Source organism: Pseudomonas sp. GW458-11-26-14-LB4 (genome assembly GCF_059423925.1).
On the sequence record NZ_JBWKYU010000001.1, the window covers coordinates 1 to 230,686 of the forward strand.

Below are 230,686 nucleotides of genomic sequence, written 5' to 3' on the forward strand. Positions count from 1 at the left end.
AGATTTCTTCAACAACTTCAACCACTTGCGCTTCCGATCTCTCGTTAGCGGGAGGCGAATTCTACAGCGTTACACGCTGCTGTCAACACCTCTTTTTCTCCGCTTTCGACCGAGAAGATCGAACCGTTGAAAGCGCCAGACAAACCGGCATTTCCAACTCCTCCCAGGCTTCGATGAACTGAAGCGACCCGCCTTCGAAACCTACTTAACTCATTGAATCTCAAGGAGTTTTCCGTTTCGTCTGCGCCGGAAGTGGGGCGAATTATAGACCTCTGGAATTCGCCGTCAACCCCTTATTTCAACTTTACTCAGATTTCAGCGTAATCCGTGCAAAAGCCTTCTTGCCGGCCTGGCAAACGTGAGTCGCGCCCAGTACGTATATAAAGGAGCGATCAACCACCTCACCATCTACACGTACACCACCGGAAGCCAGCAGATCACGTGCAGCTGCCGAGTTCTTCACCAGACCTGCCTTATTAAGGACAGCGGCAATCGGCATATCCTCGGCAGCAGTCAGCTCGACCTCTGGCAGATCATCCGGCAACTCACCGTCCTTCATACGGTTACCCGCGCCACGGTGAGCATTGGCCGCAGCCTCTTCACCATGGAAGCGCGCGACAATCTCTTCGGCCAGCTTGATCTTGATATCGCGAGGATTAGCGCCCGCCTCTACATCAGCACGGAACGCATTGATCTCATCCATCGAACGGAAGCTGAGCAACTCGAAGTAGCGCCACATCAACGCATCGGGAATCGAAACCAGTTTGCTATACATGACACCTGGCGCTTCCTGAATACCGACGTAGTTGCCCAACGACTTGGACATTTTCTTCACGCCATCCAGACCTTCAAGCAGCGGCATCGTCAGGATGCACTGCGCCTCCTGACCATAACCACGCTGCAGCTCACGCCCCATCAGCAGGTTGAACTTCTGATCGGTACCACCCAGCTCCACATCAGCGCGCAAAGCAACCGAGTCATAACCCTGCACCAGCGGATAGAGGAACTCGTGAATGGCGATCGGCTGATTGGTGGTGTAGCGCTTGTCGAAGTCGTCACGCTCGAGCATACGGGCAACGGTGTATTGCGAAGTCAGACGAATAAAGTCCGCAGGCCCCATCTGATCCATCCAGGTGGAGTTGAACGCGACTTCGGTTTTCGCCGGATCAAGAATCTTGAACACCTGAGTCTTGTAGGTCTCGGCGTTTTCCAGAACCTGCTCACGGGTCAACGGAGGACGTGTGGCGCTCTTGCCGCTCGGATCACCGATCATTCCGGTGAAATCACCAATAAGGAAGATCACCTGATGCCCCAGTTCCTGGAACTGGCGCAGCTTATTAATAAGCACAGTGTGACCAAGGTGCAGATCCGGCGCAGTTGGATCGAAGCCGGCCTTGATTCGCAGCGGCTGGCCACGTTTGAGCTTTTCGATCAGCTCGGACTCGACCAACAGTTCTTCCGCACCACGTTTAATCAGCGCTAGCTGCTCTTCAACCGACTTCATAACAGACCCGCAAGGCTCAGATTCAAAGGGAACCAACCATACAAGATCGCGCACCAAATACAAGTTTTGCCCGGCGCACGGACGCCAATCCACAGACAGGGCGTCCGCAGACTTGCTTCAGGGATGATTTGGTTATATTTTATACAGTTATTTCATCTTCATCATGTCATTCATCTTTTCCAATTCATCTTTTTCAAAGTCAAATTACTTATGACCACTGAACCGTCTAAAGCGCCACCGCTTTACCCGAAGACCCACCTGCTCGCCGCGAGTGGGATCGCCGCCCTTCTCAGCCTGGCGCTCCTGGTGTTTCCATCCAGTGATGTTGAAGCCAAAAAGACAACGCTGAGCCTTGAACTGGAAAGTCCTGCTGAACAACTGACACAAGATCAAGACGCTGCCGAGGCGGCTCAAGCCACAAACGAATCCGTAGCCTCTCCTTTCGCGCAGATCGAAAACAGCGCCGAAGAGACGCAGGAAACCGCTCAGGCCGCACCAGCGCCGACACCGGTAGCTGAAGAAAAGAAGGCCCCAAATCACAGGGAAGTGATCGTCTCCAAGGGCGATACGCTTTCTACACTGTTCGAGAAAGTCGGTCTCCCGGCCGCGGCTGTGCATGAAGTGCTGGCCAGCGACAAACAAGCCAAGCAGTTCAGCCAGCTCAAACATGGCCAGAAACTCGAATTCGAATTGAACCCACAAGGCCAGCTGACCAACCTGCACAGCAAGGTCAGCGACGTTGAAACCATCACCCTGACCAAGAACGACAAGGGTTATGTGTTCAACCGCGTTACCGCCAAACCGACTGTTCGCACCGCCTACGTGCACGGTGTGATCAACAGCTCGCTGTCGCAGTCCGCCGCCCGCGCAGGCCTGTCCCACAGCCTGACCATGGATATGGCCAGCGTGTTTGGCTACGACGTCGACTTCGCTCAGGATATCCGTCAGGGCGACGAGTTCGATGTCATCTATGAACAGAAAGTGGTCAATGGCAAAGCCGTTGGCAACGGTCCGATCCTGTCCGCCCGTTTCACCAACCGCGGCAAGACTTACACTGCCGTGCGTTACACCAACAAGCAGGGCAACAGCAGCTACTACACCGCCGATGGCAACAGCATGCGCAAGGCGTTCATCCGTACACCGGTGGACTTCGCCCGCATCAGCTCGAAATTCTCCATGGGGCGCAAACACCCGATCCTCAACAAGATCCGCGCCCACAAAGGCGTCGACTATGCCGCTCCACGCGGTACGCCGATCAAGGCTGCCGGCGACGGCAAAGTGCTGCTGGCCGGCCGTCGCGGCGGTTACGGCAACACCGTGATCATCCAGCACGGCAACACTTACCGTACGCTGTATGGCCACATGCAGGGCTTCGCCAAGGGCGTGAAGACCGGCGGCACCGTCAAACAGGGCCAGGTGATCGGTTACATCGGCACCACCGGCCTGTCCACCGGCCCGCACCTGCACTATGAGTTCCAGGTCAACGGTGTCCACGTCGATCCACTGGGCCAGAAGCTGCCGATGGCCGACCCGATCGCCAAATCCGAACGCGCCCGCTTCCTGGCACAGAGCCAGCCGTTGATGGCTCGCATGGACCAGGAAAAAGCCACCATGCTGGCTTCGAGCAAGCGTTAAGCCATGGCTCTTTATATCGGAGTGATGTCCGGCACCAGTCTCGACGGGCTGGACATCGCCCTGATCGAGCAATCCTCGGCGATCAACCTGATCGCCACGCACTACATCCCCATGCCTGAAACCCTGCGCGCCGAGCTGCTTGGCTTGTGCGCCAGCGGCCCTGACGAGATCGCCCGTTCGGCGATTGCCCAGCAGAACTGGGTGAAGCTCGCCGCGCAAGGGATCCATACCCTTCTCGAACGGCAACAGCTCAAGCCTGAAGCCATTCGCGCAATCGGCAGCCACGGCCAGACTATTCGCCACGAGCCGGCGCGTGGTTTCACCGTACAGATCGGCAACCCCGCCCTGCTCACTGAACTGACCGGTATCACCGTCGTCAGCGATTTCCGCAGTCGCGATGTGGCCGCTGGCGGCCAGGGCGCCCCTTTGGTTCCGGCCTTCCATGAAGCGTTATTCGAAGAGCGTACCGGCAACCGCGCGGTCCTGAATGTCGGCGGTTTCAGCAATCTCAGTCTGATTGAGCCGAACAAGCCTGTAGCCGGTTTCGACTGCGGGCCGGGGAATGTGCTGATGGACGCCTGGATTCATCAGCAACGGGGCGAGAACTTCGACCGAAACGGGCAGTGGGCAGCCAGCGGGAAGGTTGAGCCTACCCTGCTGAAAGCCCTGCTCAGCGATCCGTTTTTCGTGACACAAGGCCCGAAGAGCACCGGTCGCGAAGTCTTCAACTTGCCTTGGCTGGAGCAGCAACTGTCGCGCCTGCCCGGTTTCGCACCCGAAAACGTACAGGCAACACTGCTCGAACTGACGGCGCTGACAATCGTCGAATCGCTGCAAAGCGCTCAATCGAATACCGAAGAGATCTTGGTCTGCGGGGGCGGTGCCCACAACGCCACGCTGATGAAGCGCTTGGCCGACCTGCTACCCAACGCCAAAGTCGCCAGTACCGCGACCCACGGCGTCGATCCGGACTGGGTCGAGGCCATGGCCTTCGCCTGGCTGGCCCACTGCTGTCTGGAGGGCATCGCCGCCAATCGCCCGAGCGTCACCGGCGCCAAAGGCTTGCGCGTGCTCGGCGCCATCTACCCCAACTGACAAATCGCAGATAACAAAACGCCGCAGAACCGTGAGGTTCTGCGGCGTTTTATTGTGTACGTTGAAGCGCGATCAGATCGAGAACGAGGAGCCGCAACCACAAGTGGTGGTGGCATTCGGGTTCTTGATCACGAAACGCGAACCTTCCAGACCTTCCTGATAATCCACCTCGGCACCCGCCAGATACTGGAAGCTCATCGGATCGACCACCAGACTGACGCCTTCGCGCTCGACGATGGTGTCGTCCTCGGCCACATCTTCATCGAAGGTGAAGCCGTACTGAAACCCTGAACAACCGCCGCCCGTAACGAATACGCGCAGCTTCAAGCGATCATTCCCCTCTTCATCGACCAGGCTCTTCACCTTGTGCGCGGCACCTTGAGTGAATTGCAAAGCCGTGGGGGTGAAGGATTCGACGCTCATGCTGACTTTCTCCCGGCGTTACGCCGCCATAATGCGTGATGACGCGCATTATCCGCTTGTCCTAGAAAATCGGTCAACTATTGTTACGGTATATCAATAAAGCTGATCAGCCGACCAGAATGCAAAAAGGCCCGTCAAACGGGCCTTTTTGCCAAGCAAGATCAGTCGTTACGGCAGCATGCCGGCGTGGGACAGGCCCAAACGCTCATCCAGCCCGAACAGAATGTTCATGTTCTGCACCGCCTGACCCGACGCGCCCTTGACCAGGTTGTCGATCACCGAGAGCACTACCACCAGATCACCATCCTGCGGGCGGTGAACCGCGATGCGGCAGACGTTGGCGCCACGCACACTACGGGTTTCTGGATGGCTACCAGCCGGCATCACGTCGACGAACGGCTCATTGGCATAACGCTTCTCGAACAACGCCTGCAGATCCACCGAGCGATCCACCACGGTCGCGTAGAGCGTGGAGTGAATGCCACGGATCATCGGCGTCAGGTGCGGCACAAAAGTCAGACCGACATCCTTGCCTGCGGCACGACGCAGTCCCTGGCGAATTTCCGGCAGATGACGGTGACCTTTCACCGCATAAGCCTTCATGCTTTCCGACGTCTCGGAGTACAGCGAGCCTACGGCAGCGCCACGACCGGCACCGCTGACACCGGACTTGCAGTCGGCGATCAGGTGCGAAGCGTCGGCAATACCCGCTTCAAGCAACGGCAGGAAACCCAGCTGCGTCGCGGTCGGGTAGCAACCCGGCACCGCGATCAGACGTGCTTTCCTGATCTGCTCACGATTGACTTCCGGCAGACCGTAAACCGCCTCGTCCAGCAACTCCGGCGCGCCGTGCGGCTGGCCGTACCACTTGGCCCACTCATCGGCGTCCTGCAGACGGAAGTCTGCCGACAGGTCGATGACCTTGGTGCCGGCCGCCAGCAATTCGCCTGCCAGTGCGTGGGCAACGCCGTGCGGAGTGGCGAAGAACACCACGTCGCAAGCGCCCAGCGTCTTGATGTCCGGCACGCTGAATGCCAGACCGTCGTAGTGACCGCGCAGGTTCGGGTACATATCAGCCACGGCCAGACCGGCCTCGGATCGGGAAGTGATCACTACCACTTCTGCCTGCGGATGCTGTGCCAACAGACGCAGCAGTTCGACACCGGTGTAACCCGTGCCGCCGACGATACCGACCTTGACCATAAACCTGCCCTCAACGAACCCACTGGAAAGCCGTCGATAATAGGGGCCGCGCGCCCCTGCGACAACCGCCAAGGTGACGTGCGGACGCTCAAGCCTCTACTATCGGGCCTACCGTGAATCAGGGAATAACCCAAAATGCTCTATCTGTGGATCAAAGCGCTGCATATCGTCAGCATCGTGTGCTGGTTTGCCGGCCTCTTCTATCTTCCGCGACTGTTCGTTTATCACGCGCAAAGTGAAGACACGATCAGCAAGGAACGCTTCAGCATCATGGAGCGCAAGCTCTATCGCGGCATCATGGGCCCGGCAATGATCGCCGCGCTGATCTTCGGTGGCTGGCTGATCTATCTGAACCCGAGCATCTTCAGCAGCGGTGGCTGGATCCACGCCAAACTGACCCTGGTCGTGCTGTTGATCGGTTACCACCACATGTGCGGCGCGCAGGTAAAACGCTTTGCCCGTGGCGAGAATACCCGCAGCCATGTCTTTTATCGCTGGTTCAATGAAGTACCGGTTCTGCTATTGCTGGCTATCGTAATTCTGGTCGTGGTCAAGCCGTTCTAACTTCAACAAATACAACTTTCCGGGGTACTTCCGATGTCGCTGCCCGCTCTGCTCGAACAACGTCTGCGTCTGCCCGTAGTGGCAGCACCGATGTTTCTGATCTCCAATCCTGAACTGGTGCTGGCGTGCTGCCGTAACGGCGTGGTCGGCAGCTTTCCGGCGCTGAATCAACGCGAAAGCAGCGGATTCAAGGCCTGGCTGGAGCAGATCGAAGCGGGACTGGCGACACTGGAGAACCCGGCGCCTTATGCCGTGAACCTGATTGTTCACAAGAGCAATCCACGTCTGGAGGCGGACCTGAACATCTGCGTCGAACACAAAGTCCCCATCGTCATCACCAGTCTTGGTGCCGTGAAGGAAGTGGTAGACGCCGTGCACAGCTACGGCGGCCTGGTCTTCCACGACGTGACGACCCGCCGCCATGCCGAGAAAGCCGCCGAGGCCGGTGTCGATGGCTTGATCGCCGTCGCGGCCGGTGCCGGTGGGCACGCCGGGACCTGGAGCCCGTTCTCGCTGATCGCCGAGATCCGCGAGTTCTTCGACAAAACCCTGTTGCTTGCAGGATGTTTGAACCATGGGCATGAGATTCTCGCCGCACAACTGCTCGGCGCGGATCTGGCCTACTTCGGCACGCGATTTATCGGCACCACTGAAAGTCATGCGCCTGACGCTTACAAGGAGATGCTGCTGACTGCCAAAGCCGCCGACATCATTCATACTCCTGCCGTGTCCGGTGTACCGGCCAGTTTCATGCGCCAAAGCCTGGAGGCCGCCGGTTTCGACATGGCCGCCCTGCAAGGCAAGGGCGAAGTGAATTTCGGCGACAAGCTCAAGCCGATCAACGACGAAGCCAAGGCCTGGAAAACCGTGTGGTCGGCGGGTCAGGGCGTAGGCCAGATCGACGATCTGCCAAGCGTGGATCAACTGGTGGCGCGTCTCGATACCGAATACCGCCAGGCCCTGGAGCACGCAGCACAACTGCCGAAACGCTGGCCACGTTGAATGAAACCCGTCCAGTCGCTGTCTGACTGGCCTTAGACTCAATTTATCTCGCGACAAGGATGCCTCGGCCATGAGCGAACCCCGTTACAAGATCGTTTTCGACGGCGCGCTCCAGCCCGGCGTCGATATCACCACGGCCAAGCTCAACCTGGCCGATCTGTTCAAAAGCGATGTCGCCGCCATCGAGCGCCTGTTCAATGGCCGCACCGTCGCGCTCAAGCGTAATCTGTCCCACAGCGATGCGCAGACCTACCTGCAAGCGCTGGGCAAGACCGGGATCGATGCCCGGATCGAAACGGAAACACCCATCGAACTGAACCTGTCGGATGTCCACGAACAAAGCGCCGCCGTTGCGGAGCCTGACTCGCCTTATGCGCCGCCTCGCGCCGTCGTCGGTGAAAACCTGCCGGCATTCGCACCTCTCAAACCGTTCAGCGTTGAAGGCCGGATCGGCCGCTTGCGTTACTTGGCATGGTCGATGGTGTTGAGCCTGGTAGCCCTGCCAATCGTCAGCGTGTTCGCGCTGATCGGTCTGGGCCTGGTGAGCGCCGACTCGACGACCGGCCTGATCATCGGCGGTCTCCTCGCCTTCTTCCTGTTTCTGGCCTTCGCGATCGTCGGGATCCTGTTCAGCATTCAGCGCCTGCACGATATCGGCTGGTCGGGTTGGCTCTGGCTGCTGACGCTGGTGCCGTTCGTGGGGAGCTTCTTCCCGCTGGTGATCATGGTCGTGCCGGGCAATACCGGCGCCAATCGCTATGGCCCACCGCCTCCGCCGAACAGCACGGCAGTCAAAGTGCTGTGCTCTTTGTGGATCGTGTTTATCGGGCTGTTTTTCATGGGCGGCATGCTGGGCGGGATTACCGCCATCCAGCAGGAATACGAAAGCAGTCTTGAAAGCAGCTACGAGAGCGGCTCGGTGACCACCGATGAAATCGATGTGGAAGTCGAGCCCACCGCGAATTCGGCAGACGATGCAGCCGAAGCCACCCTCGCCCCTGTAGACTCGGCGAAAGAATGAACAACGCTCCCCGCCGTGACACCTGCGTCCACGGCGCGGCGCTGTTGCGATGGAGATTTGCATGACCCGTTACGCTCTGATCACCGGCGCCTCCAGCGGCATTGGCCTGGCCATGGCCGAAGCCCTGGCGCGCCGTGGCCGCAGCCTGATTCTGGTGGCTCGCCAGCGTGATCAGCTGGAAAGCATTGCGATTGAACTGACCCAGCGCTTCGGCGTGGAAGTGCTGTTCCGCGCCTGTGATCTTGGCGAGCCGCTGCGCCTGTCCGGTTTTCTGCTGGAGCTTGAAGAAGGCGATCGCCAAATCGATCTGCTGGTCAATTGCGCCGGCATCGGTACTTGCGGCCCGTTCCTGGCCCAGGACTGGATGACCGAACAGGACCTGATCGAAGTGAACATCCTCGCCCTTACCCGCCTTTGCCATGCCATCGGCAACAGCATGGCGTTGCAGGGCGGCGGGCAGATTCTCAACGTCGCGTCGGTGGCAGCCTTCAACCCCGGGCCGTGGATGAGCACCTACTACGCCAGCAAGGCGTATGTACTGCATTTCTCGGAAGCACTGCGGGTGGAACTGAAGAAGTGTGCGGTCAAGGTGTCGGTGCTCTGCCCCGGCCCGACCCGCACCGCGTTCTTCAGAACCGCACAACTGAACAACGACAAACTCAACGCCAGCAAACTGCTGATGAGTCCCGAGGAGGTCGCGCTGTATACCGTGCGCGCCCTGGAGAAAAACCGCGCGATCATCATTCCCGGACGCCGAAACCGCTGGTTCGCCTTTCTGCCTCGGCTCGGTTCGCGCTGGCTCAACCGCACCATCGTCGGCATGGTCAACAAAGCTTACTGCCCTCGCTGAAGGGCCGACAGGCAAATGGCTGGGCGTGGTGATCCTCCGTGGGTACACTCAGCCCAGCTCACACAACGGAGAAAACAGCTGTGGATACTCTGTTCACCAAGATCATCAACCGGGAAATTCCGGCGAAGATCATCTACGAGGACGACCAGGTTCTGGCGTTCCACGACATCGCCCCACAGGCACCGGTGCATTTTCTGGTGATCCCGAAGAAACCGGTGCGTACCCTCAACGACCTGACCGAAGACGACAAGGCACTGGCCGGGCATATCCTGTTCACCGCCCAGCGTCTGGCGCTGGAACTGGGTTGCGAGGAAGGCTTCCGGGTGGTGATGAACTGCAATGAAATGGGCGGGCAGACGGTCTACCACATTCACATGCACGTACTCGGTCAACGCCAGATGAACTGGCCGCCGGGCTGATTGAACCCGCAGATCGGTGGGAGCGCCCTGCTCCCACATGACCCAGCGCAAACCTTCCCCGGCCGATTCGGTTAAACTGGCCGCCGAGATTCTTCCCGGAGGTCAGCATGACTACCCAACGTCACTACTCGCCCATTGATCGTCTTCTGCTGCAAGCCGATGCCGCGATGCGTACCTTGCTGCCCTTCAGCGGCCAGCCGTACCGTCCGTCGCCGGCAATCGTGCAGCCCGATGTGCAGATGAGCGATGAAGACACCCGCCACGTCGCCGGCCTGATGCGCATCAACCACACAGGTGAAGTCTGCGCCCAGGCGTTGTATCAAGGCCAGGCGCTGACCGCCAAGCTGCCGCAGGTGCGCGAGGCCATGGAGCATGCGGCCGAAGAAGAGATCGATCATCTGGTCTGGTGCGAACAGCGCATTCACCAGCTGGGCAGCCACACCAGCGTGCTCAACCCACTGTTCTACGGTATGTCGTTCGGCATCGGCGCAGTCGCCGGGCTGATCAGCGACAAGGTCAGCCTCGGATTTGTTGCCGCCACCGAGCATCAGGTGTGCAAGCATTTGAACGAGCATCTGGAGCAACTGCCGGCCGAGGACGAAAAATCCCGGGCAATTCTGGAGCAGATGCGCATAGATGAAGAACATCACGCGGAAAGCGCACTGGAGGCCGGCGGCTTCCGCTTCCCGGCGCCGGTGAAGTTCGGCATGAGCCTGTTGGCCAAAGTGATGACCAAGAGCACTTACCGGATCTGAAAAACGCCCACAAAAAAGGCGACTGCCGCAAAGCAGTCGCCTTTTTTTTGTGCCCGGATTTCTTAGCTCGGCATATTGCGCGCGTAGAAGATTTCCAGCATTTCGTGTTTCACACGCTCGGTCACCTGAGCACGTTGCTCGGAAGACAGATTGCTGGTGGCATCGCCGAACAGGTAGTTGTCCAGTTCGAAGTTCTTCAGCAGCATTTTGGTGTGGAACAGGTTTTCCTGATACACGTTCACGTCGGTCATCTGGTACGCGTCGCGGGTGTCTTCGGAGAGGTAGTTCTGGATCGAGTTGATCTCGTGGTCGATGAAATGCTTGTTGCCTTCAACGTCACGGGTGAAGCCGCGCACACGGTAATCCACGGTCACGATGTCCGAATCGAACTGGTGAATGAGGAAGTTGAGCGCTTTGAGCGGTGAAATGACACCACAGGTCGACACATCGATGTCCACACGGAAAGTCGCAATACCGGCGTCCGGATGGATTTCCGGGTAGGTGTGCACCGTGATGTGGCTCTTGTCGAGGTGGGCCAGGATGATTTCGGGCAACGGGCCCGGGGATTCTTCGATCTGGCTTTCGGTCGGGGTCACCGGCTCTTCCGAGATCAGAATCGTGACGCTGGCACCCTGAGGCTCATAGTTCTGACTCGCAATGTTCAGAATGTTGGCACCAATGATTTCGACAACTTCCGTGAGGATCTGCGTCAGGCGTTCGGCGTTGTACTCTTGATTGATGTACTCGACGTAAGCCTGCTGGTCTTGCGGGGTTTCCGCGTAGCAGATGTCATAGATGTTGAAGCTCAAGGTCTTTGTCAGGTTATTGAACCCGTGGAGCTTGAGTTTGCTTTTCACCGTTAAAAACTCTCTATGTATGCGGCACGGCCGCGTGATCAAGCATGCCCGTCAAGTGCGAACAACGCACCTGCGTAGGACGGTTAACACCTCTTCGCGATGGCGATTTTGGTTATCTGTTCAGGCGGATGACCCGTCGGTTGACTGATCACGGCCCTGAAAAAAGTGGCGCATTATGCAGACGTCAGCGGGGGATCGCCAGAGTCTGCACTGCTTTTATGATAGTTGAATGTCGGCTCAGCCGAGTTCAACGATTTCGTAGTCGTGGGTGATCGCTACGCCAGCTGCGCCGAGCATGATCGAGGCCGAGCAATACTTCTCGGCAGACAGTTCGATGGCGCGTTTGACCTGGGCTTCTTTCAGGCCACGGCCCTTGACCACGAAGTGCATGTGGATCTTGGTGAACACTTTCGGATCTTCGGTCGCGCGCTCGGCTTCCAGAAAGGCTTCGCAGCTTTCAACGGCCTGACGGGACTTCTTCAAAATGCTGACCACGTCGAAGTTGCTGCAACCACCAACACCCAGCAGGAGCATTTCCATCGGGCGGACACCCAGGTTACGACCACCGGCGTCCGGCGGACCGTCCATGACCACGACATGACCGCTGCCGGATTCGCCGAGGAACATGGCTTCGCCAGCCCATTGGATGCGTGCCTTCATCGCCAAGACTCCACTGTAGAAAAAAGGGTCGCCAGCTTAGCACAGGGCCCTGCCCGGACAGCGAGCATGTTCCTGGGACGGATGCACCTTTAACGTAGGTGATTTCTCGAAATTTCGACGAAGTGTCTGGTAAGCTGGCGCCAATTCACTGGCGCCTTCGCCAGACTGTGTAGCGACCGTCTCAGCGCCTCATATAAAAACCAAATATAACCGTGCAGTCTTTTCGGGATACAACCATGGTTGGTATTACCCCCACACCCAAAATCAAGAACCTCGACAAGCTGCTGATGCATTGCCAGCGCCGCCGTCACGCGGCCAAGAGCAACATCATCTGCGCCGGGGATCGCTCCGACACGCTGTACTTCATCATCCGCGGTTCGGTCACGATCCTGATCGAGGACGACGACGGCCGCGAGATGATCATCGCCTACCTGAATGCCGGGGACTTCTTCGGCGAGCTGGGTCTGTTCGAAGAAGCCGGCCAGGAACAGCAGCGCAGCGCCTGGGTGCGGGCCAAGGTTGAATGCGAAGTCGCGGAAATCAGCTACGCCAAGTTCCGCGAACTGTCGCAACAGGACCCAGACATTCTTTACGTCCTCAGCGGACAAATCGCACAACGCCTGCGCAACACCACCCGTAAGGTCGGCGACCTGGCGTTCTTCGACGTCACCGGCCGTGTCGCTCGCTGTTTGCTGGAGCTGTGCAAACAACCGGACGCGATGACTCACCCGGACGGCATGCAGATCAAGGTGACCCGTCAGGAAATCGGCCGGATTGTCGGTTGTTCACGAGAGATGGTCGGTCGCGTGCTCAAGGATCTTGAGGAACGCAACCTGGTGGATGTGAAAGGCAAGACCATGGTGGTCTTCGGCACCCGCTGAGTTCCAAAGCTCAACCGGCGTAGATCTGCGCCAGCATCAAACGAAAGAGTTCATCGAGACGCGCCAGTGCATGGGGCGCCGGGAATTTCTCATGCAGAGCGATGTGGCTGGCGGCACGTACCCGTTGCTCCAGACCACATGCTTCGTTGAAGCGGTTGACCGCCGCGACCATCGACTCACGTTCGTCATCCACCAGCATCGCCCCGTGCACCAACCCCACCGGACGCTGACCACCCTGACTCTGGCGCCAGCGCTGAGCGGTGCCAACCATCTTGCGACCGTCGAGATTGACGTTGAAGCGACCGTCGCAGAACGCACCGTCGATTTCACCCAGCGACGAAGTGCCACCCAACTCATCCAGCAACTCACAGATCGGATCGCACAGCCGCCGGTAACCGGTTTCGATGCGGTTCAGATCGCCTTCGCTGCGAGGCGGCGCGTAGACAAGCGCAATGTTGATGGTCGACGCCGATTGCGGAACAGGTTCGCCGCCGGTCTCACGCAGCAACACCGGCCAGCCGGCAGCAGCGGAGACTTCGCAGGCGTGATCGAATCCGGGCAAGCGATTCAAACGGCGTGGCATGACGAGCGCGCGATCGCTGGGTTGCCAGAACAGCAAGCCAAATTCGGCATCACCAGCGCAGACCGAGGCCAGCAGATCCTGTTCGGCTTGCAGGCCGGCTTCGATGGTCAGGGAAGTGGGGATCATAAGGTTTCCATAGGACGTTGAGTCTGAGGTGAATCTTATGCCGCCTTCGCGGGCAAGCCCGCTCCCACAGTGGACGGGCGCCTGCGAAGACTTGATCAGTCGAGGGTCGAACCGCTCACCGGAACGCCGCGCTCAGGGAAAAACAGACGCTGCAGTTCGATGCCCGGGCTTTCGGCGCGCATGAATGCTTCGCCGACCAGGAACGCGTAAACATCGCTGATTTCCATCAGTTCGACATCGGCACGGTTGAGGATGCCGCTCTCGGTGATGACCAGACGATCGCGCGGAATGCGCGGCAGCAGGTCGAGGGTGGTTTCCAGGCTGACGTCAAAAGTGTGCAGGTTGCGGTTGTTGACCCCGACCAGCGGCGTGTCGAGGGTTTTCAGCGCGCGCTCCAGCTCATCGCCGTCGTGCACTTCCACCAGCACATCGAGGCCGACGTCTTTGGCGACCGACGCCAGTTCCGCCATTTTCACGTCATCCAGTGCGGAGACGATCAGCAGCACGCAATCGGCGCCCAAGGCACGGGCCTCGAGGATCTGGTACGGATCGATCATGAAGTCTTTGCGGATCACCGGCAGCGAGCAGGCAGCGCGGGCCTGTTGCAGGTAGGCATCGGCGCCCTGGAAGTAGTCGATGTCGGTCAGCACCGACAGGCAGGTCGCCCCGCCCTTCTCGTAGCTTTTGGCGATATCGGCAGGAACGAAGTTCTCGCGGATCACGCCCTTGCTCGGCGACGCCTTCTTGATTTCGGCGATCACTGCCGGTTGTTTCTTCTTGGCCTGCGCCAGCAATGCCTGGGCAAAACCACGGGGTGCATCGGCCGCCTTGGCCAGACTTTCCAACTCGCTCAGGCTCACACGAGCACTACGCTCGGCGACTTCCTGAACCTTGCGGGCCAGAATGTTTTCCAGAACCGTCGGTACGCTCATCCCTCATTCTCCACTTTGAATACCGCGGTAAAGGCACCCAACTCCTCGAGTTTCTCCCGAGCAAGACCGGTGTGCAGAGCGTCGTGGGCCAGTGCCACGCCCTCTTTCAGACTTGTCGCCAGGTCGGCGGCGTACAGCGCCGCACCGGCATTGAGCACGATCATTTCGGCAGCCTTCTGGCCGTTCTCGGTCTTGCGCTTGCCGAGTGCATCGCGGATCAGCGCCAGCGACGCTTCCGGGCCTTCGACCGACAGGCCGTGCAGGCTCTGGCTCTTCATGCCCAGATCTTCCGGCTCGACCCAATATTCGGTGATCTGATCGTCCTTCAGCTCGGCGACAAAAGTCGGCGCCGCCAGACTGAACTCGTCCAAACCGTCCTTCGAATGCACCACCAGCACGTGCTTGCTGCCCAGACGCTGCAAGACTTCAGCCAACGGCCGGCACAGCGCCGGGGTGAACACGCCCACCACCTGATGCTTCACACCGGCCGGATTCGTAAGCGGGCCGAGCATGTTGAACAGGGTACGCAGGCCGAGATCGCGACGCGGGCCGGCGGCGTATTTCATGGCTTTGTGGTGAGTCTGGGCAAACATGAAGCCGATGCCGACGTTATCGATGCAGCGCGCCACCTGAACCGGGGTCAGGTTGAGGTAGATGCCGGCGGCTTCCAGCAAGTCGGCACTGCCGCTCTTGCCCGACACTGCACGGTTACCGTGTTTGGCCACGGTGCAGCCAGCTGCGGCGACCACAAAGGAAGACGCGGTCGACACGTTGAAAATGTTTGCCCCGTCACCGCCGGTGCCGACCACATCGACCACGCCGTCGAGGGTCTTGAGTTCGACCTTGTCCGCCAGCTCGCGCATCACCGACACGGCGCCGACGATCTCGTCGATGCTCTCGCTCTTCATGCGCATGGCCATCATGAACGCGCCAATCTGCGCGTCAGTGCATTGGCCGGTCATGATTTCGCGCATCACGTCGCGCATTTCATCGGTGCTGAGGTCGAGGTGATCGACGATACGGCTCAGGGCTGTCTTGATATTCATGGAAAGTCCTTAGCGCGTGCCGCCGGTTTGTTTGAGAAAGTTGGCGAACAGTTCATGGCCCTGTTCGGTGAGGATCGATTCCGGGTGGAACTGTACGCCCTCAATGTTCAGGGTCTTGTGACGCAGGCCCATGATTTCGTCGACCGAACCGTCATCGTGCTGGGTCCATGCGGTCAGTTCCAGGCAGTCGGGCAACGTTTCGTGTTTGACGATCAGGGAATGATAGCGGGTGACGGTCAGCGGACGGTTCAGACCGGCAAACACGCCCTTGTCCTCATGGAATACCGGGCTAGTCTTACCGTGCATCACTTGCCGGGCGCGGACGACATCGCCGCCAAATGCCTGGCCGATGGACTGGTGACCGAGGCAGACGCCGAGGATCGGCAGTTTGCCGGCGAAATGCTTGATGGCTTCGATGGAGATGCCGGCTTCCGTCGGTGTGCACGGGCCAGGGGATACGACGATCCGCTCAGGGTTGAGCGCTTCGATTTCGGCAATGGTCAGTTCGTCGTTGCGCACCACTTTGACCTCGGCACCCAGCTCGCCGAGGTATTGCACAACGTTGTAAGTAAAGGAGTCGTAGTTGTCGATCATCAGCAACATGGCGTTTCGAACCTCTTGAATTCTGACTTGAAGACAGCCTTCGGATGACTTGCCAGGGCGCTGCACACGGTCAGACGCGCAGGTCGCGTCGGCACAGCGGCATTTCAAACGGGCAAGGAAGGCAAAGCGATACAGATCCGGCGGGGCCGGCAGAATAGATTCAGGCGCGCCAACGCCAGCGGGCGTGTGCCTTGATGACTTGATCCAGAAGTTTGCTGGTGATCAACACGGGGAAGGTCTCGTTCATACGTTTCGGCACAGTAACTTAGCTGGGCGGAGCGTGCAATATGGCCGGGGCCGTGGGGGATAAAACAATGGGAGGGTTGACGACCGATGGCAAATCGCCGGAAGTTTTTGGTACTGTCGTTTCGTTCACTACAACAATAAATAAACGGACTTGCTCATGATCAAACAGACGTTGTTTGTACCGCTCGCCGGATGCCTGCTCGCGATGGCCTGCGCCCAGGCGAACGCCGCACCCAATCCTTATTCGAATTTCGTGGTCTTCGGCGACAGCCTGAGCGATGCGGGGACTTTCACCGACAGCGGCGGCCCCGCCGGGTCGGGCAAACGCTTCACCAACCGCACGGGCCCGAACTATCAGGACGGCAGCGGTGAGTTCTACTCGCTCAACGCCACCCAATTGCTCGGTGGCCGCCTCGGCTTCACCCCAGACCAGACCGCCGCTTCGTCCTCTACCGTACGCCCTGATCAAGGCTTGCCGGATGGCAACAACTGGGCCGTCGGCGGTTACCGCACCGACCAGATTCTCGACTCGATCACCAGCCAGTCCGCCACCGGCGAACGCACCCGAGCCGGTTATCTGCCGTCGAACGGTTTCCGCGCGGACCCGAATGCCCTGTATTACCTGACCGGGGGCGGTAACGATTTCCTACAGGGCCGCGTCACCAGTCTTCCGCAGGCTAATGCCGCCGCCGATCGACTGGTCGACAGCGTCCGCACGCTGCAAGGCGCCGGCGCCCGCTACATTATGGTCTGGCTGTTGCCGGACATCGGCCTGACCCCGGCCATCAACGGCTCGCCGCTACAAGCCTTCACCTCGCAACTCAGCGCCCAGTTCAACACCGAACTGGTCAGCCAGTTGCAGAGTGTCAATGCCAACGTCATCCCGCTGAACGTCCCGGTTCTGCTCAAAGAGGCATTCGCCAATCCGGCGCAGTTCGGCCTCGCCACTGACCAGAATCTGGTCGGTACCTGCTTCAGCGGCAACAGTTGCACGGAGAACGCGCGGTACGGGATCAACAGCGCCACCCCGGATCCGACCAAGCTGATCTACAACGACGCCGTCCACCCGACAGAAGCCGGGCAGCGCCTGATTGCCGATTACGCCTACTCGCTGCTGGCCGCGCCATGGGAAGCGACCCTGTTGCCGCAAATGGCCCAAGGTACCCTGCGCTCGCATCAGGATGAACTGCGCAACCAGTGGCTGGCAGATTGGGAAAACTGGCAGGCCGTTGGCCAATGGCGGGCGATTGTCGCCGGCGGCGGCCAGCATCAGGACTTCGACAGCCAGCGCAGCGGCGCGAGCGCAGACGGCAACGGTTACAACCTGAACATCGGCGGCAGCTACCGTCTCAACGACGCCTGGCGTGTGGGAGTCGCGGCCGGTTTCTACAATCAGAAGCTCGAAGCCGGCGACAACGACTCGGACTACAAGCTGAACACTTATCTGGGCACCGCGTTCGCCCAGTACCAGCAGAACCGCTGGTGGGGTGACGCCGCCGTGACCGCCGGGCATCTGGATTACGACAGCCTCAAACGCAAATTCCAGCTGGGGGTCAACGAACGCGGCGAGAAAGGCGATACCGACGGCTATGTTCTGGCCTTCAGCGGACGCGTGGGTTACGACATTGCGCCAGAAGCGAGCAGCCCATGGCACCTGTCGCCATTCGTCAGTGCTGACTTTGCCAAGGTTGAAGTCGATGGTTACTCGGAAAACGGCGCCGACTCCACCGCGCTGACGTTCGATGACCAGTCGCGCATCTCCCGCCGTCTCGGTCTCGGGATCCAGGGCAAGTACCAGATCACCTCGCAGACCCAGGTGTTCGGCGAGCTGGCCCATGAGCGCGAGTACAACGACGACACCCAGAATGTGACGATGAACCTCAACAGCCTGCCGAACAACCGCTACACCTTGGCCGGCTACGCCCCTCAAACCAACCTGAACCGCCTGAACCTGGGCGTGAGCCACAACCTCACCAAGGATCTGGCATTGCGCGCCAGCTACGACATCCGCAAGGATGACGACTTCACCCAGCAAGGGGTCAACGTCGGCGTAGCACTCGACTTCTGATTCGCAGGCCATAAAAAAACGCGGCGCCCTCACAGGCGCCGCGTTTTTTTTGGCTGAATCAGCAATCACTCAGTCCGGGGTTTGCTCGGCGAGCGCAACAGCGCGGAACATCGCCCGGCGCTTGTTGATGGTTTCTTCCCATTCCAGCGCCGGCACCGAGTCGGCGACGATGCCGCCACCGGCCTGCACGTGCAGCTCGCCGTTCTTGATCACGGCGGTACGGATCGCAATCGCGGTGTCCATGTTGCCGTTCCAGGCGAAGTACCCGACCGCGCCGCCATACACGCCACGCTTGACCGGCTCCAGCTCGTCGATGATTTCCATCGCACGGATCTTCGGCGCGCCCGACAAAGTGCCCGCCGGCAGGATCGCCCGCAGCGCGTCCATCGCCGTCAACCCGGTCTTTAACTGACCGGTGACGTTAGACACGATGTGCATCACGTTGGAATAACGCTCGATGACCATTTTCTCGGTGAGTTTCACCGAGCCGATTTCCGAAACGCGTCCGGTGTCGTTGCGACCGAGGTCGATCAGCATCAGGTGCTCGGCGATTTCCTTGTCGTCGGACAGCAGGTCCTCTTCCAGCGCCACGTCCGCCTCTTCGGTGGCCCCGCGAGGGCGGGTGCCGGCAATCGGGCGCACGGTGATCAGGTTGTCTTCGACCCGCACCAGCACTTCCGGCGAACTGCCGACAACATGGAAGTCGCCGAAGTTGAAAAAGTACATGTACGGCGTCGGGTTGAAGCAACGCAGTGCGCGGTACAGATCGATCGGCGCCGCCTTGAAGTCGATCGACATGCGCTGGGACGGCACGACCTGCATGCAGTCACCGGCGAGGATGTATTCCTTGATGGTGTCGACGGCTTTTTCGTAGTCATCCTGGGTGAAACTGGAGCGGAACACCGGCTCGGCCGCCTGCTGCTTGCTGAAATCCAGGCCACGACGCGGGGTGATCGGCTGACGCAGTTTTTCCAGCAGTTGCTGCAATTGCGCCTGGCCCTGCTCGTAGGCATCGGACTGCGCCGGGTCGGCCAGCACGATCGCGTGCATCTTGCCGGCGAGGTTGTCGAACACCACCACCGCATCGGAGACCATCAGCAGAATATCCGGCACACCCAGCGGATCCGGGTTCGGGCATTTGCCGAGGCGCTTTTCTACATAACGTACGCAGTCGTAACCGAAGTACCCCACCAGACCGCCGTTGAAGCGCGGCAGACCGGCAATGGTCGGCACGTTGTAGCGGGCCTTGAAGGTTTCGACGAAGGCCAGCGGGTCTTCAACGTCATGGCTTTCGGTCTCGACACCATCGACGGTGATGCTCACGTGATGATCGTGAACTCGCAGCACGGTGCGGCACGGCAGGCCGATGATCGAGTAACGGCCCCATTTCTCGCCGCCCTGCACCGATTCGAGCAGGTAGGAGTTGGGCTGGTCGGCCAGTTTCAGGTAGATCGACAGCGGGGTGTCGAAGTCGGCCAGGGTTTCGCAGGCCAGCGGAATGCGGTTATAGCCGTCAGCGGCCAGACGCAGGAATTCTTCGCGGATCATAGGGTGCCTCGTGGTGTGAGGGGCAAATCAGTCAGGTGTGCAAACGCGCCGGCAGGCCGGCCAGGAACAAGTCAGGCGCGCCAACGCCAGCGGGCCAGGGCCTTGATGACTTTCATCCAGAGTTTGCGGGTGACCACCACGATGGCGTTTCCAGAAGGGGATTGAGAAGCGTCGGGCAACGTTATCTCAGCGGCCGTATCCAGGCAACCGGGAATTAGCTTGCGCAGATCGTCGATCACCAGCGCCGGGGATTCCTCGGCAATCGGCCGGCCATGGTTGTAGCCATAACTCAGCCCTACGCATTTGACCCCCGCCGCTTTCGCCGCCAGCACGTCGCTGCGCGAATCGCCGACGAACAGCGATTGCGAGGCCGGGATACCGGACATCTTCATGACAAAGAACAGCGCCGCCGGGTCAGGCTTCTTCTGCGGCAGGGTGTCGCCGCCGATGATCCACTTGAAGTAGCGGCCGATCTTCATCTGATCCAGCAGCGGCGCGACGAAGCGCTCCGGCTTGTTGGTGATCAGCGCCATGGCCACGCCCTGCTTGTGCAGCCATTTCAGGGTGTCGCGCACGCCGGGATAGACCACGGTCAGCTCATGGCTGGCGCCGTAGGCTTCCATGAACACCTCCAGCGCATGCTCGGCTTCGACGTCATCCACGGCGGAATGATCGATGCCGCCGGCCAACGCGCGGCGCACCAGCACCGGCGCACCGTTGCCGACCCATTCGCGCACCGACTCGATACCGGCAGGCTTGCGCCCGAGGGAGAGCAGCATGTTATCCACCGCCGCCGCCAGGTCGGGTACCGAATCGATCAGCGTGCCATCCAGATCGAACATCACCAACCGCGGCAGTTGCCCCGGGAACAGCTGCTCAAAACCGCTCATGGGCGAGCCAGCGCCAGTTCGGAACGCATCTTGTCGATGACTTCCTGATAGTTCGGCGCGTTGAAGATCGCCGAGCCGGCCACAAAGGTGTCGGCGCCGGCGGCAGCGATTTCACGGATGTTGTTGACGTTGACGCCGCCGTCGATTTCCAGGCGGATGTCACGGCCCGAAGCATCGATGATCGCCCGCGCTTCGCGCAGCTTGTCGAGGGTGCCGGGGATGAACTTCTGCCCGCCGAAGCCCGGGTTGACGCTCATCAGCAGGACCATGTCGACCTTGTCGATCACATACTTGAGCACGTCCAGCGGGGTCGCCGGGTTGAACACCAGGCCGGATTTGCAGCCGCCTTCTCGGATCAGTTGCAGCGAGCGATCGACGTGCAGCGTGGCTTCCGGGTGGAAGGTGATGTAGGTGGCGCCGGCCTCGATGAAGTCGCCGACGATGCGATCCACCGGGCTGACCATCAGGTGCGCGTCGATCGGCGCGGTCACGCCGTACTTGCGCAGCGCGGCGCAGACCATCGGGCCGATGGTCAGGTTCGGCACATAGTGGTTGTCCATGACATCGAAGTGAACGAAGTCGGCACCGGCGGCCAGAACGTTGTCCACTTCCTCGCCCAGGCGGGCGAAGTCGGCGGAGAGAATCGACGGAGCAATAACGAAGGGCTGCATGACGCACCTTTTCTGAGCTAAATCACGATGGCGCGCATTGTATACCTCAAGTTTCCGCGCGCGCACCGTGACCGCGATGATTGGGTTGTGCCATGACCGATGACCGGCGGGTTCTCAGTACGCCGCCCGGTAGATCTTCTCGATGTCGGCGGCGCTGAGCTTGCGCGGGTTGTTGCGCATCAGGCGCTCGATGCCTGCGGCCTCTACGGCCATGGCCGGGATCGCCTCTTCGGGCACCCCGAAACTGCGCAAGCCCAGCGGAATTTCCACCACTGCGCACAGTTCGGTCATCGCCGCGACGGCGCTATCGGCCGCTTCATTGAGACTCAGATGAGCGGTCTTCACCCCCATGGCTTCGGCGATATCCTGCATCCGTTCGACGCAGGCCATCTTGTTCCAGGTCATGACATACGGCAGCAACAGCGCATTGCTGACCCCGTGAGCAATGTTGAAGCGCCCGCCCAGCGGATACGCCAGCGCATGCACCGCGCCGACCCCGGCATTGCCAAACGCCATGCCGGCCATCAGGCTGGCGGTGGCCATGTCTTCCCGGGCCTGCAGGTTGGACGGGTTGGCGTAGGCCTTGGGCAATGACCGGGCGATCAACTTGATCGCGCCGATGGCCAGCGAATCGGTGATCGGCGAGGCATTCAGTGACAGATAGGATTCGATGGCATGCACCAGCGCATCGACGCCACTGGCGGCGGTGACACTGCGCGGGCAGGTCAGGGTCATCTGCGGACTGACCAGCGCCACGTCCGGCAACAGGTAATCGCTGACGATGCCTTTCTTCAGTTGGGCGACCTTGTCCGAGAGGATGGCGACGTTGGTCACTTCGGAACCGGTGCCGGCCGTGGTCGGGATGGCGATCAGCGGCGGACCTTTGCGCGGCACCTGATCGACGCCGAACAGATCCTCCAGTGCACCGTGATAACCGGCGTAAGCCGCGACGCTCTTGGCGATGTCGATGGCACTGCCGCCCCCGAGGCCGATCAGACCGTCATGCCCGCCTTCGCGATAGACGCGCATGCAGTCTTCGACGATGGCGATTTCCGGATCGGGCAACACGCGGTCGAAGATTTCATATTCACGCTCGCCGATCTGCGCCAGCGCCAGCTCTACCGTGCCGGACTTGACCAGCGCGGCATCGGTAACGATCAGCGGGTTGTCGATATCCAGTCGGGTGAGCTCGGCCGCCAGTTGCTCGATGGCCCCGGCGCCGGTGATCAGTTTGTGAGCGATCTTGAACGAGGAAAGACTCATCGTGCGCAGCCTCTTATAGATGTGGGAGCTGAGCACAAGCGTAGCTGGGGAATTCGGGTTGTCTGGTATTCAGGGTGTGAATGACTGAAGCAGGAACAAGAGCGCCCTCACCCTAACCCTCTCCCGGAGGGAGAGGGGACTGACCGTGGTGAACTTTCGCCATCCATTGACCTGAATTACCGAGTTGAACTCAAATTTTGAAAAGCATAGAGATCGGCTCCCTTTCCCCCTTTCCCCATTGGGGAGAGGGTTGGGGTGAGGGGTGGCTCTTGAGCCGAACACTAAATCTGAGCAGTACGCAGTTTCTCACTCCGCCCACGCAACCACTCCAGCGTCAGCAGCAGAATCACCGAGAAGGCAATCAGTAGCGTTGCAGCCGCCGCAATCGTCGGGCTCAGATTCTCGCGAATCCCGCTGAACATCTGCCGAGGCAACGTCGCCTGCTCGGGACCTGCGAGGAACAGTGTCACCACCACTTCATCGAACGAGGTCGCAAAGGCAAACAGCGCCCCGGAAATCACCCCCGGCGCAATCAGCGGCAAGGTCACCCGACGGAACGTAGTCAGTGGCGAGGCGCCCAGGCTGGCCGCCGCCCGCACCAAGTTATGGTTGAATCCCTGCAACGTCGCCGACACCGTGATGATCACGAACGGTACACCCAACACCGCGTGCACCACGATCAGCGAAAAGAAACTGTTGCCCAGCCCCAGCGGCGCGAAGAACAGGTAACTGGCCACGCCGATGATCACCACCGGCACCACCATCGGTGAAATCACCAGCGCCATCACCAGCGGCTTGCCGGGGAAGTCGCCACGGGTCAGGCCGATGGCCGCCAGCGTGCCGAACACCATCGCCAGCACGGTCGCGGCCGGGGCGACGATGATGCTGTTCTTCAACGCGCGCATCCATTCCGCCGAGGCGAAGAAGTCCTGGTACCAGTGCAGCGAAAAGCCTTGCAGCGGGTACACCAGAAAACTGCCCGAGTTGAACGACAGCGGCACGATCACCAGCACCGGCAGGATCAGAAACAACAGGATCAAGCCGCAGAGGATCCGCAAGCTGTAGAACCACACCCGCTCGACGGGCGACATATAAGGACTCAGCATTTCAAATTCCCCTTAGCTCAGGCGCAGGCGACTGGCGCCCACCAGCCAGCTGTAGATCAGATAAAGCACCACGGTCGCCAGCAGCAACAAGCCGCCGAGTGCAGTGGCCATGCCCCAGTTGATGCTGGTGTTGGTGTAGAACGCGACGAAGTAGCTGACCATCTGATCGTTCGGGCTGCCCAGCAGCGCCGGGGTGATGTAGTAGCCGATGGCGAGGATGAACACCAACAGGCAACCGGCGCCGACACCGGCGTAGGTCTGCGGGAAGTACACCCGCCAGAAACTGGCGAACGGATGGCAGCCGAGGGAAATCGCAGCGCGCATGTAGGTCGGCGAGATGCCTTTCATCACGCTGTAGATCGGCAGGATCATGAACGGCAGCAGGATGTGCACCATCGAGATGTAGACCCCGGTGCGGTTGAACACCAGCTCCAGCGGTTTATCGATGATGCCCATCGCCATCAGCGCGCTGTTGATCAAACCACCGGATTGCAGCAACACGATCCACGCGGCGACCCGCACCAGAATCGACGTCCAGAACGGCAGCAGCACCAGAATCATCAGCAGGTTGCTCTGACGCGACGGCAGGTTGGCCAGCAGGTACGCCAGCGGATAGGCCAGCACCAGGCAGATCACGGTGATGATCAGGCCCATCCAGAAGGTCCGGGCGAAGATGTCGAGGTAGATCGCCTGATCCGGGGTGGCCGGGGCAATTTCGCCGAGGTCGTCGATACGATGATCCACCGCCGCCAACAGATAGAACGGGGTGATGCTGCTGGTGTTGCGCTTCACCGCTTGCCAGTAGGCCGGATCGCCCCAACGCTCGTCGAGGCCTTCCAGCGCTTCTTTATAAGAGGCCGGTTCGCTGGCGAATGGCAGCGAGCGGGCGGTTTTGGTCAGCAGGCTGCGATAGCCGGCCAACTCCATGTTCAGGCGTTTGGACAGATCGCCCAGGGTCTGGTTTTTGCGCGCTTCGGCGAGGTCTTCGCTGGCGGCTTTGTAGACCGGTTCTGCGGGCAGGCCTCGGCCGTCCCACGCAGCAATCGCGGTCACGGTGCGCGGCATGCCGCCAACCACTTCCGGGTTGCCGACGCTTTTATAGAGCAGCGCCACGATCGGCACCAGGAACACCAGCAACAGAAACAGCACCAGCGGCGCGATCAGCGCCTGGGCCTTCCAGCGGTTGACCCGCTCGGCGTGCTTGAGCCGCTGCTTCAAGGTGGGGCTGTTGCCCTCGTTCAGGGGAACGGCGATGGCCATGACGTACTCCGCAAATCTTTGATCAATCGAGAATGTGGGAGCGAGCCTGCTCGCGATAGCGCCTTCGGATTCAACATTGATGCCGACTGACACACCGCAATCGCGGGCAGGCTCGCTCCCACAGGAGGGCGAGCCCTCTGGTTACTTCGCAGCCCAGGAATTGAAGCGCTGCTCCAGTTGCTCGCCGTTGTCAGCCCAGAAGCTGACGTCGATCTGCACCTGGTTGGCGATGTTTTCCGGGGTGGTCGGCATGTCTTTCAGGATTGCCTTGTCCAGCAATGGCACTGCCTGGGAGTTGGCCGGGCCGTAGGCGATGTTTTCCGAGTAGGTCTTCTGCTGTTGCGGCTGCACCGAGAACGCGATGAACTTCTTCGCCGCTTCCGCACGCTTGGCGTCCAGGCCTTTCGGAATGGCCCATGCGTCGAAGTCGTAGATGCCGCCGTTCCACACCACTTTCAGGTTGGATTCTTTCTGCACCGCAGCAATACGACCGTTGTAGGCCGAGCTCATGACCACGTCACCGGAAGCGAGGTATTGCGGCGGCTGGGCGCCGGCTTCCCACCATTGAATGTTCGGTTTCAGCTCGTCGAGTTTCTTGAACGCACGATCCTGACCGCCCTTGCTGGCCAGTTCCTTGTAGACGTCTTTCGGCGCAACGCCGTCGGCCATCAGTGCGAATTCGAGGGTGTACTTGGCGCCTTTGCGCAGGCCGCGCTTGCCCGGGAATTTCTTGGTGTCCCAGAAATCCGCCCAGCTGGTCGGTGCGGTTTTCAGCTTGTCGGCGTTGTAGGCCAGCACGGTCGACCACACGAAGAAGCCCACGCCGCACGGCTGGATCGCGCCTTTGACGTAGTCTTCGGACTTGCCGAACAGCGCAGGATCCAGTTGCTCGAACATGTCTTCGTCGCAGCCACGGGACAGCTCCGGCGATTCAACCTCTACCAGATCCCAGGACACGCTCTTGGTGTCGACCATGGCTTTGACCTTGGCCATCTCACCGTTGTACTCGCCGGCGACGATCTTGCCGTTGCCCGCCGCTTCCCACGGTGCGTAGAAGGCTTTGACTTGCGCCGCCTTGTTCGCCCCGCCAAACGACACCACGGTCAGATCCGGCCCAGCGGCCATTGCGCTTGCCGCACCCATCAGGCCCAGGGTCAGGGCTGTGAACTTCAGGGATCTCAACATTTATTGTTCTCTCCACGTGCAGGGTTGGTGTTGGTATTGCGGGGCGTTTCAGTGCGCCTCTAGAAGAGGATCGAGCGCGCGAACGTGCTCGACCTGCCAGCCAAGCGGAACCACGTCGCCGACTGCGAGCGCAGGATCGAGCTCGGCAATCGGTTGTTTCACGAAGAAGTCGGTCTTGCCGCAGACTTCCAGGCGCACCCGGACGTGGTCGCCCAGATAGATGAATTCGGCAACCCGCCCGGAGAAGCGGTTGACGCATTGGTCACTCGAACCGTTGAGGCTGACGCGCTCCGGACGGATCGACAGAGTGACCGGCTCGCCGGTCTGGCCGATGTTGACCGCCAGCGCCTCGACCTTTTCCCCACGCCCCAGCTCGACCACACAACGCTCGCCGTTCTGGCTGAGCAGGCGACCGTTGAGGCGGTTGTTTTCGCCGATGAAGTTGGCGACGAAGGTGTTTTTCGGTTCTTCGTAGAGGGTGCGTGGCGGGGCGATCTGCTGGATCTCGCCCTGGTGGAATACGGCAACGCGGTCGGACATGGTCAGGGCTTCGCCTTGGTCGTGGGTCACGTAGACCACGGTTACGCCAAGGCGCTGGTGCAGGTGTTTGATTTCCATCTGCATGTGTTCGCGCAATTGTTTGTCGAGAGCGCCGAGGGGTTCGTCCATCAGCACCAGTTGTGGTTCGAACACCAGCGCGCGAGCCAGTGCCACACGCTGTTGCTGACCGCCGGACAGTTGCGCCGGGTAACGCGATGCGAACGCGTCGAGCTGGACCATGCTCAGGACTTTCTTGACCTTGTCGCTGACATCGCTCTTGTTCAGGCCGCGCACGGTCAGCGGGAACGCGAGGTTTTCAGCGACAGTCATGTGCGGGAACAACGCGTAGTTCTGGAACACCATGCCGATGTCGCGCTTGTGCGGCGGCACGTTGTTGATCGCCCGCCCGGCCAGGAGGATTTCACCGGCGGTCGGCGTTTCGAAACCGGCGAGCATCATCAGGCTGGTGGTTTTGCCCGAGCCGGACGGCCCGAGCAAGGTGAGGAATTCGCCCTTGCGAATGTCCAGGTTGAGGTCTTTGACGATCAGGTTCTCGCCGTCGTAGCTCTTCTGCACTCCACGAAAGCTGACCAGCACATCGCTGGCCCCTGCGTTTGATTCGACCTGGCTCATACCCACACCTTTGTTATTGATGACTGCTGTGGGATTAAGCCTAGTGGCTGCTTGCAGTCACGCAAATCGGGGCGCAGGAGAGAATCGCCTCAGCCGGATGGAAGGCCGGGGGTAGGGATTGCCCTACAAGGATGGCGCGTTTTGGCAAACCCGACGCATGGGTCGGGGCTCAAGCCGTCAGAACCGGCAAAAGCGCTTGTCGCTATTGGATATGTCGCTCAGAGCAGCTTGTGTTCCATCGCGTACTTCACCAGCTCGGCGAGCGAAGTGATGTTGAGCTTCTGCATCAGCCGCGCCTTGTGGGTGCTGATGGTCTTGCTGCTCAGGGCCAGTTGCTGGGCGATATCGTTGACGTTGGCGCCCTGGGCCAGGCGTTCGAACACCGAGAACTCGCGCTCCGACAGCAGCGAGTGCAGTGGCCGCGCATCGGTCAGGCCGACTTCGAAGACCATGCGGTCGGCCAGCTCCGGATCGATGTAGCGCCCGCCGGCCGCGACCTTGCGGATCGCCGTCAGCAGCAGCGCCGGATCACTGTCCTTGGTCGCATACCCGGCGGCGCCGATCTTCAGCGCCCGGGCGGCCATCTGCGCTTCGTCGTGCATCGACAGCACCAGAATCGCCGGCGGATGGTTCAGCGCGCGGATCCTTGGAATCGCTTCGAGCCCGTTGACGCCGGGCATCGAGATATCCAGCAGCACCACTTCGCAGGGCACGTTGCGCAAGGTTTCGAGCAACTGCTCGCCATTGCTCGCCTCCCCCACCACTTGCAGATCCTTGGCCAGGCCGATCAATTGCTTGATGCCTTCGCGAACGATGGTGTGGTCTTCGGCTACCAGTACACGGATCACTTACTTCTCCTCATCCAGTGGCACCCGCACGCTCAGCGTGGTGCCCTCGCCCGGCTCGCTGTCGAGTGACAGCTGCCCGCCCATGATCAACACCCGCTCGCGCATGCCCACCAGTCCAAAGGATGTCGGCCTGCCGGCAGCGGCGACAAATCCTACGCCATCATCGCTGACCGTCAGACACAATTCGTCGCCTTCCTGCGCCAGCGTCAGTTCAACAGTATGCGCCTGGGCATGGCGCATGACGTTGGTCAGCGCCTCCTGAAGAATGCGGAACAGGCCGATGGCCTTGGCGTCGCTGAGCGGCGCAAGGTTGTCCGGCACCTGCACCAGACACGGAATTTGCGTGCGCGCCTCGAACCGCCGCGCCTGCCACTCGATCGCCGAGGCGATCCCGGCATCGAGAATCGGCGGGCGCAACGCCGTCGCCACATCGCGCACCAGCTGGAACAACTGGGCGATCAGGCGTTTCATGCTGTTGAGCCGTTCGTTCAGACCGGGGTCGAGTTGCGCGTAGGCCAGTTCGCACATCGATGTCTCCAGTTTCAGCACCGTCAGCATCTGCCCCAGCTCATCGTGAACCTCGCGGGCGATGCGCGCCTTTTCCTCTTCCCGCACGCTTTCCAGGTGCGCCGACAATTCGCGCAGTTGCTCGCGGGAGGCCGCCAGCTCCAGTTCGATGCGTTTGCTTTCGGTGATGTCCCAGACAATGCCGTCCCAGACATATGAACCGCCTTCCAGCTGACGGGTGATCGCCTTGATTTCGGCCCAGCGTTGCTCGCCCTGGCGCGTGAGGATCCGGCCCTGCCACGACCAGTCGCTGTCGGTGTCCAGCGCTTGATCCTGGGTCTGGTGATAAGCGGCCCGGTCATCCGGATGCACCAGGCTGCGCAGGCCCATGTCGCGATGGGCGATGGCGGCCGGCGCGTAGCCGACCAGACTTTCGCTGCCCTCGCTGATGTAGGCAAAGTCGATCTGCCCGGTTACCGGTGCGCGCTCGAGACGGAACACCAGCCCCGGCACATTGGCCGCGATGCCTTGCAGCCGCGCCTCGCTTTCCTGCAACGCAGCCAGGGCACGACGGCGCTCGGTGACATCGGTGAGATAAACCACCAGGTATTCGCCATCACGAAAACGCAGGAAACTCAGCGACACGTCCGCCGGCAGCACACTGCCATCGGCCCGCACACAGTTGGTTTCAAAACTAAGCGGCCCTTCTTCGCTGGCCCGGGCGCGTTTCCACAGGTTGAGCCAGCGGTCCATGTGCAGGCCCGGTTCGAAGTCGATCAACGGCCGATCAATGATGGCGCCCTGTGGATAACCGAGCATGTTTTCTGCCGCACGGTTGGCGTAGCGCACATGGCTGTCCCAGTTGACCCAGAGAATGCCGACGGTGCTCTGATCGATGGAAAACTGGGTCAGGCGCAGGGCTTCTTCGCTGGCGGCACGCAGGGCGATGTCTTCACGCGCGTCGAACAAACGTTGTTCAAGACTGCGTTGCTGGCGGCGTTGCCAGAACACGATGGCCACGCAGCTGAGCAGCAACACTGCGAACAACAGACTCAGGTTCTGCCAGAAGCCCGGCGACTCGGAAAGCCGTGGATACTTGGGTTGCAGCCATTGCGCATGCAGGCGTTCCAGATCCTTGGCCGGGATTGCGCGCAGGGCGCTTTCAACGATTCCGGCCAGTTCCGGCCAGTCGCGGCGGGTGCCGATGCGCAGCAGTTGCGGCAGACCGATATCACCGACCACCACCAGCCCGGCAAACTCCGGCTCCGCCGACAGTCGACCGAGCTGCGCCTCATCGACCACCGCGTAGGACGCCTGCTGACTCAGCAACAGTTGCAGCGCCTGACGCTCCATCGGTACGCCTTGCAGATTCAGGTGCGGATAGTTGCCGCGCAGGTAATCGGCGGTGACGCCGGGCATGCGCACGGCGACGCGGGTCTGGCTGTCGAGTTTTTCCAGCTCCACGGTCGCGCTGCTTTTCTGGTCGCTGACCACCAGTTGCGGCACGCGCATGTACGGGTCGGAGAACTGCCACAGACGCAGCCCGCCCGGGGTCTGGGTCAGGCCCGGAGCGATGTCGATTTCGCCATCCCGGGCAGCAGCCTCGAGTTGGGCCAGATCCTGAAAATTGCGCCAGCTCAGCTCGACATTCAGCGCCCTGGCCAATGCTTTCATGACTTCGACGTTGGCCCCTGACAGCCGCTGCAAGCGCCGGTCGTATTGCGCGTACGGCGCCTGCAACACCAGGCCCACGCGCAATTCATTGTGCTGTGCGAGCCACTGTTGTTCGCTCGCCGATAACCGCGCGAGGTGGCTCGGTGGCGCAGGCGCCGCCCAACCCATCAAGGGAAACGCCAGACAGCCGATAACCCACAGGCAGCAAAAACGCATCATTGAAGTCTCATACACTGACAAATTCTGACCAACCCATTAGGCTGCCGGGATAACTTCTGGCCTGGAATAACCGATGCCCCCTGTCTATCGCCTGGCAATGCCAGCATTGTGCCTGTCGCTGATCCTGCCTTGTGCGTTTTCCGTCGAAGCTGCGGATCCGGCACCCGCCCCCGCCGCAGAAAAAGCCGCCGAAGAAAAACCGGTCGAACGCCAGCCACTGCTTGAGCGTAGTCAGGAAGAAGCCGCGGCACTCGAACGCAAGGTTCCGGCCCAGGAACAACAGCAACTGCAAGCGGGCAGCGACACCTTCCTCGCCCTGTGGAAACCGGCCAACACCGCCGAACCCAAAGGCGCGGTGATCCTCGTTCCCGGTGCCGGCGAAACCGCTGACTGGCCCCAGGCGATCGGCCCGTTGCGCCGCAAGTTGCCGGACGTCGAGTGGAGCAGCCTGAGTATCACCCTGCCCGATCTGCAAAGCGATGCCATCGCACCGCGCGTGGCTGAAGCCCCCGCCGCACCGAAAACCGCCGACCCGGGCAGCAAGGATTCGACCACCGCCGAGCCGATCGAACAAGCCGCCGGCGGCGAAGCCGATGTGGCCGACAAAGTCGTGGCTGAATCCACCGAAGAACAGTCCAAGGCCGACGCCGAGCGAATCTTCGCCCGCATCGACGCGGCACTGGCCTACGCCGAACAACAAAGCGCGCGCAGCATCGTCGTGCTCGGTCATGGTACCGGCGCCTACTGGGCGGCGCGTTACGTGAGCGAGCGACAGAGCTCGCAGGTCGAGAAGCTGCTGCTGGTGGCCGCGCAGACCCCGGCCAAGGCCAAACCGGAACTGGTGGAACTGACACCGACCCTGAAACTGCCGACAGCCGACATTTTCTACATGGATAAGGCGCCGGACCGCAACTCGGCACTGGAGCGCATGCAGGCGAGCAAGCGGCTGAAGACGTCCTCTTTCAGTCAGGTCGCACTCAAGGCCCTGCCGGACAACAAGGCCGAGCAGGAGCAATTGTTCCGCCGGGTGCGTGGCTGGCTGAATCCGCAGAGCCCGGACTAAAAGTCCGGACCGTCAAAACGCAGACAAAAAAAATCGCAGCCCGACGCTGCGATTTTTTTATGCCTAACGAAAATCCCGCCGTTCGCGAATCAACGTGTAGGCATTGTGCAATTCGCGGGTCCTCTCGGTGGCCTCACGCACCTGCGCCGGCGTGGCGCCCGTCCCGGCCACCTTGTCCGGGTGATGTCGGCTGAGCAGGCGTCGATAGGCACGCTTGATCTGCGCCGGTTCGCTGGTGGCCGATACGCCGAGCAGGCGCATCGCCTCCTGATAGCTCACCGCCGCGCTGACGATCGGACGCTTGTGCGGCTCGTAATCCGCCGCCAGCGCCTGAATCTGGTGCGTCGTCCAGCCCAGCCACTTGCCCCACTGCGCCAGCAATTCACGCTCGCTGACACCGGCCCGGCCATCGGCCCAGACCATTCGCCAACAGGCGCGCAACACGCCTTCGGCCGCATGAGGCTGAGCACTCAACCGACGCAGATAACCGCGCAGATTGTCGTTGCCTGACTTGCCGCGATTGAACGCGGCAATCGCCCGGCGCTGCGCCGGCTCGCTCATTTCCAGCGCGCGCATCTCGTGACGCGCCTGCTGGATGTGACCGTCCGTGACCCGCCCGTCGCTCTTGGCCAGACGCCCGAGCAACACGAACAACAGCTCGTCGTTGCGCAGCATCGGCCGACCGCCGAGTTTTTCCCGCAAATGCCCCCAGCTCTGCAAATGCAGACGCCGATCCAGCGCCTGCCCCAACAAAGCACCAAGCATGGCCCCCGGAATGCTGGCAATAGCAAAACCCGCTCCGGCTCCAATCAGAGTCCCTGGCCACAACATATCAGCGACTCGCTTCTATCAAGGCTTCAGCTTCGGCCAGACGCTCGTGCGTGCCGACATCGACCCAGTGACCTTTCAACCGCTCGCCGGTCACCTGCCCGTTCGCCATGGCTTTACGCAGCAGCGGCGCCAGTTTGAAGGCACCGTCGCTGCAGCCATCGAACAACTGCGGGTGCAGCACGGCGATACCGCTGTAGGTCAGGGTCGCCGCGTCGGTCTGGCCATCACGCACCTGGCCGTCGGTCAGGGTGAAGTCGCCGGTCGGGTGATGGGCCGGATTGTCCGCCAGCACCAGATGTGCCAGGCCGCTGATCGGCTGATGCAGCACGCTGAAGTCGTAATCGGTCCAGATGTCACCGTTAACTACCAGAAACGCGTCGTCGCCCAACAGCGGCAAGGCGCGGAAAATTCCGCCACCGGTTTCCAGTGGCTCGCCCTCTGGCGAGTACTGGATCGACACGCCGAACTGCGAACCATCGCCCAGATGATCTTCGATCTGCTGTCCGAGCCAGGCATGGTTGATCACGATCTCATTGAAACCTGCCGCCGCGAGGGCGCGCAGGTGGTATTCAATCAGCGGCACGCCACCGGCTCGCACCAGCGGTTTGGGGGTGGTCAGGGTCAGCGGGCGCATGCGCTCGCCTTTGCCCGCCGCCAGAATCATTGCCTTCATGCCGTCACTCCACCACGCAGGCTGGCGAGCAGTGCCTGCAGATCCGCCAGCTCGGGACGGCGCGCGATGACCGCTTCTATATAGGAGAAGAAACGCGGCACATCGCCGAGGTAACGCGGCTTGCCATCGCGATGGCAGATGCGGGCGAAGATGCCGATGACTTTCAGATGGCGCTGCACGCCCATCAGGTCGCTGGCGCGCAGGAACTCTTCGAAGTCCGGCTGCACCGGGATGTTAAGCGCCGACGCCTGCTGCCAGTAGCTTTCCAGCCAGCCGCGCACACGCTCTTCAGGCCAGCTGAGGAAGGCGTCCTTGAACAGGCAAGTCACGTCGTAGGTCACCGGGCCGTACACGGCGTCCTGGAAATCCAGCACGCCGGGATTTGGCTCGCTGAGCATCAGGTTGCGTGGCATGTAGTCGCGGTGCACCAAGACCTTCGGTTGGGCCAGGGCGCTGTCGATCAGCAGATCGCTGACCTTTTGCCACTGCTGCTGTTGGGTTGCATCGAACTCGACGCCCAACTCGCGTTTCACGTACCACTCGGGAAACAGTTCCAGCTCGCGGCGCAACAACGCGACGTCATAGCTCGGCAGCGGCGCCACCATCGGCAGCTGCTGAAAAGCCAGCAGTGCTTGCAGGGCATCGCTGAATAACGCGTCGGCATTTTCGCTGTCGATCACGTCCAGATAGGTCTTGTTGCCCAGGTCATTGAGCAAAAGAAACCCGCGTTCGAGGTCTTCTGCATAAATTTTCGGCACGTTGATGCCGGATTTCGCGAGCAAAAAGGCGATATCCACGAACGGTTTGCAGTTTTCCTGAGGTGGCGGCGCGTCCATCACGACGAAGCTGCGACCCGCGCCTTCCCAACGGAAATACCGACGGAAACTCGCGTCGCTGCTGGCCGCGGTCAACGTGGCCGGGGGTACGGCTCCCCAGCCCTGATCTGCAAAAAGGGTTGCCAACTGTTCATCGAGCCAAACTTTCAGGTGTTGCAAGCGTACATCTTGATCAGGCATTGCAAGGGTCTCCGACGGCGCTAGCCGTCAAGCGGGTCATGCTTTATTATCCAGCATCTTTTTCAGACCATCGAGAGGCGTGCGGCCCACACCGCGGGCAGATGGCACGCAGGAAGCCCGGACTAATAAGATGGCATTGAAATCCCCCGCGTTTCGTAAAAAATTTCCGTTGTTGGTAACCGGCAGTCTGCTGGCTATGCAACCTCTGGCCAGTTCATTCGTTGTTGCCGCCGAGCAGTATGACTGCGCCGTCTCGGCAACGGGAGGCTGGGCCTGCTCGCCGAAGACGCCGGCCGCTACCTTGCCGCCGCGTCCCGTGCATGACGGCAGTGCCGTCAGTGCCGCTGGCGAAGCCCCGGCCGAGAGCGGCTCCACTGCGGAGTCCGGGCCCAAGCCGGTACTGGTTACCGAGTCCAAGGGCCGTGGCCTGAAATCCCGTAGCGAAGACTACAGTCACCTCGACTGGGTTCCGCGCGAGAAACTCACCGCCGCCCAGCTGGCCGAGACCGGTCCTTACTGCTCTGGTTCCTATATCGAACCGATTCGTCCTGGCATGAATGACAAGACGAATAAAAGTGACGCCCCGACCTTCATCGGCGCCAAAGCGTCGCGTTACCAGCAGGATTCGCAGGTCGCGAGTCTCGCCGGTGACGTGGTCATGCGTCAGGGCAGCATGCAGGTCGAAGCCGACGAGGCCAACCTGTATCAGGCCGAGAGCCGTGGCGAACTGGCGGGCAACGTGCGCATTCGCGACAACGGCGCGCTGATCGTCGGCGACCACGCCGATGTGCAGCTGGACACCGGTGAAGCCAAGGTCGACAACGCCGAATACGTCATGCACAAGTCGCGCATCCGCGGTAACGCGCTGTACGCCAAGCGTGCCGAAAACGCGATCATCCGTCTGAAGGACGGCACATACACCACGTGCGAACCGAACAGCAACGCCTGGCAGCTCAAGGGCAACAACATCACCCTGAACCCTGCTACCGGCTTCGGTACCGCGACCAACGTGACGTTGCGGGTCAAGGACATTCCTGTCCTGTACACGCCGTACATCTACTTTCCGATCGACGACCGTCGTCAGTCGGGTTTCCTGCCGCCGACCATCGGCACCGGCAGCGACACCGGCTTCATGCTGGTGACCCCGTACTACTTCAACCTGGCACCGAACTACGATGCCACGTTGTATCCGCGCTACATGAGCAAGCGCGGCATGTTGATGGAAGGCGAATTCCGTTACCTGACCAAGTCGAGCGAAGGTCAGTTCGGCGCAGCGTATCTCAACGACGAGGACGACGAGCGCAAGGGCCAGACCGACTACGACAAGACTCGCTACATGTACAACTGGCAGCACAAGGGTGGTCTCGACTCCCGCGTGCTCACCCAGGTGGACTACACCAAGATCAGCGATCCTTATTACTTCCAGGATCTGCAGACCGACCAGATCGGCGTGAAAAGTGCCGACTACGTGAACCAGCAGGGCTCGGTCACCTATCGTGGCGACAGCTACACCGCCCGTTTGAATGCCCAGGCGTATCAGCTGGCAACCGTATCGAACATCACACCGTATGACCGCCTGCCGCAAATCACCTTCAATGGCCAGCTGCCGTATCATCCGGAAGGACTGGATTTCGATTACGAGACCGAGATCGTTCGTTTCGATCGCGATCTGAAAAATGGCGATTTCACGAACGAAGACGGCACAACCGAGCCTCGCCTCGACAACAACGTGTTCGGCCTCGCTCGCGCCAATGGCGACCGTCTGAATCTGAAACCAGGCGTCAGCCTGCCAATGAACTGGACCTATGGTTTCCTGAAACCATCGTTGAAGTACCAGTACACGCAGTATCAACTGGATCTGGACAGCAAAGGCAAGTCGGATATCGCCGCGTTGTCGCCGGAGAACCAGAAACTGTTCGGCAAGTTCGACAGCAACCAGAACCGCGGCGTACCTATCGCCAGCATTGACGGTGGCCTGTACTTCGACCGCAACACATCCTTCTTTGGCAAGAACTATCGTCAGACCCTGGAACCGCGCTTGTTCTACCTCTATGTACCCGAGGTGGACCAGGAAGACATTCCGGTATTCGACACCAGCGAGTACACCTTCAACTACGCGTCGCTGTTCCGTGACAACCGCTTCTCCGGCTCCGACCGTGTCGGCGACGAGAACAAGCTGTCGCTGGGCGTGACCAGTCGCTGGATCGAAGACGACGGCTTCGAACGTCAACGCATCAGTGTCGGCCAGGCGCTGTACTTCAAGGATCGCAAGGTTCAACTTCCGGGTATCGCGTTCAACGATCGCGACGACGCCAAGTCCAGTGTTTCGCCTTATGCACTGGAATACGAATACCGCTGGAACCGCGACTGGCGCACCACTGCCGACTACAACTGGGATCCGGACAGCCACAGCCCGCGTTCCGGCAGCGCGATGTTCCACTACCAGCCTGAAGACAACCCGAACAAGGTGGTCAACGTCGGCTATCGCTATCGCAACGACCAGGTTCGTTACGACCAGAACACCGGCAAGTGGTCGGTGGGCGGCGGTGACTACGGCACACCGGGTCAACCTGGCTACGTGAAGGACTACTACAAGATCCAGCAGCATGACTTCTCGGTCATCTGGCCAATCGTTCCACAATGGAGCGCCATCAGCCGCTGGCAGTACGACTACAACCGCAACCGTACACTGGAAGCCTTCGGTGGTTTCGAGTACGACAACTGCTGCTGGAAACTGCGCCTGATCAACCGTTACTGGGTTTCCTACGACGAATTCAGTCAGGAAGCTCCGCAAAACGAAAAAGGCGACCACGGCGTCTTCCTCCAAATTGTTCTGAAGGGACTCGGCGGCCTCACCGGCGCCAAGGTAGAGAGCTTCCTCGACAAAGGCATCCAAGGTTATCGTCAACGTGAAGACCAAGCTTTCTGATTGTCTGCGCCCGCTGATGCTGGGCGCGCTGTTCCTGGGTACCGCGGCCAACGCCGCGGTGCAGTCCATCGATAAAGTGGTGGCCATCGTCGACAACGACGTAGTCATGCAGAGCCAGCTGGATCAACGCGTCCACGAAGTTCAGCAAACCATCGCCAAGCGTGGCGGCGGTTTACCACCTCCGGGCGTGCTGGACCAACAGGTGCTCGAGCGCCTGATCGTCGAAAACCTGCAACTGCAGATCGGCGAGCGTTCCGGTATCCGCATCACCGATGAGGAACTGAACCAGGCTGTGGGCACCATTGCCCAGCGCAACAACATGACCCCGGAGCAGTTCCGCATTGCCCTGTCCCGTGACGGCCTCTCCTATGAAGACGCTCGCGAGCAGATCCGCCGCGAAATGATCATCAGCCGTGTACGCCAGCGCCGCGTGGCCGAACGCATCCAGGTCTCGGAACAGGAGGTGAAGAACTTCCTTGCCTCCGACCTGGGCAAGATGCAACTGTCCGAAGAGCTGCATCTGGCCAACATCCTGATCCCGACCCCGGAAAGCGCCAACTCCGAAGCGATTCAGAGTGCCGCTCGCAAGGCGATGGAGGTTTACCAGCAGCTCAAGCAAGGCGCCGACTTCGGCCAGATGGCCGTAGCCAACTCTGCCAGTGACAACGCGCTGGAAGGCGGCGATATGGGCTGGCGTAAAGCCGCTCAACTGCCACCGCCGTTCGACCGTGAACTGAGCCGCATGGCGACTGGCGAAATCACTCAACCGGCACGCACTCCGGGTGGTTTCATCATCCTGAAGCTGCTGGAAAAACGTGGTGGCGAGAGCCAGATGCGCGACGAAGTGCATGTGCGCCACATCCTGGTCAAGCCAAGTCCGGTTCGCGACGAAGCCAAGACCAAGGAGCTGGCCCAATCGCTCTACAACCGCATCGAAGCCGGTGAAGATTTCGCCGAACTGGCCAAGAAGTATTCGGAAGACCCGGGCTCTGCCCTCAACGGCGGCGACCTGAACTGGATCGACCCGAACGCACTGGTACCGGAATTCCGCGCCGTGATGGCCAAGTCCCCGCAGGGTCAGCTGTCCAAGCCGTTCCAGACCCAGTACGGCTGGCACGTTCTGGAAGTCCTTGGCCGTCGCGCCACCGATAGCACCGAACAGGCCCGTGAGCAGCAAGCGATGACCGTACTGCGTAACCGCAAATACGACGAAGAGCTGCAAACCTGGCTGCGTCAGATCCGTGACGAAGCGTACGTAGAGATCAAACTCCCTGGTGCAGACCAGGCAGCGCAGTGAAACCCAAGCGTTTCGCGCTGACACCCGGCGAACCGGCCGGCATCGGTCCCGACCTGTGCCTGCTGCTCGCCTCGCAAGCCCAGCCACATCCCCTGATTGCCATCACCAGCCGCGACCTGCTCCAAGAGCGGGCCGCGCAGCTGGGGCTGGCCGTCAGCTTGCTGGAAGTGGCGCCTGACCACTGGCCGGACGCACCGGCGCCCGCCAACAGCCTGTACGTCTGGGACACCCCGCTCAGCGCCCCCGTGGTCGCCGGGCAACTGGACAAGGCCAACGCCGCATTCGTCCTCGAAACCCTGACCCGCGCCGGCAACGGCTGCCTGAACGGCGACTTCGCCGGAATGATCACCGCCCCGGTGCACAAAGGCGTGATCAACGAATCGGGCATCGCGTTTTCCGGCCACACCGAATTTCTCGCCGACCTGACCCACACCGCCCAAGTGGTAATGATGCTCGCGACCCGCGGTTTGCGCGTGGCGCTGGTCACCACTCACCTGCCCTTGCGCGACATCGCCGATGCGATCACGCCGGAGCGGCTGGAGCGGGTCACGCGGATTCTGCACGCTGATCTGCAACAAAAATTCGGCATCGCCCAACCGCGCATCCTGGTCTGCGGGCTTAACCCGCACGCCGGTGAAGGCGGACACCTGGGCCATGAAGAAATCGACATCATCGAACCCACATTGGAGCGCCTGCGCGGCGAGGGCATGGACCTTCGTGGCCCGCTGCCTGCCGACACTCTGTTTACCCCCAAATATCTGGAGCACTGCGATGCAGTGCTGGCGATGTACCACGACCAGGGCCTGCCCGTGCTGAAGTACAAAGGCTTCGGCGCTGCAGTCAACGTGACCCTGGGCCTGCCGATCATCCGCACGTCGGTCGACCATGGCACCGCCCTGGATCTGGCCGGCAGCGGCAAGATCGACACCGGCAGCCTGCAAGTCGCCCTGGAAACCGCCTACCAGATGGCCGAGACCCGTTTATGACCGAGCAATACCAACACAAGGCGCGCAAACGCTTTGGCCAGAACTTCCTGCACGATGCCGGCGTCATCGACCGCATCCTGCGCTCCATCAGTGCCAAGGCCGGCGACCGCATGCTGGAAATCGGGCCGGGCCAGGGCGCATTGACCGCCGGCATCCTCAACTCCGGCGCACAGCTGGACGTGGTGGAGCTGGACAAGGACCTGATCCCGATCCTCAACCAGCAGTTTGCCAACAAGAGCAATTTCAACCTGCATCAGGGCGATGCGCTGAAGTTCGATTTCAACAGCCTGAACGCTGCGCCGAACAGCCTGCGCGTGGTCGGCAACCTGCCATACAACATCTCCACGCCGCTGATTTTCCACCTGCTGAACAACGCCGGCATCATCCGCGACATGCACTTCATGCTGCAGAAGGAAGTGGTCGAGCGTCTGGCCGCAGGTCCGGGTGGCGGTGACTGGGGTCGATTGTCGATCATGGTTCAGTACCACTGCCGGGTCGAACACCTGTTCAACGTCGGCCCGGGCGCATTCAATCCGCCACCGAAAGTCGACTCGGCAATTGTCCGCTTGGTACCGCACGCGGTGCTGCCGCATCCGGCCAAGGATCATCGCCTGCTCGAGCGTGTGGTGCGTGAAGCCTTCAACCAGCGCCGCAAGACCCTGCGCAACACCCTCAAGCAGTTGCTGAGCAATGCCGAAATCGAAGCCGCCGGCGTCGATGGCAGCCTGCGCCCCGAGCAACTCGATCTGGCCGCGTTCGTGCGCCTGGCCGACAAGCTCGCCGAACAGCCGGCAAAGGCGCCTGAAGCCGACTGACCGGCAATGATCGCTATCGGGCGGGACGCCAACTCTGGTCTACTGCCCGATACTTGCCTAGACTGAATCCCAATCAGCTACGCCCCGCGTCCCGCTTCGTTTTTAAGGCCTTTTGCATGTCCGATCCTCGCTACCAGGTCGATGTCAGTGTCGTTACCCACTATCTGGCAGACCAATCGCAACCCGAGCACGAGCGCTTTGCCTTCGCCTACACCATCACCGTGCAGAACAATGGCGAGCAACCGGCCCGCCTGATGTCGCGCCACTGGGTGATAACCGATGGCGACGGGCATGTCGAAGAAGTGCGCGGCGCCGGCGTGGTCGGCCAGCAACCGTTGATCGGCGCCGGTAAAAGCCACACCTACAGCAGTGGCACGGTGATGACCACCAAGGTCGGTACCATGCAGGGCACTTACGAAATGGTCGCCGACGACGGCAAGCATTTCGATGCGATCATCAAGCCCTTCCGCCTCGCCGTTCCCGGAGCCCTGCACTGATGGCGACCTATGCCGTCGGCGACCTGCAAGGCTGCCTCGAACCGCTCAAATGCCTGCTCAAGCAGGTGGCGTTCGACCCGGCTCTGGATCGCCTGTGGCTGGTGGGTGATCTGGTCAACCGAGGCCCCCAATCGCTGGAAACCCTGCGCTTCCTTTATGGCATGCGCGACTCGCTGGTCTGCGTACTCGGTAATCACGACCTGCACTTGCTGGCAGCGGCGAAGAACATCGAGCGCATGAAGAAGTCCGACACGCTGCGTGAAATCCTTGAAGCGCCGGACTGCGCCGAACTGATGGAATGGTTGCGCCAGCAGAAACTCATGCACTACGACGAACAACGCGAAGTGGCCATGGTGCACGCGGGTATCCCGCCGCAATGGTCGCTGCGCAAGGCGCTCAAGTACGCTGAAGAAGTCGAGACCGCGCTGCGTGACGACAACCTGCTTCCACCCTTTCTCGACGGCATGTACGGTAACGAGCCGGCGAAATGGGACAGCGACCTCAAAGGCGTGACACGCCTGCGAGTCATCACCAATTACTTCACCCGCATGCGTTTCTGCACCGCCGAAGGCAAGCTCGACCTCAAGAGCAAGGAAGGCCTCGACACCGCGCCGCCGGGCTACAAGCCCTGGTTCCAGCACAAGGAACGCAAGACCCGTGGTCTGCGGATCATTTTCGGTCACTGGGCGGCACTGGAAGGCAACGTTCACGAGCCCGGCATCTCGGCCCTCGACACCGGTTGCGTATGGGGCGGCAGCCTGACCCTGATGAACGTCGACAGCGGCGAACGCCTGTCATGCAAATGCGACGAGCATGGGGCCGTACTGCCCAACGTCGCGCCACTGATCACCGAATCTTCTCCCGTCAGCGCCCCGCGCTAGACTGCGTTTTCAGCCGAGCCACAGGAGCCCGCCATGAGCGAATTCAAACGTATCCCCCCGGAACAGGCCCAGGCCCTGCGCGAGCAAGGTGCTGTGGTCGTCGACGTCCGTGACCCGGCAACATTTGCCGCACTGCACATCAGCGGCTCGAAGCATCTGGATAATCATTCCCTCCATGCTTTCATCCAGGGCGCCGACCTCGATGCACCCACCGTCGTGGTCTGCTACCACGGCAACTCGAGCCAGGGTGCTGCGGCGTACCTCGTGAGCCAAGGCTTCTCCAACGTCTACAGCATGGACGGCGGCTTCGAACTGTGGCGTACGACTTTTCCTGCGGAAACCGCGCAAGGCACCTCCGAATAATTTTTTTGTAACGTGCAGGCCCCGGCTCCCGCGGGCTTGCGCGGTGGCAGACGAACGGTCTGCCACAACTAATTACGTATCTCGCCTTTACCTCCCGAATTCCCAACTATCCTTAAGCCCAGGCCATCCAAAACAGGGGAGAGCCGGTACACCGGCGCACGGGTCATCGGGAGTGACTTTCGCGATTGTCGATCGCGAAAGTGTTCTGGGGGGTAAACAACAGCTGCCATTGCAGCTGCTTGCCAGCATCGACTGAGTGATCCGGCGTCGGCTCCACGTATCGAGCGAGGTGACGTCATGAGTATCTTTAGCCACTTCCAACAACGCTTCGAGTCCACACGCCAGGAAGAATTCTCCCTGCAGGAGTACCTGGAACTGTGCAAAAAGGATCGCAGTGCCTACGTTTCCGCCGCCGAGCGTCTATTGCTGGCCATCGGCGAACCGGAACTGCTCGACACCTCGACCAACTCGAGACTGTCGCGCATCTTTTCCAACAAGGTGATCCGTCGCTATCCGGCCTTTGAAGACTTCCACGGGATGGAAGAATGCATCGACCAGATCGTGTCGTATTTCCGTCATGCCGCTCAGGGCCTGGAAGAGAAGAAACAGATCCTCTATCTGCTCGGCCCTGTCGGCGGCGGCAAGTCGTCCCTGGCCGAGAAGCTGAAACAGCTCATCGAAAAAGTGCCCTTCTATGCGATCAAGGGCTCGCCGGTATTCGAATCGCCACTGGGTCTGTTCAACGCCACCGAAGATGGCGCGATCCTCGAAGAAGACTTCGGCATTCCACGGCGCTACCTGAACACCATCATGTCGCCATGGGCCACCAAGCGCCTGGCCGAATTCGGCGGCGACATCAGCCAGTTCCGTGTGGTCAAACTGTACCCGTCGATCCTCAACCAGATCGCCGTGGCCAAGACCGAACCGGGTGACGAAAACAACCAGGACATCTCCGCGCTGGTGGGCAAGGTCGATATCCGCAAACTCGAAGAATTCCCGCAGAACGACGCCGACGCCTACAGCTACTCCGGTGCGCTGTGCCGGGCCAACCAGGGCCTGATGGAATTCGTCGAGATGTTCAAGGCACCGATCAAGGTGCTCCACCCATTGCTGACCGCCACTCAGGAAGGCAACTACAACAGTACCGAAGGCCTTGGCGCGATTCCGTTCACCGGGATCCTGCTCGCCCACTCCAACGAATCGGAGTGGCACACCTTCCGCAACAACAAGAACAACGAAGCCTTCATCGACCGGATCTACATCGTCAAGGTGCCGTACTGCCTGCGCGTCAGTGACGAGGTGAAGATCTACGACAAGCTGCTGTTCAACAGCTCCCTGGCCAAGGCGCATTGCGCGCCGGACACCCTGAAGATGCTGGCGCAGTTCACCGTGCTGTCCCGCCTGAAGGAGCCTGAAAACTCCAACATCTACTCCAAGATGCGGGTGTATGACGGCGAAAACCTCAAGGACACCGATCCGAAGGCCAAGTCGATCCAGGAATACCGCGATGCAGCGGGCGTCGACGAAGGCATGAACGGTCTGTCGACCCGGTTCGCGTTCAAGATCCTGTCCAAGGTCTTCAACTTCGATCCCCATGAAATCGCCGCCAACCCGGTACACCTGCTCTACGTGCTGGAACAGCAGATCGAACAGGAACAGTTCCAGGCCGAGACCCGGGAACGCTATCTGCGCTACCTGAAAGAGTACCTGGCACCGCGTTATATCGAATTCATCGGCAAGGAGATCCAGACCGCCTACCTCGAGTCTTACAGCGAGTACGGCCAGAACATCTTCGACCGCTACGTGCTGTATGCGGACTTCTGGATTCAGGATCAGGAATACCGCGATCCGGAAACCGGCGAGATCCTCAACCGCGTCGCCCTCAACGAGGAGCTGGAAAAAATCGAGAAACCGGCCGGCATCAGCAATCCGAAGGATTTCCGAAACGAAATCGTCAACTTCGTGCTGCGCGCCCGGGCCAACAACAACGGCAAGAACCCGACCTGGCTCAGCTACGAAAAACTGCGGGTGGTCATCGAGAAGAAAATGTTCTCGAACACCGAAGACCTGCTGCCAGTCATCAGCTTCAACGCCAAGGCCAGCAAAGAGGATCAACAGAAGCACAACGACTTCGTTACACGAATGGTCGAACGCGGCTACACCGACAAACAGGTACGACTGCTCTCCGAGTGGTACCTGCGGGTCAGAAAATCACAGTAAACCGCGGCCGGTCAGACCGGTTGTCGTCAGCCCGAGGCCTGTGCCTGCATTTTCTGCTACACAGGCCTCTGGAAGGTGTTCGAAAGGCGGTAGCGAGGTTCAGGCAGCACCCAAAGCGCTTGGGGGAGCGTGTACGTCCCTTGGCATTCGGTTCAATGCTGCATGACCGCTCGCCCCTTTGCAGGACAGCTTCTAAGGAGCAGTCATGAGCTATGTGATCGACCGACGTCTCAATGGCAAGAACAAGAGCACGGTGAACCGTCAGCGCTTCCTGCGGCGTTACCGTGACCACATCAAGAAGGCTGTCGAAGAGGCGGTCAGCCGGCGTTCCATCACCGATATGGAACACGGCGAGCAGATCAGCATTCCCGGTCGCGATATCGACGAACCGGTGCTTCACCATGGTCGCGGCGGCAAGCAGACCGTGGTTCACCCCGGCAACAAGGAATTCACCGCTGGCGAACACATCGCCCGTCCGCCGGGAGGCGGCGGAGGCCGAGGGCCGGGCAAGGCCGGCAACTCCGGCGAAGGCATGGACGAGTTCGTCTTCCAGATCACCCAGGAAGAATTCCTCGAATTCATGTTCGAGGACCTCGAACTGCCCAACCTGGTCAAGCGCAACCTGACCGGCACCGACACCTTCAAGACCGTACGTGCGGGGATCAGCAACGAGGGCAACCCGTCGCGGATCAACATCATCCGTACCCTGCGTTCGGCCCACGCCCGGCGCATTGCGCTCTCGGGCAGCAGCCGCGCCAAACTGCGCGAGGTCAAAGAGGAACTGGCGCGACTCAAACGCGAAGAACCCGACAACTTCGGCGACATTCAGGATCTCGAGGCAGAAATCGAGAAACTCAGTGCGCGCATCCATCGGGTGCCGTTCCTCGACACCTTCGACCTCAAGTACAACCTGCTGATCAAGCAGCCAAACCCCAGCTCGAAAGCCGTGATGTTCTGCCTGATGGACGTTTCCGGCTCCATGACCCAGGCGACCAAGGACATCGCCAAACGGTTTTTCATCCTGTTGTACCTGTTCCTCAAGCGGAACTACGACAAGATCGACGTGGTGTTCATCCGCCACCACACCAGCGCCCGCGAAGTGGACGAAGAGGAGTTTTTCTATTCCCGCGAGACCGGCGGCACCATCGTTTCCAGCGCCCTGAAACTGATGCAGGAGATCATGGCCGAGCGCTATCCGAGCAATGAATGGAACATCTACGCCGCGCAGGCTTCCGACGGCGACAACTGGAACGACGATTCGCCGATCTGCCGCGACATCCTGATCAACCAGATCATGCCGTTCGTGCAGTACTACACTTACGTGGAGATCACCCCGCGCGAACATCAGGCCTTGTGGTACGAGTACGAACGCATCGCCGAAGCCTTTTCCGACACTTTTGCCCAGCAGCAACTGGTCTCGGCCGGGGATATCTATCCGGTCTTCCGTGAACTCTTCCAGCGCAGGTTAGTGACATGACCGCCAAGACCGCCAAAGAGCAGAAGCGCCAACCCATTTCCACAGGCTCGGAATGGACTTTCGAGCTGATCCAGACGTACGACCGTGAAATCGCCCGTATCGCGGCCCGTTATGCTTTGGATACCTACCCCAACCAGATCGAAGTGATTACCGCCGAGCAGATGATGGACGCCTACGCTTCGGTTGGCATGCCGCTGGGCTATCACCATTGGTCCTACGGCAAGCACTTCCTCAGCACTGAGAAATCCTACAGCCGCGGGCAGATGGGGCTGGCGTACGAGATCGTGATCAACTCGGACCCGTGCATCGCGTACCTGATGGAAGAAAACACCATCTGCATGCAGGCACTGGTGGTTGCGCATGCCTGCTACGGCCACAACAGTTTCTTCAAGGGCAACTATCTGTTCCGCACCTGGACCGACGCCAGTTCGATCATCGATTACCTGGTGTTCGCCAAGCAGTACATCATGCAGTGCGAGGAGCGCCACGGGATTGATGCCGTAGAGGATCTGCTCGATTCCTGCCACGCCCTGATGAACTACGGTGTCGACCGCTACAAACGTCCGTACCCGATTTCCGCCGAGGAAGAGCGGCGTCGGCAGAAGGATCGCGAAGAACACCTGCAGAAGCAGATCAACGACCTGTGGCGCACCATTCCCAAAGGCGCAGACAAGTACAGCGACAAGGACAACGCACGCTTTCCGGCCGAGCCACAGGAAAACATCCTGTATTTCATCGAGAAGCACGCGCCATTGCTGGAGCCTTGGCAGCGCGAGATCGTGCGGATCGTGCGCAAGATCGCCCAGTATTTCTATCCACAGCGCCAGACCCAGGTGATGAACGAAGGCTGGGCGACGTTCTGGCACTACACGCTGATGAACGACCTGTACGACGAAGGCCTGGTGACCGACGGCTTCATGATGGAGTTCCTGACGTCCCACACCAGCGTGGTGTTCCAGCCGGGGTTCGACAGCCCTTATTACAACGGCATCAACCCATACGCACTGGGCTTTGCGATGTATCGCGACATCCGTCGCATGTGCGAAGAGCCTACGGAAGAAGACCGCCGCTGGTTCCCGGAAATCGCCGGCAGCGACTGGCTGTCGACCATCAAGTTCGCCATGAGCAGCTTCAAGGATGAGAGCTTCATCCTGCAGTACCTGTCACCCAAGGTGATCCGCGACCTGAAACTGTTCAGCATTCTCGATGACGACCAGAAGGACGATCTGCTGGTGCCTGCGATCCATGACGAGGGCGGCTACAGGATCATTCGCGAAACGCTCGCAGCGCAATACAACCTCGGCAATCGCGAACCGAACGTGCAGATCTACAGCATCGACCGCCGCGGCGACCGCTCGCTGACTCTTCGCCACCAGCAACACGACCGCAAACCGCTGGGCGATTCCACCGAGGAGGTCCTGAAACACCTGCACCGGTTGTGGGGCTTCGACATTCATCTGGAAACCCTGCAAGGCGACCAGATCATGAAGACCCATCACGTTCCGCCTCGTAGCGAACACAGCGAGGGGGATTACGGTCGACTCGACCTGGCCGTCATTCATCTTTGATCCCGTTCAGGCCTCCGAAAGTCCGGCGCAAGAGTTATCCTGTCGGGCCAACGGAGGTTTTTTATGCAGATTTACAAGGTCGGCGGTGCGGTACGTGATCGCCTGCTGGGCAACCCGGTCACCGATATCGATTGGGTGGTGGTCGGCGCGACCACAGAAGAAATGCTCGCCAAGGGGTTTCGCCCGGTCGGCGCGGACTTCCCGGTTTTTCTTCACCCGAAAAGCGGCGAGGAGTACGCCCTCGCCCGCACCGAGCGCAAGAGCGGTCGCGGTTATGGTGGTTTCACCTTTCACGCCAGCCCCGAGGTCACACTTGAAGAAGACCTGATCCGCCGTGACCTTACGATCAACGCCATGGCTGAGGATGATCAGCAAAATCTGACCGACCCCTACCACGGCCAGCGCGATCTCGAAGAACGGATTCTGCGCCACGTTTCCCCCGCGTTTGCCGAAGATCCGCTCAGGGTTCTGCGCGTTGCGCGCTTTGCTGCCCGCTACGCGGAGCTTGGTTTCAAGGTGGCGCCCGAGACATTGGAGCTGATGCGTCAGCTCAGCGAATCGGGTGAGCTGGAAGCCCTTACGGCCGAACGCAGTTGGAAAGAGATTTCCCGCGCACTGATGGAAGATCAGCCCCAGGTTTTCATTCAGGTGCTGCGCGATTGCGGCGCCTTGAAGGTGCTGATGCCAGAGGTCGATGCCTTGTTCGGCGTGCCGCAACCGGAAGCCCATCACCCGGAAATCGACAGCGGCATCCACACCCTGAGCGTGCTTGAGCAGTCAGCCCTGCACAAGCAGCCGTTGACCGTGCGCTGGGCCTGCCTGCTGCACGACCTCGGCAAAGGCCTTACTCCAGAGGAGGAATGGCCACGACACATCGCCCATGAGCACAAAGGCCTGAAGTTGATCAAAGCGGTCAACGAGCGCTTCAAGGCACCGAAGGACTGTCAGGAACTGGCCTTGCTGGTCGGCCAATATCACACCCACGGGCATCGCGCCCTGGAGCTGAAGGCTTCGACCTTGCTCGAGTTGCTGCAAAGCTTTGACGTTTACCGTCGGCCACAGCGTTTCGAAGAGTTCATCGTCGCGTGCGAGATGGATGCCCGAGGCCGCAAAGGGCTTGAGCAGCGCAGTTATCCACAGGCGGATTACCTGCGCGGCGCGGCCAATGTGGCGCGCGGCGTGGCAGTGCAGCCGTTGCTGGAGAAGGGATTCAAAGGCCCGGAACTGGGCGAGGCACTCAAGCGCGAACGGCTCAAGGCGCTGAAGGTTTACAAGGAATCGGCGGCGTCCTGAAAACATTTGATCCGCCCTCGCCAGGGCGGATCAAACCGTTCAAGCCAGACCTGAAGGCGTGAGCTGAGTACCGCGCCATTCAAATCCGACCGGTGCCAGCACCTGATCGATCTGCGCTTCGGCCCACAATGTGGCAAAGCTTTTTCCTACACCGGGATGTACCCGATCCGGCGCAATCAAAGACAGCGGCCACAGCACAAAGGCATTTTTCAGGATTTCCGCCCGGGGCAGGATCAGCCCGTCGAAGTTGCCGGCCAGATCGCCGTACAGCAACACGTCGATATCCAGCGGCAAGCCCTTGCGATCCGGCGCATAGCGACCGTTGTCCGCTTCAATGAACTTCAAGCGGCGATCCAGCTCGATCAACGGCAGATCGGTGAACGCCGACACCACGAAGTTGAAGAACGGCCCGCTCTTGATTCCCACCGGCTGGCTTTCGAACACAGGCGAACAGCGGATATCCACCAGAAACGTGGACAAGGCATCCAGACCGGCCTGCAAATGGGTTTCGCGCTCGATATTGCTACCGAGCCCGAGATAGATCTGGGTCAGCGGCATCCGCGCTCGATCTCCACACCCACACCACCCTTGGCGGCCGGCACGGCACCTAGCTTGGTCAGTTTCAGGCGCACCCAGGTGATCTTGAATTCATTCATCAGCACTTCAACCAGACGCTCGGCGAAGGTCTCGACCAGTTGATACCGGGATTGCTCGGCAAAGGCCTGGATCCGTGTGGACACACTGGCGTAATCGAGCGCCAGGGTCAGGTCGTCACCGGCGGCGGCCGGGCGATTGTCCCAGGCGAAGCTCAAATCAAGACGCAGGCACTGTCGGATGCCGCGCTCCCAGTCGTAGGCACCGATCACGGTGTCGACTTCCAGGCCCTCGATAAACACTCTGTCCAAGCACTTTTCTCCGCTGCACGACAAGGGCGCAATGCGCCGTTAGAATCAGGGCGTCCTCGCCCGGAATAGTTAGCATGTTTTGGTTACTGGCGATCCTCGCCTACCTGCTCGGCTCTCTGTCCTTCGCCATTTTGCTCAGCCGCCTGACCGGGAATCCGGATCCGCGAATGAGTGGCTCGGGTAATGCCGGCGCCACCAACATGCTGCGCCTGGCCGGACGCAAACTCGCGATCCTGACCCTGCTGGGTGATCTGTGCAAAGGCCTGTTGCCGGTGCTGATCGCTTCGGCAATGGGCCTTTCGCTGCAGGATCAGGCGTGGATCGGCGTCTGCGCCGTGATCGGTCACCTGTTCCCGTTGTACTTCCGCTTTCGCGGTGGCAAGGGCGTCGCCACGGCGGCCGGCATGCTGCTGGGCCTGTATCCACCCGCTGCGCTGCTGGCCGTGTGCGCCTGGCTGCTGACGTTCTACCTGACCCGCACCAGCTCGCTGGCGGCGTTGATCGCCACTCCGCTGACCCTGCCGTTGCTGGCCTGGCAGGAACCGGCAGCGCTGTTGCCGATGAGCACGCTGACACTGCTGATCGTCTGGCGCCACCGGGGCAATCTACGCGACCTGTTCGCCGGGCGCGAACGGCATTTTTAAATACCGCACGTGAGCGCCACTCATCACAGCGCCGACAACTGCTCCATCGGCCAGCGCGCCTGCACGCTGATCGCCAGACTCTCCTGCTGACCAGCCTGCAAACGCTGGCAGCCGGCAAACGCGATCATCGCGCCGTTATCGGTGCAAAACTCGGGACGGGCATAAAACACATCGCCCTTCATGTCGCCGAGCATTTTTTCCAGCGAAACACGCAACGCCTTGTTGGCACTCACACCGCCGGCGATCACCAGACGCTTCATGCCGGCCTGCTTGAGGGCACGCTTGCACTTGATGGTCAAAGTCTCCACCACGGCCTGCTGGAACGCCAGCGCGATGTCGCAACGGGCTTGCTCGCTGTCGTCCCCGGCGCTGACGCACTGCTGCCAGGTGTTGAGGGCGAAGGTCTTCAGGCCGCTGAAGCTGAAATCCAGGCCCGGGCGATCGCACATCGGACGCGGGAAGGTGAAACGTCCTGCGACGCCCTTCTCTGCCAGCTTGGCGATTTCCGGTCCGCCCGGATAATTCAGGCCCATCATTTTTGCAGTCTTGTCGAAAGCTTCGCCCGCGGCATCGTCCAGCGTTTCACCGAGCAGGCTGTATTGGCCGATGCCATCGACCTGAACCAGCTGCGTATGACCACCGGAGACCAACAAAGCGACGAACGGGAATTCCGGCGGTTTTGGCTCCAGCATCGGCGCCAGCAAATGGCCTTCCATGTGATGCACGCCGAGCGCCGGGATGCCCCAGGCAAACGCCAGCGCCTGGGCGCATGAGGCCCCCACCAGCAGCGCCCCGACCAGGCCGGGACCCGCGGTGTAGGCGATGGCGTCGATCTCGGTCGGCACGCAGCCGGCTTCGGCCAGCACCTGACGGATCAAAGGCAGCATGCGCTTGACGTGATCGCGCGAGGCCAGCTCCGGTACCACGCCGCCATAGACGCGGTGCAGGTCGATCTGACTGAACAACGCGTCGGCCAGCAGGCCGCGCTCACTGTCGTATAAAGCGACGCCGGTTTCGTCGCAGGAAGTTTCTAATCCCAGTACTAGCATGGGTTTGCGCCTTGTTTAGGCTGAATTCGAAGGCGCGCATAATAGTCGCCGCGTGATGCCCCGACCAGCGGTTTTCGATCAGAGGCTTTGCATTCCGAGCGATGAGGGGTTAACATCCGCAACCCTTAAAAACCGACGTCTTCAAGTGCTCTTTTGCCGCGAGGATGTTGACCCCGGTAATGAATGAAGGTAGCTCTGGATGCCAGCCGTCAAAGTTAAAGAGAACGAACCCTTCGACGTAGCTCTGCGTCGTTTCAAGCGCTCCTGCGAAAAAGCCGGTGTACTGGCTGAAGTTCGTAGCCGCGAATTTTACGAGAAGCCAACTTCTGAGCGTAAGCGCAAGGCAGCTGCTGCTGTTAAGCGTCACGCCAAGAAAGTTCAGCGCGAACAGCGCCGCGCCGTTCGTCTGTACTAATACACAGACGATCGTAGCAAGCTTCTGCCAAGCCCGGCCCTCAGCCGGGCTAATGGCATTTGCGTAAAACGCTTGATGCTTCACCGTCGAAGCCGCAGATGCGACCGAGACAAACCCGCTTCACCGCGTCAGGCCTGGCTCTTTTGCCAGCGGTGCACGTCTTTTCTGACGAGCCTTTCAAGGCTACTGACGAGCACACCCACTGATTCCTCTTACGACGATCAGCCCAAGGCACCTGCTTGCGTGCCCGCTTCATGAGCTATCCGAGGCCGATTACAGGCCGTCAGCGGATTCAGCGCAACATTTTCGAATAGTCGAAGACTGATGAGTACTAACGTCAGTGGATTTTCGGCAGATACACTTCCCGACAGCGATTACGCAAACGACACCGGTCGAGCCGCACCACGTGCGCGCATCACTCAATGACCCGCGTCCGGCAGACTTTCGCATCGGATCCATTACAGCGCAGACGAGAACGCCATGGCCGGGCTGATTCCCCAGAGCTTCATTGACGACCTTCTGAACCGCACCGACATCGTCGACGTGGTCAGCTCGCGCGTGCAATTGAAGAAGGCCGGTAAAAACTACACCGCCTGCTGCCCGTTCCATAAAGAGAAGACCCCGTCGTTCAGCGTCAGCCCAGACAAGCAGTTCTATTACTGCTTCGGCTGCGGCGCCGGCGGCAACGCCCTCGGCTTTCTCATGGATCACGACAATCTGGACTTCCCCCAGGCCGTCGAAGATCTGGCCAAGGCCGCCGGCATGGAAGTGCCACGCGAAGAAGGCGGCCGCTCGAACAAACCGCGCCAGCCGACCGATTCACCGCTGTACCCGCTGCTCACCGCCGCCGCCGACTTTTACCGGCAGGCGCTCAAGAGCCACCCGGCACGCAAGGCAGCAGTGGATTACCTCAAGGGTCGTGGCCTGACCGGCGAAATCGCCCGGGACTTCGGTCTCGGATTCGCACCGCCGGGCTGGGACAACCTGTTCAAACACTTGAGCAGCGACACCTTGCAGCAGAAAGCCATGATCGACGCCGGCCTGCTGATCGAGAACGCCGAAACCGGTAAACGCTATGACCGCTTCCGCGATCGCGTGATGTTCCCGATCCGCGACACCCGTGGACGGATCATTGCTTTCGGCGGTCGAGTGCTCGGCGACGACAAGCCAAAGTACCTGAACTCGCCGGAAACCCCGGTCTTCCATAAAGGCCAGGAACTCTACGGCCTGTACGAAGCCCGCAAGAACAATCGCAACCTCGACGAAATCATCGTCGTCGAGGGCTATATGGATGTCATCGCTCTAGCCCAGCAAGGCCTGCGCAATGCCGTCGCGACACTCGGCACCGCCACCAGCGAAGAACACCTCAAGCGTCTGTTTCGCGTAGTGCCGAACGTACTGTTTTGCTTTGACGGCGACCAGGCTGGCCGCAATGCCGCCTGGCGCGCACTCGAAGCCACACTGCCCTGCCTGCAGGACGGGCGCCGTGCACGCTTTCTGTTTCTGCCTGAAGGCGAAGACCCGGATACGTTGATTCGCGCCGAAGGCACAGACGCCTTCCGCGCCCGGATCAATCAGCACGCACAGCCGCTGGCGGACTACTTCTTCCAGCAACTGACCGAAGAAGCCGACCCGCGTTCGCTGGAGGGCAAGGCCCACATGGCCACCCTCGCAGCACCATTGATCGACAAGGTCCCAGGCGCCAATCTGCGCATCCTGATGCGCCAGCGCCTGACCGAGATCACCGGTCTGAGCAGCGAAAGCGTCAGCCAGCTGGCCCAGAGCGCTCCTCAGGAAGCACCGCCGGCCTATGACCCGGGCATCGATTACGACGCCATGCCGGACTACAGCGACTACCATCAGCCGCAGGCACAGGACATGTATGTGCCGCAGCAGGAATGGACGCCGAAAAAAACCGGCGCCGGCGGCAAGAAATGGGACAAGAAACCGTGGGACAAAAATGGCAAGCGTGGCGGTGATCGCGATCAGCCGCGTGCCCCACGCGTGCCGGCCGCCGTCGAACCTCCGACCCTGGCCGCTCTGAGAACCTTGCTGCATCACCCGCAACTGGCGGAAAAGGTCGAGGACGCCGGGCACTTCGCGGACGAGAACCAGACCAACGCACAGCTGCTGGTGGCACTGCTCGAAGCCGTGCAGAAGAATCCCAAGCTAAACTCATTTCAGTTGATCGCGCGATGGCACGGAACCGAACAGGGTCGCCTGCTCAAGGCGCTGGCGGAAAAGGAATGGCTGATTGACGGAGACAACCTTGAACAACAGTTTTTCGACACCATTACTAGCTTGTCAGCCCGCCAACGCGAGCGAAATCTGGAACAACTGCTCAGGAAAGCGCGTCAAAGCGAACTGAGCGCCGAAGAGAAAAATCAACTGCGCGACCTTTTAAGTCGCAATGTTTCCGCATCAAACCCGACCTCAACTGGCGCGTGAGGTCATAGCTCAGGTATAATCCTCGGCTTGTTTTTTGCCCGCCAAGACCTTCAGTGGATAGGGTGTTATGTCCGGAAAAGCGCAACAGCAGTCTCGTATTATTGAGTTGATCAAACTGGGTCGTGAGCAGAAGTATCTGACTTACGCCGAGGTCAACGACCACCTGCCCGAGGATATTTCAGATCCGGAGCAGGTGGAAGACATCATCCGCATGATTAACGACATGGGGATCCCCGTACACGAGAGTGCTCCGGATGCGGACGCCCTTATGCTGGCCGACGCCGATACCGACGAGGCCGCTGCGGAAGAAGCAGCCGCTGCGTTGGCGGCGGTGGAGACCGATATCGGTCGCACCACTGACCCGGTGCGCATGTACATGCGTGAAATGGGTACGGTCGAGCTTCTGACTCGTGAAGGCGAAATCGAAATCGCCAAGCGTATCGAAGAAGGCATCCGTGAAGTGATGAGCGCCATCGCGCACTTCCCTGGCACGGTTGACCATATTCTCTCCGAGTACACTCGCGTCACCACCGAAGGTGGTCGCCTGTCCGACGTTCTGAGCGGTTACATCGACCCGGATGACGGCATTGCGCCGCCTGCCGCCGAAGTACCACCGCCGATCGACGCGAAAGCGGCGAAAGCGGATGACGACTCCGAGGACGATGACGCCGAAGCTTCCGATGACGAAGAAGAAGCCGAAAGCGGTCCGGATCCGGTCATTGCCGCACAGCGCTTCGGTGCTGTCGCCGACCAGATGGAAATCACCCGCAAGGCTCTGAAAAAGCACGGTCGTCACAACAAGGCGGCAATTGCCGAACTGTTGGCTCTGGCTGAGCTGTTCATGCCGATCAAACTGGTGCCGAAGCAATTCGAAGCACTGGTCGAGCGTGTTCGCAGTGCCCTGGATCGTCTGCGTCAGCAAGAGCGCGCGATCATGCAACTGTGCGTACGTGATGCACGTATGCCACGCGCCGATTTCCTGCGTCAGTTCCCTGGCAACGAAGTCGACGAAAGCTGGTCCGACGCCCTGGCCAAAGGCAAGAGCAAGTACGCCGAAGCCATTGCCCGCGTGCAACCGGACATCATCCGTTGCCAGCAGAAGCTGACCGCGCTGGAAACCGAGACCGGCCTGACCATCGCCGAGATCAAGGACATCAACCGTCGCATGTCGATCGGTGAGGCGAAAGCCCGCCGCGCGAAGAAAGAGATGGTTGAAGCGAACTTGCGTCTGGTGATCTCCATCGCCAAGAAGTACACCAACCGTGGCCTGCAATTCCTCGATCTGATCCAGGAAGGCAACATCGGTCTGATGAAAGCGGTGGACAAGTTCGAATACCGTCGTGGTTACAAGTTCTCGACTTATGCCACCTGGTGGATCCGTCAGGCGATCACTCGCTCGATCGCCGACCAGGCCCGCACCATCCGTATTCCGGTGCACATGATCGAGACGATCAACAAGCTCAACCGCATTTCCCGCCAGATGTTGCAGGAAATGGGTCGCGAACCGACCCCGGAAGAGCTGGGTGAACGCATGGAAATGCCTGAGGACAAGATCCGCAAGGTATTGAAGATCGCCAAAGAGCCGATCTCCATGGAAACCCCGATCGGTGATGACGAAGACTCCCATCTGGGTGACTTCATCGAAGACTCGACCATGCAGTCGCCAATCGATGTCGCCACTGTTGAGAGCCTGAAAGAAGCGACCCGCGAAGTGCTGTCCGGCCTTACTGCCCGTGAAGCCAAGGTACTGCGCATGCGTTTCGGTATCGACATGAACACCGACCATACGCTCGAAGAAGTCGGCAAACAGTTTGACGTGACCCGTGAGCGGATCCGTCAGATCGAAGCCAAGGCGCTGCGCAAGCTGCGCCACCCGACGCGAAGCGAGCATCTGCGCTCCTTCCTCGACGAGTGATACCAGAACCCCCGGCCCAGGCCGGGGGTTTTGTTTTTAGCGCAGATTAAATACCTCGCACCGCCCTTCCCCCCGCGCACAGCCCGTCTACACTCGAAACATTCCCCCGAGCCATAACGAGACCGTTATGCCCAGACTGGCGTCCGTGCTTTTTTTGCTGTCACTGATGATCTGGACCGCAACGGCTGACGCGCTGACTCTGACCGATGAAGAACGTAGCTGGCTGGCGGCTCACCCGGACTTGCGCCTGGGTGTGGATGCGTCGTGGCCGCCCTTCGAGTTCCGCGACGACCAGAACCGCTATCAGGGCCTGGCAGCGGACTATATCGATGTGATTCGCCAACGCCTGGCGATCAAGCTCACCCCCATCGAGCCGGTGAGCTGGACCGTGGTGCTCGAACAGGCGAAAAACGGCACGATCGACCTGCTGCCGGGCATCATGTCCACCCCGGAACGCCAGAGTTACCTGTCATTCACCCGCCCTTATCTCGATTTTCCGATCGTCATCCTGGCCCACGTCGGCGGCCCGCAACCGCGCAAGCTCGAGGATCTTTACGGCCTGAAGATCGCCGTGGTCGAAAACTACGCCCCCCACGAACTGCTGCGCACCCATCATCCCGACCTGAACCTGGTGGCAATGCCCAACGTCAGTTCCGCATTGCAGGCCCTGGCCACTGATGAAGTCGACGCGGTGGTCGGCGATCTGGCCTCCAGTGTCTGGAGCCTGCGGCAGCTCAAACTGGATGGTTTGTATGTCAGCGGCGAGACCCCTTATCGCTACCAGCTGGCGATGGGCGTCCCCCGGGACAACAAAATGCTGGTGGGGATTCTCGACAAGGTGCTGGCCGACATGTCCCCGGAGGAAATCAGCAGCATTCAGGAGCACTGGGTCGGCAACGTCCTCGATCACCGGACATTCTGGTCGGATCTGCTGGTTTACGGTTTACCGGGGCTATCGCTTCTGGTCATCGTCCTGGCAGTGGTGATCCGCATCAACCGGCGCCTGAGCTCGGAAATCGCCCGACGCATCGACCTTGAACAGGAACTGCGCAGCAGCGAATACCACTATCGCGGGCTGGTGGAGAGTCTCTCAGCCATCGCCTGGGAAGCGCGGATCAGCGATTTCACCTACAGCTATGTTTCGCCCCACGCCGAGGATCTGCTCGGCTATCCGCTGTCCCATTGGCTGATTCCAGGCTTTTGGCGCAACATCATTCACCCTGCCGATCTGACTCGTGCCCAGAGCTTCTGCGATCACGAAGTGCTGGCCGGGCGCGATCACAGTCTCGATTACCGCGTCATCACCGCAGACGGCCGTTGCTTGTGGGTACGCGACATCGTCAGCCTGATCGAACACGGCCACGAACCGGTGATGCGCGGCCTGATGATCGACATCAGCGAAACCAAACGCACCGAAGAGGCGTTGCGCCTGTCGGAACAGAAATTCGCTTCGGTATTCCAGCAATGCCCGGACATTCTGGTGATCGCCCGGCTATCCGACGGCTGCTTGCTGGAGGTCAACGAAGCTTTTGAAGAACAGATCGGGCTCAAGGCCGAAGAAGTGATTGGCCAGACCGCCACCGAACTCAACATCTGGGGCATTCCAGGGGTTGGCCCGGGCCTGCTTCAGCGCCTGCAAGCAGGCAGCATTCGCAACCTGGAGATGCCCTTTCGTCGCAACAATGGCCAGGTGTTTACCGGGCTGATTTCCGCCGAGCCCTTCGAGCTCGACACCACACCGGCGCTGGTCGTGGTGGTGCGCGACATTACCCAGCTCAAGGAAACCCAACAGCAACTGCAAACCTCCGAAGAGAAGTTCGCCAAGGCCTTCCACGCCTCGCCGGACGGTCTGCTTCTGTCGCGCCAGAGCGATGGCCTGCTGCTGGAGGTCAACGAAGGTTTCAGTCGTATCACCGGTTTCAACAGCGCGATGTCGGTGGATCGCTCGGCGCTGGACCTGGGAATCTGGGTCAACCTCAACGAACGCAAGCAAATGCTCGACCTGCTGCACCGCGACGGATTCGTTCGTGACTTCAGCTGCCACATCCGCCGCAGCGACGGGCAGATCCGCCTCTGCGAAGTGTCCAGCCGTCCGCTGCCGATCGGCGACGAAGATTGCATGCTGACCATCGCCCGGGACATCACCGAACGCCACCTGATGCAGGAAAAACTGCAACAGGCTGCGACCGTGTTCGAGAGTACTGCCGAAGGCGTGCTGATCACCGACACCCAGCAACACATCAGCGCCGTGAACCGGGCGTTCACCGAAATCACCGGTTACAGCGAAAGCGAAGCACTGGGGCACACTCCGCGCCTGCTGGCGTCCGGCCTGCACGACAGCGCGTTTTACGCGGCGATGTGGCATCAATTGACTGACGAAGGCCATTGGCAGGGCGAAATCTCCAACCGGCGCAAAAATGGCGAGCTGTACCCGAGCTGGCTGACCATCAGCGCCGTGCGCAACCGCGACAAGTTCATCACTCACTTCGTAGCGGTGTTCGCCGATATCTCCAGCCTCAAGCACGCCCAGGCCAAGCTCGACTATCAGGCGCATCACGACCCGCTCACCGGCCTGCCAAACCGCACGCTGTTCGAAAGTCGCCTGCTGATGGCACTCAACAGTCAGCAGGAAAACGGCGGTCAGGGCGCAGTGCTGTTCCTCGACCTCGACCGTTTCAAGCACATCAACGACAGCCTCGGTCACCCGGTCGGCGATTTGCTGCTCAAGGGCATCGCCGTGCGCCTCAAGGAGCAACTGCGCGATATCGACACCGTCGCGCGGCTGGGTGGCGACGAATTCATCATTCTGCTGCCTGGCCTGCAGCAGCCCGGCGATGCAGACAACATCGCCACCAAACTGCTGAACTGCTTTGGCGCACCGTTCCAGGCTGGCGAGCATGAGTTCTTCATCAGCGCCAGCATCGGCACCAGCCTTTACCCGCGCGACGGCTGCGATGTCGCGACCCTGATCAAGAACGCAGACGCGGCGATGTACCGCTCCAAGGCCAAGGGCCGCAACCGGGTCGAAAGCTACACCCGCGATCTCACCGCCCAGGCCAGCGAACGCGTAGCACTGGAACACGAACTTCGCCGGGCCATTGAGCGCGAAGAGTTGTACCTCTATTACCAACCGAAAATCAGCCTCGACGATCACAGCCTGGTCGGCGCCGAAGCCTTGATCCGCTGGCGTCATCCGAATTTCGGCGACGTGCCGCCAGAGCACTTTATCCCGCTGGCGGAAGAGAACGGGATGATTCTGCAAATCGGCGACTGGGTGCTGGAAACCGCCTGCCGGCAGATGTTCGAGTGGGGCCAGATCTATGAATCTCTCGGCCCGCTGTCGGTGAACCTCGCCGGCGCACAACTGCGCCAGCCGAACCTGCTGGGACGCATCGAGCAACTGCTCAAAGACAACCGCCTGCGGCCGGAATTACTGCAACTGGAAATTACCGAAAACTTCATCATGAGCCAGGCTGAAGAAGCGCTGGCGGTGCTGCATCAGCTCAAACACCTGGGTGTGCAACTGGCCATCGACGACTTCGGCACCGGTTATTCCTCGCTGAGTTACCTCAAGCGCCTGCCTCTGGACATCCTCAAGATCGACCAGTCTTTCGTTCGCGGACTGCCCGACGACCCGCACGACGCGGCGATCGTCCGCGCCATCATCGCCCTGGGCCGCAGCATGCAATTCACCGTGATCGCCGAAGGCGTGGAAACCCAGGCCCAGCAACAATTCCTCGCCGCCGAAGGCTGTGAACAGATTCAGGGCTACATCGTCAGCCTGCCGCTGCCACCAGAAGAGTTTGCCGCGACGTTTCTTCGCATAGCCGTATCAGATTTTTCGGATAGCACAGCCGAGAAACCGTCGCTATAATCCGCGGCCTACTGAGGGCCTATAGCTCAGTTGGTTAGAGCAGAGGACTCATAATCCTTTGGTCCACGGTTCAAGTCCGTGTGGGCCCACCAAACATGAAAAAGCCGCGCTTATGTGCGGCTTTTTCGTTTCTGTCTTTCCCGCCACGAGGCCGTCGTCCCATCTCCCTTCAAAGCGTGCGACTTCTGAAAGCGTAAACAGGGCTTGCCTCATGCCCGTCTAAATCGACAACTAACCATTTCGTTACACCATATGTCCTGGCACCCAAAGCCGAGGCTCATCTGATGATTCGAAAAAGGAATTTTTATGGTTGATGTCACTCGCCGTTCGCTGATGGGAATCGCCGCAGCACTTCCCCTGCTCGCGCAGTCATCCTGGGGGCAGGCGCAACGTCAGGATGCACCGGCACCAGTACCCGGCGATGAGGTACTGATCAATTTCAACGAGAGCCCCTGGGGACCGGCGCTCGCCGCCCGACAGGCGATGCAGGAAGGCATTGCACTGTGCGGGCGTTATCCCTACAAGATCCAGTACCGACTCAACGCTCTGTTTGCCCGCCAACAAGGCATACCGGAGGAATATGTTCAGACTTTCTGCGGCTCCAAACTGGCCTTGCAGCATGCGGTTCACGCCTTCACTCGACAGGGTAGCCTGGTCGTTGCGTCGCCCTCTTATGAAGACCCTGTCGAGGCGGCTCGCGGCAGACAGGTCGCGGTCCACGAGATAGCACTGAATCCTGATCATGCCCATGATCTTCCACACATGCTGGCGGCCGATCCGCAGGCGGGACTGATCTACGTCTGCAATCCGAATAATCCGACCGGTACTGTGACGCCACACGCAGATATCCTGCTCGCGCTGGCGAACAAGCCAAAAGGAACGATTCTGTTGGTGGACGAGGCCTATATCGACTTCTCGAATGCGCCGACCTGCATTCCGCTGGTCAAGGATCATCCCGAACTGATGGTGCTGCGAACTTTCTCGAAAATCTATGGCATGGCAGGCGCCCGTCTGGGTATCGCGATAGCCAACCCCGCCCTGCTGGAGCAACTGGAGGTGTTCGGCAATTACAACGTGCCGGCGGCCCCTTCGCTGTTGGGCGGCATAGCCAGTCTCGAGGACACGCAGTTGCTGCCACAGCGCAAGCACACCAACACGAGGCTGCGTGACGAGACAATCACCTGGCTGACCGCTCGCGGTTTTCGCTGCACGGTGTCGCAGGCCAACTGCTTCATGGTCGACGTGAAACGTTCTGCCAGGGAGGTGGTGCAGGCGTTGGCCGATCGCCGGGTCAAGGTGGGCCGGGTATGGAAAGAGTGGCCGACGTGGATTCGGGTCAGCGTTGGTACGGAAGACGACATGCGACGGTTTCGTGAGGCATTTGCCAGCGTCTGATATCAAGACAGTCCCTATGGAAAACCGCGCGAGTATCGCCCACAAGCTTACCGCCGGCCGAGCCTGTAACATGCGCAACCAAAGATCCGCGCCCATGGAGACGCCCCTTGTCCGACATCCGCCCACCCGTGCTTGATGAAATTGACCGACAGTTGATCGCGGCCCTGCAAATCAACGCCCGCGAGAGCGTGGCGATGCTGGCCCGGCAATTGGGGATCGCCCGCACGACCGTGACTTCGCGACTGGCGCGTCTGGAAAAGGCCAAGGTCATCACCGGCTACGGCGTACGCCTGGGTCAGCGTGTCGTGGATGGCGGCTTGCAGGCTTACGTCGGGATCAAGGTGCAGCCACGTTCCGGCAAAGAGGTGTTGCGGCGGTTGAGCGCGATGGCTCAGGTGCAGCAATTGTGTGCGGTGAGTGGCGAGTTTGATTATGTGGCGTGGTTGCGGACGGACTCCCCGGAACAGCTGGATCAGCTTCTCGATCAGATCGGCAGCGTAGACGGTGTAGAGAAGACCACAACCTCGATCATCCTCAGCAGCAAGATCGATCGCGGGCATCCAGTTTGACCTCCGGACTCGTCATATTGCAGCGCTAACGCTCAAAACGACGACAAATTGCGTCTTATTAACGTGTTCTACGCTCCCTAGAATGGCTGGCATCTTTTCCTATACTCAGACGCGCATCCAGCGTCGGGTCGCCAGCAAGGTCAGCCATGAACAAGAACAATCGCCATCCTGCAGACGGTAAGAAACCGATCACCATTTTCGGTCCGGACTTTCCTTTCGCCTTCGACGACTGGATCGAACACCCGGCCGGCCTGGGTAGCATTCCCGAGCACAACCACGGTGCCGAAGTGGCAATCGTGGGTGCTGGCATCGCCGGTCTGGTGGCGGCTTATGAGCTGATGAAACTCGGCCTGAAACCCGTAGTGTACGAGGCCTCGAAGCTTGGCGGTCGCCTGCGCTCCCAAGCGTTCAACGGCACTGACGGCATCGTCGCCGAACTCGGCGGCATGCGCTTCCCGGTATCCTCCACCGCGTTCTATCACTACGTCGACAAGCTCGGTCTGGAAACCAAGCCCTTCCCCAACCCGCTGACGCCGGCCTCCGGCAGCACCGTGATCGACCTGGAAGGCAAAACCCATTACGCACAGAGCCTGAAGGATCTTCCTGCACTGTTCCAGGAAGTGGCTGACGCCTGGGCCGACGCTCTGGAGGCCGGTTCGCAGTTCGCCGATATCCAGCAAGCGATTCGCGACCGTGACGTGCCACGCCTCAAGGAGCTGTGGAACACTCTGGTTCCGCTGTGGGACGACCGCACCTTCTACGACTTCGTTGCCACCTCGAAAGCCTTCGCCAAACTGTCGTTCCATCACCGCGAAGTGTTCGGCCAGGTCGGTTTCGGTACCGGTGGCTGGGACTCGGATTTCCCCAACTCGATGCTGGAAATCTTCCGCGTCGTGATGACCAACTGCGACGATCACCAACATCTGGTCGTCGGCGGTGTGGAACAAGTGCCACAAGGTATCTGGCGTCATGCGCCGGAGCGCTGCGTACACTGGCCGCAAGGCACCAGCCTGAAATCGTTGCACCACGGCGCACCGCGCTCCGGGGTGAAGAAAATCGCCCACGCACCTGACGGACGTTTCGCGGTCACCGACAACAACGGCGACACCCGCGAATACGCCGCCGTACTGACCACCTGCCAGAGCTGGCTGCTGACCACCCAGATCGAATGCGACGAAAGCCTGTTCTCGCAGAAGATGTGGATGGCGCTGGACCGCACTCGCTACATGCAATCGTCGAAGACCTTCGTGATGGTCGACCGCCCGTTCTGGAAGGACAAGGACCCGGAAACTGGCCGTGACCTGATGAGCATGACCCTCACCGATCGCCTGACCCGTGGCACCTACCTGTTCGACAACGGCGACGACAAGCCGGGCGTGATCTGCCTGTCGTACTCGTGGATGAGCGATGCGCTGAAGATGCTCCCGCACCCGGTGGAGAAACGCGTGAAACTGGCGCTGGATGCGCTGAAGAAGATCTACCCGAAAGTCGACATCGCCGCGCGGATCATCGGCGATCCGATCACCGTGTCGTGGGAAGCCGACCCGCACTTCCTCGGCGCGTTCAAGGGCGCCCTGCCCGGCCACTATCGCTACAACCAGCGCATGTACGCGCACTTCATGCAGGACGACATGCCGCCGGAGCAGCGCGGGATTTTCATCGCCGGCGACGACGTGTCGTGGACGCCGGCCTGGGTCGAAGGCGCGGTACAGACCTCGCTCAACGCGGTGTGGGGAATCATGAAGCACTTCGGCGGGTCCACACATAAAGAGAACCCCGGCCCGGGTGATGTGTTCAAAGACATCGGCCCGATCGCCCTGCCCGAGTAAGAGGAATCTTCGATGCGTGTAGCCCTTTACCAATGTCCACCGCTGCCACTGGAACCCGCCGCCAACCTTCAGCGCTTGCATCAACTGGCGATGGAGGCCAAAGGCGCCGACCTGCTGGTGGTGCCGGAGATGTTCCTGACCGGCTACAACATCGGCAAGGAGGCGGTCGCGACATTGGCCGAGGTCTATAACGGCGAATGGGCGCAACAGGTTGGACGAATCGCCAAGGCTGCCGGCCTGGCGATTCTCTACGGTTATCCTGAGCGCACCGCCGAAGCAAAGATCTACAACGCTGTGCAGTTGATCGATTCGAACGGCGAGCGCCTGTGCAATTACCGCAAGACGCATCTGTTCGGCGATCTGGACCGTTCGATGTTCAGCCCCGGCGACGGCGAGTTTCCCATCGTCGAGCTCAACGGCTGGAAGCTCGGTTTCCTGATCTGCTACGACCTGGAGTTCCCGGAAAACGCCCGGCGCCTGGCCCTTGAAGGCGCCGAGCTGATTCTGGTGCCGACGGCGAACATGATTCCTTTTGATTTCATTGCCGATGTTTCCGTGCGCTCCCGCGCCTTCGAAAACCAGTGCTACGTGGCTTACGCCAACTACTGCGGCCACGAAGGCGACATTCATTACTGCGGGCAAAGCAGCATTGCCGCGCCGGATGGCAGCCGCATCGCCCAGGCCGGACTGGACGAAGCCTTGATCGTCGGTGAGCTGGATCGTCAGTTGATGGTCGACTCGCGCAACGCCAACCGCTACTTCAACGACCGCCGCCCCGAACTTTACGACGCGCTCAACAAGCGCTAATCCGCTAGCATTGGCACTTCACTGTTCTGGAAGTGCCCATGCCTGCGTCGACTCACCCCCGCCCCCACACCGAAACCCTGACCAACGGCTTGCGCGTGACCCTGCGCCACATGCCCGGTCTGAAGCGCAGCGCCGCCGCGTTGCGGGTGGCTGCCGGCAGTCATGACGTGCCGTTGGCGTGGCCGGGGCTGGCGCATTTTCTTGAGCATTTGCTGTTTCTCGGCACCGAGCGTTTTCCTGCACAGCAAGGGCTGATGGCCTACGTGCAAGGTCACGGCGGTCAGGTGAATGCCAGCACCCGCGAGCGCACCACCGATTTCTTCTTTGAATTGCCGCCAGCGTCGTTCAGCGCCGGGCTGGAGCGTCTGTCAGACATGCTCGCCCGGCCGCGTATGGATCCGGACGATCAGTTGCGGGAGCGGGAAGTGTTGCAGGCGGAGTTTGTCGCGTGGACGCAGGATGCTGCGGCTCAGCAGAAAGAGGCGCTGTTTGAGGGATTGTCGGCAGCACATCCTTTGCGCGGCTTTCATGCCGGAAACCGCGACAGCCTGCCGGTTGAACAAGCGGATTTTCAGCAGGCGTTGAGAGATTTCCATCAGCAGTTTTACCGCACCGGGCAGATGATCCTGAGTCTGGTCGGACCGCAGAACGTGGAAGAACTGCGAGCGCTGGCGGAGCAGTTTGCCGCCGCGCTGACAGCTGGGGATAAAACTTCACAGGCAGCCCCCGTTCGCTTGATGGACATTCCACAGAAAAGTTATCAACAGGTCGGCGAGCGGCACGGCAATCTGCTGTTTGCGTTAGAGGATTTGCCGGAGTCGTCGGCCGAGGCACTGGCGTTTTTCTGTCACTGGTTGAACAGCGCCAAACCCGGTGGGCTGCTCGCTCACTTGCAGCAGCAGGGATTCGCGGAAGACTTACAGGCCTGTGTGCCTTATCAATTTGCTGGGCAAGCTTTTCTACATCTTCAGTTCACTGGGGCATCCGGGTCACTCGACGCCATCCGCGCACAGTTTCTCGACTGGTTGAGCTTCTTCGCAGCGCAGCAGGACTGGCCGGCACTACGCGAGGAATATTCGGCACAGCTTCAACGTCAGCAGCAGGTCAGCGGTGCGTTGCAACTGGCGCGACTCGACAGCGAACAACTCGAAAGCGGCCTCTCCGAATCGGCCGTTGCAGCGCTCAAAGTGATTCTCGGCAAAATCGGCACTGTGGATAACTTCAGCAGTCACTGGCATCTGCCCGCTGCCAATCCGTTCCTGCGCGTAGCCGAACCGCTGGCCAACGCCGGCCTGATCCGCGGCCAAACCAGCGCCCACCGTGGGCTGCGCACGTTCGCTCAGGATCGCTCGCGCAGCCGACGCGAACGTTCGCCGATGCAATTCAGCCAGGCGCTGCCGGATAACGATGACGAAGGTGCGGTGTATGTTCGCTGGCAGACGGAAGCAGCGGCCACGGCCGAGCTGCAAGCGAAACTGCAACGCAGTCTGCGGGAGATTTCCGACGACGCGCGTCAGGCCGGGGTCGAGTTGTCCTTCAGCGCCGCAGCTAATCAGTGGCTGCTGAAACTCACTGGCCTGCAGGACACGCTGCCCGTTGTCCTGGAGCACGCACTGAAATCTCTGACACAAGTGGGCGCCGATTCCGCGAAAGGCGAGCCGCAACCTGCGCTGATACCGATCCGCCAGCTGCTCAAAGTACTGCCGGAAAAATGCCTGCCAGCGGTAGGCAAATCCGATGACGCCGCTCACCTGTGGACAACTTCCCGCTGGGACGGTCTGGCTTTGGGGTTAAGCCCACAAACCCAGTCAGCCATGGGTCTGGCCCTGAGTCGCATCCCCGGCATCCCGGACAATCAAATTCCCGCACCCTCGGCAATCAACGCCGGATACCGGTGGAGTCAGATCGACAGCGCGTCCAGCGAACACGCCTTGCTGCTGTTCTGCCCGACCGCCAGCCACGAGATCGCCGACGAAGCCGCGTGGCGCCTGCTAGCGCATCTGTGCCAGACACCGTTCTACCAACGCCTGCGCGTCGAACTGCAACTGGGTTATGCGGTGTTCAGCGGGCTGCGTCAGCTCCACGGCCAGACCGGATTGCTGTTCGGTGTGCAATCGCCCACGGCCACCGCCGCGCAATTGCTCGGTCACATTCAGCAGTTTCTCGATAGCCTGCCAGCCCTTGTCGAACGACTTGATGACGCGAGCCTCGCCCGGCAACGCCAGACGCTTGTCGATCAGTTCGATGACAGCGTCCTGTCCGGCAAAGATGCGGCCGAACTCCTGTGGCAGGCCCGCCTCGCCGGCCACTCGTCGGATTATCTGGCCCATCTGCGCAGCGCCATCGCCCAACTGGATCGCCCGGCATTCCTGGCCGCCGCACAACGTCTGATCCGCGCCGAGGGCGGCTGGCACGGCCTCTCCAACGCCGCTTCGCCGGACGCGCCATGGCAAGCGGCAAAATGATCATTACCGGGGCTGCAAGGAGCTTTCTCAAAGATTCACGGGCCAACCCCCTGAAATTTTGAGTAACATAGCCACCTAACTATTTGGAACATCCCTGCGCTGCCGTGGACTATACCTATGGATAGCGCTATCTCACCCACCTGAAAAAGGAGTCACCCGATGGCTTGGACCAAACCTGCTTACACCGACCTGCGTATCGGCTTCGAAGTCACCATGTACTTCGCCAGCCGCTGAGTCCTGCCTCAAGCAGAACACTGCAGTGCAACGCCTCGGCTCGCCGGGGCGTTTTATTTTCAGCGTTGAAATGATGGAGCGTTCATGTTCGTCCAGATTCTGGGTTCGGCCGCCGGTGGCGGTTTTCCGCAGTGGAACTGCAACTGCGTCAATTGCGCCGGTTTTCGCGACGGCAGCCTGAATGCCCAGGCCCGTACCCAATCGTCCATCGCGATTTCCGATGACGGCGTGAACTGGGTGCTGTGCAACGCCTCGCCGGACATCCGCGCGCAGCTTCAGAGCTTCGCCCCGATGCAGCCGGGCCGTGCCCTGCGTGACACCGGCATCAGCGCGATCATCCTGATGGACAGCCAGATCGACCACACCACCGGCCTGCTCAGCCTGCGCGAAGGCTGCCCGCATCAGGTCTGGTGCACGGACATGGTCCACGAAGACCTGAGCACCGGTTTCCCGCTGTTCACCATGCTCAAGCACTGGAACGGCGGGCTGGACTGGAACCGCATCGAACTTGACCAGAGCTTCACCGTCGCCGCCTGCCCGAACCTGCGCTTCACCCCGCTGCCGTTGCGCAGCGCGGCACCGCCCTACTCGCCGCACCGCTTCGACCCGCACCCAGGCGACAACATCGGCCTGATCGTCGAAGACCTCAGCACCGGCGGCAAGCTGTTCTATGCCCCAGGCCTGGGCAAGGTCGACGCGCCGCTGCTGGAAATCATGTCCGGCAGCGACTGCGTGCTGGTAGACGGGACGATGTGGGACGACGATGAAATGCAGCGCCGTGGCGTCGGCACCCGCACCGGCCGCGAGATGGGCCACCTGGCCCAGAACGGCCCCGGCGGCATGCTCGAAGTGCTGGAACAGCTTCCCGAGCAACGCAAGGTGCTTATCCACATCAACAACACCAACCCGATTCTCGACGAAGACTCGCCGGAACGCGCGGAACTGGTTCGGCGCAATGTTGAAGTGGCGTATGACGGCATGAGCATCGTCCTGTAACGAATGGCCCGGAGAACCGCAATGACCGACACCCCGCTGTCCCCCGCCGAATTCGAAGCGGCCCTGCGCGCCAAGGGCGCCTATTACCACATTCATCACCCGTATCACGTGGCGATGTATGAAGGCCGGGCCACCCGCGAGCAGATCCAGGGCTGGGTCGCCAACCGCTTCTACTATCAGGTGAACATCCCCCTGAAAGACGCGGCGATCCTCGCCAACTGCCCGGATCGCGAGATCCGCCGCGAATGGATTCAGCGCCTGCTCGACCACGACGGCGCCCCCGGCGAAGACGGCGGCATCGAAGCCTGGCTGCGTCTGGGCCAGGCCGTCGGTCTCGATCCGGATCAATTGCGTTCGCAGGAACTGGTGCTGCCCGGCGTGCGTTTCGCCGTCGATGCCTACGTCAACTTCGCCCGCCGCGCCAGTTGGCAGGAAGCTGCCAGCAGCTCGCTGACCGAGCTGTTCGCGCCGCAGATCCACCAGTCGCGTCTCGACAGCTGGCCGCAGCACTACCCGTGGATCGACCCGGCCGGCTACGAATATTTCCGCACCCGTCTCGGTCAGGCCCGGCGCGATGTCGAGCATGGTCTGGCCATCACGCTGGAGCACTACAAGACCCGCGAAGGCCAGGAGCGCATGCTGGAAATTCTCCAGTTCAAACTGGACATCCTTTGGAGCATGCTCGATGCCATGAGCATGGCCTACGAACTGAACCGCCCGCCGTATCACAGCGTCACCGATCAACGGGTCTGGCATAAAGGAATCGCCTTATGAGTTTCGACCGCAGCAAGACCCCGACCTGGCGTCCCGGCTACCGTTTCCAGTACGAACCGGCGCAGAAAGGCCACGTGCTGCTGTACCCGGAAGGCATGATCAAACTCAATGAAAGTGCCGCGCTGATCGGCGGCCTGATCGACGGTGAACGGGATGTCGCGGCGATCATCGCCGAACTCGACAGACAGTTCCCCGGCGTGCCCGAGCTCGGTGACGACATCGAGCAATTCATGGAGGTTGCCCGTGCGCAGCACTGGATCGAACTTGCCTGAGTCATCGGTGCAAGTCCCGGCAAAACCGGAAATCGGCCTGCCGCTGTGGCTGCTCGCCGAGCTGACTTACCGCTGCCCGCTGCAATGCCCGTATTGCTCCAATCCGCTGGATTTCGCCGAGCAGGGCAAAGAGCTGAGCACCGAGCAGTGGATCAAGGTATTCCGTGAGGCGCGGGAGATGGGCGCGGCGCAACTGGGCTTCTCCGGCGGCGAACCGCTGGTGCGCCAGGACCTCGCCGAGTTGATCCGTGAAGCGCGTCAGTTGGGTTTCTACACCAACCTGATCACCTCCGGCATCGGCCTGACCGAGCAGAAGATCAGCGACTTCAAGAAGGCCGGGCTCGATCACATCCAGATCAGTTTCCAGGCCAGCGACGAGCAAGTGAACAACCTGCTCGCCGGCTCGAAAAAGGCCTTTGCGCAGAAACTGGAAATGGCGCGCGCCGTGAAGGCCCACGGTTATCCGATGGTGCTGAACTTCGTCACCCATCGGCACAACATCGACAAGATCGACCGCATCATCGAGCTGTGCATTGCGCTGGAGGCCGACTTCGTCGAACTCGCCACGTGCCAGTTCTACGGTTGGGCGCAACTCAATCGTGTCGGCCTGCTGCCAACCAAAGAGCAACTGGTTCGCGCCGAACGCATCACCAACGAATACCGCGCCAAACTGGAAGCCGAAGGGCATCCGTGCAAGCTGATTTTCGTCACCCCGGACTATTACGAAGAGCGCCCGAAAGCCTGCATGAACGGCTGGGGCAGTCTGTTTCTGACGGTCACGCCGGACGGCACCGCCCTGCCCTGTCATGGGGCCCGACAGCTGCCGGTACAATTTCCCAATGTGCGCGACCACAGCATGCAGCACATCTGGTACGACTCGTTCGGCTTCAACCGCTTCCGCGGCTATGACTGGATGCCCGAGCCGTGCCGCTCCTGTGACGAAAAGGAACAGGATTTCGGCGGCTGCCGCTGCCAGGCATTCATGCTCACCGGCGATGCGAGCAATGCCGATCCGGTGTGCAGCAAGTCCGAACATCACGGTGTGATTCTCAAGGCCCGCGAAGAAGCCGAGCACGCCACCCAGACCATCGAACAACTGGCCTTTCGCAATGAACGAAACTCGCGACTCATCGCCAAAGGCTGAGCCTTTCAGCGCCACCGCTGCGGTTGCTGCCGGCGTGGATTTCGCCGAATTGCAGCTCGGCGCCCGTGGCTTGTTCTGGAATGAATATCGACCGACGGACGCCGCCTGCCGGATCTGGCACTGGCGCGATGGTGTGGCGAAATGTCTTGCGCCTACGGGTTTCAGCGTGCGCAGCCGGGTGTACGAATATGGCGGTGGGGCGTTTTGTCTGACGCCTGACGGGGTGGTTTTCGTCAACGAGGCGGACCAGCAGTTGTACCGACAGACGTTGGACGGCGAGCCCGTGGCATTGACCTCCGGAGATTGCCGATATGGTGATCTGCACTTTGCCAACGGGCAGGTGCTGGCCGTTGAAGAGAACGGTGATTGCCATCGGTTGGTGGCTATCGATCTGGCGAGTGGCGCCCGTCAAATGCTTGTTGAAGGCGCGGATTTTTACGCATCGCCGATCATCAGCCCGGACGGCCAGCGCTTGGCGTGGATCGAGTGGAGCCGTCCGCATCAGCCGTGGACATCCACACGACTGATGCTCGCCGAGCGTTCTGATAGCGGATTTTCTACCCCACGTTGCGTGGCTGGTGAAACGCTTGAAGAGTCGATCCAGCAACCGCGTTTCGATGCCAATGGCCGACTGGGCTGTCTGACCGATCGTGGTGGGTATTGGCAACCGTGGGTCGAGTCGGCAAATGGTTTGCAACCGTTAGCCAGCGCCGAAGCCGATCACGCGCCAGCCCCATGGCAACTTGGCGGCTGCACCTGGCTGCCCGCCGGCGAAAGCTTTCTGGCGAGCTGGAGCGAAGGCGGTTTCGGTCGTCTGGCGCTCAACGGCGAAGACTTCACCGGTGATTACAGCCGCTTCCGTCATCTGGCTGTCGATGATCAATTTGTTTACTGCATTGCCGCCTCACCGGTCAGCCCTTCAGCGGTGATCGCCATTGATCGCGAATCGCGTGAAGTGAATGTCCTGGCCGGCGGTGTCGCACCGCTGCCCGCCGAGCGCATCAGCCGCCCGCAAACCCTGCGCTACCCAAGCGGTGCGGGTGAAGCACACGGCTTCTTTTACCCGGCCACGAATGGCGATGTGAAACCGCCGTTGGTGGTGTTCATCCACGGCGGCCCTACCTCCGCCTGCTACCCGATGCTTGACCCGCGCATCCAGTACTGGACGCAACGCGGCTTCGCCGTCGCCGATCTCAACTACCGAGGCAGCAGCGGTTATGGCCGGAAGTATCGACAGGCGTTGCATCTGAGTTGGGGCGCAGTGGATGTCGAGGATGCCTGTGCGGTGGTGGCCTACCTGAATGATCGCGACATGATCGACGGCGACCGTGCGTTTATCCGTGGCGGCAGCGCCGGTGGCTACACCACGCTGTGCGCACTGGCATTCCATCAAGTGTTCCGCGCTGGCGCCAGTCTGTACGGCGTCAGTGACCCGGTAGCCCTGGCCCGCGCGACACACAAGTTCGAAGGCGATTATCTGGACTGGCTGATCGGCGATCCGGAGCAAGATGCCGAACGCTACGCCGCCCGCACGCCGTTGCTGCACGCAGGCAACATTCGCGTACCGGTGATTTTCTTTCAGGGCGAACTGGACGCCGTGGTCGTGCCGCAACAGACCCGCGACATGGTCACGGCTCTGGAGCAAAACGGCATTGAGGTCGAAGCGCATTACTACGCCGATGAACGTCACGGCTTCCGCCGGGCCGCCAACCAGGCCCATGCGCTGGAGCAGGAATGGCGGTTTTACCGGCGGGTGATGGGTTTGACGGACTGACCCTCAGCGCTTGGCGATGATGTACACCGCGTGCACGATCCCCGGGATATAACCGCACAACGTCAGCAGAATGTTCAGCCAGAACGCGCCGCCGAACCCGACCTGCAGAAACACACCCAGTGGCGGCAACAGAATGGCGATGATGATGCGGATAAAGTCCATGGGGCAGCTCCTGATTGGGGGTTGGCTCACCTGAGCCATACAAGCTAATCGACCTGTGCCGTTTGTCAGGGTTCAGTGCAAACCGCAATCTCGCCATCTGATCGCCATTACACGGCCACAAAAAAACGCCCCACGCCAAAAGAATCAGGCGTGGAGCGTGCGTTATACCGCGAGACGGTTCTTGAATTCGGGTGGGAAACTTCAGACGGCAATCCCTTTTCGGCATTGCAGCTGCGCGGTGCGTACCCGGGAGAAGGCGCGGGCCAGACGCAGGAGCATTTCGTCGATGTCGGTCTTGCTGACGTTGAGCGCCGGGGTGAAGCGCAGGCAGTCGGCTTGTGGGGCGTTGAGCAGCAAGCCTTCGTGAAGCGCGGCTTTGACGACGGCCTCGGCGGAGTCTTCCGACAGGGTCAGTCCCCAGAACAGCCCTTGCCCGCGCAACTCGCCGTGTTCATAACGATGGGCCAGACGGGCGAGTCCTTCGCGCAGATGCTGGCCGTTGTCCCGGATTTGTTCGAGGAATGCGCGGTCTTGCACGCTGTCGAGCACCACCAGCCCTGCGGCGGTCATCAGCGCGTTGCCGTGATGAGTGCCGCCCAACTCGCCGGAGTCGAAACAGCAGGCCTTGCCTCGCGCCAGCAGCGCCGCCAGTGGCACGCCACCACCGAGGCCCTTGCCGAGCACGACGATATCGGCGCGCACGCCGTAGGATTGTTCGGCGAGCAAGGTGCCGCAACGGCCGATGCCGGTCTGAACCTCATCGAGAATCAGCAGAATCCCCAACTCACGGCACAAGCGCTCGACACCCTTGAGGTAATGCTCGGTCGCTGGAATCACCCCGGCATCGCTCTGGATCGGTTCGAGCATGATTGCCACCGTCTGTGCATCGACTGCCGCATGCAGCGCTGGCAGGTCGTTGAACGGCACCAGATCGAAACCCGGCAGCAACGGTTCGAAGCGGTTTTGTAGGTTGCAACTGTCTGACGCCGAAATCGTCGCCAGACTACGCCCGTGACAGCCTTGTCTGGCGACAATGATCCGCGAGGCGCCACTGCGATGCAGCTGGCCCCATTTGCGCGCCAGTTTGATCGCCGCCTCACAGGCCTCACTGCCACTGTTGAGCAGATACGCCTGATCGCTGGAAGTACTGGCACACAGGCGCTCGGCGAGGCTGAGCATGCCGCGGTTGTGCAGATTGAAGCCGGGATTGATCAGAGCCTGGGCTTGATTGGCGATGGCCTTGACCAGCGCCGAAGGGCTGTGGCCGAGGCTGTTGGCGCCACCGGCCTGGGAAAAGTCCAGGTAGGCGCGATCATTGCTGTCCCATAGCCAGGAGCCCTGGCCGCGAACGAATACCTGTTGTGGGCGCTCGACGCTGGGCATGAGACGTTCGGCATTCAGGCCATCAGAAACGTCCGATTCCTGGGTTTCAAAAGCCAGGTCATCGAGGCTCGGCGTCTGGCGCCGCAAACTGAACAGATTCATTGAAAAAAACCTCGATCGAGGTTTTTTGAACTGCCTATGCAAACACTTTCAAAACAAACGCTGGTCATTGCGCTTTCCGGCCCTGTAAGCCTTGTGAATGCGGTTAGACTAGGCCTGTTCCTGCCTTCGAGCCATTTCGATTTCCCAGCATTTTCGATAAGTATTACTTATGGATTTCAAACAACTGCGTTATTTCGTCGCGGTCTACGAAGAAGGTCATGTCGGACGCGCCGCCGAGCGCCTGTCGATCTCTCAACCCGCGCTGTCCCAGCAGATTCGCCAGCTGGAGCAGAACCTCGACGTCACCCTGTTCGAGCGCAGCAGCAAACGCCTGTTGCCGACCCTCGCCGCCCACACCTTGTACAACCACGCCTTGCCACTGCTCGACGGCCTGCAGCGGGCGCGTGAGGCGCTGGGCAACTTCAAGGGTCAGGCACTGCGCACATTGGCGATCGGCGTGCTGCAAACCGTGCACACCAGCCTGGTGCCGCAAATGCTGGAGAGAGTGCGCAAGGCCCAGCCGCATCTGGTGGTGCAGATTTATGAACTGACGGGGCTTGAGATCGAGCGGCGACTGCTCAACGGCTCGCTGGACATTGGCATCAGCTATCTGCCGCCACGCCAGCCGGGGCTGCACGGCGTGATGTTGTACGAAGATGAACTGACACTGGTCATCCCGGCGGATCATCCGCTGCGGGAATTCAAGAAAGTCTCCATGAGTCAGGCGGCTGAATTGCCGATGTTGCTATTGGGTGAAGAATTTCAGATCCGCCAGATCTGGCAGGCGCAACTGGCCAGCCTCGGACGACGCCCGCAAGTGCAGGCCGAATTGAACAATATGGTGGGAATTCTCGACAGCCTTCCGCATACCCGTCTGGCGACGGTGCTGCCCGGTCGTTCGCAAAAAGAGTACGACGATCAGGACCTGCTGTGGAAACCATTGAGTGAGCCGCGCGTGCCGTTGAAGGTCGGGCTGGTGTGTCGCGATGTGCAACGCCAGCAGGCGCCATTGGCCTTGCTGCGAACGTTGCTGGAAGAGGTGATGCAGCGTGAGGACAAACCGCTGAAAGGGGCGCCGCCGCTGGACGCGTTGAGCTGAAAACTTTTCTGCGGGCATAAGAAAACCCCGCCGAAGCGGGGCTTTGCAGACTGTTTCCCTGACATCCATTTCACTCCGCCACCCTGGCAGAATCCTACGTGTCCGTGTTGTTGCTTTGCGCTTCCTGCGCGACGTCCATGGAAAGTAGATTAGCTCTGGATCCAATCTACGCCTATGGGAGAACAGCAGCACGTCATGTAAGAGATCGCTTACATGACGTTACATCATCAGAACTGCGCAGCGTCCAGCAGGAACAGCGACTCGCTGCCGGCCTTCACCGACGCGCTCAACGAGTGAATCCGCGGCAGCAGACGGGCGAAATAGAACCGCGCCGTGCCGAGTTTGCTCGCATAGAAATCGTCCTGCGCTTCTTTGCCCAGCGATGCCTTGGCCATCAGTGCCCACATGTAGGCGTAAGCGGTGTAGCCGAACGCTTGCAGATACTCGACCGATGCCGCGCCGATTTCGTTCGGGTTGGTTTTCGCCCGGTCCAACAGCCACGAGGTCAGCTCGTCGAGGGTGTCGACGGCGTCATTCAGCGGCTTGGTGAACTCGCCCAGATCGGCACTGGCGGTTGCGGTGAAATGGCGGATCTCGTCGGCGAACAGTTTGTAGAACGCGCCGCCGCTGCCGACGATCTTGCGACCCACCAGGTCCAGCGCCTGAATGCCGTTGGTGCCTTCGTAGATCTGAGTGATGCGCACATCACGCACCAATTGCTCCTGGCCCCACTCACGGATGTAGCCGTGGCCGCCGAAGATCTGCTGGCCGTGTACGGTGGTTTCCAGACCCAGATCGGTCAGGAACGCCTTGGCCACTGGTGTCAGCAAGGCCACCAGATCTTCCGCACGTTTGCGGGTGGCGGCGTCTTCGCTGAATTTGGCGGTATCGAGTTGCATCGCCACGTAGGTGGAGAACGCACGACCGCCTTCGTTCGAGGCTTTCATGGTCAGCAACATGCGACGCACATCCGGGTGGACGATGATCGGGTCGGCCACCTTGTCCTTGTTCTGCGCGCCGGTCGGCGAACGGCTTTGCAGGCGGTCACGGGCGTATTCGATGGCGTTCTGGTAGGAACGCTCGCCGGTGGCCAGGCCCTGAATGCCGACGCCCAGACGCTCGTAGTTCATCATGGTGAACATCGCGGCCAGGCCCTTGTTCGGCTCGCCGACCAGGTAACCCACCGCTTCGTCGAAGTTCATCACGCAAGTGGCGGACGCCTGGATGCCCATCTTGTGTTCGATCGAACCGCAGTTCGCCGGGTTGCGCGCGCCCAGGCTGCCATCGGCATTGACCATGAACTTCGGCACCAGGAACAGCGAAATGCCTTTCGGCCCCGCCGGTGCGTCCGGCAGTTTGGCCAGCACCAGGTGGATGATGTTTTCAGTCAGGTCGTGCTCACCGCCGGTGATGAAGATCTTGGTGCCGCTGACCTTGTAGGAACCGTCAGCCTGAGGCTCGGCCTTGGTACGGATGATGCCCAGGTCGGTGCCGGCGTGCGGCTCGGTCAGGCACATGGAACCGGCCCAGACGCCGGCGTACATGTTCGGCAGGTACGCGGCTTTGAGCTCTTCGCTGGCGTGGGCATTGATCGACAGGCAAGCGCCGGCGGTCAGCATCGGGTACAGACCGAAGGACAGGCTGGCGGAGTTGACCATTTCTTCGACCTGAGCCGAGACGGCTTTGGGCATGCCCATGCCGCCGTAAGCCGGATCACCACCAACACCGACCCAGCCGCCTTCGGCATAAGTCTGATAGGCCTGTGGGAAACCGGCCGGCGTGGTGACGGCACCGTCGGCCCAGTGGCAGCCTTCTTCGTCGGCGGCACGGCTCAGGGGCGCGATGCTTTTGCTGGTGACCTTGCCGGCCTCTTCGAGAATGGCTTCAACGGTTTCCGCGTCCACGGTCTCGGCCAGGGCCGGCAGTTCGGCCCAGAGTTTGGCGACTTCGAACACTTCATTGAGGACGAAGCGCATATCGCGCAGCGGCGCTTTGTAGTCAGCCATGGCAAACCTCGCAAAGATCTAAACAGGTGATTCGTGGAAGGGTGATTTCGTTGAGCTGGAGTGTAACCCAACAACTTTTGCGACACATAGGGTCAGGCGGTGACTGATTTGTTATTTTTAGTCATCAGCAATCAACCATAAAGAAGCCCGCTATCAGCGGGCTCTTTTGTTTAACAGTGCCGTGTTACAGCGCGAACAACTGCGCCGGCAGTTTCATCAGGCAATCGCTGCCCGCCTCGATCGCCGCACGATGCGCAGCGGTGCGCGGCAGCAACCGCTTGAAGTAAAACTCGCACGTCGCCAGTTTGCCCTGGCAGAAATCACCATCACCCTCACCCGACTCCAGCTGCGCCTGGGCAACCAGCGCCATGCGCAGCCACAGGTAGCCGAGCACGATGTAACCGCTGTACATCAGGTAATCCACCGACGCGGCGCCGACTTCATCCGGGTTCTTCATCGCGGCCATACCGACCTTCATGGTCAGGTCGCCCCACTGCTGATTGAGGCCATCGAGCTGCGCGACAAACTCGCCAAGTTGCGGATGCCCGGCGTTGGCCGCGCAGAATTTGTGGACGATCTTGGTGAAGTTGCGCAGCAGCTTGCCCTGACTGCCCAGCACTTTGCGCCCGAGCAGATCCAGCGCCTGAATGCCGTTGGTTCCCTCATAGATCGGCGCGATCCGGCAATCGCGAACCAGTTGTTCCATGCCCCACTCGCGGATAAATCCGTGGCCACCGAACACCTGCATGCCGTGGTTGGTCACTTCCAGCCCGGTGTCGGTCATGAACGCCTTGCAGATCGGGGTCAGGAACGCCAACAGGTCTTCGGCCTCCTGACGCGCCTGGGCGTCCGCGCTCAGGTGCGCGACATCGAGCATCTGCGCGGTGAAATAGGTCAGCGCGCGGTTGCCTTCGTTGAAGGCTTTCATGGTCAGCAGCATGCGCCGCACGTCCGGGTGGACGATGATCGGGTCAGCCGGTTTGTCCGGAGCTTTGGCACCAGTCAGGGCACGCATCTGCAGACGGTCGTTGGCGTATTTGATTGCGCCCTGGAAACTCGCTTCGCCCAGACACAGGCCCTGCATCCCGGTGCCGAGACGCGCGTGGTTCATCATGGTGAACATGCAGTTCAGGCCCTTGTTCGGCTCGCCGATCAGGAAGCCTTTGGCGTCGTCGAAGTTCAACACACAGGTGGCCGAAGCCTTGATGCCCATCTTGTGTTCGATCGAACCGCAGGAAACGCCGTTGCGCTCGCCCGCCTCACCGGATGTGTCCGGGAGAAATTTCGGCACGATGAACAGCGAAATCCCCTTGGTCCCGGCCGGTGCGTCCGGCAGTTTGGCCAGCACCAGATGAATGATGTTGTCACTCATGTCGTGCTCGCCGGCGGAGATGAAAATCTTGCTGCCGGTCACTGCATAACTGCCGTCGGCCTGAGGCACGGCGCGGGTCTTGATGATGCCCAGATCGGTGCCGCAATGGGCTTCGGTCAGGCACATGGTGCCGGTCCACTGGCCCGCAGTAAGTTTGCGCAGATAGGTGTTTTTCTGTTCTTCGGTGCCGTGGGCGTGGATCGCCGACATGGCGCCGTGGGTCAGGCCCGGGTACATGCCCCAGGAGGTGTTGCTGGAGGCGACCATTTCGCTGATCACCAGTCCCAGTGAACTCGGCAGGCCCTGGCCGCCGTAGGTCGGATCTGCCGCCAGACCGTGCCAGCCACCTTCCACGTATTGTGCGAAGGCTTGCTTGAAGCCTGTAGGCGTTGTCACTACACCATTGTCGAAATGGCAGCCCTCTTCGTCGCCGCTGCGATTGAGCGGTGCCAGAACGTTCTCACAGAACTTTGCGCCCTCGTCGAGGATCGCGTTGATCATGTCCGGGCTGGCGTCGTGGGCGCCGAGGGCCGCGTACTGAGTGTGAAAGTCAAAGACGTGGTCGATCAGAAAGCGCATGTCGCGCAGGGGAGCTTTGTACTCGGGCATGGTGGCTTCTCCTTCAGCAGATTGCTTCAACCTACTGCCGGCCACCCTGCCCCACAATCACTGTCCAGACGCTGAATGCGCCGTCATCACTCAACCTGCGGCGCTGTCCATGCGCACCGCGCCACGGCGGTTCTGCCCAAACGCCATCACACAGTTTCGCCCTGCGCCCTTGGCACTGTAGAGCGCCTGGTCGGCGGATTTCAGCACCTCTTCCGGGGTGCGCTGTTCCAGGCGTTCGGCCACGCCGATGCTGACGGTGACCGACACGCTGGACGCGCCCGACCCCGAGCGACGCTGACGGCCCTGCTGATCATCCTGCGGGCGGCTTTCCTGATTTCGCAGCTGAATGTTGTAGGACGCAATCGACTCACGGATGACTTCCAGGTGCGGCATGCACTCTTCAAGAGTCTTGCCCGCAAACACCAAGGCGAATTCCTCACCGCCATAGCGATAAGCCCTACCGCCGCCGCTGATTTTGGACAGCTTGCTGGCGACCAGCCGCAGGACCTGATCCCCCACGTCGTGGCCGTGGGTGTCGTTGAATTTCTTGAAGTGATCGACGTCGCTCATCGCCAGCACATAGTTGCGCCCCAGACGCTGCATGCGCTCGTTGAGTGCACGGCGGCCCGGCAGGCCGGTGAGTTCGTCGCGGAAGGCCATTTGATAAGCCTCGTGCGCTACCGCCGCCGCAATCATCAGCATGACCTGACTGCACATGATGTTCAGGGTAAACGGCAGGATGAAGGTTTTCGGCAGCATCCAGAACACCCCGAGCAACCCCACCAGTTGCGCCGCGTGCAGCGGACGCGGGTTGCGCCAGTATTGCCAGGCCAGCAGCAGGAACGCCGAGATGAACACCGGATACGACAACTGGATCAGGCTCATCCAAGCGCCGTGCAGCGCCGGCCAGCGGATCTCGGAAAGCCACATCAGCAACGCCTGCGGGTAACTTTGCTCAAGCCCCAGCGCCACGCTGCCAAAGGCCAGCAGCACGGCGAAGCGCGCAACCATGTCCTGAAACAGGTGCGTGCGTTCCTGCCACGCGGCGAATAGTCCGAACAACAGCGGCAATAGCAGACAGACCAGGTGGAACACCACGGCCGCGTCTTCGCGAACCTTGCCGTTGTCGCGGTAATAGTCGGTCTGGGTGTCGAGCAGGAAGTAGGCGATATACACCGTGACCATCAGAAACAGCTCGCGCTGGCGTCGGTAAACCGCACAGTACGAACCGCCCAACAGCAAAACCAGGGTAGGCAACACGTTGAACAGCGAAGTGAAGAACACGTTGAGGTCTTTGACGTACGCAGCCGCCAACCCCGCGAGCAACAACAGCAGTGAAGGTAGAAAATGACTGAAACGTACAGCGGAAGAACGCGGCAAGGGAAAAAGCTCCGATCCGTCATAGCAAAGAGATGGCATTGTGCCTGCAATGTGGCCAGTTAAGCACACACAATGTGATCCAGATCACAGGCTGTCTCTTTAACGGCCGAAATCGGCAGTTGCTGAGTAATTCAGTAAGGTTTTTTGCGCAATGGCCGCTAGACGGCCACCATGGCCATCATTCTTGATGGCCATGGTGTGTTTTTCTGCTCAGAGATCGTTGTAGAACGGTTGCAATGGCCCCTCTGCTGCCGGCCGGCCTTCAGCGCCGTAAGGCTTGAGGTTGAGCGAGGCGTCCATCGCCTGACGGGTCGTGACTTTCGGACTGGCCGGGCGCTGGGTCACGGCATTCTCGTCGCCGATATGGCCCTGCGGGATCACCAGCGATGGATGATCGAACGGTGCGCGTTCCCAGGCCACGCGCGGATCGGTCAGGCCGACTTCCATGAATTTCACCACGGCATCGATTTCGGCAGGCGTCAGGTTCAGCGCCGTCATGTCCGGATCGAGGTTGGAAGTGTTGTGCTGGTTCACCGCCGGATGCTCGAAGCCGCTGGTGTTGTTGGCGTCTTCGCCGCGCCGGTCACCGCCACGGTTGTAGAACTCCATCACCTGTTTAAGCGTCGAGCGGCTGCCGTTGTGGAAATACGGGCCGGTCAGGGCGATGTTGCGCAGGGTCGGCGTCTTGAACGCGCCATCGACCGAATCGCGGAAACCGACATTCGGCTTGAGCGTGACATCGCACGGATTCGCCGCGCTCAACGGCGCCTCGAACGTGCAGACATCGACGTCCAGCGGATCCACCGAACGGCCGCCCTGCAACACGCTGTTGTACTGCCGGGTGAACGACCAGGGATTGCCCCACGCATCTGCGCCGCCGAGAGCCAGGTCTTCCGAGGTCGGGCGTACACCGGTGTTGTAGAAGCCGTTGTCGTAAAGGGTGGTCAGGTTGTCGGCCATCACCATGCGTTCGATGCGTTCGCGCGGATGCATCAGCAGGCGGCTGGCGGCGTTGGTCAACTCCGGCCCGCCGTGGCAATTGACGCATTTGCCCTTGCCGAGAAACAGGTTCATGCCCTCGACCTGTTGCGCGTTCATCGCGGTGTGATCGCCCTGCAGGTAGGCATCGATCGGCGCCTGATCGGACACCAGCGTGGCCTCATACATCTGGATCGCCAGGCCGAAAAACAGCGGGAAGTTGGCCTCCATCTGGGTGTACGGCACGCCGCCCACCAGAACGTTTTGCGTGGCGTTCCACAGCCGGGGCTGGAAGGCGTTCTTGATCAGTTCGCGATAGGTCGGCCGCCGTGCGCCCGATACTGGAGCCAGCACCGAGTCGGTGGATGAAATCCTTTGCTGCTTGAGCATCAGCGTGTCGAGCATCCTGCGGCCGATGTCGGCAAAGGTACGGCCACCGCAGGACATTTCCACCGGGCTGCCGGGCGGGCCGACGGCTTGCGAGGCGGCAGAGGCGTCGTTGAGCGCCAGCCGCACTTTGGTGGCGACCGTGCTGCGTTCGCTGGTCACGTAGATCCCGGCATCCGGATCGCGATTGCCGAACGGCGAGAAACCGTTGAAGACGTTATTGGCCCGACCGTCCCAGAAGTTGCGCACGTTGAACGCGGCGTTGATCACCGACGGCGCATTGCGCCCGGTGCTGCGGCGAACGTTGATGCCGCCGACCTGAAACAGACCGTCCGGCTGTTGGGTGCATTTGTCGAAACGCGGCTGGTTGGGTTTGACGAAGTTGGCGTCGAACACGCCTTGCGAGCCAACCACATCGTCCGTCGAGTACACGATGGGCGAGTTGCGCTCCAGGGGATTGCTCAGCACGTGGGTCGGGAAGTCGGTTTTCTTCAGCGTGTAGTTCGGACCGCCCTTGCCGCCGGACAACGTCGCGTAGGACGCCACATCACCGGGAATGTCCGAGGCTACAAACGGTTTATTGAAGATCGACGCGACGTTGGCGTTGGTGTGCGCCTGGCCGGGGTTGAGCTGGTTGGTGATGCGGTGATCGACGCCGGCGTGGTAGTGGCAGGACGCACAGGCCGTGGAGCCATCGCTGCCGATCTCCATATCCCAGAACAACGCCTTGCCCAACAGGATCGCGGCCTGGCGATTGAGCACGTAGTCGGTCATCAGGTCGACCTTGCGCCCGCCTTCGGTTCCGGACGGATCGGGGGGCACCATCCCGCGCAACGATTGCAGCGAGGGAACCTCCGGCAAGGGAGGATCGACTTCGGCGGGGTCGGCGGCCCATGCGCTTTGGACTGATAGCGCAACGGGTAACCAGAAGGTCAAACGAGCGAGTCGACTGATGTTCATAGGCTTCACCCTGACTGTTGTTGTTAAGTGCCGGGCGTCTTGCTTCTTTGAGCAGGCAGTTCTGGTTAGCACCGGTAAATCGGGCAGTGCAATTAATTGGCCACTCTTCTGGAAACATCTTGAATCAATAAGCACAGCGGTTCAGCTGAGCGGAGCTGTCATCAATGCTGGGGAATCAGCCCCGGGATTGGGGAAATCCGGGCACAAAAAAACCGCTGCCCCCGAAGGAGCAGCGGTTTTTTGAAGGACTGCGTTAAGGCTTAGTAGCCCAGTGCGAAGTCTTCTTCTTTCATGTCCATCAGGTTGTTGGCGCCCGACAGCATGGTGGCCACGTGCGTACGGGTACGCGGCAGGATGCGCTGGAAGTAGAAGCGCGCGGTTTGCAGCTTGGCGGTGTAGAACGCCTCGTCGGTGGTGCCGGCAGCCAGTTTTTCAGCAGCCAGACGCGCCATGTCAGCCCAGAAGTAGGCCAGGCAGGCGTAACCGGAGTACATCAGGTAGTCCACGGAGGCCGCGCCGACTTCTTCGCGATCTTTCATGGCGGCCATACCGACCTTCATGGTCAGCTCGCCCCACTCTTTGTTCAGTGCAGCCAACGGTGCGACGAATTCTTTAACGGCTTCGTTGCCTTCGTTGTTCTGGCAGAACTTGTGGACGATCTTGGTGAAGCCTTTCAGGGCCTCGCCTTGAGTCATCAACACTTTACGGCCCAGCAGGTCGAGTGCCTGGATGCCGGTGGTGCCTTCGTACAGCATCGAGATGCGGCTGTCGCGAACGTTCTGCTCCATGCCCCACTCGGCGATGAAGCCGTGGCCGCCGTAGATCTGTACGCCGTGGTTGGCGGATTCGAAACCGACTTCGGTCATGAACGCTTTGGCGATCGGAGTCATGAAGGCCAGCAGTGCGTCGGCTTTCTTCTTTTCTTCTTCGTCCACGCCGTATTTGACGATGTCGACCTGCTTGGCGGTGAAGTACACCATCGCACGGTTGCCTTCGGCGAATGCTTTCATGGTCAACAGCATGCGGCGTACGTCTGGGTGAACGATGATCGGGTCAGCGGCCTTGTCCGGCGCTTTCGGGCCAGTCAGGGAACGCATTTGCAGGCGATCGCGAGCGTACTTCAGGCCGCCCTGGAAGCCGATTTCGGCGTGGGCCAGACCTTGCAGCGCGGTACCCAGACGTGCGGTGTTCATGAAGGTGAACATGCAGTTCAGGCCTTTGTTCGCCGGGCCGATCAGGAAACCGGTCGCGCCGTCGAAGTTCATCACGCAGGTCGCGTTGCCGTGGATGCCCATCTTGTGTTCGATCGAACCGCAGGTCACGGCGTTGCGTGCACCAACAGTACCGTCAGCGTTTGGCATGAACTTCGGAACGATGAACAGGGAAATGCCTTTGGTGCCGGCCGGTGCGTCCGGCAGGCGGGCCAGCACGATGTGGACGATGTTGTCGGCCATGTCGTGTTCACCGGCCGAGATGAAGATCTTGGTGCCGGAAACTTTGTAGGAACCGTCGGCCTGAGGTTCGGCCTTGGTGCGCAGCATGCCCAGGTCGGTGCCGCAGTGCGGCTCGGTCAGGCACATGGTGCCGGTCCACTCACCGGAGACCAGTTTGGTCAGATAGGCTTCTTGTTGTTCTGGGGTGCCGTGCTCGGAGATGGTGTTCATCGCGCCGTGCGACAGGCCTGGGTACATGCCCCAGGACCAGTTGGCTTCGCCGACCATTTCGCTGACTGCCAGACCCAGCGACTCAGGCAGGCCCTGACCGCCGTGCTCGACGTCATGGGCCAGGCTTGGCCAGCCGCCTTCGACGAATTGCTTGTAGGCCTCTTTGAAGCCGGTCGGGGTTTTCACGCCGGACTCGCTCCAGGTGCAGCCTTCGGTGTCACCCACGCGGTTCAGCGGTGCCAGCACCTGCTCACAAAACTTGGCGCCCTCTTCGAGAATGGCGTCAACCATGTCCGGCGTTGCTTCTGCACACGCTGGAAGGCTCTGATAGTGCGCTTCGTAGCCGAGCAGTTCGTCACGAACGAAGCGAATATCACGCAAGGGGGCCTTGTAGTCAGGCATAGCGATAAACCTCTGCTGATGTAACCGGGAATGAACGACCGCGTTGATTTGTTGTGACGGTCAAACAGTTGTTTGAAACATACGTTTACGCCGAAATCTTGTCAAGCGTCGTTCTTTTGCCATTCGTCATCACATTTTCCGAACGCCGGACACAGCAACACGACATACGCCCGACCGAGCCATGTGCACTGAAAAAAGATTAGTTGAGGGAGAAGGACTTACAACGAAAAACGCCGCGAACAGTCGCGGCGTCTGGCAAAGCGCAGATCAAAAAATCAGGCGAAGGTATCGATGATCGTACCGAGCATTTCATCGGAAGCCTTGGCGACTTTCACGCCCAGTTCCGCCTGAAACTTGCCTTGAGCCATCTCGACCATGTTGCTTGCCAGATCCGATTGCTGGGCGCGATCCACGGAACGCAGACGATCGACCTGTACTTCCGAAGATTGGCTGGTGACCGAACGCTCGATGGTGCTGCTGGCAATCTGGCTGGCGGCCTGATCGACGCGGTTCTGCCCGGTCTGAATGGTACTCAGACCTGCATAAAAAGCTGTGTTTCCGGAGATTTCCATGGGAGCTCTCATCCTTGGGAGGGATCAATGGGTGCCATTGAACCAGAGGCATCAGAAAAACACCCGTCAAAAACACTAATGGCACAGTGCCTTGTCATAGCCAAAATCAGTCGAGCAGATCCAGTTGCAAGTGATCGGCGACCGCTTCGGCGCTGACCGCCTTCAGCTTCGGCACCCGGCCCAGGCACGGCGCCGGAATCCGCTCGGCCAGTGTCGCCAGGTTTTCCTCCAGCCGCGACGTCTTCGGATCAATGATATTCGCCACCCATCCCGCCAGTTGCAGCCCGTCCCGGGCAATCGCCTCGGCCGTCAGCAACGCATGGCTGATGCAACCCAGACGCACGCCGACCACCAGAATCACAGGCAGCTTCAGCGCAATCGCCAGATCCGACAGATTGTCCTGATCCGCCAACGGCACCCGCCAGCCGCCCGCGCCTTCGATCAGCGTGAAGTCGGCATTCATGGCCAGAATCTCGCGCATCGGCGCCAGCAACGATTGCACGGTCAGCGCCACACCCGCCTCGCGCGCTGCCAGATGCGGCGCGATCGCCGGCTCGAACGCCACCGGGTTGACCTGTTGATACGTCAGCGGCAACGAGCATTCGGCCTGCAACGCCAGCGCATCGGAATTGCGCAAACCTCTGGGCGTCACCACACAACCGGACGCCACCGGTTTGCCCGCCGCCGTACTCAGCCCCGCCGACCGCGCAGCGTGCAGCAACCCGGCGGCGACGGTGGTCTTGCCAACGTCAGTGTCGGTTCCGGTGATGAAATAGGCTGCGCTCATAAGGGTTTCTCCAACACGGCGTAGACCACCTGATAAGTCGCCGGCAAGCCCTGCGGCTGACGGAACTGCTCATAGGCTTCGACCAGCCCCAGAATCCGCGCCCGACCGGTCAATCCGCCCGGCCGGCCGGGGTTCAGGTTATGCGCACCCAGGGCCTTGAGTTCATGGGTCAGGCTGCGCACATCCGGGTAATGCAGCACATGCGGCCGGTTCTCCAGACAAACACTGCGCAAACCACTGGCCGCGCACAATTGCTCGTAGCGGGCGAACTCGCGGAAGCGGTTGACGTGCACCAGACCATCGACCTGACGCCAGCTGTCGCGCAATTCGTACAGCGTCCCTGCACAAAGACTAGCAAACGCGAAAATCCCCCCCGGTTTCAGCACCCGAAACGCTTCGCCGAGCACAGCTTCAAAGTCCGCGCACCACTGCACGGCGAGGCTGGAGAAGATCAGATCACACGTAGAATCCTGCAACGGTAAACGTTCGGCATCGCCAGCAATGAAGTGCGTGGCCCCGCCCAACGGCCGCGCGTGATTGAGCATGCCCTCAGCGATATCCAGCGCCAGCCCCTCACCAAATCGCTCGGCCAGTGCCCGAGTGAAATACCCGGTGCCGCAACCCAGATCCAGCCAGCGTGCCGGCCGAAAATCCGCCGGCAAGCGATTCATCAACTGCGTACCGACATCACGCTGCAACTCGGCGACGCTGTCATAGCTGGCCGCTGCACGAGAAAAAGAAGCCGCGACCTGGCGCTTGTCAGGCAAGCCGCCGGGCAACGCCGCAACAGACAAATCAGTCATCACCGCACTCACTTAAAAACGCCTGGATCGCACCCGCTACACCGTGGGGATCTTCCAGAAGAAACGCATGGCTGGCCTGCTCGATCAGACCGACCTCGACATCTGCCAGCAACGCGAACAGCTCACCCGCGGCCTCCGCCGGCACCAACCCGTCCAGCCCGCCGAACAGATGCAATTGCGGGCCACGAAACGCCTGCAAGGCTTCGCGCGTATCGATCTGCGCCAACAATTCCAGACCGGCCATCAACGCGGCCGGCGAGGTATTCGGCGCGCCGCCGAGCAACAGCCGCGACAAGCCGCGCGCGTCTTGCGCGCCCTGGGCGCACAGCAGAGAGAATCGTTTGAGGGTCGTGCGCGGATCGACGCTGCAGCCGGCCAGAAACGCATCGAAGGTCTCGCCGGGCATCGCGCTCGGCCACTGTTCATGGGCGACAAACGAAGGATTGCTCGCCAGGGTCAGCAAGCCGCAGCAATGTTCGCCACGCCGCGCCGCCAGCTCGGACGCGAGCATGCCTCCCAGTGACCAGCCACCGAGCCAGGTATCTTCGGAGATGCGCTCATCGAGCTCGTCGAGCCAGTCTTGCAGATCGCTGGAGTCCAGCTCCGGCAACGGCTCGATGTCGACCTGCAGGTGTTCGTCGAGTCCGCGCAACGCAGCGACCAGCGGCTCCAGCGGCGAAACGCCGAGGCCCCAACCCGGTAGCAGAATCAGGCGATCACGCATGGCTTGGCTCCGACTTGAGTTGCGCAAAGCAATCGGCCAGTCCTTCTAACAATAGCTGCACCTGCGCCTCGCTGTGGGCAGCGGTCAGCGTCACCCGCAACCGCGCGCTGCCGGCAGGCACGGTCGGCGGGCGGATCGCGGTGACCATCAGCCCACGCTCGCGCAGCATCTGCGACAGACGCACAGCGCGACCGGCATCGCCGATCAGGATCGGCTGAATCGGCGTGAAGCTGTCCATCAGTTCCAGACCTATCTGCTCGGCGCCATAGCGGAACTGGCGGATCAGCGTTTGCAGATGCTCTCGACGCCAGTGCTCGCTGCGCAGCAGTTCGAGGCTCTTCAAGGTCGCGCAGGCCAGCGCCGGCGGCTGGCTGGTGGTGTAGATGTACGGACGGGCGAACTGGATAAGGCTTTCGATCAGCTCCTCACTGCCGGCGACGAACGCACCCGCCGTACCGAACGCTTTGCCGAGCGTGCCGACCAGCACCGGCACATCCTCCTGGCTCAAACCGAAATGCTCGACGATTCCGCCACCGTTTGTCCCCAGCGGACCGAAACCGTGAGCGTCGTCAACCATCAGCCACGCACCTTTGGCCTTGGTTTCCCGGGCCAGCGCCGGCAGATCGGCGAGGTCGCCGTCCATGCTGAACACGCCGTCAGTGACCACCAGCGTATTGCCGGTGGCTTTCTCCAGACGCTTGGCGAGGCTGTCGGCGTCGTTGTGCAGATAACGATTGAAGCGCGCGCCGGACAACAATCCGGCATCCAGCAAAGACGCATGGTTGAGCCGGTCTTCCAGCACCGTATCGCCCTGCCCGACCAATGCGGTGACCGCGCCAAGGTTGGCCATGTAACCGGTGGTGAACAACAGCGCACGCGGCCGTCCGGTGAGATCCGCCAAAGCCTCTTCAAGCGCGTGATGCGGGCCGCTGTGGCCGATCACCAGATGCGAGGCACCGCCGCCGACGCCCCACTTCGACGCACCGGCGCGCCAGGCTTCGATCACTTGCGGATGATTGGCCAGGCCCAGGTAATCGTTGTTGCAGAACGCCAGCAACGGCTGACCGTCGACCACCACTTGCGGCCCTTGTGGGCTTTCAAGCAGCGGTCGCTGGCGATAGAGATTGTCGGCACGACGGGCAGCAAGGCGTGCGGCGAGATCGAAAGACATGCAAGCCTCGAACAGTCAAATCACATGAATCAGGATGGACACCGACCTTGTGGGAGCTGGCTTGCCAGCGATGGCGGCGCCACATTCAACATCAGTGTCGACTGTCAGTCCGCTATCGCTGGCAAGCCAGCTCCCACAGGGGAGTGTTCCTTCAGCAAATCGGGGCGAGTTTCAGACCGCCGCGTTGTAGAACTGCTCGCTGCTCTTCTGCTCCACCAGCGCCTGCTCGATGGCGGCCTGGTGGACTTCGTCGGCATGCTCTTCGCGGGCTTCCGGCTGAATGCCCAGACGTGCGAACAGCTGCATGTCCTTGTCGGCCTGCGGGTTGGCGGTGGTCAGCAGTTTGTCGCCGTAGAAGATCGAGTTGGCGCCGGCGAAGAACGCCAGGGCCTGCATCTGCTCGTTCATCGCTTCGCGGCCGGCAGACAGGCGCACGTGGGATTGCGGCATGAGGATGCGCGCCACGGCGAGCATGCGGATGAAGTCGAACGGATCGACGTCGTCGGCATTTTCCAGCGGCGTACCGGCGACTTTCACCAGCATGTTGATCGGCACCGACTCCGGATGCTCCGGCAGGTTGGCCAGCTGGATCAGCAGGTTGGCGCGGTCATCGAGGGACTCGCCCATGCCGAGGATGCCGCCGGAGCAGATCTTCATCCCCGCGTCGCGCACGTAGGCCAGGGTCTGCAGACGCTCGGCATAGGTGCGGGTGGTGATGATGCTGCCGTAGAACTCCGGCGAGGTGTCGAGGTTGTGGTTGTAGTAGTCGAGCCCGGCCTTGGCCAGCGCTTCGGTCTGATCCTGATCGAGACGACCGAGGGTCATGCAGGTTTCCAGGCCCATGGCCTTCACGCCTTCGACCATCTTCAGCACGTACGGCATGTCCTTGGCCGACGGGTGCTTCCACGCCGCGCCCATGCAGAAACGGGTCGAACCGATGGCCTTGGCGCGGGCAGCCTCTTCGAGGACCTTCTGCACTTCCATCAGCTTTTCTTTTTCCAGCCCGGTGTTGTAGTGACCGGACTGCGGACAATATTTGCAATCTTCCGGGCAGGCACCGGTCTTGATCGACAGCAGGGTGGAAACCTGGACGCGGTTGGCGTCGAAATGCGCGCGGTGCACCGTCTGCGCCTGGAACAGCAAGTCGTTGAATGGCTGAACGAAGAGTGCTTTGACTTCGGCCAAAGTCCAGTCGTGACGCAGGGTGGCAGTGGTGCTGGCGCTCATGGGCGTTTCCTTGGTTATGCTTGGCTGGCGCCTGGGGAAACGGAATACCCACAGGCACGACACGGATGTTCGGCATATTTAAGGAAGACCCATGCGCTGTCAACCACACTACGAAAGGCCGGTTTACATCTGGTTAAAAAACAAACAGAACTGTTTATTGTGCGATGAACCGGCAGACGCGCAAATCCCGATCTGCACCGCCTGCGAAACCGATCTGCCGTGGCTGGGCGATCAATGCCTGACCTGCGCCCTGCCCTTGCCCACTGGCGGCCTGACCTGTGGGGGCTGCCTGAACGATCCACCGGCCTTTGAACAGGTGGCCGTGCCATGGACTTACAGCTTTCCGGTGGACACGTTAATCACCCGTTTCAAGCACAACGCCAAATGGCCACTTGGCCACTTGCTCGCCGACGTTCTCGGCGAGTTCCTGCAACATCGCTTCGAAGAAGACCTGCCTCGCCCGGACGCCTTGCTGCCGGTTCCACTTGCACCGAAACGCCTGCGCCAGCGCGGCTTCAATCAAGTGGCGATGCTGGCGCAGTGGCTGGGCAAGGCACTCGACCTGCCTTGCGAGGAACACAGTCTTTTGCGCGTGCAGGATACCGACGCCCAGCAGGCCCTCAGCGCCAAGGCGCGTAAACGCAATCTGCGTCACGCCTTCGCCTTGAGCCCCGATGCAAAGATGAAAGGCCGGCACCTGGCCCTTGTCGACGACGTGCTGACCACCGGCGCCACCGCTCAGGCACTGGCCCGTTTGCTGATGGACGCCGGCGCCGCGCGGGTGGATGTGTACTGCCTGGCCCGCACGCCAAAACCCGGCGACGCGGCTTGACGGATACGTCCCGAGCCGCCAACGTCCTCCCTCAACCCTTCAGCACAAAGCGTCCGCCATGTCCCTGCCCACCCTGTTGTCCCAGCACATCGTCCGCCGTCCGCAGCGCATCGCCTTGCTGCAACACATCGCCGAACAGGGTTCGATCACCCGCGCCGCAAAAAGCGCCGGTCTGAGTTACAAGGCGGCGTGGGATGCCATCGATGAGCTGAACAACCTCGCGCAAAAGCCTCTGGTCGAGCGCGCGGTCGGCGGCAAGGGTGGCGGTGGCGCCAAACTGTCGAGCGAAGGCGAGCGAGTGCTGCGCCTCTATCAAAAGCTGCAAGCCTTGCAGGCTCAAGTACTGGAAGCAGCCGAGGACGCCAGCGATCTGGACCTGCTCGGTCGGCTGATGCTCAGGACCAGCGCGCGCAATCAACTGCACGGCAAAGTCGTGCTGATCGAAGGTCAGGGCCGCAACGACCTGATCCGCCTCGAACTCGCCGAAGGTCTGTCGATCGACGCGCAGATCACCCACGACAGCACCGTGCATCTGGAGCTGCAACCGGGCACCGAAGTGGTGGCGCTGATCAAGGCCGGCTGGCTCGAATTGCTCGCGCCAGAGGCCACGCCTGCCGTCGGCCACAACCTTTTGAGCGGCCGGATCGAGGCGATTCTCGACGCCGAGGACGGCCCGAGCGAAGTGCGCATCGCCCTGCCCAATGGCCAGACCCTGTGTGCGCTGGCCGAACCGCTGGACTTGCGCACCCGAGGCCTGACGGTCGAGCAACCGTTGCAAGTGCAGTTTTCTCCGTCCAATGTGCTGCTCGGAACACCGCTCTAAACAGCGCTGCAACGAAAGCGTCATCGACCCGCATTAAGGTGGCTGCCAAAACCATGCAGGGAGCCTGATGTGAGCCTATTAGAAGAAAACCAATCCACAGACCTGGAAAAAATAGTCGGCCTGAGCCGTCGCGGTTTCATCAGCGCCGGCGCGCTGTGCGGCGCGGCGATGTTCCTCGGCGGCAACCTGCTGAGCCGCAGCGTACTGGCCGCCAGTGTCAGCGCCGGCAACAGCCGTCTGCTCGGCTTCGACAGCATTCCGGCGGCCACCACCGACACCATCAGCCTGCCCAAGGGCTACAAGTCGTCGGTGCTGATCAGCTGGGGCCAGCCGCTGCAAAAGAACGGCCCGGCCTTCGACCCGAGCGGCAACGGCACAGCGGCTGCGCAGGAAGTGCAGTTTGGCGACAACAACGACGGGATGAGCCTGTTTGAATTCCCGGGCGAGAAAAACCGTGCGTTGATGGCGATCAACAACGAATACACCAACTACCGCTACCTCTATCCGCACGGCGGCATGCCGCAATCGGCCGAGGACGTGCGCAAGGCCCTGGCCTGCGAAGGCGTGTCGGTGATTGAGGTGCAGCGCAAGAACGGCCAGTGGCAGTTCGTCCAGGGCTCGCGCTACAACCGGCGCATCCACGGCAACACGCCGATCCGCCTCAGCGGCCCGGCTGCCGGCCACGAGCTGATGAAAACCAGCGCCGACAAGCACGGCAAGAAAGTTCTCGGCACCTTCCAGAACTGCGCCAACGGCAAGACGCCGTGGGGCACCTATCTGACCTGCGAAGAAAACTTCACCGACTGCTTCGGCAGCAGCAACGCCCAGCAACAGTTCGACCCGGCGCAGAAACGCTACGGCGTGTCGGCCGCCAGCCGCGAGATCAACTGGCATCCGTTCGATCCGCGCTTCGACATGGCGAAGAACCCGAACGAACTCAACCGTCACGGCTGGGTCGTGGAAATCGATCCGTTCGACCCGCAATCAACCCCGGTCAAACGCACCGCGCTGGGCCGCTTCAAACATGAAAACGCCGCACTGGCCGAGACCGACGACGGTCGCGCCGTGGTGTACATGGGCGACGACGAACGCGGCGAGTTCATCTACAAATTCGTCAGCCGCGACAAGATCAACCACCGCAACGCCAAGGCCAACCGCGACATCCTCGATCACGGCACGCTGTACGTGGCCAAGTTCGATGCCGGCGACGGCAATCCGGATCACCCGAAAGGCCAGGGCCAGTGGATCGAACTGACCCACGGCAAGAACGGCATCGACGCCAGCAGCGGTTTCGCCGATCAGGCCGAAGTGCTGATTCACGCGCGTCTGGCAGCCAGTGTGGTCGGCGCCACGCGCATGGACCGTCCGGAGTGGATTGTGGTCAGCCCGAAAGACGGCCAGGTTTATTGCACCCTGACCAACAACGCCAAACGCGGCGAAGACGGCCAACCGGTGGGCGGCCCGAACCCGCGCGAGAAGAACGTCTACGGTCAGATCCTGCGCTGGCGCACCGACCGCGACGATCACGCGGCGAAGACCTTCGCCTGGGATCTGTTCGTGGTCGCCGGCAACCCGGGCGTCCATGCCGGTACGCCGAAGGGTGGTTCGTCGAATATCACGCCGCAGAACATGTTCAACAGCCCCGACGGCCTCGGTTTCGACAAGGCCGGACGGTTGTGGATTCTCACCGACGGCGACTCGAGCAACGCCGGTGATTTCGCCGGGATGGGCAACAACCAGATGCTCTGCGCCGATCCTGCAACCGGTGAGATTCGCCGGTTCATGGTCGGGCCGATCGGGTGTGAAGTCACCGGGATCAGTTTCTCGCCGGATCAGAAAACCCTGTTCGTCGGGATTCAGCACCCGGGCGAGAACGGCGGTTCGACCTTCCCCGAGCATTTGCCGAACGGCAAGCCACGCTCATCGGTGATGGCGATTACCCGTGAGGATGGCGGGATCGTCGGCGCCTGATCTGACGACGCTCTGATCGTTCCCGTGCGCTGCACGGGAACGATCCCACTCAAGACAGCCCGTCTGCGCTACCATGCTGAGCCGGACGCGGCAGCCTGCTGCGCGCAGGAGTCAGCATGGCCCACCCGTTTGAAACCCTCACCCCAGACCTCGTGCTCGATGCCGTCGAAAGCATCGGCTTCCTGAGCGACGCGCGCATTCTGGCGCTCAACAGTTATGAAAACCGCGTCTATCAGGTCGGCATCGAAGACTCGGAACCGCTGATCGCCAAGTTCTATCGCCCGCAGCGCTGGACCAACGAAGCGATCCTGGAGGAGCACCAGTTCACCTTCGAACTGGCCGACGTCGAGATCCCGGTGGTGGCGCCATTGATCCACAACGGCGAAACCCTGCACGAACACGCCGGTTTTCGTTTCACCCTGTTTCCCCGTCGCGGTGGCCGGGCGCCGGAACCGGGCAATCTCGACCAGTTGTATCGCCTCGGCCAATTGCTCGGGCGCATGCACGCGGTCGGCGGGACCAAACCGTTCGAGCACCGCGAAGCGCTGGCGGTGAAGAACTTCGGCCATGACTCGCTGGCCACTTTGCTGGAAGGCAACTTCATTCCCAAGAGCCTGCTGCCGGCCTACGAGTCCGTCGCCCGCGACCTGCTCAAGCGTGTGGAAGACGTCTACGCCAACACGCCGCACCAGAACATCCGCATGCACGGCGATTGCCACCCCGGCAACATGATGTGCCGCGACGAGATGTTCCACATCGTCGACCTCGACGACTGCCGCATGGGGCCGGCGGTACAGGACATCTGGATGATGCTCGCCGGCGATCGTCAGGATTGTCTCGGGCAGCTGTCGGAGTTGATGGACGGCTACAACGAATTCCATGACTTCGACCCGCGCGAACTGGCGCTGATCGAACCGCTGCGCGCCCTGCGCCTGATGCATTACAGCGCGTGGCTGGCCCGACGCTGGGACGATCCGGCGTTCCCCCGCAGCTTTCCGTGGTTCGGCAGCGAGCGGTATTGGGGCGATCAGGTGCTGGCGTTGCGTGAGCAACTGTCGGCGCTGAACGAAGAGCCGTTGAAGCTTTTCTGACACGACACGTCTATACAACTGCCCGTACAATCGCTGCTTTGTTAGCTGCCTAAGCAAGGATTCTGCATGCAAGCCGCCAACCCGCGTCGCGGGTACATTCTGGGCCTTAGCGCCTACATCATCTGGGGACTGTTCCCGCTCTACTTCAAAGCCATCGCCGAAGTGCCGGCGGTGGAAATCATCATCCACCGGGTGCTGTGGTCGGCGCTGTTCGGCGCGCTGCTGTTGATGGTGTGGAAGCATCCCGGCTGGTGGCAGGAGCTGCGCGACAACCCGAAACGCCTGGCGATTCTTGCACTGAGCGGCACCTTGATCGCGGCCAATTGGCTGACCTACGTCTGGTCGGTGAACAACGGCCGGATGCTGGAAGCGAGCCTCGGTTACTACATCAACCCGCTGGTGAACGTATTGCTTGGCATGCTGCTCCTGGGCGAACGCCTGCGGCGCATGCAGTGGCTGGCGGTCGGTCTGGCGGCGGTCGGCGTTGCGCAGCAGGTCTGGCAGGTCGGCAGTCTGCCGTGGGTGTCGCTGGTGCTGGCGCTGACCTTCGGTTTCTACGGGCTGATCCGCAAGCAGGCGCCGGTCAAGGCGTTGCCGGGGCTGGTGGTGGAAACCTGGATGCTGGTGCCGATCGCCCTTGCGTGGCTGCTGTTCAATCCGACCGCGACCAGTGCTCAGGCCGAGTTCTGGACCACCTCCGAAGCCTGGTGGCTGGTGGCGGCCGGTCCGGTGACGCTGGTGCCGCTGGTCTGCTTCAACGCGGCGGCACGGCACCTGCCCTACACCACCCTCGGATTCCTGCAATACCTGGCGCCGACTTTGGTACTGCTGCAAGCCGTGCTGCTGTTCGGTGAGCACTTGTCGTCCAGCACGCTGATCGCCTTCATGTTTATCTGGGCCGGTCTGGCGGTGTACAGCGTCGATGCGTGGCTGAGCCTGCGCCGGCGCAGCTGATCAAAAAACGCACAAACCTCCGCAGGCCACGGTTCTCGTGGCCTGTATCGTTCCTTCCCAAGGTTATCCACAGCGTGATCCCCGCCGTTTGTGCGCAAGTTACTGAATGCTGGCGGTTTTTTGATCAATCTTCGCCAAGCCACGGCGGACGTGGCTTGGCGGTCAGTCTCTACAGGTTATCCACAGGCAGGTGCACGTTTAAACTGGATAACCCGATCCCTCTTCACAGGTCGGTGCGCAGCACCAATTCCACCATCAAGTCATCGGCCAGGGTTTCCAGGCGCGATTGCAGCACGTCCAGCGACAGGGTCAGCGGCACCGCCAGAATCGCCTCGGCGTGGAACAGCGGTTCGCTGCTCATCGGTGCCGGGCGCACCTCGGTCACCAGCCGCTCCAGGTTTACGCCCTGCTCGCTCAGCAACCGGGTGATGTCACGCACGATGCCCGGACGATCATTGCCCACCAGCTCCATGGCGATCGGCTTCCACGTGCAGGCCTGCTCGATACCGCTTTCGGCCACCAGCACGCGGATGCCCTGTGCCGACAAAGCTTGTAGGGCATCGACTAATTCGTCGTAAGCCTCCGCTGGCACGCCGACCCGCAGGATCCCGGCGAACTGCCCGGCCATGCGTGACATGCGGCTTTCCAGCCAGTTGCCGCCGTGTTCGGCGATACATTGGGCGATGCGCTCGACCTGCCCGGGCTTGTCCGGTGCGAAGACGGTGAGTACGAGGTGATCCATGGCGCAGCCCTCTTGTCATGACTTTTGTTATAGAAAAGCAAGTATAGGCAAGCGTTCGACAGACGCCTCAGACGCTCGAAATCACAAATCGTGTACAACTTTTTATATTTAACTGGAACAATCCATTGGTTTTTTGAGAACATCCCGTTCCGCGCCGTGACCGCAATGCGTCATGGGGTCGCAGAACGACGTAATTAGTCTGATTTTCACAACCGCAACTCATCATGTAGTATGCCGCAGCGCGCACTACATAACGCTGGATCGATGTCTGCCCAAGGCACGTTCGCAACCCTGAAAGCCCCGTCAGCAAGGCCCCCAAGCCGTTGATTGGTCCCAGCCCAGCCGCCAGCGATGGCATGTACTGGTCGAGGGGTTTGTGGTTTAAATGGCCAGAGGCTTCATTGTTAAATTGAAGAGCTGAAAAGCGAAATAGCTGAGCAGAGTGAGGCAAGCAATGACTGAACACGTTCAAGTCGGTGGCCTGCAGGTCGCCAAAGTCCTGTTCGACTTCGTGAACAACGAAGCCATTCCCGGTACCGGCCTCACCGCCGACAAATTCTGGGAAGGTGCCGACAAGGTCATTCACGACCTGGCGCCAAAGAACAAAGCCCTACTCGCCAAACGCGATGACTTCCAGGCTCGTATCGATGGCTGGCACCAGAGCCGTGCCGGTCAGCCGCACGACGCCGTGGCCTATAAAGCCTTCCTGCAAGAGATCGGTTATCTGCTGCCAGAAGCGGCTGATTTCCAGGCAACGACGCAAAATGTCGATGACGAAATCGCCCGTACCGCCGGCCCGCAACTCGTGGTTCCGGTGATGAACGCCCGCTTCGCCCTCAACGCCTCGAACGCCCGCTGGGGTTCGCTGTACGACGCCCTCTACGGCACCGACGCCATCAGCGAAGCCGGCGGCGCGGAAAAAGGCAAAGGCTACAACAAGGTGCGTGGCGACAAAGTCATCGCCTTCGCCCGTGCGTTCCTCGACGAAGCCGCGCCACTGGCGAACGGCTCCCACGTCGATTCCACCGGCTACAAGATCGCTGACGGCAGACTGGTCGTCACCCTCAAGGGCGGCAGCACCAGCGGCCTGCGCAACGATGCACAGCTGATCGGCTTCCAGGGCGACGCCAACGCGCCGATCGCGATCCTGCTGAAAAACAACGGCCTGCATTTCGAAATCCAGATCGACGCCAGCACCCCGGTCGGCCAGACCGATGCCGCCGGCGTCAAAGACATCCTGATGGAAGCGGCGCTGACCACCATCATGGACTGCGAAGACTCCGTCGCTGCCGTCGATGCCGACGACAAGGTTGTGATCTACCGCAACTGGCTCGGCCTGATGAAGGGCGACCTGGCGGAATCCGTATCCAAGGGCGGCCAGACCTTTACCCGCACCATGAACCCGGATCGCACCTACACCAAGGTCGACGGCAGCGAGCTGACCCTGCACGGCCGCTCGCTGTTGTTCGTGCGTAACGTCGGTCACCTGATGACCATCGACGCGATCCTCGACAAGCACGGCAACGAAGTGCCGGAAGGCATCCTCGACGGTCTGGTGACTTGCCTCGCGGCGATGCACAACCTGAACGGCAACACTTCGCGCAAGAACACCCGCACCGGTTCCGTCTACATCGTCAAACCGAAGATGCACGGCCCGGAAGAAGCGGCGTTCACCAACGAGCTGTTCGGTCGCATCGAAGACGTGCTGGGCCTCAAGCGCAACACCCTGAAAGTCGGGATCATGGACGAGGAACGCCGTACCACGGTCAACCTCAAGGCCTGCATCCAGGCGGCCAGCGAGCGCGTGGTGTTCATCAACACCGGTTTCCTCGACCGCACCGGCGACGAAATCCACACCTCCATGGAAGCCGGCCCGATGGTGCGCAAGGCCGACATGAAAGCCGAGAAGTGGATCGGCGCCTACGAGAACTGGAACGTCGATATCGGTCTGAGCACCGGCCTGCAAGGTCGTGCGCAAATCGGTAAAGGCATGTGGGCGATGCCCGACCTGATGGCGGCGATGCTCGAACAGAAAATCGCTCACCCGCTGGCCGGCGCCAACACTGCCTGGGTTCCGTCGCCAACCGCCGCTGCGCTGCACGCGCTGCACTACCACAAGGTCGACGTGTTCGCCCGTCAGGCCGAGCTGGCCAAACGTGCCCGCGCTTCGGTCGATGACATCCTGACCATCCCGCTGGCGGTCAACCCGAACTGGACCCCGGAGCAGATCAAGAACGAACTGGACAACAACGCCCAGGGCATTCTCGGTTACGTGGTGCGCTGGATCGACCAGGGCGTGGGTTGCTCGAAGGTGCCGGACATCAACGACGTCGGCCTGATGGAAGACCGTGCGACGCTGCGTATCTCCAGCCAGCACATCGCCAACTGGTTGCGTCACGGCGTGGTGACCGAAGCGCAAGTGATGGAAAGCCTCAAGCGCATGGCGCCGGTGGTGGACCGTCAGAACGCCAACGACCCGCTGTACCGTCCGCTGGCCCCGAACTTCGACAGCAACATCGCCTTCCAGGCAGCGGTCGAACTGGTGATCGAGGGCACCAAACAACCGAATGGCTACACCGAGCCGGTCCTGCACCGTCGTCGTCGCGAGTTCAAGGCTGCCAACGGCCTGTAACCTGCGCTGATGCCGGACATGAAAAAGCCCTGATCTTTCGATCAGGGCTTTTTTGTTTGCGCCGGATTGGCTAGGACTCGATGCCCAGCTCATGTCTGACGAGACCGAGCAGCTTGGCGGTATCAATCGGCTTGAGCAAAAAATCCACCACGCTCAAATGCATCGCCGCAATCGCATCCTTCACGTCGGCATCGCCGGACACAATGATGATCGGCATCGCCGCCCTGACCGATTCGCGCACCTGGCGGATCAATTCAAGGCCATCGACATTGCCCATGCGCAGGTCTGTGATTACCAGCCCGATCAAAGGTTTTTCCGCGAGCATTTTCAGTGCGGTTTCGCCGCTGGCGGCGGTCATGCAACGAATGCCATCCAACCCGAGAATTTCCGACAACAGCTCCCGGGCGTCCTTGTCGTCATCGACGATCAATACACGCTGCGGTGGCAGATCGGGTTCGAGCATTACAGCGCTGAGCGCTTCCCGCTCGGCGTCGCTCAAAATATCGTGGTCGGACATGGCGTTCTCTACGTTTTCAAAATCGATCCCCTGGCACAGTGGTCAGACATCGCTGGGCAGAGCTTCAATGTGCACTTCGTCGGATTTTTTTCCAAGGGGCGAACCGAAGAATTTCCGACTGATTTTGTAGGGCATATCCGAAAACTACCCAACGGCATGCCCAACCTAGACTTACGTCCAATGGGCACCCCGCGCGATGGGGCCGACCATGGCTGCAACGATCCGACAACAACAATTCGAAAAAGACTGCGGTAATGGTTATGAGTAAAGCGGACGCCTTCACCCAGGCAGGGAAAACCGCGGTGTTGCAGAACATTCAGGGCACTTTGCAATTCCTCCAGCGCTTCCCCCCTTTCAATCAAATGGAACACGCCCACCTGGCCTATCTGGTGGAGCAATGCCAGCTGCGCTTCTACGGTCAGGGCGAGAGCATCATCAAACCCGCCGACGGGCCGGTCGAACACTTCTACATCGTCAAGCAGGGCCGGGTGGTCGGCGAACGTCCACACACGGCCAAGGGCGGCACCGAAACCACCTTTGAAATCACCACTGGCGAGTGTTTTCCCCTTGCCGCGCTGCTCGGCGAACGGGCAACCCGGACCGAGCATCTGGCCGGTGAAGACACCTTCTGTCTGCAACTGAACAAACTGGCGTTCATCAAGCTGTTTGCTCTCTCCAACACCTTCCGCGACTTCGCCCTGCGCGGGGTCAGCAGCCTGCTCGATCAGGTCAACCAGCAAGTCCAGCAAAAAGCCGTGGAAACCCTCGGCACCCAGTATTCGCTGAACACCCGTCTCGGCGAATTGGCCATGCGCCATCCGGTGACCTGCAGCTCTTCCACCCCACTGCGCGAAGCGGTGAAGCTGATGCACGAACAACAGGTCGGCAGCATCGTCGCGGTGGACGAACACAAGGCGCCGCTGGGGATTTTCACCCTGCGCGACCTGCGGCATGTAGTGGCTGAAGGGGTTGGCGATTTCAGCGAGCCGATCGAACGTCACATGACCCGCTCGCCGTTCTATCTGTCGCCGGATCACAGCGCCTTCGACGCGGCGATCGCCATGACCGAACGGCACATCGCCCACGTGTGTCTGGTCAAGGATCGACGCCTGTGCGGCGTGGTTTCCGAGCGGGATCTGTTCTCGCTGCAACGGGTCGATCTGGTGCATTTGGCGCGCACCATCCGCAGCGCCCAGCGGGTCGAACAACTGGTGACCCTGCGCGGCGAGATCGGTCAACTGGTGGAGCGCATGCTCGCTCACGGCGCCTCGTCGACCCAGATCACCCACATCATCACCCTGCTTAACGATCACACAGTGTGCCGGGTGATCGAACTGACCCTCGCCGAAAAAGGCGATCCTGGTGTGCCATTCAGCTGGCTGTGCTTCGGCAGCGAAGGCCGGCGCGAGCAGACGCTGCACACCGATCAGGACAACGGCATTCTGTTCGACGCGCGGGATGCGGCCCACGCGGCGGAGATTCGCGGCAAGCTGCTGCCCATCGCCCAGCAGATCAATAACAGTCTGGCGCAATGCGGCTTCACCCTGTGCAAGGGCAACGTCATGGCCGGCAATCCGCAGCTGTGCCTGTCCCGCGCCGAATGGGCCCGACGCTTTGCCGCGTTCATTCGCGAGGCGACGCCGGAGAACCTGTTGGGCTCAAGCATCTATTTCGACCTGCGCGTGGTCTGGGGTGATGAACAGGGCTGCGAGCAATTGCGCCGCGGGATTCTCGATCAGGTCGGCGACAACCGGCTGTTCCAGCGGATGATGGCCGAGAACGCCTTGCGCAACCGTCCGCCGGTTGGCCGTTTCCGTGAGTTCGTGCTCACGAAAAAGAACGGCGAGAAAGCCACGCTGGACCTGAAAATCCAGGGGCTGACGCCGTTTGTCGACGGCGCGCGTCTGCTCGCGCTGGCCCATGGCATCGATGCCAACAACACCCTCGAACGCTTCCGCCAGCTTGTGGATAAAGACGTCATCGACCGCCTGGATGGCGCCGCGTACGAAGAGGCTTATCACTTCATCCAGCAGACGCGCATGCAACAGCATCAACTGCAGACCCGGGAAAACCTGCCGTACTCGAACCGGGTCGATCCCGACAGCCTCAATCATCTGGACCGGCGCATCCTGCGTGAATCCCTGCGCCAGGCCCAGCGCCTGCAAAGCAGCCTGACCCTGCGGTATCAGCTATGAGCCTGTTTTCGTGGCTGCGTCCGGCCAGTCCCGTCGTGCCGGACGATCTGCAACAGCGCCTGGCGAAACTGCCGGCCATCGGTGAGCTGCGTGAATGCAGCCTCCGCGAACAGCGTTGGGTGGTACTGGATCTGGAAACCACCGGGCTGAACCTGAACAAGGATCGGGTGCTGTCGATTGGTGCGGTGGCGATCGAGGACGGTGCGATCGACTTCAGTCAGCAGTTCGAACGCACCCTGCAATGTCACGAGTTGAAACTCGGTCCGAGCGTGTTGATTCACGGCTTGGCCCCGAGCGCGATTGCCGCCGGCAGCGAGCCCACGGAAGCGCTGGTCGAGCTGCTGGAGTTTATCGGCGACAGTCCGGTGCTGGCGTTTCACGCTTCGTTCGACCAGCACATGCTCGGCCGCGCACTGAAGGAACATCTCGGGCACAAGTTGCAGACGGTGTTTCTCGATGTGGCGCAGATCGCCCCGCTGGTTTGCCCGCAGGCGCACATTCGCGAAGCGGGGCTGGACGAGTGGATCGACTGGTTCAAGCTCGAAGTGTTCGAACGCCACCACGCGAGCGCCGATGCTCTGGCCACGGCGGAACTGGCGCTGATCCTGTTCAGCCGGGCACGCCAGCAGCAGATCCAGAGCCCGCTGAATCTGCAGCAACGCTTGAGTCAGTGGAAACGCCGCCAGCAGACGCATTCGTTCTGAATCCGGGTTGTCGCCCGACAACCCGACCGGTGGCCAATTGCTAACCATTCCCACCTCTGCCACAATCGCGAACAATTCTCGTTAGTTAACACTTCCCAGTCGGTGTCGTCGTGTCTTCAGCCCAAAGCCCTCACAGTGAGCTCGTCGGTGCGTTGTATCGCGACCACCGCGGCTGGCTGCTGGCCTGGCTACGCCGCAACGTGGCATGCCCGCAACGCGCCGAAGACCTGAGCCAGGACACCTTCGTCCGCCTGCTCGGCCGCGACGAACTGCTGACACCGCGCGAACCCCGGGCGTTTCTGGTGGCGATCGCCAAAGGCTTGTTGTTCGACTACTTCCGTCGGGCGGCGCTGGAACAGGCGTATTTGACCGAGCTGATGCTGGTCCCCGAGGGCGAACAGCCCTCGGTCGAAGAACAGCAACTGATCCTCGAAGACCTCAAGGCCATCGACCGCATGCTCGGCAAGCTGTCGACCAAGGCCCGCGCCGCTTTCCTCTATAACCGCCTCGACGGCCTGACCCACGCCGAGATCGCCGACAAACTCGGCGTGTCTGTCCCCCGCGTGCGCCAGTACCTGGCCCAGGGCATCCGCCAGTGCTACATCGCACTGTACGGTGAGCCGACATGAGCCCGGCCAGTTCCCGACCGGTCCCGGCCCATGTGCTGGATGCGGCGATTGCCTGGCAATTGACCCTCGATTCCAGCACGCCGCTGGAGCGCGAAGAGTTCGCCAAATGGCACGCGGCCAACGAAGAACACGCTCGCGCCTGGCGCCAGTTGGGCATGCTCGACCAGCGTTTCAGCGTGGCCAACGGCCCGGCACGCAGCGCACTGCTGCAATCGCGCGAAGGCATCCGCCGCCGCGTGCGCAAGCTCGGCAGCGGGCTGGCCAGTGTCGTGGCGGTGGTCGGTCTGGCGCTGTTTGCCGGCGAACGTTATCTGCCGCTGGATTACTGGCTCGCCGACCAACGCACCGCCACCGGCGAACAGCGCACCGTGCGCCTGGCCGACGGCACCATGCTCAACCTCAATACCCACAGCGCGGTGGATGTCCGCTTCGATGAGAAGCAACGGCTGATCGTGTTGCAGGAAGGCGAAATCCTCGTCGAAACCGGTCACGGCGATGCGCGGCCGTTCATCGTCGAAACCGCCGAGGGCAGCATGCGCGCCCTGGGTACGCGGTTTCTGGTCAAGCGCGAAGACGCCGGCACGCGCCTTAGCGTGCTGCAATCAGCGGTGGCGGCGCATCCGCAATCCGATCCGCAGGAACAGATCCTGCGCGAAGGCCAGCAAGTGCTGATCCGCCACAACGGTCTGGATTCGGTGCTGGCGCTCACCCCCGGCGCCGATGCCTGGACCCGCGGCATGCTGGTGGTGGACAACGCGCGCCTGGAAGACCTGGTGCATGAACTCGGCCGTTATCGTCGAGGCCATCTGGGCATTGCGCCGGAAGTCGCCGACCTGCGCATCACCGGCAGCTTCCCGCTGCACGACACCGACAAGGCGCTGAACGCCCTGCTGCCGACCCTGCCAGTGCAGATCGAACAGCACACGCCATGGTGGGTGACCGTGGCCAAGGCTGATCCGAAGCCCTGACATTCAGCGCTTCCTGAGCAATCGCTGTCAGGAGCAGGTCGCGACAGAAACACCCATCACACCCCATGAAAACGGACTTTCTGCTGACTTGTGCAGCGATGTCATTCGTTAATCGAAATTATTTTCATCCAGCCCTATCACTTTTCGAATCTCGTCCGGCACACAGGCAATTGAGAAATATTTCCATTCAGGAGCCGCCGTATGTCCCGTTCGCTAGACACCTTGTTGCGCCCCAGTTTGCTGGCGGTCGCCATTGCCCTCTGCACCCCGCTGGCCAGCAGCCAACTGATCGCCGCTGAACAGGCGTCGAGCGTACGCGCCTACAACCTGCCGGCGGCTCCGTTGTCGACCACCCTGAACCAGATCGCCAGCCAGGGCGGCCTCACGCTGTCGCTGAACCCGTCGCTGGCGGCGGGCAAGACCTCGGCGCCGGTCAACGGCCAATATGACGCGGCCGGCGCTCTGCGCGCGGCCCTGCGTGGCACCGGTCTGCAACTGGAACAGAGCAGCGCCGGCACCTACACCCTGGTCGCCGTGCCGGAAGGCGCGATGGCCCTGCCGGAAACCTCGGTGATCGGCGTGGAAAACTATGAAAGCGCCTGGGGCCCGGTCGAAGGCTACACCGCCACCCGCACCGCCGCCGGCACCAAGACCGACACCGCGCTGGTCGAAGCGCCGCGTTCGATTTCGGTCGCCACTCGCCAGCAAATGGACGACCGTGGCGTGCACAGCCTCGATGACGCCGTGCGCTACATGCCTGGCATCACCGCCAGCAGCTACGGCAGCGACACCCGGATCGACTGGCTGCGCGTGCGCGGTTTCGAACCGACCCAATTCCTCGACGGCCTGCCGTTGCCACGCGGCATCTACGCCAACCCGAAACCGGAAACCTGGAACCTCGATCGCCTCGCCCTGCTGCGCGGCCCGGCTTCTTCGGTGTACGGCCAGACCCCGCCGGGCGGCCTGCTGGACATGGTCAGCCGTCGTCCAAGCGATGTGCAAAGCAGCGAAATCCAGTTGCAGTACGGCAGCGACAATCATCGCCAGATCAACTTCGCCAGCACCGGCAAGATCGATGAAGCGGGTCAGTTTTTGTATGGCATCAGCGGCGTGGTGCGTGACAGCGACACGCAGATCGACCACATCGAAAACAAGCGCTACAACATCGCCCCGAGCCTGACCTGGAACATCGACGAAGACACCAAGCTGACCTTGCTCTCGCAGTTCACCAGCGACGATACCGGTGTCACCAGCCAGTTCTACCCGATCCAGGGCACCAGGATCGACATGCCGTTCGGCAAGATTTCCCATCACAAGAACCTGGGCGATCCTGACTACGACTTCTACGACCGTACCTACTACGCGCTCGGCTATGCCTTCGAACATCGCATCAACGACGTATGGCAGTTCAAACAGAATCTGCGTTACACCAAGTCTGATCTGTCGTTCCAGACGGTGACCGTCAACAGCTACAACCCATCCTTCGCCGGCTTCACCGTCGATGATCAGGGCAATGTCGGCCGCGGCACCACCAACGTCGATGAGGACATCAGCCAGTTCGCCGTGGACAACAACTTCCAGGCGGACTTCGCCACCGGCGATATCCGTCACACCCTGTTGCTCGGTCTCGATCACCAGCGCAGCAACGACAACTACACCTCGATCTTCGGCTCCGCACCGGACATCAACGTCAATAACCCGGTCTACGGCCAGACGATCATTCGTCCACCTCGTTCCTCGGCGTTCTATGACTACAACCAGAAAACCTACCAGAGCGGCCTCTACGTGCAGGACCAGATGGCCCTGGACCAATGGCGTCTGACCCTGGGCGGTCGTGAAGACTGGGTGCACACCAGCACCAAGTTCTTCAACAAGGGCGACGCCACCAACACCCAGCGTGACAAGGCGTTCAGCGGTAACGCGGCGATCAGCTACGTGTTCGACTCGGGTTTCGTGCCGTACCTGTCGTACGCCGAATCCTTCCAGCCAACCAGCGGCGCCGATGCCACTGCCACCGACTCGTTCAAACCGACCGAGGGCAAGCAATGGGAACTGGGCATCAAGTACCAGCCACCGGGCAGCAAGACCCTGCTCAGCGCAGCGGTGTATGACCTGACCCAGAAGAACGTCTCGGTCAACTCCATCGTCAACAACGTGACCATCACCAGCCAGACCGGCGAAGTGAAAGTCAAAGGCCTGGAGCTGGAAGCCGTCTCCGACGTTACCGACAACCTGAAAGTCATCGCCGCCTACACCCTGGCCAAGTCCGAAGTGCAGAAAGGCGTCGACAAGGGCAACCGTCTGCAACTGATGCCGAACCAGCAAGCCTCGCTGTGGACCGATTACACCTGGCACAGCGGCGTGCTCGACGGCTTCGGCATCGGCGGCGGCGTGCGCTACACCGGCAACACCTACGGCGACAAGGCCAACACCTGGCTGGGCAAGGCGGACGCCTACACCGTGTTTGACGCCGCCGTGCATTACGACCTCGGCCGTCTGGACAACAGCCTCAAAGGGGCGTCGCTGGCACTCAACGCGACCAACCTGTTCGACAAGGACTACATTTCCACCTGCGACGGTTTCTACTGCTACTACGGCGACCAGCGCAGCGTCATCGCCAGCGCCACCTACAAGTGGTAAGCGCCTGAGCTGAAACAGGCCCTGCAACCAGGCCGTCCCTCGTGGACGGCTTTGGTGTTTTTGAAGGTCATGAAATGAAAAGTAAAACAATTCGCCGCTGGTCCTTCGTCCACACCTGGACCAGCCTGATCTGCACCGTGTTTTTGCTGCTGCTGGCCCTGACCGGCCTGCCGCTGATTTTCCATCACGAGATCGACCACCTGCTGGGCGATGCGCCCGAGTTGCGGGTGATGCCGGCGGATACGCCGCATCTGAACCTGGCGCAACTGGTCGAAGCGGCGGAGAAGCATCGGCCCGGTGAAGTCGTGCAGTACTTCGGCTTCGAAGACGACGAACCGAATGCCGTGCTGACGATCATGGCCAAGACCGCCGGCACCGAGCCCAACTCCTCGCACACCTTCATGCTCGATGCGCGCACCGGCGAAGCCCTGGAAATGCCTTCGGCCAACGGTGGCCTGATGCTGTTCATCCTGCGTCTGCACGTCGACATGTTCGCCGACCTGCCGGGCAAGTTGCTGCTGGCGTTCATGGGTTTGCTGTTCGTGGTCGCGATCGTGTCCGGCACGGTGTTGTACCTGCCGTTCATGCGCCGCTTGAAGTTCGGCACCGTGCGCCAGGACAAATCCACCCGCCTGCGCTGGCTCGACCTGCACAACCTGATCGGCGTGGTCACCCTGACCTGGGCGCTGGTGGTCGGCGTTACGGGAGTGATCAGCGCCTGTGCCGACCTGATCATCGCCGCCTGGCGCAGCGATTCGCTCAACGCCATGATCGCGCCCTATCGCGATGCCCCGCCGCTGACGCAACTGGCCCCGGCCACCCGTGTGCTGGACATCGCCGCAAGCGTCACACCGGGGATGAAACCGGACTTCATCGCCTTCCCCGGCACCCGTTTCTCCAGCGAGCACCATTACTCGGTGTTCATGAAGGGCGGCACCCACCTGACCTCGCACCTGCTGACCCCGGTGCTGATCGACGCCAGCACCCTGCAGGTCACGGCGGTGGCAGAACGACCGTGGTACATGGACGCCATGGGCATGTCGCAGCCGCTGCACTTCGGTGACTACGGCGGCATGCCGATGAAAATCCTCTGGGCCACGCTGGACGTGCTGACCATCATCGTCCTCGCCAGCGGCGTGTACCTGTGGGTGGTGCGGCGCAAGGCCGCGAAACCGGTACTGGAACCGGCGGAGGCCGCTGCATGAAGCCGCGTCAGTCGAATTTCTGGAAGGTCTTCAGCACCCCGCTGGTGATCGCGCTATTGAGTGCAGCGGGCCTGTTCGCGGCGCTGCTGGGCGACGGGATCTGGGATGGTTTGAGCTGGATTGGTCTGGGCATTCCGGCCGCCATTGCCCTGCGCGGATTGCTGCAACGTCGCTGAACGGCTTGAGCCTGACGGGCAACGCGCTATGCTGCCCGTCATTGCCCCTGACCGAGACCCTGCCGATGTCCGCTCCCAGCATGACCCTGTTCCACAACACCCTGTCCCCGTTCGTGCGCAAAGTCATGGTGCTGCTGCACGAGACCGGCCAGCAGGATCGCGTCGCGCTGCAGGACTGCGTGCTCAGCCCTGTCAGCCCGGACGCCGCGCTCAACGCAGACAATCCGCTGGGCAAGATCCCGGCCCTGCGTCTGGCCGACGGCAATGTCATCCATGACAGCCGGGTGATCCTCGATTACCTCGACCACCAGCACGTCGGCAACCCGCTGATCCCTCGCGACGGCGCGGCCCGCTGGCGGCGCCTGACCCTGGCCTCAATGGCCGACGGGATCATGGACGCCTCGGTCATGGTGCGTTACGAGCAAGTGCTGCGCGCCCCGGAAAAGCACTGGGACGAATGGCTCGAGGCCCAGCGCGAGAAGATCCGCCGCGCCCTCGCCCTGCTGGAGCGCGACGCGATTGCCGAACTGACCTGCCACTTCGACGTCGCTTCGATCAGCGTGGCCTGTGCGCTGGGTTATCTGGATCTGCGCTTCCCGGATCTGGGCTGGCGTGACGCCAATCCGCAACTGGCCAACTGGTTCTTTGAAGTGAGCCAGCGGCCGTCGATGATTGCGACGATGCCGAAGGCTTGACGCACCGGGCGGGAGGCAACGACGCAAAGATCAGCGTCATCAACACTTCGGCCTCCCGCTGCTCCTCACGCAACCCCACAAACCGGCTCATTGCACCGCTCCGATATCGAACTCCAGCGGTTTGGCCGGTTTCTGCCCGATCCCGTACCAGTCCAGATTGCGGGTCAGCACCATGAACACACCCAGCAGACCGAACAGCAGCAGCGAGCCCATCAGCAGCGCGTAATCCTCGGCGCTCAGCAAGCCGTAGAGCAAACCGTACAACGCCGCCAGCCCCGCCGAAAAACTCAAGCCATGCCGCACGCTGCGCAGCACATGGCAGACGTAGAACCCGATCAACAACACACAACCGCTGGCCGACAACAGATACGCCAGGGCAAAACCGATGTGCTCCGACAACGACAGCAGCAACAGATAAAAGAACGCCAGCGCCACACCTACCAGCGCGTATTGCACCGGGTGCACTGCCAGGCTTTTCAGTACTTCGAACAGGAAGAAACCGGCGAACGTCAGGACGATGAACAACAACGCATATTTGATCGCCCGATCGCTCTTCAGGTACTGATCCACCGGATCGATGAAGCTCACGCCGAAACTGCGCCCGTTGAACGTCTCGCAATCATTGCCCGACACGCAGCGGCTCATCGCCTCTTGCAAATTGGTGGAGAAAAACGAGGTCTGCCAATCGGCGGTGAAACCCTGATCGGTGATCTCGCGTTTGGCCGGCAGGAAGTTGCCGATGAAGCTTGGGTGCGGCCAGTTGGCAGCGAGGTTCACGCGGCTGGTCTTGCCCACCGGCAGCACCTGCAACGAGCCGGTGCCTTGCAGGCGCAGGTCGAAGCCGAAGGCCAGTTCCGTGGTCTTGCTGGTGTCCAGCGCCGGCAGCGTCACTCGCACACCCTCGCCCAGCCAGCCGACCTGGGTGCCAGGCACGAAGTCCAGGCGTTGCGCGCCGAGTTCCAGCTTCAGTGCATTTTCGATCCCGCGAATGTCGCTGATGCCGACCGCCAGGAACGGCGCATCGAAGGTGTAATCGACGAAATCTTCCTTGATCCCCAACTGCGCCGGCAGCGAGAAATGGCCACTGATACGGTTATCGGCATGGAACAGCCGCGCCTCGTAAATGCCCCGGGCGCGCAGTTCGGTCTGCACCTGGCCGTCGAGTTCAAAACGCTCCGGCAGAAAATACAGGCGCCCGCGCTCTTCGCCGATTTCCTGGTAGCGCTCGTCGCTCTTCTCCTTGGTTTTCCAGGTGCGCACCACTTTGCGATACGGCACAACCATCACCGGCCCGCTGAGTTGCTGGCTGTAGCTTGAGCTTCTGGCAATGTCTTCCAGCACACCGTCACGCAGTTGCTGGCGATCGTCGATGATGCCGTCGATCATCAGCAGCGGCACCAGCAATACCAGGATCAGCAGGGCAATGGCCCCGAGTTTTATCGTCAGACTTTTGTTCATGGGACTCTCCCTGTTTCGATGGGCAGAGTCTGCAAAGGGGATGTGAGGGTTTTGTGGGAGGACTGTGGAGTTTGTGTGGAGACTACAACTGCAGGACGACTTCCACCCCGCCTTCGACGTTGCCGATGCGCATTGAACCACCGTGCAACTTGACCACCTCTTCGACGAAGTTAAGCCCGAGTCCGGTGCTTTTACGTCCGCTGTCCGGGCGTGGCAAGGAGTAGAAACGCTCGCTCAAACGGGGCAAGGCATAGTCGGGAATCGGCGTGGTTTCGTTGAACAGGCGAAGCTCGACCTGCTCGCCGATTCTCTCGGCACCAAAGCGCAGCAGACCGTGTGACGACGTGAAATCCAGTGCGTTCTCCAGCAGATTGCCCAGCGCCTGTCGCAACAGAAACGGCTCGCCGATCAACGCCAGATCCGCCGCGATGGTTTGTTCGATACGCAGTTGCCGGCCTTCGATGCGTGCCATCTGTGCCTGAAGCAGCTCACTCACCAGCGCCGCCAACGGCACGGCGACACGCTCCTCAAGACCCTGCCGCTGTTCGACCTGGGCAAGGTTCAGCAGACGTTCGATCAACTGCTGCATCCGGGCACTTTCACTGTCGATGTTGCCGACAAAGCGCAATCGCTGATCCGCCGGCATCTCGCCCTGCAACAACTCGGCGGCACCGCGAATCGCCGCCAGCGGGCTCTTCAATTCATGGGTCAGGGTGTGCACATAGCGTTCGACGTAGGCCTTGCCTTCGAGCTGGGTGCGCATCTGTTCCACGGCGGTCGCCAACTGCTCCAGCTCGCCGCCGCGATAGCGCGGCACCGCCACCCGACGGCCCTCGCTCACGGCCTGGGCGTAAACGGTCAAGCGGTGCAACGCGCGGCTCAGCCACCACGACAGCACGGCGCCGAGCAGCAGGCCGAGGCCGATCAATCCGGCGCCGTAACCGAGCAAACGGCGTTCGGTGCGATCGACGTAGGGTTGCAGTGAACTGTTGGGCTTGGCCACGGTGACCACGCCAATGATCGCGCCGTTGTCGCGGATCGGCGCGCCGACGTGCATCACTGAAGAATTCGGATCATTCGGGTCACTGCGGCTGGAACGTGCGCCGTATTCACCGCGCAGGGTCAGGTAGACGTCGTTCCAGCGCGAGTAGTCCTGACCGACGGCCAGACCACTGGAGTCCAGGACCACGATGCCCTTGGCGTCGGTGACGTAGATGCGGTGGTTGACCTGGTTTTTCGCCAGGCCCCAGATCGTCGCCTTCGGCTGGCGTTCGCCATAAGCGCGGAGCAGTTCCGGCCAGCGATTCTGGTTGAGGGTGCCGGCCTTGAAATCGTCTCGCAGGATTTCCGCCATCAGGTTGGCGGTGTCGACCAGGGTTTCTTCGGTGGACTGGCGCACGCCGGGGCGGATTTCTTCCATCACTGTGTTGAGTACGAAGTAACCGGTGAGGCCGATGAACAGCACATACACCAGGAAAATCCGCAGCCCCAGCGACATCAACTGTGCCCCGGGCTGTAGCTGTAGCCAAGGCCGCGATGGGTCTGGATCGGCTCGGCCTCGGCGCGCACCAGACGCAATTTGGCGCGCACGCTTTTGATATGGCTGTCGATGCTGCGCTCGTAACCGGCATCCGCCGCCACGCCCAGCGCATCGAGCAGTTGCTCGCGGCTGAACACCCGCTCGGGTTGTTCGAGCAGGCATTGCAGCAGACGGAATTCGTGGCGGGTGAGGCTCAGGGGTTGGCCGCGATAGCTGATCTGCACACGTTCGGGATCGATGCGAAACAGCGCCGAGGATGCTTCGATGACCGGACGTGGCGCCATGCGCTTGAGAATCGCCCGGACCCGCGCCGCCACTTCTCGTGGGCTGAACGGTTTGACCACGTAATCGTCGGCGCCGATTTCCAGGCCCACCACGCGGTCGATTTCGGCATTGCGCGCGCTGAGGAACAGCACCGGCACTTCACTGAAGCGACGCAGCTGTTTGCAGGTCTCGAAGCCGCTGATGTCCGGCAGGCCGATGTCGAGGATGATCAGATCCGCCGGGTTCTGGCGCTGATGCTCCAGCGCCGCCGCGCCCAGGCTCAGCCAGGTCGTGGTGAAGCCCTCGCCCTGCAAGGCAAAAATCAGCGTGTCGGCAATCGCCGCTTCGTCTTCGACAATCAGGATATGAGGCATGGCGTCCGAGCCTGTGGGTTAAGTGCGCGAACGGTGCCCCAAGCCCGGCGTTACGTCAATGAGACCACTTGGTTTAGCAGTCCGGCTTGTCCGCCGTGAAGCGTCGCGCCGGGTTCACCGCCGCGCCGAACTCGCGCAGGGCCTTGGCCCCGATCAGCAACGGGTAGTTGAAGTTGCTGCGGTCAGTCAGGTTGACCTCCACGGTACGCTTGACGTCGCCCAGGCACAGCTCCAGATCGACCACCGGACGCTTGGCCACTTCGGTGCTTTCGCCCTCGTCTTCTTCATCCGAGCGACTCTTGATCTTGCTGATCCGCGCGACCTTGTGCTCGTACACCTTGTTGCTGGCGTCCTTGGTGGCCAGACGGAAACGCACCCAGTCTTCGCCGTCGCGTTTGAACGTCTCGATGTCCTTGGCCGACAACGAGGCGGTCAGCGCGCCGGTGTCCATCTTGGCCTTGAGCACTTCGCCGCCGATTTCCGGCAGCGCGATGTATTCGTAACGACCGTACAGGGTCGGTTCGGCGGCGAGCACCGGCAGGGCGACGAGGGAAAGCAGTGCAAGGAGGGATTTCACGTAAAGGGCTTCCTTGGGAAATGGGGGCGTCAGACGCGAGATTTTAGACCGTTGTTTACTTGATCGTTCCCACGCTCCGCGTGGGAACGATCAGACTAACGCGCCACAGGTGAAACATTCGTCACCGGCGGATTTGGCCTGTCGGCCGAAGCCACTTATCATGGCGCGCCCATCCGTTTTCCAAGAGTTGCTTATGCGCCGCCTGCTCACCGGCTGTTTCGTCACCCTGCTGCTGTTGTCCAATACCCTCGTGCTCTTCGGACCGCTGATGGTGTTCGCCCTGCTCAAGCTGATCCTGCCGGGGCGCTTTCGCGACTACGCCTCGTGGGCGGTGATGTGGATCGCCGAAACCTGGGCGGAAATCGACAAGCTGATCTTCCGCCTGTGCATTCCCACGCAATGGGATATTCGCGGCGGCGAAGACCTGCGCAGCGACACCTCCTACCTGGTGATCAGCAACCATCAGTCCTGGGTCGATATCCCGGCACTGATCCAGACCCTCAACCGGCGCACGCCGTTCTTCAAGTTCTTCCTCAAGAAAGAGCTGATCTGGGTGCCGTTCCTGGGCCTGGCCTGGTGGGCGCTGGATTACCCGTTCATGAAGCGTTACACCAAGGCGTTTCTGGCGAAGAACCCGGAACTGGCCGGCAAGGATCTGGAAATCACCAAGGCCGCCTGCGAGCTGTTCAAGCGCCAGCCGGTGACGGTGGTGAACTATCTGGAAGGCACGCGTTACACCGCTGCCAAAAGCACTCATCAGCAATCGCCGTTCAGTCACCTGCTCAAACCCAAGGCGGGCGGCGTGGCGTTTGTACTGGCGGCGATGGGCGAACAGCTGGACGCGATTCTCGACGTGACCGTGGTTTATCCACAGCAGAAGATTCCGGGGTTCTGGGACCTGATCAGCGGCAACGTGCCGCGCGTGATCATCGACATCCAGACCCGCGAGCTGGATCCGGCCCTGTGGCAGGGCGATTACGAAAACGATCCGGCGTTTCGCGAGAAGGTCCAGAACTGGGTCAACCAGCTCTGGACCCTCAAGGATCAGCGCATCGCCGAACTCAAGGGCGAGCGCCGCTGAGTCACCCGTTGGTGCCGGTGCCCCAGATGCTGCCCAGGCTTTGCAGCAACGAACCGCCGACACCCTGCTGACCGAGGTATTGCAGGAGGATCGGGGCAAACTGGCCGACCATACCGCTGTCCATGCCCAACGCACCGAAAGCGTTGTTCAGGTCATTGGTGTCCTTGACGTTGCCCAGCGCATTTTCCAGCCCGGCGGACTTGCCCGACGAGCCGAGCAAGCCGCTCAACGCCGCCAGATTACCGCTGCCGCCCGACAGCTTGTCGATGCCCGGCACTTCCTTGGCCAGCTCGGAATAGTCCGTGTTGCTCAGTTGGTTCTTCGCCAGGCCCAACATGGCACTGGTACCGCCGACCGCTTGCTGCGGCGTGACGTTCAGCGCGCTCAAGGCACTCAACAGACCGGCGGTTTCCGACGTCGGCGCCGCGGCGGCGGCCTTGTCCCCGCCCTGCATGCCCGATACCGCACCGGCCACGTCATTCAAACTGAAACCGGCAAACACCGGCCCTGCCGCCAGGGTCAGGAGCGATGCCAGGGCAAAACCGCGTGAAATCTTCATTCAGACATCCTCTTGTGGCGTGAAGACCTTCCGTCAAGGGAGGGTCAAACTGCCCGGTTTGACCGGGCATCCGCCGGCATGTTCCGGCGCGGGCCAGCCATTTTCATACCGAAGGCGTGCATGAAACGTGAAAGTCCGAACGCCGGGCGATGAATGGCAGATCCGCCGTTTTGGAACGCGAGGGACAGTTATATAAACCTCATAAAAAACGGCGACCCAGGGTCGCCGTTTTTTTATTGCCTCACCGCTTACGCCGCACTGAACAACTTGTGCGGATCAATCACAAACTTCTTCGGCACGCCGGCATCGAACTCGCCGTAGCCTTCCGGCGCCTGATCGAGGCTGATGACTTGCACGCCCACCACTTCGGCAATGTTGATGCGATCCCACATGATCGCCTGCATCAGCTGACGGTTGTACTTCATCACCGGAGTCTGGCCGGTGTGGAAGCTGTGGGATTTGGCCCAGCCCAGGCCGAAGCGAATGCTCAGGCTGCCCATTTTCGCGGCGGCATCGACAGCACCCGGATCTTCGGTCACGTACAGGCCCGGAATACCGATCTTGCCGGCGACGCGCACCACGCCCATCAGCGAGTTGAGCACGGTGGCCGGGGCTTCGGATTTGACGCCGTCGTGACCATGACCACGGGCTTCGAAGCCCACGCAGTCCACTGCGCAATCCACTTCAGGCTCGCCCAGCAGCGCGGCGATCTGTTCGTGCAGCGGGGTGTCTTTCGACAGGTCGACGATTTCGAAACCCTGAGCCTTGGCGTGGGCCAGGCGGATGGTGTTGACGTCGCCGACGATCACCACCGCGGCGCCGAGCAAACGGGCGGAGGCGGCAGCGGCCAGACCGACCGGGCCTGCGCCGGCAATGTAAACGGTGCTGCCCGGACCAACGCCAGCGGTAACGGCGCCGTGGTAACCGGTCGGCAGAATGTCGGAGAGGCAGGTCAGGTCACGGATTTTCTCCATGGCCTTGTCGCGGTCCGGCAGTTTCAGCAGGTTGAAGTCGGCGTACGGCACCAGCACGTATTCGGCCTGGCCGCCGGTCCAGTCGCCCATGTCGACGTAACCGTAGGCACCGCCGGCACGGGCCGGGTTGACGGTCAGGCAGACGCCGGTGTGTTGCTCCTTGCAGGAACGGCAGCGCCCGCAAGCCACGTTGAACGGAACGGACACCAGATCGCCGATTTTCAGGTTCTCGACGTCGGAGCCTTTTTCGATCACTTCACCAGTGATCTCGTGGCCCAGCACCAGACCGGTCTGCGCCGTGGTACGGCCGCGCACCATGTGCTGGTCGGAGCCGCAAATGTTGGTTGAAACCACACGCAGGATGACACCGTGCTCGATCTTCCTGCCGCGCGGATCCTGCATTTTCGGATAGTCGATTTTCTGTACTTCGACCTTGCCAGCGCCGAGATACACCACACCACGATTGCCAGACATGCTTTCACCTCGCTGTTGTTTTTATGGAACCGCGCCGCCCAGGCAGGCAGCGCGTTAAGTGCTCGGGTTATTGCTTGTTGGTTTTGCGTTGTTATGACTTAAAGAACGACGGTGCGATTGGCGTTCAGGAACACCCTCCGCTCAATGTGATACCCCACGGCCCGGGCCAGGGTCAGGCCTTCGATGTCGCGGCCCTTGGCGATCAGGTCTTCGGGGTAATGACTGTGATCCACGGCCTCGACGCCCTGGGCGATGATCGGCCCCTCGTCGAGGTCGTTGTTGATGTAGTGCGCGGTGGCGCCCACCAGTTTCACGCCCTTGTTGTAGGCCTGGTGATACGGCTTGGCGCCCTTGAAGCCCGGCAGCAGCGAGTGATGAATGTTGATCGCCTTGCCATCGAGCTTGCGGCACAGCTCCGGCGACAGCACCTGCATGTAGCGGGCGAGGATCACCAGTTCAGCGCCGGACTCCTCGATCACCTGCCACACCTGCCGCTCCTGAGCCGGTTTGTCGTTCGGGTCGAGGGGAAAATGGTAATAGGGAATCTGGTGCCAGTCGGCCAGCGGCTTGAGGTCCGGGTGATTCGACACCACCGCCGCCACGTCCATCGACAGCTGGCCGATGCGCTGGCGGTAGAGCAAGTCGTTGAGGCAGTGATCGGCCTTGGAGACCATTATCACGACTTTTGGCCGGTAGTTCGGCGCGGTCAGCTCGAAGATCATGTCGAACGCCTGACCGCGTTCGGCGAGGCCGGCGCGGAAGGATTGCTCGTCGAAACCGTCGGGCTGACGGAACTCCACCCGAATAAAGAAGCGGCCCGAGAGCCGGTCATCGAACGAGTGGTGCTCGGTCACGTAGCAACCTTGCTCGAACAGAAAACGCGTCACCGCGTCCACGGTGCCGAGAACGCTGGGGCAGTCGGCGGTCAGAATCCATGTGTCTGGGGCGCGGCTCATGGTGCGGTGACTCCTGTTCTTTGTGCGGGTGTCAGGGAGCTTCCCCTCACCCTAGCCCTCTCCCGGAGGGAGAGGGGACTGACCGGGTTGTTCTTTCGAGCTACGCCGACGTGAAATACCGAGCCGAACTCAGGCTTTGAAACCAACCGAGATCAGCTCCCTTTCCCCCTCGCCCCCTTGGGGGAGAGGGTTGGGGTGAGGGGGCAAAAATCTCAGGCCCTACACGCAAGCAAGATCGACGCAATTCACCTCAAGCCTGAACGCTAAGGCCGTATTCTGCGGACGCATCCTGCAACCACAACCACCAGTAATCCGAGAAGCTGCGTCGGATAAGCAGTTCCCAGGTGTCTTCGGCGGTGTGGCGGATCATCAGCTGCGACTTGGCGAACACCGTGCCCACAGCCTTGCCGACCGGGAAGTTGTTCGGGTGCACGTCGTAGCTGGTGGATTTCATCAGCACCTGACGTACGTTCGGGCCGCTCAATTCAAGCACTTGCTGGCCGCCGCTGACGTTGACGATGGCGATGTGCAGATCGCCCAGCGCTTCGCGCAGTTTCTGCTCGGCGGCAAACTCTTCACCGCTCGGCACAATCAGCAGCCACTCATCCGGGCCCATCCATTGCAGGCTGGTTTCGCCTTTGACGATCACACTCAGGGCGCCCGGCAATTCAATGCCCAGCGCCTTGTGCACACCGGCGGCGAACGCGGCATCGTGGCCATCGCCACGGATGGTCAGATGGCCGAGGAGTTTCTTCTCGCGCACGGTCACGCCGGCGGTCTTGCGGCCCTTGCCGACCAGGCTGGCGAGGTCGGCGTGATGCAGCGACGACTCGGCCTTGGCCCCGGTGGTCGGGCGTTGTTGGTAAACGTTGGCTGCGGTCATAAAGCACCCTTCCTGAATTCGGTGTCGCTCCCGCGCCAGGCGCGGGAGCGATCAATTAGATGTTCTGGCGATCGCCTTTCGGATCGAAGAACACCGAAGAAACGATTTCCGCCTCGATCACGCTGCCATCCGCCAGCGGTGCGAACACCCGCTCGCCCATGCGCTTGAGACCGCCCTTCACCACGCCCATGGCAAACGAATAGCCGAGGGAGTTGTGCGCGTAGCTGGAGGTCACGTGGCCGACCATGGTCATCGGGATCGACTGCTTGGTGTTGAACACCAGCTGTGCACCTTCCGGCAGCCATACGTTCGGATCGATCGGCTTCAGGCCCACCAGTTGCTTACGCTGGTCCCGCACGCAGTCTTCACGGTTCATGCCGCGCTGGCCGATCCACGAGAACGGTTTGGTGCGACCAACGCACCAGCCCATGTTCAGGTCGTCCGGCGTCATCGAGCCGTCGGTGTCCTGGCCGACGATGATGAAGCCCTTCTCCGCCCGCAGAACGTGCATGGTTTCGGTGCCGTACGGGGTCAGGTTGTACTGTTTGCCCGCCTCGACGATTTTTTCCAGCACGCCCATCGCGTAGTCGGCCTGGACGTTGACTTCGTACGACAGCTCACCGGTGAATGAGATGCGGAACACCCGTGCCGGTACACCGCCGACCAGACCTTCTTTCCAGGTCATGAACGGGAAGGCTTCGTTGGCCAGGTCGATGTCGGTCACGGCGCTGAGCAGCTTGCGGCTGTTCGGGCCGGACAGGGTCATGGTCGCCCAGTGGTCGGTGACGGAGGTGAAGTACACCTTCAGGTCCGGCCATTCGGTCTGGTGGTACAGCTCCAGCCACTGCAGGACGCGAGCCGCACCGCCGGTGGTGGTGGTCATGACGAAATGGTTGTCGGCCAGACACGCCGTCACACCGTCGTCGAAGACCATGCCGTCTTCCTTGCACATCAGGCCGTAACGGGCCTTGCCCACGTCGAGCTTGGTCCAGGCGTTGGTGTACACGCGATTGAGGAACTCGCGGGCGTCCGGGCCCTGGATGTCGATCTTGCCCAGGGTCGAAGCGTCCAGCAGACCGACGCTGTCGCGCACAGCCTTGCATTCGCGTTTGACGGCGGCATGCATGTCTTCGCCGTTTTTCGGGAAGTACCACGGACGTTTCCACTGACCGACGTCTTCGAACTCGGCGCCGTTTTTCAAGTGCCATTGATGCAGTGCGGTGTAACGCACAGGTTCGAAGATGTGCCCGCAGTGACGACCGGCTACCGCGCCGAAAGTGACCGGCGTGTAGTTCGGACGGAACATCGTGGTGCCCATCTGCGGGATGGTCACGTTCAGCGAGCGGGCGGCAATCGCCAGGCCGTTGACGTTGCCGAGCTTGCCCTGATCGGTGCCGAAGCCCAGCGCCGTGTAGCGTTTGACGTGTTCGACCGACTCGAAACCTTCGCGGGTCGCCAGTTCGATGGCGGCGGCGGTCACGTCGTTCTGCAGGTCGACGAATTGCTTCGGTGCCCGGGAAGTGCCCTTCTCGTGCGGCACCTGGAACAGCGCCAAGGTTGGTTCTTCGAGACGGCTCAGGGCTTTCGGCAACACGGCTTCAACGGCCTGAAAACCGGCTTCGGACGCAGCGCGCACGCCGCCTTCAAAACCGTCAGCCAGCGAATCGCCGAGACCGTAGACGCCGTTGATGCCACCGACGCAAACACGTTTCTGCGGTGCTTCGCCCGGTACGAAACCGAGGATGTCTTCACGCCAGATCGGCTTGCCGCCGAGGTGCGACGCCAGGTGAACCACCGGGCTGTAACCGCCGGAGCTGGCGATCAGGTCGCAGTCGAGCCATTCGCCCGGGCTGGTGACCTTATGGCCTTTGACATCGATCGCCGCCACGCGGGCAGCGGTCACGTGCTTGCTGCCACGGGCCTCGATCACGGCGCTGCCGGTGAGGATGCGAATGCCTTTGGCGCGCGCTTCCTCAACCAATGCGCCACGCGGATTGCTGCGGGCGTCGGCGATGGCGACCACTTGCAGGCTGGCGTCGAGCCAGTCCAGCGCCACGCGGTAGGCGTGATCGTTGTTGGTCGACAGCACCAGTTTTTTGCCCGGTGCCACGCCGTAACGGCGCACGTAAGTCGAGACCGCGCCGGCGAGCATGTTGCCCGGCACATCGTTGTTGCCGTAGACCAGCGGACGCTCGTGAGCGCCGGTCGCCAGCACCACACGCTTGGCGCGGACGCGGTGGATGCGCTGACGCACCTGGCCGATCGGCGCGCGGTCACCGAGGTGATCGGTGAGGCGTTCATGAATGGTCAGGAAGTTGTGGTCGTGGTAGCCGTTGACCGTGGCGCGCGGCAACAGCAGCACGTCCGGAGTACTCTTCAATTCAGCGATGACGCCGGCCACCCATTCCATCGCCGGTTTGCCGTCGAGGCTTTCGCGAGAATCGAGCAGGCTGCCGCCGAACTCTTCCTGTTCATCGGCGATGATCACCCGCGCACCGCTGCGCGCAGCCGCCAGGGCAGCGGCCAGACCGGCCGGGCCGGCGCCGACGATCAGCACGTCGCAGTGCTGGTTCATGTAGTCGTAGGTGTCCGGATCGACTTCGGTCGGCGAACGACCAAGACCTGCGGCCTTGCGAATGTACTTTTCGTAAGTCATCCAGAACGATTGCGGGTACATGAAGGTTTTGTAGTAGAAACCCGGCGGCATCAGCTTGCCGCCGACCTTGCCGAGAATCCCCATCATGTCGTTGTTGACGCTCGGCCAGCCGTTGGTGCTGGTGGCGACCAGCCCTTGGTACAACGCCTGTTGCGTGGCGCGCACGTTAGGGATCTGGGTGGCTTCGGTAGCACCGATCTGCAGCACCGCGTTCGGCTCTTCGGCACCGGCGGCGAAGATGCCGCGCGGACGCGAATACTTGAAGCTGCGGCCAATGATGTCGACGCCGTTGGCCAGCAGGGCTGCGGCCAGCGAGTCGCCTTCAAACCCTTTGTAGGTCTGGCCGTTGAAGGTGAAGCTCAGCACTTTGTTGCGGTCGATCCGTCCACCGTTGGACAGGCGATTGGTCTGGCTCATACCTTCTCTCCCAGCGCCGTCGTGGCTGTTTTCGCAGTGTCAGCCTTGTCGGTGAATTGCGGCTTGGTGCCGATCTTGTAGGTTTCGAGAATCTCGTAGGTCACGGTGTCGCGGGTGACGTTGAAGTACTGGCGGCAACCGGCGACGTGATCCCACAACTCGTGGTGCAGACCGCGCGGGTTGTCGCGGAAGAACATGTAGTCGCCCCACTCCTCGTCGGTGCAGCTGTTCGGATCCAGCGGACGCGGGATGTGCGCCTGGCCGGATGCGTGGAATTCCTCTTCGGAGCGCAGTTCGCCGCAGTGAGGACAGAAGATATGCAACATGGGGATTTCTCCTGTTAGTGGGCGACAGCCGCAGCGCCGTGTTCGTCGATCAACGCACCGTTGTGGAAACGGTCGATGGAGAAAGGTGCGGCCAGCGGGTGCATTTCACCCTTGGCCAGACTCGCGGCAAACACGTTGCCCGAGCCAGGTGTGGCCTTGAAGCCACCGGTGCCCCAACCGCAGTTGAAGAACATGTTCGGTACCGGAGTTTTCGAAATGATCGGGCAGGCGTCCGGCGTGGTGTCGACGATGCCGCCCCACTGACGGTTCATGCGCACTCGCGACAGCACCGGGAACATCTCGACGATGGCCTGGATGGTGTGCTCGATCACCGGGTACGAACCGCGCTGGCCGTAGCCGTTGTAGCCGTCGATACCGGCGCCGATCACCAGGTCGCCCTTGTCGGACTGGCTGATGTAACCGTGCACGGCGTTGGACATGATCACGCTGTCGATAATCGGTTTGATCGGCTCGGACACCAGCGCCTGAAGCGGGTGGGATTCGATCGGCAGACGGAAACCGGCGAGCTTGGCCATGTGCCCGGAGTTACCGGCGGTGACCACACCGACGCGTTTGGCGCCGATGAAGCCCTTGTTGGTTTCAACACCGATGCACACGCCGTTTTCCTTGCGGAAACCGATCACTTCGGTCTGCTGGATCAGGTCCACACCGAGGGCGTCGGCGGCACGGGCAAAGCCCCACGCCACGGCATCGTGACGGGCCACGCCACCGCGACGCTGAACGGTTGCGCCCATCACCGGGTAGCGGGTGTTTTTCGAGCAGTCGAGGTACGGAATTTCGTCCGCGACTTGCTTGGCGTTGAGCAGTTCGCCGTCGACGCCGTTGAGGCGGTTGGCGCTGACCCGACGCTCGGAATCACGAATGTCCTGCAGCGTGTGGCACAGGTTGTAGACGCCGCGCTGGGAGAACATCACGTTGTAGTTCAGATCCTGAGACAGGCCTTCCCACAGTTTCATCGCGTGTTCGTACAGGTGCGCCGACTCGTCCCACAGGTAGTTGGAGCGAACGATGGTGGTGTTGCGCGCGGTGTTACCGCCGCCCAGCCAGCCCTTTTCGACCACGGCCACGTTGGTGATGCCGTGCTCCTTGGCCAGATAGTAGGCGGTCGCCAGACCATGCCCGCCGCCACCGACGATGACCACGTCGTAGACCTTTTTCGGGGTCGGCGTGCGCCACATGCGCTGCCAGTTTTCGTGGTGGCTGAGGGAGTGTTTGAAGAGGCCGAAGCCCGAATAGCGTTGCATAGTCATGTACTCCAGAACGCTCAGCGATAAACCGGGAAGTCAGCGCACAGGGCCGAAACCTGCTGGGCGACGTTGGCCTCGACATCGGCATCGCCGAGGTTGTCGAGGATGTCGCAGATCCAGCCGGCCAGCGTCACGCACTGGGTCACCTTGAAGCCGCGAGTGGTCACCGCCGGGGTGCCGATGCGCAGGCCGGAGGTCACGAACGGCGACTGCGGGTCGTTCGGTACGGCGTTCTTGTTGACGGTGATGTGCGCGCGACCGAGGGCGGCGTCGGCGTCCTTACCGGTGAGGCCCTGACGGATCAGGCTGACCAGGAACAGGTGGTTGTCGGTGCCGCCGGACACTACATCGTAGCCACGTTTGATAAAGACGCTCGCCATCGCCTGGGCGTTGTCGATCACTTGTTGCTGATAGGCCTTGAAGCCCGGCTCCAGTGCTTCCTTGAAGCACACGGCCTTGCCGGCGATGACGTGCATCAGCGGGCCGCCCTGGGCGCCGGGGAATACCGCCGCGTTGAGCTTCTTCTCGATTTCTTCGTTGGCCTTGGCCAGGATCAGCCCGCCACGCGGACCGCGCAGGGTCTTGTGAGTGGTGGTGGTGACCACGTCGGCGTACGGCAGCGGGTTCGGGTACAGACCGGCAGCCACCAGACCGGCGACGTGAGCCATGTCGACGAACAGCAGCGCACCGACCTTGTCGGCGATCTGACGAAAGCGCGGGAAGTCGAGGGTTTTCGAGTAGGCCGAGAAACCGGCGACGATCATTTTCGGTTTGCACTCGACGGCCAGACGCTCGACTTCGTCGTAATCGATCAGGCCGGTCTTGGTGTCGATGCCGTACTGCACGGCGTTGTACAGCTTGCCCGAGGACGACACCTTGGCGCCGTGGGTCAGGTGACCGCCGTGGGCCAGGCTCATGCCGAGGATGGTGTCGCCCGCTTGCAACAGGGCCAGGTACACGGCGCTGTTGGCCGAGGAACCGGAGTGCGGCTGGACGTTGGCGTAATCGGCGCCGAACAGCTGCTTGGCGCGTTCGATGGCCAGGGCTTCGACCTTGTCGACGTGCTCGCAGCCTCCGTAGTAGCGCTTGCCCGGATAGCCTTCGGCGTATTTGTTGGTCAGGCCGCTGCCTTGCGCTTCCATCACGCGCTTGCTGGTGTAGTTCTCCGACGCGATCAGCTCGATGTGATCTTCCTGACGTTGCTCCTCGGCATTCATCGCCGCCAGCAGTGCATCGTCGTAACCCTGGATCTGGTCTTGCTTGCTGAACATCGCGTCTCTCCCAGCGGCATCTGTGCGCCATTCGTCTCGGTAAGGCACGGCGTTCAGCCAATGCCCTTTGATGCGATGGTATGGCCGGCGCAGGGAGGTCAAATGCCTACGGACGCCACGCAAAGGTGCGTTTACGACATGGCGGCGGCGACGGACTCAAACAAGCAGCTGGCGCAAGGCCAGAAGAACCACGAAATGCGCGGGATAGAGCGCATACGCCCAGCGCCGCATGGGTGACGCGTGAAGGTAAGTGGCGTGTCGCAACAGGAACATTCCGAGCAGTGGCGCGATCAGGCAGGTCGCAATCCCGAGGATGGCGACCTGGTTGCCGAACTGCGCGGATTCGTAGAGCACCCGCCATTGATTCGCGGCCAGACATAGCAGGCCCGGCAGCAGGCTGAAATACCAGGGCCGACGAAACACCAGCAACATCGCCAGTGGCAGCAGGACGCCGAACAGACCGAACATCAGTCGCTCCGGGAACATCGCCGCCAACAGCAGCGCGCCGACGGCCAGCAATCGCGAAATCAGCGCTCGCGCCTGCCAGCCCCGCGCCACCAGCAGGCCCAGCGCCAGCGTCGGCATCACGTTCAACGTGTCGGGCTCTGGAATGTACAAACGGTAGGGAATTTCACTCACAGCGCTGAACAGCAACAACCAGCCCAGATAACGCCATTCGGTCTTGCGCGCGCCGTCACGGGCCAGGTTCGCCGCCATCGCCAGGCAGAACCACGGGAACGCCAGCCGTCCCGGCACATACAGCCAATCGGCGCTGATCCCGACATATCGCAAGTGATCGAGCAGCATGCTCAGCAGCGCCAGCCACTTGAGCAGATCGAGTGCGCCGTCGCGCCGGCTCAGGTGCATAATCGGCTCGCATCCTTGTAAAGTTCTGACAGCGACATCCCGTGTGCTCCCCGGATGATCTTCGGTAAAGTGCGCACCATCATTGACCAACGGAGCGCCACAAGCGCACCGACCACGGAAGCCGGCCATGACCGACAAGAGCCAACAATTCGCCAGCGACAACTATTCCGGTATCTGCCCTGAAGCCTGGGCTGCCATGGAACAGGCCAACCACGGCCACCAGCGCGCCTATGGCGACGATGAGTGGACAGCACGCGCCTCCGATTATTTCCGCAAGCTGTTCGAGACCGACTGCGAAGTGTTCTTCGCCTTCAATGGCACCGCCGCCAACTCCCTCGCGCTGTCGTCGCTGTGCCAGAGTTACCACAGCGTGATCTGCTCGGAAACCGCCCACGTCGAAACCGACGAATGCGGCGCTCCGGAATTCTTCTCCAACGGTTCGAAACTGCTGATCGCCGGTACTGAAAACGGCAAGATCACCTCGGCCTCGATCCGCGAAGTCGCCCTCAAGCGCCAGGACATTCACTACCCGAAACCGCGCGTCGTGACCCTGACCCAGGCCACCGAAGTCGGCAGCGTCTACACCCCGGAAGAAGTCCGCGCCATCAGCGACACCTGCAAGGAGCTGGGCCTGAACCTGCACATGGACGGCGCGCGTTTCTCCAACGCCTGCGCCTTCCTCGGCTGCTCGCCGGCAGACCTGACCTGGAAGGCCGGCGTCGACGTGCTGTGCTTCGGCGGCACGAAGAACGGCATGGCGGTGGGTGAGGCGATCCTGTTCTTCAACCACAAACTGGCCGAAGACTTCGATTACCGCTGCAAACAGGCCGGGCAACTGGCCTCGAAAATGCGCTTCCTGTCGGCGCCGTGGGTCGGCATCCTGGAAAACGACGCCTGGCTCAAATACGCCCGCCACGCCAACCACTGCGCGCAACTGCTGGCCGAACTGGTCAGCGACATCCCGGGCGTGGAACTGATGTTCCCGGTCCAGGCCAACGGCGTGTTCCTGCAACTCTCGGAACCGGCCATCGCCGCCCTGACCGCGCGCGGCTGGCGCTTCTACACCTTCATCGGCAAGGGCGGCGCGCGCTTCATGTGCTCGTGGGACACCGAAGAAGAACGCGTACGCGAACTGGCACGCGACATCCGCGAAGTCATGTCGGCCTGATCGCCTCCCCGTGGCGCGGGAGCCTGCTCCCACGCCACAGCTCCTCCCCCTCCTGTTTCAGCTCCATCGTCTACATTGTCTGTCGAGCCATCGCTCACATAACAATAAGCAGGAGCTTGCGCATGTCGCTTAAAGGCAAAACCTTGTTCATCACTGGCGCCAGCCGTGGCATCGGGCGCGAGATTGCGCTGCGGGCTGCACAGGACGGGGCCAATATCGTGATCGCGGCCAAGAGCGCCGAGCCGCACGCCAAGTTGCCCGGCACCATCCACAGCGTCGCCGCTGAAGTCGAAGCGGCCGGCGGCAAGGCCCTGGCGCTGCAACTGGATGTGCGGGATGAGGAGGCGGTGCGACAGGTGCTGGCCCAGGCCAATCAACATTTTGGCGGGATCGATGCGCTGGTGAACAACGCCGGGGCGATCAAGTTGACCGGTGTGCAGCACATCGAGCTCAAGCGTTTCGACCTGATGCACCAGATCAACACCCGCGCGGTTTTGCTGTGCAGCCAGGCGGCCCTGCCCTACCTGAAGAAATCCTCCGGGCACATTCTCAACCTGTCACCGCCGCTGAATCTGGCCAGCAAATGGTTCGCGCAATACAGCCCCTACACCGTGACCAAGTACGGCATGAGCATGCTGACGGTGGGCATGAGCGAGGAGTTTGCCAACTACGGCATCAGCGTCAATTCGCTGTGGCCGCAGACCATGATTGCCACGGCGGCCATCGAGTTTCAGCTGGGCAATCGGGAGTCGTTCAAGCATGCGCGCACGCCAGCGATCATGGCGGATGCGGCGCATGTGATTCTGAGCAGCAGCGGGCGGCGGATTACCGGGCGGTTGTTGATTGATGAAGAGATCTTGCGCGAAAGCGGCGTGAGCGAATTCGACCACTATCGGTTTGAGCCGAAGAGTGACGCGAAGTTGATGACGGATCTGTTTATCGACTGAGCATTTTCAGAATAGACCTACACCAGGACCTACATAAACCAAACAGGCTTCGCCATAGACTGCCTGCTCCTTTTTCGAGGAGTGCTGACTATGGCGAACCCTGCCTACATGACCATTACCGGCAAGACTCAAGGCCTTATTTCAGCCGGGTGTTCGACCCCGGAATCGGTCGGCAACAAATACCAGAAAGCCCATACCGATGAAATCATGGTGTTCGCCTTGAGCCATGAAATGCGCCGCGACAACAACCTCGGCAAAGCCGTCCACCAACCGGTCATCATCACCAAAGCGGTCGACAAATCCTCCCCCTTGCTGGCCCAGGCGCATTCGAACAGCGAAGAACTCGAATGCACGATCAGCCTTTACCGAACCTCGCCTCAAGGTCAGCAGGAGAAGTTTTATTCAATTTCCCTCGATGGGGCCGTTCTGGCTGAACTCTCGCAGGAAGTGCCCCACGTCATTCTGCAAAACGACGCTCAACCTCAAGAACAACTGGCCATTCGTTACCGCGGCATCAGTTGGGTACACCACATTGCGGGCACCACCGGCCATACCTCGTGGGGCAGCCAGGATTGAACCCTCGATCACATGATCCCTGCGGCGTTGAGGATGCCGCAGGCAACTTGCTCGGCCAGGCGCTGACCGCCAGTGCTCGCCATCTGGCGTTCGGCATCGCGCGGGTGCAGTTCAATCAACAAGTCGCATATTTCGCCAAGCACATCACCGATGAGGTTGCCGCCGGACGCCTGACTCCGGAGCAGGGAATCCTTGCGCTTGTGCAGGAACAACACAACCTGCTGAACCAGTCTCGGATCCTGCAGCAAAACAGGCACGGAGCGATCACCGGCACGGCCAAGGCACGACGCTTGTCGATGCTCCCACAGCCTGCAGCAACTCCCGATCCGGAACGTCTGCTGCGGGCCGCTCACCAGCAGAACCTGAAAGTGACACGCCCGAACTCAGCCCCGCCCTCCTCTCCGCGTCCGGTCAACGACTTGCGAATGGTTCCCCGCGAGCATTGGCCGCAGGAGCTGCCGGCGCCCGAAGAGCCGGGGTTCTACATCGTGCCGAAAAGCGTGTCCGCCGAGAAACTTCAGGCGCAGCTGTTTGCGTCGCCAAACCCGAGTGTCATCGCCAAATTCAAAAGCCTGAATCCACTGGAGGACGTGGTGAAGGCCGGATCGATGATTGTTCTGAGTGATCCAGACAATCAGCAATGCACTTATGAAGAATCACTGCTGATGGAAACCGCGCACATCGTCAGCATGGCGCTGGCGCCGTTGACGGTGGAAGAGGCGGACTTTTTTGCCCAGCACTATGAGGTCATCAGAAGGACGCTTTCAGATGGGTCAAAAGTTATTGGGGTTGGTACTGCCATGGCGGCTAATCATCTGGATGGCATAAAAGCCGCTTTGAAAGACATTGAGGCATTGCATATCAGCACTATCGAGACCAATGGCAGCCTGAACTCAAAAGCATTCAAAAAGCGGCGCGCCGAATTACTTCAACGGCTGGACGGACAGCTAACCGGATTGACGAAGAAAGTCATTGGCCTCCCTGATCACCCAAACCTCAAGATCGCTCTAGGAATCGAGCATCCGCACCTGGTGCACCGCTGGAGGAAGGCTGGCGGCATCGGCCAGCCGCCCGGGTACGCCACTCACATTCAAGGCGTGGTGAAAGCCTCGCAATACGTAAAATATGGCGGATGGATTGGTACGGCCGTGGCTGGCGGAGCCTCGGCAATGAAGGTTCAGGATGTCTGTACGAACGAGAACGCCGAGGAGTGCGAAAAGATTAAATTCACCGAAACCGGAAGTTTTCTGGGTGGAGCTGTCGGTTCTGCTGTAGGTGCAAGCACGGCCTCCACCATTTGCGTAGCACTCGGGGTATCCAGTGCAGGAATCGGTGGGGCACTGTGCGGGATCGTGGTTGCGGGAGCCGGATCCTTTACGGTCGGCTATATGGGCGAAAAAGGCGGCGAAATCGCCGGTGAATTGATTTACGAGAAAACCCGATGAGTTATGAAACTGCAAGAGATGCCTTTATCATTCTAAACATCATAAACGTCGCCGCACTCATAATAATCAACTGCATCGTTTTATATATCGCAAAAACAAAAATAGAACTAATAATGAACAGCCTTCAAAACAGTTCGATCGCCGGAGGCCTTATGATGCTATGGCATGGAGGCGTGCGGGGGCGGATCTACATGATGGGGGAAATTTTTAGCTTCCTGAAACGTCCAGAAATCTACCTTTACCAAGGGAAACTGAGCGCAAAAGATATTAAAAATTTTCCGCCAGACTTCAAACGCACGCTACTTACACTATATAAATATCAGAGAATTTCCGGCTTAACTTTTTTGCTCTTTGGACTTCTCGCCGCATTAGAAATTATTTAAAAACAGCAACTAATGACTTCATACGATCTCCCCTACGAGAGATCGCCCCCAAGCCTGCAAACTGAATTCAATATTCGATCCGAACATCCCCCTTCGGCACACTGCAGCAAGAAAGAATGTACCCCTCCGCCTCGTCGTCCTCGGTGATCCCGCCGTTGTGATCCATCTCCACCTCGCCGCCCAGCTTGAGTACCTTGCACGTCCCGCAGATCCCCATGCCGCAGGCTTTCGGGATCATCAGGCCGACCTTCGCAGCCGCCGCATGCACGGTCTCGCCCGGGGCCACACGGATGCTCTTGTCCGAAGAGGTGAATTCCACCAGGTGCAGATCCGCCGCCGGCACTTCCGGTGCTTCCGCCGCCTGTTCCGCCTGCTCCACCGCATCGGCGCGGGCTTCCGGTGGCGTGGCGCCGAAGGATTCCTCGTGATAGCGCTTCATGTCGTAGCCGGCGTTTTCCAGCAGGCGTTTGACCGCCGTCATGTACGGCGTCGGGCCGCAGCAGAAGACTTCGCGCTCGAGGAAGTCCGGCACCATCAGTTCCAGCATCTTGTGGTTGAGGTAGCCGCGATAGCCGGCCCACGGCTCGCCCAGCCCATGCTTTTCGCAGATCAGGTGCAGGCTGAAGTTGTCGATCCGCGACGCCATGTGTTCCAGCTCGCGGTGGTAAATGATGTCTTTCGGTGAGCGAGCGCTGTGAATGAACGTCATGTCGACGTTGCCGTTGGTGTCGTAGAACCAGCGCGCCATGGACATCACTGGTGTGATGCCGACACCACCGCTCAGGTACAGCACTTTCGGGCTCGGGAAATCGATGGCGTTGAACAGCCCGACCGGGCCGTGCACCGCCAGCTCCTGGCCTTCATGCAGCGTGTCGTGCAGCCAGTTGGACACCTTGCCCCCCGGCACGCGCTTGATGGTCACCGAAAAGCTGTACGGCACCGACGGCGAGCTGGAGATGGTGTACGAACGCATGATCGGCTGGCCTTCGATCTCCAGCTCCAGGGTCACGAACTGTCCGGGCTTGAAGAAGAACAGGATCGGCTGGTCGGCCATGAAGCAGAAGGTGCGCACATCCCAGGTTTCCTGGATGACTTTGACGCAACGGACGATGTGTCGGCCATTGGCCCAGGTCTGGGTGGTGACCGGATTCAGGAAGCTGTTCGACATGCTGTTCTCCACGGCCGACTGTCGGCCTTCATGTGGCGATTCTGCGTATAGCGCGAACGCCCCGTTTACCTATCCGCGACATTGACATACTTATCGCGACCAGCCCCCAACCACCGGGGGTTGCGCGTCGGGAACAGATTGCACCATGTCGCCCACGGATAAGGTTCCGGGCAGCGGCGGCCCCACACTCGCCCCAACACAAACAGATTCTTTACACCTTGCGTAGCACCCCTTAGCCGCACACCCGATCAGCCACTTTCGCGGCCACGCAGATGGCCTTGAGGATTACATCGATGGACACCGCAAAAATCAGCCTGGGCGACCCGCTTGAACCCGCACGCAAGGCCACCGCACAAATGCTGCAGGAACGCGAGCGCACCTACTCCCTGCCGCAGCCGTTCTACAGCGACGAGCGGCTGTTCGATATCGACATGCAGGAGATCTTCCAGAAAGAGTGGTTGATCGCCGGCATGACCTGCGAGATCCCGGCCAAGGGCAACTACATCACCCTGCAGATCGGCAAGAACCCGATCATCGTCATTCGCGGTGCCGAAGGCGTGGTGCACGCGTTCCACAACGTCTGTCGTCACCGTGGCTCGCGCCTGTGCACCAGCGACAAGGGCAAGGTCGCCAAACTGGTCTGCCACTATCACCAGTGGACGTATGAGCTGGACGGTCGCCTGCTGTTCGCCGGCACCGAAATGGGCGCCGACTTCGACATGAAGCAGTACGGCCTCAAACCGGTGAACGTGAAGACTGCCGGCGGCTACATCTTCATCAGCCTGGCGGAGAACCCGCCGGCCATCGATGACTTCCTGTCGACCCTGAACCACTACATGGAACCGTACGACATGGAGAACACCAAGGTGGCGATTACCACCACCTTGATGGAAAAGGCCAACTGGAAACTGGTGCTGGAAAACAACCGCGAGTGCTACCACTGCAGCGGCTCTCACCCGGAACTGTTGAAAACCCTGCTGGAATGGGACGACGTCACCGACCCGCGTGCCGATCAGGCGTTCAAGGATCACGTCGCCGCCTCCGCCGCTGCCTGGGAAGCCGAGAAGATCCCTTACGCCCACGCCAGTTTCGGCCTGCGCAACCGCATCGTGCGCATGCCGCTGCTCAAGGGCACCGTCTCGATGACCATGGACGGCAAACAGGGCTGCGCCAAACTGATGGGCCGGATCAAGAACCCGGACCTGGGCTCGATGCGCATCCTGCACTTGCCGCACTCGTGGAACCACTGCATGGGCGACCACATCATCGTATTCACCGTGTGGCCGATCAGCGCTCAGGAAACCATGGTCACCACCAAATGGCTGGTGCACAAGGATGCGGTCGAAGGCGTGGATTACGACGTCGAACGCATGCGCAAGGTGTGGGACGCGACCAACGATCAGGACCGTCGTCTGGCCGAAGAGAACCAGCGCGGGATCAACTCCACCGCGTACCAGCCGGGTCCGTACTCCAAGACTTATGAGTTCGGCGTGGTCAACTTCGTGGACTGGTACAGCGAGCGGATGCTGAGCAACCTCGGCGCCGAGCCTGCACCGTACCTCAAAGGCGTGCCGGTCCAAGGCTGATTGCATCTGACCGATCGTTCCCACGCTCTGCGTGGGAACGATCATGGCGTCCTTATAGCAACCGCATCATTGCGATGACCACCTTACCGAGCCATCCTCCCCGATAAACTCCTCGAAAATCTCCTCCCCCACCAACCTGATCTTCGCGTACCCATTCAACACCCGCAGCGGATAGTCCGGATCGTTCGCATCCTGCGTCTCCGAAAACAGCACCCGCGAATGCCCGTTCAGTTCGCTGGTGGTGCCATAGGGAATCGCTCCATGCCCGGCACAGCGCGCATGCAGCCCACCCTGCGGCGCATAGACGATGCCATTGTGCAGATGCCCCCAATACCAGTAATCCGGCTCACGCCCCAGCGCATCGCACACCGGTTGATACAGCGCGGTCTTGTTGTGCCCGGTGATGTCGAAACCCTGATGGTGGCTGAGCACCATGAGTTTCTTGCGTTTGGGCAGACCTTTCATCCACTCGATCTGCGGCTTGTTCAGGGTGCCATCCATGTACAGGTTCATGACGTCAGAGGCGTACGCCGTGTCCAGTCCGACAATCAGCCAGTCGTCGTTGATCAGGGCAAAGTAGCTGGTGCCCTGCTGCCCCGGAAAACGCGCGGCCAGTTCCTTGAAATAGCCGTGGGCGCCGCTGTACATCTCGTGGTTGGAATTGAGGGTGAACGAACCATGGGTGCCCATCGGCCAGCCCGCCATGTCGGTGTCCTCCTGGGAGTGGGTGCCGGCGTAATAAACATCCCCCAGGTGAATGGTGAAATCGGCATTGGCGAGTTGCATCTGGTTCGCCACCGACACCGCCGGCGCATGGCTGTTGAACGGCCCGGTGCCCCAGTCGCCGGCAATCGCCAGCGTCACTTCGCGATCCATTTTCACCAGCGCCGGATCGGTGCCGAAGGTCGCGTGATGGCGCAGGTTTTCGATCCACTTGAGCAGCGCCTCGCTCCACAACAGATCCAGCAGCTCCCATTTGCGACAGCCCAGCAGCGTGCCGTCCTTGAGTACCTTGGTCTGTAGTTGATCGGGCGATTGCGGCAGCGGCGTCGCGTTGCCGATACGCAGGATCGACAAACCGTGGGCCAACTCCCACGGCACGGCCGGCTCGTCGGTCGGCAACTCGCCGTGCTTGAGCACGTATTGCGCCTGATCGTGACCGCGCTGGAGCAACTTGATGATGGCTTGAAACTCCTGCGGCTCCAGCTCGCTGATGAGCTTCATCCAGGCCATTTCGATGCGCGTGAACAAGCCGTGCAGGCGCAGCTTGACCTTGTCGTATTCGTGTTTCAGATGTCCGACCGCTGACATGGCGTAATCCTCTATCCGTAAGGGTTCACAGGGTTTTCATGAATTCGATCAGCGCACGCTTGTCGTCGTCCGACAGCGTCGTGCCGTACAGGTGACCGCTGTTGTGATTGCCTTCCAGGCGCGTGTCGTACGTGAAGTCCGCCGAGGCTTTGGCCTGGGCGCCGCTGGTGACGAAGCCGACGTTGACCGGGTCGTAGACATCGGAGCCGGTGATGAACACCTGCGGACGTTTTTCCGGCGGTTGCAGCAAGTCCCACAGGGTCGGCACCGAGCCGTTGTGCAGGTACGGCGCGCGCAGCCAGATGCCGTCGGTGGGCGTGTTGCTGTAGCTCTGGGTCTTGCGGTAGGCGCCGAAATCGAACGGCGGTTTCTTGAAGGTGTGGAACGCTGCCACCAGCCCGGTGGTGAACGAGTTCAGCCGGTGCGGATCGGTGCCGAGCTGATCGATGTTGGTGGTCACCTGCCCGGTGTCGGTACGCCCGAAATCATGACAACTGGCGCAATTGGTTGCCCAGATCGGTTTGCCCTGGGCGACTTTGGCCTGATTCAGTGCCCATGGCCACGCTGGCGCCTTGTGCCCGAGCAGCCAGTTGGTCACCCGGTTGAAACTCGGCGGCAGCACCGATTCCGGCGTCGCGCCCACGGCCATCGCAGCCGCGTAGTTGCGCTCGTGGATCTTGTTGTTATTGCCGTCCCAGTGCAGGTACATCGATTCCCGGGGTTTCTGGTTCCACACTTGCGGCAGGTCGACGGTGCCGATGGTCGAGTCATCCGGGAAGCCGAACACCACCATTTTCGTCGGGTTGAAGGTGTCGGTGCGCCCCGGTCCCTGTTGCGGGCGCAACTTCTGCCAGGCGTAGGCCTGCTTCTGTTTGAGCAGCGCGGTCTTGGCCATCGGGATGATCAGGTAGCGGTTGTAGAGCTTCTCGAAAAAGCCCAGCTGGAACTTGCTGTTGATCGCCGCCATCACCGCGTCGGTGGTGAATTTCGGGTCGCTGGCACAATCGTAGGCGAACCACTGGAAGGCTTGCAGTTGCAGGGTGTTGGCCGGTGCACTCGGCACATTGACGGCAACGTCGCTGGCATTCGCCCGATAGGAGCCGGTATGACACAGCGCGCAGTTCGGCTCGACGGTCGGGTAGCCGATCTGTCGTTTGGCCATGCCGATCGGCAGGTCCTTGCCGTTCTCGAACAGGAAACCGAAGACTTCCCAGCCACCGGGTTTCGGCAGTTTTTCCGGGCACATCTGCGGCAGCACGGAGAACAGGTAATACGGAATTCGCGCTTCGATACCGAGACCGATGGCGGCGTATTTATAGTGATCTTCGTCGGAGGCGTAATCCTGCTCCGGCACCACGCGCAGCATCTGATACCAGGTCTGGTAACCGATGAACGCCAGCAGCGCCACCACGACCAGCGTGCCGACCTTGAACGCGTGACTCTGCCACTGCCGCGCCCACGCTGCGCGCCATTCGCGCCAGCCGTCACAGAGCAGCGTCAGCGGTCGGTTTTCAGGGGTGGTGCCGAGGTACAGCAGGATGCCGAGGATCAGGAAGAAACTCAGGTCGCCCATCAACATCGGTACGAACACCGAACCCTGGCTGCTGGTGTTGATCAGGTAGATCCAGAACGCCACGGCGATCAGCCGTGTCAGCACGCACAGCCAGGAATGCACCACGTAGCGCGGCGCGTTGAAGCCCGACGGCATGTAGAACACGCTGATGCCCACCAGCAGCATCCCGGCGTTTTCCAGCCACGGGTCGGAGAGTTGCGGCGGCAGGCCGACCACCGATGTCAGCAACCCCGGCGCGAACAGCGCCGGGATCGCGAACACCATGTTCATCGCAATGCCGAGCCAGATGAAGCGTTGAAACCAGCGGATGTAGCTGTCCATATCAGTTCCCCAGATCGTTCCCCCGTCGAAGCGTCGAACCGTCCGCGAGGGAATGCATCTCGTGACGCTCCGCGTCACAAAAGCGGACGCAGAGCGTCCATGCGGCGTTCCCACGCAGAGCGTGGGAACGATCGACACGATCGGGGCTATCCGAGGGCTGTTTTCTCCAGGTGTTCAAGGATGATCGGATACACATCGACCACCGCGTTCTTGCCGAACATGCAATCGATGTGGCCGTAACCCGGCACAACATGCCGGCTGTAGCGCTCCGGCCCGTGCTTCTCGCAAACCCGCTGGTAGGTCTTGAGCGTGCTCTCCGGCAGATAACACTGGTTGTCGGCGCCGCTGATGAAACAGATCGGCATGGTCAGCCGGTCAAAGTGCGGCATGTACACGTCGTGCCCTTTGAAATCCACCAGATGCCCTTTGCGCACGATCAGCGCCAGGTGCTCGAAGGTCTCGATGTTCGACTCGCCGAACAGCTCGTGCAGGTTGTCGTGCAGGGTTTCGTTGAGGGTGTCGTGGCGATACAGCGAGGCGTACATGAAGGTGATGCGGTGGCACACCGGGTTGGTGCAATAGCCCTGGGCTTCGATCCGCGCGTAGCCGTTGAGCGCCTTGTCGTAGAGCCGGTTGAACCAGTTCTCCTTGCTGTCGGCGTAGGCGGTCATGGATTTGATACCGATCGCGTCGAGCATTCCCGGCAAGTGCAGACCGGCCTTCAATCCCGTTGCGGTCGCGACCACCGTGTCGGCGGCAATCTGCGAGCAGACCACCGAACGCACGCCCTGCAAACCGGCGAGCAGCGACATGAAGAACGTGGTCGCGCCGTAGCAATGCACCACGCACTGCACGTCCCTGGCTCTGGTTTCCTGCTGGATCTGTGCGATGGCGGCCTTGAAGTCGTACTGGGCGATCTGGTCGCCGTTCCATTCCTTCTTGCTTGCCGGCAGCAGGATGCTCACCCGGAAATCCAGCAGCCACACGTCGTAGTCGTGCTTGCACAGAAACTCCAGCAGGTTGGTCTGGATCGTATCGGTCGAGAAGATATTCGAGCCCACACCCAGACCATGCACCAGCATCACCGGGCCTTTGCTGCCGGCCTGATAACGGGTCAGGCGCAACTGCACGCCGTCTTCAGTAGGGAAGAAATGCACGGCCGGCGTCGGTGCATCCAGTGGCCGTTTCAGCCGTGGCGGCGCGTCGGGATTGAAGTATTTGTCACCGGCAAACACCCCGCCATAACTCTCCCAGAGAATCCCGGCGAAGAACTTGCCGAACCGCGCCAGCCCTTCGATGCGCTCACGCTCGTTGCGCGCATTGAGGACTTTCATGGTGGTCATCTGCTTGGCGAAATCGGTCGGTTTGATGTGCATCACACCCGAACCGATGACTTCGCCGGATTTGTCCGGCCCGCGATACAGCGTGACGTAGAGGGTGCTGGTGTCGTGCCAGATATTCAGCACGCCGTTGTCTTCCGGCACGGTCTTGAAGGCGCTGAAGAAATAGTCGTGGCCGTCCTCGGCGGTCAGCTTCATGTCGTACTTCATGTGGCGCGTGTCGACCTGCTGCTCGAACTGCTCGAACAGGTTGAACACACCGTTGCTGGCGGTCAGCGGTTCCGGCGACAGCGCCGGGGCGATCACCGTGCCGACGATGGTCGCGGCGTGTTCCGGCTCCTTGATCATGCGGTTGAGGTCGTTGGCGGTGATGGTCAGGGTGAAGTCGATCGGCGAGTTGTCCGCCTCGCCACGTTTGGCGGCAGCTTCATAGACTTTGAGGTCGGTACTCTGCGCGGCGGTGAAAGCGCGAGAGAAGTAGCCTTTCATGGTTTCGGTGAACTGCACGCCAAGGGTCGGCGGCGCGGTCTGTTTGCGCGGCGCCGACGGCAGCGTGTAGTCGATCGTCCAGCCACGGTCGGCCGCCAGCAGGCCCATGTTGCGCTCGCTCACGGCGGAGATGGTCAGGAGCGGGTTGACTGCCAGTGACGTCGGGATCACCGCGCCGTCGGTCACGTACAGGTTGGCGTAGACATCGGTGCCACTGGCGCCGCTGAACACCTGGCCCTTGTGGTTGACCACGCCTTGCGCGGCGTCTTCACCCATCACGCAACCACCCAGCGGATGCACCGAGACGATGCTGTGCTTGAGCAGCTTGGTCCAGATCGGATTCTCGACCCAGATCCCGCCCAGGGCTTTGGTGCTCTGGTACAGGCGTTCGTTGCCGATCTTGAAGTTTTCCTGCTCGCCGACGCCCGGCCAGTCGATGCGCAGTTGATCCTTGCTGTCGAGGACCATGCGTCCCTGGCCGCTATCGTGGCTCATGATCAGGTAGGTCTGCATGTTGTGCAGCGCGCCGTGATACGGGCCACGCAGGAAGCTTTCGGCTTCACGCTCCTTGTACTTCACTTTGCCGCTGAAGCTGTCGTCGGTGGGCTTGCCGATCATCTCGGCGAACCCGGCCATTGCCGGCACCATCGGCCGGCCAAGGGCGCCCGGGATCGAACCTTCCTCGATGACCATGCGACTGCTGCGGTCACCCTCGGTGCGCATGTCGATGATCGAGGTGATGCACGGGCCGACCGGTTGCAGTTCCTTGGCCGAGTGCGCGCCGAAGCCGATGCCGTTGATGGTCTGCTCGCAGTTATGGCCGAAGCCGAGGATGTCGCCGTTGCCGCTCATGTTCTCGCCGAGCTGCCCGGACATCACCAGGCCTTTGTCCCGCGAGCGCAGCAGAATCTCGGTGGAGCCGAGGGTGCCGGCGGAGACCACGACGATGTCGGCCTTCACGAACAAGGTCGGCGCGTCGAATTTCTCGCGGCCGCTGTCGAGGTACTGGAAGTGCACGATCCAGCCATTGCCGTCGCGCTCCAGATGCCGCACCTGGGCCTGACAGAAAATCTCCGCGCCGTGATTGGTGGCGTCCGGCAGATAGTTCATCAGCGTGGTGTTCTTGGCCTTGTTGTTACAGCCCGAAACGCAGTCGCCGCAGTGGTTGCACGGCAGTTGCTCGACGCCGACGTGATTGAGATTGTTGGGCAGTTTGTCGAAGGTCACGTTGATCGGCGGCTTGTAGAAGTGCGCGCCTTGCTTGAGGAAGTCTGCGGATTTTTTGTTGGCATCGAGTTTCGGCAGGTTTGGCGAGGTGCTCGGGTAGGGATTGGGCTTGAGCATCTCCCGGGCCTTGGCGTAACCCGCCTTGAGCAAACCGTCACGGTCCTCGCGCACGGCCAGTGGCCAGCGCGGATCCTGGAACACATCGGCTGTCGGCTCCAGCGAGACGTTGGCATTGATCAGCGACGTGCCACCGAGGCCGCAACCGACCACCACGTTCTGCTGCGCGTTGACGTGCAAGTCGAACAACCCGGTGCGCGAGCCGATGTGACCGTCCGGGTCGTGTACCTGCAATTCCTCGGTCGCGGCGATCATGGTGTTGGGATATTCGCCGGGCTGGATCTCCCGACCGCGTTCCAGCAGACAGACCTTTTTACCGGCCCGGGACAGGCGCGACGCGGCAATGCCGCCGCCGTACCCGGAGCCAATGACGATGACGTCGTAGTGTTCCTTGATTTCGCTGATGGGCGTTGCGATCCGTGTCATGAGGTGGTTCCTCTCTCAGGCAGATGGGGCAACTCTGCGGTTGCCTGCAATCAATGGGCGAACGGGCACCTGGCCTCCGGGAAATCCCGACGGCAGTACAACGATTTGGGGCAGGAATCAGGCGCTACAGACGGGCGTGCTGATTGGCGGCACGACGCAACGTGCGCTTTCGCGGCGAAGCTGCCGGCCGAGCGCGGAGCGTGCAGGGACTGAGGGGTAAGCGGTGTGGCTGGGTATCCATCACGCGTTCTCCCTGAACCAGATGTGGATAAGTGACAGCTGTCCTTGTGCCATTGCAGTGAAGACAGGCACCGGATCGAAGTCAAGGCTGCCTCTTAGAACTGTATGAAATCTGATCAATTGCCTTTTGGACTAAGCCCGCTGGGGGTTGCAGGGTTTGGCGAACAAGTTATCCACATAGACACCCACAGCTAATGGGGACAACTGTGGATGACCTGGAAAAATAATCGGGATTTTGTGAAGAAAATTCGTGACTTATCCAGAAGCAGGGTTTCCATTAGCGATTGGTTGTTTTTTGATCAAGTCGCTGCATGGCACGGATTACGTGGATTGCGGAGGATGGCGAACACCTTATCCACAGAAGCGCCAACAGAGTTCGGGGGTAACTTGTCGGGTGCTGTGGAAAAGCGCTGCAGGCGTTGATAAATAGGGGTTTGCGTGGGGATTGGCGGGTTAAAAGACTGAATTGAGCGTTTTTTGATCAGATCTTTGTAAGCCACGGTTTATATGGCTTGCAGCGTACAGCGAACATCTTATCCACAGAAGCGCCAACAGAGATTGGGGGCAAGTCTGAGAGTTGTTCTGGGGAAAAACTCAGAAAAAACCGCGAGTTAGGCTGGTTGTTTTTTGATCTGAGGGCTGAAGGACTTGGTTTGTATGGGGTTGGGAGAGGGGCGAACATGTTATCCACAGAGTGGTTAACAGGGATTGTGTGTAAATTCTGAGGAGTGGATGGCTTGTGACCGCTGCCCTCACCCCAGCCCTCTCCCGGGGGGAGAGGGAGCCTACGGTGGTGATCTCGCGAGGTACATCGACCTGAGCGTTTATCGTGACCTCAGGTTTTCTCAAATCTGGCGAGAGAGTGATCGAGTCTTGGCGAACCAAGGTCACCACCGGAGTCGCAGGTCGATGTAAGTGGCCGGCCCAACTCGGTCAGTCCCCTCTCCCCCCGGGAGAGGGCTAGGGTGAGGGGGCGTCTAGCGGACAACACCTTCTTCGATCAACAACTTCAAAATCGCTTCAGCACCGGCCTGCGCCGTCACACCTTTTAGTACTTGCCCACCACCCCCACTGGCCTTGGCCGTCGCCGCCTTCATCCGGTCCGCCCCGCTCTTGGCCTTGATCACCTTCAACCGTTTCGGTCGGGGCTTCGCCGGTTGCAGGGTCGCCACCGCCAGCAATTCGTCGTCCACCACTTCCACGTCCTCAGCCTGGAGAACGCCACGTCGCGCCGGGCCATAAGCACTTTGCCGAGGCTTGGGCGCAGCGTTATCCACAGTCGCCAGAAACGGCAGGCGCACTTTCAACCGGCGCCGCTGCCCACGGGGCAACGCTTGCAGCACCAGTGCCGAACCGTCGTTGATCGACTCAACCTGAGCCAACCCCACCACCAGCGGCCAGCCCAGCCCTTCGGCCAGCAGGAACGGCAGCATCCCCGAACCCTCGCCGGTTTCCGCCTGGCTGCCGGTCAACACGACTTTTGCACCGGCATCACGCAGATACTCGGTCAACGCCGGCAGCGCATCGGCGCCCGCCGGTTGTTCCAGCACATGCATCTGCGCAAGTCCCATGCCCAGATAGGCGCGCAGCGCCGGTTCCGCGATGTCGCCGGCGTGCAGCACTTGCAGGTTATCCCCTGCCAGTTGCAGGCCGAGTTCCACCGCGCGGGCGTCCTGATCGGCGCGGCGCGGGCGGCCGGAGGTCGGGTGGGCGCCGATTGAAACCAGACTGATGATCTTTGTGCTCATAACCGTTCCTTAAGCCGCATCGCGCTTGGCTTCGTTGCGGTAAGCCTCTACCGCCGCGATCAAGGCCTGAAGAATTTCCGCGCTCTCGCCGATCACCGACAGGTCGGCACGCTTGATCATGTCGCAACCCGGATCGAGGTTGATCGCCACCACCTTGTCGCAGGCACCGATGCCCTGCAGGTGCTGGATCGCCCCGGAAATCCCCACGGCCACGTAAACCCGCGCCGTAACCCAGGTGCCGGACGCGCCGACCTGACGATCACGAGCCATGAAGCCATCGTCCACCGCCACCCGCGAAGCACCTTCGGTGGCGCCGAGGGCGGCGGCAGTCCTGTGGAAAAGCTCCCAGTCCTTGACCCCGTTGCCGCCGGAGAAGATGAACTCCGCTTCGGCCATCGGAATCGCCGCCGGATCCACCGCCACAGCGCCCAGATCCTCGATCCGCGACAGGCTGCGCGCGACGGGTGTGGATAACTCCACCGGCAGCGCTTCGTGACGGGTTTCGCTGACCGGTTCTGCACATTCGGCGGACGCCAGAATCAAACGCGCCACCGGGCGGGCCAGATCCTGCAACCCCGCACCGGCGCGGCCGATGCACTCCTGATCCTTAACCTGCCACACCCGTGTCGCCGGACGTTCACCCAGTGCGGCAGCAAAGCGCCGACCGAGTTCGCCGCCACCGCTGCGGCTGTCCGGCAGCAGCCAGTGACGCGGGTTGAACTGGTTATCCACAGCCCGCAGGCCCTGGATCCGTTGCTCCGGTGCATAACCGCTGAATTCTTCGCCTTCCAACACCAGCAGGCGGTCAACGCCCGCCGTGGCGAAAGCGTTTTCCTTGTGCTCACCAAACACCACGGCCAGCACCGCGCCTTCGCTGCCGGCCAGTTGATGAGCCAGACCGAGCAGGTCACGGTCGTGGCTGCTCAAGCGGCCGCCGACCATGTCCGGCACCACGCTGATGTAGAACGCCGGGGCCGGCACCTGATGCAGCGGCAATTGCACTTCGACCGCGGCCGAACGTTTGACCGCCCCGCCCTGTTGAGCGCCGCTGCGGTCGATGCGCTTGATGCCGTTCGGCCCGATGAAGCCGATGCCGTGCAGGTTCTTGCGGATGATCCCGTTGGGGCCCATCCAGCTGTGTTGCGCCGGTTGCATGGCCGCGTGCAGAGGGTGCAGACGGTTGCGTGCGATCCATTCGGCGCGGGGGTCGCGGCGGATAATGTCGCTCATCAGTGGGCCTCCGCAGGTTCACGTTTGGCCGGGGTGGCGGGCTTGTTCGGCGCGGCGTCTTCGAGCAGCGCGTCGGCCACCAGTTCGGCGATGTCCTTGATCAGCGGACGCGGTTCGACCACGCCTTCAAGCATCGCCGTGCACTGTGGACAACCCACGGCCACCAGCTCGGCGCCGCTCTCGCGGATGTCTTCCATGCGCATGTCGGGGATCCGCTGCTTGCCCGGAATGTCGGTGATCGGCGCCCCGCCACCGCCGCCGCAGCAGCGCGAACGGAAGCCGGAACGTTGCATTTCCTTGATCTCGATGCCGAGGGCGCGCAGCACTTCGCGCGGCGCCTCGTACTCGCCGTTGTAGCGGCCGAGGTAGCACGGATCGTGATAGGTCACGCTGTTGCCTTTGTGCTGACCGAGGTTCAGCGCGCCGGCCTGGATGATTTCCGCCAGATAAGTGCTGTGGTGCTGCACGAGGTAGTTGCCATCGAACGCGCCGTACTCGTTTTTCAGCACATGGAAGCTGTGCGGATCGCAGGTGACGATGCGGTTGAAGCTGTAGTTGGCCAGGGTCTGGATATTGCGTTTGGCGAGCAACTGGAAGGTCGCTTCGTCACCCAGACGGCGGGCCACGTCGCCGCTGTCACGCTCTTCAAGACCGAGTACAGCGAAGTCGATTTTCGCCGCTTTCAGCACTTTGACGAACGCACGCAGCGTGCGCTGATTGCGCATATCGAAGGCACCGTCGCCGACCCAGAACAGTACGTCGGTGGATTTCTTTTCGCTAAGCAGATTGAGGTTCAAGTCCGCCGCCCAGTTCATCCGTCCGCCCGGGGCAAAACCGCCGGGGTTGTCGGTAGCGATCAGGTTTTCCAGGACTTCGGCGCCCTTGTTCGGCGTCGCGCCTTTTTCCAGCGTGAGGTGGCGGCGCATGTCGACGATGGCGTCGACGTGCTCGATCATCATCGGGCACTCCTCGACGCAGGCGCGGCAGGTGGTGCAAGACCACAGGGTTTCGGCATCGACCAGACCGTTGACGATCGGTTGATGTGGATTGCCGCCGTGTTCGCCCACCGGTTTGCCGGGGTACGGGCTGCCGGCGAATTTGGCATCGGTGCCGCCAGCGAGGCCGACGACCATGTCCTGAATCAGCTTTTTCGGGTTCAACGGCTGGCCGGCGGCGAACGCCGGGCACGCGGCTTCGCACTTGCCGCACTGCACGCAGGCGTCGAAACCGAGCAACTGGTTCCAGGTGAAATCCTTGGGTTTCTCCACGCCCAGTGGCGCGGTCGGATCGTTCAGGTCCAGCGGTTTCAAACCGGTGGAACGACCACCACCAAAACGTTCGGCGCGACGGTGCCAGGCCAGGTGCAGGGCCCCGGCGAAGGCGTGTTTCATCGGCCCGCCCCAGGTCATGCCGAAGAACAACTCGGACACGCCCCACAACACACCGATGCCGAGAATCGCTGCCAACACCCAGCCACCGAAGTTCTCCGGCAGGATTCCGGCCACCGGCAAGGTCACCAGGAAGAACGAGGCCGAGAACGCCAGCAGGCTTTTCGGCAGGCGCATCCACGGGCCTTTCGACAGCCGCGACGGCGGGTTGAGCCGACGCCGGTAAACGAAGATCGCTCCGACGAACATCACCGCCGCCATCAGCAGCAACGCGTAGCCGAGGATCCGGTTATGCAGGCCGAAACCGTGCACCAGAATCGCCAGCACGATCGACGCCACCGCACCGCCCGCCGTGGCGACGTGGGTGTTGGCGATGTATTTGTCCCGCGCCACCACGTGGTGCAGATCGACCATGTAACGCTTGGGCATGGCTAACAGGCCGCCGATCAGATCGACCTTCGAGGCCCGGCCTCGGCGCCACATGGCCACCCGCCGCAACGCCCCCAGCACCGCGAGGGCCAGGGCTGCGAACAACAGGATTGGAAGAAGGGTGTTCAACATCAGAGTCACCTCTGGCGAGGTGCAAGCTACAAGCTACAAGCTGCAAGAAAGAGCAGTGGAAACTGCAGTGCTTTTACTTGCGGCTTGCAGCTTGGGCTCGCAGCTGAGCCGTCAAAAATCCTTACAGAGCCGGAGTGCGTCGTAGATGGCGGCGTGGGTATTACGCTGCGCCACGCAGTCACCGATGCGGAACAGCAAGTAACCGTCGCCGGTGCTGCTCAACGAAGGTTGTGGCTGGATCGCAAACAGTGCCTCGACATCGATCTGGCCCTTGTTGCGCGAGCCGTCCTTGAGGGCGTAGTAGATTTCTTCGTCCGGGCGCACGCCGTTCTCGACGACCACCTGATCCACCACCCGCTCCTCTTTGGCGCCGGTGTATTCGTTCTCCAGCACGGCAACGAGCTTGTCGCCTTCGCGGTAGACCTTCTCCAGCATCATGTCGCCGGTCATGATCACTTCTTTCGGGTACATGCTGCGGTAGTAGGTCGGGAACGACGTACCGCCGATGGCCACACCCGGCTTGATGTCGTCGGTGACGATCTCGACCTGGCTGCCCTTGTCGGCGAGGAAGTCGGCCACCGACATCCCGGTGAACTCGCAGATGGTGTCGTAGACCAGCACGTTCTTGCCCGGCGCGACCTTGCCGTCGAGCACGTCCCAGCTGCTGACGACCAGCCCTTCAGCGGCGCCCCAGTGTTCGTTCTGTTCCAGGTACGGGTGACCGCCGACCGCCAGCACCACGATGTCCGGACGCAGGTCCATGATGGTGTCGGCATCTGCGGCAGTGCCCAGGCGCAGGTCGACTTTCAGCCGTGCCAGTTCCAGCTGGAACCAGCGAGTGATACCGGCAATCTGGTCACGCTGCGGTGCTTTCGAAGCCGTAGTGATCTGGCCGCCGATGAATTCCTTCTTCTCGAACAGGGTCACATCGTGGCCACGCTCGGCCGCCACACGGGCAGCTTCCATCCCCGCCGGGCCGGCACCGACGATCACCACCTTGCGTTTCGGCCCGGTGGATTTCTCGATGATGTGCGGCACGCCCATGTATTCACGGGAAGTCGCAGCGTTCTGGATGCACAGCACGTCCAGACCTTGATACTGACGGTCGATGCAGTAGTTGGCGCCGACGCACTGCTTGATCTGGTCGATCTGGCCCATCTTGATCTTGGCGATCAGGTGCGGGTCGGCGATGTGGGCGCGGGTCATACCGACCATGTCGACGTAACCGCCCTCCAGAATCCGCGTGGCCTGGTTCGGGTCCTTGATGTTCTGCGCGTGCAGCACCGGAACCTTGACCACTTCCTTGATCCCGGCCGCCAGGTGCAGGAACGGCTCCGGTGGATAACTCATGTTCGGAATCACGTTGGCCAGGGTGTTGTGGGTGTCACAACCCGAGCCGACGACGCCGATGAAATCGAGCATGCCGGTGTCGTCGTAATATTTGGCGATCTGCTTCATGTCTTCGTGGGACAGACCGTCCGGGTGGAACTCGTCACCGCAGATACGCATGCCGACGCAGAAGTCGTCACCGACCTCGGCACGCACGGCTTTCAGGACTTCCAGACCGAACTTCATCCGGCCTTCAAAGGTGCCGCCCCATTCGTCGGTACGCTTGTTGACGCGCGGGCTCCAGAACTGGTCGATCATGTGCTGGTGCACGGCCGACAGTTCGACGCCGTCCAGGCCACCGGCCTTGGCGCGGCGCGCGGCTTGCGCGTAGTTGCCGATCACCCGCCAGATTTCTTCCGGCTCGATGGTCTTGCAGGTGGCGCGGTGCACCGGTTCGCGGATACCCGACGGCGACATCAGGGTCGGCCAGTGGAAACCGTCCCAACGGGAGCGACGGCCCATGTGGGTAATCTGGATCATGATCTTGGCGCCATGCTTGTGCATGGCGTCGGCGAGATTCTGGAAGTGCGGGATGATCCGGTCGGTGGACAGGTTCACCGAACTCCACCATTGCTGCGGGCTGTCGATCGCCACCACGGACGAACCGCCACAGATCGCCAGGCCGATGCCGCCCTTGGCTTTCTCTTCGTAATATTTGACGTACCGCTCGGTGGTCATGCCGCCGTCGGTCGCGTAGACCTCGGCGTGCGCGGTGCTGAGCACGCGGTTGCGGATGGTCAGTTTGCCGATCTGGATCGGCTGGAACATTGCTTCGAAAGCCATGGCGGGTTCCTCGACTTACAACGGCTTGACGGTGAACAGGCCGTCGTCGTGGCCTTCTTCGGAGCCACCGTAGACCTGCTCGGCCACGGTGCGGATCTTGCTGCCGCGAGCGGCGAGGATCTGGTCCATGGCACCGGCAAACCAGCCGGTGAACATGTAGTCGACCTTGCGCCCGACCTTGCCGTAGACGTAGACGAACGCCGAGTGTTCGAGCTTGACGCTGGCGGTGCCTTTGTCGAGGTCGATGTCCTGGATCTTGAACAGGCCCCAGCCGCGCTGCGACAGGCGCTTCATGTAGTGCTCGAACACCGCGACGCCTTCCAGGCCGTGGCACTCGGCTTCTTTTTCACACCAGTGCCAGGCGGATTTGTAGCCGGCCTTGTAGAGGATTTCGGCATAGGCGTCAGCGCCCAGTACTTCCTCGATGCCCATGTGGTTGTTGACGAAGAAATGCCGTGGCACGTACAGCATCGGCAGGGCGTCGGAGGTCCAGACACCGGTCTCGCTGTCGACTTCGATTGGCAATTGCGGGGCGATCTTGGCCATGGAAACTTAACTCCAGAAAAATTTTGGTGTTGCCCCCGGCGCGGACGGCCGGGGGGAAGTATTCGGGAAGCGGCGGCTTACTCGCCCCAGACGTCCTTGAGGACGTTGACCCAGTTTTCACCCATGATCTTGCGTACCACGCGCTCGGAGTGGCCGCGCTTGAGCAGGGTTTCGGTCAGGTTCGGGAACTCGCCGACGGTGCGGATGCCCAGCGGGTTGATGATCTTGCCGAAGTTGGTCAGACGGCGGGCGTAGCCCTTGTCGTGGGTCAGATATTCGAAGAAGTCCTGACCGTGACCCTGGGTGAAGTCGGTGCCGATGCCGATGGCGTCTTCGCCGACGATGTTCATGGTGTATTCGATGGCTTCGGCGTAGTCGTCGATGGTCGAATCGATGCCCTTGGCCAGGAACGGCGCGAACATGGTCACGCCGACGAAACCGCCGTGGTCAGCAATAAACTTGAGCTCTTCATCGGACTTGTTGCGCGGGTGCTCTTTCAGCCCCGACGGCAGACAGTGGGAATAGCAGACCGGTTTTTTCGATTCGAGGATGACTTCCTCGGAGGTCTTGGAGCCGACGTGGGACAGGTCGCACATGACGCCGACACGGTTCATCTCGGCGACGATTTCGCGACCGAAGCCCGACAGGCCGCCGTCACGTTCGTAGCAACCGGTGCCCACCAGGTTCTGGGTGTTGTAGCACATCTGCACGATGCCGACGCCGAGCTGCTTGAACACCTCGACATAGCCGATCTGGTCTTCGAACGCATGGGCGTTCTGGAAGCCGAAGAGGATGCCGGTCTTGCCCTGCTCCTTGGCCTTGCGGATGTCGGCGGTGGTGCGGACGGGGATCACCAGGTCGCTGTTTTCGCGAATCAGTTTCTGGCTGGCAGCGATGTTGTTGACCGTGGCCTGAAAGCCCTCCCACACCGACACGGTGCAGTTGGCCGCCGTCAGACCGCCCTTGCGCATGTCTTCGAACAGCTCGCGGTTCCATTTGGCAATGATCAGACCGTCGATAACGATGCTGTCGGCGTGTAATTCGGCTGGGCTCATCAGGCGTCCCCTTATTGGCGATTCATGCGCCGAATCGTCTGCCGGCGCTTTGGGGCCAGCATATGCCTCGGTGCGCGACCAGCCGGGTGCAAAAACGACAGGGGAATTGCCGAAAGCGTCAATCCGCGACAAAGGGTCGCCAACCGGTCCGACCGGCCACCTGTTCAAGCCCGCGAGCTTGAGCCAGAATCTGCCGCATCCCGGAAACACCACTGGATTAGAGCGGCGACATCAATGAAATCGATCTTCCTGGCCCTGGCCCTGATTGCGACCGGCGTACACGCCGCCGAAGAGTCCGACAACAACCCGTGCGACGCGGTGGAAAACGACATCCAGACCCTGGAATGCTCGACCTACAGCCGCACCACCGCCGAAGACCTGCTCAAGGACAACTACGCCAGCCTCAACGAGCGCATGCAGACGGCCTACGGCAAGAACCCGGCGCAACTGGCCGACATCACCGCCAAACTCAAGGCCGCCCAGCAACAATGGCTGAAAACCCGCGACGCCGACTGCGCCGTCGAAGCCTTCCCGGCGACAGACGGCAGCAAGGCATTCAAGATTGCGCAGAATGACTGCGTGGCGCGTATGAGTGACGAGCGGTCGGAGTTTTTGGAGTCGATAGGACAGGAGTGAGGGCTTGAGCTGTAAGCTGCACCTCTTCAGCCAATCAAGGGATTCACATGAACATCTGCGGTATCGAAATCAAAGGCAGTGAAGCGATCATCGCCGTGGCGTCCCTCGACGGTTCGGTGTTGAGCCATGTCGCGCTGAGTACCAAGAAAATCGCGCTGGACGATGACGACGAGGCGGCCAACGTGAAGCTGTTCGCCGCTCAGGTGGCGTCGTTCGTGCGCGAGAACTCGATAGATCGCATCGCGATCAAGAAGCGCAGCAAGAAGGGCGAGTTTGCCGGTGGGCCGACCACGTTCAAGATCGAGGGCGTGTTTCAGTTGCTGGACGGTTGCGAGGTGACGCTGCTGTCGCCGCAGACGATCAATGCCCAGGCCAAAAAGCACAATTTCGAGCTGCCGGGCACGCTGAACAAGTATCAGCATGAAGCCTACAAGGCAGCGTGCTCGGCATTGGTGAAGAAGTAACTAGCGCGTTTTACGCGCACTCAGCCAGTCACCGAAGGATTTGTCTTCCAGCGCATAGCCACCGCGGCTCGACTTCCACACCAGCTCTTTGTCACGCAGGGCATCGATGCAGGCCTGAATGGTCTGGGTGCCCGGCACCACGTCGCTGCCCATGTTTTCCAGTGCCTTGCCGACTGCCATGAGTGTGCTGTCAGTGAACGGTGCAAAAGGCTCGTTGTTCTGTGAGCGCTCCACCATCACCTCCAGCACGGCGCGCTGAGGGATGGTCAGAGCGTTCCAGGCGCTCTCGAACTCGGTCCACACGCCTGCGCGCAACAATTCGGCACGGCTTTGCAGCAGCTGCCCCAGATTGCTGGCCTCGCCCAACTCCAGCGCGACTTCGCCGATGATGGTGCGCAACATTTCCGGGCGTCGCCCCACCAATTCAAAGGCGTCATCGATATCGGCCGCACTGAACTGGTTGGTCTCGGCCAGATGGGCGTTGAGGTGCAAGGTATACGCCTGGGTGAACTCTTTCCCCAGCAATGGAAAGGGCGTGATGCTCGAGCCGAAGAACGGTTGGCTCTTGCCCAGCACCAGATGGGCGAGTTTGTCGCGATTGGAACCGGTGAACACCAGATGCAAACCGCTGCCCTCGTTTTCCCGTCCCTGGTTGAGCTGATCCCGTGCAGCCTTCAGGGCAAACATCGCGTTGATGCCGGCGGCGGTGGTAAGCGCATGCTGGGCTTCATCGATCACCAGCACTACGGATTTTTCGGCGGCGCTGTGGAGCAGTTCCAGCGCTTGAGTCAGGGTCGCGCCCGCCGGCAGCTGCGGCTTGGTGAAATCCCAGGACAAGGTGCGCAGAAAGCTGAGTTTTTCGATGCCGATATTCTTCGCCAGTTTGCGGATGCCCTTTTCAAAGGGGACCAACGCGCCTGCAATGGCACTGGCGATCAAGTCAGCAGGGTCTTTTTCCTTGTCGGCCCACAGGTCGACGTAAACCGTCAGCCAGCCTCGGGCCTGGCATTCCGGGATCAGGTCCTCGCGCAGGAAGGTGCTTTTGCCGGTGCGACGCGGCGCTGCCAGAAAAAGGCCGGAGGTGAAATCCTGCAGACCTGCACCCACCAGACCATCGGCAACGCTGCGGGCCAGAGCGGGGCGGCGGAAAACGAAGCCGTTGTTTCGGGACATGGTTTTACACTCAATTATTCAAACGACTGTAATTTATACCTCAAAGTATAATTAACTATAATCGCCCGTCAAACGGCCTCCCGTCGCCGATCCTCCCGCGGACACCGGGCAAACTTCGCCCGGTAGCTGCGGGTGAAATACGACGGTGATTCAAACCCGCAGGCGATGCTGACTTCCAGCACGCTCATGTCGGTCTGACGCAACAGCTGCCGGGCCTTTTCCAGTCTCAAGCGCAGATAGAAATTGCTCGGCGTGTCATTCAGATGCAGGCGGAACAACCGCTCCAGTTGCCGCCGCGTCACCTTGATCGACTCCGCCAGTTCCAGGGTGGTCAGCGGTGGTTCGCTGTGCTGCTCCATCTCGCCGATCACATGCACCAGCTTCTTGTTGCTGATGCCGTAACGCGTGGCGACCTCCATACGCTGGTGGTCCTTGCGCGGACGAATCCGCCCCAATACAAACTGCTCGCTGACCTGGATCGCCAGTTGCGGGCCGTGGGCCTGGGCGATCAGGTCGAGCATCAGGTCGATGGACGCGGTACCGCCGGCAGACGTGATGCGCCGACGGTCGATCTCGAACAGCTCCTGGGTGACGCTGAGCTGTGGATAAGATTCCTTGAAGGCGTCGATGGCTTCCCAGTGCAGGGTCAGGCGATGACCATCGAGCAGGCCCGCCTCGGCAAGGACGAAGCTGCCGGTATCGATGGCGCCGAGGGTCACGCCTTCGTTGTCCAGCCGTCGCAGCCAGTGCTCCAGCGCCGGTGTGGCGAATTTCAACGGTTCGAAACCGGCGACCACCAGCAGCGTCGCCCCTTTCTTCAGCGGTTCCAGCGCCGCATCGGCGTTGACCGACATCCCGTTACTCGCCAGCACCGCCCCGCCATCGGCGCTCAAGACGTGCCAGCGATACAGCTCGCCGCGAAAGCGGTTGGCCACCCGCAGCGGTTCGATTGCCGAGATGAAACCGATGGCGGAAAAACCCGGCATCAACAGAAAGTAGAAATCCTGGGACATGGCGCGCACTCGGTCAGCGGGTAGCGTGCAACGTTGATACGCCAGTTGCGAGCGGCATTCAAGAGCACAGGTCGCTGCAGTGCAAGAGCTGGTCGCCGCAGTGCGTTTTTGCGGGGGCATTGCTGCGTAATTTGAGCATCACCGGCGCACAGACACCGGAACCCACAATAACGACCTGCCGAGGAACCCGACATGAAACGACTGATCAGCAGCTGTGTTCTCGCACTCAGCGGTACCGCGTTTTTAAGCGCCAGTGTCATGGCGGCCGATTCCGCATCGTGTCAGAACGTGCGCATGGGCGTGGTGAACTGGACCGACGTGATCGCCACCAGTGCCATGGCCCAGGTTCTGCTCGACGGCCTCGGCTACAGCACCAAACAGACCAGCGCCTCTCAGCAAATCGTCTTCGCCGGTATACGCGACCAGCGTCTGGACCTGTTCCTCGGCTACTGGAACCCGCTGATGACCCAGACCATCACCCCGTTCGTCGACGCCAATCAGGTCAAGGTGCTTGAAGCGCCAAGCCTCAAGGACGCCCGCGCCACTCTCGCCGTGCCGACCTACCTGGCGGACAAGGGCCTGAAAACCTTCGCCGACATCGCCAAATTCGAGAAGGAGCTGGGCGGCAAGATCTACGGCATCGAGCCAGGCTCGGGCGCCAACACCCAGATCAAGGCAATGATCGCCAAGAACCAGTTTGGCCTCGGCAAGTTCCAGCTCGTGGAATCCAGCGAGGCCGGCATGCTCGCCGCCGTCGATCGCGCCGTGCGCCGCAAGGAAGCCGTGGTGTTCTTCGGCTGGGCGCCGCACCCGATGAACGTCAACGTGCAGATGACCTATCTGACCGGCAGCGACGATGCCCTCGGCCCGAACGAAGGCATGGCCACCGTGTGGACCGTCACCGCGCCGAAATACGCCGAACAATGCCCGAACGTCAGCCGCCTGCTGAGCAACCTGACGTTCACCGCCGAAGACGAGAGCCGGATGATGCAGCCGCTGCTCGATCACAAGGACGCTTTCGAATCGGCCAAACAATGGCTCAAGGATCACCCGCAGGACAAACAGCGCTGGCTCGAAGGCGTTACCACTTTCGATGGCAAACCGGCGGCTGAAAACCTCCAGCTCACCAGCAAATAAACCGCAACGAATGAACCACTTCGCAGCCCGCCACGGGCTGCGAACAGACCCATCACGCCTGAAGGAAAACGCACCATGAACCACGACGTCATCATCACCTGCGCACTCACCGGTGCTGGCGACACGACCGCCAAGAGCCCTCACGTGCCGGTCACCCCGAAACAGATCGCCGCAGCCGCTGTAGAAGCGGCCAAGGCCGGCGCCACGGTCGTGCACTGCCACGTCCGTGACCCGCAGACCGGAAAGTTCAGCCGCGACGTGGCGCTGTACCGCGAAGTCATGGAGCGCATCCGCGAAGCCGACGTCGACATCATCGTCAACCTCACCGCCGGCATGGGCGGCGATCTGGAAATCGGCCCGGGCGAGAACCCGATGGAGTTCGGCCCGAACACCGATCTGGTTGGCCCGCTGACCCGTCTGGCCCACGTCGAAGAACTGCTGCCGGAAATCTGCACCCTGGATTGCGGCACCCTGAACTTCGGCGACGGCGACACCATTTACGTCTCCACCCCGGCCCAGCTGCGGGCTGGCGCCAAGCGCATCACCGAGCTGGGCGTGAAGGCGGAGCTGGAGATTTTCGACACCGGCCACCTGTGGTTCGCCAAACAGATGATCAAGGAAGGCCTGCTCGACAATCCGCTGTTCCAGCTGTGCCTGGGCATCCCGTGGGGCGCGCCGGCCGACACCACCACCATGAAAGCCATGGTCGACAACCTGCCCGCCGACGCGGTGTGGGCCGGCTTCGGCATCGGCCGGATGCAGATGCCGATGGCCGCGCAAGCGGTGCTGCTTGGCGGCAACGTGCGGGTCGGCCTGGAAGACAACCTGTGGCTGGACAAAGGCGTGCTGGCGACCAACGGCCAACTGGTCGAACGCGCCACTGAAATTCTCAGCCGCCTCGGCGCCCGCGTGCTGACCCCGGCTGAAGGTCGCAAGAAGATGGGCCTGACCCAGCGCGGCTGAAATCACCCTTTCCCCCGGTGGGCGGGCCATTGACGCCCACCGTTTTTTTGCCTCATTCCAGGAAGTGACCATGAGCTTTATCACCGAAATCAAAACCTTCGCAGCGCTGGGCAGCGGCGTCATCGGCAGCGGCTGGGTCGCCCGCGCCCTCGCCCACGGCCTCGACGTGGTGGCCTGGGACCCGGCGCCGGGTGCCGAAGCGGCGCTGCGCAAACGCGTGGCCAACGCCTGGGGGGCGCTGGAGAAAAACGGTCTGGCGCCGGGCGCGTCGCAGGATCGCCTGCGCTTTGTCGCGACCATTGAAGAATGCGTGCGCGATGCGGACTTCATCCAGGAAAGCGCCCCGGAACGCCTCGAACTGAAACTGGATCTGCACAGCAAAATCAGTGCGGCAGCCAAGCCGAATGCCCTGATCGGGTCCAGCACCTCGGGTCTGTTGCCAAGCGAGTTCTACGAGAGCTCGACCCACCCGGAACGTTGCGTGGTCGGTCACCCGTTCAACCCGGTTTACCTGCTGCCGCTGGTGGAAGTGGTCGGCGGCAAAAACACCGCGCCGGAAGCGGTTCAAGCGGCATTGAAAGTCTACGAATCCCTTGGCATGCGCCCGCTGCATGTGCGCAAGGAAGTGCCGGGCTTCATCGCCGACCGCCTGCTCGAAGCGCTGTGGCGCGAGGCGCTGCATCTGGTCAACGACGGGGTGGCGACCACCGGTGAAATCGATGATGCGATCCGCTTTGGTGCCGGTCTGCGCTGGTCGTTCATGGGCACGTTCCTGACCTACACCCTGGCCGGTGGCGATGCCGGCATGCGCCACTTCATGTCGCAGTTCGGCCCGGCGTTGCAGTTGCCGTGGACGTACCTGCCGGCACCGGAACTGACCGACAAGTTGATCGACGATGTGGTGGACGGCACCAGCGATCAACTGGGCCGGCACAGTATTTCGGCGCTGGAGCGCTATCGTGATGATTGCTTGCTGGCGGTGCTTGAGGCGGTGAAGACCACCAAAGAAAAGCATGGAATGAGTTTCAGCGAGTGATGTGTCTGGCTTGAAACCGCTGCCCTCACCCTAACCCTCCCGAAACGTCGGACCGCCCAAGGGGAGAGGGGATTGACCGCGGTGAATGTACGAGCTACGCCGACCTGAAAATCCCAAGTCGAACTCAGCTCTCGAAAAGCTTGAAGATCGGCTCCCTTTCCCCCTCTCCCTGAGGGAGAGGGCTGGGGTGAGGGGGTAGCTTTTGATCTTGAACACCAACTTCCAGCGGAACCCAATCATGCCCACCCTCACCACCTACCAGACCCGCATCATCCCCGACTGGGTCGACTACAACGGCCACCTGCGCGACGCCTTCTATCTGCTGATTTTCAGCTACGCCACCGACGCTCTGATGGATCGTCTCGGCATGGACAGCAACAACCGCGAAGCCAGCGGTCACTCGCTGTTCACCCTCGAACTGCACCTCAATTATCTGCACGAAGTGAAGCTCGACGCCGAAGTCGAAGTGCGCACGCAGATCATCGGCCACGACCAGAAACGCCTGCACCTCTATCACAGCCTGCACCTGGCCGGCGGTGACAAGGAGCTGGCCGGCAACGAACAGATGCTGCTGCACGTCGACCTCGCCGGGCCGCGTTCCGCACCGTTTACCCCGGACACCCTGAGCCGTCTGCAAGCCATCGTCGCCGAGCAGGCCGACCTGCCCGCCCCGGCTTACATCGGCCGGGTCATCGCCCTGCCCCCAGCCCGGTAAACTCATCCATCGCAAGGAGCCACCATGCAAACCGCCGCCGCAGTTGCCGATTTTCGTACTTATCCGTTGATCAGCGCGCTGAACGGCGTGCAGAACCTGGCGGATCGCGTCCTGATTGAATGGGCCGACGGGCGCGTCAGCCCGTTCCACCATGTGTGGCTGCGCGACAACTGCCCGTGTCCGCACTGCGTCTACAGCGTCACCCGTGAGCAGGTGTTCGAGATCATCGATGCGGCTCCCGACCTGACGCCATCCGCGGTGCACATCGACACCGATGGCTGCCTGCGTATCGACTGGCAGGACGGCCACCTCAGCCGCTTCGATGCCGGCTGGTTGCGCGCCCACGCCTACGATGATGAATCGCGCACCGAACGCCTCGCCTCCAAGCCGAAACCCTTCCTGTGGCGCAGCGATTTGCAGTTGCCGGTGTTCGACTACTCAGCCCTGATGAACGACAACGCCGCGTTGCTGCAATGGTTGCTGGCAGTACGCGATATCGGTCTGACTCAGGTGCGTGGCGTGCCCACCGAACCCGGTTCACTGAAGCTGATCGCCCAGCGCATTTCGTTCATCCGCGAGAGCAATTTCGGCGTGCTGTTCAACGTGCAATCCAAGGCCGATGCCGACAGCAATGCCTACACCGCTTTCAACCTGCCATTGCACACGGATCTGCCGACCCGCGAGCTGCAACCGGGGCTGCAATTTCTGCATTGCCTGGTGAACGACGCCGAGGGTGGCGAGAGCATTTTCGTCGACGGTTTTGCGATTGCCGAAGCGTTGCGTCAGGAAGACCCCGCGTCGTTTCAGGCGCTGTGCGAGATCCCGGTGGAGTTTCGCAACAAGGACCGCCACAGCGATTATCGCTGCCTGGCGCCGATCATCGCCCTGGACGCGTTGGGCCGGGTCGCGGAAATCCGCATGGCCAACTTTCTGCGCGGGGCGTTCGACACGTCTGTGGAGCAAATGCCCTTGCTGTATCGCGCTTACCGGCGCTTCATCGCCATGACGCGCGAGCCACGTTTCCGGGTCATGCAACGACTCAATCCGGGCGAGCTGTGGTGCTTCGATAACCGGCGTACCCTGCACGCGCGCAATGCGTTCGACCCGACCACCGGGGCCCGGCATTTTCAGGGCTGCTACATCGACCGAGACGAGTTGCTGTCGCGGATTCTGGTGTTGCAACGCTAGACCGCATCATCGTAATTCGCAGGTAAAAAAAGCCCCGATACAAGCCGTGACAGGATCGGGGCGAGGGTACTGTTGAGGAGCTGCCGTGGCGAGGGTGACCAAACCTTCGTGAAGCGAGCTGAGGCCAGTGTGCCCACTCCCCTTGCCGGCAAGTTAGCCGAAAACGACATGCTCATAGCCAATGTGGACACTGCGACAAATCGCCCTTGCCGTGCCTGGGCAGGCCTACCAGAATCGAGCCACGACCTCCGTTGCCGAAGAAGGATTCGCGTCATGATGTATGCCGATTTGATCGATCAGGAAGACCTGTTGGGCCAGCTCAAGTCGTTGGGATTCGAAGTACCGTCGGGCTCCACTGCCCAGCAGGCCTGCGAGTGCGCGGTGCGGGGTCTGGACGATGTGCGGGCCAACACGCTGCGCACCATGGTCAAGCAGATGTACACCAGCAGCGCGAGCATTCAGCCGACCGTGCGCGAAGCCATCGACAAGCAGTTGCTGCCGGCCCTGGCGCAGTATCAGCAAACCCGCGCCTGACATCTGACCGAAAAAAAAGATCGCAGCCTGCGACAGTGCCCTTCCTGAAGGCGCTGTCGCAGGCTGCGATCTTTCGTTTTAGAGGCGCACGCTGGCGAAGGTCGACTCGTTGCGTGCCTGGCTCAACGCCGACATCGGCCCGGACAACGGCGACATCACGATGGCCTGCGGCAGCGGCATCATCGCCACCTGCTGGGTGGTGTTGGAGCCGACGCGCTCGTCACGCGGCGGAATGCCGAAGTATTCGCGGTAGCACTTGGAGAAGTGCGGTGTCGACACGAACCCGCAGACCGACGCCACTTCGATGATCGACATCGGCGTCTGCTTCAGCAGTTGCCGCGCGCGGATCAGGCGCAGCTTGAGGTAGTAGCGCGACGGCGAGCAATGCAGGTATTTCTGGAACAGGCGCTCGAGCTGACGACGGGACACGGCGACGTACACCGCCAGTTCGTCGAGGTCGATCGGCTCTTCCAGGTTGGCTTCCATCAGCGCGACGATTTCCTGCAGTTTCGGCTGGTTGGTGCCGAGCATGTGCTTGAGCGGCACACGCTGGTGATCCTGCTCGTTGCGGATACGTTCGTAGACGAACATTTCCGAGATCGCGGCGGACAGTTCACGGCCGTGATCGCGGCTGATCAGGTGCAGCATCATGTCCAGCGGCGCGGTGCCGCCGGAGCTGGTGAAACGGTTACGGTCGAGGGTGAACAGGCGGGTGCTCATCGCAACGCGCGGGAAAGCTTCCTGCATCGCCGCCAGACATTCCCAGTGCACGCTGCAATCGAAGCCGTCGAGCAGGCCGGCGCAGGCCAGCGCCCAGCTGCCGGTGCACACGGCGCCGAGGCGGCGCGACTGACGCGCCTGGCTTTGCAGCCACGAAACGTGTTCACGGGTAACGGTGCGCTGAATGCCGATCCCGCCGCACACGATAACGGTGTCGAGGGCCGGGGCTTTGTGCATGGAGGCGTCGGGGGTGATCTGCAGACCGTCACTGGCCCAGACCTGGCCGCCATCGACAGTGAGGGTGGTCCAGCGATACAGCTCGCGACCGGACAACTGGTTGGCCATGCGCAGGGGTTCGACTGCGGATGCCAGGGAAATCAGCGTGAAATTGTCCAGCAGCAGAAAGCCGATGGATTGAGGCGCACGGTTCTGGGGTTGAGCCCCGGAGTTGAACGACGTCATCGCGGTATCTCCTCACACAAAGCGGGTGATGGCCTCAGGCGGAGGCTCTTGTTATTGCCATCGTTCTCTTGCGTGAGACGGGCTTTGTTATGACAGAGCAATTGCCATGCCTAAAATTGAATGGCTGTTCAATAACTCCTGAAAACGACGTCGCGACGCGTCTATACAAGCGCTCCGACGGAGGGTAATTCGAAGTGCCATCAGCGGCCGCAAAAGCCCTGCCCCGGAGCGTGTGAGCAAATCGGTAGCACTTGTGGGAACTGGCCTGCGCACGATTGTCCTACAGTGTCACCGCAGGCACGGGTGACGGACGGTAGCGCCTGCAAATCAGGCGCTGGAGGTGGGAAAGACTCTTATCTGATAGCGACGCGCCAAAAGGTGGCGCGTTTTATTACCGATGCTCACTTGGTGCGCAGTTTTGACTGGTCCGAGGTTATCGAAGGAATCAGCATTCAACCGCGCTGACCGCCAACCCGCCCCGCGATGTCTCTTTATATTTGTCATGCATGTCGGCGCCGGTATCGCGCATGGTGCGGATCACCCGGTCCAGCGAAATAAAATGCTGACCGTCCCCACGCAAGGCCATCTGCGCCGCGTTGATCGCCTTCACCGCCGCAATCGCATTGCGCTCGATGCACGGCACTTGCACCAGGCCACCCACCGGATCGCAGGTCAGACCGAGGTTGTGTTCCAGGCCGATTTCCGCCGCGTTGCACAACTGCTCAGGGCTCGCACCGAGGATTTCCGCCAGCCCTGCCGCCGCCATTGCGCAAGCCGAACCGACTTCACCCTGACAGCCGACTTCAGCGCCGGAAATCGAAGCGTTCTTCTTGCACAGAATCCCCACCGCCGCCGCCCCGAGGAAGTAATCGACCACGTTGGCGTCGGTCACCGCCTCGCTGAATTTCATGAAGTAATGCAGCACCGCCGGAATGATCCCCGCCGCGCCATTGGTGGGCGCCGTGACCATGCGTCCGCCAGCAGCGTTTTCCTCGTTCACCGCGAGGGCGAACAGGTTGACCCACTCCATCGCGCTGAGGGTCGAGCCGATCACATTGGGCTTGTTCAATTCCTGAAGACTGCGGTGCAACTTCGCCGCGCGGCGGCGCACGTTGAGGCCGCCGGGCAGGATGCCTTCGTGCTTGAGGCCCTGCTCGACGCAATCCTGCATCGCCCGCCAGAGCTTCATCAGGCCGGCGCGGATTTCTTCTTCGCTGCGCCAGACCTTCTCGTTGGCCATCATCAGTTCGGCCACGCGCAGGTTGTGGATCTTGCACAGTTCCAGCAGTTCCACCGCGCTGGAAAAGTCGTAAGGCAACTCGGTGCGATCCAGATCCACCACACCGCTGGAGGCTTGCGCCTCGTCCACCACAAAACCGCCGCCGACCGAATAGTAGGTGTCGCGATGCAGCTCGCCGTGATCGCCTTCGGCAACCAGGGTCATGGCGTTGGGGTGGAACGGCAGGTTCTCGTCGATCAGGCGCATGTCGCGGCCCCATATAAAGGGCACCGACAAACGACCGTCGAGCAACAGCGTGTGGGTTTCACGCAAGGCCTGGATCCGCGGGCCGATCTGCGACGGGTCGATCGCGTCCGGCCACTCGCCCATCAGGCCCATGATCACCGCGTTGTCGCTGCCGTGACCGACCCCGGTGGCCGACAGCGAACCGAACAGCTGCACCTCGATGCGGCGCACCTGCTCCAGTAGATGTTTGTCGCGCAACGACTCGACGAACAGGGCGGCGGCGCGCATGGGCCCGACGGTGTGGGAACTGGAAGGGCCAATGCCGATTTTGAACAGGTCGAAAACGCTGATAGCCATTGCTGCAGAGCTCCTGAGAGTGCCGGTCCGGGGCGTGAAGCGCCCGCTGGCGGAGCTGCTACGCTCAAGCTGCGATCCGCCGGAATGCCCGCATCATCGGGCTTTTCCCGGGTCGTTCGGCGTCTGACACCGACGTACTCATGCCCACTAACGCCGTGCCGGTTTCAGCCCGTGTTTTCGCCGTTTTTATGCGGTTCAGATGGCCAGACAGGGCAGAAAAAAGCTGTAAACGACGTCACTGACACTGGATGCGACCATCCCTGTACTGGATACGACGCACCCTGTAGGCGTCAGATTTTCACTGGTACATGATCGTATCGACTCGATTGCAAGGCGCTGCGGTAGAGCTGTCTCCAGAACGCCATCCAACCGCAACCCATAAGTGCGGTGGTCCAATCGGAACACTGCCAAAAAAACACCAAGGAGTCCATTCATGAAAGGTTCCCCGTCGTTGTTGTTGGCCGCCATGCTGAGTCTGCCGTTACTGGCTCAAGCCGCAGAACCGGCGCAGTGCAGTACCGTGAACTTCTCCGATGTCGGCTGGACCGACATCACCGCGACAACCGCCACCACCTCCGTCGTGCTTCAGGCCCTCGGCTACAAGACCAAGACCACCATGATTTCCGTCCCCGTGACCTACAAGTCGCTGGCCGACGGCAAGAACATGGACGTGTTCCTCGGCAACTGGATGCCGACCATGGAAAACGACATCAAGGCCTACCGCGACGCCGGCACCGTGGAAACCGTGCGCACCAACCTCAAGGGCGCCAAGTACACCCTCGCCGTTCCGCAAGCCTTGTATGACAAGGGTCTGCACGACTTCGCCGACATCGCCAAATTCAAGAAAGAACTCGACGGCAAGATCTACGGGATCGAGCCGGGCAACGACGGCAACCGTCTGATCCAGAGCATGATCGACAAGAACGCCTTCGGCCTGAAAGACGCCGGCTTCAAGGTCGTCGAATCCAGCGAGGCGGGCATGCTGTCGCAGGTCGACCGCGCGCAGAAACGCGACACCGCCGTGGTGTTCCTCGGCTGGGCGCCGCACCCGATGAACAAGCGCTTCAAGATTCAGTACCTGACCGGCGGCGATGACTTCTTCGGCCCGGATTTCGGCGCCGCCACCGTGGCGACCAACACCCGCAAGGGCTACGCCGAGGAATGCAGCAACGTAGGCCAGCTGCTGAAAAACCTGGAGTTCACCGTCGACATGGAAAGCGAACTGATGGGCAACATCCTGGACGACAAGATGAAGCCTGACGCGGCCGCCAAGGCCTGGCTGAAAAAGAATCCACAGGTGCTCGATACCTGGCTCGCTGGCGTGACCACCATTGACGGTAAACCTGGCCTGGAGGCCGTGAAAGCCAAGATTGCCCAGTAATCGCTTATGCCGGGCGGGCTAGTCCCGTCCGGGCTGTTTATTTCCTTGCATGCGGACGTTCACTACCATGCTGATTGATCAGAAAATCCCTTTAGGCCAGTACATCGCGGGCTTCGTTGAATGGTTGACGCAACACGGCGCCAACACCTTCGACGCAATCGCCGTGACACTGGAAACGATGATCCACGGCGTGACGTTTGCGCTGACCTGGTTCAACCCGCTGGTGCTGATCGGCCTCATCGCCCTGCTGGCCCACTTCATTCAACGCAAATGGGGCCTGACCGCGTTCGTGGTAGCCTCCTTTCTGCTGATCCTCAACCTGGGGTACTGGCAGGAAACCATGGAAACCCTCGCCCAGGTCATGTTCGCGACCCTGGTCTGCGTGGTCATTGGCGTGCCGCTGGGCATCGTCGCCGCGCACAAACCGATGTTCTACACTTTGATGAGGCCGGTACTCGATCTGATGCAGACCGTACCGACCTTCGTTTACCTCATTCCTACCCTGACCCTCTTCGGGCTGGGTGTGGTGCCGGGCCTGATCTCGACGGTGGTGTTCGCCATCGCCGCGCCGATCCGCCTGACCTACCTGGGCATCCGCGATGTCCCGCAAGAACTGATGGACGCCGGCAAGGCCTTCGGCTGCTCGCGTCGCCAACTGCTTTCACGGATCGAACTGCCTCACGCCATGCCGAGCATCGCGGCCGGCATCACCCAGTGCATCATGCTGTCGCTGTCGATGGTGGTGATCGCGGCACTGGTGGGCGCCGACGGACTCGGCAAACCGGTGGTCAACGCACTGAACACTGCTGATATCGCCCTGGGCTTCGAAGCGGGCCTGGCGATCGTACTGCTGGCGATCATGCTCGACCGTATCTGCAAACAACCCGACGCCAAAGTAGGGGGTGACGCATGAGCATAATTCGCTTCGATAACGTTGACGTGATCTTCACCAGGGATCCGCGCGAAGCACTGAAACTTCTCGATCAAGGCCTGACCCGCAGTGAGATCCTGAAAAAGACCGGGCAGATCGTTGGCGTTGAAAAGGCCAGCCTGGACATCAACAAAGGCGAAATCTGCGTGCTGATGGGCCTCTCCGGCTCCGGCAAGTCGAGCCTGCTGCGCTGCATCAACGGCCTCAACACCGTGAGCCGCGGCAAGCTGTTCGTCGAACACGAAGGCAAGCAGATCGACATCGCCTCCTGCACCCCGGCCGAGCTGAAAATGATGCGCACCAAACGCATCGCCATGGTGTTCCAGAAGTTCGCTCTGATGCCGTGGCTGACGGTGCGCGAGAACATCAGTTTCGGTCTGGAAATGCAGGGTCGCCCGGAGAAGGAACGGCGCAAGCTGGTCGATGACAAACTCGAACTGGTGGGCTTGACCCAATGGCGCAACAAGAAGCCCGACGAGCTGTCCGGCGGCATGCAGCAGCGTGTCGGCCTGGCCCGCGCGCTGGCGATGGATGCCGACATCCTGCTGATGGACGAACCGTTCTCGGCGCTCGACCCGCTGATCCGTCAGGGTCTGCAGGATGAACTGCTGGAACTGCAACGCAAGCTGAGCAAGACCATCGTCTTCGTGAGCCACGACCTCGACGAGGCGCTGAAACTCGGCAGCCGCATCGCGATCATGAAAGACGGCCGGATCATCCAGTACAGCGTGCCGGAAGAGATCGTGCTCAACCCGGCGGACGATTACGTGCGCACCTTCGTCGCCCACACCAACCCGCTGAACGTGCTGTGCGGTCGCAGCCTGATGCGCACCCTGGACAACTGCAAACGCATCAACGGTTCGGTATGCCTCGATCCGGGTGGCGATTCGTGGCTGGACCTGGCCGAAGGCAACACCATCAAGGGTGCGCGGCAGAACGGTTCGGTGCTGAACCTGCAGAACTGGGCACCGGGGCAAGCCGTGGAAGGGCTGGAGCGCAAACCGACGCTGGTGGACTCGAACATCGGCATGCGCGACGCCTTGCAGATCCGTTACCAGACCGGCAACAAACTGGTGCTGCACGACAACAACCATGTGGTGGGGATTCTTGGGGACAGCGAGCTGTATCACGCGCTGCTCGGCAAGAACCTGGGGTAAAGAGAGCAGACACAAAAACGCCGCGAGAGGATCGCGGCGTTTTTGTTTTGATCGTTCCCACGCTCTGCGTGGGAACGATCCTGAATCACAACTCAGCTATAGACCCGGCCAAGGAGCTGCCGATGGCTTTCAAACTGATCGAGCACATCGCGCGTGATCTGATCCTGTGTGAAGCCCATCAGGTCGTAGTCCTGGCTGCCGTTGTGCAGGTACACCTCGGCGCGGTAGAAACGCTGGCGCGCTTCATCGGACTGGACCGACTCGCTCGGGGTCGCCAGGTAGCCGTCCAGGCTCACTTCGTAGACAAAAGGGTTGCCCTCTTCCATCTCGACCCGCACGCCCATGCAGCGCTTGGATTTGCCCAGCAGCGTCTGCACTTCCAGACCCTGTGCACGCATCTGCGCAGCGGCATCTTCCAGCGCCGGGCTGACGTGTTTGTCCATGAAGCGCTGAACCACCGACTGGCTCGGTTGCAGATCCAGCTGGGTCAGGCGCTCGCTGAAACCACGACGACCGCGTTCAGCCAGTTGCGCCTGCTCCTGTTCGATCTGCATGTCCTGGCGCATCGCCTTGTGCAGGCCGAACATGAAGCACACCAGGACCACCGAGAACGGCAGACCGGCCAGCACCACCATGGTCTGCATGGCTTCGAAGTTACCGGCGAACAGCAGGCCGATGGTCACCAGAGTGATCACGACCGACCAGAAGATCCGCAGCCAGTGCGGGGCGTCTTCGTCGACGTTACCGCCCTTGCAGGACAGGTTCGCCATCATCACCGCACCGGAGTCGGCCGGGGTCAGGAACAGCACGAAACCAACGAAGATCGACACGCCGATCACGACTTTCGACGCCGGGTAGTGTTCAAGCAACTGATAGATCGCCATCGACGGCTGTTCCAGCGCCGTCTTGCCGAGTTCCACCGCGCCCTGGTTCATCACCAGATCCAGCGCCGAGTTACCGAAGATCGACAGCCACGCCAAGGTGAAACCCAGCGGAATCAGCAGCACGCCAGCCACCAGCTCACGCACGGTACGACCACGGGAAATACGCGCGATGAACATGCCGACGAATGGGGCCCAGGAAATCCACCACGCCCAGTAGAACAGAGTCCACAGGCCCAGCCAGCGGTCGGACTTCTCGCTGTCGCCTTCATAGACGTACAGGTCGAAAGTCTTCAGCACCACGCCGTTGAGGTAGTCGCCAATGTTCTGCACGAAGCCGTTGAGCAGGTGCAGGGTCGGGCCGAACAGCAGAACGAAAATCAGCAGGCCGCTGAACAGGATGATGTTGAGGTTGGACAGACGACGGATGCCGTTTTCCACACCGGACACGGCAGCGATGGTCGCCACGGTGCTCATCACGATGATCACGATCAGCAGGTTGGTGTTGCTGTGTTCCATGCCGAACAGGTTTTCCAGGCCCGAGGACACTTGCAGCGAGCCGATCCCCAGGTTGGTCACCAGACCCAGCAGGGTCACGAACATGCCGAAGCCGTCCACCGCATGACCGGCAGCGCCTTTGACCCAACGCTCGCCCACCAGCGGGTACAGCGCCGAACGCAGGGCCAGCGGCTGGTTATGACGATAAGCGAAATAAGCCACGGCCAGACCGACCAGCGCATAGATCGCCCAGCCGTGCAGGCCCCAGTGCAGGAAAGTCAGCTGAACGGCCTGACGTGCCGCCATGTTGGTCGCGGACGCACCTTCCGGCGGATTGAAGTAGTGATCCAGCGGCTCGGAGGCGCCGAAGTACAGCAGCGAAATACCGATACCCGACGAGAACAGCATCCCCGCCCAGGCACCGTAGCTGAAATCCGGGGTGTCGTCCTTGCTACCCAGTTTGAGTTTGCCGTAGGAGGAAAACGCCAGGCCGACCACGAAAACCAGGTAAGCGGCGATCACCACCATGTAGTACCAGCCGAAGCTGCGGGACAACCAGGCCTGAGCCACTCCCAGCATTCTGCCGGCCTCTTGCGGGGCGATGATCAGAATGGCGGTCAACAACAGAATCAGCGCGGTAGAGGTGTAGAACACCCAACCGTTGACCGTCACCTTCTCGGGCGGGGTCTTTATAAGCGAGGCAGAACTCATGGCACAAATGCTCCAGGCAGTGCGAGAGAAGAACACAAGGCAACACGGAACCCGACCAATCGGTTAGTTGGCAGCCGACCGGCGGGTGATATAAAGACACCCCGAAAAAAGCCCGAACCTGCAGAGATGGCATCGCGAATCGCCGTCGTGGCCGAGGCATGGACGTTCATCCGAAACCTGGCCTTGAGCGTCTTGCCCATTCAACACGTCCATCGAACGTCGAACCGCGCCTTGCCCCGCGCAGGTTTCGAGCCTTTTCGGATGTCGGTCTTATCGCCACTTACACGTAGGAAAAATCTGTAGGCAGCGACGATTTGTCGCAGATCTTATTCTTTGTTGATTGAACGTTCAATCAAAACAAAATAGACTGGCCCTCAATCCGATAGGCGTCATTCGCCCGTCGGAAGGCCTAAGGAGATGTGCAAGATGCCCAAGGTCGGTATGCAACCCATCCGCCGCCAACAACTGATCGAAGCCACTTTGCAGGCGGTTGATCAGGTCGGAATGGGGGACGCCAGCATTGCGCTGATCGCCCGTTTGGCCGGTGTCTCGAATGGCATCATCAGTCACTATTTTCAGGACAAGAACGGCCTGATTGCCGCCACGATGCGGTATCTGATGAGCGTCCTCAGCGAGAACGTCACCGCGCGCCGTCAGGCGCTGGCAGACAGCAGCCCCCGGGCGCATCTGCAGGTGATCATCGAAGGCAACTTCGACGCCAGCCAAGTCAATGGCCCGGCAATGAAAACCTGGCTGGCCTTCTGGGCCACCAGCATGCACCAGCCGTCTTTGCACAGGTTGCAGCGGATCAACGATCACCGTCTGTATTCCAACCTGTGCTGCGAGTTCCGCCGTGTGTTGCCGCTCGAAGATGCGCGCACCGCCGCCCGTGGACTGGCAGCTCTGATCGACGGTTTGTGGTTGCGCGGCGCGCTGTCGGGAGACGCTTTCGACACTGCGCAGGCGCAACAGATCGCTTACGAATACATGGATTTCCAATTGGCCAAGCAGGTGAGCTAGAGCACAGAGAAAACGCTCGGCCCCTGAACTGTCACCGACCAGTGATGCCACAGCTATATGGCTCACCCGGTGACCAACGCCAACCACTAATGCACTTGCGAGGACACTATGGCCCGTTTCGAACTGCAAAAACTCTACATCGATGGCGCGTACTCCGACGCCGGCAGCGATGCCACCTTCGAAGCCATCAACCCGGCTAACGGTGAAGTCCTCGCACAAGTGCAACGTGCGACCAAGGAAGACGTCGAGCGTGCTGTGGTCAGCGCCGAAAAGGGCCAGAAAATCTGGGCCGCGATGACCGCCATGGAGCGTTCGCGCATCCTGCGTCGTGCCGTCGACATCCTGCGCGAGCGCAACGATGAACTGGCAGCCCTGGAAACCCTGGACACCGGTAAAGCCTTCTCCGAAACCAAGTACGTCGACATCGTCACTGGCGCCGACGTGCTGGAATACTACGCAGGCCTGGTGCCCGCCATCGAAGGCGAGCAGATCCCGCTGCGTGACACTTCCTTCGCCTACACCCGTCGCGAGCCGCTGGGCGTTGTCGCCGGTATCGGCGCGTGGAACTACCCGATTCAGATCGCTCTGTGGAAATCCGCTCCAGCCCTGGCGGCCGGTAACGCGATGATCTTCAAGCCAAGCGAAGTCACCTCGCTGACCACCCTGAAACTGGCCGAAATCTACACCGAAGCCGGCGTTCCGAACGGCGTGTTCAACGTACTGACCGGCAGCGGCCGTGAAGTCGGCACCTGGCTGACCGAGCACCCGCGCATCGAGAAGATCTCTTTCACCGGCGGCACCGACACCGGCAAGAAGGTCATGGCCAGCGCTTCGGCTTCGTCGCTCAAAGACGTGACCATGGAACTGGGCGGAAAGTCTCCGCTGATCATCTGTGACGACGCCGATCTGGATCGCGCCGCCGACACCGCCATGATGGCCAACTTCTACAGCTCCGGTCAGGTCTGCACCAACGGCACTCGCGTGTTCGTGCCGAGCCACCTGAAAGCCGCTTTCGAAGCCAAGATCGTCGAGCGCGTTGCGCGCATCCGCGTTGGCAACCCGGAAGACGAAAACACCAACTTCGGCCCGCTGGTCAGCTTCCCGCACATGGAAAGCGTGCTGGGCTACATCGCCAAGGGTAAAGAAGAAGGCGCCCGCGTTCTGTGCGGCGGCGAACGTTTGACCGACGGCGAATTCGCCAAGGGCGCGTTCGTGGCTCCGACCGTGTTCACCGACTGCACCGACGACATGACCATCGTCCGTGAAGAAATCTTCGGCCCGGTAATGGCGATCCTGACCTACGAAACCGAAGAAGAAGTGATCCGTCGCGCCAACGACACCGACTTCGGCCTGGCCGCCGGTATCGTCACCCGCGACCTGAACCGCGCCCACCGCGTGATTCATCAACTGGAAGCCGGTATCTGCTGGATCAACGCCTGGGGCGAGTCCGACGCAAAAATGCCGGTTGGCGGTTACAAGCAGTCGGGCGTCGGCCGTGAGAACGGCATCAGCTCGCTGAACAACTTCACTCGCATCAAATCGGTACAGGTCGAGCTGGGCGATTACGTCTCGGTGTTCTAAGACCCGCCATCGTGTGCTGCCCGCGAAGCCGCCTTCGCGGGCAAGCCCGCTCCCACAGGGAAGCGCTGGCTGTCTGACCTGACCAACTTCAAAGAGGGTGCATTCAATGTCCCAAGAATTCGATTACATCATCGTCGGTGCCGGCTCTGCCGGTAACACCCTGGCGACCCGTCTGACTGAAGACGAAGGCGTCACCGTCCTGCTGCTCGAAGCCGGTGGCCCGGACTACCGTCTCGATTTCCGCACGCAGATGCCGGCAGCCCTGGCATTCCCGCTGCAAGGCCGCCGCTACAACTGGGCGTACGAAACCGATCCTGAGCCACACATGGACGGTCGCCGGATGGAATGCGGTCGCGGCAAAGGCCTCGGCGGTTCCTCGCTGATCAACGGCATGTGCTACATCCGCGGCAACGCAATGGACTACGACGGCTGGGCCAAACTGCCAGGCCTGGAAGACTGGTCCTACCTCGATTGCCTGCCGTATTTCCGTAAAGCGGAAACCCGCGACATCGGCCCGAACGACTACCACGGTGGCGACGGTCCGGTCAGCGTGACCACTCCGAAAGCGGGCAACAACCCGCTGTTCCACGCCATGGTTGAAGCTGGCGTGCAGGCCGGTTACCCGCGTACCGAAGACTTGAACGGCTACCAGCAGGAAGGCTTCGGCCCGATGGACCGCACCGTGACGCCGAACGGCCGTCGTGCTTCCACCGCCCGTGGTTACCTGGACGTGGCCAAGAAGCGTTCGACCCTGACCATCGTCACCCACGCCCTGACCGACAAGGTTCTGTTCGAAGGCAAGCGTGCCGTTGGCGTGCGTTACCTGGTCGGCGCCGCTGAAGAACGCGTTGAAGCCCGCGCCCGTAAAGAAGTCATCGTCTGCTCCGGCGCGATCGCTTCGCCGCAACTGCTGCAACGCTCCGGCGTCGGCCCGGCAAAACTGCTGGAAAGCCTCGACATCCCGGTCGTTCACGATCTGCCGGGCGTCGGTGAAAACCTGCAGGATCACCTCGAGCTGTACCTGCAATACGCTTGCACCCAACCGGTCTCGCTGTACCCGTCGCTGCTCTGGTACAACCAGCCGGCCATCGGTGCCGAGTGGCTGTTCAACGGCACCGGCATCGGCGCCAGCAACCAGTTCGAAGCCGGCGGTTTCATCCGTACCCGTCCGGAATTCGAGTGGCCGAACATCCAGTATCACTTCCTGCCGGTGGCGATTAACTACAACGGCAGCAACGGTGTGAAAGAGCACGGTTTCCAGGCGCACATGGGTTCCATGCGTTCGCCGAGCCGCGGTCGCGTCCAGGTCAAATCCAAGGATCCGCGCCAGCACCCGAGCATCCTGTTCAACTACATGGCCACCGAGCAGGACTGGCAGGAATTCCGCGACGGCATCCGCCTGACCCGTGAAATCATGCAACAGCCTGCACTGGACGCCTTCCGTGGCCGTGAAATCAGCCCGGGCATCGAAGTGCAAACCGATGAGCAGCTGGACAAGTTCATCCGCGAGCACGCCGAAACCGCGTTCCACCCGTCCTGCTCGTGCAAGATGGGCACCGACGACATGGCAGTAGTGGATGGCGAAGGCCGCGTGCATGGCATGCAGGGTCTGCGTGTGGTCGATGCCTCGATCATGCCGATCATCACCACTGGCAACCTGAACGCGCCGACGATCATGATCGCCGAGAAAATCGCCGACAAGATCCGTGGCCGCCAGCCGCTGCCGCGCAGCAACGCACCGTACTATGTCGCTGGCGATGCGCCGGTGAAAGGCAAGGCGCTGCGTGATGTGAGTGCTGTTGCTCAGTAAACCGTAATACCGCGTCACGGCTAATCGCTGGCAAGCCAGCTCCCACAGGTTTTGCGTCGTTCACAGATTCTGTGACCACCAAAAAACCTGTGGGAGCGGGCTTGCCCGCGATGAGGCCATGCAATTCACCGCAAATTCTCCTGCTTCACAGTAAATCCTCCGACACCCCCTCTTCACTTGATCCTACACCCCACGCAGGCCTACTCTAGTCCTCGCCCAATCGTTTCACCCCCTCCCCGCCGAATCCGCTTCGCCGTTTCTCCCATGACAAGGAGGTTTCCCTGATGTTCGATTTCCACCCCCAGCTCAAGCAGCGCTTCGCTGCCTTGCGCACGGGCGCCGAGTTTTTTTCCTTGCGATATGTGCGCGAGTCCGGCCAGTACCTGTCGGTGCGCAAGAACGTCGCCGAACCGCCGAGCCTGAGCCGCGACGAAGGTGCGATGCTCACCGTCCGGGTCAACGGCGTCGAAGCCTACGCCGCGACCAATGACCTGTCGCAACAAGGCCTGCAAGCCGCCCTCGAGCGCGCCGAGCAGCAGGCCCGGCGGATCAAGCCCCACGCCCTGCTCGACCTGAGCCAGCAGCCGGTGTCCAGCGACCGCGCCGACTACTTTTCACCCAATCTGGAACAACCCTTTCCGTCCCTGAGCGAATGCTTCGAGCTGCTCGGCGCGGAATCCGCCTCGGTGCCAAAGGATGAGCGCCTGGTGAATTGGGAAGTGAGCATCGGCATCACCCACGTCGAACAGATCTACCTGAGCAGCGCCGGCGCTGAACTGCGCCAGGCCCAACGCTTCGTCTACCCGGGCCTGGACGTCACCGCCTACGACGGCAACGACAGCCAGACCCGCAGCCTCGGCCGCGAGAACTTCGGCCAGCAGGGCGGCGCCGACGTGATCAGCCGCTGCGGTTTGATCGGTGCTGGCCCGCAAGTCGCCGATCAGGCGCTGCAACTGCTGCTCGCACCGAACACCCCGCAAGGCCCGCGTGATTTGCTGCTGATGCCCGACCAGATGATGTTGCAGATCCACGAGTCCATCGGTCACCCGCTGGAGCTCGACCGGATCCTCGGCGACGAGCGCAATTACGCCGGCACCAGCTTCGTCAAAGCCTCGGATTTCGGCAGCCTGCAATACGGTTCGAAACTGCTCAACGTGACGTTCGATCCGGGCATTCCCGAAGAACTGGCGAGTTACGGTCACGATGACGACGGTTCCAAGGCCAGCAAGCAATTTTTGATTCACGAAGGCCTGCTGGTCCGTCCGTTGGGCGGTGCACTGTCGCAGTTCCGCGCGGGGCTGGACGGCGTCGCCAACAGCCGCGCCTGTGGCTGGAACCGCCCACCGATCGACCGCATGGCCAACCTCAACATCGAGCCGGGCGACCAGCCGCTGGAGCAACTGATCGGCGGCATCGAAAACGGCATTCTGATGAGCACCAACCGCTCATGGTCGATCGACGATGCCCGCAACAAATTCCAGTTCGGCTGCGAATGGGGCCAGTTGATCGAAAACGGCGAACTCAAGGGCGTGGTGAAAAACCCGAACTACCGGGGCATTTCCGCGCACTTCTGGAAGAGTCTGCGCGCCGTCGGCAACGCCGGCACCACTCAGGTGCTGGGCACGCCGAACTGCGGCAAGGGCGAACCGAACCAGGTGATCCGCGTCGGCCATGCGTCGCCGGCCTGCGTGTTCAGCAATGTTGATGTGTTTGGGGGAGACGCCTGATGAGTATTTCCAAGAACCCGTCCGAGGCGTTCAAGGTGCTGGTCAACTGGCTGCGCGATGCGGTGCGCGAGCCGGAACAGTTCACCCTGAGTTACGACGCCGAATCGTCGGCCTTCGTCCGTTTCAACCACGCCAAGGTGCGTCAGGCCGGGCAGGTGCAGCAAGCCGGTATCGGTCTGAAACTGATCGACGACGGTCGCCATGCGGACCTGCACATCACCCTGTCCGGTGAGCAGGCCACCGACCTGCAACGTCTCGCTGAAGGCCTGCAGCAACTGCGCGAAACCCTGCCGCTGCTGCCGCAGGATCCGTACTTGTTGCTCAACCACAACGGCTGGCAGAGCAAGAACGTGCAGGAGCATCCGCTGCCGGACACCGAGCAGGTTGTCGCTGAAATCGCCCAGGCGGCCAAAGGACTGGATCTGGTCGGCTTCTACGCTGCCGGCCCGATCAGCCGTGGTTTTGCCAGTTCTTCCGGTGCGTTCGGCTGGCATCAGGCCAACAGCTTCAACTTCGACTTCAGCCTGTTCCACGAGAACGGCGAAGCGGTGAAGGCCAGCTACGCCGGGCATGACTGGAACAGCGAAGACTTCGCCAAACGCATCCAGCAGGCCCGCGAACAACTCGAGTTTCTCGGTCGACCGCTGCGCACCTTGCCGCCCGGCCAATACCGCGCCTATCTGGCGCCCGCAGCCCTGGAAGAAATCATGGGCATGCTGTGCTGGGGCGGTTTCTCGGCGCAGTCGATTGCCAGCAAAAGCAGCCCGCTGCAGAAGCTGTATGCCGGCGATCAGGCATTCAGTCCGCTGGTGTCCCTCGACGAGAAAGTCAGCGGCTCGCTGAGCCCGGCGTTCTCCGGCGAAGGTTACCCGCGCAGCGATCTGCGGTTGATCATCGAAGGCAAAGCGGGTGATCAGTTGGTGGGTTCGCGCAGTGCCGCCGAGTACGGTCTGACGGCCAACGGTGCCGGCGGTGGCGAATCGCCGAGCGCGCTGAACATGGGCGCCGGTGATCTGCCGCAGGCCGAGATCCTCAAACAGTTGGGCACCGGCCTGTACATCAGCAACCTGTGGTACCTGAACTTCTCCGATCAACCGGCGGCACGCCTTACCGGCATGACCCGGTTTGCCACGTTCTGGGTCGAGAACGGCGAGATTCAGGCACCGGTCAGCACCATGCGTTTCGACGACAGCGCCTACAGCCTGCTGGGTTCGCAGCTGGAAGCGTTGACTGCCGAGCGCGAGTTGCTGCTGTCGGCGAGCACCTACAGCCAGCGCAATACCTCGTCGGCATTGCTGCCGGGGGCATTGGTGAGCCGATTGACCTTGACCTTGTAAAAGCATCGCGAGCAGGCTCGCTCCCACAGGTTCGCGCAGTCCATGTGGAAGCGAGCCTGCTCGCGATGAAGTCACCCCGGATTTACTGCGCCCATCACCAGAGGTTCCATGCCCAACCGCCCGCCTCTCGATGCCGTCACCGCCCGCTGGTTGCCGTGGGTCGTTGCCATCGCTTTCTTCATGCAGTCCCTCGACGGGACCATCCTCAACACTGCCCTGCCGGCCATGGCCCGGGATCTGGCCGAAGACCCGCTGCGCATGCAGGGCGTGATCATCGCCTACATGCTCACCGTGGCCCTGCTGATTCCCGCCTCGGGCTGGATCGCCGACCGCTTCGGCACCAAGAAAATCTTCTTCGGTGCGATCCTGCTGTTCAGCCTTGGCTCGCTGCTCTGTGCCTTGTCGAGCAGCCTGAGCATGCTGATCGGCGCGCGCGTGATCCAGGGCCTCGGCGGTGCGCTGATGCTGCCGGTCGGGCGTTTGGTGGTGCTGCGCGCCTACCCGCGCTCGGAACTGGTGCGGATCATGGGCTTCATTACCATTCCCGGCCTGCTCGGCCCGCTGATCGGCCCGACCATGGGCGGCTGGATGGTGGAATACCTGACGTGGCACTGGATCTTCCTGATCAACCTGCCGGTCGGCGTCATCGGTTGCTACGCGGTGTGGAAATTCATCCCCGACCTGCGCGGCACCGAGCGCACGCGTTTCGATAGCCTGGGTTTCCTGCTGTTCGGCGCGGCGATGGTGCTGATCACTGTCGCCATGGAAGGCCTCGGCGAACTGCACCTGCCACACCTGCGGGTGATGCTGTTGCTGTTCGGCGGCATGGCGTGTCTGGCGGCGTACTGGCTGCGCGCCGGGCACATTGAAAACCCGCTGTTCGCGCCGTCACTGTTCAAGACCCGCACCTTCGCGGTCGGCATTCTCGGCAACCTGTTCGCCCGTCTGGGCAGCGGCGCCCTGCCGTTTCTGGTGCCGCTGCTACTGCAAGTGGCGCTGGGGTATTCGCCGTCCCAGGCCGGGATGAGCATGCTGCCGCTGGCCGCAGCCGCGATGGTCGCCAAGTGGGGCGCGCGGCCACTGATCGAGCGTCTGGGCTATCGCATCGTGCTGACCGGCAACACCCTGTTTCTAGGGATCATGCTGGCGAGCATGGGCCTGGTCAGCGAGCAGACGCCATACTGGCTGCTGCTGTGCCTGCTGGCGGTTCTCGGGGCGATCAACTCGCTGCAATTCACCGCGATGAACACCGTGACCCTGATCGACCTCGACGACGCCAGCGCCAGCAGCGGCAACAGTTTGCTGTCGGTGGTGGCGCAGTTGTCGCTGAGCCTTGGCGTGGCGTGCGCCGGTGCGCTGCTCGGCGGCTTTACGGCGGAGATCGGCAATGACGGCGTTGAGACCGTGTTGGGCGCGTTTCAGCTCACGTTCGTGACTGTTGGGATCATGGCCATGTTGGCCGCAACCATTTTTTCTCAACTTTCAAAGAATGACGGACGGCGAGTCAGACGTCCGGAAGAGCACATCGAGTCTTAGGGCTATTGGCCACCGGGCTGGTACACTGCGCGACATTTTGTTTTGCAGGCCAGTCCCGTGACCACCATCGCCACCGCTTTTAATACTTTGCCGCTGTCCGCCGCCATGCTGGCTAACCTCGACTCCCTCGGTTATGCCCAGATGACGCCGATCCAGGCGCAGAGCTTGCCGGTGATCCTCAAGGGGATGGACCTGATCGCCCAGGCCAAGACCGGCAGCGGCAAGACCGCCGCGTTCGGCATCGGCCTGCTGAACCCGATCAATCCGCGCTACTTCGGTTGCCAGGCGCTGGTGATTTGCCCGACCCGTGAGCTGGCTGACCAGGTCGCCAAGGAAATCCGTCGTCTGGCCCGTGCCGAAGACAACATCAAGGTACTGACCCTGTGCGGCGGCGTGTCCTTCGGCCCGCAGATCGGCTCGCTGGAGCACGGCGCGCACATCATCGTCGGCACCCCGGGCCGCATCCAGCAGCACCTGCGCAAGGGTTCGTTGGTCCTCGACGGCCTGAACACGCTGATCCTCGACGAAGCCGATCGCATGCTCGACATGGGTTTCTACGACGCCATCGAAGACATCATCGAGCAGACCCCGGCCCGTCGTCAGACCCTGCTGTTCTCCGCTACTTATCCGGTGGGCATCAAGCAACTGGCGTCGAAGTTCATGCGCGACCCGCAAACGGTCAAGGCCGAAGCGTTCCACGACGACACCCAGATCGAACAGCGCTTCTACGAGATTTCCCCGGAAGAGCGCATGAGCGCGGTGACCAAGGTCCTGCATCACTTCCGTCCGGCCTCCACCGTGGCGTTCTGCTTCACCAAGCAGCAGGTGCAGGAAACCGTCGATCACCTGACCTCCAAAGGCATTTCCGCCGTCGGCCTGCACGGCGATCTGGAGCAGCGTGACCGCGATCAGGTGTTGGCGATGTTCGCCAACCGCAGTACTTCGGTACTGGTTGCCACCGACGTTGCCGCCCGTGGTCTGGACATCGATGCACTGGACATGGTGATCAACGTCGAACTGGCCCGCGACTCGGAAATCCACATTCACCGCGTCGGCCGCACCGGTCGTGCCGGCGAGAAAGGCATCGCGGTCAGCCTCGTTGCGCCGTCCGAAGCGCACCGCGCGCAAGCCATCGAGCAACTGCAGAAAACCCCGCTGAACTGGGATCAGGTGGACAACCTCAAGTCCCAGGGCGGTGCCCCGCTGCAACCGCCGATGAGCACGCTGTGCATCGCTGGCGGGCGCAAGGACAAGGTGCGTCCGGGCGACATTCTGGGCGCACTGACCGGTGAGGCCGGCATTCCGGGCGCCCAGGTCGGCAAGATCGCGATCTTCGACTTCCAGTCCTATGTGGCGGTTGAACGTACCGTGGTCATGCAGGCGCTGCAGCGTTTGAACAACGGCAAGATCAAGGGTCGTTCGCTGCGCGTTCGCGTTTTGTAAGAACGCTTGATCGTTCCCACGCTCTGCGTGGGAATGCATCCTGTGACGCTCCGCGTCACGATTCAAAAGCGGACGCAGAGCGTCCATGGCGGCATTCCCACGCAGAGCGTGGGAACGATCTACGTGATGATTGTGTGAGGACACCGTTTTGCGCTCTACCGAAGTCGTGATCATTGGCGCTGGCGCCGCAGGGTTGATGTGTGCACTGACCGCCGCCGGGCGCGGGCGTCAGGTGATGCTGCTCGACCACGCGAACAAGGCCGGCAAGAAAATCCTGATGTCCGGCGGTGGGCGCTGCAACTTCACCAACATGTACACCGAACCGAGCAATTTTCTCTCGCAGAATGCGCACTTCTGCAAATCCGCGCTGGCCCGCTACACCCAGTGGGACTTCATCGGCATGGTCGCCAAGCACGGCGTGCCGTACCACGAGAAAAAGCTCGGCCAACTGTTCTGCGATAACAAATCCAGCGACATCCTCGGCATGCTGCTGGACGAGTGCGATCAGGTCGGCGTCAACCTGCACCTCGACACGTCGATCCAGACCATCGAGAAGGTCGAGGGCGGTTACCTGCTCGACACAACCCTCGGCCAGATCCAGTGCCAGTCGCTGGTAATCGCCACCGGCGGTCTGTCGATCCCGACCCTCGGCGCCACCGGTTTCGGTTATCAGGTCGCCAAACAGTTCGGCCACGACCTGCTGCCAACACGCGCCGGGTTGGTGCCGTTCACCATCACCGATCAGCTCAAGGAGCTGTGCACCGAACTGTCCGGCACCTCGGTGGATTGTCTGGTCAGCTGCAACGACCAGAGTTTTCGCGAGAACATCCTGTTCACTCACCGCGGCCTCAGTGGCCCGGCGATTCTGCAGATTTCCTCGTTCTGGGAGCCGGGCGACACGGTCGAAATCAACCTGCTGCCCGATCATGACGCCGCGAGCTGGCTGCAACAGCAAACCGCCGAGCGTCCGAACAGCGAACTGAAAACCCTGCTCGGTGAAATCTTCACCAAGAAGATGGCCAACCTGCTGGCGGACAACTGGTTCGTCTCCAAACCGATGAAGCAGTACAACCACGCCGAACTGGCGGACATCGCCGAGAAGCTCGGCAGCTGGAAAGTCGTCCCGGCCGGCACCGAGGGCTATCGCACCGCCGAAGTCACCCTCGGTGGCGTCGACACTCGTGAAGTGTCGTCCAAGACCATGGAATCGCTGAAAAGCCCGGGCCTCTACTTTGTCGGCGAAGTGCTCGACGTCACCGGACATCTGGGCGGATTCAACTTCCAGTGGGCGTGGGCCTCTGGTTACGCTGCCGCGCAGTACGTCTGACCCAGGTTTTTTTAGATTTGAAATGCAATCCCTGTGGGAGCTGGCTTGCCAGCGATGGCGGCCTGACAGTCAGCAATGATGTTGGGTGTACTGGCCTCATCGCTGGCAAGCCAGCTCCCACAGGTTTGTGTGCAAGATTCAAAATTTGAAGTCGGCGCAGGAACCCAAAGGAACACTTTTTGCTGTCAGATGTGATCGGCGCCATTGCGTCGGCGTCATTACTGGCTCAATTTAGCGGCATCGCCTCGGAAGGCCTTCGCACTTCATGTCCTCGACCTCGTTTCGTCAGTCTTTGCGGCGCCTGTGGGCGCTGGATAAATTCAGCTACAGCGTGCGGGTGTTCATCGCCCTGACCGGCAGCATGGCGCTGTGCTGGTATCAGGATGAAATGGGGCTGCTGATCCCGCTGTTCCTCGGGATCATCGCCAGCGCCCTGGCCGAGACCGACGACAGTTGGCAGGGCCGCCTCAACGCACTGGCGGTGACGCTGGTGTGTTTCAGCGTCGCGGCGCTGTCGGTGGAATTGTTATTCCCCTACCCCATCGTGTTCGTCATCGCCCTGGCACTGGCCAGTTTCGGCCTGACCATGCTCGGGGCGCTCGGCGAGCGTTATGGCGCGATTGCTTCGGCGACCCTGATTCTTTCCGTCTACACCATGATCGGCGTGGATCAGCGCGGTGGCGCGGTCACGGATTTCTGGCATGAGCCGATGCTGCTGGTGGCCGGTGCCGCGTGGTACGGCCTGCTGTCGGTGCTGTGGCAGGCGATGTTTTCCAATCAGCCGGTGCAGCAGAGTCTGGCGCGGCTGTTCCGCGAACTCGGCTATTACCTGAAGCTGAAATCCTCGCTGTTCGAGCCGATCCGTCAGATGGACGTCGAAGCACGGCGACTGGAACTGGCCCAGCAGAACGGCCGGGTCGTCGCAGCCCTGAACAGCGCCAAGGAAATCATCCTGCACCGGGTCGGCAACGGTCGTCCTGGCTCGAAAGTCAGCCGTTACCTGAAGCTGTACTTCCTGGCGCAAGACATTCACGAACGCGCCAGCTCTTCGCACTACCCCTATAACGCCCTGGCCGATGCGTTTTTCCACAGCGATGTCCTGTTCCGCTGCCAACGCCTGCTGCGCCAGCAAGGCAAGGCCTGCCGGGCGCTGGCCGAATCGATCCAGATGCGTCAGCCGTTCATCTACGACGCGAGTTTCGCCGAAGCCCTGAGCGACCTGCATGCTTCCCTCGAACACCTGCGCATCCAGAGCAACCCGGCCTGGCGCGGACTGCTCCGTTCATTGCGCGCACTGGCCGCCAACCTCGGCACCCTCGACCGTTTGCTCAGCGACGCCAGCAACCCCGACGCCCTGGCCGATGCCACCGACAGCAGCCTGCTCGACCGCTCACCGCGCAACTTCAAGGACGTGTGGATTCGCCTGCGCACCCAGCTGACGCCGACCTCGCTGCTGTTCCGTCACGCCCTGCGTTTGCCGCTGGCGTTGAGCATCGGCTACGGCATGGTGCACCTGATTCACCCGTCGCAGGGTTACTGGATCATCCTCACCACGCTGTTCGTCTGCCAGCCGAACTACGGCGCCACCCGGCGTAAACTCGGCCAGCGGATTTTCGGCACGGCGATCGGCCTGACGATTGCCTGGGCGCTGTTCGATCTGTTCCCAAGCCCGCTGGTGCAGTCGTGCTTCGCCATCGCCGCCGGCGTGGTGTTCTTTACCAACCGCACCACCCGCTACACCGTCGCGACCGCCGCGATCACGATCATGGTGCTGTTCTGCTTCAACCAGGTCGGTGACGGCTACGGGCTGTTTGTGCCGAGGCTGTTCGATACCTTGCTCGGCAGCCTGATTGCCGGGCTGGCGGTGTTCCTGTTCCTGCCGGACTGGCAGGGCCGACGCCTGAACAAAGTGCTGGCCAACACCCTCACCTGCAACAGCATTTACCTGCGCCAGATCATGCAGCAATACGCCGCCGGCAAGAGCGACGACCTCGCCTATCGCCTGGCCCGGCGCAACGCGCACAACGCTGACGCGGCACTCTCCACGACGCTGGCGAACATGCTGATGGAGCCGGGGCATTTCCGGAAGGAAGCCGACGTGGGCTTTCGCTTCCTGGTGCTGTCGCACACCTTGCTCAGCTATCTGTCAGGGCTTGGCGCGCACCGGGAAACCCAGCTGCCGGCCGAGGTGCGCGAACACCTGATCGACGGCGCCGGCGTGAGTCTGGCGGCGAGCATCGATGAAATCGCCCAGGGGCTGGCGAGCAAACAGCCGATTGCGATTCAGAGCGATGAGGAAGAAGCGCTGGCCAATGAGCTGGAGCAGATGCCGGACGAAATCGACGAAGGCCAGCGGCTGGTGCAGACGCAACTGGCGTTGATCTGCCGTCAACTCGGGCCGTTGCGCACGCTCGCGGCGCATCTGATCAAAGACACAGCCGAAGACTGAGCCGCCTCACATTCCATGCTGCCTGAGCAGCTTGTCATAGCTGCCATCGGCCTTCATCGATGCAATCGCCTTGTCGAACCCGGCCACGATCTGTTCGTGCTGCGGGTTCTTCAGGCTGACCAGAATATGCAGGCTGTTCTCGCTCAGTGGCTTGGGCAGAAACTCCACCGCGTTGCGGACTTTCGGTGATTCCCGGGCCAGGTAATAGCGGGCGACGTATTCGTCTTCCAGAGTCAGCTTGACCCGGTCCGCCGCCAGCATGCGCACGGCCATGGCGAAGTTATGCACAGGGACTTTCTGCAACGCGGTGTCGGCATCGAACGGCGCCGAATAGGCGTAGCCGCGCACGACCGCAACCGGATAGGTGTGCAGTTCCTGCAGGTTGTTGTATTCGATGGGCGCGTCTTTGCGCTTGAGGAAGCGCACGCGATTGAGCAGGTACTCAGCGGAAAACTGCCCGATCTTCGTGCGCTCGTCGTTGTACCAGGCGTTGACCAGCACGTCGTAACGTCCTTCGCCAACCCCCATCAACGCCCGCGCCCACGGCACCTGCTCATAACCGCTGGCATAACCGGCACGGGCCAGGGCCGTGCTGACGATGTCGGTCGCCAGCCCACCGTTGACCAGTGTGTCATCGGTAAAGGGCGGCCAGACGTCGAACACCAGACGCAATTTCTCCGCTGCCGCGCTTTGACCCAGCAACAGCAATCCGATCAAAGCAAAGGCTCGATGCAATCGCGGCATGCTTGAAAATCCTTAGCGGGCGGGCCGCCCGGCGTGTTTTCAGTCAAAACCCCAAGGCCCCTTACCGGCGAATCCCAGGCCCTAACCTTAGCTCATTGAAGCCATTGCACAGCGCTTCCCAGCAGATTACACAAAGTACGGCGGGCCGCGATATTGGAATGATGGCATTTTGGCCTTTGTCACAGATTTCTCAGCCATACAGACATATTTCGGCGCTGCGCTTAGTATCGGGCGACGTAGTTCAAGGAATCGGAAGATGACAATCGAGTGGGTCTGCAAACATCACAGCGATCTGGGACTGGAGCAGCTGTACGCCATTTTGAAATTGCGCTCGGAAGTGTTCGTGGTCGAACAGCGCTGCGCTTACCTGGATCCGGACGGTCAGGATCTGGACGGTGACACCTGCCATCTGATGGGCTGGGACGATGATCAGCTGGTGGCGTACCTGCGCCTGCTGGATCCGGAATCCCAGGGTGGCGACGTGGTGATCGGCCGCGTGCTGACCGCGCCGGCCGGGCGTGGCAAAGGACTGGGGCATGAAATGATGGAACAGGCGCTGAAACAGGCGCAGAAGCGTTGGCCTGAAGTGCCGATCTATCTGTCGGCCCAGGCGCATTTGCAGGGGTATTACGGGCGGTATGGGTTTGTGGTGGCGAGTGAGGAATATCTGGAGGATGACATTCCGCACATCGGGATGCGGCGTTCCTGAAAAGCCCCCTCACCCTAACCCTCTCCCGGAGGGAGAGGGGACTGATTGGGGAATATTCGGGAGATACAACGACCTGAACGAGCGTTGTTGAATCCATAATCGCCACACTTGATCAGGTCGATGTATGACGCAAGACACCTCGGTCAGCTCCCTCTCCCTCCGGGAGAGGGCTGGGGTGAGGGCAACAATCTAAAGGCGAACACCCAAACTCAGGGATATTCGAGAACAGCCTTGATCTGCCGCAAATTCCGCTCGATCCACCCCCGATCAATCGCCCCCCACTCACGAATCCGATAGCGCCCCGCATGATTGCGCGCGCCCTCTTCCTGTTCGAACTCGCAGACAATATCCAGATCCGCCAGCGCCGCAATCGTGTCCTGCGCCGTGCGCCGGGGCATGCCAGTGACTTCGGTCAGCGCCGGCACGCTGCTCGCCAGGCCGCTGTCGATCAGGTACGCCACGTACAAGCGCCGGTAAAAACTGCTCTTGGTCTTGCTTACGTCCATGCATGCGCTCCGTTGTTTGATGTCTTATTGCATGTCGCGCCACGTCAGGTACACCCGCAGGTCGAACTCGACCTGGTGGTAGCCCGGCAGCATGTGCTCACATAACTTATAGAACGCCTTGTTGTGATCCGACTCCTTGAAGTGCGCCAGCTCGTGCACGACGATCATCTTCAGAAACTCCGGCGCGGCGTCCTTGAACAGCGAGGCGATGCGGATCTCTTTCTTGGCCTTGAGCTTGCCGCCCTGCACCCGCGACACCGTGGTGTGCAGGCCGAGGGCGCGGTGGGTCAGATCGAGACGGTTGTCGAACAGGACCTTGTCGATGGCCGGGGCGTTGCGCAGGTATTCCTGCTTCAAGTCCAGCGCGTAGCCGTACAACGCCTTGTCGCTCTGCACATCGTGGCGGCCCGGATAGCGTTGGCTCAGGTAATCACCGAGGCGGTTGTCGGCGATCAATTGGCGCACCTGATCCTGCAGATTCGCGGGATAGGCCTGGAGGTATTTCAACGCAGTCATGGGGCGGCACGGGTCATGAAAAGGCCGCCAGTGTAGCGAATTCAACCGGCTAACGCGCTCCAGTCGAACGGCTCGGTAAAGCGTGCGGTGTCCTCGGCGACCAACGGCCGCGCCACCAGGAAGCCTTGCACGTACTCGCAACCATGGGCTTGCAGCCACTGGTATTGCTCGACGGTTTCCACGCCTTCGGCAATCACCAGCAAGCCGTATTCCTTGCATAAGTCGATGACCGTGCGCACCAGCGAAGCGTCGCGGGACGAGTCCGGCAATCGGGCAATCAGGTGGCGATCGAGTTTGAGGGTATCCAGTTCCAGATCGCGCAAATGCGCCAGCGAGCAGGCCCCGGAACCGAAATCGTCCAGCGCCACCCGCACCCCGAGATTGCGCAGCAGCTTCAGCTGCTTGCGGGTCTCGTCCGGGTTGATCGTCAGCGCTTCTTCGGTGACTTCCACTTCCATCTGGTGTGGCTGCAAACCATGGCGCTCCAGCACTTGGCGCAATTCAGTGACCAGATTCGGCAGGCCGAACTGGGTGTTGCTCAGGCTCACGCCGATCACCAGATCCCTGGAGAACTCGGACTCCCAAGCCTTACGCTGCCCGGCGCTGCGATGATAGATCCAGCTGCCGAGCCGGCTGATCAGCGTCGCCTCCTCCAGCAACGGCAGGAACAACCCCGGCGGCACATCGCCGACGCTCGGGTGCTGCCAGCGCAGCAACGCCTCGAAACCACGAACGCGACCATCGCCAATGGCCACCTGCGGCTGATACACCAGATTGAAATCGCGGTTCTCGATGGCATTACGCACGCTTTCTTCCAGCATCAGCCGCGACCGCGCACGGCCGTTCATTTCATGATCGTAGAAACGATATTGCTGACGCCCGGCACGCTTGGCCTCGTACATGGCGATGTCCGAGGCGCGCAGCAGACCGTCGAGGTTGTTGCCGCAGTCGGGGTAGGTGGCAATGCCGATACTCGCGCCCAGAGCAATATCGAGGCCTTCGATCTGCTGACAGATCGACACCCGCTCGATGAGTTTTTCAGCAATCTTCGCCGCTTGTTCGGGGAATTCCAGATCCAGCAGCGCGGTGAATTCATCGCCGCCCATCCGCGCCAGAATGTCGAATGGCCGCAGGCACGCTTTCAATTGTTCGGAGACCCAGCGCAACACCCGGTCCCCGGCATCATGGCCGAGGGAATCATTGACCCTCTTGAAACCGTCGAGATCGAGATACATCAACACCCAACTGCTATCCGTGCGCTCGCCGCGCAACAGCAGGTTTTCCACAGTCTGGTAAAAACCCCGGCGATTGAGCAGCCCGGTCAGCGGGTCGGTGACAGCCTGAAATTCCAGCTGCTGATGCAGATGACGCACCACCGACATGTCCAGCACCGTCACCACCATCGCATGTTGTTCACTCGGCAGCGGCGCGCAGGACAAGGCCACTGGCACCTGCTGCCCCGGTGCGGTGCGCAGCGACGCATCGTGTAGACGCAGCGTCTCGCCACGTTTGTACCCGGCGTAAAACTCGGAATCGGCCCACAGCGGAATGTGCGGTTTCTGCAGATAATCGAGAAACTCCTGCCCTTCCAGCTCCTTCACCGGCGCATTGAGCAACCGGGAAATCGCCGGGTTGGCAAAGCGGATCAAACCATCCTCGCCCAACACCAGAATGCCTTCGGCCGCGTTATCCAGCACCGAGGCATTGAAGGCCCGCGCCGATTCCAGATCCTGACTCAAACGCTGCAAGGCCCGGCGATTGCGCTGGTGCTCGAGCAACGCCTGGACTTTCGGCTTGAGAATCTGCGGATCGAACGGTTTGAACAGGTAATCCACCGCACCGCTGGCATAACCCTTGATCACGGCGTCCTGGGACTGCTCGTTGGCAGTGAGGAAAATGATCGGGGTCAGGCGCGTGCGCTGGCTGCCGCGCATCAGCCGCGCGACTTCGAAACCGTCCATGCCCGGCATCTGCACATCCAGCAGCACCAGGTCGATGTCGTGTTCGAGCAACAGGTTGAGGGCTTCGTAACCGGAAGCGGCGGTCAATACCTGCCAGTCCTGGCGCTGCAGCAACGCGCGCATGCTGATCAGGTTTTCAGGGTAATCATCAACGATCAAAAGGACTGAGCTGCCTTCACCTGGCTGGGGTTGCGCGCATTCCATGCTGCTTCTCTTGTCGGGACAACTCGTGTCGGGGCATCTCGGGTCAGTGTTCCGGGCGGCTTCTCGTGAAAACCATACAGTCACCGAGTCTTCACTCTAGTCCGGGATCTGTAAAAGCAATAGCTGTCATCCAGCCATCATTTAAACAAACCGGCGGGCAGCCGACTAACGGTCACCGCTGAAGCCCCCGAATACCGGGAAAGATGGCACTTCGACAGGATGTTGACGCCAATCATCCGCCAGACGGCCGTTAACAAAAAATCCCTCTACGCTTATAAAGGCCGCCCCCAAGAGGCGCGGGCTAGAGCTTCTGGCACGCGCGTGCAACAGCAACAGAGTGGAAGAACCGACATGATCGACCTCGCAACCTGGAACCTCAGCGTTCCCGTTGGCAGCCCGCCCTACACCGTCGAAACCTCCAAACTGGTGAACGGCTTCAAGGATCAGTACTTCCATTCCGACACCGGCACCCTGTTCTTCTGGTCCCCGGTGACCGGTTCGAAAACCGAAAACGCCATTTATCCCCGCACCGAACTGCGTGAGACCTACAGCAACGGAACATTGCGCAACTGGTATTACCCCGACGCCGACAACCTGCTGCGCGCGACCCTTTCGGTCAACAAGGTGCCCAGCTCCGGCAAGATCGTCATCGGCCAGATCCACGCCTATGAAAGCCAGAAGCCGATGCTCAAGCTTGAATACCAATACAAAGAAAAAACCGAGACCGGCAACCTGGTGATCAAGCTGCGCACCCATCCGGATCAGGACGAAAGCCGCGTCATCACCCTCGCCACCGGGATCAAACTCAATCGCGAGTTCAACTACCTCATTCACCTGAGCCCTGGCGGCGCATTGGGCGTGAGTGCGGCCGGGTATCAGTGGGATTCGCAGATCAGCGCGACATGGCGCAACAAACCGCTGTATTTCAAGGCGGGGGTGTATGTGCAGGACAACACCGGGTACACCAGTGAGGGTGGGCAGGTGACGTTCAGCAAGCTGGATATTGATCACGATAAATAGCCGCGATGCGTTCGTTTAAGGCTGCTGTTTAAAGGCAGTGCGCGTAACGTCCCGAAGCCTACAACGGCTTGCGTCGCTGCCTACCACTACGCCAGAATCCGCCGGCTTGTGCGCCTGGAGGGCCATCGGTAACTTGATTCGGGTCACTGATTCGCAGTGATCGGGTTTAGTAGCCCGAGGGTTCGAGCTTGTGCATAAGCATCTGTCAGTCAGGAATTTCGATTCCTGCACCTGATGGCGACTGTGCGCAGGGCATCTTCGGGTGCGCCGGCTTGCTCGAAACCCCGGTCTACTAACCTGCGTACAGTTGCCTCCACTTTGATTAGTAGCCAGAGCGGGGGCACTCCATTCAGGTTTCGAGCAAATGATTAAATCTACGCCTCATCCGCCGGTCACAGACCCGGCCTCTCCCTACGATTCCATCGACCCCAAAAAACTCAACGAAGCCGCCGAACGCGCCCTAGACCACTACCTCTGCCCCGGCGCCCGCATCATGGCCACGGTCAACGAACCCGACCGCATGTACTTCGCCAATCCCGCCTACAACACCGAATCCCTGCTGGCCAACGCCAGCGAAACCCTCGGCTCCGCCAGCGAAATGCTCAACAACTTCGCCGCCACCCTCGCCCCCGTCGACCGCAAAACCGCGATAGGCATCGCGCAGTTGGTGATGCTGGGGGAACTGGCGGTGAATCAGGCGCTGGATCACGTCGAGTTAAAGGAATAGCCACCCATAACGGCTCGCTCATCGCGGAATCTCAGAAATGTCCGTAATTGGCGACGTTCTTGCCCCTTACCGATAGACCATCGCCTACAAGAAATCCGCGCCATAGCGGGTTTCTTAAATGAACGAGTTACACTCGGATCAATTGACTTTGCAGGGAAGAGGTGGAGCTAGAAAGGCCGACTACTGCAGCGCCGATGCCCGGCCTGAGACATTGAGGCGCCCCGCGCTTGGCGCAGGCCCCTCAGAAATAACACCTACCAAGTAAAAGAAGGAACGACTGAACATGACTTATAGCTTTGCAAGCGAACAAGAAGCAGCACGGGCCATGCTGCTGGAAGTAGCCGGGTTACTAAATCGTCAAACTATCGACTACGCGGTGATTGGTGGATGGATTCCTTACCTGTTTAACTCCAAGCCCATTCCCCACACGGGCACCTATGACGTCGACATCATTCTGAATGCGGCGCTGAGTAAAGAGCATGTTATTCGGGCTCTGGACTCAATGGTTAAGGACTCGGGGTACATGCGGGCGCCAAAGAATGCGTTCCAGGTGTACAGAAAGCTGGTGGTCAATGATGAACCAATGATTTTTCATGTGGATTTCCTGCACAGGAAATATGCAGATGATTCAGCCGACCTGATTATGCAGTGGGGGCGTTATGAGTCCATCGCGACCCCGGGAACGGACGTGATCTTCACTGAAAAGGAAGCCAGGCATCAGTTGATATCGGGGCAGGCCATGGACGGTACGGAGACCTCGCTGAAGATCCCCTTCGCCACCGAAGCTGGCTTCCTTTCTGCCAAGGGGCGCTCGGTTGGTTTTGGGAAACGCTTGCGGGATGCCTTCGATATATTCCTCGTCATCAATCAGTCGAACAACATTACTGAACTGACGGAACACAGTAAGCAATTGATGAAGAGCTCAATATTCGCAGCGTCAATGAGTCGTTTGGAGAACGAGTTCAATAATAAGTCTGCAGCAGATGACGCCGCTGCATTTATCGTCAAACTTGCTCCCGAACATATTCCGGGCTTTATCGAGGGCGCAGGCGAAGCGCCGTTGGCAAATACTCAAAAGGCCAAAGAGTGGGTTTTAAAAGTGATCAATGATTTTTTGACTGCGATAAAGCCAGTGCGCCGCGCAAGCTGATTCCACTCCGACATCAATCAGAGGGACAGATTTATTTATCTGCTGCTCGATTAAATCAATCTGCCCCCGCTTTCCTTTATTTTCAACTCGACCTACGTATATCAAATACGGGTCGTGCCGACTGGCTTTCGCTTCATTCCTGAGCCGACGGAGTCATTCAACGCCACTACCCGCCCCGCATCCCATTCCCGCTGCATATCAGCAAACAACTCGCCGTTCACTCGCGCCTGATGATTCGCCAACGCTTGAGTCATCGCCTCGGCAATACGCTCGATGATCAAGGCTGGCTTCTCTACTGAGCAATGCTTGCGACCAAACTCGATCAGTTGCTGGCGATCCGGGTAGGTTTTCACCTTGTTCATCTTGATTGCCAACGTGCGATCAACCAATGAGCGGCCTGATTTTGGATTGTAGTTTTCGTAAACGGTTGTGGTGGTGACATCGAAAACGGGTGCCAATTGCACGGTTTCAAGGGCTTCTGGGTGGGTATAAATCACGCCGAAGTTCTTTAGATGCGCATCCCCGTTTCGAACCATGACCGAAAGGCAGACCGAAGCGAAAAAACGCTCCAACTCCCGAAGCGAATCACCATGCCGACAGACCTGGCCAATCACGGCCGCGAGGGTTTCGTAGCTCTGCGAATACTTGTAGTTGTCATGGGGATCCTTGTTGAGTCCCAACAGAACCGCCATGTCTTCGAACCCGAGGCGACCGGCCTCGGTCAGGTCAAAACGCTCCATCACAAATAAATCGCCGTTTTCGGACAGCCAGAACGGCGGTGTTTCCAGCCCTGCGAGACGAGCCGCTTCCAGACAGAGAAATTCGTTCTGAGCCAGATGTGCGTACTCATCCGCGCCTGATTTGACGATCAGATCGGAGCTGAGCATGGTTTTTCGATTGCCGGTGAGCTTGTCCAGGTCGGGCACCAGCACCTTGGGCTGTACACCTGAAATACCAGACTCGAAGTAGGTGTCGACGAGAAAGTCGAAAACGCCCTGCGAAACATCGGCAGACAGAATCTCCTGCAATCCGACTTGCGCACGCACGGATACCGGAGTTTCGATTGGATTCTGGTAGGTGAGGCGTCCGATCTGGTTCCCGCCGATGACCGATAACAGGCGCATCTCATCGACTTGCATGTGCTTGGCCATCCGGCGCTTGATCTGATCCGCCAGAAACCCTTCAGGCACATTCATATCGAAGATCGGATGCAGCACGTTGCTCACCGAGGGCGTCGGGTCATAGGGCATGACCAGTGAGACTTCCCTTGTTGCATCGGCGGTTTCATAAACAAAGGAAAACTGCGATCCCTTGGACAGCTCACCAGCGAAGCCTTGCGGCGTGGTGACGTTGAGCCTTTTGACTTTACTCATCGTGCTCTACCAGATCGGCCAGGGATTTGAGGTCAATGCGGTTATCGACAATTTCCAGCGCCATGCCCAGCGCTGCCAGCACCCTGAACGCGGTGTAAAGCGCGACATTCTCCCCGGCCTCAAGGTCAATGATGGTTTTGCGGCTGCATTTGGCTCTGTGGGCCAATATCGCTTGGCTGTAGCCTTTAGCCCGACGCAATTGCCGAATTCTTTCACCGAAAACAGCGGGATTGGGGAGCAGCATAAATGTCACCCATATGGGACTTTTTAAAATATAGAATCGATTATGTCCGTTATGGGTGACATTTCAAGCGCCTTACGTCGGTCGACTGCTTGATAAAACTACAGGCAAAAAAAACCCGCCTCACGGCGGGTTTCTTTCAAATCAGCTAAACACCCAGTCTCAATTGACCTTGGCGTTCAACTCACCCTTCAGATAACGCTGATACATGCTTTCCAGCGAGATCGGCTTGATCTTCGAAGCGTTGCCGGCAGTACCGAAAGCCTCGTAACGAGCGATACATACATCGCGCATCGCCTTGACGGTTTCGCCGAAGAATTTACGTGGGTCGAATTCGCTCGGGTTGGTGGCCATCAGACGACGCATGGCGCCAGTGGATGCCAGACGCAGGTCGGTGTCGATGTTGACCTTGCGCACGCCGTGCTTGATGCCTTCGACGATTTCTTCAACCGGTACGCCGTAGGTTTCTTTGATGTCGCCGCCGTACTGGTTGATGATCGCCAGCCACTCTTGCGGAACCGACGAGGAACCGTGCATCACCAGGTGGGTGTTCGGGATGCGCTTGTGGATTTCCTTGATGCGGTCGATCGCCAGCACGTCACCGGTAGGTGGCTTGGTGAACTTGTAGGCGCCGTGGCTGGTGCCGATGGCGATGGCCAAGGCATCAACCTGAGTCTTCTTGACGAAGTCAGCGGCTTCTTCCGGGTCGGTCAGCATCTGGCTGTGATCCAGAACGCCTTCGGCGCCGATGCCGTCTTCTTCACCGGCCATGCCGGTTTCCAGCGAACCCAGGCAGCCCAGCTCGCCTTCAACCGAAACGCCGCAGGCGTGAGCCATGGCCACGGTTTGTTGGGTCACGCGGACGTTGTATTCGTAGTCGGTCGGGGTCTTGCCGTCTTCGCCGAGGGAGCCGTCCATCATCACCGAGCTGAAGCCCAGTTGAATCGAGCGCTGGCAGACATCAGGGCTGGTGCCGTGGTCCTGGTGCATGCACACCGGGATGTGCGGGAACTCTTCGATCGCCGCCAGGATCAGGTGACGCAGGAACGGGGCGCCGGCGTATTTGCGGGCACCGGCCGAAGCCTGAACGATCACCGGGGAGTCAGTCTTGTCAGCGGCTTCCATGATGGCGCGCATCTGCTCAAGGTTGTTGACGTTGAAGGCTGGAACACCGTAGCCGAACTCGGCTGCGTGGTCCAGCATCTGGCGCATGCTGATAAGTGCCATTGTGTGTGTCTCTCCCGGTTTGGGTCGTTAATCGTGCCAGCCTGCCGGAGCGGCGGCGGCTATTCAAGTGATTGCAGATCGGGGGTTGAGGCCCGGCCTGGTGATTCGATAAAGCAAATTCTGTTTTATTCGGCTTTGCAGCCCCGACCGATCAGATCATTGGTGGCGACCCAGTAGACCAGGCCCTCCTCACCTTTGATGTGAAACGCCAGCATGTCGTCGCTGTACAGCGCGCCCGAGGCGCCCGGCTCTTCTTTCAGGCGATAGACCTGATCGCCGCCGCCCAGACGCACATCGACTTCCTTGCGGGCGGCATCGGTGAAGCGCCACAGCACCTTGGCCTGGCTGTCGCAGGTCCAGGTGGTCCAGTTATCCACAGGGGCGGACGACTGGAACGGGTTCCACTGCGCGCAACCACCCAACAATCCCAGTGCCGCAACGGCGATCAAGCCTTTCATCCGTGTTCCTCGACCGGCAGCGCACGCCGCCGGACTTGAGTAAAGAGTCAGACCGGTCAAGGACAACCATGTTCCTTGGCCGGGGTCTGCGTCTCGTATTTGTCCAGACCGTCCGGGCCCGAGCGCTTGTTCAGCACCGGGTTGGTTTCGGCCTGCCAGTCGGCCTGGTAACAGCCTTTCTGTGCCTCGCCGGGTGCCGGCTCCGGCGCAGCCTTCGGGTTACTCCCGCAGGCTGCCAATGTACCGGTCAGCAACAACAGCGCTAACGACTTGACCATCTGAACACTCCTTTGCCTGGCCAATCGGGCGGCCTCAGGCCTTGGCCCGGCTTTCCAGGACTTCAACGGCCGGCAGCACCTTGCCTTCGACAAATTCGAGGAACGCGCCACCGCCGGTGGAAATGTAGGAGATCTTTTCAGCCACGCCATATTTATCGATGGCCGCCAGGGTGTCGCCACCGCCGGCAATCGAGAACGCCGCGCTTTCGGCGATGGCTTCGGCCAGCACTTTGGTGCCGTTGCCGAACTGGTCGAATTCGAACACGCCGACCGGGCCGTTCCACAGGATGGTTTTCGACGACTTCAGCAGTTCGGCGAAGTTGGCCGCGGTTTGCGGGCCGATATCGAGGATCATGTCGTCGGCAGCGACGTCTGCGATCAGTTTCACGGTCGCTTCAGCGCTTTCAGCGAATTCCTTGGCAACCACCACGTCGACCGGCAGCGGCACGCTGACCTTGGCGGCGATGGCGCGAGCGGTGTCCAGCAGGTCCGGCTCGTACAGCGACTTGCCAACCGGGTGACCGGCCGCAGCGAGGAAGGTGTTGGCGATGCCGCCGCCGACGATCAGTTGATCGCAGATCTGGCTCAGGCTATTCAGGACGTCGAGTTTGGTCGAGACCTTGGAACCGGCAACGATGGCCGCCATCGGCTTGGCCGGGGCGCCCAGGGCTTTGCCCAGTGCGTCGAGTTCAGCGGCCAGCAGCGGGCCGGCCGCGGCGACTTTGGCGAACTTGGCAACGCCGTGGGTCGAACCTTCGGCGCGGTGAGCGGTGCCGAAAGCGTCCATCACGAACACGTCGCACAGGGCGGCATATTGCTGGGCCAGTTCGTCGGCGTTCTTTTTCTCGCCCTTGTTGAAGCGCACGTTTTCGAACAGCACGATGTCGCCGGCCTTGACGTCAACGCCGCCCAGGTAGTCGGCCACCAGCGGCACTTCGCGGCCCAGGGCCTTGCTCAGGTAATCGGCGACAGGCTTGAGGCTGTTCTCGGCGGAGAATTCGCCTTCGGTCGGACGACCCAGGTGCGAGCAGACCATCACGGCCGCGCCTTTTTCCAGGGCCAGCTTGATGGTCGGCAGCGAAGCCAGGATACGCGCATCGCTGGTGACAACACCGTCCTTGACTGGGACGTTGAGGTCTTCGCGGATCAATACGCGCTTACCTTGCAGATCGAGGTCGGACATCTTCAACACGGTCATGGGTCGCACTTCCTACGGTTTTTTTGAAGTCGCTGTTTGCAGATAGTGTTCTGCAACATCCAGCATTCGGTTGGCAAAACCCCATTCGTTGTCGAACCAGGCCAGGATGTTCACCAGCCGTGGGCCGGAAACGCGGGTCTGACTGGCATCGACGATGGCCGAATGTGGGTCATGGTTGAAATCACAGCTTGCGTGAGGCAATTCGGTGTAGGCCAACAGACCTTTGAGCGGGCCGCTGGTGGCGGCGTCGCGCAGGATCCGGTTGACCTCGCCGGCGTCGGTGTCGCTCGCGGTCTGCATCGTGATGTCGAGGCAGGACACGTTGACCGTCGGCACGCGTACGGCTTTGGCCTGAATTCGCCCGGCAAGTTCCGGCAGCAGGCGCTCGATACCACGCGCCAGACCGGTGGACACCGGGATCACCGACTGGAACGCCGAACGGGTGCGGCGCAGATCTTCGTGGTGATAGGCGTCGATCACCGGCTGATCGTTCATCGCCGAGTGAATCGTGGTGATCGATACGTAATCCAGGCCGACCGCCTGATCCAGCAGACGCAACAGCGGCACGCCGCAGTTGGTGGTGCAGGAGGCGTTGGACACCAGCAGTTCGTCGCCGGTCAGGCAATCCTGATTGACGCCGTAAACGATGGTGGCGTCGACATCCGCCTCGCTGGCCATCGGCTGCGAAAACAGCACACGCGGCGCGCCGGCGTCGAGGAAACGCTGGCCGTCTGCGCGGGTGTGCCAGGCGCCGGAGCATTCGAGCACCAGATCGACGCCCAGCGACGCCCAATCGATGCCTTCGGGAGTGGCACTGCGCAGGACCTTCACGCAGTCGCCATTAATATGCAGACAATCGCCGTCGACCTTCACTTCGCCGGGGAACCGGCCATGAGTGGAGTCGAAGCGTGTCAGGTATTCGATGCTGGCCATGTCGGCCAGATCGTTGATCGCGACAATCTCAAACCCGGCCTTCTTGCCTCGCTCGAACAACGCACGCAAGACGCAACGACCAATCCGGCCGTAGCCGTTGAGTGCAACTTTGTAGGGACGCGGTTGAGGCATGGGGTTCTCGATTACCGTGGTGTATCAGTCAAAGCGATGTTGCCTGACCGACCGCCATCGCGGGCAAGCCCGCTCCCACAGGTATCTACATCGCCCATGTGGGAGCGGGCTTGCCCGCGATGGCGTCAGTTAAGACGACACCTGATCTGGATCAGTCTTCCAGCAGCTCTTCAGCCTGACCCAGGATGTTTTCCAGGGTGAAGCCGAACTCTTCGAACAGTGCCGAAGCCGGAGCCGATTCGCCGTAGGTGGTCATGCCGATCACGCGACCTTCCAGACCCACGTACTTGAACCAGAAGTCGGCGTGGGCCGCTTCGATCGCGATACGTGCGCCAACCTGCAACGGCAGGACCGATTGCTTGTAGCTGGCGTCCTGAGCGTCGAACGCGCTGGTGCATGGCATGGAAACCACGCGCACCTTGCGGCCCTGCTCGGTGAGTTTGTCGTAGGCCTGAACGGCCAGACCGACTTCCGAACCGGTCGCGATCAGGATCAGCTCAGGCTCGCCTGCGCAGTCCTTCAGCACGTAACCACCACGACGGATGTCGGCGATCTGGCCGGCATCACGGGTTTGGTGCTGCAGGTTCTGACGCGAGAAGATCAGCGCCGAAGGGCCGTCCTTGCGCTCCAGCGCGTTTTTCCAGGCCACGGCCGATTCAACGGCATCGGCTGGACGCCAGGTGTCGAGGTTCGGCGTGCTGCGCAGGCTGGTCAGTTGCTCGATCGGCTGGTGCGTCGGGCCGTCTTCGCCCAGACCGATGGAGTCGTGGGTGTAGACGTGGATCACACGCTGCTTCATCAGAGCGGACATGCGCACTGCGTTGCGGGCGTATTCCATGAACATCAGGAAGGTCGCGCCGTAAGGGACCAGACCGCCGTGCAGGGCAACGCCGTTCATGATGGCGGTCATGCCGAATTCGCGCACGCCGTAGTACATGTAGTTGCCGCTGGCGTCTTCGGCGCTGACGCCTTTGCAGCCTTTCCACAGGGTCAGGTTGGAACCGGCCAGGTCAGCCGAACCGCCCAGCACTTCCGGCAGCAGCGGGCCGAACGCGTTCAGGGCGTTCTGGCTGGCTTTACGGCTGGCGATGGTTTCGCCTTTGGCCGCAACGTCGGCGATGTAGGCATCGGCCTTCTCGGAGAAATCGGCCGGCAGCTCGCCGCTCAGGCGACGGATCAGTTCGTTGGCTTCGGTCGGGAACGCGGCGGAGTAAGCAGCGAAACGCTGATCCCACTCGGCTTCGGCGGCGCGGCCTTTCTCCTTGGCATCCCACTCGGCATAGATGTCGGCCGGGATTTCGAACGGACCGTGGTTCCAGTTCAGCGCCTGACGGGTCAGGGCGATTTCCGCGTCACCCAGCGGGGCGCCGTGGCAATCTTCCTTGCCTTGCTTGTTCGGCGAACCGAAACCGATGGTGGTCTTGCAGCAGATCAGGGTCGGCAACGGGCTCTTGCGAGCGGTCTCGATGGCGGTCTTGATCTCTTCCGGGTCGTGACCGTCAACGTTGCGGATCACTTGCCAGTTGTACGATTCGAAACGCTTCGGCGTGTCGTCGGTGAACCAGCCTTCGACTTCGCCGTCGATGGAAATGCCGTTGTCATCGTAGAAGGCGATCAGCTTGCCCAGGCCCAGAGTGCCGGCCAGGGAAGCGACTTCGTGGGAAATGCCTTCCATCATGCAGCCATCACCCAGGAACACGTAGGTGTGGTGGTCGACGATGTTGTGGCCAGGACGGTTGAACTGCGCGCCCAGTACTTTTTCTGCCAGGGCGAAGCCCACGGCGTTGGCCAAGCCCTGACCCAGCGGGCCGGTGGTGGTTTCAACGCCCGGGGTGTAACCGAATTCCGGGTGGCCCGGGGTACGGCTGTGCAGTTGACGGAATTGCTTCAGGTCGTCGATCGACAGGTCGTAGCCGGTCAGGTGCAGCAGCGAGTAGATCAACATCGAGCCGTGGCCGTTGGACAGCACGAAGCGGTCACGGTCGGCGAACGATGGATTGCTCGGGTTGTGCTTGAGGTAGTCGCGCCAAAGCACTTCGGCGATATCTGCCATACCCATAGGGGCACCGGGATGGCCGCTGTTGGCTTTTTGCACGGCATCCATGCTGAGGGCACGAATGGCGTTGGCACGCTCACGACGGCTAGGCATCGCTGATCTCCTGGGTGTGAATAGATTGAAACGGAAAAAAGGAGGGCATTTTCCCTCACCCGAGCGCCTCGGGGCAATGACAGATAGTCATCCGGAGGCGTTTTTCCAATGGATAACACCGGTTTCGGTTGGTGAAACCTTTCCGCTGTTCGTTTGTAGAGTTAACCGGGCGGTGAGAAGTGAAATCGAATGCGCCATCCATCGAGCAATATCAAAACTTTTTGATATAGACCTTGCGATGCCTTCAGGCCGTCACTAGACTGCCAGCCCTATGAACTTACGCGTGCCTTCCATTCGCCATGACGATTGCGACGAGCTGGCGGCCCTGTGCAAGGCCGGCGGCGATCCGCTGCGGCTGAATGTATTGCGCGCCCTGGCCAACGACTCGTTCGGCGTACTGGAACTGGCGCAGATTTTCGATATCGGCCAGTCCGGCATGAGCCATCACCTTAAAGTGCTGGCGCAGGCGGATCTGGTGGCGACTCGCCGCGAAGGCAATGCGGTGTTCTATCGCCGCGCCCTGCCCCACACCGAGTTGCTGGGCGGCAAGTTGCACGCGGCATTGTTAGAAGAAGTCGACAATCTGGCGCTGCCGGCTGACGTGGAAACCCGGATCGCACAGGTTCACGGGCAACGTGCGGCCAACAGCCAGGACTTTTTCGCCCGGGTCGCAGAGAAATTCCGCGCCCAGCAGGATTTGATTGCCGGCCTGCCGCAGTACCGTGAAAGCGTGCTGGCCCTGCTCGACAAACTGAACTTCAATGGCGCTGCCACGGCCATTGAAGTCGGCCCCGGCGATGGAGCTTTCCTGCCGGAACTGGCGCGTCGCTTCGGCACCGTAACCGCACTGGACAACAGCGCGGCGATGCTCGAACTGGCCCGTCAGGTATGTGAACGTGAACATCTGGCTAACGTCAGCCTGCAATTGGCCGATGCATTGAATGGCGTGAGCCTTCAGGCCGATTGCGTGGTGTTGAACATGGTGTTGCACCATTTCGCCGCGCCGGCCGAAGCGCTCAAGCACATGGCCAGCCTGCTGCAACCGGGCGGTAGCCTGCTCGTGACAGAGTTATGTAGCCACAACCAGAGTTGGGCCAGGGAGGCCTGCGGTGATCTGTGGTTGGGGTTTGAACAGGACGATCTGGCCCGTTGGGCCACCGCTGCGGGACTCGTTCCCGGGGAAAGCCTCTATGTAGGCTTACGTAATGGTTTCCAGATCCAGGTCCGCCATTTTCAGCGACCGGCTGGCGACACTCACCATCGGTAAATTCAGGAAAACATCGAGATGAGCGAATACTCCCTCTTCACCTCCGAGTCCGTGTCTGAAGGACATCCGGACAAAATCGCCGACCAGATTTCCGATGCAGTGCTGGACGCCATCATCGCCCAGGACAAGCACGCACGCGTTGCCGTGGAAACCCTGGTCAAGACTGGCGTGGCCATCGTTGCCGGTGAAGTGACCACCAGCGCCTGGGTCGACCTGGAGCAGATCGTTCGTGACGTGATCTGCGACATCGGTTACACCAGCTCCGAAGTCGGCTTCGACGGCGCTACCTGCGGCGTGATGAACATCATCGGCAAGCAGTCCCCTGACATCAACCAGGGCGTTGACCGTGCCAAGCCTGAAGATCAGGGCGCCGGCGACCAGGGCCTGATGTTCGGTTACGCCAGCAACGAAACCGACGTGCTGATGCCGGCACCGATCACCTTCTCGCACCAGCTGGTTCAGCGTCAGGCCGAAGCCCGTAAATCGGGTCTGCTGCCTTGGCTGCGTCCGGACGCCAAGTCCCAAGTGACCTGCCGTTACGAAGGCGGCAAGGTTGTGGGTATCGACGCTGTTGTTCTGTCGACCCAGCACAACCCTGAAGTGTCGTACAAAGACCTGCGCGAAGGCGTGATGGAGCTGATCGTCAAGCACGTGCTGCCTGCCGAACTGCTGAGCAAGGACACCCAGTTCCACATCAACCCGACCGGCCAGTTCATCATTGGCGGCCCGGTGGGTGACTGCGGTCTGACCGGTCGCAAGATCATCGTCGACAGCTACGGCGGCATGGCCCGTCACGGCGGTGGCGCGTTCTCCGGTAAAGATCCATCCAAGGTTGACCGTTCGGCTGCCTACGCTGGCCGTTATGTTGCCAAGAACATCGTGGCTGCCGGCCTGGCCGAGCGTTGCGAGATTCAGGTTTCCTACGCGATCGGTGTGGCCCAGCCTACTTCGATCTCGCTGAACACCTTCGGCACCGGCAAGATCAGCGATGACAAGATCATCAAACTGGTCCGCGAAGTGTTCGACCTGCGTCCATACGCGATCACCACCATGCTGGACCTGCTGCACCCGATGTACCAGGAAACCGCAGCCTACGGCCACTTCGGCCGTGCTCCGCAGACCAAGACTGTTGGCGAAGACACCTTCTCCACGTTCACCTGGGAAAAAACCGACCGCGCCGACGCTCTGCGTTCCGCTGCCGGCCTGTAATTTTCCTGGCGGTACAAGAAGCCCCGCACGGTTCGCCGTGCGGGGCTTTTTCATGGCCGCGAAACAACCGGCAAAACAGCCGCCCGGCCCACTTCAAAATCCCGGCTAGCCTTCAGGTATCTCCCTGAGCAAGGACGCTCACGATGCTTGCCACACTGCGCCTGTTTTTGTTTTTCCTGCCGGTTTTCCACCTCAACGCCTTCGCTGACGACTGCCCCGACTGGACCGCCGCCCGAGCATCGAGCGAAGTCGCCGCCCTGCAACAACAGATCGACCGCTGGGACGACGCCTATCATCGCGAAGGTCGCTCGGTGATCGCCGATGAGCTCTACGATCAGTCCCGCTTGCGTCTGAACCAATGGCGCCGGTGCTTCAAACTTCCCTCACCGCCCGAGCCGTTGCGCACCGCATCAGGCCCGGTTGCGCATCCGGTCGCTCACACCGGTCTGGACAAGCTTCACGACGCGGCGGACATCGCGACCTGGCTGCGCGACCGCCAAAACGTATGGGTGCAACCCAAGGTCGATGGCGTGGCGGTGACGCTGATCTATCGCAACGGCCGATTGCATCAGGCGATCAGTCGCGGGGATGGCGTTCGCGGGCAGGACTGGACGGCATCTGCAAAAAAGATCGGAGCCATTCCGCAACAGCTGACGCAATCGGCAGATTTGCTGGTGCAAGGCGAACTCTACTGGCGCTTGAACGGACACATGCAGGCACGTGCCGGCAGCGCCAATGCTCGAGCCACCGTGGCCGGGCTGCTGGGGCGCAAGGATCTCGACGCGGAACACGCTGCCGGCATCGGGCTGTTTGTCTGGGACTGGCCGCAAGGGCCGAAGGACTTGCCGGAGCGAATCGCGGCGCTGACGCAGTTCGGTTTTCCCACCACCGAGCCCTACAGCCAGGCCGTCGCCAGCCTGAACGAAGCGCAACACTGGCGCGATCACTGGCATCGCTCGCCACTGCCATTCGCCACGGACGGAGTGGTACTGCGTCAGAGCCTGCGGCCACCGGCGGAGCGCTGGCAGGCACGTCCGCCCTACTGGGCTGTCGCCTGGAAGTACCCTTTCGCCCAGGCGCTGGCCGATGTGCGCAAGGTGAACTTCAAGATCGGCCGCACCGGGCGCATCACGCCAGTACTGGAACTGTCGCCAGTGATGCTCGATGACCGGCAGATCAAACGGGTCAGCGTCAGTTCGCTCAGACGCTGGCAGGAACTGGACATTCGCCCCGGCGATCAGGTCGCAATCAGCCTGGCCGGGCTGACGATTCCGCGTCTCGACAGCGTGGTGCTGCGCAGTACCGAACGCGCGGATCTGAACGTTCCGCTCGCCAGCGACTTTCACGCCCTGAGCTGCTGGCAACCGACGCCGGGCTGCGAAAGCCAGTTTCTCGCACGCCTCACCTGGCTGAGCGGCAAGCAAGGTCTCGCCCTACCGCATGTCGGTCGCGGCACCTGGGAGAAACTTCTGGAAACAGGCCGCCTGAACAGCCTGCTGGATTGGTTGACCCTCGACGGGCCGGAGCTTGCTAACATTGCCGGTCTCGGCGAGCGCAGCAGTGCCCGCCTGCTGCACAGTTTTCACAGCGCCCGCCAACGGCCGTTCCTGCAGTGGCTCAAAGCCCTGGGGCTGCCACCGACCGGTCAGGCGACATTCGCCGATTCATGGCAGGCGCTGGCACAACGCAACACCGAACAATGGCAGGCAGAAGCCGGAATCGGCCCGGGCCGCGCGGCGCAATTGAGCGCCTTTTTTCGCGACCCGCAGGTACTGGCCCTGAGTGAAACCCTGCAAGCCGCCGGCGTCGACGGCTTCTGAACACGCAACTCCCGGCCCGCCGGGAACCCAATGTCCGCCGGAGCGCTCCAACAGCGCAGTGCTTCACCGACCCGATTGCCTTTGCACATGGAGCTTTTATGAAATTTCTCGCACCGCTCGCCCTGCTTTCATTCTGCGCAGTCCTCGCCGCCCCCGTGATGGCCGACGAAGACGCGCCGGGCCTGACCGGTTGTGCCGCCAAGAAGCAGGGCATCATCAATCAGATCGAACAGGCCAAGTCCCGCGGCAACGCCGACCAGCAGGCCGGCCTCGAAACCGCCCTGCGCGAAGTCACTGAACACTGCACCGACGCCGGCCTGAAGAAAGAACGCGAAAACAAGGTGCTCGACGCCAAGCACGAAGTGAGCAAGCGTCAGGCTGATCTGGACAAGGCCATGAAGAAAGGCGATCCGGAGAAGATCGACAAGCGCAAGAACAAGCTCGCCGAATCGCGCAAGGAATTGCAGGACGCGCTGGACGAACTCGACAAGTAAGAAAGCCGGGGATCACAGCCAAAAACCGTGATCCCTTGAACATCAGTGGTCGCGAAACTCTTTATGGCAGGCACTGCAGGCATCTTCGACTTTCTGCACGGCCGGCCCCAGGTTACTGGCCTTGTAGGGTTGAACCTTGCTGGCGATCACCAGTTCACCGGTGGCCGCCTCAAGCGTGCGGGCCATTTCCTGGAAGCGGGCCTGTTTCTGCCAGACATCGTCCTTGGCGCTGGTGTGATCTTCCTCACGCACCTGCGGGAAATGTTTCCACGGCTCATGGGACAACGCATCGAGCTTGACCGCACCTTCCGCAAATTTCGGCCCGTCGAAGGCAATGCGTCCGCGCAGCATGCCACCCAGGTCTTCGCCGGTCTTGAGCATCTGCTTGAAGATCGCCTTGCGCTGACCCAGCGGGGAATTCGGGTCGACACCGCCACAGGCGGACAAGGTCAGACAGGCCAGCAATACAACAGAAATTCTTTTAAGAGTCATGGTGGCTTCAGGTCACGGAAATCGGCGGCCAGTATCCTCGGGTCACCGCCAAACACCAATAGCCCTATTAACAATAAGGGTTGCTTGAGCGCATGGAGCACTTCTGCAACCGGCACAGGAAATTCTCCATGAACAGCCGTTTCAAGGCCTGGCGTCATCCGCTCATCGCGACCCTCCCGCTGCTGGCGATCCTCGCCGGCTGCACCGGTGGCGACAGCGCCAAGCCGAAAACCCACGCCCTGGCCACGTACTCCAGCGCCACCTGGGAAGCATTGCCTGCGGTGTCCGATAGCGACCTGGTGGCCGGTTTCGGTTCGTGGCGCAGCGCCTGCACCCGGCTCAAGGCTGACCCGGTCTGGGGCGCGACCTGTGCGGCAGCCGCCAACGTGCCGCAAAAAGCCGGCGACATTCGCACGTTCCTCAAGCAGAACCTCGACGTCTTCGGCCTTCGCGCCGAGAACGACAACCCCAACGGTCTGATCACCGGCTATTACGAACCGGTCTATCCCGGCAGCCTGACGCAAACCGCCACCGCCAACGTGCCGGTGTATGGCGTGCCCGAGGACATGATCATAGTCTCGCTGGACAGCATTTACCCTGAACTCAAAGGCAAGCGCCTGCGCGGCCGCCTCGAAGGTCGTGTGCTGAAGCCTTACGACGACGCGGCGACCATCGAGAGCCAGGGCGTCAAGGCGCCGGTCGTGGCGTGGCTGACCGACCCGATGAACCTGCAATTCCTGCAGATTCAGGGTTCGGGGCGGATCCAGACCGATGACGGTCGCCAGCTGCGCATCGCCTACGCCGACCAGAACGGTCATCCGTACCGGCCGATCGGCCGCTGGCTGGTGGAACAGGGCGAGCTGAAAAAAGAAGAAGTGACCATGGGTGCGATCAGCAACTGGGCCAAGGCCAACCCGTCGCGCATTCCGGAACTGCTGGCGAGCAATCCGAGCTACGTGTTTTTCACCCGCAACCCGGACAGCAACGAAGGGCCGCGCGGCTCGCTCAACGTGCCGTTGACCGCCGGTTACAGCGCGGCTGTGGACCGCAAGGTGATTCCGCTGGGCAGCCTGTTGTGGTTGTCGACCACCCGCCCGGACGGCACGGCACTGGTACGCCCGGTGGCCGCGCAGGACACCGGCGGCGCGATTGCCGGCGAAGTTCGTGCGGATCTGTTCTGGGGCACCGGCGATGCCGCCGGACAACTGGCCGGCGACATGAAGCAGCAAGGGCAGATCTGGATGCTCTGGCCGAAAGGCGTGGCGTTGCCGCAAGTGCCGCAGGTGGCCGACAAGCCGTAAGTACAATGCAAAAGATCGCAGGCCTCGTCAGCCTGCGATCTTTTCAGGTTCAGACCGAAACGAAGAAGAAGCTGGCAATCAGCACCATCCCGACAAACCAGACCAACGAGCGCAAAGCCGCCCAGTCCGCCAGATAGCAAATGATGTAAAGCAGGCGACTGGTGATGAACAGCACCGCCAGCACATTGACCGTCACCAGCTCTGCCGTGCCCACCAGGTGCGCGACGATCACCGCCGCCGCAAACGCCGGGGTCACTTCAAAACTGTTCAGTTGCGCCGCATGGGCACGGCGCGCCACGCCATCCACGCTGTCCAGAAAGTCCCGGGGATCATGATTGTCCCGCAGTCTGAAACCACCCGAGGCCTTGGCCACGACGGTGCACAGATAGGGCAGAAAGATCGCGATCAACACACACCACAAAGCCACCGTCATAACACCGTCCTTCTTTCGAGTTTTAGAGTTGCCGGGCGCTCAGAACTTCATCACCAGCATGCCGATCAGCACCAGCCCACAGGCTAAGAGCCGCGGCCGGCCGAAAGGTTCTTTCAGGTAACGCATACCGAACAGCACCACCAGAATCACGCTGATTTCACGCAACGCCGCCGCTTCGGCAATCGAGCCCAACTGCATCGCCCACAGCACCAGAGCGTAGCTGAACAACACGCAGAACCCGACCGCCAGTCCCAGCTTCCATTGCTCGCGCCAGAACAGCTTGAACGCCGGACGCTTGGCCACCCACGCCAGCATCGGGAAAGGCCAGGCACTGAGCAGCGTGACCCAGACCAGGTAATCCAGCGGATGCGACCAGCGCCGCAGCGCCTGGCCATCGATGTAGGTGTAGCAACCGATGCACAAGCCGATCAGCGCCACCACCGGCAGCATCGACCACGGCAAGTGTTTCCCGCCGCCGCCCTGCCAGAGCAGGCAAGCCATGCCCAGCGGGATCAGCAGGATCCCGAAGATCTGCTGGGTGGTCAGCACTTCACCGGCGAAGATCAGGGTCAGCGCCAGCACCACCAGCGGCGACAATCCGCGCATCAACGGATAGACCAGCCCCAGATCGCCGACCCGATAGGCCTGGATGAGCAGATAACGATAGAGCAGCTCGAACGCCGCCGACGCCAGAATCCAAGGCCAGATTTCCGGCGGTGGCAGGCTGATGAAAGGGAACGCCAGCGCGACGAACAACAGCGCCACGGTGTCCATGCAGGCCACCACCAGCAGCCGCTCGGCGCTGAACTTGATCAACGTATTCCACGCTGCGTGCAACAGCGCCGCCACCAACACCAGAGCTGTCGCCAGCACGTGCCACTCCTTGATTCTTGTTGTTGAGCCTGAGCCAATTAGTCAGATTATTGATTCGCGATGTGTCAGCAGCTGTTTATACTGCAAGCGACCACGCCGCACTCAGTTGCGCACAGATAAATTCCAATAATTCCTGCCTGCCCCGTTCTCGTCCGAGACGGGTCGCCGGCCTGCGTATGCCTGATCAAAGCGTCAAGACTACCGACAGAGACCTTGCGCATGCCACTCGCCTTGCTTGCACTCGCTGTTGCCGCTTTCGGCATCGGCACCACTGAATTCGTCATCATGGGCCTGCTGCCCGATGTCGCCCGCGACCTCGCGGTGAGCATTCCCCACGCTGGCCTGTTGATCACCGGCTACGCCCTGGGCGTAGTGTTCGGTGCGCCGATCCTCGCGATCGGCACCGCCAACATGCCGCGCAAGGCCACGCTGCTGGGCATGACGCTGATGTTCATCCTCGGCAACGTGCTGTGCGCACTGGCGCCGAACTACGCGACGCTGATGGCCGCGCGAGTGGTCACCGCGCTGTGCCACGGCGCATTCTTCGGCATCGGTTCGGTGGTGGCCGCCGGGCTGGTCGCGCCGAACAAACGGGCGCAGGCGATTGCGATGATGTTCACCGGTCTGACCCTGGCCAACGTTCTCGGCGTACCGCTGGGCACTGCGCTCGGCCAGTACGCCGGCTGGCGCTCGACCTTCTGGGCGGTCTCGGTGATCGGTGTGATCGCCGCCCTCGCCCAATGGCTGTGGTTGCCGAAACACATCCCGATGGACAAGGCCAACCTCGCCAGCGAGTTCAAGGTGCTGGGCAAGGTCAACGTGTTGCTGGCGCTGGGCATGAGCGTGCTGGCGTCCACCAGTCTGTTCAGCGTGTTCACCTACATCGCGCCGATTCTGCAGGACATCACCGGCGTCAGCCCTCACGGCGTGACGGTGATGCTGCTGTTGTTCGGCGTCGGTCTGACCGGCGGCAGCATGCTCGGCGGGCGCCTGGCCGACAGCCGTCTGTTGCCGTCGCTGGTGGGTGTCGCACTGGCGGTGGTAGTGATTCTGGCGGCGTTCAGCCAGACCAGTCGCTCGGTGGTTCCGGCGGCGATCACGCTGGTGCTGTGGGGGATTTTTGCCTTCGCCCTGTGCCCGATCCTGCAACTGCTGATCATCGATCAGGCGCATGAAGCACCGAACCTCGGTTCGACCCTGAACCAGAGCGCGTTCAACCTCGGCAATGCCGCCGGTGCTTGGATTGGCGGGCTGGTGGTGGCCAGCGGCGCGGACCTGGCGGACTTGCCTTGGACGGGCGCGCTGGTGGGTGTGCTGACCGTGCTGACGGCGCTGTTTTTCATCTACCTGCAACGTCGGGGTGTCGCTGCGGTCAATGTGTCCGGCTGATTTTCCCGGGGGACACAATTGTGTCCCCACCCGGCGTCAGCCCATCCAACCCTTGCGTCCATGAACGGGCGCGCTGTCTTTCCACCCCCATCCAAAGGACCCCGGATGCTTGAACTCGTCGCCGCTTTCATCTGCCTCACCACCCTCCTCACCTTTGTGAATTTCCGCTTCATCGGCCTGCCTCCGACCATCGGCGTGATGGTTACCGCACTGATGTTTTCCCTGTTGCTGCAAGGCCTGAGCCTGCTCGGCTACCCCGGCCTCGAAGAGCGCGTGCAGCAATTGATCGGCCAGATCGACTTCGGCGATCTGCTGATGAACTGGATGCTCTCGTTCCTGCTGTTCGCCGGTGCGTTGCACGTGAACCTCAACGACCTGCGCAGCTACCGCTGGCCCATCGGCCTGCTGGCGACCTTCGGCGTACTGATCGCCACCGCCGTGATCGGCAGCCTCGCCTATTACATTTTTGCCCTGTTCGGCTGGCACGTGAGCTTCCTCTACTGCCTGTTGTTCGGCGCGCTGATTTCCCCGACCGACCCGATCGCGGTACTCGGCGTGCTGCGTACGGCCAATGCCTCGAAGCCGCTGAAGACCACCATCGTCGGCGAATCGCTGTTCAACGACGGCACCGCCGTGGTGGTGTTCACCGTGCTGCTGGGCATCGCGCAATTGGGCGAAACCCCGACCGTCGGCGCCACGGCCATGCTGTTTGCCCACGAAGCCATCGGCGGCGTGCTGTTCGGCGGGCTGATCGGTTATCTGGTGTACCTGATGATCAAAAGCATCGAGCAGCACCAGATCGAAGTCATGCTGACTTTGGCGCTGGTGATTGGCGGTTCGGCGATGGCCACCGAGCTGCACGTCTCGGCACCGATTGCGATGGTGGTCGCCGGTCTGATCATCGGTAACCTCGGTCGCAACCTGGCGATGAACGACATGACGCGCAAATACCTGGACGGTTTCTGGGAATTGCTCGACGACATGCTCAACGCGCTGCTGTTCGCGCTGATCGGGATGGAGCTGTTGCTGCTGCCGTTCAACTGGTTGCACGTGGCGGCAGCAAGTCTGCTGGCGCTGGCGATTCTGCTGTCGCGCCTGCTCACCGTGGCCCCGGCCATCGTCCTGTTGCGCCGCTGGCGCACCGTGCCGCGCGGCACTATCCGGATCCTTACCTGGGGTGGTTTGCGCGGCGGAGTTTCGGTGGCACTGGCACTGGCCCTGCCGCTGGGCCCAGAGCGCGATCTGCTGCTGAGCATCACTTACATCGTGGTGCTGTCATCGATCCTGTTGCAGGGCCTGACCATCGGCAAACTGGTCAAGCACGCAACGCGCGACGAGCCGGCGAGCGCTGCCGAGCCCGTGCACCATTGATCATTTCTTGATCTGCTGCGGATCGGGCTTTTCGGCCTGATCCGCAGACTCTTTCGGAGCGCCGCTTTCACTGCGGATCTGCGCATGACTGATCAGGGCGAAGATGAAACTGCCGCCGATGATGTTCCCCGCCAGGGTCGGCCCGGCAAACACCGCCCAGAAATCACTCCACGGCAACTCGCCGGCAAACACCAGATACGACACCTCCGCCGACCCCACCACGATGTGAGTGAAATCGCCCAATGCCATCAGATAGGTGATGAGGATGATGATCCACATCTTCGCGCTCTCCATGGACGGAATCATCCAGACCATGGTGGCGATCATCCAGCCGGAAACGATGCCCTTGGCAAACATCTGACTCGCGTGGTTCTCCATGACCTTGCGGCCGATTTCGAGGAAGGCCTCGTCGGTCTTGCTGTCGAAGATCGGCAGTTCGAGCATCACGTACGCCACCAGAATCGTCCCGCACAGGTTGCCGAACAGCACCACTGTCCAGAGCCGGATCAACCGACCGAAATTGGCCAGGGTCGGTTTAGTCATCACGGGCAGCACGGCGGTCAGGGTGTTTTCGGTGAACAGTTGCTGGCGGGCGAGGATCACCGCGAGAAAACCCGCGCAGTAGCCGAAGCTGGCGATCACCTTGAATTCGTCGCCCTCGGGCAGACGCGAGTTGAGCAGGCCCATGCCCATCAGCGACAGGCCCATGGTCAGCCCGGCCGCGAGCGCCGACCACCACAGCGCAGCGATGCTGCGCTCCAGTTCCTGGTCGCCCTGTTTGCGGATGATTTCATGCAGAACCGCCGCGCGGGGCGGCTGGTTTTTCTCGACTTCGTGCTGTTCCTTGGCCGAGAGATCGGGGGTCTTGCCGTCTGTAGGTGTGGTCATGGCGGGAAACCGGTGGCGGGGTCATAAGGCTACGACACGCGCCGCTCGGCTTCCGTTCGCCGGTGTGACGCGATTACTCGGTAACGGGCACGTCATCCTTGAACTGGTCTTTGACATACCTGATCTCGGTTCGCCCGTGCGGCGCCGGCAAGCCGTCTTCGCCGAGGTTGACGAAGACCATCTTCTCGACGGTCAGGATGCTCTTGCGGGTGATCTTGTTGCGCACTTCGCAGGTCAGGGTGATCGAGGTGCGGCCGAACTCGGTGGCGGTGATGCCCAGTTCGATGATGTCGCCCTGGCGCGAGGCGCTGACAAAGTTGATCTCGGAAATGTACTTGGTCACCACGCGCTGGTTGCCCAGTTGAACGATGGCGTAGATCGCCGCTTCTTCGTCGATCCAGCGCAGCAGGCTGCCGCCGAACAGGGTGCCGTTGGGGTTGAGGTCTTCGGGTTTTACCCACTTGCGGGTGTGGAAATTCATCTTCACTCCTGAGCGTCTTGCCGAATGATGGCGCCATCTTGGCAGACTGAGCGGTCATGCTCCATGAGGCTTCTACTATGGTCGCGATTGGCGATCTTCATCTGGCCGACAGAAACCCTTTGGAAGATCAGTCTAGACGGCTATAATCGCCCCCGTTTCAAAACGGTAACCTTCACTTGCTACCGTTTTCCCGCCACCTGTCCGAGGGGCGCTGCAGCAGGTTCAACCTGTCAGGCTCGGATGGGGCGTTGACCGGCTCAGGCCGGACACTAAACGCACAACGGCGCCCATTCGCATACATTACGAATGGAGGCTCTTCATGAGCGCTGTTATCACGCCTGCAGATTTTAACGATTACAAAGTTGCCGACATGTCCCTGGCTGCCTGGGGCCGTCGCGAAACCATCATCGCCGAGTCGGAAATGCCGGCCCTGATGGGTCTGCGCCGCAAGTACGCTTCCGAGCAGCCGCTGAAAGGCGCAAAAATCCTCGGCTGCATCCACATGACCATTCAGACCGCCGTGCTGATCGAAACCCTGGTTGCCCTGGGTGCCGAAGTGCGCTGGTCGTCCTGCAACATCTTCTCGACTCAGGATCAGGCCGCCGCTTCCATCGCCGCTGCCGGCATCCCGGTATTCGCCTGGAAAGGTGAGACTGAAGAAGAGTACGAGTGGTGCCTGGAGCAGACCATCCTGAAAGATGGCCAGCCATGGGACGCCAACATGATCCTCGACGACGGCGGCGACCTGACCGAGCTGCTGCACAAGAAATACCCACAGGTTCTGGACCGCGTTCACGGCGTGACCGAAGAAACCACCACCGGCGTGCACCGCCTGCTGGACATGCTGGCCAAAGGCGAGCTGAAAATCCCGGCCATCAACGTCAACGACTCGGTGACCAAGTCCAAGAACGACAACAAGTACGGCTGCCGTCACAGCCTGAACGACGCCATCAAGCGCGGCACCGACCACCTGCTGTCCGGCAAGCAAGCGCTGGTCATCGGCTACGGTGACGTGGGCAAGGGCTCGGCCCAGTCCCTGCGTCAGGAAGGCATGATCGTCAAGGTTTCCGAAGTTGACCCGATCTGCGCCATGCAAGCCTGCATGGACGGTTTCGAACTGGTTTCGCCGTTCATCGACGGTATCAACGACGGCACCGAAGCAAGCATCGACAAAGCGCTGCTGGGCAAGATCGACCTGATCGTGACCACCACCGGTAACGTCAACGTTTGCGACGCAAACATGCTCAAAGCCCTGAAGAAGCGCGCCGTTGTCTGCAACATCGGTCACTTCGACAACGAAATCGACACCGCTTTCATGCGCAAGAACTGGGCATGGGAAGAAGTGAAGCCACAGGTACACAAGATCCACCGTACCGGCCCGGGCGCTTTCGACGCTCAGAACGACGACTACCTGATCCTGCTGGCGGAAGGCCGTCTGGTGAACCTGGGCAATGCCACCGGTCACCCAAGCCGCATCATGGACGGTTCGTTCGCCAACCAGGTTCTGGCGCAGATCTTCCTGTTCGGCCAGAAGTACGCCGACCTGTCGCCAGCCCAGAAAGCCGAGCGTCTGACCGTTGAAGTACTGCCGAAGAAACTCGACGAAGAAGTGGCCCTGGAAATGGTCCGCGGATTCGGCGGCGTGGTCACTCAACTGACCAAGCAACAGGCTGACTACATCGGCGTGACCGTCGAAGGCCCGTTCAAGCCGCACGCTTACCGCTACTAAGACAAGAGCAGCTGCGAGCTACAAGCTTCAAGCGGCAAGCAAGGTCAAAAGCCGGACTTGCCGTACGAAGCTTGAGAGCTCTGCCCCTATTTCAGAACAGTTTCAGGCAGCAGGTTTCACGCACGAGAGATCAGCGCACCTCCGCTTCTCTCGCAGCTTGTAGCTTGCCGCTCGTAACTGGAGGCTTCCTCCATGTCCCAAGAACGTCGCTACAGCTTCGAGTTCTTCCCGACCAAGACCGATGCTGGGCATGAAAAACTGCTCGCCACTGCCCGTCAGTTGGCCACCTACAACCCTGACTTCTTTTCCTGCACCTACGGCGCGGGCGGTTCGACCCGTGACCGCACGCTGAACACCGTTCTGCAGCTGGAAAGCGAAGTCAAAATCCCCGCCGCCCCGCACCTGTCGTGCGTCGGCGACAGCAAGGACGACCTGCGCGGCCTGCTGAACGAGTACAAGGCCGCCGGCATCAAGCGCATCGTCGCCCTGCGCGGTGACCTGCCGTCCGGCATGGGCATGACCAGCGGCGAGCTGCGTCACGCCAATGAACTGGTTGAATTCATTCGTGAGGAAACCGGCAATCATTTCCACATCGAAGTCGCCGCCTACCCGGAGATGCATCCGCAAGCGCGCAACTACGAAGACGATCTCGCCAACTTCGTGCGCAAGGCCCGTGCCGGCGCCGACAGCGCGATCACCCAGTACTTCTTCAACGCCGACAGCTACTTCTACTTTGTCGACCGGTTGCAGGCGCTGGGCGTGGACATTCCGGTCGTTCCGGGCATCATGCCAATCACCAACTACAGCAAACTCGCACGCTTCTCCGATGCCTGCGGTGCGGAAATCCCGCGCTGGATCCGCAAGCAACTGGAAGCCTACGGCGATGACAGCCAGAGCATTCAGCGCTTTGGTGAACAGGTCGTCAGCGAGATGTGCGAACGCCTGCTGCAAGGCGGCGCGCCTGGCCTGCACTTCTATTCCATGAACCAGGCGGAACCGAGCCTGGCGATCTGGAATAATCTGAAGTTGCCGCGCTAAACGATTCAAGACAGTAAAAAGTGCCCTCTTCAGAGGGCCTTTTTACATTTAAAAGTACCAATGGAATATTGTCGTCAATGATCTGCGATTCTTCGAACCCACGCCCTCAACTCGTCTACCTGGTTTTTGGCTCTGAAACCTATCACCAGGAAGCCGTGTTCAGCATCGCGAGTGCCCTGGCCTGGCTTCGTGAATCACCAGATGTGACGATTGATATCCAGGTGTTCAGTGACAATACGCAGCCTTACGAAAAACTCCCGGTACGAGTGCGTCCCCTCGATGCTGCCACCCGTCAGCGCTGGAGCGAACCTCACGGCTACCACTTCCGCACCAAACACGTTGCCTTGCGAACGGTGCTCGAAGAGTCCGAGACAGCCTTGCTGATCGACACCGACACTTTTTTTCATTGCTCGCCAGTCAAACTGTTCGAACGGGTGCAACCCGGCACGCTGCTGTGCAATGACTACTACTTGCAATACGGCACCAACAAGGAAAACCTGCTCTACAGCGCTCTGTCGAAAACCCTGCTGGAGAGAGGCCTGGCTGACGATCAAATGATGCTGCTCAACTCTGGCGTCATCGGCCTGCATCGCCAGGATGCGCAAGTGCTTGATCGCTCGATTGCGCTGATCGACGAGCTGTTCCCGCTCGCCCAAGGTGCCTACACCCTGGAAGAGTTCTGCCTGTCAGTGGCAGCCTATCGCACACTGGACATCAAGAAGTGTCCGGACCTGATTCATCACTACTGGAGCCGCAAGCAGCTGTTCAGGGCCAAGGTTCAGGCCTGGGTCGCCAAGCATGGCGACAACCCGACCTGTCAGGCTGCACTGGATGACACCCGTCTCGTTTCCGCGCGACTGCCACGTCCGCCACGTATGCAGCGCATGCTTTACAAAGTCATCACCCTGATGCTGCCCGCGCACCTTCGCCAGTTCATTCGCGAAATTCTCTACGGTTGCTATAAGCACCCCAACGAATTCGACCAGGCCTGCGCACCGGTGTGGTGGGAAAAGGCACTGAAAAACCAGCAGGAAAGGATTGGCAAGAAAGTTTGTCAGCATTTGCTGGAAGAATGGTTCAGCAGAAGACTGGTCAGACTGGTTCTGGGCTCGCGCTACACGACAATTCATCAGCACCTGCTCAATTCATCCGGCAAATAGCGGCATCGCATCGAAACTCTTCGCTTGCAGCGTTAAACATGCATGCCAGAGCTTCTCATCAGGCGATTCGCGTACTAACCTCAGGCCATGCCTGTCATTGTCCAGTTGCTGAGCGTTTTGCTGTTTACTTGCCTGAGCTTCGCTGCTCGGGGCGAGAAGTTGCGCATTGTCACCGAGCCATGGGCGCCGTATGTCTATGAACAAGGCGGCAAGAATCTCGGGCTGGACTACGAAACCACTGCCATCGTATTCAAGCGCTTGGGCATCGAAGTCGAATGGCAGTTTTTGCCCTGGAAACGCTGCCTGTCGATGCTCGAAACCGGCCAGGCCGACGGCGCGCTGGACATCTTCCACAGCGACGAACGCGACGCCACCCTGCTCTACCCTAGCGAACCGCTGTCGGACGTCGAGTTCGTGATGTTCTACGCCAACGAGCGTCCGCACCCTTTTCACAGCCTTGAAGACCTCAAAGGCCTGACGGTCGGCACCTCGCCGGGCTATCTGTACAGCCCCGACTTTCGCGAATCGACCCTGTTCACCCGCGAGCCGGCCCCGACCCACGAAGCCAATTTCGGCAAACTGGTGCGCGGGCGCATCGACCTGCTGATCACTGATCGCCGCGTGGGTCAGCATTTGCTCGATGAACTGGGCATTCGCGACAAGATCACGGAAAACCCCACGGTCATCAGCCGCCAGAGCCAGTTTCTGGCCGTGCGGCGCAATGCCGGGATGGATTTGCTGGTGCAGCGCTTCGGCGCCGAACTCAAGCGTTTCAAGCGCGAACCGGCCTATGCCGAGCTCAGCGCCCGCTACGGCGCGGCCCCCGCCCTGACGGCGCCACTGGGCAACGCCACCGCCAGCGGCAAAACCGTTGAGCAGCAGGAAAGCGGCGCGCAGTGATTGCTCTGTTATACTCCGGCGTTCCCGCCAGGCTCACGCCCGGACGCCCGGAACCGTAACAGGCCTCCCGACCCGCTACAGCGCAGCTTTTCAGCCCGCGCGAGCGCTCCGGACGTGCCTTCGGAACCGCAGCAGGACCGGACGGGATTGCGTCCTCTTAAACGCCATTCGCGCCAGGCAAGACTCCCATTGGGCCAAGCCCTAACTGAAACAGGATTACTCATGTCCTTTGCTTCCCTCGGTCTCTCCGAGGCTTTGGTCCGCGCTATCGAAGATGCGGGCTATACCGAGCCTACTCCGGTGCAACAGCGGGCCATTCCCGCCGTGTTGCAAGGTCGCGACCTGATGGTTGCGGCACAGACAGGTACCGGTAAAACCGGCGGTTTCGCCCTTCCGATCCTGGAGCGGCTGTTCCCCAACGGCCACCCGGACAAATCCCAGCGTCACGGCCCGCGCCAACCGCGCGTGCTGGTCCTGACCCCGACCCGCGAACTCGCGGCCCAGGTTCACGACAGCTTCAAGATCTATGCCCGTGACCTGAAATTCGTCAGTGCCTGCATCTTCGGCGGCGTCGGCATGAACCCGCAGGTTCAGGCCATGTCCCGTGGCGTGGACGTCCTCGTTGCCTGCCCGGGTCGTCTGCTCGACCTGTGCGGCCAGGGCAGCGTCGATCTGTCCCACGTGGAAATCCTCGTGCTCGACGAAGCCGACCGCATGCTCGACATGGGCTTCGTCCACGACGTGAAGAAAGTCCTCGCGCGTCTGCCGGCCAAGCGTCAGAACCTGCTGTTTTCGGCGACCTTCTCCAAAGACATCACGGATCTTGCCGGCAAGCTGCTGCACAACCCGGAACGCATCGAAGTGACGCCGCCGAACACCACGGTCGAGCGCATCGAACAACGCGTATTCCGCCTGCCAGCCAGCCACAAGCGTGCGCTGCTGGCCCACCTGATCACCGCCGGCGCGTGGGAACAGGTGCTGGTGTTCACCCGCACCAAGCACGGCGCCAACCGTCTGGCCGAGTACCTGGACAAGCACGGCCTGCCGGCTGTGGCGATCCACGGCAACAAGAGCCAGAACGCCCGCACCAAAGCTCTGGCCGACTTCAAGGCCGGTGAAGTGCGCATCCTGGTTGCCACCGACATCGCGGCGCGCGGTCTGGACATCGACCAGTTGCCACACGTGGTCAACTTCGAACTGCCGAACGTCGATGAAGACTACGTGCACCGTATCGGCCGTACTGGCCGTGCCGGTCGTTCGGGCGAGGCGATCTCGCTGGTCGCACCGGACGAAGAAAAACTGCTGAAAAGCATCGAACGCATGACCAAGCAGAAAATCGCCGACGGCGACCTGATGGGCTTCGATGCCAGCACCATCGAGGCCGAGAAGCCTGAAGTTCGCGAGCGTCCGGACATGCGCAACCCGCGCAATGCCCGCGGCCCACGCGGTGACGGCCCGAATGGCGGCGGCGGTGGCGGCGGTCGTAAAGACAAAGGCAAAGACAAGGGCAAGGAAAAACCGGCCGGCGAACGTGGCGAGCGTCCAGCCCGTCAACAGAAGCCGCGCGAAGGCACCCCGGCCCGCGAACAGCGCCAGCCAAGCCAGCCGCCACGCGCCGCTGCTGACCGTGCTCCGGACGAATTCCTCGACGACGATATCGATAACTTCGGTAACCGCGTCGATTACGTGCCGAAGCAGGCTCCGGCCGGTGGTCGCAACCGTCGTCCAGGCGCTCCGGCGCAAGGCGCAGGTTCGGGCGCACCCCGCGGCGGTCAGCCACAAGGTCGCCAGAACGGCCCACGCAACAGCAACGGTTCGAGCACCGGCACTCCGCCAGGCAAGCGCAGCGGCCCACGCAACGGTGCTCCGCGTGACGGTCAGGGTCGTCGCGATGAAAACCCGCGCAACCGCCGCCCGGCCCGTGACGATCAGCAACGCGCTGAACCGGCCGTGCAGAACCCGCGCAGCAGCGGGCCGAAGATCATGCACAAGGAATCGAAAGCCGACCGCTTCCCGACCCCTGAGCAGCTGGATCAACTGCCAAGCCGCCCACGCGGTGAAAAACCGGCCTTGCTGACCCGCAATCGCTGAGTTTTCGACTGCAATGAAAAATGCCCCGGTCTGAAAACCGGGGCATTTTCTTGTGCGCCGCCGAGACGAGGGTTGCGACAGGCAATAAAAAACGCCCCCGATCGCAAGACCGGGGGCGTTTTTGTATGGCTGGCGAAAATTACTTCGCTTTCACACCTTCAAACGAAACGTACAGCTCGACCGCGTCGGACTTCGGACCCAGGTCTTTCTGCTTGCCGAAATCGGAACGCTTGATGGTGGTGGTGCCTTCGAAGCCGGCACGGTAGCCACCCCATGGATCCTTACCTTCGCCCAGGAAGGTCGCCTTCACGACCACTGGCTTGGTGACGCCCAGGATGGTCAGGTCGCCGGTCACGTCAGCGGTGTTGGCACCGGTGGACTTGACGCTGGTGGAGACGAAGGTCGCCTTGGCAAACTTGCTGGCGTTCAGGAAGTCAGCGCTGGCGATGTGCTTGTCGCGCTCGGCGTGGTTGGTGAACACGCTGGCGGTGTTCACGTTGAACTCGATCTTGCTGTCTTCAGGCTTGGCAGCGTCGAAGCTGAACTTGCCATCGATGTCCTTGAAGGTACCGGTGATGAAGCTGTAGCCCAGGTGGCTGATCTTGAAGTCGACGAAGGCGTGCTGGCCTTCTTTGTCAACCACGTAGTCAGCGGCCATCACGTTGGCGGACAGGACGGCAGAGCCGATTGCCAGAGCGGCCAGAGTCTTTTTCAACATGCTTTGTTTTCCTTTGGAGTCGAGGTTGAACATCAGGCTTTGCGTCCCAGCATTCGTGTCAGGGTCGCATCACGATCGATAAAGTGGTGCTTCAATGCTGCCAACGCATGAAGGCCGGAAAAAATTACCAGCGCCCATGCCAGCCAGAGATGAATCACACCGGCGGTATCTGCCTGATCCGGTAGTCCGGAAACCAGTGCAGGAACTTCAAACAGGCCAAACACCGGGATCCCGACACCGTCTGCGGTGGAAATCAGGTAACCGGCAATCATCACGGCGAACAGCGCAAGGTACAGAAACCCATGGCCAAACTTCGCACCGATGCGGGTCATGCGGCTGTAGCTTTGCAACGTTGGCGGCGGTGGACTGACAAAGCGCCACAACACCCGCAACACCATCACACCCAGCAGCACCAGACCGATGCTCTTGTGCAGATCCGGCGCGTCTTTGCGCCAGGTGCTGTAGTAATCCAGCCCCACCATCCACAGACCCAGCGCGAACAGCCCGAAGACCGCCAGCGCCACACCCCAGTGCATGAAGATGCTGACCCAACCGTAGCGCGAAGAAGAGTTACGTAGCTGCATTGCCCAAATCCTGTGAGAACTGCGAACCAAGACTAGCGAGTTATCTATCGAATTAAAGCGGAAAATTTCGCTTTGAAATATCGAGAAATACGATCAAGAGTCTTGAACAGGGGAGTTAAGGAAAGATTAAAGACAAAAGTGTGGCGGGATGTTGTGAATCACGGGCAAAAAAAAGCGCGGCCTGAAAGCCGCGCTTTTTCATTTACCGCAAAGCCTTACTGCGCTTTGGTCTCGGTGGTTGCCGCCGGTTTAGCCGCTGGCTTCTTCGCCGGTTCAGCTTTTTTCGCCGCTGGTTTGGCCGGAGCTTTTTTCGCTTCGGTCTTCGCCGCCGGTTTCTTCGCTGCTGGCTTGGCTGCCGCTTTCTTGGCTGGCTCGGCTTTTACCGGAGCTGCTGGCTTCGGTGCTTCCACCGGGGCTGGCGCAGGGGCCGGGGTCGGTGCAGGCGCTGGGGCGGTTGGAGCAGGTGCCGGCTCTGGCGCTTTTACAGGCTCTGGTTTCTTGTCGTCGTCCGAACCGCCGAACAAGTTAGTGAAGAAGTTGCCTTTCTTCGCCGCTACTGCCGCGCCCGCCCCCGCCGCTGCGGCGGTGGCTGCTGCCGGGCCGACTTTGGCCGGTTCGAAGGATTTGCCCGCCGCCAGGTCTTCAACCTGACTGGCCGCGCGCTGACCGGTGCGCAGTGCGCCTTCCAGCGTGCCCGGGTACAAGGTGTCGGTGTGTTCGCCGGCAAACGCTACGCGCTGCAGCGGACGCTCCCACAGGCGCCAGAATTTGCTGATCTGGCCAGGGCCGAAGGCCAGGTAGGAACCACCGGTCGATGGATCGGTGCTGTAGCGACGGATTTCATAACCGGTGAACGAGCCACGGGCCTGTGGATAAAACGTGTGCAGACGAATCAGCACCTGATCGACCATCTGCTTGTCGCCGAAGGCCTGCATGACGCGGGCGTTGTCGCCGGACAGGTTGATCACCACGTTCGCGCCGCCCTTCAGAGCCGGCTCGATCCACAACATGCCCAGGCCGGTGTTGCTATAGATCTCGCCGGACATCCGCGCCTTGCTTTCCCATACCGGCGTCTTGAACTTCAGCATGATCTGGTCGCGCCAGCCGTAGTTGGTGCCTTTGATCGCGGCCAGGTGCTGGGCGTCCAGCGCCGGAGTCAGCTGGATCTTGTTGAGGGCGCGCAACGGCACCGCCAGCACAACGTAATCGGCCTGGTAGCCAACGCTGCCGACCTTGACGGTCACGCCGTCCTTGTCCTGGGTGATGGCAGATACTGGCGAGTTGGTCTTGATGGTTTTCAGCTGTTTGACGAAGGCCTGAGCCAGCACCGGGCTGCCACCGACCAGACGCGAAGCGCGCAGGTCACGGTCGGACACGCCGCGATACACCCGGCTCTGCTGTGCGAAGTACAGCAGCGACAGGCGCGAAGGCTCGTCGTAGTGGGTGCGGATGTCCTGGTTGATCAGCTGACGTGCGGTGGCCGGCAGGTTCTGCTTGTCGAGCCAGCTCGAGACGTTGATTTGGTCCAGAGCGTGCAGGGTGTTGGTCGCCGCCGGGTTCTGCGGATCGTCGATCGAGCGCGCCAGATCGTCACGGGTTTTCTCGTAGCGCTTGAGCGCTTCGGCCGTGGCAGGCTGTTTGGCGGTCAGGTCGGCGGCGGAAAAATACTCGCCGTCGATCAGGTAACCCGGAGTCCGTACGAATTCAGGCGCCGGCGTGGTGTTCAGCTTGAAGGTCGATACGTATTTGTTCAGCACCGGTTGAGTCTTGTCGTTGCCGATCCACTCGCTGGTGGCCATGCCCGAGCGACCGCCCAGGCTCGGTTTGGCTTCGAGCAGCGTGACCTGCCAGCCCTTGTTCTGCAGTTCGTAAGCCGCCGTCAGGCCCGACAGGCCGCCGCCGATCACGATTGCGGTTTTATCCTTGGCCAGCGCCGTAACGCTAAACAGCCCCAACACCACTAGCGCACAGGCGCGCAGCCAACCGACAGACATTCAGCGAACTCCGGATAAACACGTAGGAAAATGCAGTTTTGCGGGTCAGACGACCCAAAGAACCGCGAAGAATACGTCAGCCATCAAAACGCCGCCAGCGACGTCTATCGGCCCATACAAAGTAGCTCAATCGACACAATGGGTTGTCCCGGCGCGACGCATTGCATAGGCTTGCGCGATTGTTTGCCCGCGCCTGACGCGAGCCGCCTCGAGGAGACTGAACATGGGCTTGAACAACCAGTGGATGCAACGCGATCTCGCGGTGCTGTGGCATCCCTGCACCCAGATGAAAGACCACGAACAGCTGCCGCTGATCCCGATCAAGCGCGGTGAAGGCGTCTGGCTGGAAGACTTCGAAGGCAAGCGTTATCTGGATGCGGTCAGCTCCTGGTGGGTCAACGTGTTCGGCCACGCCAACCCGCGCATCAACCAGCGCATCAAGGATCAGGTCGATCAGCTGGAACACGTGATTCTGGCCGGTTTCAGCCATCAGCCGGTGATCGAGCTGTCCGAGCGTCTGGTGAAGATGACGCCGGAAGGTCTGAACCGGGTGTTCTACGCCGATAACGGTTCGTCCTGCATCGAAGTTGCGCTGAAAATGAGCTTTCACTACTGGCTCAACCGCGGCCAGCCGAACAAGAAGCGCTTCGTCACGCTGACCAACAGCTACCACGGCGAAACCATGGCGGCGATGGCGGTCGGCGATGTGCCGTTGTTCACCGAAACCTACAAAGCCCTGCTGATGGACACCATCAAGGTGCCGAGCCCGGATTGTTACCTGCGCCCGCAGGGCATGAGCTGGGAAGAACACTCGCGCAACATGTTCGCCGCCATGGAACAGACGCTGGCGGAAAATCATGACAGCGTCGCGGCCGTGATCGTCGAGCCGCTGATCCAGGGCGCCGGCGGCATGCGCATGTATCACCCGGTGTACCTCAAGTTGCTGCGTGAGGCCTGCGACCGTTACGGCGTGCACCTGATTCACGACGAAATCGCCGTCGGCTTCGGCCGCACCGGGACGATGTTCGCCTGCGAGCAGGCCGGCATCCGCCCGGACTTCCTCTGCCTGTCGAAAGCCCTGACCGGCGGTTATCTGCCGTTGGCGGCGTGCCTTACCACCGACGAGGTGTACAGCGCCTTCTACGACGATTACCCGACCCTGCGCGCCTTCCTGCATTCGCACAGCTACACCGGCAACCCGCTGGCCTGTGCGGCGGCATTGGCGACCCTGGATATTTTCGAGCAGGACAACGTGATCGAGAACAACCGGGCGCTGGCCCAGCGCATGGCGTCGGCGACAGCGCATCTGGTGGATCATCCGAATGTTTCGGAAGTGCGTCAGACCGGCATGGTCCTGGCGATCGAGATGGTCAAGGACAAAGCCACGAAAGAGGCTTATCCGTGGCAGGAACGTCGCGGTCTGAAGGTGTTCCAGCATGCGCTGGAGCGTGGCGCGTTGCTGCGTCCGCTGGGCAGCGTGGTGTATTTCCTGCCGCCGTACGTGATCACCCCGGAGCAGATCGACTTCCTCGCCGAAGTCGCCAGCGAAGGCATCGACATCGCCACCCGTGACAGCGTCAGTGTGGCGGTGCCGAAGGATTTCCATCCCGGGTTCCGTGATCCGGGCTGATCTAACTTACTTGAGTTGAAGGCTCGTTCCCACGTCGAGGCGTCGAACCGTCTGCGTGGGAATGCCTCACCGGACGCTCTGCGTCCGCTCTTGGGACGCAGAGCGTCCCGAGCTGCATTCCCACGCGGAGCGTGGGAACGATCTAATCAGAGAGACCCGAAATGAGACTGTCCCGCTTCTTTATCGACGCCCCGCTCAGCACCGGCGAACACGAACTGCCGGAAGCCCAGGCGCATTACATCAGCCGCGTGCTGCGCATGGCCGAGGGCGATGCGGTGCAGTTGTTCGACGGTTCCGGCCACGAGTTTCGCGGATCGCTGGTGGAAGTCGGCAAGAAACGCGTGGTGGTGCAGATCGACGAGCAGTTCGCCGGTCAGGTCGAATCACCGCTGCAAATCCACCTCGGCCAGGGCCTGTCCCGGGGCGAGCGGATGGACTGGGCAATCCAGAAAGCCACCGAACTGGGCGTGACCGAAATCACCCCGATCTTCAGCGAGCGCTGCGAAGTCCGCCTCAAGGACGAACGCGCCGACAAACGCCTGCTGCACTGGCGTCAGGTGGCGATCAGCGCTTGCGAGCAATGCGGTCGTTCGCGGGTGCCGGTGATTCATCCGCCGGTGCTGCTGGCCGACTGGCTGAAACAGACCGAAGCCGAACTGAAACTGGTGCTGCACCCGGTGGCCGAGCCGCTGGTCAGCCACGCCAAACCATCGACCCTGGCGTTCCTGATCGGCCCGGAAGGCGGTTTGTCCGACGCCGAAGTCGAGCAAGCCAAGGCCGGCGGCTTCCACGCCGCCCGCCTCGGCCCGCGCGTGCTGCGCACCGAGACTGCGCCGGTTGTGGCGCTGGCGGTGGCGCAGCAACTGTGGGGTGATTTCTAACCCGTCACTGCACCGGATCACTGGTTGGTCTGGCAATGATTGCCTTGAGTTCGCTGGTCATCGGGAACTCAAGGTTCAGGCCCTTCGGCGGGATCGGCTGTTCGAACCACTTGCGGTAGATCCCGTTGATCTCCCCCGAGCTGTACAGGTCGGCCAGCACACCGTTGACCAGCGCGAGAAATTGCGGATCATCCTTGCGCACCATGCAGCTGTAGATTTCCCGCGATTGCTCCTCCCCCACCACGACCCAGTTATGCGGGTCGCGCGCCTTGGCCCGCTCGCCGTAGAGCAGCGCATCGTCCATGTAGAACGCCGCCGCGCGTCCCGATTGCAGCATCTGGAACGCCTCGCCGTGATCCTTGGCGCTAATCACGAACATGTTCAGTTTGTGGTCGAGGTTGTAGCTCTTCAGATACCGCTCGTTGGTGGTACCGGCGGTGGTCACCACGTTCTTGCCGCGCAAATCATCGAAGCTGTGGATGCCGCTGTCCCTGGCGGTCAGCAACTGCCCTTTGACGTAGATGAAACCGTAGGAAAACGCGACTTGCTTCTGTCGTTCGGCCGTAACGCCGGTGGAGCCGCATTCAAGGTCGACCGTGCCGTTCTGCACCAGCGGAATCCGCGTCTGGGAGGTCACCAGGTTGTACTTCACCTTCAGCTCCGGCAGCGCCAGTTGCTGCCTGATGCGCTCGACGATCTTGTCCGCCAGCTCCACCGAATACCCCATTGGCTGGCCGGTGTGATCGCCCACATACGAGAACGGCACCGACGCATCGCGATAACTCAGGGTGATGCTGTTGGCGCTGGCGATCTTGCCGAGCGTACCGGTCAGCGGCACTTCATTGGCCTGCGCCTGAGCGCCGAAAACCAGCGCCAGAGTGCAGCCGAGCAACGTGATTTTTTGCATTGTTATTCTCCGTTGTGGGTGGGGTGTTTTAGCAGAAACCGTCACGCCGCATGGGGATTGAACCCGTGCAGATCAATGGATGTGCGCTGCTGGCCAATCAGCTCGCTGAGCAACTGCCCGCTGCCGCAGGCCAGGGTGAAACCCAGCGCGCCGTGGCCGAGGTTGAGCCACAGATTGCGATACGCCGTGGCGCCCAGCAACGGAACGCCGGTGGGCGTGGCCGGTCGCATGCCGGCCCACTCCACGGCCGCGTCGTAGTGGCCGGCGTCGGGAAAGGTGTCGCGGGCCTGGCGCTTGATCAGCGCCAGCCGCTCGGGGTCCACCGCCGGGTCGAAACCGACGATGTCGACCATCGCCGCCACGCGCAGTTGTTCGCCGATGCGCGCGTAGACGATCTTGCGGTCGTAGTCGGTGATGCTCACATCTGGTGCCCGGTGTTCGTTGCCGATCGGCACGGTCAGGCTGTAGCCCTTCAGCGGATACAGCGGCAGGCGCAGGCCGGGCAGCGCCAGCAACGGGCTGCGATGGCCGGCGGCGATTACCAGTTGTTCGACCGGCAGCGTTTCGTCGCCAAGCTCAATCGCCGTGACGACGCCGTGGCTGTGACGAATGCCGGTGACTGCCTGACCAAGGCGAAACTCGCAGCGACCCGACGCCTTCAATCGCGCCGCCAACTGCTGGCAGAAACCGTGACAATCGCCGACTTCTTCATCCGGCGTGTAGATCGCGCCTACAAACGGCGCATCGGCCAGTGCCGGTTCCAGTTGCGCACATTCGGTGGCGGACAAAACCTGCTGTTGCTGCGGATCGGCCAGGCCTTTGCGTGCATGCTCGAAGCTGGAGGCGTTGCGGAAGGTCACCAGTTTGCCGTTGCGCCGCCAGTTGAAACCGACCAGCCCGTCGTCCTCGCGCCAGCGTTTCAGGGTGCTCTGGCTGAACAGCGCCAGACGCAACAGATGCGCGGCGTTTTCGCGGTTGACCGAGGTGCGGCACGCGGCGAGAAACGAGGCCATCCAGCGCCATTGCGCCGGGTCCAGGCGTGGGCGCAGCTTGAGCGGTGAATCGCCGCGCAGCATCCAGCCGATCGCCTGCAGCGGCACGCCGGCATCGGCCAGCGGTGCAACGTAGCGATAGGACAACTGGCCGCCATTGGCGAAGCTGGTTTCACTGCCCAGCGACCGCCGCGCCTCGACCACCGTCACCTCGAAGCCGTCGCGCACCAGCGCCCAGGCCGTTGCCAGCCCGATCACGCCGCCGCCGATGATGCACACACGCTGAGCCATGTCCGTCCTTAACAGTTCTTGAAGACGAGGCCGAGGTTAGGGTGAGGTGACAGGCGCCGAACAATGAATAAAGATGCCAGACCTATAAACAAAGGTTATGGGATCGTCATGCGCCTTCGTCATATCGAGATTTTCCAGGCCATTCGCCAGACCGGCTCGGTCAGCGCTGCTGCGCAGTTGCTGCATGTCTCGCAACCGGCGGTGACCAAGGTGTTGCAGCACGCCGAGCAGCAGTTGGGTTTTCCATTGTTTCTGCGAGTGCGCGGAAAGTTGCAGGCGACCCCGGAAGCGCTGGAGCTGGAGCGCGAAGTCGACAAGGTCACCGAAAGCCTGCAAGGCGTGCGGCGTCTGGCCCAGAGCCTGCGCCGCGAGCCCGGCCACAGCCTGCGGATCGGCGCGACTCCGGCGCTGGCGCTGTCGTTGCTGCCGCCGGCGATCCAGCAATGGACGGCGCAATTCCCGGACATCGCCTGCGAACTGTCGAGCGCCCACAGCCGCGAGCTGATGCAGAACCTGCTGATGCGCGAAGTGGACGTGGCGCTGACGTTGCAGTTGCCGGACCATCCGGGGCTGAAGGCCCAGGCATTGGCTTCGGGGGTGCTGGTGGCGCTGGCGCCGAAAGGTTATTGGCCGGAGGAAGATGCCGGTCAGCCGTTGCCGCTGATGGCTCTGGCCGGGGCGCCGCTGATCGGCCTGTCTAGCGCCGATCCATTGGCCGCCCGCCTCGATAGTTATCTCGAAGCGGTCGAACCGCCGCCGCGTGTGCGGATCGCCGTGCAGACGTATTCGCTGGCGCGAGCGATGGTGGAGTCTGGCGCTGGTGTCACGGTGATCGATCCGTTCACCGCGCTGGGTGCCTCACCGGCCACCACCACTATCCGCCCTCTCGCCCCGCCGCTGCCGATCACGCTGTACGCCGTTACCCGCGCCACCGAGCCACCGCCGCATACGCTGCATGATTTGCTGCAGATCTTCAGTCAGCGCGCCGGCGAACAACTCGGTCGGCTGATGGGCGCTTAAAGGACGTAAAACAGAATCGCCACAAAATGCAGCAGGCTCCCGGCGATCACGAACAGATGCCAGATCCCGTGGGCATGTCGCAACCGGTGATCAAGGGCAAAAAAGATGATCCCCACGGTGTACAGCACACCGCCCGAGGCCAGCCAGGCAAACCCCGCCGTCCCGAGCGCTGCTATCAGCGGCTTTACCGCCACCAGCACGATCCAGCCCATCACCGCGTAGATCACGATCGACAGGATCCGCGCCTCCGAGCGCGGCTTGATCTCTTGCAGAATGCCTATCAGCGCCAGCCCCCAGACAATCCCGAACAACGTCCAGCCCCACGGCCCGCGCAAAGTCACCAGGCAGAACGGCGTGTAACTGCCGGCGATCAGCAAGTAGATCGAAAAGTGATCGACCTTCTTCATGATCGCTTTCTTGCGCCCGCGCACGCTGTGGTACACGGTGGACGCGCTGTAGAGCACCAGCAACGTAAAGGCATAAATCGCCACGCTGACAATCTTCCACGGGCTGCCGTCGAGGCTGGCAATCACCAGCATCCAGACGCCCCCGACAAACGCCGCTACCGCACCGACCAGATGCGTCCAGGCGTTCAGTTTTTCTCCGTGATACATGTGTCGCACACCTCGATTTCGTTACCGCAACACGCAAGGCTCGGGCCTTGAGCGTAAAAGCGCAATGTTTCCGTTCAACGCAGGCAGGCACCTGTCCTGATATTTGGGCACAATCGACCGATACCAAGAAGAGTCCGCGCCATGCTGATCGACGAAGAATTGACCCTGAAGAAACTCGAGGTGTTCCTCGCCTTCATGCGCACCGGCAACCTCGCCCGCGCCGCCGCCGAGTTGCAGACCAGCAACGTCAGCGTGCACCGCGCGATCCATTCGCTGGAAAGCGCCCTGCGCTGTCCGCTGTTCAAGCACGAAGGGCGCAACCTGACGCCGCTGGAGAGTGCCTACGTGCTCGAGGAGCGGGCGCAGAAACTGATTCAGGACGTGGTCGAAAGCGTGCGCCTGACCCGCGAAGCCGCCGGGTTCTCGGCCGAGCGCTTCAAGCTCGGCTCGCTGTATTCGCTGACAGTGAAAACCGTGCCGCAGCTGATCATGGGTTTGAAGATCCGCCGCAGCGAACTCAACATCGACCTGATCCTCGGCTCGAACATCGACCTGCTCTACAAGCTGAAAAACATGGAAGTCGACGCGATCCTGGTGTCGCTGGACGACACCGTCAACGACCCGGACTGCGAGCAGATTCCGCTGTTTTCCGACGACATTTTCCTCGCCACCCCGGCCGATTCCCGCTTCGCCCAACGCAGCGAAGTGGATCTGGCGGAGGTGCGCGACGAAACCTTCATCACCCTGACCCAAGGCTTCGCCACTCATCAGGACGGTATTCGGGTGTTCAGGCAGGCGGGGTTCGAGCCGAAGGTGGCGATGCAGGTCAACGACATCTTCACCCTGCTGAGCATGGTCAGTTCAGGGGTCGGTTATGCGTTGCTGCCGGGGAGGATTGCGGCGGTGTACGAGAACCGGGTGAAGCTGATTCCGTTGCAGGAGAAGTACCGGTTGCAGCAGCACATCGGGGTGGTGTTTTTGAAGGCAAAAGAGCGGGATCCGAATTTGCTGGCGTTGTTGGCGGAGTGTCGGATGTACGCCAATCGCCAGACCTGAAACCGAGTCGCCTGCATCGCTGGCAAGCCAGCTCCCACAGGGATTTGTGCTGATTCGGAAATCTTCTTACAACACAAAACCTGTGGGAGCTGGCTTGCCAGCGATGGCGTCAGACCCGACAACCCAGAATCCGAAAATCAGCCCACAATCCCACGAACAATGAAGAACAGCAGCGAAGGCCCAAGCAAACACCCAAGTCCGGTGTGAAACGTAGCCGTCAACGCCCCATAAGGCACCAACCGCCGATCCGTCGCCGCCAGCCCCGCCGTCACGCCGCTCACCGTCCCGGCCAGCCCGCCAAACACCATCGCCGAGCGCGGGTTATCCAGGCCCATCCAGCGCGCCGCCACCGGCGTGCCGACCATCACCAGAATCGCCTTGATCAACCCGGTGGCAATCGACAGCGCCATCACATCCGACGTCGCGCCAATCGCCGCACCGGTCACCGGCCCGACGATGTAAGTCACCGCACCCGCGCCGATGGTGGTCATGCTCACCGCATCGCGATAACCGAACGCGTAAGCCATGCACGCGCCGACAATGAACGGCAGGATCGTGCCCAGCAGCAGCGCAATCACCCCGATCATCCCGGCCTTCTTCGCCTCGGTCGCCTGCACTTCAAACGCCGTGGCAACGATGGCGAAATCCCGCAGCATCGCGCCGCCCATCAGACCGATGCCGGAGAACAGCGTCAGATCCGCCAGCCCCTTCTGCCCGCCCGTCATCGTCCCGCCGACCCAGGCCAGCACCAGGCCGATGACGATGGCAATCGCCGAGCCGTGAATCAGCCCGAACGTCAACCGCTTGGAGAGAATCACCGAGACCCACATGATTACGCCGACGAAGGCGAACGCGGTTATCAGACCGTTGTGTTCCAGACCTTTTTCAATGAGATCCCACATATCAGCGACCTCCTACCGGTGTGCCGACCGGGGAGATTTCCGCCGGTTCGTCGGGCAATGGCTCGCCCTTGTGGGTGCGGCTGATCAAGGCAATCGTGCAGCCACAGACCACCACCGAACCGATCGCCGCCAGCACCGCCACCGGGCCGCCGTGCAGGGCGGTGACGACGTTCTGTTGCGCAGCCATCGCCACCACCACCGGAATGTACATGGCGCCCCAGAAGCCGACGCCCATCTCGCAATCCTTGGTCATGCCGCCGCGTTTCTGCATCCACAACCGCGCGCAGATCAACAGGATCATGGCGATGCCGACCCCGCCGACGTTGGATTTGACGCCCAGAAGAACACCGAGCAGGTCACCCATGATCACCCCTGCCAGCGTACAGATCGCCAGCAGCGCCACACCGTAAATAATCATTGTTGTAGTCCTCAAAGTGCATCGTCGAATGTTGTTTTTGTTGTTCGAAGCCTGAGTCGGTGATTTAGGGTCGTCGGCCCTCCTCTTCACGCAACAGCGCCTGCAAAGTGTCGAGCCGGGCACTGTCGAAGGCAGTGACAGTCCCCTGTTCGAACACCCGGCGTGCCAGCCCGGTCAGCACCGCACCGGGCGGCAGTTCGATCTGTAGACGTACGCCGCGCTCGTAAGCGCTTTGTACGGTGCCGCGCCAGTCCACCACGCGGCACATGTTGAATGCGAGATCGTCACGCAGCGCTTCAACCTTGGTCACAGGCCTTGCGCGACTGCCGCTCAGGTAAGCGATTTTCGGTGTTTTCAGTTCAACCCTGGCGAACGCTTCGGCGAGGGTTTGCGCAGGCTCATCCAGCAACGGGCAGTGCGACGGCACGCTGACCGCCAGCCGTTTTGCCAGCCCGGCACCGCGACTGCGCGCGAGCTCGGCGACCATCTGCATCGCCTTGTCACTGCCGGCAATCACCACCTGGTTATCGGCGTTGATGTTGGCCAGGTACACCGGTGTTTCTGCGCCGTGCACCTGCGCCAGCAGCGTTTCGACTGTGGATAATTGCAGACCGATGATCGCGGTCATGCCGAAGCCCTGTGGATAAGCCTGCTGCATCAACTCACCGCGCAGACTGACCAGCTGCAACGCATCGCTGAAGCGCAACGCTCCGGCGACCACTGCTGCCGGGTAGGCACCGATGGACAGACCGGCGACGTAATCTGCGGTGAGTCCGTCCCGCAGCAACTGCCGCGAGGCTGCGACCCCGGCGATCAGCAGGCAGAGCTGAACCGCTCGGGTGCTGCGCAACGCTTCGCTGGAATCCAGCCGCAAGACATCTTCACCGAGCACATCGCTGGCCTCGATCAGCGTTTCCCGAGGCAAACGCTGGAGCATGCCGGGCTGCTGCGCGCCCTGACCGGGAAGCACCAGCAGACTGCTCACGCTGCCTGCTCCTGCGGGTTCCACGGATCAGACACCAGACAGGCTTCATGGGCGTTTTTCAGCAGCACCCGTGAAGCATTTCCGGCCCATTCGCGCAGGGCGACGGCACCGAACGGCGTCTGTAATTGCAGATCGACCCGGCAGATTGCCTGATCGAAAACCGCGACCAACTTGCGCGCCTGATTACGGGGGATAAGTTGCGGTGTACGCAGAATCAAGTCGAGATCGCTGCGCTCGTGCATTGCCGTAAATCCACTGGCCAGCTCAAACCCGACGCTGCCGCTGACACCCCAAATCCAGCCGCAATCATCGAGCACCGGCCGCAGTTGCCGGAGCGCCTGCATGACCGGCAAATCACGCTCGCTCTCGACCTGACAAAGCGCTTCCGGGCTGACCCGACAGGCAATCGAATCCACAGACATAAACGCCGCCAGCCGCTGCTCGCGCAACCGACCGCGCACGCCCACCGCCACGAACCCGTCTTCACTCAACGCCCGCCGCACCACCACCGGTTGCCCGGCAGCCAGCGAATCAATCGCCCACTGCGGCGCATCCGCCGGCAACTGCGCCGGCGTCATGCCCCACAGCAGGTCGTGGGCCAGAGGCGTGTTCACCACTGCGCCCTCAGCAATTCACGCACGCGGCTGGAGGCTTCGCGATTTTTCGCGCCGAGACGATTGCTCAAGTCAGTCGCGCCAATATCGCCGATGGCTTGCTTAAGGCATTCGCTGACTCGCGCCAGATCCTCCCCCGTCGGCTGTTCGATCTGCTGCACCGACAGGGTTTCCCAGAGCAACCCAAGGCTGGCATAGCTGTCGATGTCATAGGCCATCGGCGGCACGCTGGACGCCAGGGCTTCCAGTTCTTCGACGCTGCGCAAGGTCACCCGCGCCGCCGAAGCCTTGCCCATCGCATGCACCATCACCCCCGGATCACGCAGGGCGATCAAGCGATTGGCCTGATATCCGTGAGCGAGAAACGCCCCGGACATGGCCTTGCCCACCAGTAGCGCAATCACCGGATGCCCGGCCAGACACGCGCGGGCATAAGCGTCCGCCGCGCCGGCCAGGGCCTGATGAATGCCGAGGGCTTCTTCGCGGCGACCGTAGGCCTGGCTCGGCACATCGACGATTGCGATCAAGGGCCGTTTTTGCGTTTTGTCACGGTCGGCGGTGATAGCGTCATCCACAGCCTTCGCCAGCCCCCAGCCTTCGAGCAAACCGACTTCGCCATTGCGAGCGCGAGGGAAACGGTTTTGCGGATCGGCGACCACGGCGATAAAGCGCCCAAGTGGCCCGTCGGCAACCCTCAGCGATGGCGGCAAACCTTCAACCGCATTCGCGCCAGCGCTCAAGGCGTTGAACCAGTTCAAACCGCGCACGGAATAACCACTCATGAGCGCTCTCCTTGATACAGATCGCGAACCACCGAAGGCTCGATTTGCTTGTCAGTGTCCAGGCTCGTCAGGCGTTGCAGGAACCAGTCGGCCCGCTGACTGCGCGGTTGCGCCGGCAGGCCTTGTTGCAGCAACTCGCCGACCTGCTGGCGAATCTGCGCCACGTCATCGGCGACATAACGGTCCACCAGACCACTGGCAAACCGTTGCTCGCCACCGGTCAGGCTCCAGATGAAGGGCCGGTCGCGGGAGTCGTATTCCTCGATCCCGGCTTCCTGCTCGATCACCTGCGGGCCGTTCAGGCCGAGGCGCGCTTCCTGGGTCACCAGCAAATAGCTGCACAGCGCAGCGGCAATCGACATCCCGCCAAAGCAACCGACGCTGCCGGCCACCACGCCGACCACCGGTTGGTACTGCTGCAGATCGACAATCGCCGCGTGGATATCGGCAATCGCCGCCAGCCCGAGGTTGGCTTCCTGCAAGCGCACGCCGCCGGTTTCCAGCAGCAGGATGGCGCGGGTCGGAATGCCTTTGCGGTTGTCCTCGGCGGCCAGTTCCAGCGCGCCGGCGATCTTCGCGCCGCCGACTTCGCCGAGGCTGCCGCCCTGAAACGCGCCTTCAATCGCCGCGATCACCACCGGCAAACCATCGAGGCGGCCCTTGGCGATCACCACGCCGTCATCGGCCTGCGGCACCACGCCCTGACGTTCCAGCCACGGCGACATGACGCGTTGAAACGGGTCGAGCAATTCGCGGAAGGTGCCGGTGTCGAGCAAGGCTTTCGCCCGCTGCCGGGCGCCGAGTTCGACGAACGAATGTTTGTGCAGAAGCGCTGAGGCATCAGTCATGACCAATCTCCTCGAAGCCTTGTTCCAGCCGCAGGCGCACCACGCCGGGTGTCGCGCCGAAATCGTGGATATCGATGGCCATCGCCGGCGGTGTGGTGCCGTCGAACATCCGCGCAAACAGATGCTGCCAGCGCTGCTCGGCGCCATTGACCGAGGTTTGCACGTTGATCGTCAGCTTGCCGGCCAGGCCCGGTTCGATCAGCACTTCCAGATCGCCCGAGCCGACACAACCGACCAGCGCCCGACCGCGCGGCGGCTGCCCGGCGGGGAATTCAAAAGATAAGGTTTCCATCAAAACGCTCCCTGAAGGATGCCGTCGCGCTCGATTCGATCAAGCAGCAGAGTGGCGGCGAGCAAGTCGGCGGCGCCACCGGGCGAGGCATTCAATGCGATGAGTTGTTGATCCAGTTCGTGCAGGCGGCGGCGACCGGTAAGGCTGGCGCTGCCACCGGCGTCGAGCACTGCCTGAGCGCCGTGCTGCATGGCGTGCAGGCCCGGTTCGCCGGCGCGGTACAGCACGCAGGTGTCGGCGAGGTCGGTCATGATTGCGAGCAAGGCGTCGAGCCTAGCGTTCTGTTCGCCATGACCGGTGGCGCGGCTGCGTTTGAGCTGCGGCAGGCCGCGTTGCATCACCGACGGGAAGCCGAGTTGCGCTTCTTCCCGGGCACCGCGGGCGCCGTAGCGTTGGGCGACTTGCGCGCCATGACTCAGCGGACGCGGCGCATAACGATCATCGAGCAACGCCAGACGTGCGGCGCGCAGGGTGACGACGCCAGCGTTGGTGGACTTGGTATCCAGCGCAGCAGCCGTGACCAGCAGGCCCAACGCCCAGATCGCCCCGCGATGGGTGTTCACGCCGTGGGTGGTGGCGAGCATCGCCTGTTCACCTTCTCGTCCGATGCGGCCGATGGCTTCGCGCAGCGGCAAGCCGATTTCGCCGAACTCAAGCGCGGCCTCGGCCATTTCCTTGAACGCCGGCCACAACGCCAGCGCCGAGGCATGCATCAATCCGAGGTGCAGATCGGTGTGCGCACCGTTGCCGCGACGGTCGACCAGCGCCGGTTTCGGCGACAGGTCGGCTTCGTCGATCAGCGCGTCCACGGCCAGATCCGCCAGCCGTTCGGCGAGGGTGATGGTTTTGGGTTGCAGGTTGAGTGCGTGCATTACCAGCTCCTGAACTTGGCGGGCGGGTTGTAGAGGCCGCCGGACCACTCGACCAGATCGGCCACGCTCTTCGCCGCCAGCAATTCACGGGTGGCGTCGGTGCGACGGATGCCGAGGTCCTCGGGCAAGGCGATCAGGCCTTCGCGGCGCATGCGTTCGGTGTCTTTCGGGTTGTGGCGCAGGCCGATGGCGGTGACGCCGGCGACCGCAGCGATCATTGCCTGACGCTCTTCCAGCGAGCGCGCCTTGTACAGGTAGGCGATGCCTTCTTCCGTCAGCAGGTGGGTGACGTCGTCGCCGTAGATCATGATCGGCGCCAGCGGCATGCCGCTTTTCTTCGCCACCTCCACCGCGTCGAGGGTTTCGACGAAGGTCGGTTTGCCGCCCTCCTGGAAGGTCTCGACCATCTGCAC

Annotated in this window: 200 protein-coding genes, 1 tRNA gene, 1 pseudogene and 1 riboswitch (1 of these 203 cut by a window edge); of the genes and pseudogenes, 102 read left to right on the top strand and 100 right to left on the bottom strand. The window is 61.1% G+C overall.

Annotated features, from left to right (window positions below):
• Positions 1 to 182 (top strand): annotated as a pseudogene (locus AC07XZ_RS00005) (hypothetical protein); the annotation flags it as partial.
• 122 nt (positions 183 to 304) lie between these two features.
• On the opposite strand, the gene tyrS reads toward AC07XZ_RS00005, so the two are convergent.
• Complete coding sequence (tyrS, locus tag AC07XZ_RS00010) at positions 305 to 1,504, bottom strand: tyrosine--tRNA ligase (RefSeq protein ID WP_011336180.1); 1,200 nt, start codon at positions 1,502 to 1,504, stop codon at positions 305 to 307.
• A 210-nt stretch (positions 1,505 to 1,714) separates the two neighbouring features.
• Between tyrS and AC07XZ_RS00015 the strand changes: the two genes are divergently transcribed.
• A complete protein-coding gene (locus AC07XZ_RS00015) occupies positions 1,715 to 3,139 on the top strand; it encodes a peptidoglycan DD-metalloendopeptidase family protein (protein ID WP_102685677.1) in 1,425 nt (474 codons plus the stop codon).
• Between the two features lie 3 nt (positions 3,140 to 3,142).
• On the top strand, positions 3,143 to 4,234 hold the full coding sequence (locus AC07XZ_RS00020; RefSeq protein WP_085746573.1) for an anhydro-N-acetylmuramic acid kinase: 1,092 nt from the start codon (positions 3,143 to 3,145) through the stop codon (positions 4,232 to 4,234).
• A 72-nt stretch (positions 4,235 to 4,306) separates the two neighbouring features.
• On the opposite strand, the gene erpA is transcribed toward AC07XZ_RS00020, so the two are convergent.
• Positions 4,307 to 4,657 carry an iron-sulfur cluster insertion protein ErpA gene (erpA, locus tag AC07XZ_RS00025; RefSeq protein ID WP_003228776.1) on the bottom strand — a complete coding sequence of 117 codons (351 nt, stop codon included), beginning with the start codon at positions 4,655 to 4,657 and terminating at the stop codon, positions 4,307 to 4,309.
• 168 nt (positions 4,658 to 4,825) lie between these two features.
• Positions 4,826 to 5,860, bottom strand: a complete 1,035-nt coding sequence (argC, locus tag AC07XZ_RS00030; protein WP_011336183.1) for an N-acetyl-gamma-glutamyl-phosphate reductase — start codon at positions 5,858 to 5,860, stop codon at positions 4,826 to 4,828.
• A 135-nt stretch (positions 5,861 to 5,995) separates the two neighbouring features.
• Here argC and hemJ point away from each other — a divergent pair, with 135 nt between their 5' ends.
• From hemJ to coq7, 6 genes are all read left to right on the top strand, one after another.
• The gene (gene hemJ / locus AC07XZ_RS00035; protein WP_011336184.1) at positions 5,996 to 6,424 is read left to right on the top strand and encodes a protoporphyrinogen oxidase HemJ; all 429 of its coding nucleotides are present in this window, start codon (positions 5,996 to 5,998) and stop codon (positions 6,422 to 6,424) included.
• 33 nt (positions 6,425 to 6,457) lie between these two features.
• Positions 6,458 to 7,426, top strand: a complete 969-nt coding sequence (locus AC07XZ_RS00040; RefSeq protein ID WP_102685678.1) for an NAD(P)H-dependent flavin oxidoreductase — start codon at positions 6,458 to 6,460, stop codon at positions 7,424 to 7,426.
• Between the two features lie 70 nt (positions 7,427 to 7,496).
• Positions 7,497 to 8,447, top strand: coding sequence for a DUF805 domain-containing protein (locus AC07XZ_RS00045; protein ID WP_102685679.1), 951 nt, complete (start codon positions 7,497 to 7,499; stop codon positions 8,445 to 8,447).
• A gap of 61 nt (positions 8,448 to 8,508) precedes the next feature.
• Positions 8,509 to 9,297 carry an SDR family NAD(P)-dependent oxidoreductase gene (locus tag AC07XZ_RS00050; RefSeq protein ID WP_007956321.1) on the top strand — a complete coding sequence of 263 codons (789 nt, stop codon included), beginning with the start codon at positions 8,509 to 8,511 and terminating at the stop codon, positions 9,295 to 9,297.
• 80 nt (positions 9,298 to 9,377) lie between these two features.
• A complete protein-coding gene (locus tag AC07XZ_RS00055; protein WP_007956318.1) occupies positions 9,378 to 9,716 on the top strand; it encodes a histidine triad nucleotide-binding protein in 339 nt (112 codons plus the stop codon).
• Between the two features lie 107 nt (positions 9,717 to 9,823).
• A complete protein-coding gene (gene coq7 / locus AC07XZ_RS00060) occupies positions 9,824 to 10,471 on the top strand; it encodes a 2-polyprenyl-3-methyl-6-methoxy-1,4-benzoquinone monooxygenase (protein WP_007956317.1) in 648 nt (215 codons plus the stop codon).
• 62 nt (positions 10,472 to 10,533) lie between these two features.
• Here the strand turns inward: coq7 and speD are convergent, their stop codons facing one another.
• Entirely contained in the window at positions 10,534 to 11,328 is a 795-nt protein-coding gene (gene speD / locus AC07XZ_RS00065) for an adenosylmethionine decarboxylase (protein ID WP_007956315.1), read from the bottom strand.
• 237 nt (positions 11,329 to 11,565) lie between these two features.
• Positions 11,566 to 11,988, bottom strand: a complete 423-nt coding sequence (locus tag AC07XZ_RS00070) for an OsmC family protein (RefSeq protein WP_003228794.1) — start codon at positions 11,986 to 11,988, stop codon at positions 11,566 to 11,568.
• Between the two features lie 236 nt (positions 11,989 to 12,224).
• Between AC07XZ_RS00070 and crp the strand changes: the two genes are divergently transcribed.
• Positions 12,225 to 12,869, top strand: coding sequence for a cAMP-activated global transcriptional regulator CRP (crp, locus tag AC07XZ_RS00075; protein ID WP_011336190.1), 645 nt, complete (start codon positions 12,225 to 12,227; stop codon positions 12,867 to 12,869).
• 10 nt (positions 12,870 to 12,879) lie between these two features.
• On the opposite strand, the gene AC07XZ_RS00080 is transcribed toward crp, so the two are convergent.
• From AC07XZ_RS00080 to AC07XZ_RS00095, 4 genes are all read right to left on the bottom strand, one after another.
• Positions 12,880 to 13,578, bottom strand: a complete 699-nt coding sequence (locus AC07XZ_RS00080; RefSeq protein ID WP_011336191.1) for a lipoate--protein ligase family protein — start codon at positions 13,576 to 13,578, stop codon at positions 12,880 to 12,882.
• A 95-nt stretch (positions 13,579 to 13,673) separates the two neighbouring features.
• Positions 13,674 to 14,510 carry an indole-3-glycerol phosphate synthase TrpC gene (trpC, locus tag AC07XZ_RS00085; protein WP_102685680.1) on the bottom strand — a complete coding sequence of 279 codons (837 nt, stop codon included), beginning with the start codon at positions 14,508 to 14,510 and terminating at the stop codon, positions 13,674 to 13,676.
• Entirely contained in the window at positions 14,507 to 15,556 is a 1,050-nt protein-coding gene (trpD, locus tag AC07XZ_RS00090; RefSeq protein ID WP_039768098.1) for an anthranilate phosphoribosyltransferase, read from the bottom strand. The genes trpC and trpD overlap by 4 nt, the downstream gene beginning before the upstream one ends.
• A gap of 9 nt (positions 15,557 to 15,565) precedes the next feature.
• The gene (locus AC07XZ_RS00095) at positions 15,566 to 16,159 is read right to left on the bottom strand and encodes an aminodeoxychorismate/anthranilate synthase component II (protein ID WP_007956309.1); all 594 of its coding nucleotides are present in this window, start codon (positions 16,157 to 16,159) and stop codon (positions 15,566 to 15,568) included.
• 403 nt (positions 16,160 to 16,562) lie between these two features.
• Here AC07XZ_RS00095 and estP point away from each other — a divergent pair, with 403 nt between their 5' ends.
• On the top strand, positions 16,563 to 18,473 hold the full coding sequence (estP, locus tag AC07XZ_RS00100; protein WP_102685681.1) for an esterase EstP: 1,911 nt from the start codon (positions 16,563 to 16,565) through the stop codon (positions 18,471 to 18,473).
• Between the two features lie 69 nt (positions 18,474 to 18,542).
• On the opposite strand, the gene trpE is transcribed toward estP, so the two are convergent.
• The 10 genes from trpE to AC07XZ_RS00150 all read right to left on the bottom strand — a co-directional run bounded on the left by trpE (position 18,543) and on the right by AC07XZ_RS00150 (position 30,817).
• Complete coding sequence (trpE, locus tag AC07XZ_RS00105) at positions 18,543 to 20,021, bottom strand: anthranilate synthase component I (protein WP_102685682.1); 1,479 nt, start codon at positions 20,019 to 20,021, stop codon at positions 18,543 to 18,545.
• A 71-nt stretch (positions 20,022 to 20,092) separates the two neighbouring features.
• Positions 20,093 to 20,911 (bottom strand): phosphoglycolate phosphatase, encoded by an 819-nt coding sequence (locus tag AC07XZ_RS00110; RefSeq protein WP_039768095.1) that lies wholly within the window; start codon positions 20,909 to 20,911, stop codon positions 20,093 to 20,095.
• A complete protein-coding gene (gene rpe, locus AC07XZ_RS00115) occupies positions 20,908 to 21,582 on the bottom strand; it encodes a ribulose-phosphate 3-epimerase (protein ID WP_007918813.1) in 675 nt (224 codons plus the stop codon). Before rpe ends, AC07XZ_RS00110 begins: the two co-directional genes overlap by 4 nt.
• A 114-nt stretch (positions 21,583 to 21,696) precedes the next feature.
• Complete coding sequence (locus AC07XZ_RS00120) at positions 21,697 to 22,845, bottom strand: iron-containing alcohol dehydrogenase (protein ID WP_085746580.1); 1,149 nt, start codon at positions 22,843 to 22,845, stop codon at positions 21,697 to 21,699.
• 281 nt (positions 22,846 to 23,126) lie between these two features.
• Positions 23,127 to 23,951, bottom strand: coding sequence for an ABC transporter permease (locus AC07XZ_RS00125; protein ID WP_085746581.1), 825 nt, complete (start codon positions 23,949 to 23,951; stop codon positions 23,127 to 23,129).
• 12 nt (positions 23,952 to 23,963) lie between these two features.
• Complete coding sequence (locus AC07XZ_RS00130) at positions 23,964 to 25,211, bottom strand: ABC transporter permease (protein ID WP_007959935.1); 1,248 nt, start codon at positions 25,209 to 25,211, stop codon at positions 23,964 to 23,966.
• A 141-nt stretch (positions 25,212 to 25,352) separates the two neighbouring features.
• Positions 25,353 to 26,396, bottom strand: coding sequence for an ABC transporter substrate-binding protein (locus AC07XZ_RS00135; protein WP_007959933.1), 1,044 nt, complete (start codon positions 26,394 to 26,396; stop codon positions 25,353 to 25,355).
• A 48-nt stretch (positions 26,397 to 26,444) separates the two neighbouring features.
• Positions 26,445 to 27,569 carry an ABC transporter ATP-binding protein gene (locus tag AC07XZ_RS00140; protein ID WP_007959931.1) on the bottom strand — a complete coding sequence of 375 codons (1,125 nt, stop codon included), beginning with the start codon at positions 27,567 to 27,569 and terminating at the stop codon, positions 26,445 to 26,447.
• Between the two features lie 218 nt (positions 27,570 to 27,787).
• On the bottom strand, positions 27,788 to 28,417 hold the full coding sequence (locus AC07XZ_RS00145; RefSeq protein WP_011336200.1) for a response regulator: 630 nt from the start codon (positions 28,415 to 28,417) through the stop codon (positions 27,788 to 27,790).
• Entirely contained in the window at positions 28,418 to 30,817 is a 2,400-nt protein-coding gene (locus AC07XZ_RS00150) for a PAS domain-containing sensor histidine kinase (protein WP_007959927.1), read from the bottom strand.
• Between the two features lie 73 nt (positions 30,818 to 30,890).
• On the opposite strand from AC07XZ_RS00150, the gene AC07XZ_RS00155 reads away from it, so the two are divergent.
• Positions 30,891 to 31,880, top strand: a complete 990-nt coding sequence (locus AC07XZ_RS00155) for an alpha/beta hydrolase family protein (protein ID WP_085746583.1) — start codon at positions 30,891 to 30,893, stop codon at positions 31,878 to 31,880.
• Between the two features lie 63 nt (positions 31,881 to 31,943).
• Here AC07XZ_RS00155 and AC07XZ_RS00160 read toward each other — a convergent pair whose 3' ends face one another.
• Genes AC07XZ_RS00160 through AC07XZ_RS00170 form a run of 3 tightly spaced genes read right to left on the bottom strand, consistent with a single transcriptional unit; the run spans position 31,944 to position 34,400 of the window.
• A complete protein-coding gene (locus AC07XZ_RS00160) occupies positions 31,944 to 32,711 on the bottom strand; it encodes a TerB family tellurite resistance protein (RefSeq protein WP_102685683.1) in 768 nt (255 codons plus the stop codon).
• A 1-nt stretch (position 32,712) separates the two neighbouring features.
• Positions 32,713 to 33,384, bottom strand: a complete 672-nt coding sequence (gene murU, locus AC07XZ_RS00165) for an N-acetylmuramate alpha-1-phosphate uridylyltransferase MurU (protein ID WP_102685684.1) — start codon at positions 33,382 to 33,384, stop codon at positions 32,713 to 32,715.
• A complete protein-coding gene (locus tag AC07XZ_RS00170; RefSeq protein WP_085746586.1) occupies positions 33,381 to 34,400 on the bottom strand; it encodes an aminoglycoside phosphotransferase family protein in 1,020 nt (339 codons plus the stop codon). The genes murU and AC07XZ_RS00170 overlap by 4 nt, the downstream gene beginning before the upstream one ends.
• Before the next feature lie 130 nt (positions 34,401 to 34,530).
• Between AC07XZ_RS00170 and AC07XZ_RS00175 the strand changes: the two genes are divergently transcribed.
• The 11 genes from AC07XZ_RS00175 to AC07XZ_RS00225 all read left to right on the top strand — a co-directional run bounded on the left by AC07XZ_RS00175 (position 34,531) and on the right by AC07XZ_RS00225 (position 48,726).
• The gene (locus tag AC07XZ_RS00175) at positions 34,531 to 37,329 is read left to right on the top strand and encodes an LPS-assembly protein LptD (protein ID WP_102685685.1); all 2,799 of its coding nucleotides are present in this window, start codon (positions 34,531 to 34,533) and stop codon (positions 37,327 to 37,329) included.
• Complete coding sequence (gene surA / locus AC07XZ_RS00180) at positions 37,310 to 38,626, top strand: peptidylprolyl isomerase SurA (protein WP_139832903.1); 1,317 nt, start codon at positions 37,310 to 37,312, stop codon at positions 38,624 to 38,626. The genes AC07XZ_RS00175 and surA overlap by 20 nt, the downstream gene beginning before the upstream one ends.
• Positions 38,623 to 39,612, top strand: coding sequence for a 4-hydroxythreonine-4-phosphate dehydrogenase PdxA (gene pdxA / locus AC07XZ_RS00185; RefSeq protein ID WP_102685686.1), 990 nt, complete (start codon positions 38,623 to 38,625; stop codon positions 39,610 to 39,612). The genes surA and pdxA overlap by 4 nt, the downstream gene beginning before the upstream one ends.
• A complete protein-coding gene (rsmA, locus tag AC07XZ_RS00190; RefSeq protein WP_085746589.1) occupies positions 39,609 to 40,427 on the top strand; it encodes a 16S rRNA (adenine(1518)-N(6)/adenine(1519)-N(6))-dimethyltransferase RsmA in 819 nt (272 codons plus the stop codon). Before pdxA ends, rsmA begins: the two co-directional genes overlap by 4 nt.
• Positions 40,428 to 40,543: 116 nt before the next feature.
• Positions 40,544 to 40,924, top strand: coding sequence for a Co2+/Mg2+ efflux facilitator ApaG/CorD (gene apaG, locus AC07XZ_RS00195; RefSeq protein ID WP_064380341.1), 381 nt, complete (start codon positions 40,544 to 40,546; stop codon positions 40,922 to 40,924).
• Complete coding sequence (locus tag AC07XZ_RS00200; protein ID WP_102685687.1) at positions 40,924 to 41,805, top strand: symmetrical bis(5'-nucleosyl)-tetraphosphatase; 882 nt, start codon at positions 40,924 to 40,926, stop codon at positions 41,803 to 41,805. Before apaG ends, AC07XZ_RS00200 begins: the two co-directional genes overlap by 1 nt.
• A 33-nt stretch (positions 41,806 to 41,838) precedes the next feature.
• Positions 41,839 to 42,168, top strand: a complete 330-nt coding sequence (gene glpE / locus AC07XZ_RS00205; protein WP_102685688.1) for a thiosulfate sulfurtransferase GlpE — start codon at positions 41,839 to 41,841, stop codon at positions 42,166 to 42,168.
• A 297-nt stretch (positions 42,169 to 42,465) separates the two neighbouring features.
• Entirely contained in the window at positions 42,466 to 44,388 is a 1,923-nt protein-coding gene (locus tag AC07XZ_RS00210) for a PrkA family serine protein kinase (RefSeq protein WP_007959909.1), read from the top strand.
• A gap of 205 nt (positions 44,389 to 44,593) precedes the next feature.
• Positions 44,594 to 45,865 (top strand): YeaH/YhbH family protein, encoded by a 1,272-nt coding sequence (locus AC07XZ_RS00215; RefSeq protein WP_007959907.1) that lies wholly within the window; start codon positions 44,594 to 44,596, stop codon positions 45,863 to 45,865.
• Positions 45,862 to 47,433 (top strand): SpoVR family protein, encoded by a 1,572-nt coding sequence (locus AC07XZ_RS00220; RefSeq protein ID WP_011336213.1) that lies wholly within the window; start codon positions 45,862 to 45,864, stop codon positions 47,431 to 47,433. The genes AC07XZ_RS00215 and AC07XZ_RS00220 overlap by 4 nt, the downstream gene beginning before the upstream one ends.
• Before the next feature lie 63 nt (positions 47,434 to 47,496).
• Complete coding sequence (locus AC07XZ_RS00225) at positions 47,497 to 48,726, top strand: multifunctional CCA addition/repair protein (protein WP_085746592.1); 1,230 nt, start codon at positions 47,497 to 47,499, stop codon at positions 48,724 to 48,726.
• A gap of 39 nt (positions 48,727 to 48,765) precedes the next feature.
• Here AC07XZ_RS00225 and folK read toward each other — a convergent pair whose 3' ends face one another.
• Both folK and folB read right to left on the bottom strand, forming a co-directional pair.
• Positions 48,766 to 49,284 carry a 2-amino-4-hydroxy-6-hydroxymethyldihydropteridine diphosphokinase gene (gene folK, locus AC07XZ_RS00230; protein ID WP_039768074.1) on the bottom strand — a complete coding sequence of 173 codons (519 nt, stop codon included), beginning with the start codon at positions 49,282 to 49,284 and terminating at the stop codon, positions 48,766 to 48,768.
• Positions 49,275 to 49,631, bottom strand: a complete 357-nt coding sequence (folB, locus tag AC07XZ_RS00235; RefSeq protein ID WP_102685689.1) for a dihydroneopterin aldolase — start codon at positions 49,629 to 49,631, stop codon at positions 49,275 to 49,277. Before folB ends, folK begins: the two co-directional genes overlap by 10 nt.
• Positions 49,632 to 49,705: 74 nt before the next feature.
• On the opposite strand from folB, the gene plsY reads away from it, so the two are divergent.
• Positions 49,706 to 50,275 (top strand): glycerol-3-phosphate 1-O-acyltransferase PlsY, encoded by a 570-nt coding sequence (plsY, locus tag AC07XZ_RS00240; RefSeq protein ID WP_007959895.1) that lies wholly within the window; start codon positions 49,706 to 49,708, stop codon positions 50,273 to 50,275.
• A 23-nt stretch (positions 50,276 to 50,298) separates the two neighbouring features.
• Here the strand turns inward: plsY and tsaD are convergent, their stop codons facing one another.
• Complete coding sequence (tsaD, locus tag AC07XZ_RS00245) at positions 50,299 to 51,324, bottom strand: tRNA (adenosine(37)-N6)-threonylcarbamoyltransferase complex transferase subunit TsaD (RefSeq protein ID WP_102685690.1); 1,026 nt, start codon at positions 51,322 to 51,324, stop codon at positions 50,299 to 50,301.
• A 199-nt stretch (positions 51,325 to 51,523) separates the two neighbouring features.
• Here tsaD and rpsU point away from each other — a divergent pair, with 199 nt between their 5' ends.
• The 16 genes from rpsU to AC07XZ_RS00325 all read left to right on the top strand — a co-directional run bounded on the left by rpsU (position 51,524) and on the right by AC07XZ_RS00325 (position 72,235).
• A complete protein-coding gene (rpsU, locus tag AC07XZ_RS00250; RefSeq protein ID WP_002551877.1) occupies positions 51,524 to 51,739 on the top strand; it encodes a 30S ribosomal protein S21 in 216 nt (71 codons plus the stop codon).
• 480 nt (positions 51,740 to 52,219) lie between these two features.
• Positions 52,220 to 54,187 carry a DNA primase gene (gene dnaG / locus AC07XZ_RS00255; protein ID WP_085746595.1) on the top strand — a complete coding sequence of 656 codons (1,968 nt, stop codon included), beginning with the start codon at positions 52,220 to 52,222 and terminating at the stop codon, positions 54,185 to 54,187.
• A gap of 67 nt (positions 54,188 to 54,254) precedes the next feature.
• The gene (gene rpoD / locus AC07XZ_RS00260) at positions 54,255 to 56,102 is read left to right on the top strand and encodes an RNA polymerase sigma factor RpoD (protein ID WP_102685691.1); all 1,848 of its coding nucleotides are present in this window, start codon (positions 54,255 to 54,257) and stop codon (positions 56,100 to 56,102) included.
• A gap of 127 nt (positions 56,103 to 56,229) precedes the next feature.
• Positions 56,230 to 59,976, top strand: a complete 3,747-nt coding sequence (locus tag AC07XZ_RS00265) for a bifunctional diguanylate cyclase/phosphodiesterase (protein ID WP_102685692.1) — start codon at positions 56,230 to 56,232, stop codon at positions 59,974 to 59,976.
• 15 nt (positions 59,977 to 59,991) lie between these two features.
• Positions 59,992 to 60,068: transfer RNA gene (locus tag AC07XZ_RS00270), tRNA-Ile, on the top strand.
• 214 nt (positions 60,069 to 60,282) lie between these two features.
• The gene (gene ptaA / locus AC07XZ_RS00275) at positions 60,283 to 61,371 is read left to right on the top strand and encodes a pyoverdine biosynthesis transaminase PtaA (RefSeq protein ID WP_085746598.1); all 1,089 of its coding nucleotides are present in this window, start codon (positions 60,283 to 60,285) and stop codon (positions 61,369 to 61,371) included.
• 107 nt (positions 61,372 to 61,478) lie between these two features.
• Entirely contained in the window at positions 61,479 to 61,940 is a 462-nt protein-coding gene (locus tag AC07XZ_RS00280; protein ID WP_064599860.1) for an Lrp/AsnC family transcriptional regulator, read from the top strand.
• Positions 61,941 to 62,086: 146 nt separating this feature from the next.
• On the top strand, positions 62,087 to 63,769 hold the full coding sequence (locus tag AC07XZ_RS00285; RefSeq protein WP_085746599.1) for a flavin monoamine oxidase family protein: 1,683 nt from the start codon (positions 62,087 to 62,089) through the stop codon (positions 63,767 to 63,769).
• Between the two features lie 12 nt (positions 63,770 to 63,781).
• Positions 63,782 to 64,576, top strand: a complete 795-nt coding sequence (locus tag AC07XZ_RS00290; RefSeq protein ID WP_102685693.1) for a carbon-nitrogen hydrolase family protein — start codon at positions 63,782 to 63,784, stop codon at positions 64,574 to 64,576.
• Between the two features lie 38 nt (positions 64,577 to 64,614).
• Positions 64,615 to 67,041 (top strand): pyrroloquinoline quinone biosynthesis protein PqqF, encoded by a 2,427-nt coding sequence (gene pqqF / locus AC07XZ_RS00295; RefSeq protein WP_102685694.1) that lies wholly within the window; start codon positions 64,615 to 64,617, stop codon positions 67,039 to 67,041.
• Positions 67,042 to 67,200: 159 nt separating this feature from the next.
• The gene (gene pqqA, locus AC07XZ_RS00300; protein ID WP_003444522.1) at positions 67,201 to 67,275 is read left to right on the top strand and encodes a pyrroloquinoline quinone precursor peptide PqqA; all 75 of its coding nucleotides are present in this window, start codon (positions 67,201 to 67,203) and stop codon (positions 67,273 to 67,275) included.
• A gap of 84 nt (positions 67,276 to 67,359) precedes the next feature.
• The gene (gene pqqB / locus AC07XZ_RS00305) at positions 67,360 to 68,271 is read left to right on the top strand and encodes a pyrroloquinoline quinone biosynthesis protein PqqB (RefSeq protein ID WP_102685695.1); all 912 of its coding nucleotides are present in this window, start codon (positions 67,360 to 67,362) and stop codon (positions 68,269 to 68,271) included.
• 21 nt (positions 68,272 to 68,292) lie between these two features.
• Positions 68,293 to 69,045, top strand: coding sequence for a pyrroloquinoline-quinone synthase PqqC (gene pqqC / locus AC07XZ_RS00310; protein ID WP_011336228.1), 753 nt, complete (start codon positions 68,293 to 68,295; stop codon positions 69,043 to 69,045).
• The gene (gene pqqD, locus AC07XZ_RS00315; RefSeq protein WP_007959876.1) at positions 69,042 to 69,317 is read left to right on the top strand and encodes a pyrroloquinoline quinone biosynthesis peptide chaperone PqqD; all 276 of its coding nucleotides are present in this window, start codon (positions 69,042 to 69,044) and stop codon (positions 69,315 to 69,317) included. Before pqqC ends, pqqD begins: the two co-directional genes overlap by 4 nt.
• A gap of 7 nt (positions 69,318 to 69,324) precedes the next feature.
• Entirely contained in the window at positions 69,325 to 70,461 is a 1,137-nt protein-coding gene (pqqE, locus tag AC07XZ_RS00320; RefSeq protein ID WP_371807421.1) for a pyrroloquinoline quinone biosynthesis protein PqqE, read from the top strand.
• Positions 70,427 to 72,235: an alpha/beta hydrolase family protein gene (locus tag AC07XZ_RS00325; RefSeq protein WP_102685696.1), complete on the top strand. Its 1,809-nt coding sequence runs from the start codon at positions 70,427 to 70,429 to the stop codon at positions 72,233 to 72,235. The genes pqqE and AC07XZ_RS00325 overlap by 35 nt, the downstream gene beginning before the upstream one ends.
• A 3-nt stretch (positions 72,236 to 72,238) precedes the next feature.
• Here AC07XZ_RS00325 and AC07XZ_RS00330 read toward each other — a convergent pair whose 3' ends face one another.
• Positions 72,239 to 72,397 (bottom strand): YqaE/Pmp3 family membrane protein, encoded by a 159-nt coding sequence (locus tag AC07XZ_RS00330; RefSeq protein ID WP_003228885.1) that lies wholly within the window; start codon positions 72,395 to 72,397, stop codon positions 72,239 to 72,241.
• A gap of 201 nt (positions 72,398 to 72,598) precedes the next feature.
• A complete protein-coding gene (locus AC07XZ_RS00335; RefSeq protein WP_102685697.1) occupies positions 72,599 to 73,882 on the bottom strand; it encodes an aspartate aminotransferase family protein in 1,284 nt (427 codons plus the stop codon).
• Positions 73,883 to 74,051: 169 nt separating this feature from the next.
• On the opposite strand from AC07XZ_RS00335, the gene AC07XZ_RS00340 reads away from it, so the two are divergent.
• On the top strand, positions 74,052 to 74,981 hold the full coding sequence (locus AC07XZ_RS00340) for a LysR family transcriptional regulator (protein ID WP_085746606.1): 930 nt from the start codon (positions 74,052 to 74,054) through the stop codon (positions 74,979 to 74,981).
• A gap of 227 nt (positions 74,982 to 75,208) precedes the next feature.
• Here AC07XZ_RS00340 and AC07XZ_RS00345 read toward each other — a convergent pair whose 3' ends face one another.
• The 11 genes from AC07XZ_RS00345 to bioB all read right to left on the bottom strand — a co-directional run bounded on the left by AC07XZ_RS00345 (position 75,209) and on the right by bioB (position 90,023).
• The gene (locus AC07XZ_RS00345) at positions 75,209 to 76,987 is read right to left on the bottom strand and encodes an acyl-CoA dehydrogenase C-terminal domain-containing protein (RefSeq protein WP_102685698.1); all 1,779 of its coding nucleotides are present in this window, start codon (positions 76,985 to 76,987) and stop codon (positions 75,209 to 75,211) included.
• A 184-nt stretch (positions 76,988 to 77,171) separates the two neighbouring features.
• Complete coding sequence (locus AC07XZ_RS00350) at positions 77,172 to 78,968, bottom strand: acyl-CoA dehydrogenase C-terminal domain-containing protein (protein ID WP_102685699.1); 1,797 nt, start codon at positions 78,966 to 78,968, stop codon at positions 77,172 to 77,174.
• A 90-nt stretch (positions 78,969 to 79,058) separates the two neighbouring features.
• The gene (locus tag AC07XZ_RS00355; RefSeq protein WP_064380305.1) at positions 79,059 to 80,348 is read right to left on the bottom strand and encodes a GGDEF domain-containing protein; all 1,290 of its coding nucleotides are present in this window, start codon (positions 80,346 to 80,348) and stop codon (positions 79,059 to 79,061) included.
• Between the two features lie 210 nt (positions 80,349 to 80,558).
• Positions 80,559 to 82,673: a cytochrome-c peroxidase gene (locus AC07XZ_RS00360; protein ID WP_102685700.1), complete on the bottom strand. Its 2,115-nt coding sequence runs from the start codon at positions 82,671 to 82,673 to the stop codon at positions 80,559 to 80,561.
• 260 nt (positions 82,674 to 82,933) lie between these two features.
• Complete coding sequence (locus AC07XZ_RS00365) at positions 82,934 to 84,739, bottom strand: phenylacyl-CoA dehydrogenase (protein ID WP_102685701.1); 1,806 nt, start codon at positions 84,737 to 84,739, stop codon at positions 82,934 to 82,936.
• Positions 84,740 to 85,014: 275 nt separating this feature from the next.
• Positions 85,015 to 85,311 carry a hypothetical protein gene (locus AC07XZ_RS00370; protein WP_007959856.1) on the bottom strand — a complete coding sequence of 99 codons (297 nt, stop codon included), beginning with the start codon at positions 85,309 to 85,311 and terminating at the stop codon, positions 85,015 to 85,017.
• A 106-nt stretch (positions 85,312 to 85,417) separates the two neighbouring features.
• On the bottom strand, positions 85,418 to 86,098 hold the full coding sequence (gene bioD / locus AC07XZ_RS00375) for a dethiobiotin synthase (protein ID WP_007959854.1): 681 nt from the start codon (positions 86,096 to 86,098) through the stop codon (positions 85,418 to 85,420).
• On the bottom strand, positions 86,095 to 86,901 hold the full coding sequence (gene bioC, locus AC07XZ_RS00380) for a malonyl-ACP O-methyltransferase BioC (RefSeq protein WP_102685702.1): 807 nt from the start codon (positions 86,899 to 86,901) through the stop codon (positions 86,095 to 86,097). Before bioC ends, bioD begins: the two co-directional genes overlap by 4 nt.
• On the bottom strand, positions 86,894 to 87,625 hold the full coding sequence (locus AC07XZ_RS00385; RefSeq protein WP_102685703.1) for an alpha/beta fold hydrolase: 732 nt from the start codon (positions 87,623 to 87,625) through the stop codon (positions 86,894 to 86,896). Before AC07XZ_RS00385 ends, bioC begins: the two co-directional genes overlap by 8 nt.
• A complete protein-coding gene (gene bioF / locus AC07XZ_RS00390; protein ID WP_102685704.1) occupies positions 87,618 to 88,796 on the bottom strand; it encodes an 8-amino-7-oxononanoate synthase in 1,179 nt (392 codons plus the stop codon). The genes AC07XZ_RS00385 and bioF overlap by 8 nt, the downstream gene beginning before the upstream one ends.
• 171 nt (positions 88,797 to 88,967) lie before the next feature.
• The gene (gene bioB, locus AC07XZ_RS00395; RefSeq protein WP_011336244.1) at positions 88,968 to 90,023 is read right to left on the bottom strand and encodes a biotin synthase BioB; all 1,056 of its coding nucleotides are present in this window, start codon (positions 90,021 to 90,023) and stop codon (positions 88,968 to 88,970) included.
• A gap of 91 nt (positions 90,024 to 90,114) precedes the next feature.
• Between bioB and AC07XZ_RS00400 the strand changes: the two genes are divergently transcribed.
• The 5 genes from AC07XZ_RS00400 to rarD all read left to right on the top strand — a co-directional run bounded on the left by AC07XZ_RS00400 (position 90,115) and on the right by rarD (position 95,694).
• Positions 90,115 to 90,855 (top strand): ComFC family protein, encoded by a 741-nt coding sequence (locus AC07XZ_RS00400; protein WP_102685705.1) that lies wholly within the window; start codon positions 90,115 to 90,117, stop codon positions 90,853 to 90,855.
• 58 nt (positions 90,856 to 90,913) lie between these two features.
• Entirely contained in the window at positions 90,914 to 91,678 is a 765-nt protein-coding gene (locus tag AC07XZ_RS00405; RefSeq protein ID WP_102685706.1) for a TOBE domain-containing protein, read from the top strand.
• Positions 91,679 to 91,747: 69 nt separating this feature from the next.
• Positions 91,748 to 93,649 (top strand): PhoX family protein, encoded by a 1,902-nt coding sequence (locus AC07XZ_RS00410; RefSeq protein WP_102685707.1) that lies wholly within the window; start codon positions 91,748 to 91,750, stop codon positions 93,647 to 93,649.
• A gap of 116 nt (positions 93,650 to 93,765) precedes the next feature.
• Complete coding sequence (locus AC07XZ_RS00415; RefSeq protein ID WP_102685708.1) at positions 93,766 to 94,740, top strand: serine/threonine protein kinase; 975 nt, start codon at positions 93,766 to 93,768, stop codon at positions 94,738 to 94,740.
• Positions 94,741 to 94,806: 66 nt separating this feature from the next.
• Complete coding sequence (gene rarD, locus AC07XZ_RS00420; RefSeq protein WP_102685709.1) at positions 94,807 to 95,694, top strand: EamA family transporter RarD; 888 nt, start codon at positions 94,807 to 94,809, stop codon at positions 95,692 to 95,694.
• A 223-nt stretch (positions 95,695 to 95,917) separates the two neighbouring features.
• Here the strand turns inward: rarD and AC07XZ_RS00425 are convergent, their stop codons facing one another.
• On the bottom strand, positions 95,918 to 96,436 hold the full coding sequence (locus AC07XZ_RS00425) for a glycine cleavage system transcriptional repressor (RefSeq protein WP_011336250.1): 519 nt from the start codon (positions 96,434 to 96,436) through the stop codon (positions 95,918 to 95,920).
• A 454-nt stretch (positions 96,437 to 96,890) separates the two neighbouring features.
• Here AC07XZ_RS00425 and AC07XZ_RS00430 point away from each other — a divergent pair, with 454 nt between their 5' ends.
• Positions 96,891 to 99,068: a malate synthase G gene (locus AC07XZ_RS00430; protein WP_102685710.1), complete on the top strand. Its 2,178-nt coding sequence runs from the start codon at positions 96,891 to 96,893 to the stop codon at positions 99,066 to 99,068.
• Between the two features lie 70 nt (positions 99,069 to 99,138).
• On the opposite strand, the gene AC07XZ_RS00435 is transcribed toward AC07XZ_RS00430, so the two are convergent.
• Complete coding sequence (locus tag AC07XZ_RS00435; protein ID WP_102685711.1) at positions 99,139 to 99,585, bottom strand: response regulator; 447 nt, start codon at positions 99,583 to 99,585, stop codon at positions 99,139 to 99,141.
• 254 nt (positions 99,586 to 99,839) lie between these two features.
• Here AC07XZ_RS00435 and AC07XZ_RS00440 point away from each other — a divergent pair, with 254 nt between their 5' ends.
• The 8 genes from AC07XZ_RS00440 (at position 99,840) to AC07XZ_RS00475 (ending at position 108,797) form a co-directional block, all read left to right on the top strand.
• Positions 99,840 to 101,780, top strand: a complete 1,941-nt coding sequence (locus AC07XZ_RS00440; protein WP_102685712.1) for a putative nucleotidyltransferase substrate binding domain-containing protein — start codon at positions 99,840 to 99,842, stop codon at positions 101,778 to 101,780.
• The gene (locus tag AC07XZ_RS00445) at positions 101,777 to 102,484 is read left to right on the top strand and encodes a 3'-5' exonuclease (protein ID WP_102685713.1); all 708 of its coding nucleotides are present in this window, start codon (positions 101,777 to 101,779) and stop codon (positions 102,482 to 102,484) included. The genes AC07XZ_RS00440 and AC07XZ_RS00445 overlap by 4 nt, the downstream gene beginning before the upstream one ends.
• A gap of 110 nt (positions 102,485 to 102,594) precedes the next feature.
• On the top strand, positions 102,595 to 103,113 hold the full coding sequence (locus AC07XZ_RS00450; RefSeq protein WP_102685714.1) for an RNA polymerase sigma factor: 519 nt from the start codon (positions 102,595 to 102,597) through the stop codon (positions 103,111 to 103,113).
• Entirely contained in the window at positions 103,110 to 104,081 is a 972-nt protein-coding gene (locus tag AC07XZ_RS00455; RefSeq protein ID WP_102685715.1) for a FecR domain-containing protein, read from the top strand. The genes AC07XZ_RS00450 and AC07XZ_RS00455 overlap by 4 nt, the downstream gene beginning before the upstream one ends.
• A 201-nt stretch (positions 104,082 to 104,282) precedes the next feature.
• Positions 104,283 to 106,721 (top strand): TonB-dependent siderophore receptor, encoded by a 2,439-nt coding sequence (locus AC07XZ_RS00460; RefSeq protein WP_102685716.1) that lies wholly within the window; start codon positions 104,283 to 104,285, stop codon positions 106,719 to 106,721.
• A gap of 74 nt (positions 106,722 to 106,795) precedes the next feature.
• The gene (locus AC07XZ_RS00465) at positions 106,796 to 107,926 is read left to right on the top strand and encodes a PepSY-associated TM helix domain-containing protein (RefSeq protein ID WP_102685717.1); all 1,131 of its coding nucleotides are present in this window, start codon (positions 106,796 to 106,798) and stop codon (positions 107,924 to 107,926) included.
• Positions 107,923 to 108,102: a hypothetical protein gene (locus AC07XZ_RS00470; protein WP_085609062.1), complete on the top strand. Its 180-nt coding sequence runs from the start codon at positions 107,923 to 107,925 to the stop codon at positions 108,100 to 108,102. The genes AC07XZ_RS00465 and AC07XZ_RS00470 overlap by 4 nt, the downstream gene beginning before the upstream one ends.
• A 65-nt stretch (positions 108,103 to 108,167) precedes the next feature.
• Complete coding sequence (locus AC07XZ_RS00475; RefSeq protein ID WP_102685718.1) at positions 108,168 to 108,797, top strand: glutathione S-transferase; 630 nt, start codon at positions 108,168 to 108,170, stop codon at positions 108,795 to 108,797.
• Positions 108,798 to 108,884: 87 nt separating this feature from the next.
• Here AC07XZ_RS00475 and creD read toward each other — a convergent pair whose 3' ends face one another.
• The 4 genes from creD to rloA2 all read right to left on the bottom strand — a co-directional run bounded on the left by creD (position 108,885) and on the right by rloA2 (position 113,010).
• On the bottom strand, positions 108,885 to 110,255 hold the full coding sequence (gene creD / locus AC07XZ_RS00480) for a cell envelope integrity protein CreD (RefSeq protein ID WP_102685719.1): 1,371 nt from the start codon (positions 110,253 to 110,255) through the stop codon (positions 108,885 to 108,887).
• Positions 110,256 to 110,337: 82 nt separating this feature from the next.
• Positions 110,338 to 111,753 (bottom strand): two-component system sensor histidine kinase CreC, encoded by a 1,416-nt coding sequence (gene creC / locus AC07XZ_RS00485; protein WP_102685720.1) that lies wholly within the window; start codon positions 111,751 to 111,753, stop codon positions 110,338 to 110,340.
• Positions 111,753 to 112,433, bottom strand: a complete 681-nt coding sequence (gene creB / locus AC07XZ_RS00490) for a two-component system response regulator CreB (RefSeq protein WP_102685721.1) — start codon at positions 112,431 to 112,433, stop codon at positions 111,753 to 111,755. The genes creC and creB overlap by 1 nt, the downstream gene beginning before the upstream one ends.
• A gap of 73 nt (positions 112,434 to 112,506) precedes the next feature.
• Complete coding sequence (rloA2, locus tag AC07XZ_RS00495; RefSeq protein ID WP_007959815.1) at positions 112,507 to 113,010, bottom strand: retropepsin-like aspartic peptidase RloA2; 504 nt, start codon at positions 113,008 to 113,010, stop codon at positions 112,507 to 112,509.
• A gap of 193 nt (positions 113,011 to 113,203) precedes the next feature.
• Between rloA2 and yihG the strand changes: the two genes are divergently transcribed.
• Entirely contained in the window at positions 113,204 to 114,091 is an 888-nt protein-coding gene (gene yihG, locus AC07XZ_RS00500) for a 1-acylglycerol-3-phosphate O-acyltransferase, YihG family (protein WP_102685722.1), read from the top strand.
• A gap of 1 nt (position 114,092) precedes the next feature.
• Here yihG and AC07XZ_RS00505 read toward each other — a convergent pair whose 3' ends face one another.
• The 9 genes from AC07XZ_RS00505 to AC07XZ_RS00545 all read right to left on the bottom strand — a co-directional run bounded on the left by AC07XZ_RS00505 (position 114,093) and on the right by AC07XZ_RS00545 (position 124,742).
• On the bottom strand, positions 114,093 to 114,650 hold the full coding sequence (locus tag AC07XZ_RS00505; RefSeq protein ID WP_007959813.1) for a DUF2780 domain-containing protein: 558 nt from the start codon (positions 114,648 to 114,650) through the stop codon (positions 114,093 to 114,095).
• A gap of 248 nt (positions 114,651 to 114,898) precedes the next feature.
• Complete coding sequence (gene fdhA, locus AC07XZ_RS00510) at positions 114,899 to 116,098, bottom strand: formaldehyde dehydrogenase, glutathione-independent (RefSeq protein WP_102685723.1); 1,200 nt, start codon at positions 116,096 to 116,098, stop codon at positions 114,899 to 114,901.
• Positions 116,099 to 116,196: 98 nt separating this feature from the next.
• On the bottom strand, positions 116,197 to 117,054 hold the full coding sequence (gene purU, locus AC07XZ_RS00515) for a formyltetrahydrofolate deformylase (protein ID WP_102685724.1): 858 nt from the start codon (positions 117,052 to 117,054) through the stop codon (positions 116,197 to 116,199).
• Between the two features lie 250 nt (positions 117,055 to 117,304).
• Positions 117,305 to 117,937: a sarcosine oxidase subunit gamma gene (locus AC07XZ_RS00520; RefSeq protein WP_064599941.1), complete on the bottom strand. Its 633-nt coding sequence runs from the start codon at positions 117,935 to 117,937 to the stop codon at positions 117,305 to 117,307.
• 55 nt (positions 117,938 to 117,992) lie between these two features.
• Positions 117,993 to 121,010: a sarcosine oxidase subunit alpha gene (locus AC07XZ_RS00525; RefSeq protein ID WP_074692149.1), complete on the bottom strand. Its 3,018-nt coding sequence runs from the start codon at positions 121,008 to 121,010 to the stop codon at positions 117,993 to 117,995.
• Positions 121,007 to 121,336 carry a sarcosine oxidase subunit delta gene (locus tag AC07XZ_RS00530; protein WP_011336273.1) on the bottom strand — a complete coding sequence of 110 codons (330 nt, stop codon included), beginning with the start codon at positions 121,334 to 121,336 and terminating at the stop codon, positions 121,007 to 121,009. The genes AC07XZ_RS00525 and AC07XZ_RS00530 overlap by 4 nt, the downstream gene beginning before the upstream one ends.
• A gap of 14 nt (positions 121,337 to 121,350) precedes the next feature.
• On the bottom strand, positions 121,351 to 122,601 hold the full coding sequence (locus AC07XZ_RS00535; RefSeq protein ID WP_003206307.1) for a sarcosine oxidase subunit beta: 1,251 nt from the start codon (positions 122,599 to 122,601) through the stop codon (positions 121,351 to 121,353).
• A 20-nt stretch (positions 122,602 to 122,621) separates the two neighbouring features.
• Entirely contained in the window at positions 122,622 to 123,875 is a 1,254-nt protein-coding gene (glyA, locus tag AC07XZ_RS00540; RefSeq protein ID WP_102685725.1) for a serine hydroxymethyltransferase, read from the bottom strand.
• 156 nt (positions 123,876 to 124,031) lie between these two features.
• Positions 124,032 to 124,742: a TraX family protein gene (locus tag AC07XZ_RS00545; protein WP_102685726.1), complete on the bottom strand. Its 711-nt coding sequence runs from the start codon at positions 124,740 to 124,742 to the stop codon at positions 124,032 to 124,034.
• Positions 124,743 to 124,869: 127 nt separating this feature from the next.
• Here AC07XZ_RS00545 and AC07XZ_RS00550 point away from each other — a divergent pair, with 127 nt between their 5' ends.
• From AC07XZ_RS00550 to AC07XZ_RS00570, 5 genes are all read left to right on the top strand, one after another.
• Positions 124,870 to 125,910 (top strand): threonine aldolase family protein, encoded by a 1,041-nt coding sequence (locus tag AC07XZ_RS00550; RefSeq protein ID WP_102685727.1) that lies wholly within the window; start codon positions 124,870 to 124,872, stop codon positions 125,908 to 125,910.
• Between the two features lie 122 nt (positions 125,911 to 126,032).
• Positions 126,033 to 126,857 (top strand): SDR family oxidoreductase, encoded by an 825-nt coding sequence (locus AC07XZ_RS00555; RefSeq protein WP_102685728.1) that lies wholly within the window; start codon positions 126,033 to 126,035, stop codon positions 126,855 to 126,857.
• Between the two features lie 90 nt (positions 126,858 to 126,947).
• Positions 126,948 to 127,433, top strand: coding sequence for an Hcp family type VI secretion system effector (locus AC07XZ_RS00560; RefSeq protein WP_011336278.1), 486 nt, complete (start codon positions 126,948 to 126,950; stop codon positions 127,431 to 127,433).
• 47 nt (positions 127,434 to 127,480) lie between these two features.
• A complete protein-coding gene (locus AC07XZ_RS00565; RefSeq protein WP_256584310.1) occupies positions 127,481 to 128,878 on the top strand; it encodes a hypothetical protein in 1,398 nt (465 codons plus the stop codon).
• Positions 128,875 to 129,261 carry a hypothetical protein gene (locus tag AC07XZ_RS00570; RefSeq protein WP_085746636.1) on the top strand — a complete coding sequence of 129 codons (387 nt, stop codon included), beginning with the start codon at positions 128,875 to 128,877 and terminating at the stop codon, positions 129,259 to 129,261. Before AC07XZ_RS00565 ends, AC07XZ_RS00570 begins: the two co-directional genes overlap by 4 nt.
• Positions 129,262 to 129,328: 67 nt before the next feature.
• On the opposite strand, the gene gbcB is transcribed toward AC07XZ_RS00570, so the two are convergent.
• On the bottom strand, positions 129,329 to 130,429 hold the full coding sequence (gene gbcB / locus AC07XZ_RS00575; RefSeq protein WP_011336281.1) for a glycine betaine monooxygenase reductase subunit: 1,101 nt from the start codon (positions 130,427 to 130,429) through the stop codon (positions 129,329 to 129,331).
• A 293-nt stretch (positions 130,430 to 130,722) separates the two neighbouring features.
• Between gbcB and gbca the strand changes: the two genes are divergently transcribed.
• Positions 130,723 to 132,015 (top strand): glycine betaine monooxygenase oxygenase subunit, encoded by a 1,293-nt coding sequence (gene gbca / locus AC07XZ_RS00580; RefSeq protein ID WP_085746637.1) that lies wholly within the window; start codon positions 130,723 to 130,725, stop codon positions 132,013 to 132,015.
• A gap of 66 nt (positions 132,016 to 132,081) precedes the next feature.
• Here gbca and AC07XZ_RS00585 read toward each other — a convergent pair whose 3' ends face one another.
• The 9 genes from AC07XZ_RS00585 to AC07XZ_RS00625 all read right to left on the bottom strand — a co-directional run bounded on the left by AC07XZ_RS00585 (position 132,082) and on the right by AC07XZ_RS00625 (position 147,759).
• Positions 132,082 to 133,326 (bottom strand): metallophosphoesterase, encoded by a 1,245-nt coding sequence (locus tag AC07XZ_RS00585; RefSeq protein ID WP_102685730.1) that lies wholly within the window; start codon positions 133,324 to 133,326, stop codon positions 132,082 to 132,084.
• A gap of 25 nt (positions 133,327 to 133,351) precedes the next feature.
• Positions 133,352 to 135,220 (bottom strand): c-type cytochrome, encoded by a 1,869-nt coding sequence (locus tag AC07XZ_RS00590; protein WP_102685731.1) that lies wholly within the window; start codon positions 135,218 to 135,220, stop codon positions 133,352 to 133,354.
• 146 nt (positions 135,221 to 135,366) lie between these two features.
• Positions 135,367 to 138,819 carry a GMC family oxidoreductase N-terminal domain-containing protein gene (locus AC07XZ_RS00595; RefSeq protein WP_102685732.1) on the bottom strand — a complete coding sequence of 1,151 codons (3,453 nt, stop codon included), beginning with the start codon at positions 138,817 to 138,819 and terminating at the stop codon, positions 135,367 to 135,369.
• 1,217 nt (positions 138,820 to 140,036) lie between these two features.
• Positions 140,037 to 140,807 (bottom strand): electron transfer flavoprotein subunit beta, encoded by a 771-nt coding sequence (gene etfB, locus AC07XZ_RS00600; protein ID WP_102685733.1) that lies wholly within the window; start codon positions 140,805 to 140,807, stop codon positions 140,037 to 140,039.
• Positions 140,808 to 140,816: 9 nt separating this feature from the next.
• Positions 140,817 to 142,037: an electron transfer flavoprotein subunit alpha gene (gene etfA, locus AC07XZ_RS00605; protein WP_102685734.1), complete on the bottom strand. Its 1,221-nt coding sequence runs from the start codon at positions 142,035 to 142,037 to the stop codon at positions 140,817 to 140,819.
• Positions 142,037 to 143,986: a dimethylglycine demethylation protein DgcB gene (dgcB, locus tag AC07XZ_RS00610; protein WP_102685735.1), complete on the bottom strand. Its 1,950-nt coding sequence runs from the start codon at positions 143,984 to 143,986 to the stop codon at positions 142,037 to 142,039. Before dgcB ends, etfA begins: the two co-directional genes overlap by 1 nt.
• A 111-nt stretch (positions 143,987 to 144,097) precedes the next feature.
• On the bottom strand, positions 144,098 to 146,158 hold the full coding sequence (gene dgcA, locus AC07XZ_RS00615; RefSeq protein ID WP_011336289.1) for a dimethylglycine demethylation protein DgcA: 2,061 nt from the start codon (positions 146,156 to 146,158) through the stop codon (positions 144,098 to 144,100).
• A 15-nt stretch (positions 146,159 to 146,173) separates the two neighbouring features.
• Complete coding sequence (locus AC07XZ_RS00620; protein WP_007926354.1) at positions 146,174 to 146,704, bottom strand: DUF5943 domain-containing protein; 531 nt, start codon at positions 146,702 to 146,704, stop codon at positions 146,174 to 146,176.
• Positions 146,705 to 146,781: 77 nt separating this feature from the next.
• Positions 146,782 to 147,759: a dipeptidase gene (locus AC07XZ_RS00625; RefSeq protein WP_007959776.1), complete on the bottom strand. Its 978-nt coding sequence runs from the start codon at positions 147,757 to 147,759 to the stop codon at positions 146,782 to 146,784.
• A gap of 234 nt (positions 147,760 to 147,993) precedes the next feature.
• Between AC07XZ_RS00625 and AC07XZ_RS00630 the strand changes: the two genes are divergently transcribed.
• Together AC07XZ_RS00630 and AC07XZ_RS00635 are read left to right on the top strand one after the other, a co-directional pair.
• Positions 147,994 to 148,395, top strand: a complete 402-nt coding sequence (locus AC07XZ_RS00630) for a lysozyme inhibitor LprI family protein (RefSeq protein WP_039768003.1) — start codon at positions 147,994 to 147,996, stop codon at positions 148,393 to 148,395.
• A 47-nt stretch (positions 148,396 to 148,442) separates the two neighbouring features.
• Positions 148,443 to 148,859: a DUF3010 family protein gene (locus AC07XZ_RS00635; protein ID WP_102685736.1), complete on the top strand. Its 417-nt coding sequence runs from the start codon at positions 148,443 to 148,445 to the stop codon at positions 148,857 to 148,859.
• On the opposite strand, the gene AC07XZ_RS00640 is transcribed toward AC07XZ_RS00635, so the two are convergent.
• A complete protein-coding gene (locus AC07XZ_RS00640) occupies positions 148,860 to 150,032 on the bottom strand; it encodes an AAA family ATPase (RefSeq protein ID WP_102685737.1) in 1,173 nt (390 codons plus the stop codon).
• Between the two features lie 68 nt (positions 150,033 to 150,100).
• Entirely contained in the window at positions 150,101 to 151,045 is a 945-nt protein-coding gene (locus tag AC07XZ_RS00645; RefSeq protein ID WP_011336294.1) for a GlxA family transcriptional regulator, read from the bottom strand.
• Positions 151,046 to 151,237: 192 nt separating this feature from the next.
• On the opposite strand from AC07XZ_RS00645, the gene choX reads away from it, so the two are divergent.
• The 6 genes from choX (at position 151,238) to AC07XZ_RS00675 (ending at position 156,618) form a co-directional block, all read left to right on the top strand.
• Complete coding sequence (gene choX / locus AC07XZ_RS00650) at positions 151,238 to 152,182, top strand: choline ABC transporter substrate-binding protein (RefSeq protein WP_007959767.1); 945 nt, start codon at positions 151,238 to 151,240, stop codon at positions 152,180 to 152,182.
• Positions 152,183 to 152,257: 75 nt separating this feature from the next.
• Positions 152,258 to 153,145 carry a 3-dehydrocarnitine:acetyl-CoA trimethylamine transferase CdhC gene (gene cdhC, locus AC07XZ_RS00655; RefSeq protein WP_064380223.1) on the top strand — a complete coding sequence of 296 codons (888 nt, stop codon included), beginning with the start codon at positions 152,258 to 152,260 and terminating at the stop codon, positions 153,143 to 153,145.
• A gap of 70 nt (positions 153,146 to 153,215) precedes the next feature.
• Positions 153,216 to 154,181: an L-carnitine dehydrogenase gene (locus AC07XZ_RS00660; protein WP_102685738.1), complete on the top strand. Its 966-nt coding sequence runs from the start codon at positions 153,216 to 153,218 to the stop codon at positions 154,179 to 154,181.
• Positions 154,182 to 154,419: 238 nt separating this feature from the next.
• Positions 154,420 to 154,896 (top strand): thioesterase family protein, encoded by a 477-nt coding sequence (locus AC07XZ_RS00665; protein ID WP_102685739.1) that lies wholly within the window; start codon positions 154,420 to 154,422, stop codon positions 154,894 to 154,896.
• Between the two features lie 24 nt (positions 154,897 to 154,920).
• A complete protein-coding gene (locus AC07XZ_RS00670) occupies positions 154,921 to 156,084 on the top strand; it encodes a gamma-butyrobetaine dioxygenase (protein WP_102685740.1) in 1,164 nt (387 codons plus the stop codon).
• A 273-nt stretch (positions 156,085 to 156,357) separates the two neighbouring features.
• Complete coding sequence (locus tag AC07XZ_RS00675) at positions 156,358 to 156,618, top strand: hypothetical protein (protein ID WP_007959758.1); 261 nt, start codon at positions 156,358 to 156,360, stop codon at positions 156,616 to 156,618.
• Between the two features lie 78 nt (positions 156,619 to 156,696).
• On the opposite strand, the gene gbdR is transcribed toward AC07XZ_RS00675, so the two are convergent.
• Positions 156,697 to 157,800, bottom strand: a complete 1,104-nt coding sequence (gene gbdR, locus AC07XZ_RS00680; protein WP_011336300.1) for a choline metabolism transcriptional regulator GbdR — start codon at positions 157,798 to 157,800, stop codon at positions 156,697 to 156,699.
• A 445-nt stretch (positions 157,801 to 158,245) separates the two neighbouring features.
• Positions 158,246 to 159,622 carry an L-serine ammonia-lyase gene (locus tag AC07XZ_RS00685; protein WP_102685741.1) on the bottom strand — a complete coding sequence of 459 codons (1,377 nt, stop codon included), beginning with the start codon at positions 159,620 to 159,622 and terminating at the stop codon, positions 158,246 to 158,248.
• Positions 159,623 to 160,055: 433 nt separating this feature from the next.
• On the opposite strand from AC07XZ_RS00685, the gene AC07XZ_RS00690 reads away from it, so the two are divergent.
• From AC07XZ_RS00690 to choV, 3 genes are all read left to right on the top strand, one after another.
• The gene (locus tag AC07XZ_RS00690; RefSeq protein WP_085746647.1) at positions 160,056 to 161,003 is read left to right on the top strand and encodes a choline ABC transporter substrate-binding protein; all 948 of its coding nucleotides are present in this window, start codon (positions 160,056 to 160,058) and stop codon (positions 161,001 to 161,003) included.
• 67 nt (positions 161,004 to 161,070) lie between these two features.
• Entirely contained in the window at positions 161,071 to 161,916 is an 846-nt protein-coding gene (gene choW, locus AC07XZ_RS00695) for a choline ABC transporter permease subunit (RefSeq protein ID WP_007959749.1), read from the top strand.
• Positions 161,913 to 163,091, top strand: coding sequence for a choline ABC transporter ATP-binding protein (gene choV / locus AC07XZ_RS00700; RefSeq protein ID WP_102685742.1), 1,179 nt, complete (start codon positions 161,913 to 161,915; stop codon positions 163,089 to 163,091). Before choW ends, choV begins: the two co-directional genes overlap by 4 nt.
• 92 nt (positions 163,092 to 163,183) lie before the next feature.
• Here the strand turns inward: choV and AC07XZ_RS00705 are convergent, their stop codons facing one another.
• Entirely contained in the window at positions 163,184 to 165,124 is a 1,941-nt protein-coding gene (locus AC07XZ_RS00705) for a BCCT family transporter (protein ID WP_223290698.1), read from the bottom strand.
• 483 nt (positions 165,125 to 165,607) lie between these two features.
• Here AC07XZ_RS00705 and betI point away from each other — a divergent pair, with 483 nt between their 5' ends.
• From betI to yccS, 9 genes are all read left to right on the top strand, one after another.
• A complete protein-coding gene (gene betI, locus AC07XZ_RS00710; RefSeq protein ID WP_011336305.1) occupies positions 165,608 to 166,201 on the top strand; it encodes a transcriptional regulator BetI in 594 nt (197 codons plus the stop codon).
• Positions 166,202 to 166,309: 108 nt separating this feature from the next.
• A complete protein-coding gene (gene betB, locus AC07XZ_RS00715) occupies positions 166,310 to 167,782 on the top strand; it encodes a betaine-aldehyde dehydrogenase (protein WP_102685743.1) in 1,473 nt (490 codons plus the stop codon).
• A 106-nt stretch (positions 167,783 to 167,888) separates the two neighbouring features.
• Positions 167,889 to 169,592 carry a choline dehydrogenase gene (gene betA / locus AC07XZ_RS00720; RefSeq protein WP_102685744.1) on the top strand — a complete coding sequence of 568 codons (1,704 nt, stop codon included), beginning with the start codon at positions 167,889 to 167,891 and terminating at the stop codon, positions 169,590 to 169,592.
• Positions 169,593 to 169,876: 284 nt separating this feature from the next.
• Positions 169,877 to 171,319, top strand: coding sequence for a TldD/PmbA family protein (locus AC07XZ_RS00725; protein ID WP_102685745.1), 1,443 nt, complete (start codon positions 169,877 to 169,879; stop codon positions 171,317 to 171,319).
• Positions 171,319 to 172,656, top strand: coding sequence for a TldD/PmbA family protein (locus tag AC07XZ_RS00730; RefSeq protein WP_102685746.1), 1,338 nt, complete (start codon positions 171,319 to 171,321; stop codon positions 172,654 to 172,656). Before AC07XZ_RS00725 ends, AC07XZ_RS00730 begins: the two co-directional genes overlap by 1 nt.
• 108 nt (positions 172,657 to 172,764) lie before the next feature.
• Entirely contained in the window at positions 172,765 to 174,192 is a 1,428-nt protein-coding gene (gene mdtD / locus AC07XZ_RS00735; RefSeq protein WP_102685747.1) for a multidrug transporter subunit MdtD, read from the top strand.
• A gap of 57 nt (positions 174,193 to 174,249) precedes the next feature.
• Positions 174,250 to 175,635 carry an ATP-dependent RNA helicase DbpA gene (dbpA, locus tag AC07XZ_RS00740; protein WP_007959732.1) on the top strand — a complete coding sequence of 462 codons (1,386 nt, stop codon included), beginning with the start codon at positions 174,250 to 174,252 and terminating at the stop codon, positions 175,633 to 175,635.
• Positions 175,636 to 175,783: 148 nt separating this feature from the next.
• Entirely contained in the window at positions 175,784 to 176,962 is a 1,179-nt protein-coding gene (locus tag AC07XZ_RS00745) for a BaiN/RdsA family NAD(P)/FAD-dependent oxidoreductase (RefSeq protein WP_102685748.1), read from the top strand.
• A 265-nt stretch (positions 176,963 to 177,227) separates the two neighbouring features.
• A complete protein-coding gene (gene yccS / locus AC07XZ_RS00750) occupies positions 177,228 to 179,411 on the top strand; it encodes a YccS family putative transporter (protein ID WP_074692097.1) in 2,184 nt (727 codons plus the stop codon).
• 6 nt (positions 179,412 to 179,417) lie between these two features.
• Here yccS and AC07XZ_RS00755 read toward each other — a convergent pair whose 3' ends face one another.
• A complete protein-coding gene (locus AC07XZ_RS00755; protein WP_085746655.1) occupies positions 179,418 to 180,155 on the bottom strand; it encodes a substrate-binding periplasmic protein in 738 nt (245 codons plus the stop codon).
• Between the two features lie 256 nt (positions 180,156 to 180,411).
• Here AC07XZ_RS00755 and AC07XZ_RS00760 point away from each other — a divergent pair, with 256 nt between their 5' ends.
• The gene (locus AC07XZ_RS00760) at positions 180,412 to 180,864 is read left to right on the top strand and encodes a GNAT family N-acetyltransferase (protein ID WP_102685749.1); all 453 of its coding nucleotides are present in this window, start codon (positions 180,412 to 180,414) and stop codon (positions 180,862 to 180,864) included.
• 209 nt (positions 180,865 to 181,073) lie between these two features.
• On the opposite strand, the gene AC07XZ_RS00765 is transcribed toward AC07XZ_RS00760, so the two are convergent.
• Genes AC07XZ_RS00765 through AC07XZ_RS00775 form a run of 3 tightly spaced genes read right to left on the bottom strand, consistent with a single transcriptional unit; the run spans position 181,074 to position 184,051 of the window.
• A complete protein-coding gene (locus AC07XZ_RS00765; RefSeq protein WP_007894945.1) occupies positions 181,074 to 181,370 on the bottom strand; it encodes a winged helix-turn-helix domain-containing protein in 297 nt (98 codons plus the stop codon).
• Between the two features lie 24 nt (positions 181,371 to 181,394).
• The gene (locus AC07XZ_RS00770) at positions 181,395 to 181,886 is read right to left on the bottom strand and encodes a M48 metallopeptidase family protein (protein WP_007959720.1); all 492 of its coding nucleotides are present in this window, start codon (positions 181,884 to 181,886) and stop codon (positions 181,395 to 181,397) included.
• A gap of 41 nt (positions 181,887 to 181,927) precedes the next feature.
• Positions 181,928 to 184,051, bottom strand: a complete 2,124-nt coding sequence (locus AC07XZ_RS00775) for a putative bifunctional diguanylate cyclase/phosphodiesterase (protein WP_085746658.1) — start codon at positions 184,049 to 184,051, stop codon at positions 181,928 to 181,930.
• Positions 184,052 to 184,402: 351 nt separating this feature from the next.
• On the opposite strand from AC07XZ_RS00775, the gene AC07XZ_RS00780 reads away from it, so the two are divergent.
• From AC07XZ_RS00780 to AC07XZ_RS00790, 3 genes are all read left to right on the top strand, one after another.
• Positions 184,403 to 185,071, top strand: a complete 669-nt coding sequence (locus tag AC07XZ_RS00780; RefSeq protein WP_011336318.1) for a polysaccharide lyase family 7 protein — start codon at positions 184,403 to 184,405, stop codon at positions 185,069 to 185,071.
• 364 nt (positions 185,072 to 185,435) lie between these two features.
• Complete coding sequence (locus AC07XZ_RS00785; RefSeq protein ID WP_102685750.1) at positions 185,436 to 185,798, top strand: DUF6124 family protein; 363 nt, start codon at positions 185,436 to 185,438, stop codon at positions 185,796 to 185,798.
• A gap of 283 nt (positions 185,799 to 186,081) precedes the next feature.
• Positions 186,082 to 186,948, top strand: a complete 867-nt coding sequence (locus tag AC07XZ_RS00790) for a hypothetical protein (protein WP_085746660.1) — start codon at positions 186,082 to 186,084, stop codon at positions 186,946 to 186,948.
• 101 nt (positions 186,949 to 187,049) lie between these two features.
• Here AC07XZ_RS00790 and AC07XZ_RS00795 read toward each other — a convergent pair whose 3' ends face one another.
• From AC07XZ_RS00795 to tkt, 8 genes are all read right to left on the bottom strand, one after another.
• On the bottom strand, positions 187,050 to 188,321 hold the full coding sequence (locus tag AC07XZ_RS00795) for a type II toxin-antitoxin system HipA family toxin (RefSeq protein ID WP_102685751.1): 1,272 nt from the start codon (positions 188,319 to 188,321) through the stop codon (positions 187,050 to 187,052).
• Entirely contained in the window at positions 188,314 to 188,565 is a 252-nt protein-coding gene (locus tag AC07XZ_RS00800) for a helix-turn-helix transcriptional regulator (RefSeq protein ID WP_085746662.1), read from the bottom strand. Before AC07XZ_RS00800 ends, AC07XZ_RS00795 begins: the two co-directional genes overlap by 8 nt.
• A 159-nt stretch (positions 188,566 to 188,724) precedes the next feature.
• Positions 188,725 to 189,789, bottom strand: a complete 1,065-nt coding sequence (gene fba / locus AC07XZ_RS00805) for a class II fructose-bisphosphate aldolase (protein ID WP_007959708.1) — start codon at positions 189,787 to 189,789, stop codon at positions 188,725 to 188,727.
• A 125-nt stretch (positions 189,790 to 189,914) separates the two neighbouring features.
• Entirely contained in the window at positions 189,915 to 190,247 is a 333-nt protein-coding gene (locus AC07XZ_RS00810; protein ID WP_011336325.1) for an MliC family protein, read from the bottom strand.
• 56 nt (positions 190,248 to 190,303) lie between these two features.
• Positions 190,304 to 190,525, bottom strand: a complete 222-nt coding sequence (locus AC07XZ_RS00815) for a hypothetical protein (protein WP_085697808.1) — start codon at positions 190,523 to 190,525, stop codon at positions 190,304 to 190,306.
• A gap of 34 nt (positions 190,526 to 190,559) precedes the next feature.
• The gene (locus AC07XZ_RS00820; RefSeq protein WP_011336326.1) at positions 190,560 to 191,723 is read right to left on the bottom strand and encodes a phosphoglycerate kinase; all 1,164 of its coding nucleotides are present in this window, start codon (positions 191,721 to 191,723) and stop codon (positions 190,560 to 190,562) included.
• A gap of 12 nt (positions 191,724 to 191,735) precedes the next feature.
• Entirely contained in the window at positions 191,736 to 192,788 is a 1,053-nt protein-coding gene (gene epd, locus AC07XZ_RS00825) for an erythrose-4-phosphate dehydrogenase (protein ID WP_102685752.1), read from the bottom strand.
• Between the two features lie 151 nt (positions 192,789 to 192,939).
• Complete coding sequence (gene tkt / locus AC07XZ_RS00830) at positions 192,940 to 194,937, bottom strand: transketolase (protein ID WP_085608891.1); 1,998 nt, start codon at positions 194,935 to 194,937, stop codon at positions 192,940 to 192,942.
• A gap of 271 nt (positions 194,938 to 195,208) precedes the next feature.
• Between tkt and AC07XZ_RS00835 the strand changes: the two genes are divergently transcribed.
• The 4 genes from AC07XZ_RS00835 (at position 195,209) to AC07XZ_RS00850 (ending at position 199,727) form a co-directional block, all read left to right on the top strand.
• On the top strand, positions 195,209 to 196,204 hold the full coding sequence (locus AC07XZ_RS00835) for an ArsR/SmtB family transcription factor (RefSeq protein WP_102685753.1): 996 nt from the start codon (positions 195,209 to 195,211) through the stop codon (positions 196,202 to 196,204).
• A gap of 18 nt (positions 196,205 to 196,222) precedes the next feature.
• On the top strand, positions 196,223 to 197,413 hold the full coding sequence (gene metK / locus AC07XZ_RS00840) for a methionine adenosyltransferase (protein WP_027610621.1): 1,191 nt from the start codon (positions 196,223 to 196,225) through the stop codon (positions 197,411 to 197,413).
• A gap of 143 nt (positions 197,414 to 197,556) precedes the next feature.
• A complete protein-coding gene (gene ligB, locus AC07XZ_RS00845) occupies positions 197,557 to 199,233 on the top strand; it encodes an NAD-dependent DNA ligase LigB (protein ID WP_102685754.1) in 1,677 nt (558 codons plus the stop codon).
• A gap of 98 nt (positions 199,234 to 199,331) precedes the next feature.
• Positions 199,332 to 199,727 (top strand): DUF1090 domain-containing protein, encoded by a 396-nt coding sequence (locus tag AC07XZ_RS00850; RefSeq protein WP_007959697.1) that lies wholly within the window; start codon positions 199,332 to 199,334, stop codon positions 199,725 to 199,727.
• A gap of 42 nt (positions 199,728 to 199,769) precedes the next feature.
• On the opposite strand, the gene AC07XZ_RS00855 is transcribed toward AC07XZ_RS00850, so the two are convergent.
• Entirely contained in the window at positions 199,770 to 200,219 is a 450-nt protein-coding gene (locus AC07XZ_RS00855; protein ID WP_007959696.1) for a c-type cytochrome, read from the bottom strand.
• Between the two features lie 128 nt (positions 200,220 to 200,347).
• Here AC07XZ_RS00855 and mltA point away from each other — a divergent pair, with 128 nt between their 5' ends.
• Positions 200,348 to 201,520: a murein transglycosylase A gene (mltA, locus tag AC07XZ_RS00860; RefSeq protein ID WP_102685755.1), complete on the top strand. Its 1,173-nt coding sequence runs from the start codon at positions 200,348 to 200,350 to the stop codon at positions 201,518 to 201,520.
• Between the two features lie 49 nt (positions 201,521 to 201,569).
• On the opposite strand, the gene AC07XZ_RS00865 is transcribed toward mltA, so the two are convergent.
• Positions 201,570 to 201,953 carry an MAPEG family protein gene (locus AC07XZ_RS00865; protein WP_085746665.1) on the bottom strand — a complete coding sequence of 128 codons (384 nt, stop codon included), beginning with the start codon at positions 201,951 to 201,953 and terminating at the stop codon, positions 201,570 to 201,572.
• 39 nt (positions 201,954 to 201,992) lie between these two features.
• Positions 201,993 to 202,826, bottom strand: a complete 834-nt coding sequence (locus tag AC07XZ_RS00870; protein ID WP_085746666.1) for an EamA family transporter — start codon at positions 202,824 to 202,826, stop codon at positions 201,993 to 201,995.
• A gap of 219 nt (positions 202,827 to 203,045) precedes the next feature.
• Here AC07XZ_RS00870 and AC07XZ_RS00875 point away from each other — a divergent pair, with 219 nt between their 5' ends.
• A complete protein-coding gene (locus tag AC07XZ_RS00875; protein WP_007959692.1) occupies positions 203,046 to 204,215 on the top strand; it encodes an MFS transporter in 1,170 nt (389 codons plus the stop codon).
• Positions 204,216 to 204,320: 105 nt separating this feature from the next.
• Positions 204,321 to 205,586 (top strand): cation:proton antiporter, encoded by a 1,266-nt coding sequence (locus AC07XZ_RS00880; RefSeq protein WP_085746667.1) that lies wholly within the window; start codon positions 204,321 to 204,323, stop codon positions 205,584 to 205,586.
• On the opposite strand, the gene AC07XZ_RS00885 is transcribed toward AC07XZ_RS00880, so the two are convergent.
• Both AC07XZ_RS00885 and AC07XZ_RS00890 read right to left on the bottom strand, forming a co-directional pair.
• A complete protein-coding gene (locus AC07XZ_RS00885; RefSeq protein ID WP_102685756.1) occupies positions 205,587 to 206,474 on the bottom strand; it encodes a formate/nitrite transporter family protein in 888 nt (295 codons plus the stop codon). It abuts the gene before it with no gap.
• Between the two features lie 73 nt (positions 206,475 to 206,547).
• Complete coding sequence (locus AC07XZ_RS00890; protein ID WP_011336338.1) at positions 206,548 to 206,955, bottom strand: acyl-CoA thioesterase; 408 nt, start codon at positions 206,953 to 206,955, stop codon at positions 206,548 to 206,550.
• Between the two features lie 197 nt (positions 206,956 to 207,152).
• Positions 207,153 to 207,251, top strand: a riboswitch (S-adenosyl-L-homocysteine riboswitch).
• Positions 207,252 to 207,274: 23 nt separating this feature from the next.
• On the opposite strand from AC07XZ_RS00890, the gene ahcY reads away from it, so the two are divergent.
• The 5 genes from ahcY (at position 207,275) to rhlE2 (ending at position 213,873) form a co-directional block, all read left to right on the top strand.
• On the top strand, positions 207,275 to 208,684 hold the full coding sequence (ahcY, locus tag AC07XZ_RS00895; RefSeq protein ID WP_007961892.1) for an adenosylhomocysteinase: 1,410 nt from the start codon (positions 207,275 to 207,277) through the stop codon (positions 208,682 to 208,684).
• A gap of 192 nt (positions 208,685 to 208,876) precedes the next feature.
• On the top strand, positions 208,877 to 209,722 hold the full coding sequence (metF, locus tag AC07XZ_RS00900; protein WP_065261847.1) for a methylenetetrahydrofolate reductase [NAD(P)H]: 846 nt from the start codon (positions 208,877 to 208,879) through the stop codon (positions 209,720 to 209,722).
• A gap of 77 nt (positions 209,723 to 209,799) precedes the next feature.
• A complete protein-coding gene (locus AC07XZ_RS00905) occupies positions 209,800 to 210,882 on the top strand; it encodes a hypothetical protein (RefSeq protein WP_102685757.1) in 1,083 nt (360 codons plus the stop codon).
• 87 nt (positions 210,883 to 210,969) lie between these two features.
• Positions 210,970 to 211,782, top strand: coding sequence for a substrate-binding periplasmic protein (locus tag AC07XZ_RS00910; RefSeq protein WP_102685758.1), 813 nt, complete (start codon positions 210,970 to 210,972; stop codon positions 211,780 to 211,782).
• Between the two features lie 222 nt (positions 211,783 to 212,004).
• Positions 212,005 to 213,873: an RNA helicase RhlE2 gene (rhlE2, locus tag AC07XZ_RS00915; RefSeq protein ID WP_102685759.1), complete on the top strand. Its 1,869-nt coding sequence runs from the start codon at positions 212,005 to 212,007 to the stop codon at positions 213,871 to 213,873.
• A gap of 139 nt (positions 213,874 to 214,012) precedes the next feature.
• Here rhlE2 and AC07XZ_RS00920 read toward each other — a convergent pair whose 3' ends face one another.
• The 3 genes from AC07XZ_RS00920 to AC07XZ_RS00930 form a co-directional block, all read right to left on the bottom strand.
• Positions 214,013 to 214,591, bottom strand: a complete 579-nt coding sequence (locus tag AC07XZ_RS00920; RefSeq protein WP_045121911.1) for a YceI family protein — start codon at positions 214,589 to 214,591, stop codon at positions 214,013 to 214,015.
• A gap of 32 nt (positions 214,592 to 214,623) precedes the next feature.
• On the bottom strand, positions 214,624 to 215,175 hold the full coding sequence (locus AC07XZ_RS00925; RefSeq protein ID WP_074692051.1) for a cytochrome b: 552 nt from the start codon (positions 215,173 to 215,175) through the stop codon (positions 214,624 to 214,626).
• Between the two features lie 215 nt (positions 215,176 to 215,390).
• Positions 215,391 to 217,169 (bottom strand): flavin monoamine oxidase family protein, encoded by a 1,779-nt coding sequence (locus AC07XZ_RS00930; protein WP_102685760.1) that lies wholly within the window; start codon positions 217,167 to 217,169, stop codon positions 215,391 to 215,393.
• Positions 217,170 to 217,392: 223 nt separating this feature from the next.
• Between AC07XZ_RS00930 and AC07XZ_RS00935 the strand changes: the two genes are divergently transcribed.
• Both AC07XZ_RS00935 and AC07XZ_RS00940 read left to right on the top strand, forming a co-directional pair.
• The gene (locus AC07XZ_RS00935; protein WP_007953301.1) at positions 217,393 to 218,799 is read left to right on the top strand and encodes an adenosylmethionine--8-amino-7-oxononanoate transaminase; all 1,407 of its coding nucleotides are present in this window, start codon (positions 217,393 to 217,395) and stop codon (positions 218,797 to 218,799) included.
• Positions 218,800 to 218,960: 161 nt separating this feature from the next.
• On the top strand, positions 218,961 to 219,680 hold the full coding sequence (locus tag AC07XZ_RS00940; protein WP_102685761.1) for a 16S rRNA (uracil(1498)-N(3))-methyltransferase: 720 nt from the start codon (positions 218,961 to 218,963) through the stop codon (positions 219,678 to 219,680).
• A 4-nt stretch (positions 219,681 to 219,684) separates the two neighbouring features.
• Here the strand turns inward: AC07XZ_RS00940 and AC07XZ_RS00945 are convergent, their stop codons facing one another.
• A complete protein-coding gene (locus tag AC07XZ_RS00945; RefSeq protein ID WP_102685762.1) occupies positions 219,685 to 220,587 on the bottom strand; it encodes a transporter substrate-binding domain-containing protein in 903 nt (300 codons plus the stop codon).
• A gap of 41 nt (positions 220,588 to 220,628) precedes the next feature.
• On the bottom strand, positions 220,629 to 221,885 hold the full coding sequence (locus AC07XZ_RS00950) for a D-amino acid dehydrogenase (protein WP_346769678.1): 1,257 nt from the start codon (positions 221,883 to 221,885) through the stop codon (positions 220,629 to 220,631).
• 93 nt (positions 221,886 to 221,978) lie between these two features.
• Between AC07XZ_RS00950 and AC07XZ_RS00955 the strand changes: the two genes are divergently transcribed.
• Positions 221,979 to 222,890, top strand: coding sequence for a LysR family transcriptional regulator (locus tag AC07XZ_RS00955; protein ID WP_085746677.1), 912 nt, complete (start codon positions 221,979 to 221,981; stop codon positions 222,888 to 222,890).
• Here AC07XZ_RS00955 and trhA read toward each other — a convergent pair.
• The gene (gene trhA / locus AC07XZ_RS00960; RefSeq protein ID WP_011336351.1) at positions 222,887 to 223,504 is read right to left on the bottom strand and encodes a PAQR family membrane homeostasis protein TrhA; all 618 of its coding nucleotides are present in this window, start codon (positions 223,502 to 223,504) and stop codon (positions 222,887 to 222,889) included. The genes AC07XZ_RS00955 and trhA overlap by 4 nt on opposite strands.
• Positions 223,505 to 223,645: 141 nt before the next feature.
• On the opposite strand from trhA, the gene AC07XZ_RS00965 reads away from it, so the two are divergent.
• Positions 223,646 to 224,560 (top strand): LysR family transcriptional regulator, encoded by a 915-nt coding sequence (locus AC07XZ_RS00965; protein ID WP_085689645.1) that lies wholly within the window; start codon positions 223,646 to 223,648, stop codon positions 224,558 to 224,560.
• Positions 224,561 to 224,697: 137 nt separating this feature from the next.
• Here AC07XZ_RS00965 and madM read toward each other — a convergent pair whose 3' ends face one another.
• The 9 genes from madM to mdcA form a co-directional block, all read right to left on the bottom strand.
• Positions 224,698 to 225,462 carry a malonate transporter subunit MadM gene (gene madM / locus AC07XZ_RS00970; RefSeq protein WP_102685764.1) on the bottom strand — a complete coding sequence of 255 codons (765 nt, stop codon included), beginning with the start codon at positions 225,460 to 225,462 and terminating at the stop codon, positions 224,698 to 224,700.
• A gap of 1 nt (position 225,463) precedes the next feature.
• On the bottom strand, positions 225,464 to 225,880 hold the full coding sequence (gene madL, locus AC07XZ_RS00975; protein WP_007953315.1) for a malonate transporter subunit MadL: 417 nt from the start codon (positions 225,878 to 225,880) through the stop codon (positions 225,464 to 225,466).
• A 64-nt stretch (positions 225,881 to 225,944) separates the two neighbouring features.
• Positions 225,945 to 226,865: a malonate decarboxylase subunit epsilon gene (gene mdcH / locus AC07XZ_RS00980; protein ID WP_102685765.1), complete on the bottom strand. Its 921-nt coding sequence runs from the start codon at positions 226,863 to 226,865 to the stop codon at positions 225,945 to 225,947.
• Positions 226,862 to 227,482: a malonate decarboxylase holo-ACP synthase gene (locus AC07XZ_RS00985; protein ID WP_102685766.1), complete on the bottom strand. Its 621-nt coding sequence runs from the start codon at positions 227,480 to 227,482 to the stop codon at positions 226,862 to 226,864. The genes mdcH and AC07XZ_RS00985 overlap by 4 nt, the downstream gene beginning before the upstream one ends.
• On the bottom strand, positions 227,476 to 228,261 hold the full coding sequence (gene mdcE, locus AC07XZ_RS00990; protein ID WP_102685767.1) for a biotin-independent malonate decarboxylase subunit gamma: 786 nt from the start codon (positions 228,259 to 228,261) through the stop codon (positions 227,476 to 227,478). The genes AC07XZ_RS00985 and mdcE overlap by 7 nt, the downstream gene beginning before the upstream one ends.
• Positions 228,258 to 229,109, bottom strand: coding sequence for a biotin-independent malonate decarboxylase subunit beta (locus AC07XZ_RS00995; RefSeq protein ID WP_102685768.1), 852 nt, complete (start codon positions 229,107 to 229,109; stop codon positions 228,258 to 228,260). Before AC07XZ_RS00995 ends, mdcE begins: the two co-directional genes overlap by 4 nt.
• The gene (locus tag AC07XZ_RS01000; RefSeq protein WP_039767948.1) at positions 229,102 to 229,401 is read right to left on the bottom strand and encodes a malonate decarboxylase subunit delta; all 300 of its coding nucleotides are present in this window, start codon (positions 229,399 to 229,401) and stop codon (positions 229,102 to 229,104) included. The genes AC07XZ_RS00995 and AC07XZ_RS01000 overlap by 8 nt, the downstream gene beginning before the upstream one ends.
• The gene (locus AC07XZ_RS01005) at positions 229,401 to 230,273 is read right to left on the bottom strand and encodes a triphosphoribosyl-dephospho-CoA synthase (protein ID WP_102685769.1); all 873 of its coding nucleotides are present in this window, start codon (positions 230,271 to 230,273) and stop codon (positions 229,401 to 229,403) included. Before AC07XZ_RS01005 ends, AC07XZ_RS01000 begins: the two co-directional genes overlap by 1 nt.
• Positions 230,273 to 230,686, bottom strand: the 3' end of a protein-coding gene (mdcA, locus tag AC07XZ_RS01010) for a malonate decarboxylase subunit alpha (protein WP_085746685.1). It continues 1,257 nt past the right edge of the window; 414 of the gene's 1,671 nt are visible here — the last part of the coding sequence; the start codon falls outside the window, past its right edge; its stop codon occupies positions 230,273 to 230,275. Before mdcA ends, AC07XZ_RS01005 begins: the two co-directional genes overlap by 1 nt.

Bases quoted from the DNA above. Each gene is read 5' to 3' on its own strand.
- AC07XZ_RS00880 (WP_085746667.1), top strand. From the start codon at position 204,321: ATGCTTGAACTCGTCGCCGCTTTCATCTGCCTCACCACCCTCCTCACC.
- AC07XZ_RS00690 (WP_085746647.1), top strand. From the start codon at position 160,056: ATGAAAGGTTCCCCGTCGTTGTTGTTGGCCGCCATGCTGAGTCTGCCG.
- choW (WP_007959749.1), top strand. From the start codon at position 161,071: ATGCTGATTGATCAGAAAATCCCTTTAGGCCAGTACATCGCGGGCTTC.
- ahcY (WP_007961892.1), top strand. From the start codon at position 207,275: ATGAGCGCTGTTATCACGCCTGCAGATTTTAACGATTACAAAGTTGCC.
- pqqD (WP_007959876.1), top strand. From the start codon at position 69,042: ATGAGTTTCGACCGCAGCAAGACCCCGACCTGGCGTCCCGGCTACCGT.
- glyA (WP_102685725.1), bottom strand. From the start codon at position 123,875: ATGTTCAGCAAGCAAGACCAGATCCAGGGTTACGACGATGCACTGCTG.
- AC07XZ_RS00330 (WP_003228885.1), bottom strand. From the start codon at position 72,397: ATGGACTTTATCCGCATCATCATCGCCATTCTGTTGCCGCCACTGGGT.
- AC07XZ_RS00955 (WP_085746677.1), top strand. From the start codon at position 221,979: ATGCGCCTTCGTCATATCGAGATTTTCCAGGCCATTCGCCAGACCGGC.
- trpD (WP_039768098.1), bottom strand. From the start codon at position 15,556: ATGAATATCAAGACAGCCCTGAGCCGTATCGTCGATCACCTCGACCTC.
- AC07XZ_RS00850 (WP_007959697.1), top strand. From the start codon at position 199,332: ATGAAATTTCTCGCACCGCTCGCCCTGCTTTCATTCTGCGCAGTCCTC.
- AC07XZ_RS00940 (WP_102685761.1), top strand. From the start codon at position 218,961: ATGAGACTGTCCCGCTTCTTTATCGACGCCCCGCTCAGCACCGGCGAA.
- tkt (WP_085608891.1), bottom strand. From the start codon at position 194,937: ATGCCTAGCCGTCGTGAGCGTGCCAACGCCATTCGTGCCCTCAGCATG.
- trhA (WP_011336351.1), bottom strand. From the start codon at position 223,504: ATGTATCACGGAGAAAAACTGAACGCCTGGACGCATCTGGTCGGTGCG.
- rpe (WP_007918813.1), bottom strand. From the start codon at position 21,582: ATGCAGCCCTTCGTTATTGCTCCGTCGATTCTCTCCGCCGACTTCGCC.
- AC07XZ_RS00890 (WP_011336338.1), bottom strand. From the start codon at position 206,955: ATGAATTTCCACACCCGCAAGTGGGTAAAACCCGAAGACCTCAACCCC.
- creC (WP_102685720.1), bottom strand. From the start codon at position 111,753: ATGTCGCTGGGGCTGCGGATTTTCCTGGTGTATGTGCTGTTCATCGGC.
- AC07XZ_RS00220 (WP_011336213.1), top strand. From the start codon at position 45,862: ATGACCGCCAAGACCGCCAAAGAGCAGAAGCGCCAACCCATTTCCACA.
- AC07XZ_RS00155 (WP_085746583.1), top strand. From the start codon at position 30,891: ATGCCCCCTGTCTATCGCCTGGCAATGCCAGCATTGTGCCTGTCGCTG.
- AC07XZ_RS00555 (WP_102685728.1), top strand. From the start codon at position 126,033: ATGTCGCTTAAAGGCAAAACCTTGTTCATCACTGGCGCCAGCCGTGGC.
- betA (WP_102685744.1), top strand. From the start codon at position 167,889: ATGTCCCAAGAATTCGATTACATCATCGTCGGTGCCGGCTCTGCCGGT.
- estP (WP_102685681.1), top strand. From the start codon at position 16,563: ATGATCAAACAGACGTTGTTTGTACCGCTCGCCGGATGCCTGCTCGCG.
- mdtD (WP_102685747.1), top strand. From the start codon at position 172,765: ATGCCCAACCGCCCGCCTCTCGATGCCGTCACCGCCCGCTGGTTGCCG.
- AC07XZ_RS00175 (WP_102685685.1), top strand. From the start codon at position 34,531: ATGGCATTGAAATCCCCCGCGTTTCGTAAAAAATTTCCGTTGTTGGTA.
- trpC (WP_102685680.1), bottom strand. From the start codon at position 14,510: ATGAGCGTACCGACGGTTCTGGAAAACATTCTGGCCCGCAAGGTTCAG.
- AC07XZ_RS00285 (WP_085746599.1), top strand. From the start codon at position 62,087: ATGAACAAGAACAATCGCCATCCTGCAGACGGTAAGAAACCGATCACC.
- AC07XZ_RS00475 (WP_102685718.1), top strand. From the start codon at position 108,168: ATGTCCGCTCCCAGCATGACCCTGTTCCACAACACCCTGTCCCCGTTC.
- AC07XZ_RS00405 (WP_102685706.1), top strand. From the start codon at position 90,914: ATGTCCCTGCCCACCCTGTTGTCCCAGCACATCGTCCGCCGTCCGCAG.
- AC07XZ_RS00415 (WP_102685708.1), top strand. From the start codon at position 93,766: ATGGCCCACCCGTTTGAAACCCTCACCCCAGACCTCGTGCTCGATGCC.
- pqqC (WP_011336228.1), top strand. From the start codon at position 68,293: ATGACCGACACCCCGCTGTCCCCCGCCGAATTCGAAGCGGCCCTGCGC.
- AC07XZ_RS00590 (WP_102685731.1), bottom strand. From the start codon at position 135,220: ATGGACAGCTACATCCGCTGGTTTCAACGCTTCATCTGGCTCGGCATT.
- AC07XZ_RS00370 (WP_007959856.1), bottom strand. From the start codon at position 85,311: ATGGAAATCTCCGGAAACACAGCTTTTTATGCAGGTCTGAGTACCATT.
- AC07XZ_RS00125 (WP_085746581.1), bottom strand. From the start codon at position 23,951: ATGCTGAGTCCTTATATGTCGCCCGTCGAGCGGGTGTGGTTCTACAGC.
- yccS (WP_074692097.1), top strand. From the start codon at position 177,228: ATGTCCTCGACCTCGTTTCGTCAGTCTTTGCGGCGCCTGTGGGCGCTG.
- AC07XZ_RS00755 (WP_085746655.1), bottom strand. From the start codon at position 180,155: ATGCCGCGATTGCATCGAGCCTTTGCTTTGATCGGATTGCTGTTGCTG.
- AC07XZ_RS00535 (WP_003206307.1), bottom strand. From the start codon at position 122,601: ATGCAACGCTATTCGGGCTTCGGCCTCTTCAAACACTCCCTCAGCCAC.
- AC07XZ_RS00835 (WP_102685753.1), top strand. From the start codon at position 195,209: ATGAACTTACGCGTGCCTTCCATTCGCCATGACGATTGCGACGAGCTG.
- ligB (WP_102685754.1), top strand. From the start codon at position 197,557: ATGCTTGCCACACTGCGCCTGTTTTTGTTTTTCCTGCCGGTTTTCCAC.
- glpE (WP_102685688.1), top strand. From the start codon at position 41,839: ATGAGCGAATTCAAACGTATCCCCCCGGAACAGGCCCAGGCCCTGCGC.
- AC07XZ_RS00865 (WP_085746665.1), bottom strand. From the start codon at position 201,953: ATGACGGTGGCTTTGTGGTGTGTGTTGATCGCGATCTTTCTGCCCTAT.
- hemJ (WP_011336184.1), top strand. From the start codon at position 5,996: ATGCTCTATCTGTGGATCAAAGCGCTGCATATCGTCAGCATCGTGTGC.
- AC07XZ_RS00810 (WP_011336325.1), bottom strand. From the start codon at position 190,247: ATGAAAGGCTTGATCGCCGTTGCGGCACTGGGATTGTTGGGTGGTTGC.
- AC07XZ_RS00645 (WP_011336294.1), bottom strand. From the start codon at position 151,045: ATGTCCCAGGATTTCTACTTTCTGTTGATGCCGGGTTTTTCCGCCATC.
- AC07XZ_RS00365 (WP_102685701.1), bottom strand. From the start codon at position 84,739: ATGCCTGACTACAAGGCCCCCTTGCGTGATATTCGCTTCGTTCGTGAC.
- dgcB (WP_102685735.1), bottom strand. From the start codon at position 143,986: ATGTTGAACACCCTTCTTCCAATCCTGTTGTTCGCAGCCCTGGCCCTC.
- AC07XZ_RS00170 (WP_085746586.1), bottom strand. From the start codon at position 34,400: ATGCCTGATCAAGATGTACGCTTGCAACACCTGAAAGTTTGGCTCGAT.
- AC07XZ_RS00785 (WP_102685750.1), top strand. From the start codon at position 185,436: ATGATTAAATCTACGCCTCATCCGCCGGTCACAGACCCGGCCTCTCCC.
- AC07XZ_RS00965 (WP_085689645.1), top strand. From the start codon at position 223,646: ATGCTGATCGACGAAGAATTGACCCTGAAGAAACTCGAGGTGTTCCTC.
- fdhA (WP_102685723.1), bottom strand. From the start codon at position 116,098: ATGTCTGGCAATCGTGGTGTGGTGTATCTCGGCGCTGGCAAGGTCGAA.
- AC07XZ_RS00660 (WP_102685738.1), top strand. From the start codon at position 153,216: ATGAGCTTTATCACCGAAATCAAAACCTTCGCAGCGCTGGGCAGCGGC.
- AC07XZ_RS00015 (WP_102685677.1), top strand. From the start codon at position 1,715: ATGACCACTGAACCGTCTAAAGCGCCACCGCTTTACCCGAAGACCCAC.
- metF (WP_065261847.1), top strand. From the start codon at position 208,877: ATGTCCCAAGAACGTCGCTACAGCTTCGAGTTCTTCCCGACCAAGACC.
- AC07XZ_RS00120 (WP_085746580.1), bottom strand. From the start codon at position 22,845: ATGAGTCTTTCCTCGTTCAAGATCGCTCACAAACTGATCACCGGCGCC.
- AC07XZ_RS00350 (WP_102685699.1), bottom strand. From the start codon at position 78,968: ATGCCCGAGTACAAAGCTCCCCTGCGCGACATGCGCTTTCTGATCGAC.
- AC07XZ_RS00465 (WP_102685717.1), top strand. From the start codon at position 106,796: ATGAAAAGTAAAACAATTCGCCGCTGGTCCTTCGTCCACACCTGGACC.
- AC07XZ_RS00045 (WP_102685679.1), top strand. From the start codon at position 7,497: ATGAGCGAACCCCGTTACAAGATCGTTTTCGACGGCGCGCTCCAGCCC.
- bioF (WP_102685704.1), bottom strand. From the start codon at position 88,796: ATGTCTTTCGATCTCGCCGCACGCCTTGCTGCCCGTCGTGCCGACAAT.
- rpsU (WP_002551877.1), top strand. From the start codon at position 51,524: ATGCCAGCCGTCAAAGTTAAAGAGAACGAACCCTTCGACGTAGCTCTG.
- AC07XZ_RS00905 (WP_102685757.1), top strand. From the start codon at position 209,800: ATGATCTGCGATTCTTCGAACCCACGCCCTCAACTCGTCTACCTGGTT.
- AC07XZ_RS00150 (WP_007959927.1), bottom strand. From the start codon at position 30,817: ATGATGCGTTTTTGCTGCCTGTGGGTTATCGGCTGTCTGGCGTTTCCC.
- AC07XZ_RS00570 (WP_085746636.1), top strand. From the start codon at position 128,875: ATGAGTTATGAAACTGCAAGAGATGCCTTTATCATTCTAAACATCATA.
- AC07XZ_RS00930 (WP_102685760.1), bottom strand. From the start codon at position 217,169: ATGTCTGTCGGTTGGCTGCGCGCCTGTGCGCTAGTGGTGTTGGGGCTG.
- mltA (WP_102685755.1), top strand. From the start codon at position 200,348: ATGAACAGCCGTTTCAAGGCCTGGCGTCATCCGCTCATCGCGACCCTC.
- bioD (WP_007959854.1), bottom strand. From the start codon at position 86,098: ATGAGCGCAGCCTATTTCATCACCGGAACCGACACTGACGTTGGCAAG.
- AC07XZ_RS00545 (WP_102685726.1), bottom strand. From the start codon at position 124,742: ATGCACCTGAGCCGGCGCGACGGCGCACTCGATCTGCTCAAGTGGCTG.
- AC07XZ_RS00685 (WP_102685741.1), bottom strand. From the start codon at position 159,622: ATGGCTATCAGCGTTTTCGACCTGTTCAAAATCGGCATTGGCCCTTCC.
- AC07XZ_RS00430 (WP_102685710.1), top strand. From the start codon at position 96,891: ATGACTGAACACGTTCAAGTCGGTGGCCTGCAGGTCGCCAAAGTCCTG.
- AC07XZ_RS00935 (WP_007953301.1), top strand. From the start codon at position 217,393: ATGGGCTTGAACAACCAGTGGATGCAACGCGATCTCGCGGTGCTGTGG.
- AC07XZ_RS00630 (WP_039768003.1), top strand. From the start codon at position 147,994: ATGAAATCGATCTTCCTGGCCCTGGCCCTGATTGCGACCGGCGTACAC.
- betB (WP_102685743.1), top strand. From the start codon at position 166,310: ATGGCCCGTTTCGAACTGCAAAAACTCTACATCGATGGCGCGTACTCC.
- dnaG (WP_085746595.1), top strand. From the start codon at position 52,220: ATGGCCGGGCTGATTCCCCAGAGCTTCATTGACGACCTTCTGAACCGC.
- etfA (WP_102685734.1), bottom strand. From the start codon at position 142,037: ATGAGCGACATTATCCGCCGCGACCCCCGCGCCGAATGGATCGCACGC.
- AC07XZ_RS00725 (WP_102685745.1), top strand. From the start codon at position 169,877: ATGTTCGATTTCCACCCCCAGCTCAAGCAGCGCTTCGCTGCCTTGCGC.
- AC07XZ_RS00070 (WP_003228794.1), bottom strand. From the start codon at position 11,988: ATGAAGGCACGCATCCAATGGGCTGGCGAAGCCATGTTCCTCGGCGAA.
- AC07XZ_RS00525 (WP_074692149.1), bottom strand. From the start codon at position 121,010: ATGAGCCAGACCAATCGCCTGTCCAACGGTGGACGGATCGACCGCAAC.
- AC07XZ_RS00335 (WP_102685697.1), bottom strand. From the start codon at position 73,882: ATGAATCTGTTCAGTTTGCGGCGCCAGACGCCGAGCCTCGATGACCTG.
- tyrS (WP_011336180.1), bottom strand. From the start codon at position 1,504: ATGAAGTCGGTTGAAGAGCAGCTAGCGCTGATTAAACGTGGTGCGGAA.
- choV (WP_102685742.1), top strand. From the start codon at position 161,913: ATGAGCATAATTCGCTTCGATAACGTTGACGTGATCTTCACCAGGGAT.
- AC07XZ_RS00340 (WP_085746606.1), top strand. From the start codon at position 74,052: ATGGATTTCAAACAACTGCGTTATTTCGTCGCGGTCTACGAAGAAGGT.
- AC07XZ_RS00765 (WP_007894945.1), bottom strand. From the start codon at position 181,370: ATGGACGTAAGCAAGACCAAGAGCAGTTTTTACCGGCGCTTGTACGTG.
- AC07XZ_RS00140 (WP_007959931.1), bottom strand. From the start codon at position 27,569: ATGAGCCAGGTCGAATCAAACGCAGGGGCCAGCGATGTGCTGGTCAGC.
- pqqB (WP_102685695.1), top strand. From the start codon at position 67,360: ATGTTCGTCCAGATTCTGGGTTCGGCCGCCGGTGGCGGTTTTCCGCAG.
- fba (WP_007959708.1), bottom strand. From the start codon at position 189,789: ATGGCACTTATCAGCATGCGCCAGATGCTGGACCACGCAGCCGAGTTC.
- AC07XZ_RS00225 (WP_085746592.1), top strand. From the start codon at position 47,497: ATGCAGATTTACAAGGTCGGCGGTGCGGTACGTGATCGCCTGCTGGGC.
- epd (WP_102685752.1), bottom strand. From the start codon at position 192,788: ATGCCTCAACCGCGTCCCTACAAAGTTGCACTCAACGGCTACGGCCGG.
- AC07XZ_RS00080 (WP_011336191.1), bottom strand. From the start codon at position 13,578: ATGATCCCCACTTCCCTGACCATCGAAGCCGGCCTGCAAGCCGAACAG.
- pqqF (WP_102685694.1), top strand. From the start codon at position 64,615: ATGCCTGCGTCGACTCACCCCCGCCCCCACACCGAAACCCTGACCAAC.
- AC07XZ_RS00325 (WP_102685696.1), top strand. From the start codon at position 70,427: ATGAACGAAACTCGCGACTCATCGCCAAAGGCTGAGCCTTTCAGCGCC.
- AC07XZ_RS00875 (WP_007959692.1), top strand. From the start codon at position 203,046: ATGCCACTCGCCTTGCTTGCACTCGCTGTTGCCGCTTTCGGCATCGGC.
- AC07XZ_RS00925 (WP_074692051.1), bottom strand. From the start codon at position 215,175: ATGCAGCTACGTAACTCTTCTTCGCGCTACGGTTGGGTCAGCATCTTC.
- AC07XZ_RS00550 (WP_102685727.1), top strand. From the start codon at position 124,870: ATGACCGACAAGAGCCAACAATTCGCCAGCGACAACTATTCCGGTATC.
- tsaD (WP_102685690.1), bottom strand. From the start codon at position 51,324: ATGCTAGTACTGGGATTAGAAACTTCCTGCGACGAAACCGGCGTCGCT.
- rpoD (WP_102685691.1), top strand. From the start codon at position 54,255: ATGTCCGGAAAAGCGCAACAGCAGTCTCGTATTATTGAGTTGATCAAA.
- AC07XZ_RS00585 (WP_102685730.1), bottom strand. From the start codon at position 133,326: ATGTCAGCGGTCGGACATCTGAAACACGAATACGACAAGGTCAAGCTG.
- AC07XZ_RS00385 (WP_102685703.1), bottom strand. From the start codon at position 87,625: ATGCGTGATCGCCTGATTCTGCTACCGGGTTGGGGCCTCGGCGTTTCG.
- AC07XZ_RS00800 (WP_085746662.1), bottom strand. From the start codon at position 188,565: ATGCTGCTCCCCAATCCCGCTGTTTTCGGTGAAAGAATTCGGCAATTG.
- AC07XZ_RS00730 (WP_102685746.1), top strand. From the start codon at position 171,319: ATGAGTATTTCCAAGAACCCGTCCGAGGCGTTCAAGGTGCTGGTCAAC.
- AC07XZ_RS00820 (WP_011336326.1), bottom strand. From the start codon at position 191,723: ATGACCGTGTTGAAGATGTCCGACCTCGATCTGCAAGGTAAGCGCGTA.
- AC07XZ_RS00560 (WP_011336278.1), top strand. From the start codon at position 126,948: ATGGCGAACCCTGCCTACATGACCATTACCGGCAAGACTCAAGGCCTT.
- rhlE2 (WP_102685759.1), top strand. From the start codon at position 212,005: ATGTCCTTTGCTTCCCTCGGTCTCTCCGAGGCTTTGGTCCGCGCTATC.
- AC07XZ_RS00505 (WP_007959813.1), bottom strand. From the start codon at position 114,650: ATGAAGATTTCACGCGGTTTTGCCCTGGCATCGCTCCTGACCCTGGCG.
- bioB (WP_011336244.1), bottom strand. From the start codon at position 90,023: ATGAGCGCCAGCACCACTGCCACCCTGCGTCACGACTGGACTTTGGCC.
- AC07XZ_RS00400 (WP_102685705.1), top strand. From the start codon at position 90,115: ATGCGCTGTCAACCACACTACGAAAGGCCGGTTTACATCTGGTTAAAA.
- murU (WP_102685684.1), bottom strand. From the start codon at position 33,384: ATGAAGGCAATGATTCTGGCGGCGGGCAAAGGCGAGCGCATGCGCCCG.
- AC07XZ_RS00210 (WP_007959909.1), top strand. From the start codon at position 42,466: ATGAGTATCTTTAGCCACTTCCAACAACGCTTCGAGTCCACACGCCAG.
- AC07XZ_RS00920 (WP_045121911.1), bottom strand. From the start codon at position 214,591: ATGTTGAAAAAGACTCTGGCCGCTCTGGCAATCGGCTCTGCCGTCCTG.
- AC07XZ_RS00020 (WP_085746573.1), top strand. From the start codon at position 3,143: ATGGCTCTTTATATCGGAGTGATGTCCGGCACCAGTCTCGACGGGCTG.
- AC07XZ_RS00885 (WP_102685756.1), bottom strand. From the start codon at position 206,474: ATGACCACACCTACAGACGGCAAGACCCCCGATCTCTCGGCCAAGGAA.
- AC07XZ_RS00795 (WP_102685751.1), bottom strand. From the start codon at position 188,321: ATGAGTAAAGTCAAAAGGCTCAACGTCACCACGCCGCAAGGCTTCGCT.
- AC07XZ_RS00995 (WP_102685768.1), bottom strand. From the start codon at position 229,109: ATGACTGATGCCTCAGCGCTTCTGCACAAACATTCGTTCGTCGAACTC.
- AC07XZ_RS00780 (WP_011336318.1), top strand. From the start codon at position 184,403: ATGATCGACCTCGCAACCTGGAACCTCAGCGTTCCCGTTGGCAGCCCG.
- etfB (WP_102685733.1), bottom strand. From the start codon at position 140,807: ATGAGCACAAAGATCATCAGTCTGGTTTCAATCGGCGCCCACCCGACC.
- AC07XZ_RS00530 (WP_011336273.1), bottom strand. From the start codon at position 121,336: ATGTTGCATATCTTCTGTCCTCACTGCGGCGAACTGCGCTCCGAAGAG.
- plsY (WP_007959895.1), top strand. From the start codon at position 49,706: ATGTTTTGGTTACTGGCGATCCTCGCCTACCTGCTCGGCTCTCTGTCC.
- crp (WP_011336190.1), top strand. From the start codon at position 12,225: ATGGTTGGTATTACCCCCACACCCAAAATCAAGAACCTCGACAAGCTG.
- AC07XZ_RS00760 (WP_102685749.1), top strand. From the start codon at position 180,412: ATGACAATCGAGTGGGTCTGCAAACATCACAGCGATCTGGGACTGGAG.
- AC07XZ_RS00790 (WP_085746660.1), top strand. From the start codon at position 186,082: ATGACTTATAGCTTTGCAAGCGAACAAGAAGCAGCACGGGCCATGCTG.
- AC07XZ_RS00425 (WP_011336250.1), bottom strand. From the start codon at position 96,436: ATGGATCACCTCGTACTCACCGTCTTCGCACCGGACAAGCCCGGGCAG.
- AC07XZ_RS00815 (WP_085697808.1), bottom strand. From the start codon at position 190,525: ATGGTCAAGTCGTTAGCGCTGTTGTTGCTGACCGGTACATTGGCAGCC.
- AC07XZ_RS00595 (WP_102685732.1), bottom strand. From the start codon at position 138,819: ATGACACGGATCGCAACGCCCATCAGCGAAATCAAGGAACACTACGAC.
- AC07XZ_RS00620 (WP_007926354.1), bottom strand. From the start codon at position 146,704: ATGGCCAAGATCGCCCCGCAATTGCCAATCGAAGTCGACAGCGAGACC.
- AC07XZ_RS00360 (WP_102685700.1), bottom strand. From the start codon at position 82,673: ATGAACATCAGTCGACTCGCTCGTTTGACCTTCTGGTTACCCGTTGCG.
- AC07XZ_RS00625 (WP_007959776.1), bottom strand. From the start codon at position 147,759: ATGAGCCCAGCCGAATTACACGCCGACAGCATCGTTATCGACGGTCTG.
- AC07XZ_RS00095 (WP_007956309.1), bottom strand. From the start codon at position 16,159: ATGTTGCTGATGATCGACAACTACGACTCCTTTACTTACAACGTTGTG.
- betI (WP_011336305.1), top strand. From the start codon at position 165,608: ATGCCCAAGGTCGGTATGCAACCCATCCGCCGCCAACAACTGATCGAA.
- dgcA (WP_011336289.1), bottom strand. From the start codon at position 146,158: ATGGCTTTCGAAGCAATGTTCCAGCCGATCCAGATCGGCAAACTGACC.
- AC07XZ_RS01000 (WP_039767948.1), bottom strand. From the start codon at position 229,401: ATGGAAACCTTATCTTTTGAATTCCCCGCCGGGCAGCCGCCGCGCGGT.
- AC07XZ_RS00265 (WP_102685692.1), top strand. From the start codon at position 56,230: ATGCCCAGACTGGCGTCCGTGCTTTTTTTGCTGTCACTGATGATCTGG.
- AC07XZ_RS00110 (WP_039768095.1), bottom strand. From the start codon at position 20,911: ATGAGCGGTTTTGAGCAGCTGTTCCCGGGGCAACTGCCGCGGTTGGTG.
- gbdR (WP_011336300.1), bottom strand. From the start codon at position 157,800: ATGACGTCGTTCAACTCCGGGGCTCAACCCCAGAACCGTGCGCCTCAA.
- AC07XZ_RS00130 (WP_007959935.1), bottom strand. From the start codon at position 25,211: ATGGCCATCGCCGTTCCCCTGAACGAGGGCAACAGCCCCACCTTGAAG.
- bioC (WP_102685702.1), bottom strand. From the start codon at position 86,901: ATGACTGATTTGTCTGTTGCGGCGTTGCCCGGCGGCTTGCCTGACAAG.
- creD (WP_102685719.1), bottom strand. From the start codon at position 110,255: ATGAACAAAAGTCTGACGATAAAACTCGGGGCCATTGCCCTGCTGATC.
- AC07XZ_RS00040 (WP_102685678.1), top strand. From the start codon at position 6,458: ATGTCGCTGCCCGCTCTGCTCGAACAACGTCTGCGTCTGCCCGTAGTG.
- AC07XZ_RS00640 (WP_102685737.1), bottom strand. From the start codon at position 150,032: ATGTCCCGAAACAACGGCTTCGTTTTCCGCCGCCCCGCTCTGGCCCGC.
- mdcE (WP_102685767.1), bottom strand. From the start codon at position 228,261: ATGAGTGGTTATTCCGTGCGCGGTTTGAACTGGTTCAACGCCTTGAGC.
- trpE (WP_102685682.1), bottom strand. From the start codon at position 20,021: ATGATCCGCGAAGAATTCCTGCGTCTGGCCGCTGACGGCTATAACCGC.
- AC07XZ_RS00675 (WP_007959758.1), top strand. From the start codon at position 156,358: ATGATGTATGCCGATTTGATCGATCAGGAAGACCTGTTGGGCCAGCTC.
- AC07XZ_RS00775 (WP_085746658.1), bottom strand. From the start codon at position 184,051: ATGGAATGCGCGCAACCCCAGCCAGGTGAAGGCAGCTCAGTCCTTTTG.
- AC07XZ_RS00455 (WP_102685715.1), top strand. From the start codon at position 103,110: ATGAGCCCGGCCAGTTCCCGACCGGTCCCGGCCCATGTGCTGGATGCG.
- AC07XZ_RS00855 (WP_007959696.1), bottom strand. From the start codon at position 200,219: ATGACTCTTAAAAGAATTTCTGTTGTATTGCTGGCCTGTCTGACCTTG.
- madM (WP_102685764.1), bottom strand. From the start codon at position 225,462: ATGTGGGATCTCATTGAAAAAGGTCTGGAACACAACGGTCTGATAACC.
- AC07XZ_RS00770 (WP_007959720.1), bottom strand. From the start codon at position 181,886: ATGACTGCGTTGAAATACCTCCAGGCCTATCCCGCGAATCTGCAGGAT.
- AC07XZ_RS00445 (WP_102685713.1), top strand. From the start codon at position 101,777: ATGAGCCTGTTTTCGTGGCTGCGTCCGGCCAGTCCCGTCGTGCCGGAC.
- rsmA (WP_085746589.1), top strand. From the start codon at position 39,609: ATGACCGAGCAATACCAACACAAGGCGCGCAAACGCTTTGGCCAGAAC.
- coq7 (WP_007956317.1), top strand. From the start codon at position 9,824: ATGACTACCCAACGTCACTACTCGCCCATTGATCGTCTTCTGCTGCAA.
- ptaA (WP_085746598.1), top strand. From the start codon at position 60,283: ATGGTTGATGTCACTCGCCGTTCGCTGATGGGAATCGCCGCAGCACTT.
- AC07XZ_RS00520 (WP_064599941.1), bottom strand. From the start codon at position 117,937: ATGACCGCAGCCAACGTTTACCAACAACGCCCGACCACCGGGGCCAAG.
- gbcB (WP_011336281.1), bottom strand. From the start codon at position 130,429: ATGTCGAACAGCTTCCTGAATCCGGTCACCACCCAGACCTGGGCCAAT.
- AC07XZ_RS00670 (WP_102685740.1), top strand. From the start codon at position 154,921: ATGCAAACCGCCGCCGCAGTTGCCGATTTTCGTACTTATCCGTTGATC.
- creB (WP_102685721.1), bottom strand. From the start codon at position 112,433: ATGCCTCATATCCTGATTGTCGAAGACGAAGCGGCGATTGCCGACACG.
- AC07XZ_RS00440 (WP_102685712.1), top strand. From the start codon at position 99,840: ATGGTTATGAGTAAAGCGGACGCCTTCACCCAGGCAGGGAAAACCGCG.
- erpA (WP_003228776.1), bottom strand. From the start codon at position 4,657: ATGAGCGTCGAATCCTTCACCCCCACGGCTTTGCAATTCACTCAAGGT.
- AC07XZ_RS00635 (WP_102685736.1), top strand. From the start codon at position 148,443: ATGAACATCTGCGGTATCGAAATCAAAGGCAGTGAAGCGATCATCGCC.
- AC07XZ_RS00200 (WP_102685687.1), top strand. From the start codon at position 40,924: ATGGCGACCTATGCCGTCGGCGACCTGCAAGGCTGCCTCGAACCGCTC.
- AC07XZ_RS00910 (WP_102685758.1), top strand. From the start codon at position 210,970: ATGCCTGTCATTGTCCAGTTGCTGAGCGTTTTGCTGTTTACTTGCCTG.
- AC07XZ_RS00945 (WP_102685762.1), bottom strand. From the start codon at position 220,587: ATGCAAAAAATCACGTTGCTCGGCTGCACTCTGGCGCTGGTTTTCGGC.
- AC07XZ_RS00160 (WP_102685683.1), bottom strand. From the start codon at position 32,711: ATGTTGTGGCCAGGGACTCTGATTGGAGCCGGAGCGGGTTTTGCTATT.
- purU (WP_102685724.1), bottom strand. From the start codon at position 117,054: ATGAGCCGCGCCCCAGACACATGGATTCTGACCGCCGACTGCCCCAGC.
- yihG (WP_102685722.1), top strand. From the start codon at position 113,204: ATGCGCCGCCTGCTCACCGGCTGTTTCGTCACCCTGCTGCTGTTGTCC.
- cdhC (WP_064380223.1), top strand. From the start codon at position 152,258: ATGAACCACGACGTCATCATCACCTGCGCACTCACCGGTGCTGGCGAC.
- AC07XZ_RS00460 (WP_102685716.1), top strand. From the start codon at position 104,283: ATGTCCCGTTCGCTAGACACCTTGTTGCGCCCCAGTTTGCTGGCGGTC.
- madL (WP_007953315.1), bottom strand. From the start codon at position 225,880: ATGATTATTTACGGTGTGGCGCTGCTGGCGATCTGTACGCTGGCAGGG.
- rarD (WP_102685709.1), top strand. From the start codon at position 94,807: ATGCAAGCCGCCAACCCGCGTCGCGGGTACATTCTGGGCCTTAGCGCC.
- argC (WP_011336183.1), bottom strand. From the start codon at position 5,860: ATGGTCAAGGTCGGTATCGTCGGCGGCACGGGTTACACCGGTGTCGAA.
- choX (WP_007959767.1), top strand. From the start codon at position 151,238: ATGAAACGACTGATCAGCAGCTGTGTTCTCGCACTCAGCGGTACCGCG.
- AC07XZ_RS00050 (WP_007956321.1), top strand. From the start codon at position 8,509: ATGACCCGTTACGCTCTGATCACCGGCGCCTCCAGCGGCATTGGCCTG.
- AC07XZ_RS00215 (WP_007959907.1), top strand. From the start codon at position 44,594: ATGAGCTATGTGATCGACCGACGTCTCAATGGCAAGAACAAGAGCACG.
- metK (WP_027610621.1), top strand. From the start codon at position 196,223: ATGAGCGAATACTCCCTCTTCACCTCCGAGTCCGTGTCTGAAGGACAT.
- apaG (WP_064380341.1), top strand. From the start codon at position 40,544: ATGTCCGATCCTCGCTACCAGGTCGATGTCAGTGTCGTTACCCACTAT.
- AC07XZ_RS00470 (WP_085609062.1), top strand. From the start codon at position 107,923: ATGAAGCCGCGTCAGTCGAATTTCTGGAAGGTCTTCAGCACCCCGCTG.
- AC07XZ_RS00290 (WP_102685693.1), top strand. From the start codon at position 63,782: ATGCGTGTAGCCCTTTACCAATGTCCACCGCTGCCACTGGAACCCGCC.
- AC07XZ_RS00135 (WP_007959933.1), bottom strand. From the start codon at position 26,396: ATGTTGAGATCCCTGAAGTTCACAGCCCTGACCCTGGGCCTGATGGGT.
- AC07XZ_RS00665 (WP_102685739.1), top strand. From the start codon at position 154,420: ATGCCCACCCTCACCACCTACCAGACCCGCATCATCCCCGACTGGGTC.
- AC07XZ_RS01005 (WP_102685769.1), bottom strand. From the start codon at position 230,273: ATGCACGCACTCAACCTGCAACCCAAAACCATCACCCTCGCCGAACGG.
- AC07XZ_RS00345 (WP_102685698.1), bottom strand. From the start codon at position 76,987: ATGGCTGACTACAAAGCGCCGCTGCGCGATATGCGCTTCGTCCTCAAT.
- gbca (WP_085746637.1), top strand. From the start codon at position 130,723: ATGGACACCGCAAAAATCAGCCTGGGCGACCCGCTTGAACCCGCACGC.
- AC07XZ_RS00435 (WP_102685711.1), bottom strand. From the start codon at position 99,585: ATGTCCGACCACGATATTTTGAGCGACGCCGAGCGGGAAGCGCTCAGC.
- folK (WP_039768074.1), bottom strand. From the start codon at position 49,284: ATGCCGCTGACCCAGATCTATCTCGGGCTCGGTAGCAATATCGAGCGC.